The organism is Proteus faecis (assembly GCF_003144395.1).
Taxonomy (GTDB): Bacteria; Pseudomonadota; Gammaproteobacteria; order Enterobacterales; family Enterobacteriaceae; genus Proteus; species Proteus faecis.
In genome coordinates this window covers 1-213244 of sequence record NZ_PENZ01000012.1, presented here as the reverse complement: position 1 = coordinate 213244, position 213244 = coordinate 1, and the positions used below count along the sequence as shown (strand labels likewise).

At 38.2% G+C, this 213244-nt stretch carries 177 protein-coding genes, 8 tRNA genes, 1 pseudogene and 2 riboswitches; of the genes and pseudogenes, 104 read left to right on the top strand and 82 right to left on the bottom strand.

Annotation, left to right across the window (positions count from 1 at the left end):
- Positions 1–310 precede the first annotated feature (310 nt).
- On the top strand, positions 311–1450 hold the full coding sequence (locus tag DK858_RS03850) for an ElyC/SanA/YdcF family protein (protein WP_109396295.1): 1140 nt from the start codon (positions 311–313) through the stop codon (positions 1448–1450).
- A gap of 80 nt (positions 1451–1530) precedes the next feature.
- Here DK858_RS03850 and DK858_RS18240 read toward each other — a convergent pair whose 3' ends face one another.
- Complete coding sequence (locus DK858_RS18240; RefSeq protein WP_162556448.1) at positions 1531–1701, bottom strand: hypothetical protein; 171 nt, start codon at positions 1699–1701, stop codon at positions 1531–1533.
- Positions 1702–1917: 216 nt separating this feature from the next.
- Here DK858_RS18240 and DK858_RS03840 point away from each other — a divergent pair, with 216 nt between their 5' ends.
- The 5 genes from DK858_RS03840 to DK858_RS03820 all read left to right on the top strand — a co-directional run bounded on the left by DK858_RS03840 (position 1918) and on the right by DK858_RS03820 (position 8178).
- Positions 1918–3447, top strand: coding sequence for an alpha/beta hydrolase-fold protein (locus tag DK858_RS03840; RefSeq protein WP_228407162.1), 1530 nt, complete (start codon positions 1918–1920; stop codon positions 3445–3447).
- 222 nt (positions 3448–3669) lie between these two features.
- Entirely contained in the window at positions 3670–5109 is a 1440-nt protein-coding gene (phoA, locus tag DK858_RS03835; protein ID WP_109396292.1) for an alkaline phosphatase, read from the top strand.
- Positions 5110–5530: 421 nt separating this feature from the next.
- A complete protein-coding gene (locus tag DK858_RS03830; protein ID WP_109396291.1) occupies positions 5531–7162 on the top strand; it encodes a Na/Pi cotransporter family protein in 1632 nt (543 codons plus the stop codon).
- 2 nt (positions 7163–7164) lie between these two features.
- A complete protein-coding gene (locus tag DK858_RS03825; protein WP_109396290.1) occupies positions 7165–7713 on the top strand; it encodes a GNAT family N-acetyltransferase in 549 nt (182 codons plus the stop codon).
- A 201-nt stretch (positions 7714–7914) separates the two neighbouring features.
- Positions 7915–8178 carry a DUF1435 family protein gene (locus tag DK858_RS03820; RefSeq protein ID WP_109396289.1) on the top strand — a complete coding sequence of 88 codons (264 nt, stop codon included), beginning with the start codon at positions 7915–7917 and terminating at the stop codon, positions 8176–8178.
- A gap of 65 nt (positions 8179–8243) precedes the next feature.
- Here DK858_RS03820 and DK858_RS03815 read toward each other — a convergent pair.
- The 3 genes from DK858_RS03815 to rsmC form a co-directional block, all read right to left on the bottom strand.
- Positions 8244–8330, bottom strand: a tRNA-Leu gene (locus DK858_RS03815).
- A 27-nt stretch (positions 8331–8357) separates the two neighbouring features.
- Positions 8358–8444: transfer RNA gene (locus tag DK858_RS03810), tRNA-Leu, on the bottom strand.
- 114 nt (positions 8445–8558) lie between these two features.
- A complete protein-coding gene (gene rsmC / locus DK858_RS03805; RefSeq protein ID WP_109396288.1) occupies positions 8559–9575 on the bottom strand; it encodes a 16S rRNA (guanine(1207)-N(2))-methyltransferase RsmC in 1017 nt (338 codons plus the stop codon).
- 129 nt (positions 9576–9704) lie between these two features.
- On the opposite strand from rsmC, the gene DK858_RS03800 reads away from it, so the two are divergent.
- From DK858_RS03800 to deoD, 11 genes are all read left to right on the top strand, one after another.
- On the top strand, positions 9705–10115 hold the full coding sequence (locus DK858_RS03800; protein WP_023582915.1) for a DNA polymerase III subunit psi: 411 nt from the start codon (positions 9705–9707) through the stop codon (positions 10113–10115).
- Entirely contained in the window at positions 10084–10530 is a 447-nt protein-coding gene (gene rimI, locus DK858_RS03795; protein WP_072064366.1) for a ribosomal protein S18-alanine N-acetyltransferase, read from the top strand. The genes DK858_RS03800 and rimI overlap by 32 nt, the downstream gene beginning before the upstream one ends.
- Before the next feature lie 674 nt (positions 10531–11204).
- Complete coding sequence (prfC, locus tag DK858_RS03790) at positions 11205–12794, top strand: peptide chain release factor 3 (protein WP_069369726.1); 1590 nt, start codon at positions 11205–11207, stop codon at positions 12792–12794.
- Between the two features lie 613 nt (positions 12795–13407).
- The gene (locus DK858_RS03785; RefSeq protein ID WP_109396287.1) at positions 13408–13752 is read left to right on the top strand and encodes a BON domain-containing protein; all 345 of its coding nucleotides are present in this window, start codon (positions 13408–13410) and stop codon (positions 13750–13752) included.
- 129 nt (positions 13753–13881) lie between these two features.
- Positions 13882–14946, top strand: coding sequence for a patatin-like phospholipase family protein (locus DK858_RS03780; protein WP_109396286.1), 1065 nt, complete (start codon positions 13882–13884; stop codon positions 14944–14946).
- Positions 14939–15721: a TatD family hydrolase gene (locus DK858_RS03775; RefSeq protein WP_109396285.1), complete on the top strand. Its 783-nt coding sequence runs from the start codon at positions 14939–14941 to the stop codon at positions 15719–15721. Before DK858_RS03780 ends, DK858_RS03775 begins: the two co-directional genes overlap by 8 nt.
- A 288-nt stretch (positions 15722–16009) precedes the next feature.
- Complete coding sequence (locus tag DK858_RS03770) at positions 16010–17311, top strand: NupC/NupG family nucleoside CNT transporter (RefSeq protein WP_109396284.1); 1302 nt, start codon at positions 16010–16012, stop codon at positions 17309–17311.
- A 520-nt stretch (positions 17312–17831) separates the two neighbouring features.
- Entirely contained in the window at positions 17832–18611 is a 780-nt protein-coding gene (gene deoC / locus DK858_RS03765) for a deoxyribose-phosphate aldolase (protein WP_109396283.1), read from the top strand.
- A gap of 70 nt (positions 18612–18681) precedes the next feature.
- Complete coding sequence (gene deoA, locus DK858_RS03760) at positions 18682–20004, top strand: thymidine phosphorylase (RefSeq protein ID WP_109396282.1); 1323 nt, start codon at positions 18682–18684, stop codon at positions 20002–20004.
- Between the two features lie 66 nt (positions 20005–20070).
- On the top strand, positions 20071–21297 hold the full coding sequence (deoB, locus tag DK858_RS03755) for a phosphopentomutase (RefSeq protein ID WP_109396281.1): 1227 nt from the start codon (positions 20071–20073) through the stop codon (positions 21295–21297).
- Between the two features lie 77 nt (positions 21298–21374).
- Entirely contained in the window at positions 21375–22091 is a 717-nt protein-coding gene (gene deoD, locus DK858_RS03750; protein ID WP_006536106.1) for a purine-nucleoside phosphorylase, read from the top strand.
- A gap of 79 nt (positions 22092–22170) precedes the next feature.
- On the opposite strand, the gene DK858_RS03745 is transcribed toward deoD, so the two are convergent.
- Positions 22171–22620 (bottom strand): hypothetical protein, encoded by a 450-nt coding sequence (locus tag DK858_RS03745; protein ID WP_109396280.1) that lies wholly within the window; start codon positions 22618–22620, stop codon positions 22171–22173.
- Between the two features lie 692 nt (positions 22621–23312).
- Between DK858_RS03745 and DK858_RS03740 the strand changes: the two genes are divergently transcribed.
- Complete coding sequence (locus tag DK858_RS03740; protein ID WP_109396279.1) at positions 23313–25049, top strand: pyridoxal phosphate-dependent decarboxylase family protein; 1737 nt, start codon at positions 23313–23315, stop codon at positions 25047–25049.
- A gap of 147 nt (positions 25050–25196) precedes the next feature.
- On the opposite strand, the gene pyk is transcribed toward DK858_RS03740, so the two are convergent.
- Positions 25197–26648, bottom strand: coding sequence for a pyruvate kinase (gene pyk, locus DK858_RS03735; protein ID WP_109396278.1), 1452 nt, complete (start codon positions 26646–26648; stop codon positions 25197–25199).
- 61 nt (positions 26649–26709) lie between these two features.
- Positions 26710–28044: an MFS transporter gene (locus tag DK858_RS03730; protein WP_109396277.1), complete on the bottom strand. Its 1335-nt coding sequence runs from the start codon at positions 28042–28044 to the stop codon at positions 26710–26712.
- Positions 28045–28343: 299 nt separating this feature from the next.
- Between DK858_RS03730 and DK858_RS03725 the strand changes: the two genes are divergently transcribed.
- The 10 genes from DK858_RS03725 to DK858_RS03680 all read left to right on the top strand — a co-directional run bounded on the left by DK858_RS03725 (position 28344) and on the right by DK858_RS03680 (position 40738).
- Positions 28344–29621 carry an ABC transporter substrate-binding protein gene (locus DK858_RS03725; RefSeq protein ID WP_109396276.1) on the top strand — a complete coding sequence of 426 codons (1278 nt, stop codon included), beginning with the start codon at positions 28344–28346 and terminating at the stop codon, positions 29619–29621.
- A gap of 57 nt (positions 29622–29678) precedes the next feature.
- A complete protein-coding gene (locus DK858_RS03720) occupies positions 29679–32054 on the top strand; it encodes an ATP-binding protein (protein WP_109396275.1) in 2376 nt (791 codons plus the stop codon).
- Positions 32032–33309: a sigma-54-dependent transcriptional regulator gene (locus DK858_RS03715; protein WP_109396274.1), complete on the top strand. Its 1278-nt coding sequence runs from the start codon at positions 32032–32034 to the stop codon at positions 33307–33309. The genes DK858_RS03720 and DK858_RS03715 overlap by 23 nt, the downstream gene beginning before the upstream one ends.
- A gap of 1109 nt (positions 33310–34418) precedes the next feature.
- On the top strand, positions 34419–34985 hold the full coding sequence (locus DK858_RS03710) for a fimbrial protein (RefSeq protein ID WP_109396301.1): 567 nt from the start codon (positions 34419–34421) through the stop codon (positions 34983–34985).
- A gap of 92 nt (positions 34986–35077) precedes the next feature.
- On the top strand, positions 35078–37573 hold the full coding sequence (locus tag DK858_RS03705) for a fimbria/pilus outer membrane usher protein (protein ID WP_109396273.1): 2496 nt from the start codon (positions 35078–35080) through the stop codon (positions 37571–37573).
- 26 nt (positions 37574–37599) lie between these two features.
- Positions 37600–38346: a fimbrial biogenesis chaperone gene (locus DK858_RS03700; RefSeq protein ID WP_109396272.1), complete on the top strand. Its 747-nt coding sequence runs from the start codon at positions 37600–37602 to the stop codon at positions 38344–38346.
- A gap of 4 nt (positions 38347–38350) precedes the next feature.
- Entirely contained in the window at positions 38351–38836 is a 486-nt protein-coding gene (locus tag DK858_RS03695) for a fimbrial protein (protein ID WP_162556449.1), read from the top strand.
- Positions 38837–38852: 16 nt separating this feature from the next.
- Complete coding sequence (locus tag DK858_RS03690; RefSeq protein ID WP_109396270.1) at positions 38853–39344, top strand: fimbrial protein; 492 nt, start codon at positions 38853–38855, stop codon at positions 39342–39344.
- Positions 39344–39880, top strand: coding sequence for a fimbrial protein (locus tag DK858_RS03685; RefSeq protein ID WP_109396269.1), 537 nt, complete (start codon positions 39344–39346; stop codon positions 39878–39880). The genes DK858_RS03690 and DK858_RS03685 overlap by 1 nt, the downstream gene beginning before the upstream one ends.
- 6 nt (positions 39881–39886) lie before the next feature.
- Positions 39887–40738 (top strand): MrpH family fimbial adhesin, encoded by an 852-nt coding sequence (locus DK858_RS03680; RefSeq protein ID WP_109396268.1) that lies wholly within the window; start codon positions 39887–39889, stop codon positions 40736–40738.
- Between the two features lie 103 nt (positions 40739–40841).
- Here DK858_RS03680 and dhaM read toward each other — a convergent pair whose 3' ends face one another.
- From dhaM to DK858_RS03660, 4 genes are all read right to left on the bottom strand, one after another.
- Positions 40842–42290 (bottom strand): dihydroxyacetone kinase phosphoryl donor subunit DhaM, encoded by a 1449-nt coding sequence (gene dhaM / locus DK858_RS03675; RefSeq protein WP_109396267.1) that lies wholly within the window; start codon positions 42288–42290, stop codon positions 40842–40844.
- A 28-nt stretch (positions 42291–42318) separates the two neighbouring features.
- The gene (dhaL, locus tag DK858_RS03670) at positions 42319–42951 is read right to left on the bottom strand and encodes a dihydroxyacetone kinase subunit DhaL (RefSeq protein ID WP_109396266.1); all 633 of its coding nucleotides are present in this window, start codon (positions 42949–42951) and stop codon (positions 42319–42321) included.
- A 29-nt stretch (positions 42952–42980) separates the two neighbouring features.
- Positions 42981–44045: a dihydroxyacetone kinase subunit DhaK gene (gene dhaK, locus DK858_RS03665; protein WP_109396265.1), complete on the bottom strand. Its 1065-nt coding sequence runs from the start codon at positions 44043–44045 to the stop codon at positions 42981–42983.
- A 270-nt stretch (positions 44046–44315) separates the two neighbouring features.
- Complete coding sequence (locus tag DK858_RS03660; RefSeq protein WP_109396264.1) at positions 44316–44576, bottom strand: Ogr/Delta-like zinc finger protein; 261 nt, start codon at positions 44574–44576, stop codon at positions 44316–44318.
- Between the two features lie 578 nt (positions 44577–45154).
- Here DK858_RS03660 and DK858_RS03655 point away from each other — a divergent pair.
- Positions 45155–45457, top strand: coding sequence for a phage holin family protein (locus DK858_RS03655; protein ID WP_072064343.1), 303 nt, complete (start codon positions 45155–45157; stop codon positions 45455–45457).
- A gap of 74 nt (positions 45458–45531) precedes the next feature.
- Complete coding sequence (locus tag DK858_RS18020; RefSeq protein WP_162556451.1) at positions 45532–45705, top strand: hypothetical protein; 174 nt, start codon at positions 45532–45534, stop codon at positions 45703–45705.
- Between the two features lie 8 nt (positions 45706–45713).
- Here DK858_RS18020 and DK858_RS03650 read toward each other — a convergent pair whose 3' ends face one another.
- Positions 45714–46658: a diacylglycerol kinase catalytic domain-containing protein gene (locus DK858_RS03650; RefSeq protein ID WP_109396263.1), complete on the bottom strand. Its 945-nt coding sequence runs from the start codon at positions 46656–46658 to the stop codon at positions 45714–45716.
- Positions 46658–47677, bottom strand: coding sequence for an SPFH domain-containing protein (locus tag DK858_RS03645; protein ID WP_109396262.1), 1020 nt, complete (start codon positions 47675–47677; stop codon positions 46658–46660). Before DK858_RS03645 ends, DK858_RS03650 begins: the two co-directional genes overlap by 1 nt.
- A 153-nt stretch (positions 47678–47830) precedes the next feature.
- Between DK858_RS03645 and DK858_RS03640 the strand changes: the two genes are divergently transcribed.
- The gene (locus tag DK858_RS03640) at positions 47831–48544 is read left to right on the top strand and encodes an NUDIX hydrolase (protein ID WP_109396300.1); all 714 of its coding nucleotides are present in this window, start codon (positions 47831–47833) and stop codon (positions 48542–48544) included.
- On the opposite strand, the gene aes is transcribed toward DK858_RS03640, so the two are convergent.
- The 13 genes from aes to DK858_RS03575 all read right to left on the bottom strand — a co-directional run bounded on the left by aes (position 48541) and on the right by DK858_RS03575 (position 62208).
- Positions 48541–49509, bottom strand: a complete 969-nt coding sequence (gene aes / locus DK858_RS03635; protein ID WP_109396261.1) for an acetyl esterase — start codon at positions 49507–49509, stop codon at positions 48541–48543. The two genes, DK858_RS03640 and aes, sit on opposite strands and share 4 nt — an antisense overlap.
- A 311-nt stretch (positions 49510–49820) precedes the next feature.
- Positions 49821–51320, bottom strand: a complete 1500-nt coding sequence (locus tag DK858_RS03630) for a helix-hairpin-helix domain-containing protein (RefSeq protein WP_109396260.1) — start codon at positions 51318–51320, stop codon at positions 49821–49823.
- Positions 51321–51347: 27 nt separating this feature from the next.
- Positions 51348–52844, bottom strand: a complete 1497-nt coding sequence (locus DK858_RS03625) for a PP2C family serine/threonine-protein phosphatase (RefSeq protein WP_109396259.1) — start codon at positions 52842–52844, stop codon at positions 51348–51350.
- Positions 52844–53884, bottom strand: a complete 1041-nt coding sequence (locus tag DK858_RS03620) for a TerY-C metal binding domain-containing protein (RefSeq protein WP_109396258.1) — start codon at positions 53882–53884, stop codon at positions 52844–52846. The genes DK858_RS03625 and DK858_RS03620 overlap by 1 nt, the downstream gene beginning before the upstream one ends.
- Positions 53885–53989: 105 nt before the next feature.
- A complete protein-coding gene (locus DK858_RS03615) occupies positions 53990–54628 on the bottom strand; it encodes a vWA domain-containing protein (RefSeq protein WP_072064336.1) in 639 nt (212 codons plus the stop codon).
- Positions 54628–55269 (bottom strand): TerD family protein, encoded by a 642-nt coding sequence (locus DK858_RS03610; RefSeq protein WP_036913867.1) that lies wholly within the window; start codon positions 55267–55269, stop codon positions 54628–54630. The genes DK858_RS03615 and DK858_RS03610 overlap by 1 nt, the downstream gene beginning before the upstream one ends.
- Positions 55270–55286: 17 nt before the next feature.
- Positions 55287–55925 carry a vWA domain-containing protein gene (locus tag DK858_RS03605; RefSeq protein WP_072064334.1) on the bottom strand — a complete coding sequence of 213 codons (639 nt, stop codon included), beginning with the start codon at positions 55923–55925 and terminating at the stop codon, positions 55287–55289.
- A gap of 507 nt (positions 55926–56432) precedes the next feature.
- A complete protein-coding gene (locus tag DK858_RS03600; protein ID WP_109396257.1) occupies positions 56433–56921 on the bottom strand; it encodes a tellurium resistance protein TerW in 489 nt (162 codons plus the stop codon).
- A 282-nt stretch (positions 56922–57203) separates the two neighbouring features.
- Positions 57204–58148 (bottom strand): HpcH/HpaI aldolase/citrate lyase family protein, encoded by a 945-nt coding sequence (locus DK858_RS03595; RefSeq protein WP_006536055.1) that lies wholly within the window; start codon positions 58146–58148, stop codon positions 57204–57206.
- Positions 58148–59224 carry a cysteine protease StiP family protein gene (locus tag DK858_RS03590; RefSeq protein WP_109396256.1) on the bottom strand — a complete coding sequence of 359 codons (1077 nt, stop codon included), beginning with the start codon at positions 59222–59224 and terminating at the stop codon, positions 58148–58150. Before DK858_RS03590 ends, DK858_RS03595 begins: the two co-directional genes overlap by 1 nt.
- A gap of 2 nt (positions 59225–59226) precedes the next feature.
- Complete coding sequence (locus DK858_RS03585) at positions 59227–59997, bottom strand: HAD family hydrolase (RefSeq protein WP_109396255.1); 771 nt, start codon at positions 59995–59997, stop codon at positions 59227–59229.
- Positions 59990–61126: a phosphoribosyltransferase domain-containing protein gene (locus DK858_RS03580; RefSeq protein ID WP_194294821.1), complete on the bottom strand. Its 1137-nt coding sequence runs from the start codon at positions 61124–61126 to the stop codon at positions 59990–59992. The genes DK858_RS03585 and DK858_RS03580 overlap by 8 nt, the downstream gene beginning before the upstream one ends.
- Before the next feature lie 14 nt (positions 61127–61140).
- A complete protein-coding gene (locus DK858_RS03575) occupies positions 61141–62208 on the bottom strand; it encodes an ATP-grasp domain-containing protein (protein ID WP_109396253.1) in 1068 nt (355 codons plus the stop codon).
- Between the two features lie 323 nt (positions 62209–62531).
- On the opposite strand from DK858_RS03575, the gene DK858_RS03570 reads away from it, so the two are divergent.
- From DK858_RS03570 to DK858_RS03545, 6 genes are all read left to right on the top strand, one after another.
- Positions 62532–63116: a TerD family protein gene (locus tag DK858_RS03570; protein WP_109396252.1), complete on the top strand. Its 585-nt coding sequence runs from the start codon at positions 62532–62534 to the stop codon at positions 63114–63116.
- Entirely contained in the window at positions 63117–64277 is a 1161-nt protein-coding gene (locus DK858_RS03565) for a TerD family protein (RefSeq protein WP_109396251.1), read from the top strand.
- Between the two features lie 25 nt (positions 64278–64302).
- Entirely contained in the window at positions 64303–64758 is a 456-nt protein-coding gene (locus tag DK858_RS03560; protein ID WP_072064327.1) for a tellurite resistance TerB family protein, read from the top strand.
- Positions 64759–64792: 34 nt separating this feature from the next.
- Positions 64793–65833: a TerC/Alx family metal homeostasis membrane protein gene (locus DK858_RS03555; RefSeq protein WP_109396250.1), complete on the top strand. Its 1041-nt coding sequence runs from the start codon at positions 64793–64795 to the stop codon at positions 65831–65833.
- A 53-nt stretch (positions 65834–65886) separates the two neighbouring features.
- On the top strand, positions 65887–66465 hold the full coding sequence (locus DK858_RS03550) for a TerD family protein (RefSeq protein ID WP_006536043.1): 579 nt from the start codon (positions 65887–65889) through the stop codon (positions 66463–66465).
- A gap of 79 nt (positions 66466–66544) precedes the next feature.
- A complete protein-coding gene (locus tag DK858_RS03545) occupies positions 66545–67120 on the top strand; it encodes a TerD family protein (RefSeq protein WP_098941942.1) in 576 nt (191 codons plus the stop codon).
- 67 nt (positions 67121–67187) lie between these two features.
- Here DK858_RS03545 and DK858_RS03540 read toward each other — a convergent pair whose 3' ends face one another.
- On the bottom strand, positions 67188–67868 hold the full coding sequence (locus DK858_RS03540) for an HAD family hydrolase (RefSeq protein ID WP_109396249.1): 681 nt from the start codon (positions 67866–67868) through the stop codon (positions 67188–67190).
- Positions 67869–68660: 792 nt separating this feature from the next.
- Between DK858_RS03540 and DK858_RS03535 the strand changes: the two genes are divergently transcribed.
- Complete coding sequence (locus DK858_RS03535) at positions 68661–70190, top strand: methyl-accepting chemotaxis protein (RefSeq protein WP_109396248.1); 1530 nt, start codon at positions 68661–68663, stop codon at positions 70188–70190.
- 227 nt (positions 70191–70417) lie between these two features.
- Here DK858_RS03535 and DK858_RS03530 read toward each other — a convergent pair whose 3' ends face one another.
- The 11 genes from DK858_RS03530 to rpsU form a co-directional block, all read right to left on the bottom strand.
- Complete coding sequence (locus DK858_RS03530) at positions 70418–71281, bottom strand: MrpH family fimbial adhesin (RefSeq protein WP_109396247.1); 864 nt, start codon at positions 71279–71281, stop codon at positions 70418–70420.
- A gap of 11 nt (positions 71282–71292) precedes the next feature.
- Positions 71293–71841, bottom strand: a complete 549-nt coding sequence (locus DK858_RS03525) for a fimbrial protein (RefSeq protein ID WP_109396246.1) — start codon at positions 71839–71841, stop codon at positions 71293–71295.
- 11 nt (positions 71842–71852) lie between these two features.
- Entirely contained in the window at positions 71853–72479 is a 627-nt protein-coding gene (locus DK858_RS03520; RefSeq protein ID WP_162556453.1) for a fimbrial protein, read from the bottom strand.
- Between the two features lie 2 nt (positions 72480–72481).
- Positions 72482–73222, bottom strand: coding sequence for a fimbria/pilus periplasmic chaperone (locus DK858_RS03515; RefSeq protein ID WP_109396244.1), 741 nt, complete (start codon positions 73220–73222; stop codon positions 72482–72484).
- Positions 73223–73249: 27 nt separating this feature from the next.
- Positions 73250–75760 carry an outer membrane usher protein gene (locus DK858_RS03510; RefSeq protein ID WP_109396243.1) on the bottom strand — a complete coding sequence of 837 codons (2511 nt, stop codon included), beginning with the start codon at positions 75758–75760 and terminating at the stop codon, positions 73250–73252.
- Positions 75761–75783: 23 nt separating this feature from the next.
- A complete protein-coding gene (locus DK858_RS03505) occupies positions 75784–76308 on the bottom strand; it encodes a fimbrial protein (RefSeq protein ID WP_109396242.1) in 525 nt (174 codons plus the stop codon).
- Between the two features lie 60 nt (positions 76309–76368).
- Complete coding sequence (locus tag DK858_RS03500; RefSeq protein ID WP_109396241.1) at positions 76369–76920, bottom strand: fimbrial protein; 552 nt, start codon at positions 76918–76920, stop codon at positions 76369–76371.
- A gap of 1497 nt (positions 76921–78417) precedes the next feature.
- A tRNA-Ile gene (locus DK858_RS03495) sits at positions 78418–78494 on the bottom strand.
- A 318-nt stretch (positions 78495–78812) separates the two neighbouring features.
- Entirely contained in the window at positions 78813–80669 is a 1857-nt protein-coding gene (rpoD, locus tag DK858_RS03490; protein WP_109396240.1) for an RNA polymerase sigma factor RpoD, read from the bottom strand.
- A 186-nt stretch (positions 80670–80855) separates the two neighbouring features.
- On the bottom strand, positions 80856–82604 hold the full coding sequence (gene dnaG, locus DK858_RS03485) for a DNA primase (RefSeq protein WP_109396239.1): 1749 nt from the start codon (positions 82602–82604) through the stop codon (positions 80856–80858).
- A 112-nt stretch (positions 82605–82716) separates the two neighbouring features.
- Entirely contained in the window at positions 82717–82932 is a 216-nt protein-coding gene (rpsU, locus tag DK858_RS03480) for a 30S ribosomal protein S21 (RefSeq protein ID WP_001144069.1), read from the bottom strand.
- Positions 82933–83272: 340 nt separating this feature from the next.
- Between rpsU and tsaD the strand changes: the two genes are divergently transcribed.
- A complete protein-coding gene (gene tsaD / locus DK858_RS03475) occupies positions 83273–84295 on the top strand; it encodes a tRNA (adenosine(37)-N6)-threonylcarbamoyltransferase complex transferase subunit TsaD (protein WP_109396238.1) in 1023 nt (340 codons plus the stop codon).
- Between the two features lie 93 nt (positions 84296–84388).
- On the opposite strand, the gene plsY is transcribed toward tsaD, so the two are convergent.
- Positions 84389–85045 carry a glycerol-3-phosphate 1-O-acyltransferase PlsY gene (gene plsY, locus DK858_RS03470; protein ID WP_006536028.1) on the bottom strand — a complete coding sequence of 219 codons (657 nt, stop codon included), beginning with the start codon at positions 85043–85045 and terminating at the stop codon, positions 84389–84391.
- A 104-nt stretch (positions 85046–85149) separates the two neighbouring features.
- Between plsY and folB the strand changes: the two genes are divergently transcribed.
- Complete coding sequence (gene folB / locus DK858_RS03465) at positions 85150–85500, top strand: bifunctional dihydroneopterin aldolase/7,8-dihydroneopterin epimerase (protein ID WP_109396237.1); 351 nt, start codon at positions 85150–85152, stop codon at positions 85498–85500.
- Here folB and DK858_RS03460 read toward each other — a convergent pair whose 3' ends face one another.
- Complete coding sequence (locus tag DK858_RS03460; protein ID WP_109396236.1) at positions 85501–86739, bottom strand: multifunctional CCA addition/repair protein; 1239 nt, start codon at positions 86737–86739, stop codon at positions 85501–85503.
- Between the two features lie 26 nt (positions 86740–86765).
- The gene (locus tag DK858_RS03455) at positions 86766–87386 is read right to left on the bottom strand and encodes a TIGR04211 family SH3 domain-containing protein (protein WP_109396235.1); all 621 of its coding nucleotides are present in this window, start codon (positions 87384–87386) and stop codon (positions 86766–86768) included.
- 219 nt (positions 87387–87605) lie between these two features.
- Here DK858_RS03455 and DK858_RS03450 point away from each other — a divergent pair, with 219 nt between their 5' ends.
- From DK858_RS03450 to hldE, 3 genes are all read left to right on the top strand, one after another.
- Positions 87606–88529: a CYTH domain-containing protein gene (locus DK858_RS03450; protein WP_109396234.1), complete on the top strand. Its 924-nt coding sequence runs from the start codon at positions 87606–87608 to the stop codon at positions 88527–88529.
- 26 nt (positions 88530–88555) lie between these two features.
- Positions 88556–91396 (top strand): bifunctional [glutamate--ammonia ligase]-adenylyl-L-tyrosine phosphorylase/[glutamate--ammonia-ligase] adenylyltransferase, encoded by a 2841-nt coding sequence (glnE, locus tag DK858_RS03445; protein ID WP_109396233.1) that lies wholly within the window; start codon positions 88556–88558, stop codon positions 91394–91396.
- A gap of 96 nt (positions 91397–91492) precedes the next feature.
- Positions 91493–92917, top strand: coding sequence for a bifunctional D-glycero-beta-D-manno-heptose-7-phosphate kinase/D-glycero-beta-D-manno-heptose 1-phosphate adenylyltransferase HldE (gene hldE / locus DK858_RS03440; RefSeq protein ID WP_109396232.1), 1425 nt, complete (start codon positions 91493–91495; stop codon positions 92915–92917).
- Between the two features lie 92 nt (positions 92918–93009).
- Here hldE and DK858_RS03435 read toward each other — a convergent pair whose 3' ends face one another.
- A complete protein-coding gene (locus DK858_RS03435; protein ID WP_109396231.1) occupies positions 93010–93714 on the bottom strand; it encodes a GntR family transcriptional regulator in 705 nt (234 codons plus the stop codon).
- 301 nt (positions 93715–94015) lie between these two features.
- On the opposite strand from DK858_RS03435, the gene DK858_RS03430 reads away from it, so the two are divergent.
- Complete coding sequence (locus tag DK858_RS03430; RefSeq protein ID WP_109396230.1) at positions 94016–95644, top strand: alpha-glucoside-specific PTS transporter subunit IIBC; 1629 nt, start codon at positions 94016–94018, stop codon at positions 95642–95644.
- On the top strand, positions 95644–96966 hold the full coding sequence (locus DK858_RS03425; protein WP_109396229.1) for a 6-phospho-alpha-glucosidase: 1323 nt from the start codon (positions 95644–95646) through the stop codon (positions 96964–96966). The genes DK858_RS03430 and DK858_RS03425 overlap by 1 nt, the downstream gene beginning before the upstream one ends.
- A 98-nt stretch (positions 96967–97064) precedes the next feature.
- Here DK858_RS03425 and ubiK read toward each other — a convergent pair whose 3' ends face one another.
- Positions 97065–97385 carry a ubiquinone biosynthesis accessory factor UbiK gene (gene ubiK, locus DK858_RS03420; protein WP_109396228.1) on the bottom strand — a complete coding sequence of 107 codons (321 nt, stop codon included), beginning with the start codon at positions 97383–97385 and terminating at the stop codon, positions 97065–97067.
- A gap of 201 nt (positions 97386–97586) precedes the next feature.
- Positions 97587–97746: riboswitch (FMN riboswitch) on the top strand.
- 124 nt (positions 97747–97870) lie between these two features.
- Here ubiK and ribB point away from each other — a divergent pair.
- Both ribB and ygiD read left to right on the top strand, forming a co-directional pair.
- A complete protein-coding gene (gene ribB / locus DK858_RS03415; protein ID WP_109396227.1) occupies positions 97871–98524 on the top strand; it encodes a 3,4-dihydroxy-2-butanone-4-phosphate synthase in 654 nt (217 codons plus the stop codon).
- Between the two features lie 174 nt (positions 98525–98698).
- A complete protein-coding gene (gene ygiD, locus DK858_RS03410) occupies positions 98699–99484 on the top strand; it encodes a 4,5-DOPA-extradiol-dioxygenase (protein ID WP_109396226.1) in 786 nt (261 codons plus the stop codon).
- A 508-nt stretch (positions 99485–99992) separates the two neighbouring features.
- Here ygiD and DK858_RS03405 read toward each other — a convergent pair.
- The 3 genes from DK858_RS03405 to tolC all read right to left on the bottom strand — a co-directional run bounded on the left by DK858_RS03405 (position 99993) and on the right by tolC (position 103620).
- The gene (locus DK858_RS03405) at positions 99993–101156 is read right to left on the bottom strand and encodes a glutathionylspermidine synthase family protein (protein ID WP_109373065.1); all 1164 of its coding nucleotides are present in this window, start codon (positions 101154–101156) and stop codon (positions 99993–99995) included.
- Between the two features lie 8 nt (positions 101157–101164).
- The gene (locus DK858_RS03400) at positions 101165–101893 is read right to left on the bottom strand and encodes a DUF1190 family protein (RefSeq protein ID WP_072064305.1); all 729 of its coding nucleotides are present in this window, start codon (positions 101891–101893) and stop codon (positions 101165–101167) included.
- Positions 101894–102222: 329 nt separating this feature from the next.
- A complete protein-coding gene (tolC, locus tag DK858_RS03395; protein WP_109396225.1) occupies positions 102223–103620 on the bottom strand; it encodes an outer membrane channel protein TolC in 1398 nt (465 codons plus the stop codon).
- Positions 103621–103833: 213 nt separating this feature from the next.
- Here tolC and nudF point away from each other — a divergent pair, with 213 nt between their 5' ends.
- The 10 genes and pseudogenes from nudF to DK858_RS03350 all read left to right on the top strand — a co-directional run bounded on the left by nudF (position 103834) and on the right by DK858_RS03350 (position 118646).
- Positions 103834–104469 carry an ADP-ribose diphosphatase gene (nudF, locus tag DK858_RS03390; protein WP_109396224.1) on the top strand — a complete coding sequence of 212 codons (636 nt, stop codon included), beginning with the start codon at positions 103834–103836 and terminating at the stop codon, positions 104467–104469.
- Positions 104470–104695: 226 nt separating this feature from the next.
- Positions 104696–105535 carry a 3',5'-cyclic-AMP phosphodiesterase gene (cpdA, locus tag DK858_RS03385; protein WP_109396223.1) on the top strand — a complete coding sequence of 280 codons (840 nt, stop codon included), beginning with the start codon at positions 104696–104698 and terminating at the stop codon, positions 105533–105535.
- 3 nt (positions 105536–105538) lie between these two features.
- Complete coding sequence (yqiA, locus tag DK858_RS03380; protein ID WP_109396222.1) at positions 105539–106114, top strand: esterase YqiA; 576 nt, start codon at positions 105539–105541, stop codon at positions 106112–106114.
- Positions 106115–106238: 124 nt separating this feature from the next.
- Positions 106239–108134, top strand: a complete 1896-nt coding sequence (gene parE, locus DK858_RS03375; protein ID WP_109396221.1) for a DNA topoisomerase IV subunit B — start codon at positions 106239–106241, stop codon at positions 108132–108134.
- Between the two features lie 31 nt (positions 108135–108165).
- A pseudogene (gene parC / locus DK858_RS03370) lies at positions 108166–110346 on the top strand (DNA topoisomerase IV subunit A); the annotation flags it as partial.
- A gap of 51 nt (positions 110347–110397) precedes the next feature.
- Complete coding sequence (locus tag DK858_RS18480; protein ID WP_410110860.1) at positions 110398–111123, top strand: DNA gyrase C-terminal beta-propeller domain-containing protein; 726 nt, start codon at positions 110398–110400, stop codon at positions 111121–111123.
- A 65-nt stretch (positions 111124–111188) separates the two neighbouring features.
- Entirely contained in the window at positions 111189–111938 is a 750-nt protein-coding gene (locus DK858_RS03365; RefSeq protein WP_109396219.1) for a 1-acylglycerol-3-phosphate O-acyltransferase, read from the top strand.
- 385 nt (positions 111939–112323) lie between these two features.
- Complete coding sequence (ftsP, locus tag DK858_RS03360) at positions 112324–113742, top strand: cell division protein FtsP (protein ID WP_109396218.1); 1419 nt, start codon at positions 112324–112326, stop codon at positions 113740–113742.
- Between the two features lie 450 nt (positions 113743–114192).
- On the top strand, positions 114193–117423 hold the full coding sequence (gene pta / locus DK858_RS03355; RefSeq protein WP_109396217.1) for an autotransporter Pta: 3231 nt from the start codon (positions 114193–114195) through the stop codon (positions 117421–117423).
- A 110-nt stretch (positions 117424–117533) separates the two neighbouring features.
- Entirely contained in the window at positions 117534–118646 is a 1113-nt protein-coding gene (locus DK858_RS03350) for a hypothetical protein (protein ID WP_109396216.1), read from the top strand.
- A 40-nt stretch (positions 118647–118686) separates the two neighbouring features.
- On the opposite strand, the gene DK858_RS03345 is transcribed toward DK858_RS03350, so the two are convergent.
- The gene (locus tag DK858_RS03345; protein WP_109396215.1) at positions 118687–119301 is read right to left on the bottom strand and encodes a LysE family translocator; all 615 of its coding nucleotides are present in this window, start codon (positions 119299–119301) and stop codon (positions 118687–118689) included.
- Positions 119302–119475: 174 nt separating this feature from the next.
- Here DK858_RS03345 and folA point away from each other — a divergent pair, with 174 nt between their 5' ends.
- Entirely contained in the window at positions 119476–119961 is a 486-nt protein-coding gene (folA, locus tag DK858_RS03340) for a type 3 dihydrofolate reductase (protein ID WP_109396214.1), read from the top strand.
- 435 nt (positions 119962–120396) lie between these two features.
- Here the strand turns inward: folA and apaH are convergent, their stop codons facing one another.
- Genes apaH through lptD form a run of 6 tightly spaced genes read right to left on the bottom strand, consistent with a single transcriptional unit; the run spans position 120397 to position 127180 of the window.
- Positions 120397–121218 (bottom strand): bis(5'-nucleosyl)-tetraphosphatase (symmetrical) ApaH, encoded by an 822-nt coding sequence (gene apaH, locus DK858_RS03335; RefSeq protein ID WP_109396213.1) that lies wholly within the window; start codon positions 121216–121218, stop codon positions 120397–120399.
- Between the two features lie 2 nt (positions 121219–121220).
- Entirely contained in the window at positions 121221–121598 is a 378-nt protein-coding gene (gene apaG, locus DK858_RS03330; protein WP_006535978.1) for a Co2+/Mg2+ efflux protein ApaG, read from the bottom strand.
- Between the two features lie 25 nt (positions 121599–121623).
- Positions 121624–122442: a 16S rRNA (adenine(1518)-N(6)/adenine(1519)-N(6))-dimethyltransferase RsmA gene (gene rsmA / locus DK858_RS03325; RefSeq protein WP_088494662.1), complete on the bottom strand. Its 819-nt coding sequence runs from the start codon at positions 122440–122442 to the stop codon at positions 121624–121626.
- A complete protein-coding gene (pdxA, locus tag DK858_RS03320; protein ID WP_109396212.1) occupies positions 122435–123433 on the bottom strand; it encodes a 4-hydroxythreonine-4-phosphate dehydrogenase PdxA in 999 nt (332 codons plus the stop codon). Before pdxA ends, rsmA begins: the two co-directional genes overlap by 8 nt.
- Positions 123423–124760, bottom strand: coding sequence for a peptidylprolyl isomerase SurA (surA, locus tag DK858_RS03315; RefSeq protein WP_109396211.1), 1338 nt, complete (start codon positions 124758–124760; stop codon positions 123423–123425). The genes pdxA and surA overlap by 11 nt, the downstream gene beginning before the upstream one ends.
- Positions 124761–124810: 50 nt before the next feature.
- A complete protein-coding gene (lptD, locus tag DK858_RS03310; RefSeq protein ID WP_109396210.1) occupies positions 124811–127180 on the bottom strand; it encodes an LPS assembly protein LptD in 2370 nt (789 codons plus the stop codon).
- 430 nt (positions 127181–127610) lie between these two features.
- On the opposite strand from lptD, the gene djlA reads away from it, so the two are divergent.
- A complete protein-coding gene (djlA, locus tag DK858_RS03305; protein ID WP_109396209.1) occupies positions 127611–128411 on the top strand; it encodes a co-chaperone DjlA in 801 nt (266 codons plus the stop codon).
- Between the two features lie 243 nt (positions 128412–128654).
- Here djlA and rluA read toward each other — a convergent pair whose 3' ends face one another.
- From rluA to thiB, 6 genes are all read right to left on the bottom strand, one after another.
- A complete protein-coding gene (gene rluA / locus DK858_RS03300; RefSeq protein ID WP_109396208.1) occupies positions 128655–129308 on the bottom strand; it encodes a bifunctional tRNA pseudouridine(32) synthase/23S rRNA pseudouridine(746) synthase RluA in 654 nt (217 codons plus the stop codon).
- 55 nt (positions 129309–129363) lie between these two features.
- Complete coding sequence (gene rapA / locus DK858_RS03295) at positions 129364–132267, bottom strand: RNA polymerase-associated protein RapA (RefSeq protein ID WP_109396207.1); 2904 nt, start codon at positions 132265–132267, stop codon at positions 129364–129366.
- 184 nt (positions 132268–132451) lie between these two features.
- A complete protein-coding gene (locus DK858_RS03290) occupies positions 132452–134806 on the bottom strand; it encodes a DNA polymerase II (RefSeq protein ID WP_109396206.1) in 2355 nt (784 codons plus the stop codon).
- 89 nt (positions 134807–134895) lie between these two features.
- A complete protein-coding gene (gene thiQ, locus DK858_RS03285) occupies positions 134896–135597 on the bottom strand; it encodes a thiamine ABC transporter ATP-binding protein ThiQ (RefSeq protein ID WP_072064287.1) in 702 nt (233 codons plus the stop codon).
- Positions 135590–137170 carry a thiamine/thiamine pyrophosphate ABC transporter permease ThiP gene (gene thiP, locus DK858_RS03280; protein ID WP_109396205.1) on the bottom strand — a complete coding sequence of 527 codons (1581 nt, stop codon included), beginning with the start codon at positions 137168–137170 and terminating at the stop codon, positions 135590–135592. Before thiP ends, thiQ begins: the two co-directional genes overlap by 8 nt.
- Positions 137170–138183, bottom strand: a complete 1014-nt coding sequence (thiB, locus tag DK858_RS03275; protein WP_109396204.1) for a thiamine ABC transporter substrate binding subunit — start codon at positions 138181–138183, stop codon at positions 137170–137172. The genes thiP and thiB overlap by 1 nt, the downstream gene beginning before the upstream one ends.
- 64 nt (positions 138184–138247) lie before the next feature.
- A riboswitch (TPP riboswitch) is annotated at positions 138248–138339 on the bottom strand.
- A gap of 112 nt (positions 138340–138451) precedes the next feature.
- Between thiB and rppH the strand changes: the two genes are divergently transcribed.
- The 12 genes from rppH to recD all read left to right on the top strand — a co-directional run bounded on the left by rppH (position 138452) and on the right by recD (position 157082).
- Positions 138452–138982 (top strand): RNA pyrophosphohydrolase, encoded by a 531-nt coding sequence (rppH, locus tag DK858_RS03270; RefSeq protein WP_109396203.1) that lies wholly within the window; start codon positions 138452–138454, stop codon positions 138980–138982.
- Between the two features lie 8 nt (positions 138983–138990).
- Positions 138991–141237 carry a phosphoenolpyruvate--protein phosphotransferase gene (gene ptsP / locus DK858_RS03265; RefSeq protein WP_109396202.1) on the top strand — a complete coding sequence of 749 codons (2247 nt, stop codon included), beginning with the start codon at positions 138991–138993 and terminating at the stop codon, positions 141235–141237.
- 79 nt (positions 141238–141316) lie between these two features.
- Positions 141317–142207 carry a prolipoprotein diacylglyceryl transferase gene (gene lgt, locus DK858_RS03260; protein ID WP_109396201.1) on the top strand — a complete coding sequence of 297 codons (891 nt, stop codon included), beginning with the start codon at positions 141317–141319 and terminating at the stop codon, positions 142205–142207.
- A gap of 45 nt (positions 142208–142252) precedes the next feature.
- On the top strand, positions 142253–143104 hold the full coding sequence (locus tag DK858_RS03255; RefSeq protein ID WP_006535953.1) for a thymidylate synthase: 852 nt from the start codon (positions 142253–142255) through the stop codon (positions 143102–143104).
- 219 nt (positions 143105–143323) lie between these two features.
- Positions 143324–143833, top strand: coding sequence for a potassium:proton antiporter (locus tag DK858_RS03250; protein WP_228407160.1), 510 nt, complete (start codon positions 143324–143326; stop codon positions 143831–143833).
- The gene (locus DK858_RS03245; RefSeq protein ID WP_228407158.1) at positions 143827–144471 is read left to right on the top strand and encodes a prepilin peptidase-dependent protein; all 645 of its coding nucleotides are present in this window, start codon (positions 143827–143829) and stop codon (positions 144469–144471) included. Before DK858_RS03250 ends, DK858_RS03245 begins: the two co-directional genes overlap by 7 nt.
- A complete protein-coding gene (locus DK858_RS03240; protein ID WP_109396200.1) occupies positions 144468–144929 on the top strand; it encodes a DUF2509 family protein in 462 nt (153 codons plus the stop codon). The genes DK858_RS03245 and DK858_RS03240 overlap by 4 nt, the downstream gene beginning before the upstream one ends.
- Complete coding sequence (locus DK858_RS03235) at positions 144917–145258, top strand: hypothetical protein (RefSeq protein ID WP_228407156.1); 342 nt, start codon at positions 144917–144919, stop codon at positions 145256–145258. Before DK858_RS03240 ends, DK858_RS03235 begins: the two co-directional genes overlap by 13 nt.
- Before the next feature lie 15 nt (positions 145259–145273).
- Entirely contained in the window at positions 145274–148657 is a 3384-nt protein-coding gene (gene recC, locus DK858_RS03230) for an exodeoxyribonuclease V subunit gamma (protein WP_109396199.1), read from the top strand.
- 15 nt (positions 148658–148672) lie between these two features.
- Positions 148673–151561, top strand: a complete 2889-nt coding sequence (ptrA, locus tag DK858_RS03225) for a pitrilysin (RefSeq protein ID WP_109396198.1) — start codon at positions 148673–148675, stop codon at positions 151559–151561.
- On the top strand, positions 151558–155169 hold the full coding sequence (gene recB / locus DK858_RS03220; RefSeq protein ID WP_109396197.1) for an exodeoxyribonuclease V subunit beta: 3612 nt from the start codon (positions 151558–151560) through the stop codon (positions 155167–155169). Before ptrA ends, recB begins: the two co-directional genes overlap by 4 nt.
- Positions 155170–155171: 2 nt before the next feature.
- Complete coding sequence (gene recD, locus DK858_RS03215) at positions 155172–157082, top strand: exodeoxyribonuclease V subunit alpha (protein WP_109396196.1); 1911 nt, start codon at positions 155172–155174, stop codon at positions 157080–157082.
- A gap of 71 nt (positions 157083–157153) precedes the next feature.
- Here recD and argA read toward each other — a convergent pair whose 3' ends face one another.
- Complete coding sequence (argA, locus tag DK858_RS03210; protein ID WP_109396195.1) at positions 157154–158488, bottom strand: amino-acid N-acetyltransferase; 1335 nt, start codon at positions 158486–158488, stop codon at positions 157154–157156.
- A gap of 240 nt (positions 158489–158728) precedes the next feature.
- Here argA and amiC point away from each other — a divergent pair, with 240 nt between their 5' ends.
- On the top strand, positions 158729–159991 hold the full coding sequence (amiC, locus tag DK858_RS03205) for an N-acetylmuramoyl-L-alanine amidase AmiC (protein WP_109396194.1): 1263 nt from the start codon (positions 158729–158731) through the stop codon (positions 159989–159991).
- Positions 159992–160199: 208 nt separating this feature from the next.
- Here amiC and DK858_RS03200 read toward each other — a convergent pair.
- The 5 genes from DK858_RS03200 to DK858_RS03180 all read right to left on the bottom strand — a co-directional run bounded on the left by DK858_RS03200 (position 160200) and on the right by DK858_RS03180 (position 160680).
- Positions 160200–160276 (bottom strand) — tRNA-Met (locus DK858_RS03200).
- Positions 160277–160298: 22 nt separating this feature from the next.
- Positions 160299–160375: transfer RNA gene (locus tag DK858_RS03195), tRNA-Met, on the bottom strand.
- Between the two features lie 22 nt (positions 160376–160397).
- A tRNA-Met gene (locus DK858_RS03190) sits at positions 160398–160474 on the bottom strand.
- 22 nt (positions 160475–160496) lie between these two features.
- Positions 160497–160573: transfer RNA gene (locus DK858_RS03185), tRNA-Met, on the bottom strand.
- A 30-nt stretch (positions 160574–160603) separates the two neighbouring features.
- A tRNA-Met gene (locus tag DK858_RS03180) sits at positions 160604–160680 on the bottom strand.
- A 293-nt stretch (positions 160681–160973) separates the two neighbouring features.
- Here DK858_RS03180 and mltA point away from each other — a divergent pair.
- Positions 160974–162068, top strand: coding sequence for a murein transglycosylase A (mltA, locus tag DK858_RS03175; protein WP_109396193.1), 1095 nt, complete (start codon positions 160974–160976; stop codon positions 162066–162068).
- A gap of 110 nt (positions 162069–162178) precedes the next feature.
- Complete coding sequence (tcdA, locus tag DK858_RS03170) at positions 162179–162991, top strand: tRNA cyclic N6-threonylcarbamoyladenosine(37) synthase TcdA (RefSeq protein ID WP_109396296.1); 813 nt, start codon at positions 162179–162181, stop codon at positions 162989–162991.
- A 109-nt stretch (positions 162992–163100) separates the two neighbouring features.
- On the opposite strand, the gene csdE is transcribed toward tcdA, so the two are convergent.
- Both csdE and csdA read right to left on the bottom strand, forming a co-directional pair.
- Complete coding sequence (csdE, locus tag DK858_RS03165; RefSeq protein WP_109396192.1) at positions 163101–163553, bottom strand: cysteine desulfurase sulfur acceptor subunit CsdE; 453 nt, start codon at positions 163551–163553, stop codon at positions 163101–163103.
- 5 nt (positions 163554–163558) lie between these two features.
- Entirely contained in the window at positions 163559–164770 is a 1212-nt protein-coding gene (csdA, locus tag DK858_RS03160) for a cysteine desulfurase CsdA (RefSeq protein WP_109396191.1), read from the bottom strand.
- Between the two features lie 663 nt (positions 164771–165433).
- Between csdA and DK858_RS03155 the strand changes: the two genes are divergently transcribed.
- The 3 genes from DK858_RS03155 to rlmM are packed head-to-tail and all read left to right on the top strand — an operon-like array spanning position 165434 to position 167883.
- On the top strand, positions 165434–166354 hold the full coding sequence (locus DK858_RS03155) for a transcriptional regulator GcvA (RefSeq protein WP_023582728.1): 921 nt from the start codon (positions 165434–165436) through the stop codon (positions 166352–166354).
- 43 nt (positions 166355–166397) lie between these two features.
- The gene (locus DK858_RS03150) at positions 166398–166793 is read left to right on the top strand and encodes a DUF423 domain-containing protein (RefSeq protein WP_036913817.1); all 396 of its coding nucleotides are present in this window, start codon (positions 166398–166400) and stop codon (positions 166791–166793) included.
- Positions 166786–167883 (top strand): 23S rRNA (cytidine(2498)-2'-O)-methyltransferase RlmM, encoded by a 1098-nt coding sequence (gene rlmM, locus DK858_RS03145; RefSeq protein ID WP_109396190.1) that lies wholly within the window; start codon positions 166786–166788, stop codon positions 167881–167883. Before DK858_RS03150 ends, rlmM begins: the two co-directional genes overlap by 8 nt.
- Positions 167884–168015: 132 nt before the next feature.
- On the opposite strand, the gene xni is transcribed toward rlmM, so the two are convergent.
- From xni to queF, 3 genes are all read right to left on the bottom strand, one after another.
- Positions 168016–168765: a flap endonuclease Xni gene (gene xni, locus DK858_RS03140; RefSeq protein WP_109396189.1), complete on the bottom strand. Its 750-nt coding sequence runs from the start codon at positions 168763–168765 to the stop codon at positions 168016–168018.
- 6 nt (positions 168766–168771) lie between these two features.
- Positions 168772–170139, bottom strand: a complete 1368-nt coding sequence (ppnN, locus tag DK858_RS03135; RefSeq protein ID WP_109396188.1) for a nucleotide 5'-monophosphate nucleosidase PpnN — start codon at positions 170137–170139, stop codon at positions 168772–168774.
- A 91-nt stretch (positions 170140–170230) separates the two neighbouring features.
- Positions 170231–171076 (bottom strand): NADPH-dependent 7-cyano-7-deazaguanine reductase QueF, encoded by an 846-nt coding sequence (gene queF, locus DK858_RS03130; protein ID WP_109396187.1) that lies wholly within the window; start codon positions 171074–171076, stop codon positions 170231–170233.
- A gap of 156 nt (positions 171077–171232) precedes the next feature.
- On the opposite strand from queF, the gene syd reads away from it, so the two are divergent.
- From syd to DK858_RS03100, 6 genes are all read left to right on the top strand, one after another.
- A complete protein-coding gene (syd, locus tag DK858_RS03125; RefSeq protein WP_109396186.1) occupies positions 171233–171784 on the top strand; it encodes a SecY-interacting protein in 552 nt (183 codons plus the stop codon).
- A gap of 464 nt (positions 171785–172248) precedes the next feature.
- Positions 172249–172572 carry a YqcC family protein gene (locus tag DK858_RS03120; RefSeq protein ID WP_109396185.1) on the top strand — a complete coding sequence of 108 codons (324 nt, stop codon included), beginning with the start codon at positions 172249–172251 and terminating at the stop codon, positions 172570–172572.
- An 8-nt stretch (positions 172573–172580) separates the two neighbouring features.
- Entirely contained in the window at positions 172581–173345 is a 765-nt protein-coding gene (gene truC / locus DK858_RS03115; RefSeq protein ID WP_109396184.1) for a tRNA pseudouridine(65) synthase TruC, read from the top strand.
- Positions 173346–173646: 301 nt separating this feature from the next.
- Positions 173647–175092: a PTS glucose transporter subunit IIBC gene (ptsG, locus tag DK858_RS03110; protein ID WP_109396183.1), complete on the top strand. Its 1446-nt coding sequence runs from the start codon at positions 173647–173649 to the stop codon at positions 175090–175092.
- 152 nt (positions 175093–175244) lie between these two features.
- Positions 175245–176918 (top strand): hypothetical protein, encoded by a 1674-nt coding sequence (locus tag DK858_RS03105; RefSeq protein ID WP_109396182.1) that lies wholly within the window; start codon positions 175245–175247, stop codon positions 176916–176918.
- A 73-nt stretch (positions 176919–176991) separates the two neighbouring features.
- A complete protein-coding gene (locus DK858_RS03100) occupies positions 176992–177435 on the top strand; it encodes a flavodoxin (RefSeq protein ID WP_109396181.1) in 444 nt (147 codons plus the stop codon).
- Positions 177436–177580: 145 nt separating this feature from the next.
- On the opposite strand, the gene DK858_RS03095 is transcribed toward DK858_RS03100, so the two are convergent.
- The 4 genes from DK858_RS03095 to map form a co-directional block, all read right to left on the bottom strand.
- On the bottom strand, positions 177581–177967 hold the full coding sequence (locus DK858_RS03095; protein ID WP_006535910.1) for a DUF3461 family protein: 387 nt from the start codon (positions 177965–177967) through the stop codon (positions 177581–177583).
- Positions 177968–178037: 70 nt separating this feature from the next.
- Positions 178038–178862 carry a 2,3,4,5-tetrahydropyridine-2,6-dicarboxylate N-succinyltransferase gene (gene dapD, locus DK858_RS03090; RefSeq protein ID WP_109396180.1) on the bottom strand — a complete coding sequence of 275 codons (825 nt, stop codon included), beginning with the start codon at positions 178860–178862 and terminating at the stop codon, positions 178038–178040.
- Between the two features lie 34 nt (positions 178863–178896).
- Positions 178897–181542 carry a bifunctional uridylyltransferase/uridylyl-removing protein GlnD gene (glnD, locus tag DK858_RS03085; protein ID WP_109396179.1) on the bottom strand — a complete coding sequence of 882 codons (2646 nt, stop codon included), beginning with the start codon at positions 181540–181542 and terminating at the stop codon, positions 178897–178899.
- A 156-nt stretch (positions 181543–181698) separates the two neighbouring features.
- Entirely contained in the window at positions 181699–182496 is a 798-nt protein-coding gene (gene map, locus DK858_RS03080) for a type I methionyl aminopeptidase (protein ID WP_109396178.1), read from the bottom strand.
- A 598-nt stretch (positions 182497–183094) separates the two neighbouring features.
- Between map and rpsB the strand changes: the two genes are divergently transcribed.
- The 19 genes from rpsB to tilS all read left to right on the top strand — a co-directional run bounded on the left by rpsB (position 183095) and on the right by tilS (position 205113).
- Positions 183095–183820 carry a 30S ribosomal protein S2 gene (rpsB, locus tag DK858_RS03075; RefSeq protein ID WP_023582712.1) on the top strand — a complete coding sequence of 242 codons (726 nt, stop codon included), beginning with the start codon at positions 183095–183097 and terminating at the stop codon, positions 183818–183820.
- 135 nt (positions 183821–183955) lie between these two features.
- Positions 183956–184807: a translation elongation factor Ts gene (gene tsf, locus DK858_RS03070; protein WP_109396177.1), complete on the top strand. Its 852-nt coding sequence runs from the start codon at positions 183956–183958 to the stop codon at positions 184805–184807.
- Positions 184808–184941: 134 nt separating this feature from the next.
- Positions 184942–185670 carry a UMP kinase gene (pyrH, locus tag DK858_RS03065; RefSeq protein WP_109396176.1) on the top strand — a complete coding sequence of 243 codons (729 nt, stop codon included), beginning with the start codon at positions 184942–184944 and terminating at the stop codon, positions 185668–185670.
- Between the two features lie 112 nt (positions 185671–185782).
- Positions 185783–186340 carry a ribosome recycling factor gene (frr, locus tag DK858_RS03060; RefSeq protein WP_036913811.1) on the top strand — a complete coding sequence of 186 codons (558 nt, stop codon included), beginning with the start codon at positions 185783–185785 and terminating at the stop codon, positions 186338–186340.
- Between the two features lie 192 nt (positions 186341–186532).
- On the top strand, positions 186533–187726 hold the full coding sequence (gene ispC, locus DK858_RS03055; protein ID WP_109396175.1) for a 1-deoxy-D-xylulose-5-phosphate reductoisomerase: 1194 nt from the start codon (positions 186533–186535) through the stop codon (positions 187724–187726).
- 284 nt (positions 187727–188010) lie between these two features.
- On the top strand, positions 188011–188712 hold the full coding sequence (gene uppS, locus DK858_RS03050; RefSeq protein ID WP_023582707.1) for a polyprenyl diphosphate synthase: 702 nt from the start codon (positions 188011–188013) through the stop codon (positions 188710–188712).
- Position 188713: 1 nt separating this feature from the next.
- The gene (cdsA, locus tag DK858_RS03045) at positions 188714–189577 is read left to right on the top strand and encodes a phosphatidate cytidylyltransferase (RefSeq protein ID WP_109396174.1); all 864 of its coding nucleotides are present in this window, start codon (positions 188714–188716) and stop codon (positions 189575–189577) included.
- A gap of 9 nt (positions 189578–189586) precedes the next feature.
- Positions 189587–190939: a sigma E protease regulator RseP gene (gene rseP / locus DK858_RS03040; RefSeq protein WP_109396173.1), complete on the top strand. Its 1353-nt coding sequence runs from the start codon at positions 189587–189589 to the stop codon at positions 190937–190939.
- A 39-nt stretch (positions 190940–190978) separates the two neighbouring features.
- Positions 190979–193372: an outer membrane protein assembly factor BamA gene (gene bamA, locus DK858_RS03035; protein WP_109396172.1), complete on the top strand. Its 2394-nt coding sequence runs from the start codon at positions 190979–190981 to the stop codon at positions 193370–193372.
- Positions 193373–193464: 92 nt separating this feature from the next.
- Positions 193465–193962, top strand: a complete 498-nt coding sequence (locus tag DK858_RS03030) for an OmpH family outer membrane protein (protein ID WP_109396171.1) — start codon at positions 193465–193467, stop codon at positions 193960–193962.
- Between the two features lie 3 nt (positions 193963–193965).
- Positions 193966–194994, top strand: a complete 1029-nt coding sequence (gene lpxD / locus DK858_RS03025) for a UDP-3-O-(3-hydroxymyristoyl)glucosamine N-acyltransferase (RefSeq protein ID WP_109396170.1) — start codon at positions 193966–193968, stop codon at positions 194992–194994.
- 124 nt (positions 194995–195118) lie between these two features.
- Positions 195119–195571, top strand: coding sequence for a 3-hydroxyacyl-ACP dehydratase FabZ (gene fabZ, locus DK858_RS03020; RefSeq protein ID WP_006535887.1), 453 nt, complete (start codon positions 195119–195121; stop codon positions 195569–195571).
- A 3-nt stretch (positions 195572–195574) separates the two neighbouring features.
- Entirely contained in the window at positions 195575–196378 is an 804-nt protein-coding gene (lpxA, locus tag DK858_RS03015; protein ID WP_109396169.1) for an acyl-ACP--UDP-N-acetylglucosamine O-acyltransferase, read from the top strand.
- 7 nt (positions 196379–196385) lie between these two features.
- The gene (gene lpxB, locus DK858_RS03010; protein ID WP_109396168.1) at positions 196386–197558 is read left to right on the top strand and encodes a lipid-A-disaccharide synthase; all 1173 of its coding nucleotides are present in this window, start codon (positions 196386–196388) and stop codon (positions 197556–197558) included.
- On the top strand, positions 197558–198148 hold the full coding sequence (gene rnhB / locus DK858_RS03005) for a ribonuclease HII (RefSeq protein ID WP_109396167.1): 591 nt from the start codon (positions 197558–197560) through the stop codon (positions 198146–198148). Before lpxB ends, rnhB begins: the two co-directional genes overlap by 1 nt.
- A 21-nt stretch (positions 198149–198169) precedes the next feature.
- Complete coding sequence (gene dnaE, locus DK858_RS03000) at positions 198170–201652, top strand: DNA polymerase III subunit alpha (protein ID WP_109396166.1); 3483 nt, start codon at positions 198170–198172, stop codon at positions 201650–201652.
- Between the two features lie 12 nt (positions 201653–201664).
- Positions 201665–202624: an acetyl-CoA carboxylase carboxyl transferase subunit alpha gene (gene accA / locus DK858_RS02995; RefSeq protein WP_072064253.1), complete on the top strand. Its 960-nt coding sequence runs from the start codon at positions 201665–201667 to the stop codon at positions 202622–202624.
- A 242-nt stretch (positions 202625–202866) separates the two neighbouring features.
- Positions 202867–203610, top strand: a complete 744-nt coding sequence (locus DK858_RS02990) for an SDR family NAD(P)-dependent oxidoreductase (RefSeq protein ID WP_109396165.1) — start codon at positions 202867–202869, stop codon at positions 203608–203610.
- 168 nt (positions 203611–203778) lie between these two features.
- Positions 203779–205113, top strand: coding sequence for a tRNA lysidine(34) synthetase TilS (gene tilS / locus DK858_RS02985; protein WP_109396164.1), 1335 nt, complete (start codon positions 203779–203781; stop codon positions 205111–205113).
- Between the two features lie 33 nt (positions 205114–205146).
- On the opposite strand, the gene rof is transcribed toward tilS, so the two are convergent.
- On the bottom strand, positions 205147–205407 hold the full coding sequence (rof, locus tag DK858_RS02980; protein WP_072064250.1) for a Rho-binding antiterminator: 261 nt from the start codon (positions 205405–205407) through the stop codon (positions 205147–205149).
- 261 nt (positions 205408–205668) lie between these two features.
- Here rof and nlpE point away from each other — a divergent pair, with 261 nt between their 5' ends.
- Complete coding sequence (nlpE, locus tag DK858_RS02975) at positions 205669–206349, top strand: envelope stress response activation lipoprotein NlpE (protein WP_109396163.1); 681 nt, start codon at positions 205669–205671, stop codon at positions 206347–206349.
- Positions 206350–206561: 212 nt separating this feature from the next.
- Here the strand turns inward: nlpE and proS are convergent, their stop codons facing one another.
- The 6 genes from proS to metN form a co-directional block, all read right to left on the bottom strand.
- Complete coding sequence (proS, locus tag DK858_RS02970) at positions 206562–208277, bottom strand: proline--tRNA ligase (RefSeq protein WP_109396162.1); 1716 nt, start codon at positions 208275–208277, stop codon at positions 206562–206564.
- Positions 208278–208484: 207 nt separating this feature from the next.
- Positions 208485–209192: a tRNA (N6-threonylcarbamoyladenosine(37)-N6)-methyltransferase TrmO gene (gene tsaA / locus DK858_RS02965; protein ID WP_109396161.1), complete on the bottom strand. Its 708-nt coding sequence runs from the start codon at positions 209190–209192 to the stop codon at positions 208485–208487.
- Positions 209189–209599 carry an Rcs stress response system protein RcsF gene (gene rcsF, locus DK858_RS02960; RefSeq protein WP_109396160.1) on the bottom strand — a complete coding sequence of 137 codons (411 nt, stop codon included), beginning with the start codon at positions 209597–209599 and terminating at the stop codon, positions 209189–209191. The genes tsaA and rcsF overlap by 4 nt, the downstream gene beginning before the upstream one ends.
- A 130-nt stretch (positions 209600–209729) precedes the next feature.
- On the bottom strand, positions 209730–210545 hold the full coding sequence (locus DK858_RS02955; protein ID WP_109396159.1) for a MetQ/NlpA family lipoprotein: 816 nt from the start codon (positions 210543–210545) through the stop codon (positions 209730–209732).
- A 66-nt stretch (positions 210546–210611) separates the two neighbouring features.
- Positions 210612–211265 carry a methionine ABC transporter permease MetI gene (locus DK858_RS02950; protein ID WP_072064246.1) on the bottom strand — a complete coding sequence of 218 codons (654 nt, stop codon included), beginning with the start codon at positions 211263–211265 and terminating at the stop codon, positions 210612–210614.
- A complete protein-coding gene (gene metN / locus DK858_RS02945) occupies positions 211258–212289 on the bottom strand; it encodes a methionine ABC transporter ATP-binding protein MetN (RefSeq protein ID WP_109396158.1) in 1032 nt (343 codons plus the stop codon). Before metN ends, DK858_RS02950 begins: the two co-directional genes overlap by 8 nt.
- Before the next feature lie 188 nt (positions 212290–212477).
- Here metN and gmhB point away from each other — a divergent pair, with 188 nt between their 5' ends.
- The gene (gene gmhB, locus DK858_RS02940; protein WP_109396157.1) at positions 212478–213044 is read left to right on the top strand and encodes a D-glycero-beta-D-manno-heptose 1,7-bisphosphate 7-phosphatase; all 567 of its coding nucleotides are present in this window, start codon (positions 212478–212480) and stop codon (positions 213042–213044) included.
- Between the two features lie 9 nt (positions 213045–213053).
- Here the strand turns inward: gmhB and DK858_RS18230 are convergent.
- Positions 213054–213244, bottom strand: a 191-nt coding sequence (locus DK858_RS18230) for a hypothetical protein (RefSeq protein WP_228407154.1), incomplete at its 5' end; no start/stop codon positions are given.

Genomic DNA, 213244 nt, shown 5'->3' with positions numbered 1-213244 from the left:
ATTGATCTTTAAAGCCCTGCGGGCTTTTCGCCTTATATCCTCGCCCGCATTGGGCGAGGGTTTACGGCGTTTTTCGCTAAAAGATAAAAACATATAAAGAAAGCTGTTAAATAAGCTATTTACGTAATAATGCTATTTTTTCAATAAGGTGAGAAAGGTTACTGAAAATTAATGCGGAGATCTCTATTATAAATATCCGGTATAGATTTATCAGTGTGTATTTCTTTTACCATTAGGTGTGAGGAGTCAAACTCTCTATCTTCATTTGCTCAAGTGAAGAAGCAGACTATTTTTCGTAAAGGACAAGATAATGGCGCAACCTTCCCGTGTTTCACTTCATATCAAGAAAACAGTCATTTCGTTAGCGATTGCTACCTTAGGTTTTACCGTTTCATCAAATGCATTGGCTTATCAAAAAGTTCATCAACCAGATAATAGCTATCAACAGTATGTTTCTCAGCGCCAAACGGTGGATAGTTTGATCCAAGATGCATTAGATGCCTTTAAGTCACCAGCGCGTGTTTCTGATGCTGGGTTTACGGGAAAACTGCCATCCAATATGGAAATTGTGGCGCAAAAACTGCAACAAGCTTATAAGCTAGAGCCTTATCGTTTAGATTTGCTGTTTAGTACTGCGAGTGCTTATATTTATAACAATGATGTTCCTCGTGCGGTGACTATTTATAAACAGATTTTAGAAGTAGCCCCAGACGATATTGATGCGTTAATTTATGTGACGTCGTGGACTCGTTTTGAAGGTAAAGATAAAGAAAGTGAAGCTTATTTCACTAAATTGAAATCATTAAATCCAGCGAAAGCGGATGAACTTAAACGTTTCTTTGCCGAGGTCGATCGTGTCAGCAAAATGCCGTTAAGTGATAAATTAACCCCTGCTGATTTAGCGAAACTGAAGAAAACCAAAGATAACAACGCGATTGTGACATTGGGCTATGCGTTAAACCCAGATGGTACAATGAATAAAATTTTAATTGAGCGCTTAAATAAAACCTTAGAAGTGGCTAAACAGTTACCGGATGCCATGATTGTTGTTACGGGAGGTGTACCTAAAGCGCATCAAACTGAAGGTAAATTAATGGCGGATTGGCTGGTGAAAAACGGTATTCCAGCTGAACGTATTTTCCAAGAAAACTACGCACGTACCACTGTCGAAAATGCGTTATTTAGTCGTTATGCACTAACCAAACATCGTATTAAAACAGCCGTTATTATTAGCTCTGGTAGTCATGTTCGTCGTGCTGATGCGATTTTCACTATCGCGAGTTGGCAAAGTGGCCCAAGTGATATCTCTTACCTAACGGTTGTGGCACCTGATAAGCCATTAGCGGAATTACAAAAAGCCAGTAAATCAGATATACAAGGTATTTATCGTGATGGCTTAAAAGCACTAGGATTATGGAGTTTCCGTAGTTATCCACTAGAAGAGCGTTAATTTAATTAAGCTAGAATAGAAACCCAATGATATGAATAAACTTCTAAATTGGGTTTCTATTTGCCGTAAGCTAACAACTGCTAATTTGAAATTGGCACACCAATAGGTCCATTAAGTAGAATTACAGGCGTTGCAATGATCACTAGAGGGAGAAGAACCGCATCTCCTACCAGCGTAAAAGGTGTTAACGCAAAATTACGCAAAATTCGACTCGGATGATTCTTCTCTTCTTCTTTGGCAGTATAAAACATTAAGTTATATTTCATTGCAAGATTATCTTTAGGATAAAAATTAAATCTTAGTTGTTCTCGTGTAAATATCATTCCTTCTATTTTATAACTCTTATAATAGCCATCTTTATTTGAATTATTTAATTGAATTGATAACAATTATCATTACTATTGTTTCTCACAATAGTTTATAACGAGAATAATATAGTGAGAATTTCTCTGATGATATGTGCACTAATGGCATCCTTTCCTAGTTTTGCTAATTGTTTATCTGTAACAGAAGGTAATGAAATAACAGGCCAGTTTGATAACAATACAGTGTGTTTTGCTACTCATTTAGATCGCGAGCGTTATGTTGAATTAAACGTAAAAGGAATACAAAATCTACGGTTAGAGAAACAAGATGGCACTCATGTTCGTAGTTTATTAAAAGATATTCCTTCTGATGGGCAGCAAAAAGTACGCTTTTTACTGCCTGAAACGGCGAGCTATCAATTAGTTGCTCAAGGTGAAATGGGAAAAACATGGCAACTCACACTGACAACACAACCTTATCAGCCTTTAGATAAAGATGCGGGTATTGCACTAACTAGCCCTCGTTTACAAACTCTCGCTAAACAACTTGATCAAAAAAATATTCAGGCATTTTGGCAACAAATACGCCAAGAAGGGGCTCCTCTGATTGAGCCTTATGATAATGATAAAAAGCGAGTAACTTTTTTATGGCAAGGTGCTAAAAAGAATGTTTATTTATTAGGATCACCCGAGGGTAATCACGATCCATTAACCCATTTAGCCAATAGTGATATTTGGTATCGTAGTTATATCGTGCCTAACGATACATTAATGCAATATAAATTAGCACCTGATGTACCCGTTATTGAAAATTCAGAGCCATTTGAGCAACGTCGCGCTATTTTAACCACAGCACAGGCCGATCCGCTGAATTCTCAAAATTCCCCAAGTCAATCTGAGGATATCTATAATCACTTTTCTTTATTGTCATTAGACAGTCAACGTGAATGCCAATTACCCGATATTCTTGATAGAACAATGAAAGGCAAGACAAAAATTGTACGTTTTCACAGTGAGATCTTAAATAATGATCGTGAAATTGCACTTTATCTGCCAGCCCAAAAAATGGAAACACCTCGATTGCTCGTATTATTTGATGGGCAAACTTACCGTCGCCAATATGGTATTGATCGGTTTTTTGATAAACAGATCGAAGAAGGTAAATTGGCTCCGATGATGATCTTATTTGTTGATAGCATTGATAGTGATCGTCGTAGTGTTGAATTACCGCCGAATCCTGATTTTTACCGCTTCTTGGCAGATGAACTCTTTGTTTGGCTAGAAAAAGAGCAAGGTATTCAGGTATCAGGAGAAGAAACCATTGTCGCGGGTTCGAGTTATGGTGGATTAGCTTCTTCATGGGTCGCATTTAATCGCCCTGATCGCTTTGGTAAAGTGTTGAGTATGTCTGGCTCTTATTGGTGGGCACCTGAAAATGAAGAGCCTGAATGGCTTATTCGCCAATTTGAACAAGCAGATAAAAAGCCATTACAGTTTTTCTTAGAGGCGGGATTATTTGAAAGCCGTGGTGATAAGGGCGGAATTCTAAATAATAATCGTCATCTTAAACAGGTTTTAGAGCAAAAAGGTTATCCTGTTAAAACACTCGAAATGGCTAGTGGGCATGATTATATTTCTTGGTGTGAAACCCTGTATTTGGGGGCGAAAGCATTAACCCAAGAGAATGACTAGCTTAAGCTCTCGTTTTCCTATCGTGTTTTAACAATATGTTTTAATACAACAGAAGCTTATATCCGTATTAGTGATATAAGCTTTGTTTGTCATCAACATGTCATAAAGCTGTCATCGAAATCGCTTTTACTCTTCATTTCTCTGTCATTTAACTGCCGTAAGCTTTTCCTGACTTAAAACATTAACCCTGTTTTTTTTACTTTAGAGTGCAAGGAAAAAGCTATGTCTCATCGTTACCAACGTTCTATTTTATCCGTTATTGTAACAACACTATTGGCTGGCGCGAGTTTCTCTTCTTTTGCAGCTCCCGTTGCTGCTGATGCAATTTTGGCACAAGATCGTGCAGCAAAAGGTAATATCACGGAATTTGGCGGTGCTCGCCGTATGACTCAAGATCAAACTGAGGCATTAAAAGCAGCTTTACATAATAACCAAGCAAAAAATGTGATCCTCTTTATTGGTGATGGTATGGGGGATTCTGAAATCACTGTTGCACGTAACTATGCTGAAGGTGCTGGTGGCTTCTTTAAAGGTATCGATGCCTTACCTATTACAGGTCAATACACACACTATGCTTTAGATAGAAAAACCCAAAAACCTAACTATGTAACAGACTCTGCAGCTTCCGCGACAGCATGGGCTTCGGGTGTGAAAACGTATAATGGTGCATTAGGGATTGATGTGTTTGGTAAGGATCACCAAACTATTTTGGAATTAGCAAAAGCCAATGGAAAGGCAACAGGTAATGTGACAACATCAGAAATTCAAGATGCAACACCGGCGGCACTGTACTCTCATGTAACAGGTCGCAAATGCTATGGCCCTGTTGAAACTTTAGAAAAATGTTCAACTAATGCATTAGAAAATGGTGGTAGAGGTTCTATCTCTGAACAACTATTAGTCACTCGTGCCGATGTGACATTAGGGGGCGGTGCGAAAAGTTTTGCTCAAACTGCAGCTGCGGGTGAATATAAAGGTAAAACGTTAGAGCAACAAGCGATTGAGCGTGGTTATCAAATCGTGAAGGATGCCAAATCATTAGATGCAATTACGCTTGCAAATCAAGATAAACCTGTTCTTGGTTTATTCCACGAAGGTAATATGGCCGTGGCTTGGGAAGGACCTAAAGCGACGTATCATGGTAATTTGAATAATCCACCTTTAGAGTGCAAACCTAATTCTAAACTCGATCCAAATGCGCCAACACTGGCACAAATGACCAAAAAAGCAATTGACTTACTGAAGACCAATGAAAATGGATTCTTCTTACAAGTCGAAAGTGCCTCTATTGATAAGCAAGATCATAATGCGAATCCTTGCGGACAAATTGGTGAAACGGTTGCGTTAGATGAAGCCGTACAAATCGGCTTAGATTTTGCTAAACAAAACGGCGACACACTGATTATCGTAACTGCTGACCATGCTCATTCAAGTCAAATTATTGAGGCGGATGTGAAATCAAGCGGATTAACACAAGCACTTATTACCAAAGATGGCGCAGTTATGGTCGTGAACTATGGTAACGCAGAAGAAGGATCCCAAGAACATACAGGGGCTCAGCTACGTGTTGCCGCTTATGGTCCACATGCTGCGAATGTCGTTGGGTTAACTGACCAAACCGACTTATTTTTCACTATGCGTGATGCGATGGGTCTGAAGTAAATTCCAGTTGAATTTATAGTCTGTCTGAACTTGTAGTCGAATTGCCTTACTAACTTGTTGTATTTTCGCGCGACTTAGAGAGATACCCTCTGGTCGCGTTTTTTTATGAAAAATTGAGATCATTTAAATAAAGTGATAATAAATCAATGGGTTATTTATAGGTTGATTTTGAAAATTACATATTTCCTGTTATAATTAACAGAATTGACAAATTAATCCATGTAATATTCTCAACTTCTCCATTGATTATTGTACTTTAGTTGCAATATCTTTTTGTCTAATAACGCTCTACGTTATTAAGGGCATTACCCGTAAAAATCTTTTCTCAGATAGATTATCTGCTCGTGGTCTTTCTCTTTTTTATGAGATTGAAGGAGAACAGAGTCAAACAAACAACGATAAAAATAAGGTTATTATTTCTATGCTGACACTGCTTCATTTACTCTCATCAGTCGCGCTTCTTGTCTGGGGAACACATATTGTTCGTACAGGCATTATGCGTGTTTTTGGCTCTGATTTGCGCCGAATTTTAGGTAAAAGTATTAATAAAAAATCCAACGCCTTTCTCGCAGGTGTGGGAGTAACAGCATTAGTCCAAAGCAGTAATGCGACGGCACTTTTGGTTATCTCTTTTGTGACACAAGGACTAATTTCGATTACACCAGCACTTGTTATTATGCTAGGTGCCGATGTAGGTACTGCACTTATGGCGCGTGTGCTGACTTTTGATCTCTCTTGGTTATCTCCACTACTTATTCTTGTCGGGGTGATCACTTTTTTAAGCCGTAAAAAAGAGCGCGTCGGGCAATTAGGGCGAGTAGGAATTGGCCTTGGCTTAATTATTTTAGCCTTGCAATTAATAGTCACTTCTGCAGAGCCAATTACTCATGCTAGTGCAGTGCAAGCTATCTTTACTTCATTAAGTGGAGATACCGTTTTAGCACTGCTCGTGGGTGCTTTATTTGCGATGGTGAGCTACTCAAGCCTTGCGGCCGTGTTATTAACAGCGACACTAAGTGCAACAGGGCTAATGCCTTTGTATATCAGCTTATGCATTGTGATTGGTTCTAATATTGGTAGTGGCCTACTCGCGTTAATGAGTAGTCGAGGGCAAAGTGTTGTTTCACGCCAAGTTGTATTAGGAAGCCTCTTTTTTAAATTAATTGGTGCATTATTGGTTTTACCTTGGATAACCATAATTGCAAATAAAATCCAGCAATATGGATTTTCACCAGCTGAAGTCGTTATCTATTTTCATGTTATTTATAATCTGGCTCGCTGTATTTTGATGATCCCTTTTGTTGGCATAATGGCGAAATTATGTCAGCGACTTATTCCAGAATTACCGACGACTGACTCTGAAATGGCGCCGCGTTATTTAGATCAATCTGCTATTGATACGCCTTCATTGGCTATTGCTAATGCGGTGAGAGAATCACTACGATTAGGTGATGTTATAGAACAAATGCTGCAACGTTTTACTGCGTTAATGGAAGGTGATCGTCAGCAAAAAAGGGAAATTAGCCAGTTAGAAGAAGAGGTGGAATTACTCCACAGCAGTATTAAATTGTATATGGCACAAATTCAACAGCATGATCTAGGGACGGAAGATTCCCGACGTTGGGCTGAAATTATTGATACAGCGATGAATTTACAACAATCATCCGCTATCATTGCGCGTATGTCGGCTGAAGTGGTAAGTAAAGGTTTAAATCACCACTTATTTTTATCGGAGGAAGGACGTCGTGAATTACAGACACTCCTTGAGCGTCTGCAAAGTAATCTGAATCTGGCGATGTCGGTATTTGTTTCCGGCAACATGGAGCATGCTCGCAAATTACGTCGAGCAAAACATCGTTTCCGTTTACTCAACCAGCGTTACTCGTTTGCTCATGTAGAACGTCTTCATTTGCATAATATGCAAAGTATTGAAACCAGTTCTCTGCATACCAGTTTGCTCGGTGATATGAAACGGTTGAATTCCTTATTCTGTGCGGTGGCTTACCACGCATTAGAAAAAAGTGAATCATCATCAGAACAGGTTAATCTTTAATAATGAAAAATAATATTCGTCAATTAACACGAAATGAAATTCCGCTGGTATGGGAAATTGATAGAACTGAGCTTATTGAAAAGCTATATGTTTTAAAAGAAGGAACATTGCTTTTATCAGAGCAACGCTTTGATATGAAAGGTTGGCCAGAAGGTGAAGCTGAACATTATACTCCTGTTTTACTCGAAAGCTTTGATCGAGGAGCGCCTTTCTGGGGCGTTTTTAAAAACGGTCAACTGGTTGCAGCAGCGAGTGTTGATCCGCAAAAACGGGGTCAAAATGGCACTTTACTTCAACTCTCTTTTTTACATGTTAGCCACCAGCAACGTGGGCAAGGTTTAGCGCGAATATTATTTGATTATTGTGTGGAATATGCGAAGAAAAAAGGCGCTGGTGGATTATATATTTCATCAACACCTTCTGAAAATAGCGTAAATTTTTATCAGCATTTAGGGTGTCGTTTAATTGATATTCCTGATCCTGAACTTTATGAAAGAGAGCCAGAAGATATTCATTTGGTCTTTCATTTTATCGAGCCAAATAACGCTTAATTTCGTTTATTGACCACAATAACAACATAATAAAATGCCTTATCGTGAAAAAATGATAAGGCATTTTTATTTCTTGTACTAAAAAAGATATATAACCCTTTAAAAAATAAGGATATAAAATAATTCTTTTCTTTATTTAAGTTGATTTAGTATAGTTGTTATATATAATAATGAAAATCATTATCATTAATGGTGGATGTTATGGCTAAACCAACACGCATCTCTTCAGCGACACCTTGGACATCTCGCATTAGTTTATGGGAAATGTTGGCCGTTTCTTCTTTACTAACAGTGATTACGCATTCCATTGTAGGCACATCCGCCTTTACGCTGGTTTTAGTGGTTTCAATGCTGTTATCAACCTTGATGCTGTTCCATAAGAAATTACAGATGTGGGTAATGATCCCCGCGGGCGTTGTATTAACCTACAGTTTGATGACACTTTTAGCCACGTATCATGGATAGAGAATAAGGTATTCAGTGTGTAATCGAAAAGGGTGTTATTACAGGAGAAAAGAACGGTTATTGAGTGGTGCGAAGAGGGGGACTTGAACCCCCACGTCCGTAAGAACACTAACACCTGAAGCTAGCGCGTCTACCAATTCCGCCATCCTCGCAGTCTTACTCAATTAATCTTGTCTGTTTGGTGCGAAAAGGGGGACTTGAACCCCCACGTCCGTAAGGACACTAACACCTGAAGCTAGCGCGTCTACCAATTCCGCCACTCTCGCATTCAGACAGGAAGCGAATTTTATGCCAATTATTTTTGGCGTCAATTATTTTTTATCAATAAAATATCTTGGTGATGAAAAATAAAACCCTGTTATAAATAACAGGGCTTGTGATTAGTCTTTCTTGGTTGCTTGGTAAACTTTGAATTTACCTGTTGATGCAAGAACTTCATGAGAGCCAAATACATGATCCAGTATATCTGGATAAGGGATAAACGAATTCGCTACAATGCGTAATTTACCGCCTTTTTTCAGGTAATTTGGTGCAAGGCGAATAATATCTTCAGCCGCTTCATAGCTAGTACCTAAACCATCATGGAAAGGTGGGTTTGATATTATCCAATCATAAGTTTCTTCAACTGCGGAATAGACATTACTCGCAATTACTCGACCTTCTAATTCATTTACGTTTAAGGTGGCGATACTAGAAGAAATAGCAGCAGCATTTACATCACACAGTGTGAGTTTCAACATTGGGTTTTTCTTGCCAAGTACAGTGGCGAGAACACCACAACCACATGCCATATCCAGTAAATCCCCAACCATTGCATCATCAAAAGTGGAGAGTAATAAACGGCTACCTTCATCTAATGCATTTTGGCTAAATACACCCGGTAATGCCATTATAGTAAGGTCGTCATGGCGATAAGTTTGCCACCAGTTATTACGGTCAAATAGTGTTTGATATGTTTGAGTGCCAAAAAATAAGCTACAACGGCGTGCAGAATCTATTTTTTTAAGTTTAGCAATACCATTCATTAATTCTGTGGCACTTTTAACACCACTACGGTTTTCACCGACAATAAAAATTTCAGTACCCACTTGTAAGTTAGAGCAAAGGCTACGCAGTTGGAAAGTGGCTTCGTTTTTATTTTTAGGCCAAAAATAGATTAAGGTATTACAATATTTCACAAAGGATTGATCGGCAACTAAACCGAAGAGTGCGTTATCACCCATTGATTTTAGTAATGGTAGCCACTGGTGATATTGGTTGGTATATGCTCTGACACTTTTCGCCTGAATTTGTGCTGCAAAAGTATCTTGAAGATCACCTGCAATAAGTACATGCCTGTCTGCGAAATGATCTAGGTGACGAAGAATAACTTCGCTAGCAGGGGACAGTGAGGACATTATGATTATTACTCCTTAAAAAACATGAGACGCATGATATCAGATATAAAGAAACCGACGCTATTTATTGGCGTAGTTTATGCCCTCTGATACTATGTACCGTTGTTCTACACTTGATAGGTAAGCATAATGAGCCGTAAAGACAGAATGTTATCCCAACTTGGAATTCGTCAGTGGGTACTTCGTAAGCCTGCTGTGTTAAAAGGCGAGCATTCTGTTCAATTTCCGGATACAACACGTTTACTTATCATTACTGATGATACCGTTGATCTAAATAACGGGCTTTTCTCTGATATTTTTAGCGCCATGGGGATAGATAAAGACGAAATCTATTGTATTACAACAGATGATGTGAGCATGCTCACAGAATCATTTGATCTTCCCTGTTGGTTATTAGGCACTGATCTCATACTTCCCTCTGAATATACTTCTCTGAGAAGCCCTTCATTACATCAGTTATATTTTGATGCTGATGCAAAACGCGATCTTTGGAAACAAATCTATCAATATGAAGACCATTTCACTCTTAAACCCTGCTGATTTACCTCTAGCATGGGAAATTGAAAAATTAAGTCATTCATTCCCTTGGAGTGAAGAAACATTTTATAGTAACCAAGGTAGTCATTATTTTAATCTGAAAATTTGCATTGATAATATTATTGTAGGTTTTGCAATTACGCAATTAATATTAGATGAGGCTACACTTTTTAATATCGCAATCCATCCTGATTATCAGGGAAAAGGTTACGGTAAAGCACTCTTATTGGAACTGATTGAAACACTTGAGAAAAAAAATATCACCACCTTGTGGTTAGAGGTGCGAGAATCTAATGAAAAAGCGTTCAATCTCTATGAATCTATAGGATTTAATTTTGTTTCAAAACGCAAAAACTATTACCCAACAAAGACGGGAAATGAAGATGCGATTATCATGGCTTATCCTATTTCTTTCTAATTAAATCTTTATTTAAGTTAAATTTAAAACGCCTTCTATTAGGCGTTTTTTATTTTATTTAAAGACTGAAAATTTCATTTTTTCATTATTTTTATTTGAAATTTATCTTTATTTTTACTTAATGTAAATTAATCAAGTTAATTTCACTTTTGTCATGTTTTTATTTTTTATCTAAGTTATTATCACGATGTTAAGAAAGCTAAATATTTTTATAAATAAAGTATCCATTTACTTCTGTTTTAAATAAAAGCACATTTCTATTAAGTAGGTGATATTAAAATCAATGAGAGACTATTTACTATTTTAGCTTTCATTTTTAGTTCACCTTTTGACACTATAAAAATAGTTTCATTCTTACGATTTGTTTCATTCTTACGATTTAATAATTTAGCGTTTTACATTGGCTTTCCTGTTAGTGCCTTTGTGGTATTTGTCTGTGTTATCGATAAAAGCATTGTGGTTTATATTATTAATTATCACAATCACTAGGCATCACCCGCTCAAGTAGATAAAATAGTAACCATTGATTGTTTATACAGACAAGATAGGCGAAAATAAGCGCCAATTAAGATTAACTTACGGGTTGAATGTCTTTATAGTCACTTTAATTATTACTTATAGCAATATATCAGTGTCTTACATTCTCTCGTCTATCAACCAGAAGATCACCATTGATGTCTAATCCTATTTTTCAGCAAGAAGTTGCTCGTCGTAGAACTTTTGCCATTATTTCCCACCCCGATGCGGGTAAAACAACCATCACTGAAAAAGTGTTGTTATTCGGACAAGCAATCCAACGTGCAGGAACCGTAAAAGGTCGTGGTTCAAATCAGCATGCAAAGTCTGACTGGATGGAAATGGAGAAACAACGTGGTATTTCTATTACAACCTCAGTCATGCAGTTCCCTTATGCCGATTGCCTAGTTAACTTATTAGATACCCCAGGGCACGAAGATTTCTCTGAAGATACTTATCGTACTTTAACCGCAGTTGACTGCTGTTTAATGGTCATTGACTCCTCTAAAGGGGTTGAAGATCGTACTCGTAAGTTAATGGAAGTCACACGTTTACGTGATACTCCAATTCTGACTTTTATGAATAAACTTGACCGTGATATTCGTGATCCAATGGAACTCATGGATGAAGTTGAAACAGAATTAAAAATTGCGTGTAGCCCTGTTACTTGGCCTATTGGTTGCGGAAAACTCTTCAAAGGGGTTTATCACATTCTGAAAGATGAAACTTATCTTTATCAAACAGGTCAAGGCCATACTATTCAAAATTCTCGCGTTATCAAAGGACTAGATAACCCAGAGCTCGATGAAGCTATTGGTGATGATTTAGCAAGCCAACTACGTGATGAATTAGAGTTAGTATTAGGTGCCTCCCATGAATTTGATCATGAGGCATTTTTAGCTGGCGAATTAACCCCAGTGTTCTTTGGTACTGCATTAGGTAACTTTGGTGTTAACCATATGCTTGATGGCCTTGTAAAATGGGCTCCAGCACCAATGCCTCGCCAAACAGATATGCGTGAAGTTACCGCTTCTGAAGAAACGTTCACCGGTTTCGTCTTTAAGATCCAGGCTAATATGGATCCTAAACACCGCGACCGTGTTGCATTCCTACGTGTTGTATCCGGTATGTATGATAAAGGTATGAAGTTACACCAAGTTCGAATTAAAAAAGATGTGGTGATTTCTGATGCATTAACCTTTATGGCCGGCGATCGTTCTCACGTTGAACATGCATATCCTGGGGATATTATCGGTCTTCATAACCACGGTACAATTCAAATTGGTGATACCTTTACTCAAGGCGAGATCCTGAAGTTTACCGGTATTCCAAACTTTGCGCCTGAGTTATTCCGCCGCATTCGTTTACGTGATCCATTAAAACAGAAACAGTTACTTAAAGGGTTGGTACAGTTATCAGAAGAGGGCGCTGTACAGGTCTTTAGACCACTGGCAAATAACGATTTAATCGTAGGTGCTGTGGGTGTACTTCAGTTTGATGTGGTTGTTGCAAGACTTAAGAGTGAATATAACGTTGAAGCGATTTATGAATCCGTTAACGTTTCAACAGCACGCTGGGTTGAATGTAATAACGAGAAAAAACTCGAAGAGTTTAAACGTAAAAATGAACAAAACTTGGCACTTGATGGTGGCGATAACTTAACTTATATCGCACCAACGATGGTCAACTTGAATTTAACACGTGAGCGTTATCCTGATGTTGAGTTCCATCAGACTCGTGAACACTAATATTCGAGCTTGCTCGTCATACTTCAAGTTGCAACGTTGTTGATTAGGTTCATTCGCACAAGTCACATACTGATGTATGCTCTTAGCGACTCATTCACTTGTCGCCTAGTTGTAGCATGAATTATGTAGAGTAAGAGTGCGGAGAATAACTTAGGGTAAGCGCGTTGTTTTTTGTATGATCTCAATAATGAAAAGGCTATGTTTTTAATATAGCCTTTTTTGTTGCTTCGTTTTGTTGAGTCTTTATCCTTAATAAACCGCTCTCTGTGAGAGACGCGCTCTTCTTTGTTAATAAATGTCATTGGCATAGCCTTAATATCCTATCTAAAAACACCTCTTAATTTGGAATTACTCTCTTTTTTTTCTGTTAAAATTATGCTTGTTTTTACACTTATTGATATTTCTTTATGAAGTTTTTTATAGATTTATTTGTTATTATTAGAATAAAATTATTAGGATTAGTCTTTATTTGTTATTTTTTACTTTATTTAACTCAGATAGCTTATTAGTGTTATAGCTTGGATTGTTAAATTTTTGTAGTGCTTAATAAAAAGACAGATATTAAAACACACGTATATTTCCTATCTCAGTTATTGTGATTAGGGGGAGAGCAATGAAACAATATAAAACGCTAAAATTGGCGTTATTAATGTCAATCGGTTTAGCTTTTGTCAGTATGGGCGTGTCCGCTGAAACATCGTGGTATAGCGAGATTAATAAAAGTGGGAATAATACGGGTCACTATTTAAGTGATACCTCTATTTCTAATAAAATTAAAGATGCGCTATTGCCAATGCAAGATATTAATAGTGAGAATATTTCTATTCGTACTGAGTTTGGGCATGTCTTTCTTTCCGGTTTTGTTGATAGTAAAGCGCAAGAAGAAAAAATCTTACAAGTTATTGAAAAAATTGAAGGTGTTAAAAGCGTAGACTCAGATGTAAATATCAAATCATAAACGTAATTTTCTTTTATATTCGTCAGACTCTAAGAATATATTGTCTAATTTATTTAAATGAGTACGGAAAAATAATGACGTCGAAAAAATGTGCGGGTATCCTTTGATAAGTTGTATAAAGGAGACATTATGGGGAAGTATATACCTGTCACATTAAATAATATTACTGCACTCGAATTTCAATCTTCACTGCCACAAGGTAAAGTTGCTTTAGTTTGTGAAGGCGGGGGGCAACGCGGGATCTTTACTGCGGGTGTCCTTGATGAATTTATGCGATCACGATTTGATCCCTTTGATGTTTTACTTGGGGTATCTGCGGGAGCACAAAACTTGTCTGCTTTTGCCTGTGGTCAGCGTGGATATGCACGTAAAATTATTAATCGCTATACAACCAATAATCAATTCTTCAACCCTATTCGCTTTGTCCGTGGTGGCAATTTACTCGATCTTGATTGGTATATAGACACGACAGCCAAAGAAATGCCTCTTGATATACCAACAGCACTACGCCGATTTGATACGGGGCGTGAATTTTATATGGTGGCAAGTCGTTCTGATAATTTTCAGGCCAATTATTTTCAACCCGATGAAATGACTTGGCTTGAGATAATCAAAGCGTCCAGTGCTATTCCTGCTTTTTATCGTAATGGTGTCTTATTTCATGATGTTGTTTATCATGATGGTGGTATCAGCGATGCTATTCCTGTGAGAGAAGCTTATCGACGAGGTTGTCGTACTATTATCGTTATTCGTACAGTTCCTTCTGAATATCAATACACAACAGAATGGGTTGAACGTATGGGGAAATGGTTTGAAAATAGCCGTTTACAGCGCTTTATGGCGATGGCACAAGTCCATATAGAAACCTATACCGAGACACTTAAATTTATCCAATCTCCACCAGAAGATAGTGTTGTTGTTGAAATATATCCACCAACTACATTGCAATCAAGTGCATTAGGAAGTCGTTTAAGTGCATTAAATCATGATTATCATGTGGGGAGACGTTGTGGGCGCTATTTTCTGGCGACAATTGGTCAACACTTTTCTAAGAAAAAATTCAAACAGCACGATAAAAAAGTCTTTAGTTTGTTTGAAACAGAAGCGAAGGCTGATAAAGCAGAGAATGCTTCTATTATTCAACAAGGAACGCGAAGCATACACCCTGACGTGAGACAAATTCAGAATGAATAAATTTATTGATACTCACTGCCATTTTGATTTTCCCGTTTTTTATGATGATATTGCCAATAGCTTGTCACAAGCGCATCAAGGTCATGTTGAAAAAATAATTATTCCTGCTGTTGCACGTTGGAATTTTGATGTTGTTGCAGAGTTAGCTAATCATCACCATCAATTATATTGTGCATTGGGGTTACACCCTTTATATATTGAAGAGCACACTGAACAGCATCTATTGGAATTAGAACAAAAATTAAAAACAACTTCTCGTTGTGTTGCCATCGGAGAGATAGGGCTTGATGGCTATATGAATAATCCTCAGGCAGAAAAGCAAGAGGCGTTTTTAATCGCACAGCTTAAACTAGCAATTGAATTTGATTTGCCAGTGATCCTGCATTCTCGTAAAACCCACGATAAGTTAAGTGCACTTTTACGCCGTTATGATGTGCCTCGAAAAGGGGTGATCCATGGTTTTTCAGGAAGTTTGCAACAAGCTGAAAAGTTTATTCAGCAAGGCTATTTTATTGGCGTTGGTGGAACCATTACTTATGAGCGAGCACAAAAAACTCGTCGCGCAATTGCCTCGTTACCACTAGAATACCTATTATTAGAAACAGATGCTCCTGATATGCCAGTGAGTGGTTTTCAAGGTGAACCCAATCGCCCAGAACGAATTCAATATATTTTTTCTCAACTCTGTGAGCTACGTCAAGGATCACCTGAGGTAATCGCTCAGCAACTCTATTTTAATAGCCTACAATTATTTCGGTTAAAAGATAATATCTAGCTCTTGAATTGAATTTAACTTTACTGGTTAAAATTGAATACATGGTTTGTTAATCGGATGATGTTTTCTCTCTATTCAACCTATTCAATAATGCGGTTTCCCCCTCTTTTTGTGTGATCTACTTCTCATTTGTGACTTTTGTGTTACTTTTTTCAGACCCTATTTGTGATGGATGTTGAGGGTTCTTTTCTTAGACTAGGTATAATTATCTGGCAAAAAGAGTCAATAAGCTCTGGTAAGGGTATTATTGATAATCCATTAAATTTTTATGTGAACAGGGACCCTTCAATGCAACTCATTATGAGCTTGGTCGGAATGGCAACATTAATATTGATAGCCATTCTGTTTTCCAGCAATCGACGTGCAATTAGACTACGTACAGTTGGTGGCGCATTCCTTATTCAGATTGGCTTAGGTGCATTTGTTCTTTATTCTGACGGTGGCCGCGAAGTGCTTATTGCGGTTTCTGAGAGTGTTAAGAATGTTATTGATTACGGCAATAATGGGATGAGTTTCCTCTTTGCGGGCTTAGTATCAGATAAAATGTTCGAATTGTTTGGTGGTGGCGGTTTCGTATTCGCCCTACGCGTACTGCCTGTTATCGTGTTTTTCTCTTCACTAATTGCTGTGTTGTATTACCTTGGCATTATGCAAATCGTCATCAAAATTCTTGGTGGTGGTTTACAAAAAGTACTGGGTACATCACGAACAGAATCTATGTCTGCAACTGCAAATATTTTTGTTGGACAAACAGAAGCACCGCTTGTTGTTCGCCCTTATATTGCAAGAATGACAACCTCAGAACTCTTTGCTGTTATGTGTGGTGGTTTAGCCTCTGTTGCGGGTTCAGTACTTGCTGGATACGCTAGCATGGGCGTACCGTTGGAGTATCTGATTACAGCTTCCTTTATGGCGGCGCCTGGTGGTTTACTCTTTGCTAAATTATTGATCCCTGAAACAGAAACACCAGATGATCAAAAAGATGCACTTGATAAAATGGCAGATGAAGAAAAGCCAGCCAATATTATCGATGCGGCAGCGGCGGGGGCCTCTTCAGGTTTACAACTCGCCCTTAACGTCGGTGCTATGTTACTTGCTTTCGTTGCCTTGATTGCATTAGTTAATGGTATTCTTGGTGGCATTGGTGGCTGGTTTGGCTATGAAAACTTCTCATTAGAGTTAGTGCTAGGTTGGATCTTTGCACCAATCGCCTTCCTCATCGGTGTGCCTTGGAGTGAAGCAACTATCGCGGGCTCTTTTATAGGACAAAAAATTGTTATCAATGAGTTCTATGCTTACTCTGAATTTAGTAAATACCTAAAAGAAGACGCAATTGTTGCGGGATCAGGACTTATGGTGCTATCTGATCAAACGAAGATCATTATCTCTTTTGCACTGTGCGGTTTTGCTAATCTCTCTTCTGTTGCTGTATTGTTAGGTGGTTTAGGTGGAATGGCACCAAACCGTCGTAAAGACGTTGCTCGTTTAGGTATGAAAGCAGTACTTGCAGGTACACTTTCTAACTTAATGAGTGCCACGATTGCAGGGTTCTTCTTTGCATTAACGGCAATGGCAGTTGTTGCCGCTTAATTGATTTAATTGTAAAGAGCAGATGGGTAATTTACCTATCTGCTCTTTTATGTTTGTTTTCTGTTGTAATGTTAACTACTTTTATTATGTGAGATATTTCGCAGATTATATTGAATATGGTCACTGAGATTGCCATTAAATACGTATTACGCTTTTTTGCGTTATAAAAACGACTTAGAAACGGTATTCAAGTAACATTAAACCAGAAAATGACCTAGTTGTGATTTACGTCACATTTTTATGTCATTGCTTGCAAGTTACATTTGATTAGTGTGACGCAAAGCACATCTAATTGTTCCCTAGCGTGTTCAAATAAGATGTGCTGAAACTTCATGGAATGGCGAAAGCTCAATGACGGGTCGCCGAAGTGAGCATAGCGCGGTGAGAGGGAGCTCAGCTGTCGTTGTGGTATTAAGCTGCAACAACATCTTCAAGGAACCAAGTCCGCTCGCCAACAAATTTAATCGCTAACCTTAAGCGTACGCCCAAAAGGGCTTGAGAAACATCGTTGGAGAGTTTTATGACAGATTTAACCGCTGCAGCGCGCCTTGCGCTGTCTTTGATGGATTTAACTACATTAAATGATGATGACACTGATGCCAAAGTGACGGCATTATGTCATCAAGCTAAAAGCCCAGAAGGCAATACTGCTGCTATTTGTATCTACCCACGTTTTATTCCGTTAGCACGTAAAGTGTTACGCGAACAAGGTACTCCTGACGTCCGTATCGCAACCGTAACTAACTTCCCTCATGGTAATGATGATTTAGATATCGCATTAGCAGAAACCAAAGCCGCATTAGCTTATGGCGCAGATGAGGTTGATGTTGTTTTCCCTTACCGTGCATTGATGGCAGGTAACGAGCAAATCGGTTTTGATATCGTTAAAGCATGTAAAGAAGCTTGTGCAAAAGCTGGCGCTTTACTGAAAGTAATTATTGAAACGGGTGAGCTGAAAGATCCAGCGCTTATCCGTAAAGCATCTGAAATTTCAATTAAAGCAGGTGCAGACTTTATTAAAACCTCCACAGGTAAAGTACCTGTAAATGCAACACTGGAAAGTGCTGAATTAATGATCCAAGTGATCCACGATATGGGCGTTGGCAAAGAAGTTGGTTTCAAACCGGCTGGTGGTGTACGTACTGCTGAAGAAGCTGCTCAATACCTTGCATTGGCTAACCGCATTATGGGTGATAAATGGGTTGATGCCCGTCACTTCCGCTTTGGTGCATCAAGCCTATTAGGTAATTTATTAGCCACTTTAGGTCATGGTGAACAAAAATCATCTAGTGGTTACTAATCCATTCGTGAAATACGCCCACTTTTCATGATAGTGGGCGTTACCAATGCTATAAAACCAGGAGGTTGCAGTGTTTCTTGCCCAAGAGATTATTCGTAAAAAGCGTGATGGTCATCCTTTAACTGAGGAAGAAATTCGTTTTTTCATTAATGGCGTCAGAGATAATACTGTTTCTGAAGGTCAAATTGCTGCATTAGCAATGACTATTTATTTCCACGATATGACAATGCCAGAGCGTGTTGCTTTGACATTAGCCATGCGTGATTCCGGTACAGTACTGAACTGGAAAAGCCTAAATTTAAATGGCCCAATTGTTGATAAACATTCAACGGGTGGTGTAGGTGATGTTACATCCCTGATGTTAGGTCCAATGGTTGCGGCTTGTGGCGGTTATGTTCCTATGATCTCTGGTCGTGGATTAGGCCACACAGGTGGAACATTAGATAAGCTTGAAGCAATTCCAGGCTTTGATATTTTCCCTGATGATGAGAAATTCCGCGACATTATTCGCAATGTTGGCGTTGCTATTATTGGACAGACTAATTCATTAGCACCAGCGGACAAACGCTTTTATGCGACCCGTGATATTACTGCTACAGTTGATTCAATCCCGCTTATCACTGCATCTATTTTAGGTAAAAAATTAGCTGAAGGTTTAGATGCATTAGTGATGGATGTTAAAGTGGGCTCGGGTGCCTTTATGCCGACTTATCAAAAATCTGAAGAGCTGGCTGAGTCAATTGTTCAAGTAGCAAATGGCGCAGGCTGTCAAACCACAGCACTGTTAACTGATATGAACGAAGTATTAGCTTCTAGCGCAGGTAATGCGGTTGAAGTTCGTGAAGCTGTTCAATTTTTAACAGGTGAATACCGTAATCCACGTCTATTTGAAGTCACTATGGCGCTGTGTGTTGAAATGTTAGTATCAGGCCGTTTAGCGGATGATCGTCAACAAGCTCGTCAAAAACTACAAGATGTGTTGGATAACGGTAAAGCGGCAGAAGTCTTTGGTCGTATGGTTGCCGCGCAGAAAGGCCCAACTGATTTTGTTGAAAACTACAATAAATACCTGCCAACTGCGGTATTAAGTAAACCTGTATTCGCTGAGAAAGCTGGGTTCATCACAGAAATGGATACACGCGCATTAGGTATGTCAGTTGTGACATTAGGTGGTGGTCGCCGTAAAGCGACTGATGCTATTGATTACAGTGTTGGCTTAAGCGACATCGTAGCGCTTGGATCTGAGATCAATACAGATAAACCTTTAGCGATGATCCATGCTAACAGTGAAAAATCATGGCAAGAAGCTGCTGCTGAAGTCCGTAAAGCGATGGTAATTGGTGACAGCAAACGCGAAGCTTCACCAATGGTGTACCGCCAAATCAGCGAATAAGAACTCAATGACGATTTATAAGTGACATATCCGTAGCCTACGGAGAATGACACAGGAGAGAGAATTATGAAACGTGTACATATCATGGTATTAGATTCCTTCGGTATCGGTGCTGCCGGTGATGCGGAGAAATTCGGTGACCAAGGTTCAGACACTTTAGGGCATATCGCACAAGCGTTTGCTGAAGGTAAAGCAGATAGAGATGGTCGTAAAGGTCCTCTTCATTTACCTAATCTTTGCCGCTTAGGTCTAGGTAAAGCAGCAGAAGAATCAACGGGCAAGTTCCCTGTTGGTTTAGATAAAAATGCAGAAATTATTGGTGCTTATGGCTACGCGAGTGAAATCTCTTCTGGTAAAGATACTCCGTCAGGCCACTGGGAAATCGCAGGTGTTCCGGTTCTGTTTGATTGGGGATATTTCAAAGAGTTGAAAAACTCATTCCCACAAGCGCTGTTAGATAACATCGTTAAGCGTGCAAAATTACCAGGCTACTTAGGTAACTGTCACGCATCTGGTACAGTGATTTTGGATGAACTGGGTGAAGAGCATATGAAAACCGGTAAACCGATTTTCTATACCTCTGCTGACTCTGTATTCCAAATTGCATGTCATGAAGAAACCTACGGTTTAGATAAATTATATGAGCTGTGTGAAATTGCTCGTGATGAGCTAAACAAAGGTGATTACAATATTGGTCGTGTTATTGCGCGTCCATTTATCGGTGATAAACCGGGTAACTTCTCCCGTACAGGTAATCGTCATGATTTAGCAGTTGAGCCACCAGCACCAACGATGTTGAAAAAACTGGTTGATGAAAAACAAGGTCACGTTGTTTCTATTGGTAAAATTGCTGATATCTACGCAAACGTAGGTATTACTAAGAAAGTGAAAGCAACGGGTATTAATGCTCTGTTTGATGCAACACTTGAAGAAATGAAACTCGCAGGTGACAACACAATTGTATTCACCAACTTTGTTGACTTTGACTCTTCTTACGGTCACCGTCGTGATGCAGTTGGTTATGGTGAAGCACTTGAGTTATTTGACCGTCGTTTACCAGAATTAATGGAACTGGTTAAAGAAGATGACATTCTTATCTTAACAGCAGACCATGGTTGCGACCCAACTTGGCCTGGCTCTGATCATACTCGTGAACACATTCCTGTTCTTGTTTATGGTCCAAAAGTTAAACCTGGTTCATTGGGGCACCGTGAAACCTTTGCTGATATCGGTCAGACTGTTGCTAAATACTTTGGCTTATCTCCTGTCGATTATGGTAAAGCAATGTTTTAATTTTATTTCGGTAGGTATAGCAATATGCCTACCGAATTATATTTAAATAGTAAAAAGATCAATTAAAAGGAAGAATTATGGCTACCCCTCATATTAACGCAGAAATGGGCGATTTTGCTGATGTCGTTTTAATGCCGGGCGACCCGCTTCGTGCTAAATACATCGCTGAAACTTTTTTACAAGACGTCCGTCAAGTAAACAATGTTCGTGGTATGTTAGGTTTTACAGGTACGTATAAAGGCCGTAAAGTTTCTGTTATGGGCCACGGCATGGGTATTCCTTCCTGCTCAATTTACGCAAAAGAATTAATTACAGATTTCGGCGTGAAAGTTATCATCCGTGTGGGTTCATGTGGTGCAGTATTACCAGATGTTGAACTGCGTGATGTTGTTATTGGTATGGGCGCATGTACAGACTCTAAAGTTAACCGTCTGCGTTTCAAAGGCCAAGATTTCGCCGCTATTGCTGATTACCAATTAGTTCAAAATGCTGTTGATGCAGCAAAAGCGAAAGATATTAAAGTTCGCGTTGGTAATATCTTCTCTGCTGATCTGTTCTACTCTCCAGATCCAGAAATGTTTGATGTAATGGAAAAATACGGCATCTTAGGTGTTGAAATGGAAGCAGCTGGTATCTACGGTGTTGCCGCTGAATACGGCGCAAAAGCACTGACTATCTGTACTGTCTCTGATCACATCAAGAAAGGTACACAGACCACAGCAGAAGAGCGTCAAACTACCTTTAATGAAATGATTGAAATTGCATTAGAATCTGTTCTGTTATTAGAAGACTAATCAATACATTTTGTTGCTTAAAAATAAAAAACCCAATTTTGAATTGGGTTTTTTTATGTCTAATTAATAAATCTAGAAATTATGGAGCATAAATATAGGTTTCTAAATAAGGATCCATTTTTATTGAGTAATTTTTTAAATTATCTAAGCTGGGTGTTAATGGCTGTTTGCACTCTTTTTTACTGATAATGTCATTGTCTTTATAGACAATAACACCGTTAAAATTCCAACCTCTCCCTTCTCCGTCATAAACGACATAGCTGTAGTTTCCATTTTTAAAACGAATATAGGTCGATGCACCTGCAACAAACATTTGGTGCCCATAAAAGACATTATTATTGGGGTGCTGAGGAACAGGTAGTGTTATCTCTGTTTTTGCAAGTGTGCCATAGCGATAAACAGGTGGCTTTCCATGTTCAACGAACACGCTGACATACTTACCATTTTCAAGTTGGCAGGTAAATTCTTCAGCATGGACACTTGCGGATAATAATACGAATACAGCAGCAACAGTGATATGTGCTTTCATATTGTGTTCTCCGTTAATTACCTACTCTATTACCTTAGTATCGGCAAAGAACACAAAAAATGTAGAGTAAACATTCTGATTATTTAGTTAGATTGCTAGCTTTCATTTTAACTAATATTTCTGTTATTAGTAGAATAATCAACTGTAATAATTTCTTTGTTTATTTTTTCATTGGGTATTATATGTAAGCTTGGTCTTATCTAATATTTTGTACCTAATAATGGTTAAAATTAGAATTAATTAGCTAATTATGAAAAATATTATAGTGATTTCGTTTGATTTTGTTCGGTGTGACTAAATTAAATGTAATTTTCGTTGTACTAATTGTAGAAATAACAGATTAATTCAATTAATTAAATAAAGAGTTCAATAATATCAGTTGGTTATCATGTTATTAATATATTTTGAATATATTTCAAATAGTTAATAGTATTACGGGTGATTATTTTTGTTTGTAGCTTAATTTTCATTGTGATGTCAGTCACATAAGCATATATATAAAATAATAACATCTGTAAATTTAGCTTTCCAAAAATTTCTATTGTATTGATATTAAATAAAATATTTTGTTTTATGTGATGATGAGTAGAGACTATGCGATCGCATGAAGCACTAACTAAATTAATTAGAAAATGTATAGTATTGTTATGCAGTCAATTTAAATTTTTGTCGGTTTCTATTTGGAGAATATAGTGAAAAATCAAGATTTATTAGGTCTATCTTCTGCTAACATTCTGAATGCGGAATTCGAGAAGAAATACCACAACGTTATTGCTCACTTTTTCAGCCGAGATCCGAAGTATTGGCCGATATTTCAGGATAAAACCATCCAATCGATTACACAGTTTAGAAAAACAACCACTAACGATAATGACCAATTACAACGTTACTCAAATGGGCAACAACTATTTGAACGTTTAATGACGGATACGCAAATTCAACAAAACATCAATTACCCAGAAAACGATCCTAATGAATTACTGATGTTAGTGTCGACACTGTGTAAAAACTGGGAAAATCCGTTAGCTGTTGAAAACGTGATTGCAATGCCGAGTGATCCGGGTGTTTATGGTTCAATGTTAGGGTTAATGGGCAACCCTAATATGGTGTATTGTGAATATTCAGGTGTCGCAGATGCCTTAGAAAAAGTGACGATTAAAAAAGTCGCTAAATTGGTTGGTTATGATCCAGAAGTGGCATCTGGTGTGTTCACTCAAGGTGGCACCATGTGTAACTTATATGGTTATCTATTTGGTTTACGCAAATCTATGCCTAATTCTAAACATTTAGGTATGGCTGCAGATCAAGATTATCGCATCATTAACTCTCAAGGTGGTCACTACTCAAATATGACTAACCTAGCCTTATTAGGCGTTGATGTTGATAACAAGACCATTCGTATTAAGGTGTCTGAAGATAACACCATTAATTTAGAACACTTAGAGCGTGAATTAAGAGCGTGCTTTACTGTTAAGTGTAAAGTGCCAACGATTATGTTAACCACTGGCACAACAGATACCTTTGGTGTCGATGATGTGAAAGGTGTTTGTGAGTTACGTGACCGTTTATGTGAAGAGTTTGAGATCTCTGTTAAGCCACACGTACATGTTGATGCAGCTGTTGGTTGGCCGATTATTTTCTTCTTAGAATATAATTTTAGCAGTAATCCACTGGCAATTAACGATGTCACTTTAGAAGGTTTACGCCAGAACGTTGAAAAATTTAAGCATCTGAAATATGCCGACTCTATTACCATCGACTTCCACAAATGGGGTTATGTACCTTATACCTCAAGTTTAGTGTTGGTGAAAAACGGCAATGACTTTGTGGCACTTGAAAACGATCCTGAAAACTTCACCTATTTTGAACATGAGCTAGAAGGGCAGACTCATTTACAATCTACTATTGAGTGTACTCGTAGTGGTGTGGGTATTTTTGGCGCTTATTCTGCAATGCACTATATGGGTATTGAAGGTTACCAAACCATTATCGCTCACTGTTTGCAAAACGCGAACTATATGCGTCATCAATTATTGGCGATGGGGAATGCGAAAGTGATCGTGCCACAAAACCAAGGACCAAGTGTTGGCTTTAAACTGTATGATCCTAATTTAGTAAAAGATCCTCACGTTGCTTTCGATTTAGAACTAACATGTTCTACGGATAAAGAAGCTTATGACTTTATGGTTCATAATACGCAGTGGCATAGAAAACTTTTCTTACAGCGTGGCAGAGAGGGGTTATTTACTAACTGGGTTGATTCTATTGCTTGCTCTAAATATGCAAAAAATAATCGTTATGTTTATCTGCCAGGTGAAAAAGCAGTATTTATGAATCCAAATACAGAGCGTACGCATATTGATAATTTTATGAAGATTTTAACTGAAATGAGTCAAAATATGAGCTCGAAGAAAGTCGCAAAAATTTAATCAAATCATTGGTTGATTAAATAAAACAAACTGTACTTTAGATGAAAAATAGCCACATTCCCTGTGGCTAAAATGATTTTGGTGTGCTCTTTTTTTTTATTATTTACTTCAAGTTGCCTCTCTCATAAGCCCCTTGATGGAAGACACTCAAGCTGTTGCTGCTTCAACTTGTTTGACAGGAACAAGATGACAACAATCGCTTTCACCTGTTTTTTCAAAGGTTGATAAACGGGTGATTAAGAGTGAATTCATGTCTGTTAATAATCCCTCTGTTTGCAGTTTTTGCATGATGTTTTCATCACAGTCATTATTATTTTGACGTTGATAAGCCACAGGCGTTACCCCACGTAATACCGTCAATTGACCTGCAAGTGCGGGATTATCTGTTAATGCATATACATTGTTGTTTGGCATAAAGCGTGACAATAAGGTCACTGATTTACCATTTTCTGTTAATGCGGCAACACTTAAATGCTTGTCGTCATGGAAAGCTGTTGTCGCTGCGGCTAACGCAATCCAACGACCTGTTTGTGAATAGTAAGACGGTGTTTGCCATGGGTTTTCAACATTCGCGGCAAAAGAGCGCTCAGCCCCTTCAGCTACGCGAGCCATTGCACTAACGGCTTCCACGGGATATTTTCCTGCCGCTGTTTCGGCTGATAGCATTACTGCATCAGTTCCATCACCAACAGCATTCGCAATATCCATGACTTCTGCACGAGTTGGCATCGGGCTTTCAATCATAGATTCCATCATTTGAGTAGCTGTAATAACAGGACAACCTAATGCGCGACAGCGTGCGATTAATAGTTTTTGAGCCCCCGGTAAGCTGGCATCCCCAATTTCAACAGCGAGATCGCCTCGCGCTACCATAATGACATCAGATGCTTTAATGATGTCGTCCATATTTTCTTCACAGGAGACCACTTCTGCACGTTCGACTTTAGCAACGATCTTGGCATGGCTGCCTGCCGCAATCACTAAACTGCGCGCATATTCAATATCAGCACCATTACGAGGGAATGACACTGCAATATAATCAGCTCCAATCGCGGTAGCTGTGTGTATGTCTTGTTTGTCTTTTTCTGTTAATGCAGGTGCTGATAAACCGCCACCAAGTAGGTTAATGCCTTTACGGTTAGAGAGTTTTCCACCTACAGTAACTTTTGTTTCAATTTGATTATTATTTACTGCGCTGACTTGTAATTGGATATTACCATCGTCGAGTAGCAGAATATTCCCTGGTGTGACTTCTTGGACAAGTTGTGGATAATCCAAACCAACTTGTTGCTCATCACCTAATGTGCTGTCTAAATCAGCATTTAGAGTAAATGTATCGCCTGGTTTTAAATTAACTGAATCGTTTCGGAAATTAGAGATGCGAATTTTAGGTCCTTGGAGATCAGCTAATATTCCGATAAATATACGATGTTTTTCTGCGACCTGACGGATAGTTGCTGCTGTTACCTGATGTTGTTCTCGAGTGCCATGTGAAAAATTTAAACGAAATACATTAGCACCCGCCAAAATTAGTTTTTCAATCATGCTTTCTGAGCAGCTAGCAGGCCCAAGTGTCGCAACAATTTTTGTCTTACGCATAGTGACATTCTCTTTTTAAAATAGGGATACCTAAAGGTATCCCTTGATGACAACTTTATTATTACATGGTTACTTTTTTCGCATTCCAGACCATCATGGCGAGGATCATGGATACGATGGCAGAACCAATCCAGAAATACTGTACTATGCTGAAGTCATAGTGAGTGACACCATCAATTTCAGTGACTTTAATTAATGATGCAGAAATTAATTCTTGTGCTGAGGCTGCAATATAAGCAAATAGTCCAATAAACCCTTTTACTGCACCTACTGCATTTTTTGGCATTAGGTCACAAGCGGTTAAGCCTGCTAAGAACACAACCAGACCACCAATTGCAAAACCAATCATACTTAATGCAATCGCATCCATAACACGGCTTTGTGGTCCCCAGAACATCAGAGCAAAACCTGCGATATTGGCAATACCATAAATCAGTGTTGGAATATGACGGTTAGCGTTAAACAGTTTGTCTGATGCGATACCTGCTAAGATTGCACCAAAGAAGCCTGCGATCGGGTAAGTTGACATGGCAAAACCCGCGTCAATCAGTGAATAACCTTTTGAACCTTGTAAATAAAGGACCGCCCATGAACTGATTGCATAGCGAGAGATGTACATTGCGGCACAAGCTGTAGCGATGATCCATACAGTAGGTTGTTTTAATATGAATAATTGTGCACGGCGTGTTTCTTTTGGATCATTACTTTTAGCCGATTCAGCTTCTTCACCAAATGCAGTTGCTGGTTCTGGTAGACCATAAGTACGAGGGCGATCTTTTAATAGCATTAATAAGATAATACCAGCAGCTAAACTAGCAATACCTGCACCGATAAAGCCTGCGCGCCAGCCAAAGAAGCTTACAACAGTCGCAGTTAAGATCCATGTGATTGCTTCACCGATATTACGTGAACCACCCCAGATAGAATAAACACTACCTCGTTGTTTTGGTGAAAACCATTGGAAGATAGAGACACAAGAAGGAGCAGAACCGACAGATTGGAACCAACCGTTAATACCCCATAATAGGACAAAGAAGAGACCCGCGGTTGACATCCCCATAAAAATACAGGTAATTGAGGAGGCAATTAACGAGATGGACATAAAGCGTCCAATATTGGCATAATCAGATAAGAATCCGTTAGAGAACTTACCAAATGCATAAGTAAAGAAGAACGCAGAACCCATTAAGCCCAGTTCAGTTGTTGTTACAATACCCGCATCTAGCATGGGTTTTTTTACCACACCAAGTGCCATACGAACGACATAGAACATGGCATAGCCAAAAACAAGTCCTATAAAAACCTGCCATTGGTATTTTTTATAAATTGATCTGATCTTTTCATTAGATTCTTCTAATAGAGGGAGATCTTTTCTTGTTTTAAAGAAATTAAACATATAGATAGCTCCGAAAAAAATAGATAAAGCTGAAAGTTTTTAGTCGGAGTGAATACTAACGAGTAGGAAGGAATAACAGCAAAACGTTAACAATGGGTCACGATTGACTCATTACCTTAATTCGATGGGTTAAAACTGTAATCTAGGCAATTTATATTAGTATCAAAAGAAGGGAATATAAGCGTATCTACAAAAAGATTGGGTCATAGTTGACTCACAATCGAAATAAAATAATTGTCATGAAATTTTAAATTTATGATCTTGAGCACAATTCTAAGAAAACTTTTATGGTGAGGAAAATGAAAGGGAAACTTATTCTGTCATTCTTTTGTTTGTTTTTTATTTTCGGTGCAAATGCAAAAGATGATCGGCTTGTTATTTTGACTACACATTCAGATACAGTAATGCGCCCATTAATGTTAGCTTTTGCTGATAAATATCCTGATATTAAAACACAAGTTGTTTATCGACGTGTTGAAATTGCAGAAAGATTAATAAAAAATTATCCTTATCAGTCCATTGATATTGTCATGTCTTCTTCTGCAAATTTTTATCATCATCTTGATAGGGAAGGTTTGCTTTCTCGTTTGCCTATTAAATATGAAACCCCTGATTGGTTATTGAAGCACAGTAGTATTATCAACGATAAGGTAACAACATTTGGTTATTCCGGTATTGGGATTATTAGTAATACACAGTATTTACAAAAACATCAGTTACCATCGCCTAAAAGTTGGAGAGATCTCACTGATCCTATTTATCAAGGTCATTTGACGATGACAACACCCGCTAATTCTGGCACGACACAGCTAATGGTTGAAAATATTTTACAGGAAAACGGTTGGGAAGAGGGGTGGAAAATCTTATTGGAATTGAATGGTAATTTAGCATCAATATCCGCACGAAGTGCCAGAGTCAGTGATGCTGTTGCTCGGGGAATTGTTGGTGCTGGGCCTGTAATTGATAATTACGCTTTCAATCATCAAAAACGGTTTGATTTTATTGATTTCGATTATTTTGATAAATCAATAATTTTACCCGCTTATGTTGCTATTTTAGCTGAAAGTGATAAGCACGTTGAAGCTGGTATTTTTATTTCTTTTCTTCTTTCTGAAGAGGGACAAGAGATTGTTTATAACAGTGATATGGCAAAAATCCCGCTAAGTGAAAATGTATTAAGTACTAATTCTCAATTAGCTGATTCAACAGATTTTATTCTAGATAGTAATAAAGCGTATCATCGCCGTGAAGTTGTTAATGCGTTATTTGATCAAATGATCACCCATAATTTTCCGTTAATGCGCCAAGTTTGGAGTGATATCCATGAAGCAGAAAGACAGGAAAATAAAACGTCAGAACGTCTTGATGCGATTAGTAAAGCACGCAATATAGCAAGTTCGGTGCTGATTAGTGAAAATGAGGCTAATTCACCAACTTTGCAGGCACTTTTTACAAAAGCAGCGGATCAACGAGAGTATTCCGATCAGGCGTTAGCCGTTCTTTATCAATGGCGTACCTTAGAAGCAGAAAAACTTGAACAAGCACGTGCTTTATTAAGAGAAAACAAATCACCCTAACCGCCTTGTGGTTCAGATATACAGCAGGAAGCGCTGTTTTTATGAAAGGTATTACGGATGAAATTATTAGTGCCTAAACAATTTGGCAAATTAGGTAGACGTCTGTATATGGCGTTTATCTTTAGCTCTTTACTCACCTTATTAATTGGTGTGGTTATCTTTTTTATGTGGGGGAAATTGGCGACACAAATTAATGCGTCAGTAGGGGGATCTCTCCCAATGTTAACCACTAGCTATAATATGGAACGTTATAGCACCAATTTACAAATGTTATTAAAAGAGCGAGAGCAGACACAGAGAAAATCAGTTTCAGAGCAACAACAGCAGGAAATTCATCAGTTACTCGATAATTTACGTGAGTTTCCTATTGAGCAAAAGCCACAGCGTGATTTTTATACTCAACTTGTTGATGAGCTTTCAGAGCTCATTAATCAGCAGGATGTGTTGCTGGATAAGCGGCGTGAATTAGAGAATCGTCTTGCTCAATTATTGGGGCAATTGGCATGGATGCATGACGCTGTTGGTGAAGATATTAAACCGTTGTTGAATGAAATTGAGTGGCATGTTGGCCAAATGATTAATGAGAAAAATGTACAGGAAAACAGCCTACAACTTTTACTTGAATCCACATTATTACAAGAATTATTTACTACAGAAAATGAGTTAATTAGTTTAGTTGAAGAAATTGCTCACCAACGTTATAGCCGTGATATCGATGTCGCTTTTCATTATATCAGTGTTAAGATTGATGAAATCATCGCCTTAAATCAGAAGCTAAAAAGCTATCCATCAACGATTGCTCACCGCCAGATATTACAAGAGATCATCGCCATTACTCGCTATGATGGTGATATCTATCAAACACTGATTGATGATGTAGATAATGAGAAAAAGCTTAAAGCATTAACTCCTGAACTGAATGAAAAATTATCTCAATTTGATAGTGCTGTAAGAAGCAATGTTTTTGCTACAAGTGAAGCGCTAAATAAGCTTAATGATAATACTCGTAAGCTAATGGCAACGGGGAAAATCGTTATTGTTGTCATCATTATTGCATCACTTTTGCTGAGTATTATTGTGATGAAAATCTTGATTGATAGAAGACTTATCGCAAGATTGAATAAACTAAGTGATGATTTAGCGCATGTCGCTAAAGGTAATTTAACCGAGCCTGTACTGATTGAAGGGCAAGATGAAATAGGCCTATTAAGTCGGCGACTTCGTCGATTTTGGCGTCAAATGAAAGAAGTTGAAGCCAGCAATGCGTTAAATCTTATTAATAACACCGATGCAAGTTTAATAACTTGTCACCACGATGGCAGAATAGAAACAGTTAACCCAAGTGCAGCAATGTTATTAGGAACAGGAAAAGAGCAAAGTAATAAGCCACTTTGGCTACTGTTTAGTGGAGAGGCGAGTTCAATGCTTAAAGCGCAATTTGGCTTAACTAGTCAGCTTTATCGCTTAGGGCAGAGTGAATGTATTATTCGAATGGTAAAAGCGGGTGAGCCTCATTTCTTACAATTTAATATTCGAGAATATCCACATAAAGATGAACACAAATATATTGTGACTATCACAGATATTACGCGCCAAGAGTTAAGCCGATTAGAGCTTCAACGGCTGGTGGCATTAAAAACACAAGATTTACAGGATAAAAACCAGCAATTAAATGAAGAGATGTTACGTCGTGAGCAGGCACAAAAACATTTAATTCAGACACAAGAAGAGCTAGTACAGGCCGCTAAAATGGCGGTTGTAGGTCAGGCGATGACAAGCCTCGCACATGAGCTTAATCAGCCACTCTCTGCAATCAACACCTATCTTTACAGTGCAAAACTGACTATGCAGATGGGAAAATATGATCAATTACCTGATTCTATCGAACGTATTGAAAAGTTGTGCGCACGAATGAATCGAATCATTACTGCATTGCGTAATTTCTCACGTAAATCTTCATCTGAAATTAGTTTTGTTTCAGCGCCATTAAAAGAGCTGGTAGATAGCGCGATGGTGCTGGTAGAGTCTCGTTCTAAACGAGAGCAGTGCATTATTAAGAATAATATTCCTGATGAATTAACCATTTGTGCAGATCCGACACAAATTGAACAAGTCTTAGTTAATTTGTTTGTTAATGCGATGGATGCTATTGCGGGTCTCGGTGAAAGCCAGATCACCATTGATCTTTTATCTGTTGATCCCAAAAGAAAATTAGTGGCGATCGCTGACAGTGGAAAAGGATTCAATTCCGAGGTTTTACCCAAATTATTTACCCCATTTACAACCACAAAAGATGTGGGGCTTGGGTTAGGGTTATCCATTTGCCGTTCAATTATGCAACGGTTTGGTTATGAAATTTACTTGGCCTCTACATTACAAGGTGGCGCCATGGTTGTTTTGGAGTTTACAGATGACACAATCACACATGCATGATATCGATGTTTTATTAATTGATGATGATGAAGATATTCTGGAATCTTATCGTCATTTGCTTAATCTTGCGGGAATGGTTGCTAGAGTAACTGACTCACCAGAAAAAGCCTTAAGCTTTTTAACACCAGAATGGCAAGGTGCTGTTGTGCTTGATATCTATATGCCAGCAATGAATGGTATGGAAGTATTAGAGCGCATTAAACAAATAGACTCTCGTATTCCGGTTATCATGATCACCGGCCATGGCGATATACCGTTAGCAGTAGAAGCGGTAAAAAAAGGCGCTTATGATTTTATTGAAAAACCGATTAATCCTCCTGCTTTCTTAGAGTTAGTGTCAAAGGCTCATAAAGAGCGTCAATCCATTCTTTCTCTGAGAAACGCCATAATAAGCACTACACAAGAGCGATTAGTGGGAGACAGTGCGCAAATCACCGCGATCAGAAAACAAGTACAACAAATTGCCGATATCGATAAAGATTTAATGATAGAAGGTGAGATGGGCACGGGGCGTCATCTTCTTGCTCAACTATTGCATGAATTAAGCCCGCATAGTGATAAAGCTGTCCAAACCGTTGATTGTCAAAATTTATCGGATATCAAACAAGTTATTGCTCAAATTGAAGCGGATGAGGTAGGTACACTGATTTTGCGTTCTCCTTATGATTTATCATCAGAAGCACAACGCTGGTTAAGTTCTTATCTTTTAGATATGGAACGCCAAGGAAAACGCTATTTTAGAACGATTGCAATTTTAGAAAATAATACACAGAAACTTGTAACAGAAGGGCGGTTAATCCCTGAATTCTATTACTATTTTTCACAAATCACCTTTTCATTGCCCCCGTTAAGCGCAAGACGCCCAGATATTATTCCGTTATTTAGAGCTTTCTTACGACAAAGCGCGCAACGACTCGGTATTGTTGTGCCGAAGATTGATCGTAATTATCTCGATATTTTAAAGCGTTACGATTGGCCAGGGAATATTCGTGAGTTACGAAATGTGGCCGAACTCTATGCGGTAGGCATTGTGAAAATGGTTGATAGTGAACAACATCGAGCTATTATCCCACCAGAAGGCCCTTTAGATAATCTTGTGGATGAATATGAGCGTCGATTAATTGAAGATGCATTATATCTATTTGCGGGACGTGTTAGTGATGTGGCGGATTATTTGGGGATCCCACGTAAAAAGCTATATTTACGAATGAAAAAACATGAGCTCGATAAAGATAGTTATAAACCAAAAGTTTGATTTACCTTGCATGTAGTAAAGCCCGTCCTTAAGGGCGGGAAGGATATTAAAAGCACCTATTTGAGTAAGGGAGGAACTCCCTTCATAGCAATAGCAAAAACTGTCATCTTTATTACTATATATTAAATTTATTTTTCTTAAAATCTTATTAATTGTTAAATATAAAAAAGAAAAAATAGTGACGAGATATCATTTTGTAAAAAAGATTATCTCTATTTATCCTGCAAGTTTCCACTCAATAATTGACTATATTAAAAAGAGTGCTCATTAAAAGATTATCATATTTACTTTTTATTTATGATTTGTTTTTATTTTTTATTAAGAATAAAAAACGATATTTAAATATATTGTCATAATTAGATTGTCTAAATTTTAATTAAATTAAAGAATATAAAATTATCAACTAAATAAGATGAATCCTAAGTGTTTTTGTATATATATGGAATTGTTAGTATGATTTGGTTTTATTATCTTAATTTAGATTAATTTCGTTTATAAAAATCTGTAATAATGGCCTTTTTTGGTTTTTATATTTTATTTACACTTAATAAGTGTTAATTGTGGTGTCTTTATTTTTTATTAAGTAATAATATCTAATTTATATATTATCTTAGTTTAAAATACCTTAAATACTCACTTTAAGAGTTATTTCGTAATGTGACTATTCTTTGATATTACTAATGATATCATTTTTTGACTTTTGACTTAATTTACACCTTTTGCGAGTATTTAGTCGCAAATAAGCCAAAGAACATAATTTAAATCTGTTTTTTTGCTTTGAATTTTGTCTCTTACTTTCTGATTAAAATTTATTACTTATTTATATGTCTAATTAAGATGTTTTTATTAATTAAGGAAATTATTTTTATAAAATATTTAAAAATGACGTTTAAATAAGTTAATGCGATTAATTTATTCCATAAATTAATTTGAATATGAATGCAAAAAGGATGCATTTGTAGGATATCCCCTATCTTGATTTTATAAATTAAGAACGGTGGAGTTGTGAATTTTAAATTGTAGAAAGGCGGTGAGGTTTTATGACCTATCGCTTATTTAGTCAGAAACCAAGAAATATCAATATATTTATTGTGTATAAAGGAAATTTTATGAAATTTACTAAATTAGCTTTAGGTGTTGCGTTATCTTTAGTTGTTGCTGCTCCTAGCTTTGCAGCAGATCCTGCTGAAAGTAGTGAAGGTAAAGTACGTTTTACGGGCTTTATCAATGACGTTCCATGTTCAATCGATGATAAAAGTTTAGATCAAACTGTTAAGTTTGGTGAAATCGCATTGCATGAACTGACCAGCAATAAATTCCGTTCAGATAGCGAAAACTTCGATATTATCCTGAAAAACTGCTCAACAGAAACTTACAAAACTGCAAAAGTGTCATTCACCGGTGCAACGGTAAGTGGTTTTGACGGCTATACCGGCGAATTACTGGGCTTAGGTGGCAAAGTACAAAATGCAGGTATCGTTATCACTGACCGTGGTAATAATCCAATTACTTTTGGTCAAGGCTTCCCAGTTGACGGTCACGCTTTAAATAATGGCGACGGCTCTATCACAACATTGCAATTCTCGGCTTACGTGAAAGGTAATGAAGCTGTTGATAAGAAAGCAACAACCGGTTCTTTCGACACAGTCGCTAACTTCAAAGTTATTTACGAATAATTGTTGTTTTTTAATAAGATGTGTGGCGCTTAGGCGCCATGCATCTCATCAATATTGTCTTCTGTTAATAATGCTGAGGATGGCATAGCAAAATGAAAAGCATGAAAATAAATAAGATCAAAAAAGTAATGCTTTTATTCTTTATTCCTTTTTCGTTTTCTGTTTTTGCAGAAGAAGCTGTCGATTTTAATACCGATTTCTTAACCGATAAGGGTATTGAAAACACCGATTTTACTAAATTTTCTTACGCAAACTATATTCAGCCGGGTACTCATTTACTGGTTATCGACGTTAATAAACAAAGAGTAAGAAACGAAGAGCCTATTTTATTTTTTGCCCCAGATTACAACGCAGAATTATCTATTCCTTGTATTACTCCAGAGGTTTATCCCATTTTAGGTTTAAAGTCTGAATGGGAAAAAAAAGTCACTTGGTTAACCACAGACAATACCCAGTGCCTTGATTTCCGTTCTATCCCTAGCATGAATGCAGTGGGTGATCTCTATACTGGTATTTTAAATATCAGCGTTCCTCAAGCCTTTATGGAATATCAAGATCCTAGCTGGGATCCGCCTTCACGTTGGGATGATGGCATTGCAGGTTTCTTTCTTGATTACAATATGAACAATCGCCTTATTCGATATGAAAATAATGGAAAAGGCACAGAAACGGGTACCAATATTAGTGGTGTGATGGGCATTAATATGGGTGCTTGGCGCTTTCGTTCAGATTGGCAAGCTTCTGGCGGTAATTTAAATAATAACGATAAATCATGGCGTTGGAATCAGCTTTATATTTTTCGTGCTATTCGCTCTTTGGGTGCCAAATTAACGTTAGGTGAGCAATATCTCTCATCAGAACTTTTTGATAGCTTCCGTTATTTAGGTGCTTCATTAGAGAGTGATAATGCGATGATCCCCCCTCGTTTACAAGGCTATGCGCCTGAAATTGCTGGGGTTGCAAGAACTAATGCCACGGTTATTGTGCGTCAAGATGGTCGTATTGTTTATCAAAATGAAGTGAGCCCTGGACCGTTTCGAATTCAAGACATCAATACATTTGGGGGTGGTACTTTAGATGTTTCTATTGAAGAACAAGACGGTTCTATTCAAACTTTTAAAGTGGAAACGTCGCGTTTAGGAACACTGACAAGACCGGGACAGTTTTTATATAAATTGGTGGTGGGTAAGCCCACTAAAAATGAACATGATACTGAAGGGCCTGCATTTTCATTAGGCTCTTTCTCATGGGGAGCTGCAAATAACACTACAATTTATGGCGGGTTATTGGGCTCAACAGAGTATCAAAATATTGCTTTAGGTTTAGGGCAAGACTTAGCACCATTCGGGGTTCTCTCTTTTAATATTTCAGCGTCACGCGCTGAGATGGGCAGTAACTTTGATGATAAAACGCTATCAGGAACGTCTTATAACGTTACTTATTCAAAGCAATTTGATGAAATAAATAGTCAGATCACGTTTGCGGGTTATCGTTTTTCTCAACGTGACTATTTAAGTATGACTCAGTTTTTAGATGGTCGTTATCGTGGGCTTCATATTGATAGTGGTAAAGAACTTTATACCGCAATCTTTGGTACGGCTTTCCCTGAATATAATATTAATACTTACTTAAACTATTCTCGCCAAACGTATTGGAATCGACCTTCAACGGATAATTATAGTTTTACGGTTTCGAGTTATTTTGATTGGGCTAATTTTAAAAATTTATCCATTAACTTATCAGCTTATAAAGTAGAGTCTAACCATAATAATGACGAAGGTGTTTATGTGTCATTGGGTATTCCACTAGAGCGTAATGAAGCCAATATTAGTTATTCAGGATCTTTTAATCGTCATAATACCAGTAACAGCGTTAGCTATTATGAACGACTTAATGATCGCAGTACGTATAATTTATCTGCGGGAACGTGGGATAGCGATAAAGTTAATCTTTCAGGTTTCTACAATTACGACGGTAATTTAGCCAAACTAACTACAAGTGGTACTTATACTCAAAATAATCAAAGCGCTTTATCGATGCAATTAATGGGGGGAATAACTGTTACTCCAGAAGGAGGAGCATTCCACCGAGTCACATCAATGGGAAATTCACGCATATTGGTTGATACCAATAATGTTCAAGATATTCCGATTAAGACAAGTTTAACGCCAATTGAAACTAACCGACACGGTAAAGCGGTTTTAATGGGAGTGCAGAACTACTCTCGTAGCCATATTAAGATCGATATTAATAATCTTCCTGAAAAAGCGGATGCCGTTCAATCGTCACAATATGCCACGTTAACCGAAGGGGCAATTGGTTATCGCAAATTTAATGTGATTGAAGGTGAAAAAGTTTTAGCGGTGATCACCATGGCAAATAATAAATATCCTCCTTTTGGTGCCAGTGTTTATAACAAAGACAAATTAGAAGTCGGCATTATTTCAGACGACGGTTTTGTTTATTTGTCAGGTGTAAAAGCAGGTGAAACCTTAGAGCTTGCTTGGAATGGCGAAACTTGCCAATTCCAATTACCTCAAGTACTAGAAAATAATTTAAGCAACATGTTGTTGCTTCCTTGTAAGTAATTAAATTTAAGTCAACGGTGAATGAAATGAAATATATCAATATAAGAACATTAGGCGCTATCGTTACACTTTGCCTTTTTTCTCAATCCGCTTATTCCGCTATCGCATTAGATAGAACACGTGTTTTATATAATGAAGGTGAGCGCTCAGTCAGTATGGTTTTAGAAAATGAAAATGAATCTAAACCTTATTTAGCACAATCTTGGCTTGAGAATAGTAAAGATGAAAAAATTAATTCTCCTTTTGTGGTAACACCGCCTGTTCAACGTATCGAAGCCGGTAACAAAAGCCAAATTAAAATACAGGCATTACCTGCAATAAATATGTTGCCCACAGATAGAGAAAGTATTTATTACCTTAATGTTCGTGAAATTCCCCCTCGCAGTGATTCTCCAAATGTTTTGCAAATTGCATTACAAACAAAAATTAAAGTGTTTTATCGACCAAAAAGTATTGTCGCACCTAGCCGTTTAGAGGCTAATCCAATGGAAAAAGATATTGTGATTGAAAAACAGGGTGGTCATTACAATGTGAAAAATCCTTCACCTTATTATCTGACTATCACCAAAGTGAGAAAAAATAATACTGAGGTTAATGGTTTTGAGGCCGTGATGATTGAGCCTTTTGGTCAACGTCCATTAGGCTCAAAAGTCGGTGATTTAGGCGCAACGCCAGCAATTGAATATCTCAATGATTTTGGTGGTTTGGTTGAAGTTACTTTCCAATGCCGTGGAGATATTTGTTCAGCAAATATTAAAGATAAGAAGGCGTAATATTATGCTTATATTCCGAGGTGTAATACTTTTTCTTTGTATGAGTTTTCTCGCTCCTTCTGCGTGGGCCGTTTCTGGTTTTTTAAAAGTGACGGTGAGCGGGAGTGTAGAGTCACGTCCTTGCAAGATTAACGATGGTAAACCTATCGAAGTGAACTTTAATGATGTGATGACCACAAGAATAGAAAATGACAATTATAAACAAAAAATGGATTACACCTTGGATTGTAAAACAACAGGTGATCCAAGTATGTCGCTGAAATTTACAGGTGATGGCGCAGGGTTTGATACACGTTATTTACAAACGAGTGTGACAGATTTAGGGGTGTTATTTAAAACGACTGATACCAATATTTATATGAAAACACCTTTTCAGTTTAACTATCAAACTAGACCCGAGCTTTATGCGGTACTTGTGAAAAAAAGTGGTGCCACGCTACCAACAGGCTCCTTTACTGCAACTGCGACTATGCAGGTTTATTACAACTAACAGAGGAATAAACAATATGCGTTATTATCCATTCCTCATGATGTTATTTTTATTTTCTGTATTTTCTTCACCCAGTTTGGCAAAAGATAATGAAACACAAGTATTGATTAAAGGTAATTTACTAACGCCTCCTCCTTGTAAAGTGAATGATGGCAATATGATTGAGGTAAATTTTGGTCCTGTCGCGATCAAAACAATTAAAGGTTACGACCAAAAAAGAGAAATTAATTACCAGATTACCTGTGAAGAAAATTTAAATAACTGGAATATGTATTTATCGATTGATGGTAATAAAAGTAGCTTCGATCCTAATGGGTTGAGAACCAATATTAATGAATTAACCGTAAAATTTATGCTGGGCAATTCCATTATTGATTTAAATAAAAAATATCCGGTTAATTTAAATAACCCTGAAAAGATTTGGGCAGTATTGGTGAAAAAAGAAAATAGTGAATTGGCTCCGGGGAATTTTACTGCGGGTGGCACTTTATTTGTGGAGTACCAATAATGAATAGATTAAATGTGTTTCGCTCTATTATTGGTAGTTGTTTATTATTTTCTTCTTCTGTTTTTTCAGCTGAGAATCTTAATATTTTTGGTTCATTAATTATCGCACCTTGCAAAGTTTTACCTGAGCATTCTCAATTCGATGTTGTTTTTGATGAAATTCGTTTGGATGATATTTATAAAAGTTATTTTGAATTCGAGAAAAAGGATTTCAAAATTATTTTATCGGAATGTGATATTTCTATCGCTAAGCAAGTAAAAATTAAGTTTGAAGGGGCAACGCATAATGAACTTGCCGGATTATTAGCATTAGACGATAACGCTAATAATCCTGATTTAGGAATAAAAATTACGACTAAAGAAGGTGTCCCTGTTAATTTAGGGAATTATACCAGTCTATATAATATTCCTAATAATGGCATTTTTGAGCTGAACTTTATTGCTTATTTACAAGCGACAGCAAAAGCGATAGCAGACAAATCAATTAAACCGGGACATTTCTCTGCTACTGCCGTGTTTTCTTTGAAATATGAGTAAAAGATAATGAAAAAAATACAGCAAATTTTAAAGCTATTAATTGTGTTATGCAGCTTTTCACTCTTTAGCGTACAAGCAGGTTATTTTACTTATATTACTAAATCAGGCCCTTCTCCAGAGATTAAAGGTAATATTCGTTATGACTATGTGTTGGAATATTGGACAGAAATGGGATTTACGCCAAATCCTTGTAAAAGTTTAGGGTTGAGTGGTCGGTGTTATATTCAATTAAATCACTTCCACTCAAAACCTAATAGAGGAGGAACGGGTACTGAGCATCGAGCAAGATGGCGGTGTGGTGTAGATTTACAACATTTAAGCTCTATGGCTGAAATACGCGATGTGGCTGTTAATCAGTGCGGTCTGACATTCCCTTATGTGAATTATAGTACCCATGCGGGATCTGTAACCGTTGATGAATGTATCGCTTTCTTTATGACAAGTAGCCCAACAGGTGGTAGCGGAAGAATGGTACCTGGTGGCGTATGTGGTATTGCTCCACCGCCTGAAGGAAAATGTGCATTTATTTCTAATAATCTTACTATTTCACATGGTGTACTTGATGTGACACAAGTTAATGGTAATGAGGTGGAAGAACAATTTGCGCTCACTTGTAATGAAACTATGCCAGTAAAAATTACCAGCTCGATGGATGACCATTTTTTAAACTTAAAACCTGATGGTAGCATTCGCTCTTTTTTAACGTTAAATGGTTCACCTGCGTCAATTGGAACACAGGTTGATACAATAAAGAACGAATATACTTATGTGAGAGTGAGGTCAAAGCTTCAAACTTATGGCACACCTTCATTAGGTAACTTTAGTGGTGCTACAACATTGGTATTATCAATACCTTAATAATTATAAGAGTCAATAATGACCTATTATCGATAGCGTTTTTCGTTGACTTACCCGCACATTATTGTGCGGGTTTTTTTGTGTGGATGAATTGAAAAAAGGGTTATGGCATTATTGGTTCAATACTTAACTCGCCTTTATTTGTGTCTAATTTTAGCATCTGAGATTCAGTTACTTTTAATAGTTCAGGCCCCAAATTTACTAACATTGGTAAATGCATTTCAGTCGCGATAATGGCGCTGTGAGAAAGGACATCGCCTTTAGCTAACGCTATTCCCACGAATTTTTTATATTCCAATTGAATTAATGTGGAAGGAAAAATCTCTTTGGCGACCAAGATTGCGGGTTGTGAAGGGGTAAAGCTTGGGCGAGTTTTATCTTGTAAATGATAAAGCACTTGATTACGCAGATCACGAAGATCGAGTTCACGTGCGCGTAAATAAGGATCGGTGAGAGCACAATACAACTGTGTTCTTTCTAGCATTTCATCCGACCAGCTTTGCTGGGCACTGATCTTCTTTTCTTTGATGCGATCAATCACACTTGTGATTAATTCATCATCATCTAACATCATGATATGGCCGTTAAAAATGGCACCGATATGCTCACCTAATTTTTCGCTAGCTTTATTGGCACTCTGTTGTAGTGCTTTTAGAGTGCTTTTTATTGCAAATTTAAGTTTGCTGATTTGAGCATCAATATCCATCGGTTCAGATAAGTTTTCGATTGGCGAGAGCTCTATTTCATGCCAAATAAAAGCAGGGGCTTTTATTGGGGTGACGGGGGCTAACATACCTTTTAATGTAATGGTATTAGAATCAGAAGATAGCTCCTCTCCAAAGCCATTTTGGGCAAGTTCAAGAAAAGCCGCAATCGCTTCCTCTTCTTGTTCACCAGAGGCAATGAGTGTTATCTCATCACCTTGGCGAATTTGTATTAATGAAAGCTGATTTAAACTGAGGGGATTAATACGTCTATCCCCTTTAACTAATTGATAATCAGCCTGAAAAGCAGAAAGTACCTCAACTAACGTTGCGGCCGGTCTGACGTGTAGACCATGAGGATTACGGACTACCCAACTTGCCTCTTTACCGTGAATTTTGGCAGGGGCATTAATATCACTTTTAGGTTGAACGAAATTTTCACCAAGTTGGATTTTCTTTGGATATAAAGAATTTGAAGCTTCTTCAATCACTTTTTCCAGTGATGCACCTGAAGATGCCGCTACAACTGCAGCAAGCGTTCCTTCAACTAAAGGCGCTGAGCAGAGAGTGACTTTTTTTGCTAGCTCTGGATCAAGTAACTCAATCGCAGTTTCTGCACTTAGTATTGCACTACCTAAATCCATCATCACAACAATAGATTGTGCTGGTGAAAGCGATTCTATCGCCGTCATAATTTTAACGGCATCAGTACCAATGGTATGTTCTTCATCATTGACACCCGCGGCAACAGCAAGTTGGCAATGAGTCGGATTAAGCATCTGACTGGCAAGTTCTGCCACACCATCAGCGAGATGTTTACTATGAGAAACAATAACGATATTTATCATGGTAGACCTTTATGGGTTGCTTGGTCAGTTATGCATTAATGCTATTTGCAAGGGCTTGTATCATTAGTACCACAGAAGCACTGCCGGGATCTTTATGTCCGATACTGCGCTCGCCTAAGTAGCTTGCTCGCCCTTTTCGAGCCTGCATCGGAATGGTATTTTCAGCCGCTTTTTCAGCGACAATTTGTGCTTGATTGAGGGCTTCTTTGAGAGAAAGATTTTGTTCACTTGAGTGTTTTAATGACTCAACTACAGGCCACCAAACATCACACATAGTTTTATCATTTGGCTCTGCTTTTCCTCGGTTTGCAATGCCTTCTACACCTTCTGTTACCATTTCAACAAGTTGATTAAGCTCTAGGTTTTGCAATGAAGCCGTAGGTTTGGCTGCGCGAATAAAGAAGGTGCCAAATAGTGGGCCACTTGCTCCGCCGATATTTGAGAGCAATGTCATGCCTGTGGTTTTAAGGATTGTGCCAATATCTTGTCCTTCAAATTCAGGTAGTTTTTCTTGCACTTTTCTAAAGCCACGGTTCATATTTAAACCGTGGTCAGCATCACCAATTTCACGATCTAAATCGGTTAAATAATCACTGTTTTGTTCAAATAGCAGTGCACATTGTTGTAACCAAAGAATAATTTGAGCATGTGTTAAAGCCATTTATTGTTCCTTTTCTTGTTATTAAAGACTTATTTCACCATCGCTGGTGTATTCACAGGGGCATCCCATAAGGTCAGTAATTCATTATCAACTTTTAATAACGTTATTGAGATCCCTGTCATATCGAGCGAAGTACAATAAGAACCGATTAAAGAACGTTCGATGGTCAAGCCAAATTTTTCACAGCATTGAGTTAAACGGTTATAAACACCATAAAGTTCAGATTGTGGTGTGGCACCAAGGTTATTAACTAAGACAATGACGTGATCGCCAGATTTTAACGGCTGTTTTTCCTGATTTTCATCGATCCATGTGCCGTTTTCACGATCCCAATTGCGGATCACTCGTTGATAGTGGCCATTTTCAATTAAGGTATTAAACATGGCATCAACAGTATCATTGAGGGAAGTAAATTTACGACGGTCAATACCTGGTTCACCGTGAATACCGACACCAAACTCCATTTCATTTTCAGGTAAAGTAAAAGAGGGTTTTCCTGCGACTGGAACCGTACAGGCTTCTAAGGCAATACCGATAGAAAAACCATTGTTATTAATGTGGTGACCTAATTTAACCAGTTCATCTAGAGTGTCGCCTCTTTCCGCTGCCGCGCCCAGTAGTTTTTCTACTAAAACGGTATTGGCAACACCACGGCGTCCTGCGGTATATAAGCTATCTTTTACCGCTACATCATCATCAACTAATACCGTTGCGATTTTTACACCATCGTCATGAAGCAGTTCTGTTGCGGTTTCAAAGTTAAGGACATCACCGGTGTAGTTTTTCACGATCATTAAAACACCTTCACCGCTATCAATCGCTTTGGCGCAGTCATACATTTTATCTGGTGTTGGTGACGTAAATATTTCACCCGGACATGCACCATCAAGCATTCCTTTACCCACAAAACCCGCATGCATAGGTTCATGCCCGCTACCACCGCCGGACAATAGTGCAACTTTACCTTTTACTGGAGCATCTTTTCGCGTGACATAAAAAGAGGAGGGATGAAGTTTGATTTCAGGATGGGCTTTTGCAAAGCCTTGTAGTTGTTCAGATAACACATCATCAACTCGATTAATCAGCTTTTTCATCTTAAATGCTCCATTTGAAATTTGTGTTTAGTCTTCAAACTAGAAATAGGGGTTCTGGTTTGGGGGCTGACAAATTATTTATTAAAGGATTAGCAAACACAGCATCAATAGGCGTGTTTGTTTTATTTAAAACATAAGAATTATTTTTATTTAGCTTAAAAATGAATCTACATCATTTATCTTTCTATAAGAATAGGTTAGTCAAATAACCTGTCAGAATGGGAGCAAGATCATAAAAATAAATGAAAAAAGAGTATCTGTTCGTGATGGTTACATGTCTTGCAAAAGCGTTAATGCTTTATCTCGTTGCTCTGGAGAAAGATTTTTAATCACATCTAATAACAACGTATCCTTATTTTTTGCGCTTGGCATAAGGGTGTGACTAAACGTGAGGTTTAAAACAAAGGTATGCCCGCATTCAGGATCACGACAAGCGCAATAGAGATCGGATAACTCTTTGTGTTTACGATTACTTTTCTTTATAAGCGCTTTTTCACCACATTCAGGACAAAAGATAGTTAAGACACGCATATTGTTTTTCTCTTTACTAAGGGCTATCGGATACCTTCTATATTAGCTTAAAATTGTATTATAACCAGCCTATTTATTGTTTTTTTATATAAATATTTGTTTTGTGGTTGTTTAAAGGGATTTAAAACAAGTTAATTTGTTTCGAGTGGTGTAAATAGTTCGGTTATTGTCGGTTAAGGCTTGATAACCGACAATAACCGAACAAACTTACTAGCCTGAAATACAAACTTTGTAGATAATGGCTTCACGTTAAATCAGATGGAGATAAGCAACATATTGAATTTATTGTTTATTATTTTTGTTTGTTTTCAGTGTGAGTAGAAAACAAGAGACAAGAAGTCTATTACAAGTTAACAAGGATGTGAGCAGTAATATAACTGGATCGCCTGTTGTTTATCGCAAATGGATGTGGCGTATCGTTGAAATAAAAGGAACTTACGTTTATCTCAATCGGGAGTTTATTCAGTTACACAAGGTCGTGGCTTACTGCTAATTCTTTACAGATTATCTGATGAATGTTGGGAGGAGAGGGTTCTTTTTACGGGTAAAGAAAGTGTGATCAGAGATGAGGTGTATTCATGGATGAATATGACAGCACATTGATATCGTTAGTGGTAGTGGGCGCTTTTATTGCATTAGGAAAGATGCTCGTTGCGAATGAAACAATGACATTAAGATTGTTTATCGGGAAAATTATTTTAGGCTCGGCGGTTTCTGTTGTTGCTGGTGCACTGCTTATTTTATGGCCTGGAATTGATTCTGTCGCAGTAATGGGGATCGGCTCAGCGCTCGGTATTGTGGGTTATCAGTTAGTTGAAATCTGGTTACGTAAACGAGGTAATCAATTTTTTTCAGGGAAAGAAAAAGAGGATACCAAGTAAAAAGTGCAATATGTTTTCATCATAATAAAAGTCGATAAAGTCAGTTTTGTCTCGAATGACGAAGGAGTTAGGTCATGTTCAACACACAAGCGTTATATGCATGGATTGCACGACTGGCGTTTAGTTTGGGTTGGATTGCTCAAGGATGGCATCGAGACAATATAACGTTAGAACAACGGATGTTAATAACGGCAATCGAAGATCAAGCAAACAGGGATGCTTGTCTTGATCTTCACTTTTTTCTTTAACAATGAATCTAAATATGTTGATATCCTTTTGGGCTAATTAATTGCCCTTGTATGTCTGCGATACCGATGTGGGCAATGCAACCCGCATTAAATTGTAAATAGTCATCTTCAATACCATCAGAGAAAATTACGCCATTTTCTGGCATTAAAGATTCTAATTGTAACGGTGAATCTGGCTCAATAGTGCCAAAAGTCAGTGACACGCCTGTTGTTCTGCTTGGAAACGGTTCTCTTACACTGAATTGTAGTTTTCGTTCACTCCAGCTAAAACCTTGTAACAGAGGGTGCGAAGTTTCTCCTGTAATTGCCATCGCACCAGCAAGAATAGATTGAAACCAACCTGTAGATCCCAGTCCTGTTGATATAATAATGCCTGATGAAGATTGTGCTTCTTGGGTGCCACTCCATTGCAAAATATACCGTGCAGAGGTGTGGCTTTTAGGACCAATAAACAAGTCATTAACCGCTAATAATGATTGACCATCATTGGTTGTTGCTTGTGCAAAAGTAACTGTTTTAAATGGCATTTTTTTATTAATAGTATTAATAACTGTCTCTTTTAATTGTCCGATTTCGAAAGGTAATAATTTACCATCCCATCTTGATGGATCCGGGTTTATGGCAATAATGGGTTGTCCATTAAGATATTTCAATGTATTAGCAACCAGCCCATCTTGACCGATCACGACCACAATGTCGTGGGGTGAGAATTGATAGCTAGGTAATAAACTTCTCTCTAAAAGTTGAAAACGTCCTAATGATTTTAAAATCAGTTCAGCTTCTGTTAGTTGTTTTTGATATAAATTGTGTTCATTGAGGTAATCCTTTACCTCAACATTGTTGTGTTCAAGATAGAATTTGGCTTGTGACCAAGTATTAAAACGCTCAATTAATTCCTGTAAGCGGCTTTTTCTCATCACTAGCACAAAACGAAAATCTTCGCTACGTTGCATTATTTACTCCCTTTTTTCATAAATTGGCTAAATAAATCAGGTGTAATATTCAATTCGCCAATTTTCCCCGAATTTAGTGCTAAGGTTTCAAATGCCATTGCCATTAATTGTTGTGAGTCCATTTTTGCCAGTGCCATGGCTTTTAGGTTTTCAACCGGCAATTCACGATAAGCTCGCATGGTCGCTTCAATAGCATAAGCATCGGCTTCTGATTGTGTTCGCTGATTTTCAGCACTTAACGCAACCAGTTCTTTGCGTTTTGCTTCTGCATTAACCTTCGCTTCAAGGCGCTCTTTTTCAATCTCTGCTTGCTCTCGTAATAATGTACGTTCATTTTCTAGGCGTGCTTCTTCAATTTCTTGACGTTTACGTTGAACGGATAAATCGGTTTCTAATTCAGCTTCTTTAATGGTGCGTTCTTGTTCTACTGAGAATTTACGGCGAGCATAAATCGCATCATCAGCTTCTTTCAGTAAGGATTCTCTTGCTTCGGCTTCGAGTGCTTTTAAGGTTTCTGGTGATGGAGTGATTGCCGCAATAGAGACATCTAAAATCGCAATACCTAATGCTTCTAATGATGGGTGTTCGATTAATTGTTCCATCACTAAAGTGACTAATGATTGACTGAGTAATAACGCTTCTCTAAGTGGTGTGCTTTGGATCTTTGCTTGAATTAAGGTTTGTGCAATACGCACAACACGATCGCTGAGTTTTAGTGGATCTTCAGAGGCATAAGATTTGCCGTTTTTGCTCAAGTTAAAATTGAGTACTTCTGCGGCTTTTTCAGGCGCTTTAACCTGAAATGAGATTTGCCCTTGAATGCGTAAACCCTGAAAGTCCGAGGTTTGGAAGTTAAAAATAAAAGGAGCTTCTTGAGCGTTTAAAGGTAATGCAGCAATAGAGGTTGTGGCTGAATTATACCAAAAACTCAACCCTTTACCTTGTTGGCGCACGTTACCATTGACGGATTTGATAATGAATGTTGATGAGTCTGCTTTAAAGTAATTTAAGTTAAACATAGTCTTCCTCTAATTAGTGTCCTTATGACAATAATTGAATTGTGTCCTATCGACACTATGCTTGTCAACTTATTTAGTGTCTTTATGACAAAATTTGATTTTTTGCTGTTTAAGCTTAAAATAGTTTTATCGTTTTCTAATAAAGCTTACGCCATGAATGAACAAGATTTTTTAGCCAGCTATAACCGCCGAGATTTCCTATCCCCACTTATCACCGTCGATGCTGTACTGTTTACTTATCATGAAGAGCAGCTAAAAGTATTGTTGGTGAAAAGAGGGGAACACCCTGAAAAAGGAAAATGGGGTTTACCCGGTGGATTTGTCGATGAACTACAGGACAAATGCCTTGAAGATACTGTGCTAAGAAAATTAAAAGAGAAAACAGGTGTGATCCCCCCTTATATTGAGCAACTTTGTTCAGTAGGAAATAACCAGCGTGATGTAAGAGGTTGGTCTGTGACGGTCTGTTATACCGCATTGATTGCACATCAAGTGTGTGAAGCACATATTGATACCGTAGATTCAGTAATGTGGTGTCCTATCGATGAGGTTGCACAACAATGCTTAGCTTTTGATCATCATGAATTAATTGCACAAGCGAGAGAGCGTTTAAAACAAAAATCACTCTATTCAATTGTTCCTGGGTTTGCATTGCCAGAAGTCTTTACTTTGCCAGAGCTGCAACATGTCCATGAAATTCTGATAGGTAAAGAGATCCAGAAAAAATCATTTAGACGACGCATCGAACAAGCAGATTTATTGATTGATACGGGAGAAAAACGAGCAGAGAGAGGACGCCCCGCAAGTCTGTATCGACTTAAAGAGGCGTCAGCAGATTATCGTTTTATTCGTAATCTTGAGTTTTAATTCTTGAGTTGTTTAACAAAATAATCGGCGCCATCTCGAATGGCGTCATCTGCGATTTTCATCATGCGTGAATAATGTAAAAAGGCATGTAATGTGCCGGGATACATTTTATATTCACAATCTAGTTGGTGGGCTTTTAGGGTTTTAAATAGCGTCAAGCTATCATCAATAAGCGGATCGTACTCAGCGCTGGCGATAAAGCAAGGGGGAATATTTTGTGTTAAGTCATTATTGAACAAGCAATAATAAGGTGCATCACGACTACCAAGCTCGGTTAAATAGGCATTATCATATTCTTCGAGATCTTGCTGGCGCAATCCATCCCATTCACCACCATAAAGCCGACGGCTGGTGGAATCGCGTAAGCCATATAATCCATACCAAAGTAAAGTAGCACAAATATTACCACAGTGAATTTGTCTGTCGCGTAGCCATAATACGGAGGCCAGAGATAGCATTGCACCCGCAGAATCACCAGCAAAACCAATATGTTGTGTATTAATATTATAGCGTTTTGCATTTTGATGATAATACTGACAAATCTGTGCCGATTCATCAATAGCTTGCGGGTAATGCGCTTCTGGTGACAGTGAATAGTCAATACCAATAACAGCACAACCAGTATAGCAGGCAAGCAGTCGCATAATGCGATCGTGGGTATCTAAATTCCCTAAAATAAACCCCCCGCCATGAAGATAATAGAGTGTTGCAGGTGTTTTTTCTTTGGGCTGATAAAGACGTGTTAATATTTTTCCATAAGAAGTATTAACCGAAATATCTTGAATACTAAACATTTCTGGTGCATCTGCATTCCAATAACGTCTATCTTGATTATAAGCAAGGCGCATAGAAGGGTAGTCATGACTTTCTGGTGCAGGTTGTGGGTTATCTGCATAAAATTGCATAACTTGTTGCATTTCTGGCGAAATAAGTTCTAGTACGTTGATTTTATTTTTAGTTTTCATTAGCCCCTCCAATTATCACTGTGCGGTATTGTAAACACTGGGGCTTAATAAACTGGGATCTTGTTATCCAATATTGAACATTAGTACTAAATAGAAAGAGTAAGAGGTGTAATTATGCGATCTGATTTAGATTTAAATAAAATGGCTAAAATAGGATTGATTCAACAATTTTTCTTAACTAAATGATGCTGTTAGGAATAAAAATAATCATAGCGCTCAGCTCAGCAGTCGAAATAAAAATGAGTATAAAGATTGAATTGATAAACAGAGAATAACCCACAACAAACTAAACAGATTATTCTCTTGTTTTATTAATTTGAGACTAATTGCACTACAACCAGTCGTCCGCCTTCTTCTGTCGATAATACAAATTGCAATCCATCAGTTAGGGCAATTTTATCGCCAATGGCTATCCGTTTTTTTTCTGGCAATACCATTAATCCCTCAATACGCTCATTAACAAGCCACCATGTTGAATTGTGATAAACAAAATAACCGACACGTTTTTTCTGTTCATCGGTGGTTCGCTCATTTGGGGCAATAAGACGATTAACGTGCCATGGAAAGAGTGATTGATTACTCCAGACCATTAAGCGGTGATCATCAGGTCTAAAACTGCCCGCTTTACGTGAGGAGTAGAGGTTTAAAATCGGTAATTGACCTTTATAAGGTGTATGACAATAAGGACAGACGGGCTGTGTTTTTCCAGAAAAAACATACCATTGCTGTTCACAATCTTTATTTTGACAAGGTTGAACTAAATCTACCGTTTTGACTAAAGCCGTCTCCCATTCATCAGCGGTAGGGCGTTGTGAAGGATCGTGTAATCCAGTAATAAAGGCTCTTTCAAAAAGAGGCGTTAGGTAGGGTCCTATAATTGTGTATGGGATCTTTTCAGGATCAGCCCAAGGTAGCGATGACGGTTTTACCTGATTCAGTTTTACAGCATTGCTACGATCAGTTGGGTGCTCAATAAATAACGCTTTTTCACCCATAGAGAGTGTTTCATCTCGCATTTCATCGTTAAGATCGTGAATTTTACCGCCCCGTAATGGATGACGATAAAATAGATACATGTAGATTAATACCGCAAGTGCGTGTCTATCAGTCGTGATACTTGGCAAGATTCGGTTAGGATCTTCTTTCGGTAAATGGCTGGTTTTTACCACTTCTGGCGCAATAAAATCAGGCGTTCCCACGACATCAGGAGGGTATTTACCGGGGACCACTAATCCGTCAATATCAATAACACAAGCATGGCCTTGCTCAGGATCGATAAGGACGTTTTTATAGCTTAAATCACTATGACATAAGCCAGCCGCATGCATTCGGCGTACAGCTCGAGAGAGCAATAAACAGACTTTTAGGTAATTTAATAGATTGCCTCTTTCACGAGGATCGAGGAATTTATTTTGGTTATTAGCACTTGCAAACCATTTACCTTCTTTTTCTCGGCCCTTTATTGCAAGAAAGTCATTGTTTTTAGAGCCATATTTAAAGAAAAAGTGGGATTGATAAGTCGGAACAACAATACCAATTTTTCCTTGATGTTCGACAACATCAGTTGGCCAGCAAAAAAGGTTTTTCCAATATTCTCCACCACTTTGCTCGAAGATATTATGTCGATAAGAGCCTGTTATCATATCGATTCTATCTTTGGCTTGTGCATTCTGTTTTGTTTTATAGAAGGCAACAACATAGGTTCGGTCAGGGGAAAAATAGACATCTTTCATTGAGCCTGAGCCAATAATCTCATTGACGTACTGAACTGTTTTTCCACTTTGTGTTGTACAGGTAATGATCTCTGCCATGAAACTCACCCATTCTCTCTTTTATGATTACCAAGCCACAACCAGAGTGCGGTCATCGTGATTGCCTGCTGAAAAGAAATTCAGCCATTCAGCCAATGCGTTATCTGCATTTTCAGGAGAGGCTAAACAAGGCGATATTTCATCAATCAGTGCCGCCCATTTATTGGGATCTTGTAAGCCATTATCCGTTTCAAATACCGGATCGGATACTCCGTCAGTCATTAAAATAAGATGTGAAATGTCTTTCCATTTGCCAATAATAATGCGTCGATTAAATTCAGCATCGTTGAGCGCACTATCATCAAGGAAACGGGTTTGTCCTGCATATTCACCACTATCAGGAATACCTAAAATACGCACTTTTCCTGCCGGACCATAAGCAGCAATAGCACCATCTCCCATCCAAAATGAGGCTGCAAATAACTCATCATTGATACGCAAAGAAACGGTGGCTAATAACGTAGTAGAAAAAGATTTTACCGGCTCATTAATATGAATAGCTTCATTTTTGAGGTTATTAATCGCTAATTGGGCCGCATTACGGAAGAGTTGAGCGAAAAAGCTTCCCACTTGATTAATTGCGTTACTGTCATTCCATTGATGAATGGTTTCAAGATGAGGTTTAAACGCTTTATTTTCCAAACTTAACTGCGATTTTAAATAGTGGCTTACGGTATTGATAGCAATGCGTGAGCCTTCACGAGAATAGCGCGCACTGCCTGCACCATCTGCGACAATTAAAATATTCCATTGGCTTTGGTTATCGTGATGAATATAAAAATCATCATCACGGAATGTGCCTGCATGTTCGTGCGAACGTCCGCGACGGCTTGCACCGACAATACGAATGTCTTTTTCAAGAATAAGTTTGCTATCAATATGTGCTTTAGGATAAAGGCTATCTGCGGGAGGCTCATTGATTTGCCATAAGCTACGAGGATCAGGGTTGATGATTAATAAAACTTCATTGTGATAGTGAATGGCATTTACAGACCAATGGACAATCAATGTGAAATTGCCACTTTTTGTTGGCGTACCCACTAAGCAACGACTTTCAGGATCAAAACTTATTCCAACTACTTCGGGAAAATCAACCGATTCAATTTTGGCAATGTCGAGGGTATCTAGTTCAATACTGAGTGTGGAATTGAACGCTGTACCTACTTTTGCGTTAGAAAGGGTAATTTTTGCCGTAGGGCGATGAATAATCGGTTTTTCTGGAGGCATTGGCGATGAGTGTGTTGGAATTTGACCTGGCTTTAATGAGGGCTCTTCTGGTAATGATGTTACTTCAGAGGCTAAATTGCGAGCGGGTGGCAATAACAGAAGAATAGGGGGGACTTTGTCTTGCGGTATTATTCTTTCTGCCGTTTTAGCATTGATTTTATCAATAATAAAATCAATGTGTTGAGCAATTTCTGTATCTTCATACAACGCAATAACCAGCTCTTCATGTACAGGCGTGCGATATTGTGTCAGCGTGTTATCAATAATTAGTTTTGTGAGTAGGGCTTTTTTATCCATTAGCCTTTACCTCGTGTGACATCAAAGTCAGATTGATTGCTGTTATCACCAAAGGTGATGCTGTTATCACACCAAGGGCAAATAACGGTTTCAGGGCCATTTACACAGAGTAATTTACCACATTGGCAAACGGCAAAAGCAGTTGCATTGCCACAATAAGGGCAACCGGGTGTACCATGAAGTTCGCTGGTGTTAACTTGATATGCCGTGGCGCTGAGATCGCTCCATGCAAAGTAATCTTCATTTAAGGTGTAGCACCCCGTCAAGTTAAAGCCATTAAGGTTGAGGTTAAAATCGAGTCCTGATGCTTTCATCGGCGGGCGTTCATATTTCATTAAATAAGGTGAACGCGTGTGGCTACAACGCCCGATAAAAGTGACACAAGATTCATCATAAGCACGAGCAACATCATCTTTCGCAAGACGAACAATATGTTCTGTTTGATTTAGAAGTGGTGGTGGCTCTTCGCCAACACTTCGGCTATGAGAAACCACTGACATCGTTATCCATTTAATAAAACGAGTAAAATCACCGTCTTGTGCTTCGGTAAATAACAGCACATTTTCAGTTAATTGTGACAGTACATGTAAGTCTGCGCTTAAGCCCAATCCAATTGCAATTAAGTTAACTTTGTTGGCATAGTGTGCTTTCCAACGCTTGATCTCTTGTGCGTAATCATCGGTAGGTCTGCCATCTGTTAAAAGGTAAACGACGGGTTTCCAATCCCCTTTTTGCTCAAGCGTGGTTTTTCTTACTTGAGTGTCGATTTGGTGAGAAAGTTCTCGTAATGCACTACCTAATGACGTGCCTCCTCCTAAAGGAAGTTGAGGAGGATAAAAAGAGATGACTTCAGTGAGTGGAACAATCGTTTTTGCAACGCCAGCAAAGGCAATAATAGAAATATAGGCGGTTTCAAGGGCGTGTGGATCTCGTCTTAAATCGCTAATTATCGTCGTTAGACCGTCATTCATCTTTTTTAGGTTTTCACCAATCATAGACTCTGAACAATCTAAAACAAAGAAAATGGGTAACCTTCTCATTGTTATACCTTATCACTTTATCGTGGCTATTATGTATTGTGATGGATAAACCAAAGCCTGAATAAAATAAAAGCAAAGCCTTTTGAAGCGCTTTGCTTTTGTGGATCATAATACTAGTTGGATTTCAGGAGGTGGTGGCGGTAGAGTATCTTTATCCGTATTCACACCTGCACTTGAACTGCCGGATGCAACACTGGCGGAAACCCATTTAAAAAAGCCAGAAAAAGCGTTGGAGTCTAGCGTTTCTAAAGCGACCACTTGAGGCGTGAGTTCTTTAAGGTGATCATGTTTGGCTTTAGGGCCAACAGCGCAAGCGATGATCGAACCAAATGAACGTTTTTTCACTTCTTTAATCGCTTCACCATAAGCGTAAGCATCAGAAGGTGTGCCATCCGTCATCAAAAAGACAAGAGGACGCCAGTCACCTTTTTGGTCACCATCGGAACGCTTAATATCTCGATCGACACACTGGATTAAACATTCTAGCGCAGCACCCGTGAAAGTGCCGCCAGAGCTAGGTACGGTGATATCAGAGAATTGGAAATCTTCTAATGCAGTTAATGGGATAAATTCACGTGCTTCGTTATCATAGGTAATAATAGAGATATGCACGCTTTCTAATGCGTAAGGATCTTGTCTCAATGCATTAAGCATTGTTTGTATCCCTACGTTAACTGCATGAATAGATTCTCCTCTCATTGATCCTGAGGTATCAATTAACAGGTAAACAGGGAGTCTTCTCATTAGGTGAAGTCCTTTAAGTAAGAAATAAAGCTATCTGAACTCGAAGGCTCACCAATGGCGTTAAGTTTCCAGCCATTTTCTTCTCTGACCAATTCAGCAAACAGCATTGAACGTTGATTGTTGAAGGCTTCACCTCCAGATAAATCAAAACGTGCCATTTCTATATTTTTCGCATCAACAGCGCGAATAAAGGCATTTTGTACTTTACCAAAGTGTTGTTGTCGTTCTCGACCATTGTAAATCTGAACAATAAAGACAATTTTGGTAAATTTAGGATCAAGTGTGTTTAATTTCACGATGATCTGCTCATCGTCTCCATCACCTGCGCCTGTTCGATTATCACCTGTTAACCAAATCTGTCCTGATTTGTGTTGTAGGCTATTAAAGAAAATAATATCGCCATTGACGAGAGAAGGTTGTCCACCTTCGATTTTACCCAAATCGTTAACTTTGCCGTTTTCGCCACATAAAAAGGCGATAACATCTAAATCGTATTCTTCGCTTTTTTTACCAAAGAGACCACCAAGAAATCCGCGTTTTTCTTCGTTGATATCCCAGCCTAAACCGATAGTAACAGAGGAAAGGTCATATTCATTTTTCTTTAAACTAACACCTTGTCCTTTTTTTAAACTAACAGACATATTCATTCCTTTTTTATTTAAAGTACAACGTTAACCTCAGGGGGCGGTGGCGGTAAGTCATCAAGATCACTAATATCTTTCTTAGTTAAATCAACTTTTTGACTACCCACAGAAATACTGGCTGAAACCCACTTAAAGAAAGACTTAATCGTATTGGAGTCCGCAGTATCTAGCTGTAATACAATTTCAGTGATATTTTTTAGTACATCTGTTTGTGCTGATTGTCCTGCTGCACACGCAATAACAACACCAGTGCGTGCTGCTTTAAATTTCTCAACGCCTTTTTTCCAATCGTCCGTGGGGGCGCCATCTGTCATCACGAAAACCAATGGGCGCCAATCGCCTTTTGTTTCAGCCGTAGTTTTTTGTACTTCTTTTTCAATACGATTAGAAACTAAAGTGAGCGCAGAACCTAATGCTGTTGTTCCACTTGCGACTAAATCAGGGACTTTAAAATTGATTAAATCAGTGAGTGGCACAATCTGTTGTGCGGTTGAGTCAAAGGTGATGATAGAAATATAAGCGGTTTCTAATGCGTAAGGATCTTGGCGTAGCGTTGATAAGAGCATTTCAACGCCATTTTTTACTGCAGCAATAGGTTCTCCATACATAGAACCAGATGTATCAAGTAAAAGGTAAACTGGCAATCTTCTCATGCATTTATCCTGTGAGTGAGATAGAAACAAGCGATTAATATACTAACCGACTCATGAAGGTGTTCAATTGAGATTATGCTTAGTTTAATTAAATTGGTGAAAAAACGCAGTGATGATTGTCCAATATTATTAATCTGAATAAAGATAGTATAAAAAGCAAAATAAAAGAGGAATTGGCCTGTTTATCCCTCTTAAATCGAGTGACGAAGCGATTTAATTTTATTAAAGAAAACCTATATTATTAAGTCCGTATTTATAAGTATGACAAAAAATGAATGGCTAATAATGATTAGGTGTAAATACTCAATTTAATTAAAAATACTAATAATTATAAAAGCCAATAAATTCAATTAATTAATATATTTGTTTTGGGGTTTTTAAATTTATTTAAAAGAAAATAAAATCGAGTATTAATATGAAAATTAAATTCATTAAATGAGTTATTTATATATTTTTTGTTTTGTAAAAAGTAACTTGATGCCGAAGCGTCAAGTTACTTTTTATTATTTATTTTAATTCTTTTTCTTTCTTAGCTTTTTCTGCGAGTGTTGATTGAATTAAATTTTCAATATAGTGATCAACTAATAATTCTACAGCTTCACTACGTGTGGAGTTATTTAAATAAGATAATCTATCAATCTTGCGTAATGCTGACATTTTTAATGAAAGTGAAACTGATTTCTTTTTATCTTTATCGAGATAAACTCGGCTTGTCATTCCATTGTGACGAAGATATTCACTGGCGGATAATGCTTCACGCATACGACGTAATGCTTTACTATCGAGTTGGCCTCGTTCAGTCATTTGATACGCGCGAGAGGCTTTGCTGTATTTTATTTCAGCACCATAAGAATCTCTTATCTCTTTTAATACGCGAGTTAACGTAGGCTCTGAGCATTCAAGAGCAGAAATAATCTTAATGGTTGGAACCTTTTTTCCTGAGCTTAAAAGGGTTGCCAGTGTAAAGACTCTGACCTGACGGGTGCTTAATTGCATGCTTAGTTACCACTTATTCTGTTATTCGTGTGTTAAAATAGTCAGCAATAATTTTTATTATTCTTGTTCTGTGTTGACAAGGATAAATAAAATAAGCTTCCTATTAAATGTAGTATAAATTAATAATTGAAATAAAAAATGTACTTTTTAAATAAAAAAGTTCGCGTTATTCTTATAAGTTCTAGTTAAAGATAATATGCTTTAACTAGAAACTTATAAATTGAAATCAATACAAAATAATTATTTTATCTCATAGAGATTATTGCTCTGTTATAGAGTATATTACGTCGCGTTAAAACGTTGAGCATTATTTTGTTGGTTAGGAATAATACCATAAATTTTAGCTCTAGTTAAAATACTCAATGCCCAGCGACGATGTGTTGCTGGCTCACACATTGCTCCTTGTGATTTAAAAACGGCTTGCGTTGAATTTAAAATACGCAATGCATCTGAATGATCGGATTGAGACACCATGAGAGCTTGTTCAATTTTATGAATTTGCTTTGGATGGATCGCTGTTTTACCTACAAGACCATTGGCAATATCAAGTGCCAGCTCTTTATCCATAATGTGGTGATCATCAATATGCTCACAAACAGGTGCTGTGAGGGCAAATTGACGAGCACCAAAGACAGCAACCAACATTTTTATCACGTAACCCATTGGGCCATCATAAAGTGTTAATTGGCGATTACGTCTAAGAGAAATAACATTCATTAAATCATTGCCACCAATACGCAATGCAATAATTCTGTTATGGCAAGGGTGAGTGAGTAAGTGATTTGCAAGCTCTGTCATTTGGATAACATCAAACACTTCTTCTGTTTCAAGTGTTGGCATCATACATAACTGCGTATTTTCAATAATTTTCCACCAAACTGGCAGAGAAGCTTGCGTAAACTTAGGCAAAACAAAGCCATCGATGGCACTGACATCAAGGTTTTCAGTGATCCATTGACCCATTTCAGTATGGCGAGGGCGAATAAATAGCAGTGGCCAATGGCTACAATCACTGTTTTTTTTGTGTTCTGCTAAAGTATTTAATAATACTGCTAGGTTTTCTAATGCAACAGGAATATCAGCATCACTCACGGCATCTTCTAAACAGATAATTAAAGAGCGTAACCCTTCAATTTTCTGGTTGATAATTGTCGTCGCGATATCTGTCCGTGTTGCCGGCATATAAAGCGTTGCCCCTAAATTCCATGGGGATAATCGTTCAATCATTATTTCACCTTTTTAATGATAGTCACTGCGCGATATTGACCAAGCGCTTGCCCTGCTTCAATAACAGCAATATTTTTTTCCTGCGCAAGATAAACCAGTAACGCGACATCAGGATCGGTTATTTCTCTTACAAGGATATGATCAGGTACACGGCGTAAAACAGCGCGTGTGGCTTCAGCAATACCAGGTTTTATACGATTGATATTTGAAATATCATATTTGTTTGCAAGTGAACTAACGACGTTTTCGCTCAGTCTTTTTAAATCTGATTGTTGTTCTTTAAATGTAGCTAATGGAATATCGTTATTGATTAATGTATCAACGACTTGTCCGACAGTATCAACAAGGTAACGACTGCATTCATACTGTTTTAAATGTTGGCAATCTACAAAACCGTGAAAGCCTTTTTCAGTCCAAATTGAACGTGAAATTAATCCTGAAACAGGTGCTCCCATGATCCCAAATGGGATAAGCCAATCTTCATCGCTGGCACTTAACCATGCACAGCCACAAGGATCAGCGAGGACGACAAGGCGAGGTTGGTTTGGATAACCTTTCCGTCCTGATAATGAACGAATAAGTTCACCCGTAATAGCGCCTTTTCCTGTCCATCCATCAACAAACACAATACCTTCTGTGCCGTGACGTTGTTCTATCCATGAAAGCGCTTCACTATCAATGCCTCTATCTCGAATAATACTAATGCCGTAGTGGTAAGAGGTTTTTCCCATTTTACGCAATGTTTGTTGCAACATGACGCCTAAAGGAACACCTGCACGAACAAGGCTTGTCAAGATAATTGGGGTATCACCAAAACGTTCAATCAATGATTTAGCCAACATGATGACTTCAGTGGCTAAACGTGTAGCACCCGTTTCTAGCGCTTTTTCAAACAGATCTAAATGCCATTTAGTTGGTTCTGGCTCTTGACTTAGCATGTCAGAATAGTGTCGTTTACCCGATTGTATCAGCTCTTCTTTTAATTCAACGGGCGTCATTTCGATATTAACCGGTTGAAGTAGAAAATCGACATCTCCTGATACATAAGATCCTGAAAAAGGTTTATGATCCATCATGTTTATTCTCCAAAAATTTTTGTGTTGATCGCATCCGCAAATTGACTTTGACGAGGAAGTCCATACCAACTACATAATTTCATAAAGCGATGGTCACTTAGGCTGTCACCGAGTCCAATCACAGGAAAAACACCACGCTCAGCTTTTAATTGATTGAGCAAATAGGTAACAGCTTTGCCTTTTTCGATAGGCTCTGGTAACCAAGCAATATTGTTGCTGTTGCGATGAATATAAAAACCTTCGGTTGAGAATGTTTTTTCTATCTCATCACCTATGGCGTATAGCTCGTCTAATCGAGTGCTATCGTTATGCTTCATGACTAAATAAATAGGCAAATCACCGTATTCATAGTTAATACGAGCCCAACCATCAATATTTCGCTCCGCCATTAATTGCGTAATTGCTTGTTGTAGTGTCAACAAACGCTGTGTATATGGCGCTAAGTGTTGAGTGATGTGGTTTTGCCATTGTGTATCAGCATTGCCTTCTGGCGTTAATATCACTGCACCATGTGTAGTAATTGCCCAAGAATGAAAAGGAATAGTGACTCGGCTAATCTCTTCCGTTCCACGCGCAGTAACAGGAATTAGATCTGCATGCTCTAACATCCAATCTACCAGCATGGCTTGCTCTTGAGTCATAAAACTACGAGGTTCTAAGCTTCTATCTAGCGCGCCAGCTTTGTAAGGTTCTAATGCTAATTCATCCACCATCTTACGACGTGTTTGAAATAGAGTGTCATCAAGATCAGTTAAAATAACAGGCTTAGTCATAACTAATTACCTCAACAATAGGTGCAACTTTATTGAGGGCTTCAATCAGTTGGCTATCAATACTTTCGGCGGGTGTTTCACAACAAAGCAAAATGCGATCAAATTGTTGATGTGCTACGTTATAGACGAAGTTTGGAATACCTAAACCATAATTATCAGTGAATGTAATTGCTGATTGAATGGCAAAATTGGTTGAAATAGGTGAACGCGTTGTCGAACTATATTTTACGATAGCGCCTTGTTTTTCAAGACGTTCAGCTAATAAGAACGGTTCCCAAACAAATTCTCCTGATCCTAAAACAAGGATCTTTTCACCCAAAGAAATATTGATCGATAAACCCAGATCGCTTGCGGGCGTTGTCATGCCTAATCGACCCCAACTCTGTTTACCCGTGATCGCAACTTGCCCTGAAGCCGTGATATTGACATTAGGCATAACAGGTAAAGGCGCATTTGGATCGGCATCCCATTGCCACTTCCCTTGTACTAAGGAGAGGGTTTTAATCGGTAATGGGGAGCGCTCAGCGATAGAATCACCACTCCAATCGGTTAAAGTTACCGCTATAACCTGCTCAATATGGGTTAATCCACCGTCTTTACGTAGTGCCGACAACAGGTTAATAAAGGTATTACCCGTAGTCGCTTCATCATCAATTAATACTACGGTTTTTGCTTGTTGTACCCATTGGCGTTGCTCTGCTGTTTTAGGTAAATAGAGTAGGTGATCAGTTGCGTGGCTATGATTTTCTTTAAACTCACATAGCAGTTCACCGTTATCAACAGGATGGCGCGTTGATGTTAAATAAATGGCCTGTTGATAACGATTTCTCACTTCATCAAAAATACCCGCACCTAAACCAACCGCGGTTTCTGCCATACCAATAAACAGAACTGGGCCTTCGAGTGAATCAGGAAATTGACGGGCAAGTTTTTGGTAGGTTTCACGCATTTTTTTCGGTGAAACAGGGATATGCCGGCCTAATACTTTACTGACAAATAAAAATGCACGCTTAGGATTGCGTCTTTCTGCAATATCAAATAATTCATCAAGTAACTCAATAGAACAATTTGGCGTCACACTTAATGTGCCACAAGAAAGAGGGCGACGATAAACGGATGAGTCACTCATGCTATTTTTCATTATTAATTATTATCCGTACTGATTAAATTTGTTAACCTTGAATCGAAAACAATAGAATCGGTGATTGAGCGTATTTTTGTTGGTGTAAAATGGTTATTTTGGGCTACAGCCTCTTCAATACTCATTAATCCTAATTGGCGTAAAGCAAAAATACCGGCAAGATTAATTCCACAATGTTGGGTATAACCAATTCCCCCCGAAGGGCGCATATTAATTTCAAGTAACAGCGGGCGACCTTGATGATTATGTCGAGTTTGTACATTTACAAGCCCATCTGCTTTCATCGCTGTTGCACACGCTTTACCTAATTCATAAGCTTCACCTGAAATTTCTAAATGTTGTATTGCCCCTTCTTTGCGCCGAGCAACCGCAGCAATAACAACACCTTGTTCAACCACCATATCCACGGAGTATTCAGGGCCAGGTAAATAAGGCATTAAGACTAAAGGTTCAAAACGTTCAACCGCTTTTAATGCCTCAAGATATTGTTGAGGATTGACTTGGCGATTTTCTGGGTGATTAAACAGCGCCATTGGTGAAACTTGATTATCAAATCGCCAAAAACCCATGCCATAAATCCCTTTTACGGGTTTGATACATAAAGGTATTTCGCCAAAAGGAGGCTCTTTTATATGCGCTTCTAGTTCATCAATAGATTCAATGTAAATAGAAGGTACTGCTGGAAGCCCACATTGTTCCATCGCTTGTGCAAATGCGACTTTATTATCAGCTAATTGAAGCTGTTCAAGTTGTGTGGCTCCGGTTGTTAATTTTACCCCTAACGACTCAATTTCTTGGCGGTGTAATTCAAACCATATGCTATTACGACCCGTGTGAATGGCGCTAACGTGATGCTGTTGTATAACATCAGCGATAAATTTTAAGCGTAATGTCTCTTCAAGAGGTTCATAAAAAGCGCCATCAGCAAGCGATAAAATTTCATTTCGAGTATGACGATGAGAGGCGAGCACAAAGATCTCTTGGTGCTGCTGTTTTGCAAAGTCTTTAACACTTTGAATTATATCGCGTTGTGATGATAAACCTTCCATAAACCAAACTGTGTTATTCATGACTCTGTATACCGTGAAATAAAAGTGTAGGGTTCAATGCTTATAATCATGAAGATTTCGAAGAACTGTGTCAATCATAATATGATTTATTTGAGTTAATTTTAAAATCAGGTTATTGATAGAGTTATTATTATGATTTTTTTGTGTTTTTAACATTTTTACATAATTAAATACCATTAATATCAATTATTTGACAAAACTTTAAGTTTGTATAAGAAAAATAGTCTTGCTCATGTACTTCATCATGATATGATGATTTTCATAATATGGAATTAATCACAAATGGCGTTATTGTTTCACTCTACCTCTGAAGGAATTTAATTATGGTTTCATTAAGCAAGAATCAAACAGTTTCTCTCAGTAAACAAGCACCTACACTGAGCCATTTAATGTTTGGTTTGGGCTGGGATCCGATTAAGAAAAAAGGATTATTAGGCGGTCTTTTTGGTGGTGGTGGTTCTATTGATTTAGATGCAAGTTGCGTATTGCTTGACGCAAGTGGCAATCAAATCGATACCATTTGGTTTAGAAAATTAAAATCAAGTTGCCAATCAGTTATTCACTCTGGTGATAACTTAACGGGTGACGGTGATGGCGATGATGAAACAATCTTCGTTGATTTAGACCGTTTACCAACAAATGTTGAATACTTGGTATTCACTGTAAACAGTTTCCGTGGACAAACATTTAATGAAGTTGAAAACGCATTCTGTCGTGTTGTTGATAAAGCAACTAACAAAGAACTGGTGCGTTATACCTTAACAGAGCAAGGCTCTCATACCGGTATCGTGATTGCTTCTTTACAACGTAATCATGGTCAATGGGATTTCACTGCGTTTGGTGCGCCTTGTAAAGGTCGTGTTATTAACGACATGATGCCCGATATTGTGGCTACGGTGGTGCGATAAATGAATATGACTCCAGGTGGGAATTTACCTGTTCCTAATCAGACATTAATCGTTAGAATTCAATCGGGTGCGCCTGTTGATGTGTCCGCTTTTAGACTTTATGCGTCAGGTAAAGTGAATGGCGACACCGATATGGTGTTTTATGGACAGACAGCGAATGATGATCGCACGGTTATCTATGCAACAGCAGGAAACAGCACATCTTTCACTGTAGATTTAGCGCGTTTACGTCCAGATGTTGAAAAAATTGCGTTTACAGCGACTTGTGACGGTCAACAAACTATTGCAAATTTACAACGATTATCAATTCAAGTTGATGCTAATAACGAAGTTGTAGCGAATGGTAATGTTGATATTAACGGTCGTTCTGAAGCTGCATTAATTTTAGGTGAATTATATCGTCGTAATGGTAGCTGGAAGTTCCGTTTTATCGCTCAAGGATTTAATGGCGGTTTACAGCCATTAGCTGAGCATTTTGGTGTTGATATTGCAGACGCTGAACCAGCACCAGCACCAGCACCAGCACCGAAACCAGCACCAAATCCGGTGAACTTAAGTAAAGTTTCTTTAACTAAAGAGAAACCAGCGATCAGCCTAACGAAGAAAGATGACTTCGGTAAAATTCGAATCAACCTTGATTGGCATCGCGAAAGTAAAAGTGGGGGCTCTGGGTTATTAGGTGGTTTGTTCGGAGGCAACAAAGGTATCGATTTAGATATAGGTGCATTTGTTGAACTTCAGCAAGGTCATAAGTCCGTTATTCAAGCATTAGGAAATGGTTTTGGTGATTTTAATCGAATTCCTTATGTTGAATTGCAAGGTGATGATCGTACAGGAGATGTTGCTGGTGGTGAATGGATCTTTGTAAATGGACGTGAATGGAAAAATATTAAGCAAGTGCTTATTTTCGCGTTTATTTATGAAGGTGTACCAAATTGGAGCAAGACTGATGGTGTGGTTACCATTCATGTACCTGATCAACCGCCTATCGAGACTCGCTTAACGGATGGTAATAATGGTCGTGGTATGTGTGCGATTGCCCGACTAGTTAATGAGAACGGATCAATAAAAGTTGAACGTCTCAATGAGTTTTTTAAAGGCCACCGTGATATGGATAATGCCTATGGGTGGGGATTTCGCTGGACAGCGGGTTCTAAGTGATCAAGTTGATATAAGGAAAAATAACATGAGTTTTTTTAACAAATTAAAAGAAGGTTTCAATACAAGCCGTTCTGAGTTAGCCAAGCAAGTTGGTCGCTTTAAAAATAAAAAATTTATGCAAGGTACTGTTGCAGTATGTGCGCGTATTGCCATTGCTAGTGACGGTGTCAGTTCTGAAGAAAAGCAGAAGATGCTTGGTTTTTTAAAAGCATCGGATGAACTTAAAGTTTTTGATACTTCTGAAGTTATCGAATTCTTTAATAAGCTAATCTTGAGTTTCGAATTCGATACTGAAGTCGGTAAAGGCGAAACCATGAAGTATATTCTGGCAATGAAAGATCAGCCAGAAGCTGCGCAATTAGCTATTCGTGTCGGTATTGCTGTTGCGAAAAGTGATGGTGATTTTGACAATGATGAAAAAGAAGCTGTGCGTGCTATTGCCATTGCATTAGGCTTTCAGCCCGCAGAATTTGGTTTGTAATTAATTTTATATAGGGAACCGTTCAGGAATTATTATGGTATCCACACATATTGGTTTTCCGACAGAAACTGTCATTGTCTTTGTTGTTCTTGCGATTGGCGCTATTTTTATCGACTTATTTATGCATCGTGCAGATAAGCCGGTAACGTTAAAGAATGCCATCTTTTGGTCTATATTCTGGGTTGCCATTGCAATGGTATTCGCAGGATTCCTTTATATTCACCATGGTGCAGAAGTTGCGAGCTTATTCGTAACAGGTTATGCATTAGAGAAAGTGCTTTCCGTTGATAACTTGTTTGTCATGATGGCGATTTTCTCTTGGTTTGCGGTACCTGATCGCTTCCGTCACCGCGTTCTTTATTGGGGTATTATCGGTGCTATCGTTTTCCGTGGGATCTTTGTTGCCATCGGTACAGGACTGTTAAGTTTAGGACCATATGTTGAGATAGTATTTGCCTTAATCGTTGCTTGGACGGCAGTAATGATGCTGAAAAGCGGTGATGACAGTGAAGAGATTGAAGACTATTCACAACATCTTGCTTATCGCTTAGTTAAACGATTTTTCCCTATATGGCCAAAAATCACTGGGCACGCTTTCTTATTAACACAAAAAGAAGTCGATGCTGAATTAGCAAAACCAGAAAACAAAGAAATTACTATTGGTCGTGGTACAAAAGCTGCGTTATATGCAACACCACTTATGCTGTGTGTGGCTGTTGTAGAGCTTTCCGATGTGATGTTTGCTTTCGACTCGGTTCCCGCTATTATCGCAGTAAGCCGTGAACCCCTCATTGTTTATAGTGCAATGATGTTCGCAATCTTAGGCTTACGTACGCTTTACTTCGTGTTAGAAGCGTTAAAACAGTATCTGGTTTACCTTGAAAAAGCGGTTATTGTGTTGTTGTTCTTTATTGCCGTAAAACTAGGTTTAAATGCAACAGACCATATCTGGCAACATGGATACAGCATCTCCGCGACAACTAGCTTATTTGTTGTGCTAGGTGTTCTTGCTCTGGGTATTATTGCAAGTTTCTTATTCCCAGAGAAAAAAGATGATGAAGGTAAGACAAATTAATAAATATTCTTGAAAAATCAGAATATTAAAAACAAGACTAAAGAGGTTATAAAATGAGCGTTTCTCTTTCTAAAGGTGGTAATGTCTCCCTGAGCAAAGCAGCCCCAACGATGAAAAACGTCCTTGTCGGACTTGGTTGGGATGCCCGTTCTACAGATGGTCAAGATTTTGACTTAGATGCATCTGTATTTCTGTTAGCTGCAAATGGAAAAGTGCGTAGCGATGCCGATTTCATTTTTTATAACAATTTAAGATCTGCTGATGGTTCTGTTGTTCATACCGGTGATAACCGCACAGGTGAAGGCGATGGTGATGATGAAGCGCTGAAAATCAAATTAGACATGATCCCAAATGATGTCGATAAGGTTATCTTCGTTGTCACTATCCATGATGCGCAAGCACGTCGCCAAAGCTTTGGCCAAGTATCAGGTGCATTTATTCGTTTGGTTAATGATGACAACCAAATCGAAGTTGCTCGTTATGACTTAACGGAAGATGCCTCAACGGAAACTGCAATGTTATTTGGTGAGTTATATCGCCATGGTACAGAGTGGAAATTCCGTGCTGTAGGTCAAGGTTATGCGGGAGGCTTAGGTTCAGTTTGTGCTCAATACGGTATTAATGCCTCTTGATAGCGGATCGATAAAATACTAACTACTGGCAGTCATAAGATATGATTGCCAGTTTATTCAATAAAGTAGGAGCTTTGATATGGCAGTTTCCCTCGTTAAAGGTGGTAATGTTTCTCTGACTAAAGAAGCACCAACAATGTCGGTTGCTATGGTTGGTCTAGGATGGGATGCCCGCGTGACAGATGGCGCAGAGTTTGACTTAGATGCGTCAGTATTCATGGTAGGTGAAGATGGAAAAGTACTTTCAGACGCTAGTTTTATCTTCTTTAATAACAAAGTGAGTCAATGTGGAAGCGTTGAACACCAAGGAGATAACCGTACAGGGGAAGGCGACGGTGATGATGAACAAGTTAAAATCACGTTATCAAAAGTCCCTGCTGAAGTGAAAAAATTGGTATTCGCGGTTACTATTTATGATGCAGAAAACCGTAAACAAAACTTTGGTATGGTTAGCAACAGTTTTATGCGCGTTTATAACAACGACAATAACACTGAAATTGCACGTTTTGATCTTTCTGAAGATGCATCAACAGAAACTGCAATGATCTTTGGTGAGCTATATCGCCATGGTGCAGAGTGGAAATTCAAGGCAGTTGGTCAAGGTTTTGCGGGTGGCTTAAGTGCATTAGCATCACAGCACGGCGTAAATATCTAAGACTCTATTATATAGCCCTCGCTTTTGCGGGGGCTATTTGTTATGTCGATAAGAAAAGAGCAAGTCATTAAGACTCTTTTTTTGTGGTTACTTTGATAGGTGAATGTTTAGATTTACGACGACCAGTATGAAAGTGGCGCCAATGAGGATCTTGTGCGGCAAAAAGTAATTCATGATCGCCACGAGAGTCTCCCCAAGCTCTTAAATGATATTGTGTTAAATCCCCATAAACACTTTCTAATCGTTTGATTTTTTCACCGCAACGACAGTTATTACCAATAATTTTACCTGTTAATACACCTTCAACAACTTCAAGTGTTGTACCAATTAATTTAATGCCTAAGCGGTCAGCAAATGGTTGTAATACCATTGCAGGTGATGCAGAGCAAATCGTTACTTCAGCATTGCTATTCACTTCTTCTGCAACAGCTAGTAAGCCTGTAGGGCGCATTAATTTGCTCCAGTAAAGCTTACAAAATTCTTCTGCTTTTTCTTTTAACCATTGCTCATCAATATTGGTTAGGAAGGTTTTAATCAACACTTCTTTTAACTCATCGCGCGTGAGTTTGCGTCTAAAACAACGCAATGTTGGTAATACCATTTTAATCAAACGGCGTGAGAATTTACGTTTACCAAAGGCGAATTTTAGAAAAGGGATAAAACTGTCGTGATAGGTTAGCGTGCCATCAAAATCAAACACTGATAACGTTTTTACGGTGTTTTTCGCGTTTTCAAATTGGGGTTGCATACAGGATAAGGCTCCGTAAATCATCAGAGTTTTTAAGGTCATTAAGCTTATTATATCACTGTTCTCAAAATGAGACAGTGTGTCTATTGGTTATTCAAAATGACTATTTTTTATGTGTACAAGTACAAATTATTTACACAATGAATAAAAGATATTTTATAAAACAATAAGCTGATTATTTTAAATGTAGATATTAACTATTGATGGATTAGTATTATTAAAAATAAAAATATTAACTTATCGCTTTTATTTGGGGATAATCTATTGAAGTTAAATTGGCTAATTAATGATTTATTAGGTATCTATCTATTTATTACATTCTATTTTGTTTATCTACTTGAGTAGATAAGCGGGTAGTTTAGTTCACTATTCATTATTTTTATTGTTTAAAACTGTATAGACATAATATAGTAAAGTAAAACTTATGATTAATAATCTTTAAACAACTAATAAAAGCTGAAAATTTAAGAAGTTTTCTGTGTTAATTTTATTTTTCTAGAGCATTCAATATTTATTAATTTGTGTGGCGTTTAAATTCTTTACTTATTTTTTAGTTTTAATCAAAGTCAAAACTTAGTTACCCGTCAATTAATAACACTAAAATACTATTTCGTTATGGTATATTATCTTAGTTAACTGTTTAAAAGCAGAGTAAAAGACTAATGAATATCATTGATTGAAATTTGTAATAAGTGTTTGTATTGATAATTCTGATTAATGAGTAAATAAAATCTATTTCGTGCCGATAAATGAGTATATTTGTAATATTTTATTGCCGGGGTAGATTATTTCATGAGTATTGAAAGATCAGCTAAAGTAGGTTCTATCATACTATTAGCTATTTTCTTATTATCATCTGTATTGTCGTCGTTTTTTATTTATAGAATGCAAGAAAACTTCGCATCATTGGATTCCTTGAATACCAGATTGAATAATGTGCAAGAAGCAAGGTATGAATTAGCGACCATTCGTTCTCACGTCAACTACCTAATGTTGTTGAAAACAATGACGGATGAGAATAAACAAGAAACAATTAAATCACTTGTTACTGAAGCAAAAGCGCTGGCGACAAAATCAAAAGCAACGATTACACATTGGGTAGGCGTGAAGAAGATAAGTCCTGATGCTCAACGAAATTCAGAACAACTATCAGTGCTATTCTATTATCTTCTCGATGAGCTGATTGCACCTATCGATACGCTAGATTACACAGAATCAAACCTCTCCAATGATTTTAATCGCTTATCTGATCTCTTTGATGAATATCTTATTATCACTAAAGGTGTAAATGATGACATTAAAGCGCAGCAAGCTTGGATGGTACAGTTGTCACTTTACACGACTATTATTGCCCTTGGGATCATTCTTGTTCTTCTTTATATTGTTATCCGTTGGGTCAATAAAACGTTTATCTTTAATTTAAATACACTCTCAGCCATTTTACAGAAAGTGGGAGAGGGAGATTTAAGTTTTACTCTACCTAAGAAACGAAATGATGAGTTTGGCACCTTGTTCTCTAATGTGGGTGACATGCAAACTGCACTAACATCGACTATTCAACTTGTTAAAGAAGAAGCACTAGAGATCAAAAAAGGTTCGGCTGAAATTGCTTCGGGCAACCAAGATCTCTCTTCACGTACAGAGGAGCAAGCAAGTGCTCTGCAACAAACAGCAGCAAGTATGGAAGAGATAAAAATCGCAGTAGTAAATAATACTGATAATGCGATTTTAGCAAACTCGATTACCGCAGAAACCCGCGATTTAGCAATTGATGGCTCTAACATTATGAATGATGCCATTAACTCAATGAAGAAGATTGAGGTAGGAACATTAAAAGTCGCTGAAATCAATGATGTGGTTAATAACATAGCAAGCCAAACGAATATTCTGGCATTAAATGCTGCTGTTGAAGCTGCTCGAGCAGGTGAACAAGGCCGTGGATTTACGGTTGTTGCAACAGAAGTGAGAAACTTAGCAGCAAGAAGTGCAGATGCGGCACGTGAAATTAACCAGATAATTAGAGAATCCGTTGCGGATGTGGCTCATGGTCGTGAATTAGTGAATAGAACGGGTGAGCATATGCAAGATATCGTTTCTTCTATTACTAAAGTCAGCGATATTATGCAAGGTATTAGTATTGCATCAGAAGAGCAAAAAGTGGGTATTGAACAGATCGCAGTCGCTATTAACCAAATGGATTCTGTTGTTCAGCAAAATGCCGCTTTAGTTGAACAAGGCGCGACTTCTACGATGATTCTAGATGAGAAAGCACAAAATTTAACAGATAAAGTGTCGGTCTTTAAGGTTAAAGAACAAGACTAATAGGTTAAATTAGTTAGTTAATATCGTATGTAAAATAAGCTCACTTTGAGCGAGATAGTAGAGTGAGCTTTTTCCTTTTTGTTCTATCAGTATGGGAGATCTGTTGATAGTGAGAAATAAAAATATATCAAATAAAAAGGTCGGTTTTTAAAAAGTGAGTTTTGTATAAAAGTTTAAAAAAACAACTTTTATACAACAACTCACTCGAGATGAATGTATAAAAATTTTTATACATACGACATAATAACAAAAGCAAAGGCTGAGAATGGTCCAGGCTCTACTTGACCAGTGGGAGTGAAAAGAGTGGAGGTAACTGTAAATCTGTTATCATTAGCAGATAGATTGAACAGAGTCCTATTTACAGCAGGTTTATCATTAATAGTGAGTAAGCTATATAGTTCATTTTCTTTTAATCTTACTCTAGTGCCTATATAAGGATTACTATTTTCTTCATTAGGACTCATTAACGATAAATACATCTTGGCTTCATAGTTACAGCGAATGATAAATTCACCAGACACAGTATTTCCTGCCACTTCATCTACAACAAGTTCGCCGTGATCCAAATCAATTCCTGTTGTCTCTAAAGAACATTCTACATCAGGTGGGTTAGGTAGACTACTGCACTCCCCTCCAGCCATTATTTTATATGTCCCACCATCACTACCCGAGTCAGATATACCAAGTGCACCACACCATATGGTACCTTCGGCTGTTCTATTTGGTGCTGATGACTGGTGTACATAATAGTAAGTACCGATATGGTTATAGAGTGCTGTTAAAGCGTCACCAACAGTTGTACCTTTAAAAAAAGTCTTTGTTTGTCCGACATCGAGATAACGCGTATCGTCAAGGCCATGAGATAAAGTTTGTGTGTTTACGCCTAGCCAACATCCGTTCAAACAATTAGCATTTAAGGGTTCCTTTGATTTTAAACCCTCCTCACTTAGATACAACACCGCAGTATATTCGAACTGTTTACCCCACTCAGCATTTGGATTAATTCTATAACTGGGAATACTTACATACCAAGCATTATTAGCAAAAGATAACATGGGGAGAAATAATAGAAATACAAATAACTTTCTCATAATATATGACCTTATGGATATTCCAATACGAATGTCGCTGTCGCCAAAAACTCACCAAAACCTAGTGACTTATTCTTTAATACTCTATCATCACCTTTAACAAAGGCTTTAAAAGCTAAAGCGTTATAGCCACTAATTAAATTCATAGCTTTTGTACTTTGGTTTAGGGGTAAAAATTTTCCATTATCTGTTTCTATCCCAATCCCTACCCCAGAGGCGACACTACTGCTATCCAATGCAAGAAAACCACCTAGTCCCTCACCGAAAGAAGGCTTCCCAGTAAAAGTAACAATAACAGAATTGGCTATATTAGTTTTACAATCATCTAATTCAATAGAAAAAGGAATACTACGTGTTCTATCGTGTATATAAAGATATTTGCCAATAATCTCGCCAAATTCTACATTTATAATCTTATTTCTTACTTTACAAGGAGCGTTTAATATTGAACCATGAATATAGATATTAGTCTGATAATTTCCTGAAGAAGCAGAATAGGAAATATTAGGTATAAAAATAAGAGTAAATATTATTAAAATTATTTCTTTTATCATTTTCATAATAAATATCTCTATTCATAATATAGTAAAAAGTAAATAATTGCTGTATAGTTGCTCGCTTTTAAATCTTGAGAGATTCGTACTGGTGCTAAATTGTAAGTCAAAATATTTTGCCCAGGCTGCAAAATCTCAGGTGTCGAATATTCATTCAATGATATTGTCTTTTTATCTTTATCAAGAATAGCTAAACCAAAACCTTCTGCGTTAGTAACAGAAACTAGATTAGGGTAAAAAGGAACTGTTTTGGCATAAAATTTTATTTTAACAGATGGTTGAATATGACTCCAAAAAGAAGTACCCAACTTTTCATTTGTTGCACTTGCTGGTGTTCTAATACAATCTATTAGTTCAATAGAAAAGGGTATTGATTTATTGACTTTCCCAATATTTTTAAGCTCAGCGGTACCAATAACACCTAAATCAATTTCTTGATATTTAGATGTCATTGCTAACTTGCAAGGACTTTCAACAAGAGAGCCATAAACATAAAGCTGCCCTCTAGCACCATCAATACCTTCAGTACTAGTGTACGGTCGGAATAGTGTTTGATTTGGATCTTTTTGTGCCATTGCATTTAAAGATAAAGAAAAAACAACTAATCCAACAACTTTATACAAAATAAAATTTGATAGTTTCATTATCAGCCTTTTTCTTTTACAGCGCATTTATTGCTTACGCAAGAAAAAGATACCTGAGAACGTCCACCATAATCATTAATATACGTAATCACAGGTTTAGAACCTAATACTGATGGATTAACATTTATAGTATCTTTACCAAATGGCGCTAGCATAACTGCATTGAAATTAGGATCTGTTTTGCTTTTTTCATCCTTTGCCATATTAACAATAGTAACATAATAGGGCGTTGGATTTTCAATAGTGTAGTTGCTACCATTTTCTTGTAGCACTACCTTTTCTTGCCATGGATTATTAATAATATCCGTTCCACTCATAACTAACTTTTCTGGTCTATAGAAAAGTTTAATCTTAGTTTGTAACGCTAGTTGTAAAACATTAACTTTTTCACTCTTAGGTGGAATCTCTCTTAGATTAAAATAAAATATACTTTCTCTGTCTTGTGGTAATGTTTGTAAGACATTAATAGCTTCTATTTTAACTTGCGTCGGTTTTCCAGGTTCAACTCGCTGTACAGGAGGAACAACAACAAATGGCGACTGGATTTTAACGCCCTTATCATTTTCTATCCACGCTTGAGCAAGATAAGGTAGTTTTTCACTTGTATTTGCAACATTTAAAGAAACAGATTTTTTATTTCCTTCAAATATCACTCGTGTACGGTCTAAGGAAAGTGCTGCTTGTGCACTCGTGGAAATAACACATAATAACCCGATACAAAAACTTTTATTTAGAATAGTCATAACGTCAGCTCTATTAGAATTAATTTTTTATTCCATAACATTGGAACATACTAGTATTAAAGATTGGCCATTGTTTTCTATTTTATCAGGGAAATTAATTTGGCATTTTTTATTTCCACCCCAGCTAACAGTCATTGATTCATTTGGATTAATACCTGTTATATAAGCATTACCAAATTCACCTACTATGCCGGTATTTCTATCTTTCGAATTCGTTATTTGAGCTGCAAAAGGAGGATAACTTCCATCACTTAACCTAATAACAACCATTAATTTCATACCTGAATTAACTTCAAATTTACGATAACCAATAGCACCTTCAGTCAACGTTGCTAATAATACGTTGTCATTAACCTCAGCATTCTCAGGAAGGTTATTAATATCAATTTTAATTTTATTTTTATAATAACTATTCACTTCAGGTAAGACAGCCTTGCCGAAAGCATTTGTATAGACAGGAGTGCTATATCCTTGAACAGGGATATTTGCAACACCATCGGTATCAACTAACAGACGTGTACCACCAGGTAAACTACTTCTATGTATGGCCCCACCATTCATTGTCATAGTCAAACCACCCTGCACATTCAAACCAAATGCAGTATATTGATTATGAACATAATCTGCTGTCCCGCTTAACTTAGCATTATTCATTTCATGATAAATATAAGCATTAGCAAGACCTCCTTTACGTTGATTACCCGCACTTATTCTATATGAAGTATTTTCATCAATGCGATTGAAGAAGCCAACGCTATTTGAAATATTATTATCATTATCAATGTTTGAACTATAACTTAAATTACCACCAGTTCCCCAAGGCATGGTCATACTTACATAAGCACCTTGGTCATTACCCCAATTACTTTTATTTTTAAAGAGACTTAATGATAAAGATAAATTTTTATAATTGCCGATATCAAAATATTTTATTGCAGTGAAATCATAACGGTTTTGGTCAGGTTGATTCCAATATGTTTGGTAACGATAATTTAAACCTGTTGAAAGTCGATAATCTCTAAAGTTTTTACTTAGTGTAACGGTATATAATTCTTTTTGGTGATTTTCCCGAATACCATTATTTTGTTGAGCATTTAAAAATTGAGACATACTCATAAAATCACGTTCAGAAAAACGGTATCCAGCAAATTGTATTTGGCTATCTATATCATCAAATCTTTTCGAATAACTGATTCGATATGAACGACCTTGGTACTTATCTTTGTCACCACCATTATAAAGCTTAGCAATAGATTGAGTTACATCAAATGACAGTGCACCAAATGCAAGTAAATCACGTCCAAAACCAACAGAAAACGCATTATAATTTTGGCTATTAATACTACCTGCAAATAATGACCAACCGTTTGTTACACCCCATGAGAACTCACCTGTGGCAAATACATCCCCATTAACTCGGTGATCCATATCTGCTGGGCGTCCAAAAGCGACTTTATATCTCACTTGTCCAGGACGAGTTAGATAAGGTATTGTTGCAGTATTAACTTGATACTCTTGAACACGTCCATCTTGCTCTTCAACTCTAACGTCTAAAGTACCACTAACAGCACTACTTAAATCTTGAATACTAAAAGGTCCGGCGGCAACCTGAGTCTGATAAATAATTCGTCCTTGTTGCGAAATAATGACTTGAGCACTGGTCTGTGCGACACCATTAACCTCTGGAGCATATCCACGTAAATTCGGTGGTAACATAGATAAGTCAGAACCTAATACCGCACCAATAAATCTAAATGTATCAAATAGATCAGATTCTAAATAAACTTCTCCCAACGTTAATTTAGCTTTTAGCTGGGAAATTGCACGATAAGCATAAAATCGGCTCCACTTAAAATCTGTATTTACAGCATCTTGAGATCCTGTACCATGGTTTAAACGTCCTTGCCAATCACCACGGACACGCCAAACACCTAAGTTAATACCAGCAACACCATTACTATTTAATGAATATGTATTATTTCCTGACTTATGGGGTCTATTTGTTTTAGCATTTAAATTGTAGTCAAATATAAGTCCAGAGATACCTTCATCCCAACGAGAAGCTGGCTCCCATGTTGCATCTGAATATTCGATATAGGCTTGAGGTATGCTAATATTTAATGTCAATGTACCGAGATCACCAGTATAACTTGCACCAGAGAGTGAACTCCAATCAAGACAACTTCCATCATTGAGCCAAGTGATTTGTTTCAGTATTTCTGGTTTTAGGGCTAATAATGAAACTTGTTCTGGTGATAAACAGACTGAACTACCTGTTTCTCGAGATTCATCAGCATAAAAAGTGATTGGTTGTTCAGCAATAACATTTTGGTTAAGCTGAATTTTTAATGTGTAGGTTCCTGGTAGAATATACCCTGATTTAGAAAACTGGGTGACATCAATATTTTCGCCATCTTCTAAATTAAACATATTTGAACTAAATTCAAATGTGTTTGAATATGCCGGATTAAAAATAAAAAAGGCACTTATTATGATCAGTTTCCTTACTAATACATTTTTTATTTTCAATAATAACATTATGATTATCCGAATAATTAGAATCAGTAATAACTGATTCTATAAATAATAATAGTATGAAAATCACCTGCTCTTATATCAGAGCCATCAGCAATAAGTCTTAATTTATAATTTAAAAACATATCCCCAGGTGAGATCTGTATTTTATCCATACTCTTTCCTGGTATAGCTAACTGCTCACTGGTATCTTTTATTTGCAAAACAACGCCTTTTGCGTCTCCATTAACGGTATAATAATTACCATTATTAGCGCCATCAAAAGTTACATCGAAACTTTCCCATTGAAAATTTTCTTTTGTTGTTGACACCAACTGGCAATCTATCAATTTAATTGAAAACGCTTTTTCTGGAGATGCACCATATTGGGACATATATGAAATAGGAATAATACCTAAATCTATAGATTGATCCGCACTTCCTGTATCAATTAAGCAAGGTGTCTCAACTATAGTTCCCCTCATATCAACTCGACCATGTCCTTGTTCTGTGGACGAATACGTATATGAAGTGACTAATAATAATGATAAAAGAGATATCAATTTTTTCATTAATAGTTCCAATTAGTAGAACAGGTCAGTTTTATTTAAATAAAACTGACCTGCTATTTCTTATTGGTATGCTAAAGTAAAGTTAGCGGTTGCGTAGAATTCACCAACTTTAATAGCGTCATCACCTGTACCGCCTAGACCTTTCACATAAGAAGCAAATTGTAGAGTGTTAGGACCAGTAGTTAATTGGTGTGGTTTAGTGGCAACGTTGTTCAATACTTTGCTGTTACCAGAAGTAATTGCAATACCAGCACCCATTCCCTCTTTGCCATCAAATCCAACTAAGTTGGTATTTTGACCTGCATCAGTGAAGCTAAATGTAGTAGTAACTTGTTTATCAGTTAAGTCGGAAATATCACAGTCAGCTAATTCAATGTTAAATGTTTTAACATGACTTTCGCCTGAGTTACTATTAGCGGCCAGTGCTTTACGAGATATTTGGCCGAAATCAACTTCGATTGGGTTTTCTGATTCTATTGAGCATGGAGCATCAATAATATAACCATGGAATTTAACTTGACCAGAACCTTGACCTTGTCCACCAGCAGCAAATGCTGATGAACTTAAAGCTACGGCAGTAGTAATTAAAGTAGCAACAATAACCTTTTTCATACTTTTCCTCTATAATATAAGTAACATCTTATTAACTCTAACAGATGAACACTTTAAATAATGATGGATATAAGCATCTTATCTCCATAACCATACAAACATAATATTCCTTTTAATTTTAAGGAATATTATGTTTACTCATTAAGGTAATACGAATAGAATAAATTTTTAGCTTGATGTGAAAATAAAATAATACTTATTTAGTGTGTGATGTTCATTAGCTATTAATTTAAATAAAAATATTAAAGAAACTCTTTGTTTTAGGAGTTCAATATTAATAGAGACGTTTAGGATATAAGTATAATAATGAATGTATTGGCTGTAATATTACAAACATTACATTTATATCTAAATGCTTGTTTTTTTGGTATTTAATAACTTAGCCAGTTTTTTACCCGTTATTAATCCATTAAACATGTTTTTGTGAACTCTATTTGTTTCTTTTCCAACTATTTTTATGAAAAAGTCTAATGTCACATTTATTATAACAATCACATAGCCTATTTACCTATTCATATTATTTTATGCCTAGTCATTTTTAATGAACACAATAAAATAATTTTCTTCATTACGTTCTTGACTAAACAAGTTACTCGAGATGTTTTATAAAATCAAGACACTGAAAAGTAGGTGATTGTAATATTCCATTAAAAATAAAACACTCAATAAGTGTATATTAATTTATTGTTTTTCTATTTAAGTCGTTAATAGTTGTTCTCTATTAGATTGTCGTATAAGTATGTTTTTATATTTTATAAATATAACATGTGGTTGCGTTATTTTAAAAATATTAAAATACTCGTTTTGTTTGTTTTTTTATTTTTTTATAAATATATAACAATGATCAAATATTATGAATAATACACAATTAAATTGTTGTTTATTTTTGTAAAAAAATAAGTTTATTTTAATTATTTACACTATAAAGTAGTAAGTGAGATTTATTTTAAATAAAAAACAGTTTAATTTAACAATTAACTTTTTATGAAATGTTCTTTTTATGATTTATTTTATATTGAGGCGTTTTTTATGATACTAGGAATTATTAGATATTATCCATAACTCAAAACTCGATTTTTTATCTAAAATAAATTCATGAAAATTTAGAATTGATAAAATAAGGGGGGGTATTTCAGCTGTTATTTACCATTTCGCTTTATCATCTCAGAGTTGAATAAATCAAAAAAAGATCCAGATATTCTAATTCAGATATTCGAATATAGTTATAAAAGTATAAATATAAAAAGAGATATCACTTTTCTTGTAAAGAGTGAATTCGATACAGACACCTTAAATACAGCTATCATTCTCTAGGAATTGACATTGAGGATATTGAACAACAAAGATGGATGAGTGATATCAAAATGTGGAGTAGGGGTTTTATAGAAGGTTATAGCGGATAATTAGAAAAAATAGTGCAACACTCAGTTTTGTCCATAGAAACAAAAAAGCCACTTGCTAAGAAGTGGCTTCATGCGCTGATTTAACAGCTAAATTTGGTGGCCCCTACTGGACTTGAACCAGTGACCAAGCGATTATGAGTCGCCTGCTCTAACCAACTGAGCTAAGGGGCCTTAATGGAGTGTGATTATACGTGCCATTTTGCACTAGGTCTAGCCTTTGGATGACTGTATGCGCAAATTCTGTTCAATCTAAACAATAAAAAGATAAAACAGAGAATAACTATGATATCAATAGGATAGCGTAATGATCCATTAATAGGCATGCGTGCAGATACAAAAATATAAATAATAAGGCTATTTTTTATAAATAGGTGTAGGTGAAATCTCTCGTAGTTTAAAGAGATTGTAGATATCGTAGCTAAATCCCCATAAAAAAACGCCTGTGATATCACAGGCGTTCATTATAACTTTTATTGAAAAGTAAGTTGATTACTCATCAAGGAAGCTACGTAATACTTCAGAACGGCTTGGGTGGCGTAATTTACGCAGTGCCTTCGCTTCAATCTGACGGATACGTTCACGGGTAACATCAAACTGTTTACCCACTTCTTCCAAGGTATGGTCTGTATTCATATCAATACCAAAACGCATACGCAGGACTTTCGCTTCACGCAGTGTTAAGCCAGCTAACACTTCGTGAGTTGCTGAACGTAAGCTTTCTGATGTCGCAGAATCCAGTGGCAATTCGAGAGTCGTATCCTCGATAAAATCACCTAAATGTGAATCTTCATCGTCACCGATTGGGGTTTCCATGGAGATAGGTTCTTTAGCGATTTTTAGTACCTTACGGATCTTGTCTTCAGGCATTAACATACGTTCTGCAAGCTCTTCAGGTGAAGGCTCACGTCCCATCTCTTGCAACATTTGACGAGAGATACGGTTCAGTTTATTAATCGTTTCGATCATATGAACAGGGATACGGATTGTACGCGCCTGATCAGCGATTGAACGAGTAATTGCTTGACGGATCCACCATGTTGCATAAGTTGAGAACTTATAACCACGACGGTATTCAAATTTATCAACCGCTTTCATCAAACCGATATTCCCTTCCTGAATTAAGTCAAGGAACTGTAAGCCACGGTTGGTATATTTTTTCGCGATAGAGATAACGAGACGTAAGTTCGCTTCGACCATCTCTTTTTTCGCACGACGTGCTTTTGCTTCACCGATAGACATGCGACGGTTAATATCTTTAACCTGTTCGATTGTCAGTCCAGTTTCAACTTCAATTTGTTGCAGTTTTTGTAAGCTGCGTTGTACTTCTTCTTCAATACCTGCCAGCTTTTCAGACCAAGGCTTATTCATTGCTCGAGCAGCAGTAAACCATGTGTCATTGGTTTCGTTACCTGTAAACAGTGTAATGAAGTTTTTCTTTGGCATCTTAACTTGATCAACACAAAGACGCATGATGTGACGTTCTTGAGCACGGACTCTGTCCATCATTTCGCGCATATTGTTAACCAGATAATCAAACTGTTTCGGTACTAAACGGAACTGTTTGAAAATTTCAGATAACAATAAGATTTCAAGCTCTGTATCTTTGTGGTTGCGACCTTTCGCCTTGATAGTTTGGCGAGTTTTTTCGTATTGCTCACGAAGCTCAGTAAACTTCTGGCGTGCTAATTCAGGATCGATGCTGTTATCGTCATCGCTATCGCTGTCATTGTCGCCATCTTCGTCTTCATCTTCATCTTCGTCTTCAGCGTCATTGGCAACTTCATCATCTTCTTTGCCTAAATTGACATCTTCACTTTCTGCCACTTCTTCGGCATTAGGGTCAATAAACGCAGTAATTAAGTCTGAAAGACGTGCTTCGCCTGCTTCAACACGATCATACTGTTCAAGAAGATAAGTAATTGCTTCAGGATATTCTGCAACGGAACATTGAACTTGATTAATGCCATCTTCAATGCGTTTTGCGATATCAATTTCACCTTCCCGGGTGAGCAGTTCAACTGTACCCATTTCGCGCATATACATACGCACAGGGTCGGTTGTACGGCCAATCTCAGATTCTACACTAGAAAGTACCTGAGCTGCGGCCTCTGCAGCATCATCATCAGTATCATTTGAATTTTCTGCCAGCATCAGATCATCGGCGTCAGGTGCTTCTTCCATAACCTGAATGCCCATGTCGTTAATCATCTGGATGATGTCTTCGATTTGATCTGAATCGACGATATCTTCCGGCAGATGGTCATTGACCTCAGCATAGGTCAGGTAGCCTTGCTCCTTACCTTTAGTAACAAGTAGCTTCAGCTGTGACTGCGGGTTTTGCTCCATAAGACGGTATCCACACTTCAAAGTAATTTGGGTTGGTGTCGGTCGGCGATAACTGTTTAGCCAACAATAACTACGGAGGGGCATTTTCATTGTCGATTGCTACGGTCCCCTCAGCGTAGCAAATGTAGGTTTTTAGTACCTACCGATAGCGGCAATTAAGCCGTGTTTTTAATCTTAATTTTGTATTTACTTTTTAACGCGTGCCTGTATTATCAATTGGACTTCTTCGCGTTCATCTTGCGTTAGACCTTCTGTTCTCTCTTTCGCAATAAGCGCGTTTAAACGTTCGTCCATTGCGGTTAAAAAAATATGATCTAACGTGTCTGTAAAGGTTTTTTCTGCAATCTCATCTATATCTATATCGTTCCACATTGCCAATTTTTCAAGCTGTTTACCGAATTTATTCTCTCTATAGAGTTCGATAATCTGTCCTGTATTCAGGCCTGGTTGTGCTTGGCAAACAGAAACTAATTCAATAAAAAGCGATAAACCTGCGATTTTTTCTGTACTTAATCCCTCGAGAGGGGGCACTAATTTAGAGAATTCTGGGTTTTGTATCAATAGGGCAATCAATATACGCATCGGTGTTGTGCGTAATTTTGTCGGTTGATACGATAATTCGTGATTAACCGGCGTTCTGCCAAATAAACGATCCATCTGCTCAATATCGGGATTGCCCGTTAAGCTACCAAGCTCTCTTAATAAATATAGACGTAAAGTTTCACTTGGGATCTTATCTATTAATGGTCTGGCTAAACTATATAGCTTACCATTGCCTTCTTGAGTACTCAGATCCACTTGTGGAACGAGTGAATCAAATAAAAATTCTGATAATGAATGTGCTTGTTCCATACGTTTTTCAAAAGATTCTTTACCTTCACGACGAACCAGAGAATCGGGATCATCACCTTCGGGTAAAAACATAAAACGTAAAGAGCGGCCATCATTTAAAAAAGGAAGGGCGGTTTCTAATGCTCGCCATGCGGCATCACGTCCAGCTCTATCTCCATCATAGCAGCAGATAATGTTATCCGTTGTTCGAAAAAGCAACTGGATATGTTCTGCAGTGGTAGAGGTTCCTAATGAGGCAACGGCATAATCAATACCAAACTGCGCTAATGCCACAACATCCATATAACCTTCAACAACTAATAGCTTTGTGACGTTATTATTAGATTGTTGTGCTTCATAAAGTCCGTAAAGTTGACGACCTTTATGGAAAATCTCTGTTTCTGGTGAGTTTAAGTATTTAGGTAAATCATCACCTAAAACACGCCCACCAAAGGCAATAACTCGGCCACGTCTATCTCGGATAGGAAACATGACTCGTTGGCGAAAACGATCATAAGTGCGACCATTATCGTTAGTGATTACCATACCCGCTTCAAGAAGTAAGGCTCTATTATCGGCACTTTGACCAAAACGTTTTAGGACGTTATCCCAACCGGTTGGCACAAATCCAATAGAAAAACGGGTAATAATATCTTCACTAAGCCCACGATGCGCAAGGTAGTTTCTTGCTTCCTGTGCATCAGGTTTATTGAGAGCGCTACTATAATACTGATTCAATTTCTCCATCACTTGATAGAGATTTTGTCTTATATGTCGTTCAATAGGGCTACTGCCTGTTCCTGATTCATAAGGAACTTCTAACCCATGCATTGCTGCTAACTCTTCAATGGTTTCGACAAAATCGAGCCTGTCGTAATTCATCAAAAAATCAATAGCATTGCCATGCGCGCCACAACCAAAACAGTGGTAAAACTGTTTGTCGCTATTTACTGTAAAAGAGGGCGTTTTTTCATTATGAAACGGACAACACGCTGAATGATTTTTGCCTTGTTTTTTTAACGGCACGCGAGCGTCGATAAGATCGATGATATCGGTTCGAGCTAGCAAATCATTGATAAATGAACGTGGAATTCGTCCAGCCATAAGCCCTTTTACGCCTGTTGTTGAACGAGAATAAGCCGCGCTCTCGGAAGAAAGCACGGCCTTTAACTGCGACTACTGTGTCTGCATATGTTGCGGTATAAGCCGCAATATATTAGTACAGACGAGTACGACGTGCGTTTTCGCGAGCTAATTTTTTAGCGTGACGTTTTACTGCTGATGCTTTAGCACGTTTACGTTCAGTCGTTGGTTTTTCATAAAACTCACGACGACGAACTTCTGCTAATACGCCTGCTTTTTCACAAGAGCGTTTGAAACGACGAAGAGCAACGTCAAATGGCTCGTTTTCACGTACTTTGATTACCGGCATGTGCCTCTCACCTCAATAGAAATCGGTTTGCGCTGGCATTATTTAAGCCAGCCGACATTTAAAATGGTGCGGAATTTTACTTCAAAGCAGGGCACTTTGTAAAGAGATGCACAAAATTGAAACGCAAACTCTCACTTTTGTGTCTTTTTAATAAGCACAAAAAGCGAAAGTCGCTAACCACACATTTAAATCACTTAAAATAGGTGGATAATTATAGACCAGAAAAAGGAATTTGTCACATGCTGGTATGTAAAAGATGTTGTGAAGGCGTATAAAATCACCGAAATAATGATACAATTGATTTATTACGCAGATCAGCGATGAAGAATTTGGAAGCGTCATGCGAGTTTTAGGTATTGAAACATCTTGCGATGAAACCGGTATCGCAATTTACGATGATAAAGCCGGTCTATTAGCAAATCAACTTTATAGCCAAATTAAATTGCACGCCGATTATGGTGGTGTAGTTCCTGAGTTGGCTTCACGAGATCATATCCGTAAAACAGTGCCACTTATTCAAGCTGCGCTTAAAGAAGCCAATCTTACAGCAAAAGATATTGATGCGGTTGCTTATACTGCCGGTCCAGGTCTTGTCGGCGCATTGCTTGTTGGCGCAACAATTGGGCGCTCATTAGCATTTGCGTGGGATGTTCCTGCTATTCCTGTTCATCATATGGAAGGCCATTTATTAGCACCAATGCTTGAAGAAAAAACGCCCGAGTTTCCATTTGTGGCACTTCTGGTTTCTGGTGGTCATACACAGTTAATTAGTGTGACAGGAATTGGCGAATACACCTTATTAGGTGAATCTATTGATGATGCTGCTGGTGAGGCTTTTGATAAAACGGCAAAATTGTTGGGATTAGATTATCCTGGTGGCCCAGTATTATCGAAAATGGCGCAACAAGGTACAGAAGGCCGCTTTGTGTTTCCTCGCCCAATGACAGACAGACCAGGACTTGATTTTAGTTTCTCCGGTTTAAAAACCTTCGCAGCTAATACTATCCGTCAAAATGATGATACAGACCAAACGCGTGCGGATATTGCACGCGCGTTTGAAGATGCGGTTGTTGATACGTTAGCAATAAAATGTCGTCGAGCCTTAGAACAAACGGGTTTTAAGCGTTTAGTGATGGCCGGCGGAGTGAGTGCAAACCGTACATTACGAGCAAAAATGGAAGCTGTTATGAAGCAAATCGGTGGAGAAGTCTTTTATGCTCGCCCTGAGCTTTGTACAGATAATGGTGCAATGATTGCGTTGGCCGGTATGATCCGTTTTAAAGGCGGTACAGAAGGCCCATTAAGTGTGACAGTAAGACCACGTTGGCCTTTAGCTGAATTACCTGCGCTTGATAAGCAATAATTTATTTGAGTATTTAGACTCCATCTCTTTGTTAAAAAGCCACTTTTTTATAAGTGGCTTTTTGTTTTTGGGGATATTTGAATCGCAATGTAATTAATCTTCTTTTTCTTGCTCTTTAGCTTCTTGAATGATCTCTTTTTCTGTTTTTTCCGTTTTTTTCTTCAATTTTTGCCAAATTCGACTCTCTTGACCGCGCCATAAACGTTGAATATTGTCATGATGGCGGTAAAGTACAAGGCATGATAATAACGCAACGGGATAAGTGAATTCTGGTTTAAACCACCAAACATAAAAAGGGGCGAGTAATGCACTGATAATCGCGCCAAGTGATGAATAACCACTAAGTAATACGGTGAGTAACCATGTTCCAGCAATAAGGCCACTTAAATCCCAGCCAATCGCGGCAATGGCACCAAAGGCGGTTGCAACCCCTTTTCCCCCTTTAAAGTGGAAAAAAACAGGGTAGATATGCCCAAGACATGCGGCGATGGCAACAATGCCGAGGTAAAAAGGAGGCACATTTAAGTAATAGGCGAGCCAAACAGGGATCATCCCTTTTAGGACGTCACAGATAAGAACGGCTGCTGCGGCGACTTTTCCACCAATGCGTAGGACGTTGGTCGCTCCGGGATTGCCAGAGCCAAATTTTCTTGGATCAGGTAATCTTGCCAGTCGGCAAATCAATATCGCGCTGGAGATTGAGCCGCACAAGTAGGCGAAGATGATCATTCCAAGTGCGTTAGCACTCATTTGTATTCTCCAATGTTTATGTAAGTTCGTTAGGCATGTATGGATAATACGCATATTTCATCGGAAGTGGTATCCGATGAACAGAAAAAATAAGAGATGACGTGATGGATATCGTATTTATTGAGCAATTATCAGTAATAACCACAATCGGTGTTTATGATTGGGAAAAAACCATAAAACAAAAATTAGTGTTCGATATCGAAATGGAATGGGATAACAAACGCGCATCCCAAACTGATGATGTTGTTCATTGTTTAGATTATGCCAGTGTGAGCAATGCAATCATTGATTATGTAGAGAGTCGACGTTTTGAATTAGTTGAGCGTGTTGCGGAAGAAGTGGCACAGCTATTGATAACTCAATTTGCTGTACCTAAAGTAAAAATTAAATTAGCGAAGCCAGGAGCCGTTGCGCAAGCTACAAATGTGGGTGTGATTATTGAGCGTTGCGCTTAATTACTTGCTTTCTTGATTAAGTTGCGATTTCCATTTAATAATCGCAACTTCTCGCTGTTTTGTTAATGCTTCTCGTATTGCACTTCCTTTTAATCCACTTTCAATAATTGGCTTAATATCCACATTATTTGCAATAGTGAAAGCTTGGCAAAAAAATGTGCGTTGTGGATACACCAGATTTTCTAGCCCTAGACGCCCTCTGGCATCAGCTTCACTTACTATAGCTAATTGTTCAACGCGTTCAGGTTTTCTCCATGCATCAATAGCATCAAATAAGCGGATTATTTTAGAAGGGCGCATTCTATCAATACGGTGGATATGATCATGAAATCTTGCCGTTAAACGAGCTAAATCACGGATATGATTAGGAATACGATAGCGTTGGCACAAAGCTTCAACTAAAGGAACGCCCGCTGGACCATGTCCATGGTGATGTGGCCAATTCTCTGGAGGTGTTAATCCTTTTCCTAGATCATGACATAAGGCACTAAAGCGTACCGCAATATCATCTGTTAATTGACTGGCGATATTCAGTACCATCATGGCATGAATACCTGTATCGATTTCTGGGTGCCATTTTTCAGGAGCCGGTACACCAAATAAAGCATCAATTTCAGGAAAAAGAACGCTTAAAGCACCACATTGACGTAAAACGTCAAAATAGACTTGAGGAGCGGGACTCTCAAGAGCTTTTTCAGTCTCTTTCCAAACGCGTTCTGCAGTCAGTGCATTTAACTCGCCACTTTGTGCCATTGTCTTCATTAATTGCAGTGTTTCTGGTGCAACATTAAATCCTAAAGGTGCAAACCGTGCAGCAAAACGTGCAACCCGCAAAACTCTTAAAGGATCTTCTGAAAAGGCATCAGAGACGTGGCGAAGCAATCGTGCATTAATGTCATCTATACCATGGTAAGGGTCAATGTATTCACCATTTGTAGAATACGCAATGGCATTTATAGTGAGATCACGGCGTGCAAGATCGTCTTCTAATGTGACATCAGGAGCTGCATAACAAGTAAATCCCGTGTAACCTGATCCAGATTTTCGTTCCGTACGTGCAAGTGCATATTCTTCATGTGTATCAGGATGAAGAAAAACGGGAAAATCTTTACCTACTTGTTGATAGCCTTGTTGCAACAGCATTTGAGGTGTTGCACCTACAACGACCCAATCTCTGTCTTTTACTGGGATCTGTAATAGTTGGTCACGCACTGCGCCACCAACAAGATATATTTTCACGGGATCTCTATTCCTTTGTGTGGATCTTAATTCATCCAACGATCATTGCGTTTACGACGACGAGGAATAATATGTGGAAGGATCAGACCAAAGATAAGACCTGCACCAGCCACTCCACCACCATACATAAACCACTGTAAGATAATATCGCGTTGTCTATCATCTAATTGTTGATTAGCAAAATCGAGTTTTTTCTCTGCGACAGCGAGCTTTGTTCTCATTTGTTCATTTTCTTTTTTCAAGCCATTGATGATGTCATCGCTGTTTGAAACTTTATTTTGCATATCAATGGTGCGTTGGTTCCAGCTTTGGTCGATATTCGCTAATTTATCACGCAGTGTTTGGATCTCTTTTTCCATAGCAGGAATGCGAGTACGCATACTTGGCTGTGTGCTAAGTTGGTTTTCTGGTAACCAAACGGTACGATCTTTATCGTCTTTAATCTGTACATAACCCGTTGCTGCATTACGAGAAAGTACAGTCACAGTTGAGCCCGAATTTAAAGAGCCAACAATTCGATACTGATTTCCAGGTCCACTGTGTACATAAGTGGATAATTCATCGGAAACATAACGAGTTTCTGCGTGTGAGCTCAGAGAAACGCCTAAGCCAAGTAAGGAAAGAAAAAGTAAGGGTAATTTTCGCATTATGTTTTCAACTTTTTTATCTATACAAGAGAATATTTTTACTGATACTAAAGAGTAAAGTTTGCGTAAGCAAATAGTAAACCAGAATGAGAACACTCTTAACTGGTAGAATATAGGGATAATCTGCCTTTTATTCATTATTGTTATTAGGCTATCACTTGCAAAATGAAAATGCGTCAAATATTTTACTAATCAATTGATTTACTTAAGGGAAATAGAATGAGCCAATTAGAAACTGAACTCAAAATGAGTGCCATACCTGCCGCTATTCCTCATATTATTCAGCGCATTCTGAGCCTACCTCATCAGCACTCTGCACCCAAAAAGCTGACTAATCTTTACTTTGAGACGACAGATAATCAAATTCGTCGTTGGAATATGGGGCTGCGTATTCGTGGTGTTGATGAACGTTATGAAATGACAATTAAAACAGCGGGTAAAGTCGTTGCAGGTTTGCATCAACGTCCAGAATATAACGTGGAATTAGCACAGCCCAAACTAGAGCTGGCCCGCTTTCCTGCAGAAATCTGGCCTGAAAATATCGATCTTGCTCAATTAGAAACGCAACTTGATGTGCTGTTTAATACTGATTTTTATCGCGAAATCTGGCTGGTGGATTTTCAAGATAGCCAAATTGAAGTGGTGTTAGATAAAGGTGCTATTCGCACTCATCAATATGAGTTGCCGATTGAAGAGTTCGAGTTAGAACTTAAAAAAGGTCATGTATCAGATGTTATCGCATTAGCGGCTTATTTGGGGGAAAAGGGTGGATTACGTCTTGCTTCTCGCAGTAAAGCGGCTAGAGGTTATTATCTGGCGAAAGATAAACCAGATTTATCGTTAAGTGTGGTAAATCTTTCTCCGAGTGACACAACCGCTCAGCAACTCACAAAATGGTTAAGTGCAATACAAGCATTAGAAGAAGCTATCTTTGCTAACCCAACACCACCGACAATTACTATGCCTGCAATGTTGGCGTTATTTTCAGATTGGTGTAAAAAACAGTCTGATTTACCTGAATCTATGCAACAGTCGCTCAATGGCATTTCGCCGTTAACATTTACAACAGCAACCGACTATTATCATGTTTTATGGTTGAACTTTAAGTTATCTTCTATGGCGTGGTTACTATCTATTGCTTAATTTCCTGACAACTTGAGAGTCTATTTATGTCTGTTATCGGTGTATTTCAACAATTGTGGAATAAAGCACAGTGCGGGTTCTCTTCTCAATTAAATGCGCTAGCGCCTTTTAATCAACAAGAGCAACAGTTTTTTGCTTTTAGCCCTTTTGCAACAGAGCATTTACGTGTTAATCCTCAATGGTTGATTGATATCAGGCAAAATCCACCAACCTGTATTGAATGGCAGAGTTACGAGTCTCAATTAACGGCAAAATTAGCCAATATTGATAATGAAGATGATGTGATGAGGATTTTACGCCAATTTCGTCATCAACAATTAGTGCGTATTGCATGGCTACAATTTTTTCAATTAGGCGATATTCCTTGTGTGCTAAAACATTTGAGCATATTGGCTGAAACATTAATTTGTGTCGCTAAAGATACGCTTTATCAGCAGTGTTGCCAACAATGGGGTACACCTTGTGATAATGAGGGAAAACCCCAGCCATTACTGATTTTAGGAATGGGAAAATTAGGTGGATTTGAACTTAACTTTTCTTCTGATATCGATTTGATTTTTGCCTATCCTGAAAATGGATTTACACAGGGTGGACGCCGAGAATTAGATAATGCACAGTTTTTTACTCGCTTAGGCCAAAAGCTTATTAAGGCTTTGGATCAGCACACCATTGATGGTTTTGTCTATCGTGTAGATATGCGACTACGCCCTTTTGGCGAAAGTGGGCCTTTGGTCATGAGCTTTGCCGCTCTGGAAGATTACTATCAAGAGCAAGGGCGTGATTGGGAACGCTATGCGATGATCAAAGCGCGTGTTTTAGGTGCAGAGAAGAAAGAGTATTGCCAAGTTTTACGACAAATGTTGCGTCCTTTTGTTTACCGTCGTTATATTGATTTTAGTGTTATTCAATCACTTAGAAATATGAAATCCATGATAAGTCGAGAAGTTCGTCGTCGTGGCATGATTGATAATATAAAATTAGGCTCTGGTGGTATTCGTGAAATTGAATTTATTACTCAGGTGTTCCAGCTAATTCGTGGGGGAAGAGAGCCTGAGTTACAAAGTAATTCATTGTTAACAGTACTCAATGTCATCACTAAACTTGAGTTATTAACGTCACAAGAAACGGCTCAACTCTCTGAAAGTTATCTTTTCCTTCGTCGATTAGAAAATTTACTGCAATCTATTGACGATCAACAAACTCAAACCTTACCTGAAAATGAAGAAGATAAAGCACGGTTAACTTTTGCAATGGGATTTGAGGATTGGGAAACGCTTTATCAAGAAATTAATCACAAGATGCAGGCTGTTTCTGTGATTTTCACGCAATTAATTGGTGAAGAAGATGAAAATGATGATGAAGATGATATCTCTGAATTTAAGCGTCTTTGGTTACTTGGACGCTTACCTGAAACGTCGTCATTATTTCATGAAACATTAACCATTGAGGTGCTTGAGGCAATAAATCAGACGTTGCAGAATTTTCGCCAAGATATTGGCAAGCGAACAATAGGACCGAGAGGACGCGATGTTCTTGATGCCTTAATGCCAAAACTATTGGCTAAAATTTGTCAGCAACCTCAAACATTAGTCACGTTAAAACGGATCACTCCGTTGCTATTAAGCATTGTAAGTCGCACAACGTATTTGGAGTTGATGCAAGAGTCGGATGAAGTTTTAACCCATGTTATACGACTCTGTGCAGCATCTCCGATGATCGCGGAACAATTAGCACTTCACCCTTTGTTATTAGATGAATTACTCGATCCTAGTTCACTCTATCAACCGCTACCGTTAGATGCTTATCGTGATGAATTACGTCAATATTTATTACGTGTACCAGAAGAAGATGAAGAACAGCGATTAGAAGCATTACGCCAGTTTAAGCAAGCTCAATTACTGCGTATCGCCGCTGAAGATATTACTGGGGTATTGCCAGTGATGAAGGTTAGCGATCACTTAACCTATTTAGCTGAAGCTATTATTCATGCTGTTGTTCATCAGGCTTGGTCATATATGGTGAAACGTTATGGTGAGCCTGAACATTTAGCTCATCGTGATGGATTGGGCTTTGCGGTGATTGGATACGGTAAATTGGGAGGATGGGAGTTAGGATATAGCTCTGATTTGGACTTGGTTTTTTTATTGGATTGTCCAATAAATACGCTCACAACTGGGGCAAAACAGATCGATGCTCGCCAATTTTATCTGCGTTTAGCACAGCGTATTATCCATTTGTTTAGTACCAGAACATCTTCTGGCGTGTTGTATGAAGTCGATGCGCGTTTACGCCCTTCGGGTGAGTCGGGTATGTTGGTGAGTACTATTCAAGCTTTTGATGAATATCAGAAAAATGAAGCTTGGACTTGGGAGCATCAAGCTTTAATTCGCGCTCGAATGATTTATGGTGATGATGAATTACAACAGATGTTTTCACGTATTCGTCATGAAACGCTGTGTCTTTCTCGTGATGCTACTGTATTACAAAATGAAGTCCGCGATATGCGTAAAAAAATGGTGCAACACCTTGCACCAACACAAGCGGACAAGTTTGATTTAAAAACCTCATCTGGTGGTATTACCGATATTGAATTTATCGCGCAATATTTAGTATTGCGTTTTTCTCATCAATACCCTGTTTTAACTCGTTGGTCTGATAATGTGCGTATTTTTGAGCTAATGGCAAAGCATCAAGTGATGGATGAAGATGAAGCTCTCGCTTTAACACATGCTTATGTCACATTGCGTAATGAATTGCATCATCTGGCGTTACAAGCATTGCCTGCCATTGTGGATAATCATTGTTTTATCGCAGAGCGAGAGTGTGTATTAAAAAGCAAACTGAAGTGGCTTGGTGAACAAGAGTAATAGTTTGTTGGCATGAAGTCTTTATGTGTATCTCTTTTTGCCTAACAAGTTATGGTATTATTTCGGCTTATTTTGAAAATAAATGTGGAGTATGGGATGAAAGTAACGCTGCCGGATTTTAATAAGGCCAATGTGTTGGTTGTCGGTGACGTCATGTTAGATCGCTATTGGTATGGACCAACAAGTCGAATTTCACCAGAAGCCCCAGTGCCAGTGGTTAAGGTCGATACCACAGAAGAGCGACCAGGTGGTGCAGCAAACGTTGCAATGAATATTGCGTCTCTTGGTGCTAATTCGCGTTTAGTGGGTTTAACAGGTATTGATGAAGCCGCAAAAGCATTGAGTAATACATTAAATCAGGTCAATGTGCGTTGTGATTTTGTCTCTGTTGCGACACACCCAACAATCACAAAATTACGTGTTCTTTCTCGTAATCAGCAATTAATTCGTCTTGATTTTGAAGAAGGGTTTAGCAACGTTGATCCTCAACCTATTTATGAACGTATTCAGCAAGCATTACCTTCTATTGGCGCATTGGTTTTATCAGATTATGCCAAAGGGGCGCTTTCTCATGTTCAAGAGATGATCCAACTGGCGAAAAAAGCGGGTGTACCTGTATTAATCGATCCTAAGGGATCAGATTTTGAGCGTTATCGTGGTGCGACACTATTAACGCCAAATATGTCTGAATTTGAACAAGTGGTTGGTGCCTGTAAAACCGATGAAGAGCTGGTAGAAAAAGGAACTCAATTAGTTCGAGATTTAGATCTTGAAGCGTTGTTGATCACTCGTTCAGAACGCGGAATGAGTTTACTTCGAGCAAATGAAGCACCATTGCATTTACCAACTCAAGCACAAGAAGTCTATGACGTTACTGGGGCTGGTGATACGGTAATTGGTGTATTGGCAACCTCTTTAGCTGCTGGCAAACCTTTAAGTGAAGCCTGTTTCCTTGCTAACGCAGCAGCTGGCGTTGTTGTCGGTAAATTAGGAACATCAACAGTGTCACCTATTGAGCTTGAAAATGCTATTCGTGGCCGTTCTGACAACGGTTTTGGTATCATGGAAGAAGAGCAATTAAAACAAGCCGTCGAATTAGCGCGTCAGCGCGGTGAGCGTATTGTTATGACGAATGGTTGTTTTGATATTCTGCATGCTGGTCATGTTAGCTATTTAGCAAATGCACGCAAATTAGGTGATCGTTTGATTGTTGCTGTAAATAGCGACGCTTCAACGAAGCGTTTAAAAGGTGAAACTCGTCCTGTTAATCCATTAGAGCAACGTATGACCGTGCTCGGCGCTTTAGGTGCAGTAGACTGGGTTGTTGCATTTGAAGAAGATACCCCGCAGCGTTTAATTGCTTCTGTATTACCAGATATCTTAGTTAAAGGTGGTGATTATAAGCCTGAAGATATTGCTGGTAGCAAAGAAGTTTGGGCCGCAGGTGGTGAAGTAAAAGTGCTGAATTTTGAAGACGGCATTTCTACAACAAATATTATTAATGCGATTAAAAAGAAATAATTAAGCGCCTTTATTAAGTTTAAAAAGCACTCTACGGGGTGCTTTTTTGCTATGGTGATTATTTGTTATTTTTTAATATTATTTATTAATAACTATTGCTCTCGTTTTAAATGATACTCAACAATATAATCTTGGGTATTTCTATACATTATTGAATAGTTTATATAATCACCATGGGTGCTGTATGATAATGTGCTGAGTCTTAATATTGGTATGTTATTCTCTATTTTTAATAATTGACAAATATTGTTTTCTGGCATTATAGGATGAAATGTCTCGTAACTTCCTGCTATTTTTATTTGGCAAATATTTTCAATAAAATCAAATTTAGAACCTTCTAAATGTGTTAATGTTAAATTACCAAAATATTTAACAGGCATATAACTATCTTCAACAATAAGTGGTTTATTATCAACGTAACGTATTCGCCTTGAATAAAAAATACGTTCATTTGAATTAATTCGTAGTTTACTGGCGATAGATAAAGGACAGGGAATAACACTAAACTCTATAACTTCACTTCTTACATTGTGGCCTGTATTTGCCATTAATTCGACAAAACCTTTTAAGCTTGCATTTTCATGATGAACATCTTTCTCTTTAATATAAGTTCCTGAGCCTTGTTTTCGTTCTAATAAACCTGCGATAACCAGTAAGTCTATTGCTTTACGGATAGTCATTCTTGAAACATCATATTGTTCTGCTAATAACTTTTCAGACGGTAATGTGTCACCAATTTGATATCCAGCCGAATTTATTTGAATTCTTAGGCTTTTTGCAATGTCTTTATAGATCACTTTTATACCTCTTTTTATTCTAAAAAACGGCTTTCTATATTTAGAATATCTGAGTCTAATCTTTTGATATATAGAAAAATAATTTATAGGTTGAAAATGTGAACGTTATCAAGAAATAAAAAGTGATCTGCTTTTTTACTAAAAGATAGATCACTTTGCTTAAAAGATTAATATGAATCAGATCACGAATACCTCATTTCTAGTGAGAGAATAAAGAGAAAAGAATCTAATCTAAATTTACAGAATAAAAATAAATTAAATAGCATGTTATCTCAGTAGCAGTAAATAAGAGGATATTTTTATGCTCAGTCAAATACAAAGATTTGGTGGAGCCATGTTTACCCCTGTCCTGCTATTTCCTTTTGCAGGTATTGTTGTAGGCATTGCAATTCTATTACAGAATCCATTATTTATTAGTGAAGATTTATTAAGACCCGATAGTTTATTTTCTCAAATTGTTCATATTATTGAAGAGGGAGGATGGACTGTTTTTCGTAATATGCCTCTTATTTTTGCAATTGGTTTACCCATAGGTTTAGCAAAAACAGCACAAGCAAGAGCCTGCCTTGCTGTTATGGTGAGTTTTCTCACTTGGAATTATTTTATTAATGCAATGGGGATTGTTTGGGGCAGTTATTTTGGCGTGGACTTTACAAATGAAGTCGGTGGAAATAGTGGCCTTACCATGATTGCAGGTATTAAAACATTAGATACCAGTATTATTGGTGCAATTATTATTGCCGGTATTGTAACAGGTATACACAATCGTTATTTCGATAAACAGCTTCCTGTATTTCTAGGTATATTTCAAGGTACATCCTATGTTGTATTAATTAGTTTTTTTGTCATGTTGCCCTTAGCATGGATAACGTTATTTTTCTGGCCTAAAGTGCAAATTGGTATTCAATCTTTGCAAGTATTTATGGTTGAATCAGGCTCTTTGGGTGTTTGGATATATACCTTTCTTGAGCGTATTTTAATTCCTACTGGTTTACACCATTTTATTTACGGACCTTTTATTTTTGGCCCAGCAGTCACTGAACATGGTATTCAAGTTGATTGGGCTCAAAATATGCAATATTTCAGTCAAAGTACTCAATCTTTAAAAGAGTTATTTCCTGAAGGTGGCTTTGCGCTACATGGTAATAGCAAGGTCTTTGGCTCTATTGGTATAGCGCTGGCTCTCTACTTTACTGCCGCACCTAAGAATAGAGCCAAAATTGCAGGTTTACTTATACCTTCTGCATTGACCGCGGTATTTGTGGGAATAACAGAGCCTTTAGAATTTACATTCTTATTTATCTCACCGTTATTGTTTGCGATTCATGCCGTGTTAGCCGCCACATTAGCGACAACGCTTTATCACTTTGGCGTTGTTGGAAATATGGGTGGGGGGATCATCGATAATTTCCTTCCTATGAATTGGATCCCAATGTTCCATAACCATTACGGAATGATTATCACACAAATAGTCATAGGTTTAATTTTTACGATGATTTGGTTTGTGGTGTTTAGAACATTAATTATCAAACTTAATTTAAAAACACCAGGCCGAGAAGAAGATGACGAAGAGATAAAACTTTATAGCAAACAAGATTATAAAAATAAAAAATCACAAAATTCAGATAGTGCAAAAACAGCAAAAGAAGACCGCAAACTTGCATTGCCTAAAGGTATTCTCGAAGGCTTGGGGGGAAGCAGAAATATCAAATCCTTAAATAACTGTGCAACACGTTTACGTATTGAAGTAATAGATAACGAGATAGTTGAAACGGATGCTTATTTTAAAGGGCTCGGTGTACATGGTGTAGTGCGTAAAGGTCATGCATTACAAATTATTATCGGGCTACACGTTTCTCAAGTGAGAGACAAGATTGAACAACTAATGAAAGACGATTCACAAAATATCACCTTGTCGGAGGCTATATAATGAAGAAGTTCTCAGTCGTAATTGCAGGTGGCGGTAGTACATTTACACCCGGTATTATTTTGATGCTTCTGGAGAATTTAAAACGTTTTCCACTAAGAGCCATCAAATTTTATGACAACGATGCCGAGCGGCAAGAAATCATTGCTAAAGCGTGTCAAATAATTCTGACTGAAAAAGCACCTGAAATTGAGTTTTGCTATACCACAGATCCTAAGACTGCCTTTACGGATGTTGATTTTGTTATGGCACATATCCGTGTTGGTAAATATCCAATGCGTGAAAAAGATGAAAAAATTCCTTTGCGTCATGGTGTATTAGGACAAGAAACTTGTGGGCCTGGTGGTATTGCTTATGGTATGCGCTCTATTGGTGGTGTTTTAGAATTAGTTGAATATATGGAAAAATATTCACCAAATGCTTGGATGCTAAATTATTCTAACCCTGCGGCTATTGTCGCTGAAGCTACTCGTCGTTTAAAACCTAATGCGAAGATCTTAAATATTTGCGATATGCCAATTGGCATTGAGTCACGTATGGCGCAAATTGCAGGATTAAAATCACGCAAAGAGATGCGGGTTCGTTACTACGGTTTAAATCACTTTGGCTGGTGGACTCAGGTTGAAGATCTGCAGGGTAATGATTTATTGCCTGTTATTCGTAAACATGTTGCTGAACATGGATATATTCCAAAAGTGGCTGGTGAGCCGGTTGAAGCGAGTTGGAATGATACATTCGGTAAAGCAAAAGATGTCTGGGCGTTAGATCCATCAACAATGCCAAACACTTACTTGAAATATTATTTATTTCCAGATTATGTCGTTGCGCATTCTGATCCTCATCATACTCGTGCAAATGAAGTGATGGAGCACAGAGAAAAGAATGTATTTAGCGCTTGTCGTGCCATTACGAGTGCGGGTAAATCATCAGCAGGGCATCTTGAGATTGATGAGCACGCTTCTTACATTGTTGATCTGGCAACTGCTATTGCGTTTAATACTCAAGAAAGAATGTTATTGATCGTTCCTAACAATGGTTCAATTATAAACTTTGATCCAGAGGCAATGGTTGAGATCCCTTGTATTGTTGGAAGTCATGGGCCAGAGCCTTTAGTTATGGGTAAAATTCCATTATTCCAAAAAGGGATGATGAGCCAACAAGTTGCAGTTGAAAAATTAGTGGTAGAAGCATGGATTGAAAAATCATATTTGAAACTTTGGCAGGCGATTACGATGTCTAAAACAGTCCCTAGTGCGACTGTTGCAAAAGCAATTTTAGATGATTTAATTGAAGCGAATAAAGAGTATTGGCCAGAATTAAAATAGTTGCTAATAAGTATAGTGAGTAGATAAAAAATAACCCTGTGTCTTTGTGAGATACAGGGTTTTTGCTTTATGACTTAAATAAGCAATAAATTAATAGATTAAGCTTTATTTTCTGTTTGAGTTTCTACCACAATTTCAACGTCTTCAATTTGGCTAACTTTAGCTTGAGGTTTTGCTTGCAGACCCGCTTCTAGCTCATTTAAACGTTGTTCTAAACGATTAAGTTTTTCACGAGTACGCAATAAGACTTGAGTTTGTACATCAAACTCTTCGCGATTGACTAAATCCAATTTGTTTAATTGAGATTGCAGAACAGTGCGGATTTTTTTATCGATATCATCACCAAAATCTTTAATGCCTTGTGGCAGTACGTTTTGGATTTGGCGCGCAACTTGTTCAAGTTTTTTCGGGTCCAACATGGGAAATCCTCACAAATAAAATAGAAAGCTGAGGCTAAGTGTAATATGAGGACAGAGGGAATAAAACCAGATATCAAGATTATTGTTATTTTTTATTATAAATCGTTAAATAACCGTATGTCATAAAATGATTATGTGATGAAACAAAGATTGTCACCGATTGATGATTGCCTCTTATAATTTTAAAGCGTATAGTTTCACCGTTAATCTCAGGGCGGGGTGAAAGTCCCCACCGGCGGTAGATACCTAAATAGTTAGGTAAAGCCCGCGAGCGCTTTGTATTGCTATTGTAGTGCAAAGGTCAGCAGATCCAGTGTAATTCTGGAGCCGACAGTTAAAGTCTGGATGGGAGAGAATAAAATAGCATCAGTAGGATCATTGTATCCATTCCTGTTGTTTCTGCTTGTGTTTTTACTAAGCAGAGATCCACTCCTAAGACTGCCCTGATTCTGGTAACTTTCATTAATTATTGAGGTTTTTTTACCATGAATCAGACGCTACTTTCCGAATTCGGTAATCCATTTGAGCGTGTTGAACTTGCTCTAGAAGCCCTGCGTGCGGGTAAAGGCGTGATGGTGCTCGACGACGAGGATCGCGAGAATGAAGGCGATATGGTTTTCGCCGCAGAAACGATGACTACAGAACAAATGGCGATGTCTATTCGTCATGGTAGTGGTATTGTTTGTTTATGCATTACAGAAGAACGTCGCCAACAACTTGATTTGCCTATGATGGTGGAAAATAACACCAGTCATTTCCATACGGCATTTACAGTAACAATTGAAGCAGCACAAGGTGTAACAACAGGTGTTTCAGCATCTGATCGTTTAACTACGGTACGTGCGGCTGCGGCTGACAATGCAAAACCAAGTGATTTAAATCGCCCTGGTCACGTATTTCCATTACGAGCGCAGCCTGGTGGTGTGTTAACGCGAGGTGGACACACTGAGGCGTCGATTGATTTGGCAACTTTAGCCGGTTTTAAACCTGTTGCAGTGTTATGTGAATTAACAAATGATGATGGCACAATGGCAAGAGCACCAGAAGTGATCACTTTTGCTAAAAAGCACAATATGCCGGTATTAACGATTGAAGATTTAGTGGCTTATCGTCTTCGTAAGGAGAAAAAAGCTGGCTGAAATTAACATGTTATAAGCGACACTGAAAACACACACACTTATATCAAGCCACTTAAGGAAACTTAGGTGGCTTTTTTCATATTTTTTGAATAACTATTTCATACTTCTTTGACTATATTTCAAGTAAGAAGGCAGTATGCTTATATGATAAGAACACTTGCCATAGAGGTGGTTATGGAAACAAAAATGATGCCAGCACTGTTTATTGGGCATGGTAGTCCAATGAATGTATTAGAAGATAATACATATACTCGCCTCTGGTCAGAATTGGGGGAAACGCTTCCTCAACCTAAAGCGATTTTAGTGATTTCAGCCCATTGGTATACTGATGGAACTTATGTAACGGCAATGTCGCAACCAAAGACAATTCATGATTTTTACGGGTTTCCACCAGAATTGTATGCAATAGAATACCCAGCTCGAGGCTCGATAAGTTTAGCTGCGCTGATTGAAGATCTGATTGATCCGATTAAATTAAAACTCGATATGGATCAATGGGGATTAGATCATGGCAGTTGGGGAATACTTGAAAAAATGTATCCCAACGCAAATATTCCAGTTGTTCAGTTAAGCATTGATGCACGTCAATCGGCACAATGGCACTATAAATTAGGGCAAAAGCTGGTTGAATTGCGTAAAGAAGGTGTCTTAATTATTGGTAGCGGTAATATTGTTCATAACTTAAGAATGATGGATTGGCAAAATAGCGATGCAGCGCCTTATCCTTGGGCACTTTCGTTTAGTGAAGCAATAGAAAGTAGTTTGCAAAGTGACAAAGAGCCAACTGATTTATTTACGATTTTATCAACGGAAGAAGGGCGATTGTCCCATCCAACCGCAGAGCATTTTTTACCTGCGTTATACCTATTAGGTTTAAAACAAGAAGGTGAAAAAGTGACATTACTGAATAATGATATTGTCAATAAATCGCTCAGCATGATGACATTTCAAATTGGATAAAATCATCCAATAAAACCAGTTTATAAAATCTAAAGGTCAAATTCGTTTTTATAGAATTTGACCTTTTTTATATTAAATATAACGTATCGACACATTATATTTCCCTTATTGTTGTTCTTTCCAATTTTTTATATAGATATAATAAATACATTTAACCTTTTGTTTATATTGATTTTATTTTTATTTAAATAAATCTCTGATAAGCTTCATTACTATTCAATGAATACTTTTTATATTTCATTAAATAAATCGATATTGAAATAGATAATCAGAAATATGTTGTTATGACGAAATCTATAACCGTTGTAGCAAAGAATAAGTTAAGAACAGTTGATATCTATCGTGTGTGTTAAATCTGAGATCCATACTGCGATTGTATCTGCTATGGATATGATTATTTCTGGAATATAGCCATATATTGAAATCATAAAATGAGCAGATTTTTGCAATAAAAAACACCTTATTGCTTATAAACAATAAGGTGCTCAATATAATTTTAAGATTTTTATTAATCTAAAATAATATGTGGATAGAAGCGGGAGAGATCTTGAGTGATAAGCTCTCTATCTTCTCTAATGCAAATACCTGCGGATTGGTCGTTAACCAACCAGCTACCAATTAATGTATAGCTATCACCGAATTTTGGTAGTGGATGGAAATCTTGAACAATAAAGCCTTCTTCACCGTAAGGCCCATCTGCAACAGCAATATCTTTGCCATTTTCAACAATGCGAATATTTGCACCTTCGCGTGAAAACAGTGGCTTGATAACATAACGTGATAATGAATCAGGCGCTTTACCATCATAAAAATAAGCAGGTAGCAGATTTGGGTGGTTAGGGAACATCTCCCAAAGCATTGGCAGTAATGCTTTATTCGAGATAATGCTCTTCCAAGAAGGTTCTAACCAACGAATGCCCGCATCAGCCAGTTTAGTTGAGAAGTCTTCGCGGAACATAAATTCCCAAGGATAAAGTTTAAACATATTGCTGATTATCTGATCTTGCAGATCAGTTAACTCACCACGTTCACCTAAACCCAGATCTTCAATAAAGACAAAGTCAGTTGTGACTTCTGCTTCTTCAGCACAATCTTGTAAATATTGAACGGTACCACGATCTTCTTCGGTATCTTGGCAACAAGACATATGCAGATAACGCATTCCGTATTGATCACGAAGTTCTGCGAATCGATCAATTAACTTCTCTTGAATGCTATTAAATTGATCGGCATTTTGTGGTAAACGACCAGCATTGACTTGATCTTCAAGCCAGATCCATTGAAAAAAAGCAGATTCATACAGTGAAGTTGGCGTATCTGCATTATTTTCTAACAGTTTTGCCGGACTTTTACCGTCATAGGCTAAATCAAGACGTGAATAGAGTGAAGGTTGAGACGATTTCCATGAATCACGGACAAAATCCCAACAGTGACGTGGGATTTGAAAACGAGTCAGCAACTCTTCGCTATTAGCCACTTTATCAGCGACTTGTAAGCACATCTGATGCAACTCTTCTGTCGTTTCTTCTAACGTTTCAACCTCTTCCATTGAGAATTGATAATAAGCATCTTCAGACCAATAAGGCTCGCCATACATTGTATGAAAGTTAAAGCCAAATTCAGTTGCTTTTTCACGCCAATCCGGGCGTTCAATGATATTTTCGCGTTTCATGGTTTTAATTAACCACCTGAACGATAAGAAGATGAACCGGTTGAGCTACGGTTATTATTTGTAGCATTGGTACGTTGAGCGGCTGCTTGTCTTGACACCGTATTACCAAAGCCACCACGTGTTATTGTTGAGGTTGTTGATGGTTTTGGTGTCATGGCTGTTTTTGGTACGTTCATTTGACGCCCACCAACCGCAGGACCATAGTTACGGCCTGTTGCATCTACAAATTTACCATTTGCAGGGCTTGTTGGATTACGTGAACTAAATAGCGGTTGTGCTGGTGCACCGCCACCCATTAGGCGACCCATCATATAACCCGCCATTAATGGCATAAAAAAGCTACCACCGGAGTTAGCTTGAGCCATTTGTGAGCTGTCTGGGTTTAAATTATTGGCATTTTCAGTACTCACAGCTTGTCCATCAATCGATGCTGTTTGTGTACATTGTGCATCACCGAATTCAGCTACACAGTCTTCTAATGTTGCGTATTTAGGGGCTGTACGCTGTGCTTCTTGCAATGCTGTGCGATAAGAGTCCTCGCACTGTGCCGCTTGTGAAGGATTCGCTTGAGCACATTCTTGTGCATTCATATACAGTGAAACTGTCTCATCGCTCTCTTCACATCCTGAAAGCGCGAATACAGCAGTGATGGCGATTGCAACAGGCGCCAGACGATAAGGACGAAATGCTTTACGGAAAGCATCTCGATTAATCGATTTGGTACGTTTCATTGGCATATTGATAAGATCCATAAAAAGTAAAACGTTCAAAATAAAAGCTAGGATAGGTTAAATAGTCTAGAAAATAAATAAGAAACGCCTAATCATCAGGGATAACCAGAAATTTGTGATCTTTATAAGGTTAAGTGTAATGAAATTAGGTGAATCTTCTTTTTTTAACCTAATTGTGATTAAGCTATTTGTTAATACAAGAATATAAATATTGTTAAGATCTTAATTTAAGCCATAACATAATATTTTATGTGAAGAAGAAGCATAAAAAAAACCGCTTATCAGTTTATCGCTGAAAGCGGTTTTTTATAAGTGACTTAATGCTTAATTCACGATCACGGCGCAACGTTAAGAGAAGGGCTTGTTAACGGGCGAATAATACTATCTGGTGAAGTAGAAACTTCTGCGCCCAGTGTATTATTTAACTTAATTAAGTCATTTTCGTTTAATGTGCCACGGGCATATTCAATATTTAATTGGTTAATTAAATAGTCATAACGCGCGTTGGATAATTTTTGTTTTGCATCATAAAGTGTTGTTGTGGCGTTTAACACATCAACAATAGTACGAGTACCCACTTGATAACCCGCTTCTGTTGCATCTAATGAACTTTGTGCAGAAACCACAACTTGTTGATACGCTTTAATGCTGCTGATTGATGCAGAGATATTGTTATAAGAAGAGCGGGCAATTTGGACAATAGAACGATAAACCGATTCTAATTGTTCGCTTGCACTAGTAAAACCATATTGTGCTTGTTCAACTTGTGAGCTTGTTCTGCCACCTGTATATAGAGGAATACTAACAGACAGACCAATACTATTTTGGCCACTGTAACTATTACGACTATTACCTGCTGTTGCTGGAGGTAATGCGCTACCGTGACTATGGCTATTGGATACACCAGTTGATGCATTTAAATCTACGGTTGGTAAGTGACCAGATTGTGCTAAACGGATATTCTCGCGCGCTAAATCTTGGCCCAAACGTGCACTTAATAAACTTAAGTTACGCTCTTCAGCATCTTTTAGCAGTTTCTCAATAGAGTCTGGTGAAGTGGTTGAAAAACGACCAATGTTTAGTGAGGCAAGATTAATGTAATAGATACCACTTACTTGGCGCAGTTTTTCTAATGCGTTATCTAATTGGTTACGGCCAGCGACTTCTTGTGCCAGTACGCTATCGTAATTTGCCCGCGCATTTTGTACGTCAGTAATAGCCACTAAACCTACGTTAAAACGTTGAGTTGTTTGATCTAATTGACGGTAAACTTGTTCTTTTTGCGCTTCAATAAATGATAATGAATCGATCGCACGCAAAACGTCAAAGTAAGCGGTCGCGGTGTCTAAAATCAGCTTTTGCTGACTTGTTTGGTAGGTTACATCGCTCATACCCGCAGTTTTTTCTTGAATGTTTAATTGGCGCCATAAAGCCATGTTAAACACACTTTGAGTCAGCGTTAAATTTGCACCAATAGAGTTGGATTCGGTATCTCTTGCATCACGATAGCCGCTTTTATAATCTGCCGACGCACCTAATCCTAATTGTGGTAATAATGAGCCACGAGCTTCATTAATTTTTTCAAAAGCTTGATTTCGTTCAGCTAATGACTTGCGTAACTCAGGGTTACTGTCCTTTGCTTTTTGATAAACTTGAAGCAGATCCTCAGCCTGACTTGCAGTGCTGAATCCTGCCAAACTCATCGTGATCAAAAGAGAGAGCAGTTTTTTCATTTTAATTCCTTGTTGCAACAGTTTCGCTGAGTTGCCTCTGTTAATCTTGATTGGGGATAATTCTAGCAGATTGTTTCCCTAAGTAGGGGTAGCCATTTGTGCCATATCCTTTTATTTTAGATTAACTTTACATGAATTGTTGGCAAATATCTTTAAATCTGTATTAAACGTAAGCAATAAAAAGACTCTTAAATGTAACTTAAGGAACATTGTATGAAGAAAAGGGAAAATACACCATTTTTATATGGTCGTGAAGATGTGAAATTGCTCAATCAAAAAGATCTATACAAAGGCTTTTTTCGCATGACCGAATATCGCTTTAAACATCGCCTTTTTGAAGGTGGATGGAGTGAAGAGGTTAAACGTGAGGTTTTTGAACGAGGCAATGCGGGTGTTTTGCTTGCTTACGATCCCAAACGTGATGAAGTGGTATTAATTGAGCAAATTCGTATTCCTGCGTATGAAACCAGCGAGACACCATGGTTGTTAGAAGTGGTTGCAGGTATGGTTGAACACGGAGAAAGTCCAGAAGATGTTGTTAGACGTGAAGCCCAAGAAGAAGCTGGTGTGATTGTTGGGCGATGTGAACCTATTGTGAGTTATCTTTCTAGCCCCGGTGGCACGAGCGAAAGAATGTATGTTTATGTCGGTGAAGTTGATGCAACAACCGCAAAAGGTATTCATGGGTTAGCGTGTGAAAATGAAGATATTCGTGTTCATGTTGTTAGCAGAGAACAAGCTTATCGTTGGGTTGAAGAGGGCATTATTGACAATGCTGCATCTGTTATTGCACTTCAATGGTTACAACTTCATCACCTTGAGTTAAGAAAGCGTTGGTCAGTAATTTAAGATATTAATCAATCTTTAAAGGGTGTTTTTAATAATATTATCAAGTAGAGTAACTATCTCTAAGTATACGATATCAAATGAATTAAATTGTAAAAAGAAGTGAAAAAAACGTGATTGAAAGCGAGAATATTTCTCACTAATCTTTTGAAATGTGTATTGGTTGGCAGATCTTTACTACAAAAATACGTTAACATAACGGCTAATGAGAGTGAAACAAGGAAACCTTTTGGAAAGCCAGCTTGAATTATCGGTGAAACACAAAAGCACCGTAAGAATATTACAAATTACAGACACCCACCTCTTTGCTAATGTGGAAGACACTTTGCTGGGTATAAATACCTATCGTAGCTACCATGCGGTATTAAATGCGATCAGAGAGCAAGGGCTTGATGTTGACTTGATTGTTGCGACAGGTGATTTAGTTCAAGATCAAACCGTTGAAGCTTATCAGCATTTTGTTGATGGCGTTGCGACACTAACACCTCCTTGTGTTTGGTTGCCAGGTAATCATGACTATCAACCTGCGATGATTGATGCTTTAAATCAGGCAGGAATTTTGTCAGCTAAACAAGTGTTGATTGGTAATAATTGGCAAATGCTGTTACTAGATAGCCAAATTCAAGGCGTTCCTCATGGTGAGTTATCAGATTGTCAGTTAGATTGGCTAACACGTTGTCTCGAAAGTCAAAAACACAGAGATACGGTTATCTTGTTGCATCATCATCCTATGCCTTCAGGGTGCACATGGTTAGATCAACACAGTTTAAGAAATTCTCAAGAATTGGCTGAGCGTTTAAGAGAGCACTCTCAAGTAAAAATGATGCTTTGTGGGCACATTCATCAAGAAATGGATGAGATGTGGAATGGTATTCGTTTATTGGCGACGCCTTCTACGTGCATTCAGTTTCGTCCTCATTGTACAAATTTTACATTAGATACTGTTTCTCCGGGTTGGCGCTATTTGGAAATGTCACTTTCATCTGATGAGAAGGGCAAAATTGAAACACAAGTTTACCGTTTAGCGGGTACTGAATTTTGTCCTGATCTTGATGCGGATGGCTATTAAGTTATGCCTCGTATTCTTTATTTACATGGTTTTAATAGCTCACCTAAATCAGCAAAAGCACAGGCTTTTCGCCAATGGCTTGAAACAACACATCCTGAAATTGAATTGTTAGTACCTCAATTGCCACCTTATCCTCAAGAAGCTGCTCAGCTAATTGAATCGTTAGCTAAAGAGAGAGCTGATGACAAGCTTGGATTAATTGGCTCATCATTAGGTGGCTATTTATCTATTTGGTTATCTCAACGTTTTCATTTACCCGCTGTGGTTGTTAATCCTGCGATACGCCCTTTCGATCTTTTGCAAAATTTCTTGGGTGAGAACGAAAATCCGTATACACATCAAAGATATAAACTAGAACCTCATCATATGGATGAGTTACTTGCTTTGCGTATTCCCACAATCACATCACCAGAACTTATTTGGTTGCTTCAACAAACTGGAGATGAAATACTTGATTATCGCCAAGCTGTCTCATATCTTGGCGCGTGTAGGCAAACCATAGAATCGGATGGAAACCATGCTTTTGTGGGTTTTGAACGTTTTTTTCCGAAAATTATTCAATTTTTAAAGATAATTTAGCCTTTCGGTTGATTAACCTGTAAAACGTAGGTTGATGTATCTATCCGAAAATTAATATCATATTGCCGCCAACACCTGTTATTATAAACAGTATTTTTCTAACAGCGAACCGCAGATTAAAACAATGACTCAATCAAGTTATAACGCAAAGGATATTGAGGTTCTTAATGGTCTAGAGCCTGTACGTCGCCGTCCAGGGATGTATACAGATACAACAAGACCGAACCATTTGGCACAGGAAGTGATAGATAATAGCGTGGACGAGGCGCTTGCGGGACACGCATCGAAGGTCGATGTCATTTTATATGCAGATCAATCTATCGAAGTTATCGATAATGGGCGAGGAATGCCTGTCGATATTCACCCGGAACTTAAGGTTTCAGCTATCGAGTTAATCCTTGCTCACCTCCACGCCGGAGGAAAATTCTCTAATAAAAACTATCAATTTTCTGGCGGGTTGCATGGTGTGGGGATCTCGGTTGTTAACGCCCTCTCAAAACGTATTGAAGTAACTGTTCGTCGTGATGGTAAAATTTACCAAATAGCCTTTGAAAATGGCGATAAAGTTGAAGAGTTGCATGAGATTGGCACCTGTGCAAAACGAGACACAGGAACGAGTGTGCATTTTTGGCCTGATGGGACTTATTTTGATGTTCCTCGTTTTTCTTCTAAAAGCTTATCTCATGTATTAAAAGCTAAAGCGGTATTGTGCCCGGGCGTGAATGTTTCTTTTGTCGATAAAGTAAACAACACCCAAGAAAATTGGTGTTACGCTGATGGTTTAACCGATTATTTAAGTGAAGCTGTTGCTGAATTTGTTCGCCTTCCTGAAGAGCCTTTTACAGGTAAATTTGAAGGAGATAATGAAGCCGTTGAATGGTCTATGTTATGGCTACCTGAAGGTGGCGATCTACTTACTGAAAGCTATGTTAACTTAATTCCGACAGTTCAAGGTGGTACACACGTAAATGGTTTACGCCAAGGTGTGTTAGATGCAATGCGTGAATTTTGTGAATTCCGTAATTTACTACCAAGAGGCCTTAAGTTAACCGCTGATGATACATGGGAGCGTTGTGCTTATGTATTATCAGTGAAAATGCAAGATCCCCAATTTGCAGGGCAAACCAAAGAGCGACTCTCTTCAAGACAGACGAGTGCGTTTGTTGCAAATGCAGTAAAAAATGCTTTTAGCTTATGGCTAAATCAAAACGTTCAAGTCGGTGAATTACTTGCTGAAATGGCAATTAGTAGCGCTCAACGTCGTATGCGAGCAGCTAAAAAAGTGGTGAGAAAGAAACTCACTTCAGGGCCAGCATTGCCGGGTAAATTGGCTGATTGTACTTCTCAAGATTTACGTTACACCGAGCTATTTTTGGTTGAAGGGGACTCTGCAGGAGGCTCTGCTAAACAAGCTCGAGATCGTGAATATCAAGCGATTATGCCTTTGCGCGGTAAGATCCTAAATACATGGGAAGTCTCTTCAGATGAAGTGTTAGCGTCACAAGAAGTCCATGATATTTCGGTAGCAATTGGTATGGATCCTGATAGCGATGATTTAAGCCAACTGCGTTACGGTAAAATTTGTATTCTTGCGGATGCGGACTCGGATGGTTTACATATCGCAACTTTATTGTGTGCTTTATTTGTGCGCCATTTCCCGGCTCTTGTTAAGGAAGGGCATGTTTATATGGCGATGCCACCACTTTACCGTATCGACTTAGGTAAAGAAGTTCATTATGCCCTTGATGAATCAGAAAAAAATGCCATTTTACAACGTTTAAGTCGTAAAAAAGGAAAGCCTAACGTACAGCGCTTTAAAGGTTTGGGGGAGATGAATCCTCTTCAACTGCGTGAAACAACGCTTGATCCTAATACGCGTCGTTTAGTGCAATTGGTGATTGATGATGAAAATTATCAAGAAACCTTAGGCATGATGGATATGTTGTTAGCGAAGAAACGCTCTGAAGATCGCCGAAATTGGTTACAAGAGAAGGGCGATGAAGTTGACATCGAAGTGTAATGGATACCACAAGAGTCTGAGGAAAAATTGAATGAGTGAATTGACTCATGATGGTGTAGAGCGCCAACCGCTCCACTTATTTACAGAAAATGCTTATCTCAACTACTCCATGTACGTCATTATGGATCGTGCATTACCTTTTATTGGAGATGGGCTAAAACCTGTGCAACGTCGCATCGTTTATGCGATGTCAGAGCTTGGTTTAAGTAATACCGCTAAATTTAAAAAATCAGCCCGTACTGTTGGTGACGTGCTAGGTAAATATCATCCGCATGGTGATAGTGCATGTTATGAAGCAATGGTACTGATGGCTCAACCGTTCTCTTACCGTTATCCGTTAATTGATGGACAAGGTAACTGGGGGGCACCGGATGATCCAAAATCTTTCGCTGCGATGCGTTATACCGAGTCACGCCTTTCTAAATATTCACAAACATTATTGAGTGAATTAGGTCATGGTACGGTAGATTGGATCCCTAACTTTGACGGCACGATGCAAGAGCCGAAAATGTTGCCAGCACGCTTACCTAATATTGTGCTTAATGGCACAACGGGTATTGCTGTTGGGATGGCAACGGACATTCCACCGCACAATGCGCGTGAAATAGGGCAAGCTTTAGTCATGCTTTTAGATAACCCTGATGCAGGGTTATCTGACGTGATGCAATATGTTCAAGGCCCTGATTATCCGACTGAAGCTGAAATTATTACTGCTCAAGACGATATCAAAAAGATTTATAAAACAGGACGTGGCTCTGTCAGAATGAGAGCAGTGTGGCAGAAAGAAGAAGGATGTGCGGTGATCACGGCATTACCTCATCAAGTTTCTGGTGCCAAAGTACTTGAGCAAATCGCTGCATTGATGCGAGCAAAAAAACTGCCTTTAGTTGAAGATTTACGTGATGAATCTGATCATGAAAATCCTACTAGACTTGTTATTGTTCCTCGTAGTAATCGCGTCGATTTAGAACAAGTGATGTACTACTTGTTTGTGAATACTGATTTAGAGAAAAGTTATCGCATTAACCTAAATATGATTGGGTTAGATAACCGCCCAGCAGTAAAAGGGTTACTGACTATTTTAAACGAATGGTTAGTTTATCGTCGCCAAACAGTGACAAACCGATTAAATCATCGTTTAGAAAAAGTTTTACGTCGCTTAGAGATCCTCAAAGGTTTATTAATTGCTTATCTCAATATTGATGAAGTGATTGAAATTATTCGTCATGAAGATGAGCCAAAAGCAGAATTAATGCGTCGTTTTGAGTTATCTGATATTCAAGCTGAAGCTATTTTAGAATTACGTTTACGTCATTTAGCCAAACTGGAAGAGATGAAACTAAAAGGCGAAAGTGATGAGCTTGAAAAAGAACGCGATAGTATTGAGAAATTATTAAGCTCACCACGTCGTTTAAATACTTTACTGAAAAAAGAAATTGAAGCCGACGCAAAAGAATTTGGTGATGATCGTCGTTCACCTATCCGCCCTCAAGAAGAGGCGAAAGTAGTGAATGAGCAAGATATGTTGCCATCAGAGCCTGTCACCATTGTACTTTCTGAAATGGGCTGGGTACGTAATGCAAAAGGACATGATATTGATCCTAGAGGCATGAGTTATCGCGCTGGGGATAGTTATCACAGTGCCGTACGAGGTATGAGTAATCAGCCTGTTCTGTTCCTTGATTCCACCGGACGAAGCTATACCTTGAGTCCAAATGATATGCCTTCAGGACGTAGCCAAGGCGAACCATTAACCGGTAAGTTAACTTTCCCACCTGAAGCCAGTGTGAAATACATGTTAGCGGGAAGTGCGGGACAAGAATATTTACTGGCAACAAAAGAAGGTTATGGCTCAGTTCTTTCCTACGATGAGATGGAAACGAAGAATAAAACAGGTAAAGGGCTACTAACCGTTTCTGAAGAGACTGAATTATTAGCACCACTCTTAGTTGATCCTCAAAAGAAAAATGAGCAACACTGGTTTATTATCATCACTGATAAAACACGTATTTTAGCCATTTCAGCCGAACAACTGAATGAAATGAATAAAAAAGGACGTGGTACACGTCTTGTTGCTTTAGGAAAAGAACAAGGTGATGTGATTGAACAAATGCTGTTTGCACCTAAAGATGAAGCATTAATCTTTACTGTTGATGGTCAGCAAGAAGTGCTTAAAGCAGAAGAGATCAACTATTTTAGCGGTAATGCGGGTGATGAACCTATTCCGTTAAAACATCTACATCCTGAAGCAGTTACCGTCATTATGTCTGAAAAAGGACTTATTCGTTGTCAAAAAGGACATAGTATCGATGCTAAATCGGTTGGTTTTAAATCCGGTGATGATTATTTTGATGCTGTTGAAGGGATGAGTAATCAACCAGTACACTTAATTGACACCACAGGTCAAAGCTACACCGTTGATGTTGATGCATTACCTTCGGGACGTAGCAAAGGTGATGCGCTAACTGAGCGATTAAAAGTCCAGAAAGGTGCACAATTACGTCATGTTATTATGGGCGAAAATACGGATAAGATCGTAATGGCATCTGATGCTGGTTATGGTTTTATCTGTCAGGTTGATGATTTAACTTCTAAAAATAAAGCAGGAAAATCATTACTGACTTTACCTGAAAATGCATTACCATTACCACCACAACGCTTGAACAATGAGCTCACTGATCTCATTATGATCATTACTAAAGGCGGTAGAATGCTGATTTTTGAAGCATCGGAATTACCAACGATGGTAAAAGGAAAAGGAAATCAAATGGTTTCTATTCCGGCGTCACAAGCCACAAGTGGTGAAGATAATGTCGCTTGGTTACGTGTATTACCTGAAAATGCCTCTGTTACACTGCATTTTGGTAAACGTAAAATAACCATGTCGATGAATGAGCTAGTTAGCTTTAAAGCAAAACGTGGACGTCGAGGAACCTCTTTACCTCGTGGTGCTCAAGTTATCGATCATATTGATATTGAAACAAATTAAATCTAATACTTAATTGATATTGAGTGGGTCTGGTTGACCCACTTCTATTTAGGACGCTAAAACTTATGTTAGCCATTATTCGAGGCATCATTGTCATTCTTTACACCATTATTGTGGTGACGTTTGGGATGATTTATTGCATGTTTTCACCAAGAAATCCTAAGCATGTAATGACTTATGGACGCTTATTCGGCAAGTTATCTACTATTTTTGGTATCAAACTCGTTGAGCGCTTTCCAAAAGAAGCAAAAAGTTATGGTCCAAGTATTTATATCGGAAATCATCAAAATAATTTTGATATGGTAACGATGTCAAATGCGGTTCAACCTAATACCGTTACAGTAGGTAAAAAAAGCTTAATTTTTATTCCTTTTTTTGGTCAATTGTATTGGATCACGGGGAATATTTTAATTGATAGAGCAAATCGCTCTAAAGCGCATGGCACTATTTCACAAGTTGCTGATCAAATTAAATCGAAGAAGATTTCTGTTTGGATGTTCCCAGAAGGAACTCGTAGCCGTGGCCGTGGATTATTACCGTTTAAAACGGGGGCATTCCATGCTGCCATTCAAGCGGGGGTACCGATTATTCCTGTTTGTGTTTCAACAACGCAGGGTAAAATCAAGCTAAACCGTTGGAATAATGGCTATGTTATTGTTGAAATGTTACCTCCAATTGATGTTTCAAAATACACCAAAGATCAAGTTCGAGAATTAGCAGAAGATTGTCGTCAAATTATGAAAGCGAAAATTGAAGAGCTAGACAGAGAAGTTGAAGAAATGAATAAACGTGATTTTCCCGGTAAGTTAAATTAATACTTCTTTTAGTTTCTTTGTTAGTACGAATATAAGCCTGATCTTCATATATTCGTCATACTTTAAGGTGCAACGTTGTTGACTAAGCTCATTTGCACTAGTCACACACTTATGTATGTGACTAGCGACTCACTCACTTGTCGCCTAGTTGCACCTTAAATTATTTAGAGTATATATTTTTATGTATTCCAGTTGTTGCCTAGCTGCATTTTGAATTATTTAGCGTGCTGGTTATCAACTATTTTTAGGATTTATGTCACATCCGCGCTATTATGCTCCCGTAATTTCATTTAAGTCCTTTTGTCTTTAAATCACAGCAGCTTTTTTCCTGTCACAGCATTTTGATTATGCAATAGGAATATTTGTATTTTGTTGCGGAGAAAGTATGTCATTTAGTCGTCGCCAGTTTATTCAGGCTACAGGCTTAGCGGTATGTCTGGGCTCTATATCTTCTGTTCGTGCTGAATCAGTTAATGATAAAAAATTACCTATACCGCCATTGTTGGAATCGCGTCGTGGTCAGCCACTGTTCTTAACTTTGCAAAATGTGCATTGGGCGTTTAATGGTACTCAAAAAGCGGAAGTTTGGGGGATCAATGGCTCAACTCCGGGACCGACAATCAAAGTCAAAAGTGGCGATGATATAAAACTGATTTATAGTAACCGCCTTAATGAAGCGGTATCAATGACGGTAAGTGGCTTATTAGTTCCGGGCACTCAAGTCGGCGGGGCTGCAAGACTAATGTCACCTGGAGCTTATTGGTCGCCGGTATTGCCTATTCGTCAGAAAGCAACAACATGTTGGTATCACGCCAATACGCCGTTTAAAATGGCTCCTCATGTTTATAATGGATTGGTCGGAATGTGGATTGTGGAAGATGAAGAGAGCAAATCCCTACCGCTACCAAAACATTATGGAGTGAATGATTTTCCGATCATTATTCAAGATAAACGGATTGATAATTTTGGCACGCCACAATACGACAAAGAAGCTGCTAGTGATGGCTTCTATGGTGATACATTGCTAGTTAATGGACGTGAAGATCCTTATATTGAAGTTTCTAGAGGTTGGATCCGCTTACGTTTAGTTAATGCATCTAATGCTCGTCGTTATGAACTCACTGCAAATGATGGTCGTTCACTTTACCTTATCGCTTCTGATCAGGGGTTATTAACATCCCCTGTAGAATTGAAATCAATTCCAATGGCTCCTGGGGAGCGACGTGAAATATTGGTTGATATGTCTGAAGGTGGTGACGTCACCATTACCGCAGGGCAAAGTGCCGGCTTTATGGATAGGCTCCGTGGTATTTTTGAGCCTTCTGATTTATTACGTAATACCAATATACTAACTATTAAACCAACCGGATTAATGTCATTAATGACAGACAAAGTTCCTACGCAATTAGCGGTAGATGATACACAAATTACTACCTCTATTCAGCCTAGAACTATTCAACTGCATAACAGTCCACCGGGAATAAATAATGCTCGTTGGGAACTTTCAAGAATTGATTTAGTGGGTAAGCAAAATGGCTGGGAGCGTTGGCTTGTAACAGTACCGACACCGCAACCATTCCATATTGAAGGTGCCCGTTTTAAAGTGATTAATCATAATGGTCAGAAACCTGCACCCGCCGATTTTGGTTGGAAAGATACTGTTTGGATTGAGAATCAAAGTGAATTGCTAGTGGAACTAAAACAGCCTTCTTATTCGCATTTCCCTTTCCTGTATTATAGCCAGTTATTAGAAAATGCAGATAAAGGTATGGTAGGTCAAATGGAAGTCACGCCTTTAGAATAAAGAACAGTAGTAACATTCAATTAAAAGAAAAACAGTATTTTTAAAATAAAGATACTGTTTTTTTATATTAAAAATAATCTAGATTGTTTTTTTAGACTAAAGTTAAATAGAGGTAAGTATTCTTAAAAACAAATTGTTAATCAATTTGATATTTTGTTTATTTATTTAAGTTCTCTTTGTTTAGTTGACTTAAATATTGTCATTAATGAGGCTAATATTGAAATAGGTTAATTTTGCTTGTTTGTAATATAATAAAAAGTGTTCTGTTCTTGTTTAATCTATCTATTAATTTGTGATTATGTAGTCAATCTATCTATTTTTATGGTGTTAAATCATATTTTTGAGATGCCCTTCAAGTAATTATTTTTCTAGAAACTAGAGAATCTTCACGTCTTTTATTTTTGATCCTTAATTAATGTTATTAAATTTTAATATAACTGAAGGTACAGAATGAACAAAGAAATAGCTTTAAGTCATCATCACAAAATGAATAAAAAAAATAAAATAAATAAAAATGTATTCCAACTTTCTCTTGTTGCATCAGCGTTGCTTTTTTCTGGATATTCTGTGGCATATTCAGAAGCTGGGCAAATAGGTGATACAAAAAGTTGGGAAAGCCAAGAGTATCAAAAAGACTGGGGACTTGCTGCGATGAATGCCTCTAGTGCTTATGCGCTTGGTTTTCATGGGCAAGGTGCCAAAATCGGTGTGATGGACTCAGGTGCATTATTATCACATCCTGAATTAAATGATGCGCGTTTCCATGCTGTTAAAGCCAAAGGCCAATATGGTTCAACAGGTATGCGCTATCCTCAAAAATTGGGCGGGCATTATGAAAAAGGTCAAGCCTTTGATGTTGATGGAGGCTGGATCAAAGGTGTGAATGATACACACGGAACACACGTGACAGGCACGGTAGGCGCAAGCCGTGACGGTAATGGCATGCATGGGGTTGCATGGGGTGCTGATGTTTATTTAGGAAATACGGGGGCAACAGATAGCAATAACTACGGCCCTTATCAAGATTACACCTATTTCTATACTGGTTGGAAAGCGATGGTTGATGCAGGCGCTCAGGTGATTAATAATAGCTGGGGTACTAACCCTCGAATTATTAATACAGTTCCGACGAAAGGCCCAGATGGTGGTAATACCACCGAACATATGCCTGTAGATACTACTGCACAAACAGAATACGAATATTTCTACTTTAAAAAAGTCTATGGTGATAAACCATCCTTTGTTGATGCCGCTTATGATGCAGTAAAAGGCACAAATGTTGTTCAAGTCTTTACAACCGGTAATCGCGATTTTGCCCAGCCTTATTATCGTCCTCTTTATCCTTATTTTAATCCTGAAGCAGAAAAACATTGGATCGCTGTTGCCGGTCTTAAACAGAATGCCGACAAGTCAGGTTATGAATTAGAAAAAATCTTTAATGAAGCAGGGAATGCGAAATGGTGGACGGTGGTTGCTCCGGGTCGTTACATTTATTCGTCAGTTGTTGATGAAGAGGGAAATGCAGGTTGGGATACCTTTAGTGGTACATCCATGGCTGCACCTCATGTGACTGGTGCAATGGGCGTATTAATGTCTCGTTACGGCTCTATGAATGCGATGCAAGTGCGTGATGTGATGTTTACAACGGCCAACCATCATAACCCAGATGGATCTTTATATGATAGCTGGACTGCGGCTGAAGGTACGCCGGATGTGCGTTATGGTTGGGGTACACCAGATTTAGATAAAGGGATGTATGGTCCGGGGCAATTCTTAGGTAAATTTGAATATAACTTAAGCATGACACCGCTTGATGTCTGGACAAATGATATTTCACAAACCGCATTAGATTTACGTGAACAAGAAGATCTCGCATGGCTGAAGGAATATACAGATAAAGGCATTGCTGCTGGTGGTGATTATAATCTAGGAACGGATTTTGTTATCAATGATGGTAATCCAGATCCAACCTCGCATATTGTAAGTAAAGAAGATGCTGAAAAATGGCGTAAAGAGTATTACCAAAAACGTGCTGATGCTATTCAAGCTAAAATTGACGCCGGTTTATATGATGGTGCGTTAGTTAAGAAAGGTGAAGGCACATTGGTGATGACTGGCGATAATACTTATCGTGGCGGTACAACAGTCGAGCAAGGAACGTTATATGGCTTTACCGAATCGTTTGGCACTGAAGCTGTTAATGTTAATGGCGGTAAATTAAGTGTTATTGATCGCTATAACGATACCTTTACACAACAAGGCCAATTGGCATCAAATGAGAGTCATAAAGCTAATATTAATATTAATGATAAAGGTACATATTTGGTGACCGTTGGGCATGATGTTAATGTCGGCGATATGTCCTTAAATAAAGGGGCAAATTTAGATGTTGGTGCAGATAATGAAGGTCAGTTAAAAGATATTTATCTGAACAATACTGTTGCGACAGGTTCCGTTAATGCAGACAATTTAGTTGATAATCGTACTAAAACAAAAATGTTAGCGAATAATAGCGTGGTTGCAAATAGTGACTATGCGTTATTTGATAAAAATGTTTCTGTAAAAGACAACACAATTACAGGTACATTAAGTAAAAAAGAAAATACCTCTTTAGCCACTTTTGCTAACAATGAAAATGGTCGCTCTATTGCGAATACATTGAATAGCACAGGTCGTGGCGATTTATTCAATGCAGTATTACCAATGAATGAAAGAGATCTGAGCAAGACTTATAATTCATTGGGGAGCGATATGTACCTTAATGCAAACAGTGCGAGTGTCGTAAATGTTTTAGGGTTAACTCGTACAGTGAAAGATCAAGCTATGGGTATTGGTCAAGGTCGCTATGCTACATTGGATAGCAGTAACGCACGTATTTGGATGACAGGTATTGGCCAATGGGGTAATACTGATTATGGTCATAGCAATATGGATGTTGATTTCTATGCAGGGTTATTAGGCGCAGAAATTGATGTGACTGAAAATACGAAAGCGGGTCTCTTCTTTGGTGCAGGTTCAACCAAATATAAAGGTAATGAACACGGTAAAATAGACAGCAATGATATCCATATTGGTGCTTATGGGGTGTCTAATTTGTATGATGTGGCTTCATTAAATTATGGTTTCACACATACTAACCAAGATAGAGATGCAAAAAGAACACTTTGGGTAGGACAAAATGCAGGTTATAACTCTACAAGTTATGATGCAAAAATTACTCAAATCTTCTTAGAAGGTGCTTATACTCAATTTAATACTAATCAATATGCTATTGAGCCATATGCAGGATTTAGCTGGTTGCGTGTATCAACTGATGATATCAATGAAAATGTCGGTAATATGAAATTTACCACTAAGACTGATTCACAAGATATTCAAGTCGGTACTATTGGTTTACGTGGTGGATATCCATTTATAGCTGGCAACGTTAATATGGCTTTAAAAGGCGATATTTCTGCAAGTCATTTATTTGGTGATAATCGCCCTGAATCACGCCTATTCTTATCAAATTCCGGTGATGCAACATTACGTGGTGGTAAACTGGATAATCTATTTGGTGTTGGCTTTGGTGTTGATGCGCAATTAAGCAAATCAACAACTTTCGGTATTTCTTACCAAGGTCAATATAATAGTGATGTAAGCTCAAGTGGTATTAATGCAACACTGAAAGTTAATTTCTAAATCTTATTTGTTATTTTTTTGATATTGAAAGCCCTTAGTAATAAGGGCTTTTTTTTGTATTAAAGTTAATATTAATATTTTATTTTTAAATGACAAGAGAGGAAGGGACTATGACTATTATTAATGATGCTACTTTAAAAGATATAAAATATATTATTCATTATAAAGGAGGAATGAGTAATGGTAATTATGGTATAAAGGATTTAATTGATAAAATCGAAAATATAAATAGGAGTTTTATTTTCTCATATAACAAGAGAGGTTTTTTTCAAAAAGTCTTTGATTTTATAAAAGAAATAATGAATGTTAAAATAAATTGTGATTTTATTTTGAATTGTGATAAGTATGATAAAATAAATGAATTTTATTTTTTAAAATCATTGAAAAATAATGAGGTTATTAATTCTGATAGAATTACAATAGACTATTATAATCTTAATAATAAAATTTCCTCGTTTTTACAACGGAAAATGAAAAATGGTGTGGATGAAAGAGAATATATTAATATCTATCTGAAAAATAATGTAAAAACGAAGGGTGACTTCTTATTGCTATATTCAACTCTAAATAAATTGATGAGTTCAATAGAAAATAAAAAGAATGAAAGCAGATTAAAACAAACTGACGGTGAGGGATGTTTTAAATTTATATCAAGAAATGACCTTTTTTATAAAGAGAGTATTTTTAATCTGCTAGACTCTATTTATGGAGATGGAGAGAGTGAAGCGAATGAAATTATAAAAATAAAAAATATAAATAATTTAAAAAAAATTAATACAACAAATAAAGAAGTTCATATTAACAATCTAATTAAATTTATTCATCATTTAAAAGAAAAAGAGATGAGGAATGAATTATTTCTATTAAAATTAGAAAACACATTGAAAAATATAAAAATGGCTCTTGATTCTTTTAGAGATAATAAAAATATACAGATTGTTGGTGATAATTTGAAAGCATTATTGCCATCCTATATGCAAGAAGCAATGATGAATAATAATAAATTAATTAATTTTGATTTTGAGGTGTATGAAAAATTTGATAACAGTAATGATATATATAAAGATAAAATAAAATTAATTTTTGATGAGTACAAAATGAATAATAGACAAAAAACATCATACATTAAAAATATTATCGATAAGTTAGAGCTTTATGATATTAATAACTATCTACAGTTTAATAAAAAATTATTAAATGATTTATTACTTTATTTGAAATAAAATATATCATATAGCTTGCGACTATATGATATTTTATTTTTTAACTTAACGCGACTTTAATACCTAAACCAATCAGTACTACACCTAATACTTTATCAATCCCTTTTTGGACTTTATTAAGCACTTTTCTGACAGGCGCACTTTGAATTAATAAAACCAATAAAGGCCAGTAAACTACGGCTAAGCCCCAAATAATAAAGGCATACCATAATTTTTCACCGATGCTTGAATCAACACTTAATACTTGAGTGAAAACGGCAAGAAAGAACAAAGTGGCTTTAGGGTTGAGTAAATTACAGAGAAAACCCTGCATAAAAGCTTTCTTAAAGCTGATTTGTGAATGTTGTGTGGCTTTTTCATCAATCGAATGATTAGATTTTGAGAGCAAACTCTGAAAGCCAATCCATAGCAAATAAACAGCACCTGCATATTTTAAAATGGAAAAAAGCCAAGGTGTTGTTGTGATAAGAACAGCAATGCCGGCAACACAATATGACATATGCACAAGTAATGCAGCCACAATTCCCATTGCAGTCATCATTGCTGCAGATCGTTGATAACGTGCTGCATTTTTTACAACGAGAAAAAAGTCAGGACCTGGTGAGATCATACCGAGTAAAGCAATTGTAAAAACAACTAAAGAAGTTTCAAGCATAATAGCGCCTTGTATATAACAATATTATAATGATTGAATCTTATATGATTAAGTTAACACTTCGAGTATAAAGCAATTATTTATTATCAAGGAAGCATAATTTGTATCGACTCAGGTTTTAGCTTTACGTATAGTGTGAACAGTTTTTTCCCATCTTTACCCGTAGGTGTGTAAATGAATATTAGTTTAATCGCAGCATTAGCGATGGATCGCATTATTGGTATGGAAAAGGCAATGCCTTGGACATTACCGGGTGACCTCGCATGGTTTAAAAAAAATACGCTAAATAAACCCGTTATTATGGGGCGGGTGACTTATGAGTCTATTGGACGTCCTTTACCAAATCGTCTTAATATTGTTTTGAGTAGTCAGCCTGGAACAGATAGCGATGTTATTTGGGTTAAATCTGTAGAGGAAGCTTTACAAGCCGCTGAAAATCATGAAGAAATCATGGTTATAGGCGGCGGTAAAGTGTACGAGCAATTTCTGCCTATGGCAAATACACTTTATCTAACACACATCGATGCTGAAGTTATCGGTGATACAACATTCCCAGATTATGAACCTGATGAGTGGGATTCTACTTTTATGGAATACCATGAAGCAGATGAAAATAACTCACATAACTACTGCTTTGAAATATTAAAAAGAAGAAAATAACAAGAATTAAATAAAAAGGGAGATTTAATATCTCCCTTTTTATTATTCCTATTTTATTCCTATAAAAATAATAAGAAGTAAAATTTATTATTCTACTTAAATATTTTTATAAAAAGAGATTTATTTTAAGCTAATCATTATTTATATTTTAATAAATTCATTTTATAAGAATAATATATGAGATATTAATCGATATAGAGATTTTTTATTCTCAATATTGTGTTTTTTCGTACTTATTTTTCTATGAAAAAAAATAACTTATTGATTGTTAATGATTAAATTTATAAATTTCTTAAGGTGTTCGTTTTTGTATGTAAAACGTTCTCTTTAGAATAAAAAAGAGTCATTTAGGTAATATATGAGGGTAAAACCCATATCGCGCAAAAGGCAATGTCGCCATTTTGCGCAAGAAGAAGTAAAGGGATAATAAGTGCGTTATTTGGGGGCTGATAGGCTAGATTGAGTGAAGTATTGTTTGTCTTCCCAACGTAAACAAGTGAGATTTCCACCCCAGCAACATCCCGTATCTAATGCATAAACATTATCAGGAGTGCCTTTTCCTTCAAGAGAGGCCCAATGCCCAAATACAATGCTATAACCTTCAGGTAACTGGCTTGGTAAATCGAACCAAGGCTTTAATGGTGCAGGAGCGTCTTGTGGTTTATCTTTACAAATCATATCAAGCTGGCCATTGGGAAAGCAGTAACGCATACGTGTGAGTGCATTAGTACTGAAGCGTAATCGTGCTAGCCCCGAAAGTTCTGGTGACCAATTGTTTGGTAAATCGCCATACATTGAGTTAATAAATAAAGGGTAGCTATCACTACTTAAAATAGCTTCAACTTCACGAGCACACATTTTGGCTGTTTCTAAATCCCATTGTGGCGTGATCCCTGCGTGAGCCATGATGATTTTCTTGTCTTCATCAACTTGCAATACAGGTTGGCGTCTTAGCCAATTAATTAATTCATCTGCATCAGGCGCATTAAGTAAATTATTCAGCTTATCTCTTGGTTTATTGCGACTAATTTTTGCAAAGACACCTAAAAGATGAAGATCGTGATTGCCCAAGACGAGCTTTAGTGAATGGCCTAAGCTTTTTACAAAACGAAGTACTTCAAGCGAGTCAGGGCCTCGTGCAACAAGATCCCCCGTTAGCCATAATGTGTCTTGCGCAGGATCAAAGCTGACTTTATCAAGAAGGTGGCGCAGTTCATGGTAACAGCCATGAATATCACCAATTAAATAAGTTGCCATAGTTAGTTTATCAATGTTGGAAGTGCAAGGCGGAAAACAGGGATCTCTATTTGAAATAATCGACCATCAGTGTCTATCATTTCATAATGACCTTCCATTGTTCCCATTGGTGTTTCAAGAACGGCACCACTGGTATAGCGGTATTGTGTGCCAGGCTCGATAAGCGGCTGTTCGCCGACAACACCTTCACCTCGAACTTCAGTGGTATTACCTTGTGCATTGGTGATCAACCAATAGCGACGCAGGAGGCGAATTGCACATTTATTCAAATTATGAATTGATATGGTATAAGCAAAAACATATCGCTCATCTTCAGGGGAAGATTGGCTTTCAATGTAAACGCTTTGTACCTGTATCGCCACTTTTGATGAGGTGAACATAGTGCCTCCTGTCTCTGGCTTTATCTTATGCTTGTGAGTCTTGCTTTTGAGATAACCAGTTTGCCACTTTGCAGTATTGCTCAACAGAGATATTTTCTGCTCTTGCCGTTGGATCGATATCAAGTGCTATCATATCTTCTGCTGTAAGTAATCCACCTAAGCTATTGCGTAGTGTTTTACGGCGTTGATTGAATGCTTGGGCGGTAATACGACTAAGCATGGCAATATCCGTTACTGGGTATGGCTTTTCTTTGTAAGGGATCAAACGAACAACCGCTGAATCAACTTTAGGTGCCGGTTTAAATGAAGTCGGTGGTACTTCAAGTACTGGGATGATTTGGCAATAATATTGCGCCATCACACTTAAGCGACCATAAGTTTTGCTACCGTGACCTGCAACAAGACGATTAACCACTTCTTTTTGGAGCATAAATGTCATATCAGAAATTGCATCAGCAAAACTGAATAAGTGGAACATAAGTGGTGTAGAAATGTTATAAGGCAAGTTACCAAAAACACGCAAAGGTTGCTGACGCTCTTTTGCTAATTGTGCAAAATCAATCGTCATTGCATCTTGCTGAATAATGGTCAGCTTGTCTTTTAATGTAGGATGAACTTCTAAACGAGCGGCTAAATCACGGTCAATTTCTACAACCGTCATTTTATCCATTCTTGCGCCTACTGGTTCTGTAATTGCACCTAAACCAGGACCAATTTCAACGATGGCTTCACCTGGTTGAGGATAAATGGATTCAACAATACTTTCAATAATATAGCTGTCTGTTAAAAAGTTCTGCCCGAAGCGTTTGCGGGCAAAGTGCCCCTGATGGACTCTATTATTCATTACAATTTTGTATCATATTAATGGCTAAATTTAATGCGGTGCAAAAACTGCCAGCATCTGCGCTTTTCGTACCTGCAAGCTCAAGGGCGGTGCCATGATCAACAGAAGTACGGATAAAAGGAAGACCGAGAGTGATATTTACGGCACGACCGAAACCTTCATATTTTAGCACAGGTAATCCCTGATCGTGATACATCGCTAGTACCGCATCAGCATGTGTTAAATATTTTGGTTGAAATAACGTATCAGCAGGATAAGGGCCATGAAGATGAACGCCTTGCTGACGTAATTGTGCTAATGCAGGCTCAATAATATCAATTTCTTCACGTCCCATATGACCGCTTTCTCCTGCGTGAGGATTAAGGCCACAAACGTAAATTTGAGGTTCTGCTATACCAAATTTGGTTTTTAAATCATGGTTTAAAATAGTGATAATTTCATGCAGAAGTTCGCCTGTAATTGCATCCGCCACATTTCGTAATGGTAAATGTGTGGTTGCTAATGCAACTCTTAATGTATCTGTTGCGAGCATCATAACAACGCGTTCACAGTGGCTACGATCAGCAAAAAACTCGGTGTGTCCTGTAAAATGCACACCTGCGTCATTGATAATGCCTTTATGAACCGGCCCTGTCACGAGTGCTGCAAACTCACCACTTAGGCAACCGTCACAAGCACGCGCTAATGTTTCTACAACGTATAATCCATTGCGCGCATCTAATGTACTTGGAATGACATTAGCGTGAAGTGTGATTGGGAGTACACAAATTTGGCTTGGTGTGTGTATTTGAGGTGGCGTGGCAGGATCGTATTCAACTAATGTAAGAGGCAGGTTTAACAATTCTGCTCTTGTTTTAAGTAACTGAGGATCAGCACAAACAACCCAAGGTAAATCCCAACTCATTTGTGCTAATGAGATAATTAGGTCAGGACCAACCCCGGCTGGTTCGCCGGGGGTGATAACAAGTGGTTTTATTTGCTTAGTTTGCATTATTCTCGTTCATTATTTTCACATAAGCCCCTACTCGTAGCTCTTGCATCCAGTTTTGTACTTCTTCATTAAATTTACGGTTGAAGAGTAAACGGTATGCTTGTTCTTTATTGGCGGCATCTGTTTTATCAACACTACGAGTGTCTTCTAATTCAATTAAATGCCAGCCAAAATTAGAGCGAACAGGTTGGCTTAATTCATTTTTATTTAAGCGCATTAACGCATCACGGAATGCCGGATCGTAAACATCAGGCATTGACCATCCTAACTCACCACCACGTAATGCTGAACCTGGATCTTCAGAGTACTCTTTTGCAGCATCAGCAAACGTCGTTTTACCACTGCGAATATCGGCAGAGATCTGCTGTAACTTAGCATAGGCTTGCTCGTCACTCATGATTGGTGAGCTTTTTAGCAGAATATGACGGCTTTTAACTTCCGTAACAGAAAGGGTATTAGAACCACCACGAATATCGTTCACTTTGATAATGTGTAAGCCAACACCAGAGTGAATAGGTCCTACGATTTGGCCTTTTTGCGCATTTGTTAACTCTTTCGCAAATAGCGTTGGTAATTCATCAATAGATGCCCAACCCATATTACCGCCATTTAAAGCTTGCGGATCAGCAGAATAAGTGGCAGCTAATTTACCAAAATCTGCACCATTTTTTAGCTGATTCATAATACGTTTAATGACTTGCTGGGCTTTTTCTATTTCAGCTGGTGCTGGATTTTCTGATAATGGAACTAAGATGTGGCTCAGGTTTAAATCAACACTTTGGCTTGCTTGGCCTTCAATTTGCTTAGCAAGAGAATCAACTTCTTGAGGTAAAATAGTAATACGGCGACGCACTTCATTGTTACGAACTTCGGCTAGCATCATCTCTTTACGAATATCTTGGCGATAATCGTTGTAAGAAATACCATCCGCAGCAAGACGCTTTTTCAGTTGATCAAGTGAAATTTTATTTTCAGCAGCAATACCCTGAATTGTAGATTCTACTGCGGCATCAGGGATATCAATTTGCATTTGTTGTGCCATTTGCAAAATGATGTTATCCATTACCAAACGCTCTAGAATTTGTTGGCGAAGAACTTGCTCATCTGGCATTTCTTGACCCGCATTTTTTGCGTTCATTTTGACAGTCTGTAGCATTCTATTGACGTCACTTTCTAGAACGACACCGTTATTGACGATAGCCGATACACGGTTTAATTCTTGTGCAGCAAATGTTGTTGAGCTGGTAGCTGCACCGACCGTGATCATTAAGCCGATAAACAGCGTTTTCCAATTTTTCATAAGTTTCCCGTTATGTGTTTTCCGCATCTTGTTGCGGGATGACATATTTATTCAGCCAATTCCGTAGTCTGATTAAATCAGAATGCTCTTTGATAAGGTAAGATACCGCGTTCAAGCATTTTCTGGCTACCCAAACTATGATTGTTACTTAGGCCTCTGAGTTCCACATTGACAGACCATTTATTATCAATATCGCTGTGGTCAACTTTCCAGCCAACAATTTTTCGTTCATAACCTACATTCACAGCCCAGCAACACGTGTTGTATTGTAGACCAACCATTTGGCTAACAGGCTCTGATTCTTTGGTATCAAAGTAATAAGCTCCCACAAGACCCCAGCGTTCAGCTAATGGCCAACTACCGACCACGCCGACTTGAGAAATACCTTTTTGGTATTCAGGTAGTGGTTGCATTTTTCCATCATAAGGGCGAACGCGTGTTGCTTGAATATAATCGCGATCCACATAGCGATAGCTCAACTGTAAAAGATGATCACTATCGGCACGATATTCCATTATAGCATCACCCATTGAAACGCTACCTAAGCGACGGTCATACTGTAAACCTCCGCGCATACCTACGGTATCAGTAATACGCCAATAAGCATCACCCGCCCAGACCATAGAGCCACTTTCATCTTTACTGTTAATTATTTCACCAATAGAAGATGGACCGGTTCTTGGGCGCTCAAAGAAGTAGATTTGACCTACAGAAACGTTAAAACGTTCAACTAATTCGCTATCATAAAAACGCGAAGTAACGCCCGTTGTTAATTGGTTTGCAGAAGCAATACGGTCTAAACCACCATACATTCTATCGCGGAATAATCCGCTATAGTTTGACTGTAATAATGCAGAGTCAAAGTTGTTGATGTTAGATTGGTCTTTATAAGGGACATAAAGATATTGCACGCGAGGTTCGAGGGTTTGGGTAATATCATTAGTTTGATATTGGCGTTCAAAAACCATTTTCATATCAGACTTAAACTGTGGTAATACACGGTTTACATTATCGTCTAATTGATTAGGGTTATTATGTTTATACGCATCAGGAATATCTTGATCGTAATGAGTTGCCATTATTTTCAATTCATTATTAAAGCTTGCCCAACCCGTAGACGCAGGAAGTGAAAGCGTTGGCTCAATATGGAAACGATTTGCTTCAGGAGTGTTATCTCCTACACTGGTAAAGCGAACAAATTGAGCGTAAGTACGGAAATCAAATGGCCCTATATCATTCTTATAATAATTGAGATCAAGCTGTGGCTCTGCACGATAAGCCCTAGCATCTTTATTATCAGAGAAAACTTGGAACTGTTTAGTCGTTAATGTGGCATTCCAGTTCTGTTGTGCATAACCGGTACTAAATTTCTGAGTCGCATAGCCATCAGTGGTATTACCGTATTGAGAGGTGAAATCAGTGAAGTATTTATTATCACTGACTTTTGTGTAATCGACATTAAATCGCCACACATTGTTCATGACGCCACTATGTCCCCAGTAGAATAACCAACGTGTTGCAGAATCACGAGGAAGATAGCCTGATTTATTTTCTGCTTTATCTTTATTGTATTGGCTATCGTGGTTAATCCAATCAACAGCAATCGTACCGCTTCCTGGCTTGGTTAAATAACGGAATTCATTGTCTAATTTTAAACCACGACGACTGATATAGTTAGTCGTAATGGTCGCATCATAATTAGGAGCTATATTCCAGTAATAAGGTAGCTGGAAATCAAAACCTGAGCTACGGGAATAGCTTCCGTTAGGAATTAAGAAGCCAGAGCGGCGTTTGTCGCCAATCGGTAATTGAAGGTAAGGACTATAAAAGATAGGCACGTTGGCTACACGAAAACGTGCATTCCAGATCTCAGCAACTTGCTCTTCACGGTCTAAAATAACCTCTGAGCCGACAACGCTCCAGCTATCATCTCCCGGTAGACAAGACGTGAACATACCTTTATCCATAATGGTATAGCGGTTTTCGCCACGCATTTGCATTTTATTTGCGTAACCACGGCCTTGGCGGCCAACCATTTGGTAATTACCTTGTTCGATATCCGTATCTTTATTGTTAAGATTAGACCAAGCGCGAGGCCCTTTTAAGATGATTTGAGGATCATCATAAGAGACATTTCCCGTTGCTGTGACCATTCTTAATGGGGTTTCTCCCTCAGTTTGTGTTAGTTCAACACTGTCTGCACTTAAGGTTTGGTTGCCCTGTTTAATATCAACATCACCTTTATATTTGATCATGCGAGGATATTCACCTTGCATATCATTTGCAGTGATAGTGACTGGCAAGCTGTTAGGATCGCCTTGTACTAACGGTTTATTATAAACAGGAACTCCCAGTAAACATTGGGAGGCAAGATCAGCGTAAGCAGGCTGACCATATATTGTGGCCCAAACTAGGGTGGCCAGCAGTGTGGGATAACTTTTTTTCATAAGTATTTATGTGCTTCCGTCATCAGTGGCTTCGTGCTGATAAACAGCTAGAAACTAACGCAGGGAGTTATGCGACACCAGCCCAACGTTCTGAACATTGTTCTAACGGTAACCGAAAAATAGGTCTAATTCCCATTTTTTCGATGTTTCTGTGTTGAAATAGCGTTATAGCCTTATTAGAAACAAAAAAACACCGCGCTGATGCGGTATTTCGTGCTGTATAACAACGCTAAAGTTATTTGTTTGGTCACTCATTTTACTTTAACACAATTTAAACGAAAACAGCATTACCTCTGTCCAAAGAGACACAGCAAATCTCTTTATTTTAAGAAAAAGTTTATTTAGAGGTTGCTTGGTGTTAGGTGTGCAAGCAAATGAATAGTATGATAATGCAAAATTGCAGGCAGAGCATCGAAGATTTGAGGAGTCTATGCGCTATTGGGGAAAATTATTAGGCCTTACCATCGGTAGTTTTGCTGGAATAGGCTTTTGGGGCATTGTTATTGGTGTTTTTCTTGGGCATCTCTATGACATGCAACGAAGTAAATTAGGAAGTGGTGGTCGCTATACGCGTGATAGACAAGCTTTTTTCTTTGCTGCAACCTTTCAAGTTTTAGGGCACTTAACAAAATCAAAAGGGCGAGTGACTCAAACCGATATCTCTCTTGCCAGTGAATTGATGGATCGCATGAATCTGCATGGTGTTGGTCGCCAAGCGGCACAACAAGCTTTTAGAGAAGGTAAATCAGCCGACTTTCCATTAAGAGCCACATTGCAACGAGTTAGACAAATTTGTGTTGGGCGCCGTGACTTACTTCAGATGTTTCTGGAAATCCAATTACAAGCCGCTTTTGCGGATGGGCAACTGCATCCAAATGAAAGAAAAATGCTGTTTATCATTATTGATGAGCTAGGTTTTTCTCGTGCGCATTTTGAACATATATTAGCAATGATGCAGGCTGGTCAGAATTTTCATTATCAAAATGGACAGGGCTATCAGCCTCACCCTCAAGGCCCAACGCTCTCTGACGCATGTAAGGTACTTGGTGTTGATGAGAATGATGATGTTAAAACCATAAAAAGAGCTTATAGAAAATTAATGGGAGAACATCATCCAGATAAACTTGTAGCGAAAGGTTTGCCACCAGAAATGATGGAAATAGCAAAACAAAAAGCACAGTCTATCCAAGTTGCTTATGATTTGATAAAAAAAGAAAAAGGATTTCGTTAACATATTGTAAAAGAAGATGAGAAAAGAGAGAATTATTCCGTGATAGAGATAACTTAGACTGAGTTGAGTTTATTATTTATCACGGTAAAATATAAGTGAAATTTAATTATTTCATTCTCTCTTCTCTTAAAAAAGGAACTCTATTCATGTCAAACGTCCGTGTTCTTGTTGGGGTTATGGGATTAGCGCTTTGTCTGCTCCTTGCTTCATTGAGTTCAGTGACTGTTTTAGTGTCATAAGGCACTAAAAATCGGCAAGGCATTCAAAATGTATCGGGGATCGAAAAGCAGGATGCGTAATAAATAATTCCTGAGCATGTAACTGCAGGCGAGGTGCCATCGCTCTTGCCTGCGGGTGTGCATAAAAGCGATCCCCTAAAATAGGATGCCCCAACGCTAACATATGTACCCGCAATTGATGTGAACGCCCAGTAATTGGTGAGAGTTTCACTCTTGTTGCATTCTCTTCATATTCCAACACTTCATAAAAAGTTTGCGCCGCTTTCCCTGTTTCATGACAGACTTTTTGTTTTGGCCGATTAGGCCAATCGCAAATTAAAGGTAAATCAATCAACCCTTCTTCTTTTTCAATATGTCCCCAAACACGTGCAATATAGGTTTTTTTGGGTTCACGTTCACGAAATTGACGCTTTAATTCACGCTCTGCTTCTTTATTTAGTGCTACAACGATAACGCCACTGGTTGCCATATCAAGGCGATGCACACATTCAGCATTAGGAAATTCTGCTTTAATGCGCGACATAATACTGTCGTTATGCTCTGGCGCTTTGCCCGGCACTGACAGTAATCCACTGGGTTTATTGACGGCAATAATATGCTCATCTTGATATAAAACATGTAACCAAGGATCCGTCGGCGGGTTATACACTTCCATCATAGTGGGTATCTCATCAAAACAACGGGGAGTAAAATACTCCCCGCTTTAACGGTGACTATTGGTGGGTAACAACAATGAGGCGAATTGAATCTAAACGCCACGTTGCTTCATCTAAATGGTTAAGAATATGAGCACGTTCATTTTCAATAGCTTCGACTTCATCATCACGAATATTTGGGTTTACCGCACGTAAAGCTTCTAAGCGTGATAATTCATGAGTCAGCACGCGATCGGCTTCTTCTTTCGCTTTTTGGATAAGTTCTTTTGCTTCGACTTCCATTAAAGGTTCAGAAGTTTTAAGTACATGGTGAACTTCACTTTGTACTGCATTGACCAGTTTGCTTGAAGTATGACGATTAACCGCATTTAATTGACGGTTAAAGCTTTCAAACTCGACTTGAGATGCAAGGTTATTACCTTTCAGATCAAGTAATAAGCGAACCGGTGTGGCCGGTAAAAAACGGCTTAAATGAAGATGTTTCGGCGCTTGAGCTTCTACGACATAGATGAGTTCAACTAACAGTGTTCCCACTGGCAAGGCTTTATTTTTTAATAAAGAAACGGCACAACTTCCTGTATCGCCAGATAAAATTAAATCTAAGCCGTTACGGATAATTGGGTGTTCCCAACTGATAAATTGAGTATCTTCACGAGATAGCGCTTGTTCTCTATCAAATGTGATAGTGCAACCATCTTGCGGTAACCCTGGGAAATCAGGTACTAACATATGATCGGATGGTGTTAAAATAATTAAGCTATCACTGCGATCTTCTTGATTAATACCGACGATATCAAACAAATTCAGTGCAAAGTTCACTAACTCAGGATCGTTATCTTGAGCTGCTATTTCACCGGCTAATTCAACGCCAACTTCCCCCCCGTTAGAATGCATTTCTAATAAGCGGTCGCGACCTTGTTCAAGTTTGAGTTTCATTTCATCATGTTGTTTACGACAAGCAACAATAAACTCATCAAAATCAGTTAATTCATTAGGTTGGGCAAGGTAAGAGATGAGAGCATCATATTTGCTATCATAAATAGTACGACCTGTTGGACAAGTATGTTCAAAGGCATCTAAGCCTTCGTGATACCAACGTAATAATACAGATTGAGCCGTACCTTCAAGATAAGGAATGCTAATATCAATGTCGCGATTTTGACCAATACGATCGAGACGACCAATACGCTGTTCGAGTAAATCAGGGTTAAAGGGAAGATCAAACATAACCAGTTGATTAGCAAACTGGAAGTTACGTCCTTCAGAGCCAATTTCTGAACATAGTAGAACTTGTGCGCCTTCTTCTTCAGAAGCGAAATAAGCCGCTGCGCGATCGCGTTCAAGTAATGACATGCCTTCATGGAAGACGGCTGCACGAATACCTTCACGCTCACGTAAAACTTGTTCTAGTTGCAGTGCTGTTGCTGCTTGAGCACAAATCACTAGGACTTTTTCATTACGATTTGCCGTTAAGAAACCCAGTAGCCATTCAACACGAGGGTCAAAGTTCCACCATGTTGCGTTTTCACCTTCAAATTCTTGGTAAATACGCTCAGGGTAGAGCATCTCTTTTGCACGAACTTCGAGGCTTTTTTTCGCTGCCATAATCTCAGCTACTTTAATCGCAGTTTGATATTGTGTTGGCAGTGGCATTTTTATCGCGTGAAGTACGCGATTTGGGAAACCTTTAACACCCGAACGTGTGTTACGGAATAACAAGCGACCTGTTCCATGTCTGTCCATTAACATATGGATAAGTTCTTGGCGAGATTTAGTACGTTCTTCACCTTGAGTATTCGCAGCTTTCAGTAAAGGCTCAACATCTTGCTCGCTGATCATTTCACTAATGATGTTTTGTTGTTCAGTATTTAAATCATCTTCTGATAGCAAAATTGAGACAGCATCGGCAACAGGGCGATACTTTTGTTGCTCATTAATGAATTCGTTGTAGTCATGGAAACGGTTTGGATCAAGTAGACGTAAACGAGCGAAGTGGCTTTCTTGACCTAACTGCTCTGGGGTTGCCGTTAATAGCAATACAGAAGGAATAGATTCAGCTAACTCTTCAATCACTTGATATTCACGGCTTGGAGCATCTTCACTCCAAACAAGGTGATGAGCTTCATCAACAACTAACATATCCCATGTTGCTTCAACCAAGTGTTCAAAGCGTTGCTTGTTTTTACGCACAAAATCTAAAGAGCAGATGATCATCTGTTCTGTTTCAAATGGATTATCGCTATCTAATAAAGATTCGCTATAACGGCTATCATCAAACAGTGAGAAACGTAAGTTGAATCGGCGTAACATTTCAACTAACCATTGATGTTGTAAGCTTTCAGGCACAATAATCAGCACTCGTTCAGCACGACCATCCATTAATTGCTGGTGGATAATCATACCGGCTTCAATCGTTTTACCTAAACCAACTTCATCAGCTAATAATACGCGAGGGTTATGACGTTTACCCACTTCATTGGCGATATAAAGCTGATGAGGAATGAGGCTGGCGCGAATACCACGTAAACCACTTTGTGCTTGCTTAAACTGTTCACTCATAAATTTACGAGCACGGTAGCGTAATGCAAAGCGATCCATACGGTCAATTTGACCGGCAAAAAGGCGATCTTGAGGCTTATTGAATGTGAGTTTGTTATCTAAGAACACTTCGCGTAATTGTGCAGGCTCTTCAGTGTCTAAACGCACACCATGGTAGATAAGTAGGCCGTTATCTTCTACAACGTTATCGATGGCGAGCTTCCAGCCTTCGTGACTGGTGACGGTATCGCCTGCATTGAACATCACCCGCGTTATTGGTGCATCATGACGGGAGTAAAGGCGGTTTTCGCCACAGGCAGGAAAAAGTAAGGTGACCATGCGGGCATCAACTGCCACAACAGTACCTAGTCCAAGCTCGCTTTCAGTATCGCTAATCCAACGTTGACCAAGAGTAAAAGGCATATATATAAACTCAGCTCTCAAATATATAATTAGGAATTATTAATGAATGCAGTATTGCGGTGTTGTCATTAAAATCTGCGGGATAAAAAGTGCTTATTCATTGAACAAAGAAAAGCTAATTATCACCAAAGGGGCGTTATGTTAATAGATGCAAAGCAAACCGTCACCTGCAAAATGACACAACTTAAAATGAGAGTGTCATTTGTCCATTTAACAAGGTTGAAAAATCATCTTGTATAAAAGGCAGGATTGCATCTGCAATCGGCATTAACTGCTTATTGATATAGTGTTCATAATCAGGTGCAGTGGTAATGTGCTCTAATGGCTCAGGCCCCAAGAGGGTAATTATATAACTAATCCAACCGCCTTGCTGATATTGTTGAGGTCTATTTTTGGATAAATTATATTCATCCGCTTTACGTGCTGCTTTGACATGAGGGGGGACATGGTGCTGATATTCAGATAATTTTCGACGTAACCGTTTACGATACACCAGTCTTTCATCATATTTTCCCGCAAGTGTATCTGCGACATAATCACGAATAAACTGCTGATAAGGTTGCTGATGAAAAATGCGTGTATAAAGCTCCTGTTGAAATTTTTGAGCGAGAGGAGTCCAATCTGTTCTGACGGTTTCTAATCCTTTGAATACCATTTTATCATTGCTCAGTCCGGCGTAACGTTTTTTACTACCGGTTTCCATACCTCGAATAGTAGGCATTAAAAAACGACGATAATGGGTTTCGTATTCTAGTTCTAATTTGCAATCCAGTTGGTATTTTTCAAAGAGATGTGTTTTCCACCATTGGTTTACGTCTTGTACTAATTGATATCCAATCTGTTGGGCTTGTTTTTCTGTATGAGGTGATTTCAGCCAAACAAAGGTTGAATCCGTATCGCCATAAATAACTTGATAACCTTTAGCTTCTATTAATTCTCGCGTTTTTTTCATAATTTCATGACCTCGTAGTGTGATAGATGACGCTAAACGAGGATCAAAAAAACGACAGCCCACAGAGCCTAAAACACCATAAAAAGCATTCATAATAATTTTGAGGGCTTGAGAGAGTGGCGCATTTTTATGTAATTTCGCATTATCTCTTTCATGCCAAATTTGCGACACAATAGCCGGCAAACAGTGTCGTTCTCGTGAAAATCGTGCTTGGCGAAATCCAGAAATAGAAAATTTTTCGTCAGATTGATGCATGCCTTCAATCATTCCTACGGGATCGATTAAAAAAGTACGAATAATAGAGGGGTAAAGGCTTTTGTAATCAAGCACAACAACAGAATCATATAAGCCGGGGGCTGAATCCATGACAAAGCCTCCGGGGCTATGCTCTTCAGGTTTTTCACCTTGGTTAGGTGCAACATATCCAATACGATGCATTGAAGGGAGATAGAGATGTGTAAACGCAGCCACAGATCCGCCGCTTCTATCAACGGAAAGCCCTGTAACACAAGCTCTCTCTAATAAGAATGCCATAAGTGATGTTGCATCAAAGATACGGTTCACTAAGACACAATCTTGCCAATTATAATAAGCTAGTGCTGGCTTATCTTCTTTAAAGCGTCGATTAATTTCATCCATTCTGGCATAAGGTGTATCGATGACTTTTCCTTCACCTAGCAGAGTTTGAGCAACGGACTCAAGGCTAAAAGAGGGAAAATTCCATGTTGCCATTTTCAAGGCATCAATTCCGTCGATAATTAAACGACCTTGAGCTGAAGCAAAAAAATGCCCTTTTTTAAATCCATGCTCTCGCCACTCTAACGGGCTATTTTGACGGCCTAATAATAAACTGACACCATACCGTTGAGCATGTGTGTATAAAATACGCAGATCAAATTGAATTAAGTTCCAACCGATAATCGCATCAGGATCGTAATGTTGTATCCACTCATTCAGTTTTTCAATTAAACGCAATCGACTACTGACATAACATAAGCGATAGCCTTGAATTTGCTGGCTTTCACTCTCTGCGGGTAATTCATCAGTAAGCATAAACACCACATTATCACCACAACCAGCAAGCCCGATAGAGTAAAGCTCACCAAATTCACTGGTTTCAATATCCAAAGAGACAGCTCGAAGCGTAGGGCGATAATCGGGGGCGGGTTTTAATGTTGCAATATTATTTTGTTGATAACGAAACCAGACCGGTGCGGTGATAAAGCGCTCCATCATATAACGTTCATGCGGGCGGATATCCGCTTCATAAAGGCGGATGTGATGTTCTTTAAGCTGTTGCTCAAGTTGGACAAGTTGGCGATATTGTTTGCAATAAACACCAAAAACGGGCTGTCTTTCGAAATCTTTTAAATCGAGAGAGCGAATTTCAATATCAGGATTTTTATTAATGAGTGAGCGTAAAACAGTTTCATGTTGGCGGGCTACAAAACCGATAGCACGTTGCATAGGAACCGTAATTTTGCGTGGACCATTATCCGTCGCCAACCAATAAGAGACGACAATACCTTTTGGTGTGTCGCTCCAGTGGCGAGTAAGAATAAAGCCTTGTTCCGTATGACCAATCATGAGCACCCAATAAACACAAAAAAATTCACTAAAGATGTATTTATTATAGTCAATATAGTGGTTATTTATACAGTTAATTTTGGTTGAGATTAATTAAACGGAATACCTAAAATAAGTGATTGATCCACTTCACCATTTATAAGTGATTGTGTATTTCCATCATACACAATCATGCCACTATCTATCACAATTGCTCTTGAGGCAATTTTTGCAGCATCTTCTAAGCTATGAGAAACCATCAATAAGGTTAACGCTTTTTCTCGGCAAAGTTGCTCGAGTAGTGCCAACATCTCAATGCGTAAAGCGGGGTCGAGTGCAGAAAATGGCTCATCAAGTAACAAAATAGGTTGTTCACGAACTAGACAACGTGCAATAGCAACACGTTGGCGCTGGCCGCCTGATAATTGAGAAGGTAAACGTTCAAGGTATTCACTGAGTGCCACTTGCTCAGCTCGATTCTCTAATAGCGCTTTTTGATCTCTAGTCAGTTTTAATCCCGGATTTAATCCTAAGCCGATATTTTGCCTTACAGTTAAATGTGGGAATAGATTATTATCTTGAAATAACATGGAAATAGGGCGTTTTGCTGGTACTGTTTTGGTATGGTCTTGACCATTAAGAAACAGGCTTCCCTTTTCCGATGGTAAAAAACCAGCGATTAAACTGAGTAATGTACTTTTACCTGCACCACTTGGCCCTAACACGGCAATGCGTTCTCCTGCATTAACCGTTAGATTAAATAAGAGATGTTGGTGTTCATAAGTGTAAGTTAGGTGCTCTAATTTAATCATGAGATTTTCCAGCTAATCGTTCTATTAGGCTAAAAAGAGAGAAGCAAAGTAGTAATAACATCATGGCTGTTACAGCCCCATCTTGTGTGTGATAAGCCCCAATTTGCTGATAAAGATAGAAAGGCAACGTTCTAAATGTTTCATTACCAAATAGAGCAACAATACCAAAGTCACCAATAGAAATGACGCAAGCAAAGGCAAGTGCTTGTGAGATGGGCTTTTTTAATGCGCGTAGTTCTATCCAACGGAGTCGGTTTATACCTTGTAAATTTAACGACTGACACAAAAGACTATAACGTGAAGCGATATCATTCATTGGGTTTTCAAGTACTTTTAAGGCATAGGGAATGGCAATTAAAGCATTGGTCAAAATCACTAAAATATAAGGTGATTCAGGTAATCCAATCGTATTATTTAATAACAGAAAAAAGCCTGTTGCTAACACAATGCCCGGCATCGCGAGAATGATCAAACCACTCATTTCCATGGCCTGACCTGCTTTTTTAAAATGGCGTAAGCGAAGTTCCCGGCTACTCCATAGCAACATCATCGTTAATACAACACAAACAATACCCGCACCCACAGCAATAATCAGCGAGGTTGTAAAGGCTTGCCAAAGTACAGGCTGTTGGATGACACGTAGAAATTGGCTATTAAGACCATCAGTTATTACGGCCAAAATGGGGGGCACTAAAAAGAGGAGTGCAAGGGTGATAATGAGACTATCTGCTATTTTGCTAAAGATAGGATCATAGGGATCACGCCAATGTCGCTTTTGACTGTTTCCCACAAAAAGGGTGCCTTTTAGCTTTTGGCTGATAAGCACCAAGCCTAAACAACAAAAGAGTTGGATCAAGGCTAAAAGTGCAGCGCGATGCAAATCGTAGTCATAACTTAAGGCTTGATAAATAGCGAGTTCAACCGTTGTTGCGGCAGGGCCTCCACCTAAGGCTAACACAGTAGCAAAGCTGGCAAAGCAGAGCATAAAAATCAGTGATGCAGTCGGGAGTATTTGGCGCCATAAATAGGGAAACTCAAGAAAGCGAAAACGTTGCCAGCCATTCATACCTAATTGTGAGGCTAATTGACGTTGCTCTGGCGAGATACTTTCGAGAGCTTGCAATAACATTCGGGTTGCTAATGGCATATTGAAAAAGATGTGAGCTAATAAAATGCCTTGCAAACCATAAGGAGTAAATTGGTAATCGATACCTATCCATTCACAAATTTGAGCAATCCATCCTACTCTGCCATAAACAGTTAAAATACCAAACAGTGCAACTAGAACAGGTAACACAAGACTCATGGCACATAGGCGTAAAAACAGTGTTCGCCCTTTAAATTGGCGTCGATAGAGTGCTTTGGCGAGCCAAATAGCCGGTAATATTGAAAATAGTGCAGATAAAAAAGCTTGCCAGAAAGTAAAACGGACGACATGCCATAAATATTCATCAGCAAAAATTGAGGATAGCTCACCACTTGGTGCGTTAACCCATAGTGCGCCAAATGACAATAACGCCACAATTAGCAGTAAGCCCGAGGCACATAGCCCCGGGATAAGCCATCTTCCCATTAGCGGCTAACCGCAGATTGCCAATTACGAGTCCATGTTTGGCGCTCTTTGGCGACAATATCTGCATCGAATTGCAATGATTTTTCGGGTTTAGGCATCAAAGAGTAGACGTCTGGTAATGGCATATCGATAACAGGATACATCCAATTAGTAGTGGGTATAGTTTCTTGGAATGCAGGGGTTAACATGAACTGCATAAATTGTTGTGCTAATTCCGGTTGTTTACTTGATTTAAGTTTTGCAGCAACTTCGACTTGCAAGTAGTGCCCTTCATCAAAAATCGCAGCAGCATAGTTATCTTTTTTATCTGCTAAAATGTGATAACCGGGAGATGAGGTGTAGCTAAGCACAAAATCACCTTCGCCTTTTAAGAATAAGCCATAAGACTCACTCCAACCTTTAGTGACTGTCAGCGTTTTTTCTGACAATTTTTTCCATTCAGTCGCCGTGTTTTCAGGATACAGTGATTGCATCCATAACATTAAACCTAAACCCGGCGTACTGGTACGAGGATCTTGATAGAGAATTTTCCATTTCTCTTGACTGTTTAGCAGTTCAGCCATGCTTTTAGGTGGGTTCTGGACACGGTTTTTATCATAAATAAAAGCAAAGTAGCCATAGTCATAGGGCACAAAGGTATCGTCAGTCCATTTTTCAGGTAAGGCGAGTTTGGATGTATCGATATTGCTTGGTGCGAAAAGCCCGGTTTCTTTTGCTGCATGGATCAGATTGTTATCCAATCCTAAAATAATATCAGCTTTGCTTTTATCACCTTCCATGCGTAAGCGATTAAGTAGAGATACACCATCAGACAGAGCAACCAGTTTTAGCTCGCAATCACATTGTTGTTCAAATGCTTTTTTTATTGCAGGCCCAGGCCCCCAATCTGCAGTAAATGAATCATAGGTGTAAACGGTGAGTGCGGGTTTTTGTGCTAAGGCTTGAGTTGAATAAGTGCCCATCATGCCCAGTGCGCCTAGAAGGAAAGTAAAGCGAAGTGATTTATTTAACACGTTTAGTTCCTCAGTAAAAGTCAGGTAGGATCTGAGGAGTAAGGATAGCAAACCAATGAATATTGCAACATCCTGACTCAAATCCCTACGCCAGTATTAGCTGGATCAGGTTCCACGAGTTTTTCTCAGCCTAAAAAGGCACCCCGTTGAGACTTTCCCATTGTAGATAAATACACGCGCCATGCAAAGTCTGTTGATAGAGGTTTACCGTTTGTGGGTAGTATGAAACAATGAGTTATCTTTCAAATTTGGTTATTGAGGTAGTCTAGTGATTGATGATGATGGCTACCGCCCGAATGTAGGGATTGTAATTTGTAATCGGCAAGGGCAAGTGCTTTGGGCTCGTCGCTATGGGCAACATTCATGGCAGTTTCCTCAAGGGGGAATTAATCCTGGAGAATCGCCAGAGCAGGCAATGTACCGAGAGTTGTTCGAAGAAGTTGGGTTAAGTCGCAAGGATGTCAAAATTCTTGCCTCCACACGTAACTGGTTACGTTACAAGTTACCTAAGCGTTTGGTGCGTTGGGACACAAAACCTGTTTGTATTGGACAAAAACAGCGTTGGTTCCTTTTGCAGTTAACAAGTAATGATAAAGACATTAATGTTCAACAAAGCAAAACGCCAGAATTTGATGGCTGGCGTTGGGTGAGTTATTGGTATCCTGTTCGACAAGTCGTCTCTTTTAAACGCGATGTTTATCGACGTGTAATGAAAGAGTTCGCACCAGTAGTCATGCCACTGCAAGAACAAATGTCTTTATCACGTCCATCGTATGGATATCGGCGTAAAAGGTATTAGATAACACTATGCTGACACGTTTGCGAGAAATTGTAGAAAAAGTGGCTATGGCAGCAGGGCTTCCAGAAGCGCTTGAACTCTTAGTCAAGGAAACGTGTCAGGCAATGCACACGGATGTGTGTTCTATTTATCTTGCCGATAAACAACGTAGCTGTTTTTATCTTATGGCGACCAAAGGGTTAAAAAAACCTAGAGGGAGAGCCGTTAGCCTTTCATTTAATGAAGGCGTGGTTGGTGAAGTGGGACGTCTTTCAGAGCTTATCAACCTCGCTGATATTCGTGAACATCCTAGCTTTAAATACCTTCCTCAAGTTAAAGAAGATGATCTCCGTGCTTTCCTTGGCGTTCCTATTGTCTACCGTCGCCAACTCCTTGGTGTATTAGTTGTTCAGCAAAAAGAGCGTCGCTTATTCAATGAAAGCGAAGAATCTTTTATGGTGACACTGGCGACACAGCTTGGTGCTACATTATCGCAAGTACAAACTAAAGGGCTTTTTGGGCAATATCGCCAAAGTCGGATTAAAGCACTTTCAGTTTCGACTGGCGTGGTTATGGCTTATGGTTGGCAAGAAGTCTCTCAACCTATTCTTGAAAATGTTTTTAAAGCCAGTGCGCTTGATATAAAAGCAGAGTTAAATCGACTTACGGTAGCTTTAGAAGATGCTACTGCAGAATGTCGTCGCTTTAGTAAGCGATTTATGGCGAATGCGCAAAAAGAGAGTGCCGCCATCTTTGATCTCTACTCGCATTTACTTAATGATCCACAGCTTAAACATAAAATGACCGCAATCATTACACAGGGATATGTAGCAGAGTGGGCGGTTAAAGTCGTAATTGAAAAAGTGGCATCCCAATTTTCTAGCTTAAAAGATGGTTATATGCGTGAGCGAGCCTCTGATCTTAAAGCATTGGGGCGCCGTTTATTATTTCATCTCGATGATGATCTAAGTTCAACTAATATTTGGCCAGAGCGTTTTATTCTGGTTGCTGATGAATTAAGTGCAAGTTTATTGGCGGAGTTACCAGAACAACAACTTGCTGGTGTCATTGTTCGAGATGGCGCAACGCATTCGCATTCTGCCATTCTTGTTAGAGCGATGGGGATCCCCGCGATTATGGGGGCTGATATTCAACCAGAGCTTTTACACAATCGCATGCTTATTCTTGATGGTTATCGTGGTGAAATATTTATTGAGCCAGAACCTTTTATTACTCAAGAATATAAACAAATTATTGATGAAGAGAGCGTATTAAGCCAAATTGCAGAAGAGCAGCTTGAACAGCAAGCGGTTTTAAAAAATAGTGAGACAGTTAGCGTTCAATTGAATGCGGGATTAAATATCAAGTATGAGCAACGCATTAGTGTGGGAATAGATGGCGTTGGTTTATATCGTACTGAAATTCCTTTTATGCTACAAAGCGGTTTTCCATCTGAAGATGAACAGAAAAATCGTTACCGCGAAATACTCTCTTTTTTTCCTGATAAACCTGTTGTATTGCGTGCTTTAGATATTGGTGCTGATAAGCAACTTCCTTATATGCCAATTAATGAGGAAAATCCCTGCTTAGGTTGGAGAGGCATAAGAATATTGCTTGATCAGCCTGAAATCTTTCTTATTCAGCTACGAGCAATGCTAAAAGCAAACCTCGAATTTAAAAATTTGAAAATTTTGTTGCCGATGGTGACAAGTATTGATGAAATTGACGAAGCAAGAACATTGCTATTACGAGCATGTGATGAAGTGAGTCGAGAGCTAAACTGTGAATGTGTCCCACCTCCGCTGGGTATTATGCTTGAAGTACCTTCATTGGTATTTATGCTGTCACAATTAGCTAATCGGGTCGATTTTATCTCTGTGGGAACAAACGATCTGACGCAATACTTGCTTGCGGTCGATCGTAATAATACCCATGTAGCATCACTCTATGATAATTTGCATCCTGCCTTATTGCGTTCACTGAATTTGATTGCAACACAATGCCAATATTATCAGTTACCCGTAAGTGTTTGTGGCGAAATGGCGGGTACGCCAATAGGGGCATTGCTGTTAATAGGGCTCGGTTTTAGGCAGTTAAGCATGAGTGGTCGTAGTTTACCTAGGGTAAAATACTTATTGCGCCATCTTGATCCTGTAATGTTACAGCCTTTTATGCAACAGATACTGCAAGCTGAAACGGCAACAGAAATTAAAAAATTGTCTTCTGAATTTATGGAACGACAAGGATTAGGTGGATTAATTCGCGGGGGTATTTAGTCGGCCTTCGTATAAGCCTTTTCTATGTTGGTAATAAATAACCAGCACAGAAATTATTGATTAAGTGAAGTAGGGAATAATGAGTATAAGCTACCTTAAATTTCCAGAGATTGATCCTGTTATGTTCTCTATCGGACCTGTGTCATTACACTGGTACGGTATGATGTATTTAGTTGGATTTGTCTTTGCCTTATGGCTTGCAAATCGTCGAGCTGCAAAACCGAATAGTGGTTGGAATAAAAATGAAGTTGAAACATTACTTTATGTTGGTTTTGTCGGTGTGTTTATCGGTGGTCGTTTAGGTTATGTTTTATTCTATAACTTACCTGTCTTTTTAAATGATCCTCTTTACCTCTTTAAAGTGTGGGATGGCGGTATGTCGTTCCATGGTGGTTTAATTGGGGTGATTTGTGCCATGATTTGGTTCGCTAAACGCACTAAGCGTAAATTTTTCCAAGTGGCTGATTTTGTAGCACCTTTAATTCCATTTGGTTTAGGTTTAGGTCGTATTGGTAATTTTATTAATGGTGAATTATGGGGACGCGTCACATTAGATACACCTTGGGCTTTCTTATTCCCAAGCTCTCGTTCTGAAGATCTCCAACTTGTTGCTCAAGATCCAACAACACTACTACCGATTATTCAAGAATATGGGGTTTTACCTCGCCATCCGTCACAGCTTTATGAAATGCTGTTAGAAGGTGTAGTGCTATTTATTATCCTAAATATCTTTGTGCGCAAAAGTCGCCCTGTAGGTAGTGTGTCAGGCTTGTTCCTGATTGGTTATGGTGCATTCCGTATTATTGTTGAATTCTTCCGTCAACCAGACGCACAATTAGGATTATTTGGTGGTGTAAGCATGGGACAAATACTATCAATTCCAATGATTTTATTGGGTATTATTTTTATGGTATGGGCCTATCGCCAAGATAAAAAGACTCCACAAAATCCAACACCAGCTCACAAATAGTGTGAGATAAACTTTTTATTATTAGTTAATTACAAGAGAGACAACATGAAGCAGTATCTGGCATTGTGTCAACGCATTATCGATGAAGGGCAATGGATTGATAATAAACGAACAGGAACTCGCTGTTTAACGGTGATTAATGCTGATCTGGAATATGATGTTGCGAATAACCAATTTCCGCTGATAACGACACGTAAAAGTTTCTATAAAGCAGCAATTGCAGAGCTGTTGGGGTATTTACGTGGCTACGACAACGCAGGTCAATTTCGTGAAATTGGTTGTAATACATGGAATGCAAATGCTAATGAAAATGGAGCATGGTTAAACAACCCTCATCGTAAAGGTGAAGATGATATGGGGCGTGTTTATGGTGTTCAAGGACGTCAATGGCAACGCCCTGATGGCTCCCATTTTGATCAACTACGCAAAGTGATAGATAACCTGACTAAGGGTATAGATGATCGTGGTGAGATCGTAACATTCTATAACCCAGGTGAAACCGAGTTAGGTTGTTTGCGTCCTTGTATGCATACACACACATTTTCATTAGTGGGTGATACGCTTTACTTAACTTCTTATCAACGTAGCTGTGATGTGCCATTAGGTTTGAATTTCAACCAAATACAGTGCTTTGTTTTATTAGCGCTGGTGGCTCAAATTACAGGGCATAAGCCGGGTAAAGCATTTCATAAGATAATCAATGCACATATCTATGAAAATCAATTACCATTAATGCGAGATGTACAGCTAAAAAGAGAGCCATTACCGTTACCAACATTACATATCAATCCAAAAATCAAAACATTGGAAGATATCGAAACATGGGTAACAACGGATGATTTTACTGTTGAAGGTTATCAATGCCATGAAGCAATAAAATATCCATTTACGGTTTGATCTTTCCTTTATGTTTTAAAGCCTCTGTTTAGTGATAAACAGAGGCTTTTTTGTTTTTATTGACTGGTTCTAAAGGCTAATCCTAGTCTTGTCGATGACTATTTTTTGTGTTTGCTCTGAAAATATTGTTACTGCGTTATTGTTCGAAAAAAACACTCTCTTTTATTTACCTTATAAAGGGTTAGCTGCATCCTTTTATTGGCTATAAAGGAGAGCAAAATGAACAGTAATATGGAAATAAGCCTAAAAAGTAAACTTGAACAAGAGAGTGAATTGGGGATAAGCCTACTTGAAATGCTGATTGTCATGATGATCACCTCGATTTTAAGTTATTTATCAATCACCACCTATCAGCAATACACTCACCAACGTCAATTGATACATAGTGTGCGAGAAACCATTGCATTTCTTTCATATCAACGACAACAAGCGCTACTGTTTAATATAAAAATTAAAATATCACTTCATTTATCACCCAGTAATAAAGTTGTCGCTATGCCTTTTCCTCTGCGGTACTCAACTGAAAAACAAACAATTTTTCGATTAGCTTCTGGCATTCAACTTAAACAATCAACAGTTTCAAATTTTACGTTTGGGGGGATCCGTCAAACCTTAAGACCAATGAGTTTTGTGCTTCAACGTTCAGAAAGTGAAGTAAAAATTGTTATTTCATCTTTAGGCAGAATAAGAGCATGTAGTCAGAAAATTAAGGTGTTTTCACCATGCTAAAGCGATCAATATTTTCATTTTCATCTGGCATGATGTTGATGGAATGTCTTTTTGCCATGGCAATGAGTGGTGTTCTATTTCTTTGTATTAGTCGGGCTTATCCTCAAGTCATGAACACACTGCTCCATTCTTACCAGAAATATCAGTTAGATATTTTTTTAAAGGAAAGGTTATTAGTACTAGAAACACAATTAAGGCGTACTGGATATTGTCAGGGTGATTGTGCTCATGTATTGCAGTCAAAGGAATTGCACATATCACCATTAAAAATGGGGCAGTATTCTTATCAAGAAAAAAACACCTGTGTTATTTTCGCTTATGACGTAAATGGCAATGGTCGATGGGATGCGCCCTCTTCAAAAGAGAGTGATTATTTTGGTTATCGGCTTAAAAATGGGCAACTAGAACAATTAAGAGGCGTACAAGATTGCACTTCTTCAGGATGGCAACGATTTTTTGAAAGTCATGAAATTGAAGTGACGGAGTTTATTTTACGTCCTTATTCAAGGCAACATCTTACCAAAAAGAAACCATTTTTCTATCTCTCAGTTTCTTTAAAAGCTTATTTAAAACAAAATCCTACGGTGAAATTGCATTATGAAAATGACATTCGGTTAAGGAATGTGACTACGTTATGAGTATTGATTCAATCTACAATAAAAGTGAGCAAGGATTTGCAAGTTTACTTGTCGTTATGGGGTTTATTGTTATGAGCTTATCGGTGCTTGGGAATTTTGCTTATTATTACAGGCAGTCTCAACAAATAGTGATGCAAGAATTACAAGCACGACAGGCTTTTTTATTTGCTGAATCTGCATTAGCGTGGGGAATAAAACAGAATTGGGAAATTTTATCGTCACAGTTAAATAAATGGCAATGTCGTCATTTTCATGCAAACCCTAAAATAATAAGCTGTTTATTATTGATTTCTTTAGAAAAAGGTTTATTGCAAGGACAAGCAGAAAGCTTAAATGGTTATAAAATATATCATTATCAATGGGTTGATTTTTTGCAGGACAAAAATAAATCCATTGTTGCACATCCAAATGGATGGCTAGATTATTGCCCATTAGTGCATAAGGAGTGTGTGTTATAGATAACATTCAAAATAAATCAGAAAGTGGCTCTATTTTACTTAATACAATGTTTATATTGCTGTTTTTTAATATTAGTTTTGTCGCTATTATAGGGTATAGTCAATCATTAAAAGCTGACTTTCAGCAATTAATTCAAATGCAGCAGGCAGGGCAGGAACTTTTTGTTTTATTTGAACAAATGTCTGCTAAATCACCTGACTATTTCGTAGCTAACCCCAAAATAATGATACGCACACTTTTTCAGTCTGAAGGTTGCCAGCAAATAGAGGGTTATGTTGCTAATAATTTATTACCCGAAATAAGGCTGTATTACTGGTCATGCTATTAATAAGATGAGGATCTGATGTTTCATATATATCACTCAAACCAGTTGTCATTACTAAAGTCGCTTATGGTGCACTTTATGCAGACCAAGCCACTTGTTTCTCCTTTTGAACAAGAAGTGATCCTTGTACAAAGCCCCGGAATGTCTCAGTGGTTGCAAATTCAGCTTGCCGAAAACTTGGGTATTGCTGCTAATATCCGTTATCCACTACCAGCAACTTTTATTTGGGAAATGTTTACTCGGGTATTATCAGGTATACCTAAAGAAAGCGCTTTTTCTAAAGATGCAATGACATGGAAATTAATGGCATTGCTTCCTGAATTTTTGCCTCATGAAGAATTTATCCCCTTACTGCATTATCTTGATGATGATGAAGACAAACGTAAACTTCACCAGCTCGCAGGGCGTGTAGCTGACTTATTTGACCAATATTTAGTTTATCGTTCTGATTGGTTAGCTTCGTGGGAAAAAGATGAGTTAATAGAAGGGTTGAGTGAAAATCAACGTTGGCAAAAAATATTGTGGGTAGCATTACAGCAATACACAAAAGATCTTAATCAGCCTCAATGGCACCGTTCTAATCTTTATCAACAATTTATTTCGACATTAAATAATACAGAAGAAGGTGAGCTTCAACACTGTTTTCCACCCCGTATTTTTATTTGTGGGATTTCAGCTCTACCTCAAGTTTACTTGCAGGCATTACAAGCGATAGGTCGTCATACCGAGATCTATTTACTCTTTACCAACCCTTGCCGTTACTATTGGGGAGATATTCAAGATCCTAAATTTCTCTCTCGTCTTAATAGTAGAAAACCACGTCATTATAAGCAATTACATGAATCACCTTGGTTTAAAGACGAAAAAAATGCTTCTTCGTTATTTAATGATGAGGGTGAACAAAATATTGGCAATCCGCTATTAGCGTCATGGGGGAAACTGGGTAAAGATAATCTTTATTTTCTTTCTGAACTTGAATATACCGATGTATTAGATGCATTTGTTGAGATCCCAAGAGATAATTTACTTCATCAATTGCAAGCTGACATTCTTGATTTAGAAGATTTTTCGCAATTAGGTACAACACTTGAAACGTATGAGTGTAGTGAAAATAAACGTGTAATTTCACCAGATGATAACTCACTGACTTTTCATGCCAGCCATAGCCCACAGCGTGAAGTGGAAGTGTTACAAGATCAATTACTGCATTTGTTAGAGCAAGATCCTGAATTATTACCACGTGATATTATTGTGATGGTTGCGGATATCGATAGCTATACACCTTATATTCAAGCTGTGTTTGGTAATGCACCTTCAGAACGTTATCTTCCTTTTGCAATTTCAGATAGAAAAGCTCGTCAAGCACACCCAGTATTGCAAGCTTTTATTACGTTGTTAGAGCTTCCTCAAAGTCGTTTTACCGCTGAACAAGTGTTGGCATTGCTTGAAGTTCCTGCTTTAGCTGGACATTTCTCTATTTTTGAAAATGAACTAAAACTATTACGTCGTTGGGTCGATGAGTCAGGCATACGTTGGGGATTAGATGATGAGAATGTGGCTTCATTCTTATTACCCATCACGGGTAAAAATACGTGGGAGTTTGGTTTACTGCGTATGTTGCTTGGTTATGCGATGGAAAGTGAAAATGGTCCTTGGAAAGGCGTGCTTCCTTATGATGAGTCCAGTGGCTTAGTTGCTGAACTTGCAGGATATCTCGCTGATTTTCTTTATACATTAAGTGAGTGGCGTACACGTTTAAGTGAAACTCGTTCATTAGAAGCATGGCTAGAAGTTGGACAACAATTAGTTGATGCCTTTTTTGAATCTGATGAGGAAACGGAATTAGTCTTAGCGCTTATTATTCAACAATGGCAAAAAGTGATTGAAAATGGATTGAAAGCGCAATATCAAAATGAAATTCCGCTAGTTCTTATTCGTGATGAATTAACAGTTCGGTTTGATGATGAAAAAATTAGTCAGCGTTTTTTAGCCGGTAGCATTAATTTCTGTACATTAATGCCTATGCGCTCCATTCCCTTTAATGCAGTGTGTCTATTAGGAATGAACGACGGTATTTATCCTCGTAATATTCAGCCGTTAGGGTTTGATTTAATGGCGGAAAAACGCCGTCGTGGTGATAGAAAACGTCGTGATGATGACCGCTATTTGTTCCTTGAAGCGCTTAGTTCAGCTGAAAAATACCTTTATATTAGTTATATCGGAAAATCGATACGGGACGATCGAGAATGTAACCCATCCGTCTTAATCAAAGAGTTACAAGATTATATTGGGCAAAACTTCCGTTTGCCGGAAGATGGTGAACTCAATGTCGATGAGAGTGCAATTCGCATAAATCAGCATTTATTAACACAACATAGCCGTGTTCCTTTTGCTCAAGAAAATTTCCGAATCGATGCTTCTTTTCGCTCTTATGCTTCTGAATGGCTACCTGCTGCCAGTGGGCAGGGGGAGATTCATCAATGTTTTACGGAAGCACTTAATGATGATGACACAATAGATAAAGTTTCTGTTGATGAGCTAGCTCGTTTTTATCGTCATCCTATTCGTGCTTTCTTCCAACAAAGATTAAAAACAAACTTTGTAATTGAAGAAACAGAATTACCGGAAGAAGAGCCATTTGTGATAAATGCGCTTCAACGGTATCTATTGAATCAATGGTTATTAAAGGCATTGATTGATCAAAGCTCAACAGACGCTTTGTTTGAGCGTATCAAAGCAGCTGGACAACTTCCGGCGAGCGCATTTGGTCAAATTTATTGGGAGCAACAAATAGAAGAGTTACTTCCTTTAGCTGAAAAGATAAGAAGTGAACGATCAGCCACACATTCTGTCACATTAGAGCAAAGCTTTAGTGCAATGCCACTGATTGGCCGTTTAAATGAGGTACAAGCTGATGGTTTATTACGTTGGCGACCCGCCAGCTTAACCGCTAATGATTTATTGCAGCTTTGGATTGAGCACTTAGTTTATTGTTTAAAAGAGGGCGCTGGCGAGAGTCGGTTTTACGGCAGAAAAGAGACTCAATGGTGTTTATTACCTGTTGATCCTGAATTTGCCTATTCAACATTAGACAATTTAATCAGCGATTATAAACAAGGGTTAAACAGCCCATTAGCGCTATTTGCGAAAAGTGGCTGGGCTTGGTTACAAGCTTGCTATGATAAAAAATCACAAGCGTTTTTACTTGATGATGAAGAGACTCTAGAAAAAGCAGAATTAGTACTGATGCAACATTTAACGGATAGCTATAATCGAGATGGTGAAATGAATGACATGTATGTTCAGCGCGCCTTCTCTCAATTAGACGAGCCTTTTTTACAAACAGTCAAACAGACGGCGTTAACAATATTTAAACCAATAATTCCATTTCTGAAAAAATAAGGGAGCTCATATCAGATGAGAAAATACTGCTCGCAACTATGGATTATGTTGCTATTGATGCTACTGAGCATCAACAGTTTTGCTGTTGATCCACTCTGGCAAGTATTGCCTGATAGCATTGAAAAAAGTGAGAGTGATCCACGGCAATATCAAGCGATTAAACTACCTAATGAAATGACCGTATTACTGGTTTCTGATGAAAAGGCAGTTAAATCATTAACGGCAGTTGCATTACCTGTTGGCGCATTAGAAGATCCAGATAGCCAGCAAGGTCTTGCTCACTATTTAGAACATATGGTGCTAATGGGGTCGGCGAAATATCCTCAATCAGGCAGTATGTCTGAATTCTTACAAAAGAATGGTGGCTCTCATAATGCCAGTACAACGACCTATCGTACTGCATTCTATTTAGAAGTGGAAAATAGTGCTATTGATGAAGCGGTTGATCGCCTTGCTGATGCTTTAGCTGAACCCTTACTTGATCCTAAAAATGCAGATCGTGAGCGTAATGCGGTTAATGCTGAATTAACCATGGCGCGTGCGCGTGATGGTATGCGTTTTTGGCAAGTCAGAGCTGAAACGTTAAATCCATTACATCCAAGTTCTCGCTTTATGGGGGGGAACTTAGAGACATTAAGTGATAAACCAAATAGTAAGCTTCAAGATGAATTGATTAAATTCTATCAAAAACACTATTCTGGTAATTTAATGAATGGTGTTATTTATAGTAATAAATCACTCGATGAGTTATCTAAATTAGCCGCAAATACTTTCGCTCGTATCCCGAATAAAAAGGCAGATGTGCCCGTCACCACAGTACCTGCTATGACGGATAAAGAAAAAGGGTTAATGATCCATTTAGTACCCGCTCAACCGCAAAAGACTTTACAAATTGAGTTTGGTATAGATAACAATGTTGCTGATTTTCGTAGTAAATCTGATGAATATATTGGTTATTTAATCGGTAATCTTAGTGCAGGTACATTGGCAACATGGCTACAAGATCAAGGTTTAGCTGAAAGTATTAGTGCATCTTCAGAGCCTTATATCGATCGGAATCAAGGCTCATTTACGATTTATGTTGCGCTGACAGATAAAGGCTTAGCGCAAAAAGACAAAGTGATTTCCGCTATCTTTTCATACATTCGTTTAATTAAGACGGAAGGTATCAGTCAACGTTACTTTGATGAAATTGCGAATGTATTAGATCTCTCATTCCGTTATGGCTCTATTGTAAGAGATATGAATTACATAGAAGGTATTTCGGATATGATGTTGCGTTATCCAATCAAAAATATCCTAAATGCGGGTTATATTGCTGATAAGTATGAGCCTTCAGCTATCCTTTCTCGTCTTGACTCTCTTACACCAGAGAAAGCGCGTATTTGGGTAATAAGCCCTAATGAGCCCTCTAATAAACAAGCCTACTTTGTTAATGCCCCTTATCAGGTTGATAGAATCACAGATAAGCAATTAAAAACATGGCAAACATTATCGGATGATATTTCATTATCATTGCCAGCACTTAATCCTTATATTCCTGATAATCTTTCTCTGATCGATGCGGATAACAAAATCATCAAACCAGAATTGTTGTGGCAAGATAAAAGCGCTCGCTTGTTTTATATGCCATCACATTATTTCTCTGATGAGCCAAAGGCCAGTGTGACATTAAGTTTAGTGAATAAGGGATCAGACATTACTGTTAAGCAACAAGTAACACAAACTTTAACGGATTATCTTGCTGGTTTAGCATTAAGTGAATTATCTTACCAAGCTTCTGTTGCTGGAATGAATATCTCATCCTCATCAGGACAAGGTATTGATTTTTCAATGAATGGTTATACACAACATTTACCAGAACTCGTTAATGCTACACTGAAAAGCTATATGAGTTTCGAATCAACTCAAGAAGAGCTCGATCAAGCTAAATCTTGGTATCGTGAACAACTTGATGTGACTCATAACTTAAAAGCATTTGAAGAAGCGATGTTACCGGCTCGCCGATTAAATACGATCCCGTATTATGAAGAAGCTGACAAACTCAAAGCATTAGAGTCAATTACACTGCAAGATATTATTGATAATCGCCGTGAAGTAATTAAAAACTCGGCACTTCAAGCGCTGATTATTGGTAACTTAACGCCAGAGCAAAGTCGCGATATTGCTAAATCTGCACACGAATTATTAGGTAATCAAGGTACAGAATATTGGATCGGTGAAACATTAGTATTCAATAAATTAAATGCGGTTGAATTCCAAAGTAAATCGAAGAGTACAGATAATGCATTAGGTGAGCTTTATATCCCAATAGGTTATAGCCGACTTGAAGGTCAAGCAATTTCTTCAGTGCTAGCGTCTGTTATCAAACCTTGGTTTTATGATCAATTAAGAACAGAAGAGCAGCTAGGTTATGCGGTATTTGCTTACCCAAGCTCTATGGGTGAACAATCAGGGATCGGCTTTTTACTGCAAAGTAATGCCAAACCACCTGTCTACTTAAATAAGCGCTATAACGCATTTTATCAACAAGCTTACGAACGTTTGAAAAAAATGAGTGAAGCTGATTTTAATCAGTATAAACAGGCGATTATTACTGAAGTTAAACAACCACCTCAAACATTCTATGAAGAAGTTTCTCTTTATCGAAATGACTTCCATCGTAATAACTTAAAATATGATGGACGTGAAAAATTCTTGGCTGAGCTTAATAAAGTAACGTTAAAACAAGCTATTGAATTTTACGAAAAAGCAATTATAAAACCGAACGGATTTATTTTTGTCTCTCAAGTTATTGGTAAAGATGGCAAAGATGCTGATTACGCTGAAAATAAACAATGGAAACGTTACGCTACGGTAAGTGAATTACAAAAAACTTTACCTATTGAGGAAATTAAAGAGTGAGTGAAGTGATACAGGCACAGCCACTAAACCCGTATACACTTCCGCTGTACCAAAGACGCCTCATTGAGGCGTCAGCAGGAACAGGGAAAACTTATACAATCGGGTTGTTGTATTTACGGTTGCTTCTTGGGTTAGGCGGAGAGTCTGCATTTTACCGCCCTCTCAATGTTGAAGAGATTTTAGTTGTGACATTTACGGATGCGGCGACAGATGAATTACGAGCACGTATTCGCAAAAATATCCATGAACTAAGACTTGCCTGTATTCGTCACGATGTTGAAAGTTGCAATGATACTTACCACGAGTTACTTAAACAGATCCCTAATAAAGAGCTGGCGGCACAATGGTTGCTAGAAGCAGAGCGCCAAATGGATGAAGCGGCTATTTATACTATTCATGGTTTTTGTCAGCGTATGTTGGCAAACAATGCATTTGAATCAGGCGTCTTGTTTGAACAAGTCTTGATCCAAGATGAATATGAGCTCAAAAAACGGGTATGTGCTGACTTCTGGCGTCGTCATTGTTATCCACTTTCTTATGATGTTGCTAATGCAGTAAGCCAGATTTGGTCTGGCCCTGAACAACTGCTTTATGAAATACAGCCTTATTTACAAGGTGAAATGCCCGAAATTGAAGGTGTGGCATTAGACAGTGAAAATGAATCAGTCAAAGAGCGTCATCAAGCGGTTATTGAAGCAATTAACAAGGTAAAAGCGCGTTGGCATGCACATCAACATGAAGTTGAAGCATGGATAACAGCTTCGGGTGTTGATAAACGTAGTTATAGCAGTCGCTTCTTACCTAAATGGATTGAAGAAATAACCTTGTGGGCGTCAACATCAGAAACGAAAAACTATCAATTACCAGATTGTTTGGTTCGTTTTTCGCAAGAAACGCTGAATGAGAAGAGCACTAAAGGCCCAGCACCAGAACATATTCTTTTTGTTGAAATTGAACGATTAACAAAGCAGAGCTTAACTCTGCGTGATGTTATTCTGGTCAATGCGATCCCTGAAATACGCCAAGGCATTGAAAATGAAAAGATGCGTCGCGGTGAAATGGGATTTGATGATTTATTAACACGTTTAGATAGAGCATTGAAACGTGAAGGTGGTGAAGCTTTAGCGCAAGCTATTCGTGAACGCTATCCTGTTGCAATGATCGATGAATTCCAAGATACGGATCCCCAACAATATCGTATTTTTGATGCGATTTATGGTGAGTATGAAAACAGTGGGTTGTTGTTTATTGGTGATCCTAAACAGGCAATTTATGCTTTCCGGGGGGCGGATATTTTTACTTATATTCAAGCTCGAAAGCAGACATCTCATCACTATACATTAAATACTAACTGGCGCTCTGCGCCGGGTATGGTGAATGCCGTTAACAAGCTTTTTATGCGTTCTAATACCCCTTTTTTATTTGAGCATATCCCTTTTATTGAAGTAAGCTCGGCTGAAAAAAATCAAGACATGGCCTTTGTTTACCATGATAAACCGGTTTCACCTTTTAATTTTTGGCTTGTTGAAGGCGAAAGTGTTTCTACGGGAAATTATGAGCAAATTATGGCAGCACAATGTGCCGCACAAATTCGTGATTGGTTATCAGCAGGGGATCAGCAACAGGCTTGGTTGATTGAGCAAAATGCAAAAAAAACAGTTACGTCTGCTGATATTATGGTATTGGTGCGTAGCCGTAGAGAAGCGATACTGATCCGTGATGCATTGAATTTACTTTCAATACAGTCAGTATTTTTATCCAATCGTGAAAGTGTTTTTGAAACCAACGAAGCTAAAGATCTACTTTGGTTATTACAAGCGGTTGTAACACCTGAAAAAGAGCGAGTTTTAAGGGCTTCGTTAGCCAGCCGATTATTTGGTTTTAGCGCAAAGCAAATTGATGATTTGAACCGCAGTGAGGCTCACTGGAATAGTTACGTGGAGAAGTTTGCTGATTATTATGTATTATGGCAAAAGCGTGGTGTTTTACCAATGTTGCGCAAAATCATGATGGATAATCAAATTGCAGAAAATTTACTCGCAAGTATTGATGGCGAACGCCGGCTTACCGATATCATGCATATTGGTGAGTTATTACAAGAAACATCATTACAACTCGATAGTGAACATGCTCTTATTCGTTGGTTAGCACAACAGATTTCTCATCCTGATGCGCAATCTGAAAGCCAACAAATGCGTTTGGAAAGTGACCGAAATCTTGTGCGAATTTGTACTATCCATAAATCTAAAGGTCTTGAATATCCTATTGTTTGCTTACCTTTTGCTTGTAATTACCAAGAGCAAAAAGGGGCTCTTTATCATGATAGAGATAAATTTTACGCAAAATTAGATATTTTTAGCCGACCTGAAAGTTTACGCTTAGCGGATGAAGAGCGCTTAGCTGAAGATTTACGCTTACTTTATGTGGCATTAACGCGCTCTAAATTTTGCTGTTATGTTGGTGTAGCTCCTCTTGTCAAAGGGAATAAACGTAAGTCTGGGCTTACTGATTTGCATAAAAATGCTTTAGGGTATTTATTACAGCAAGGCGAAGAAGGTAATAGTGAATTATTGCATCAAGCAATTCATGTCTTATTAGATGATAATATCAGTGTTACAACGCTTGATAATATATCAGCGCATCGCTACCAAGCTCAATTAGCCCCTGAAACCAACCTTGAAGCTGCTATATTTAAACGTCAGATCCATGATAATTGGCGTATAACAAGTTATTCAGGATTAACCTATCAGCATTCAAATCGTCATTATCATTTTGATTTAGGTGATATTGAGGCTTTGGTGCAATCTATCGCACCAGGGCTTGATACAGATGCTAAAGGTGAGAAACGACAAGAAGAGATTGATGAAAACTCTATTCATCATTTCCCTCGTGGTGCAGTCGCAGGAACGTTCTTACATAGTTTGCTGGAAGTATTAGATTTTTCGCAACCTATTGATGAACAGTGGATGCAAGAACAATTGAGCGTTCAAGGTTTTGATGAAAAGTGGGCTCCCCTTTTAGTTACATGGATGGAAACACTGTTTCATACACCGCTTAATTCTCAAGGGTTGTGCTTGGCTGATATCCCAAAATCACAACAACTTGATGAGTTACAGTTCTATTTACCTATTGAGAAAGAGCTATCATCAGCCCAATTAACTCAGTTAATTAGTCAGTTTGACCCTCTGTCAAGACGTTGTCCAGCTCTGCAATTTCAACAAGTAGAAGGGATGCTTAAAGGCTTTATTGACTTAGTCTTTTCTTGGGAAGGTAAATACTATGTTGTGGATTATAAATCGAATTGGTTAGGTGAATCGAGTGAGGATTACACACAAGAAGCGATGATGAATGCAATGATGGATCATCGCTACGATTTACAATATCAACTCTATACCTTAGCGTTACATCGCTTTTTACAACAGCGCATCCCTGATTATGATTACAAAAGTCACTTTGGCGGAATTTATTACCTCTTTTTACGTGGTATAGACAAAGCACACCCTGGAAATGGTGTTTATGCCTATTTGCCTGATGAAGCTTTTGTTTTGGCATTAGATTCACTATTTACAGGACAAAGTAGCAAACCCGATGTAGCCGGTGAGAAATAAAAATGATCAAACTCTTAGAACAAGCGATTACACAAAACTTATTACGACCTTTAGATCTTCGATTTGCACAAATGCTGGTTGAAGATGAAAACCCTATTTTGCTGTTTGTATTTGCTTATTTGAGTGCTCAAACTGGAGCGGGTCACGTTTGTTTACCATTGAATATTATTCAAAAAGATCAATTATTCGATGGTAGACAAAAAGAGTTTGCACAAGAGATTTGGCAAAAAATGGGTAAACCTTCTGCTAAAAAAATAGTAGAAGAGTTGACTCATTGTCATTGCGTTAGTCAAAGTCGCGATGATTCCCCCTTTCCCATTATTTTAGATAATGAATATCTTTATCTACAAAGAATGTGGAGCTATGAAGAGAAAGTTGCTCAGTTTTTTAGGCGTGATCAGGCTATTGTTGATATTGATGAAAATGAATTAATTAAGATACTCAACCAACTTTTTCCAGCAACGAAAGAAAACCAAGAAACAAATTGGCAAAAAGTAGCTGCCAGCGTTGCTATCACCAGCCCCATTTCCATTATTTCTGGCGGTCCAGGAACAGGTAAAACGACAACCGTTGCTAAAATTTTAGCTGCTTTTGTGATGCTCACATCGAATGAAAAGCCAATTATTCAATTAGCCGCTCCTACAGGTAAAGCGGCAGCAAGATTAACGGAATCTTTAGGTAACGCCTTAGCGCAACTTAATTTAAGTGAAGAAGAAAATAAATGGATGCCAAAGCAGGCACAAACTATTCATCGCTTATTAGGTGCTCAACCTGAAAGCCAGCAAGTGCGCTACCATAAAGATAATCCATTACAGCTTGATATTTTAGTTGTTGATGAAGCCTCAATGGTTGATTTACCTATGATGGCGCGTTTGATTGATGCGCTTCCATTAAAATGTCATGTTATTTTCTTAGGTGATAAAGACCAACTTGCTTCTGTTGAGGCAGGTGCTGTATTAGGTGATATCTGCCGTTTTGCTGAAGATGGTTTCAGTCAAAAAAGATTTGAGCAGATTAATCACTTAACTCAAGGTGAATTGGTTAAATCTACGGATATTATTCCAGTTTCTCAAACGCCAGTATCTGTCGTCAGTGACTCTCTGTGTCTATTACGTAAAAGTTATCGTTTTGGTGAAGATTCAGGGATAGGGCAACTGGCTTTTGCGGTTAATAAAGGGCAGACCAAAACAGCGATTACGTTACTAAAAAAAGCAGAGATTAGTCCACAACAGCTTGAAATAGCATTAGAGCCCCAAGATGTGAGCTTTATTGCTTTGGAGTCAAAAGAAAGTTATTTACTGATGATTCAAGATGCCGTTAATGCCTATCGAGAATATCTCACTTTAGTTTCTCAAAAAGCCTCACCTGATATTATTCTTAATGCATTTAACCAATACCGTTTATTGTGTGCGCGAAGAGAAGGCCCTTTTGGTGTGAGTGGGTTAAATGACAGAATTGAAATGTTATTGCATCGCCAGCGATTGATCCGCCGTCCTACAAATAGTTATCAAAGTGATTATATTGGACGCCCCATTATGATCCAACGAAATGATAGTACATTAGGTCTGTTTAATGGTGATATTGGTATTATGCTTAATAACGATGAAGGTGAAATGAAGGCTTTTTTTCAACTACCTGATGGAAAATTGAAAGCGATCCAACCGAGTCGATTACCACAACATGAAACCGCATATGTAATGACAGTGCATAAATCACAAGGTTCTGAATTTACCCATACAGCGTTAGTGCTACCCGATAAGTTTTCACCTGTTGTTAGTCGTGAATTGCTGTATACCGCATTAACACGTGCTAAACAGAAGCTTTCTCTTTATGCTTCAGAGTCTATGGTGAGAATGGCAATACACACACGTATTCAACGTCGAAGCGGATTAATTGATAAGTTACGTTATTAGCTGTTAGTGAATAATAGAAAATAAAAAAGACAGGCATTGAGAGGGGGCCTGTCTTTTTTTATGATGATTAATTACTCTTTATGTAAGTCTAAAATCAAAATTTTAGAGCGACGTTGGTAATTATAAAGTGCTTGTTTTTCAATGGGCAATTTATCAATTTCAGCAGGTTCAAATCCTTTTTCTTGAAACCAGTGTATGCTGCGAGTTGTTAGAACAAACAGCTTTTCTAACCCTAATTGCTTAGCATGTGCCGAAATCCGTTGTAGCAAAACTTCACCACGACAAGAGCTACGATAATCAGGATGTACTGCCACACACGCCATTTCGCCAATTTTTTCTGATGGATAAGGGTAGAGCGCTGCACATGCAATAGTCATATTATCGCGTTCAATAATAGTAAATTGATCAATTTCAATTTCCAATTGTTCTCTTGAGCGTCTAACTAAAATACCTTGCTGTTCTAATGGGCGAATAAGTTCGAGTATGCCACCAATATCATTAATATTTGCTCTACGAACTTTCTCTGCACTCTCCATGACGATTTGAGTACCAATACCATCACGAGAGAATAATTCTTGAATAAGAGCACCATCAGATTGATAACTTAGTAAGTGGCTGCGTTCTACACCTCGACGACAGGCTTTAACCGCTCCCCGTAAGAATCTTACTGTGCCTGAATGGTAATCACCTTCTGTTTGTAGTTCTAGAATTTTATCTTCGGCTTGATTAGGTAGCAGTTCAGAAACAATGTGGCCTTCTTCATCGGCAACACCTTGAAATGAGCAAAAACCAATTAGTTTTTGTGCTTTAAGTTTTATCGCAAGCTGTGTTGCCACTTCCTCTGAGGTAAGATTAAAGCTTTCCCCCGTAACAGAGACTGCAACAGGGCCAATTAATACAATAGCATTACTGTCTAACTGGCGATGAATAGCTTCTTCATCAATACGACGAATTTTTCCGCTATGACAGTAATCAACGCCATCATCAACCCCTAATGGTTGCGCGATAACAAAGTTACCACTGACAACATTAATATGGGCACCTTGTAATGGAGTATTACTTAAACTCATTGATAGGCGAGCTGTAATATCGAGTTGCAATGTACCTGCAGCTTGTTTCACGATTTCTAAGGTTTTACTATCTGTGATACGCGTATGTTTATGATAAATCGGAGATACTTTTTGTACTTCAAGAGCAGCATCAATTTGTGGGCGAGCACCATAAACAACCACTAAACGAATACCTAGGCTATGTAACAACCCAATATCATTAATGATGGATGGGAAATTTTCGTGAGCAATGGCTTCGCCACCCAACATAATGACAAATGTTTTGCCTCTATGTGCATTAATATACGGAACCGAGTGGCGGAATCCATCGACCAATTCGGTGCTACGCTCTTTCATAAAACCCTCTCAAGTGAATTTTTATTCGCATTTAATGTATTTTTATTCTTTTTAAGGAGGAATGGCAAGTAAAATCCTATCTTATTGTTTTACCTGAAGGCAGAATATTCGTGTAAAAGTGAGTAATTGTGCTGTTTTTAAGTGACAGTGAAGTGTGGATTGGGTAAAGTTTTTTGTTCTTAACTTTTTTTATCTCTTTTTAGAGTTTATTGACGTTAATCGTTTTTTTGGAATATTTTCATGAGTCATTCTGAGCACAATCAAACTCGTCGTCGTCTTGTTAAAGGAATTGGCGCGTTATTATTGTTAAGTGTTAGTCCTGCTGGTTTTGCTGCCACAGCATCTATTGTTGCTGTGAGGGTTTGGCCTGCCTCGACTTATACTCGCGTGACTATAGAATCCAGTACGCCACTGAAATATCGTCAGTTTGCATTATCAAATCCTGAACGTATTGTGGTGGATTTAGAAGGTATTCAACTTAATAGCGTACTGAAAGGTGTCGCTAATCAGGTTCAGACTAGCGATCCGTATTTAAAGCTTATTCGCGTTGGTCAAAATACACCTAAAACAGTACGACTGGTATTTGAAGTAAAAACGCCTGTACAACCACAAATGTTTACGCTTAAACCTGTGGCTGAATTTAAAAACCGTTTGGTATTAGATTTCTATCCAAGCCATGGTGCTGACACTGAAGATGATCCTCTCTTAGCACTCTTGCGTGAATATAACGATGGTGATTTACAGCAAGCTGTGCCGGCACAAACGGATACCCGTAAACCGGGTAGAGCAGGGCGCGATAGACCTATTATTATCATGATCGACCCTGGCCATGGTGGAGAGGATCCGGGGGCAATTGGTAAATATAAAACACGTGAAAAGGATGTGGTTTTACAAATTGCTCGTCGTTTAAGAACGCTTATTGATAAAGATGCCAAAATGAAGGCGTATATGACACGTAATGAAGACGTCTTTATCCCATTGACAGTACGTGTTGCTAAAGCGAGAAAAATGCAAGCGGATTTATTTGTCTCTATCCATGCTGATGCGTTTACAAATCGTGCAGCAAGGGGTTCATCTGTTTTTGCATTATCAAAAACGGGCGCAACAAGTAATACAGCACGCTATCTTGCTCAAACACAAAATGAGTCTGACTTAATTGGTGGCGTGAGTAAAAGTGGCGATCGGTATGTAGACCATGCAATGCTTGATCTTGTGCAAACGGCGACTATTAATGACAGCCTAAAATTTGGTAGTGAAGTGCTTAAGTTATTAGGCGGTATTAATAAACTGCATAAAAATAAAGTCGATCAGGCCGGTTTTGCGGTATTAAAAGCGCCAGAGATCCCATCCATCTTAGTAGAAACTGCTTTTATCAGTAATATCGAAGAAGAGAAAAAACTAAAAACAGCTAAATTCCAGCAACAGATTGCAGAATCTATTTTCAAAGGGATCAAAGCTTATTTCGCTAATGGTGGCGAATTAACATTAGCTGATCGTAGCTAATTTTTTTCATATTTTTTCTATTCCAGTAGAAAGTCAATCTTATGCGCTTTCTATTGGGATTTTTTATTGTATTTTTAATACAATAAATCCATCTAATACAATGTGTTATTGAAATAAATAACAGTGAATGACGCAAATCTATGAGTGATATAATTAGGTTTGTAAATTAAGAGAGAAAGTAGATTAAGAGACTATTTTGAAGAGAAATTGGTTGCGGGAGCTGGATTTGAACCAACGACCTTCGGGTTATGAGCCCGACGAGCTACCATGCTGCTCCATCCCGCGACTGAATTGTTGTTTATAGAATTGGTTGCGGGAGCTGGATTTGAACCAACGACCTTCGGGTTATGAGCCCGACGAGCTACCATGCTGCTCCATCCCGCGACTGAATTGTTGTTTATAGAATTGGTTGCGGGAGCTGGATTTGAACCAACGACCTTCGGGTTATGAGCCCGACGAGCTACCATGCTGCTCCATCCCGCGACTGAATTGTTGTTTATAGAATTGGTTGCGGGAGCTGGATTTGAACCAACGACCTTCGGGTTATGAGCCCGACGAGCTACCATGCTGCTCCATCCCGCGACTGATACTATAACTTACTGCTTTGTGAATTGGTTGCGGGGGCCAGATTTGAACTGACGACCTTCGGGTTATGAGCCCGACGAGCTACCAAGCTGCTCCACCCCGCGTCTCCACAGAGGGGCACTATACTCAGGATCTGCCGAGTTGCAAGTTTTTTATGAAATTTTTACAGTTTTCTTTTAAAAACGGTCAGAAATAACACATCAAGATGCAAATTTAGGCAGTTATACTCGTCATGCTTCAAATTATTTAGAGTATATACTTGATGTTTAAAAGTCATATTGATTGGGTGATAATAGAAAGTCTTTACAATTAGTATATTAATATCTTTATTGATTTTGCTTTGGTATCTTTCTAACTCAAAATCGACACTCAAATTTAGTTATTAAGCGGGTCAAAAATGGTTACTTGGCGAAAATCGTTAATTTTAGGTATGTTAGCGCTTGCCTTGTCAGGATGTCATCGTCCAACAGAGCAAGGGCAACAGTATAAAGATGGAAAGCTTAAGCAAGATCTCATTGAAGTAAGTTCGCCAAACACGCAAGGTACCCCCATTAATGGCCCTGATTACTTACAACAAGTAAGTCAGATAAACCAGACATCATCTCGTTTGTATAATAGTAATAAAGAGACTTATCAGGCAGTTGAAAACTGGTTACGTTCTGGTGCAGATACCAGACAATTACGTCAGTTCAATCTTTCTGCATTTCAAATGGAAGGGGTTGATAAGTACGGTAATGTTCAGTTTACTGGATATTATACACCTGTTCTTGAAGCTCGTTTAACGCAACAAGGTGAATTCCAATATCCTCTTTATAAAATGCCTACTAATAGTCGTTCAAAATTACCTTCTCGTGCAGCTATTTATAATGGTGCATTAAGTCCATCTTTAATTGCAGCGTACAGTAACTCCATTATGGATAATTTTATGATGGAAGTTCAGGGAAGTGGTTATGTTGATTTTGGTGATGGCAAACCTTTAACGTTCTTTGGTTATGCAGGGAAAAACGGACATCCTTACCGCAGTATTGGTAAAGTGCTTATTGATAATGGTGAAGTAGAAAGAAAAGATATGTCGATGCTTGCTATTAGAGATTGGGCAGATAAGCACAATGATGCTGAAGTGAGAAAATTATTAGAAGAAAACCCATCGTTTGTTTTTTTCAAACCAGAACCTTTTACACCTGTTAGAGGCGCCAGTGCTATCCCGCTTGTTGCACTTGCCTCTGTGGCTTCTGACAGAAGTATTATTCCAGCCGGAACGGTGTTACTTGCTGAAATTCCTCTACTTGATGATGCGGGTAAATTTACAGGTGAATATCAAATGCGTTTAATGGTGGCATTAGATGTAGGGGGAGCAATTAAAGGCCATCATTTCGATATTTATCATGGAATTGGTAAAGATGCTGGTCATATGGCAGGTTTCTATAATCATTATGGGCGAGTTTGGGTATTAAAAAAATCACAACTTAACTCATTAAACCCTTCATCATAAAAACGATTTACTATTTATCTGCTCGTTATAAACGGTAAAATTATATTCACGACATGGCTATTGATATTAATAGCCATGATTATTTCTGTTATTTAGGTTGTTATCGCATCATGCAAAATTCATTATCAGATTCATATTTACAACGCTTTTCTGGAATAGGGCGACTTTATGGGCAAAAAGCGTTGTCTTATTTTGCTCAGGCTCATATCTGTGTCGTGGGTATAGGAGGGGTCGGTAGTTGGGCGGCTGAAGCACTAGCTCGTAGTGGTATTGGTGCTATCACTTTAATTGATATGGATGATGTGTGTGTGACGAACACTAATCGGCAAATACATGCGTTAAAAGAAAGCGTAGGGCAACCAAAATGCGATGTGATGAAACAACGTATTTTAGAAATCAATCCAGAATGCAAAGTGACCAGTATTGATGATTTTGTCACGGTTGATAATGTTGCTGAAATGATGAATAACAACTTTGATTATGTCATTGATGCCATTGATAGTGTAAGGCCAAAGGCTGCATTATTAGCGTATTGTCGCCGTTATAAAATTCCAGTGATCACCACGGGTGGTGCTGGTGGGCAAATTGATCCAACTCAGATCCAAGTGGTTGATTTAGCAAAAACAATTCAAGATCCTTTAGCGGCTAAATTAAGAGAGCGTTTGAAATCTGATTTTAATGTTGTAAAAAATAGTAAGGGAAAATTAGGGATCGACTGTGTTTTCTCAACAGAACAATTAGTTTATCCACAAGGCGATGGTACGGTTTGTGCGGCAAAAAGTACGGCTGATGGTGTGAAACGAATGGATTGTTCAGCCGGTTTTGGTGCTGTAACGATGGTAACGGCGTCATTTGGTTTTATTGCGGTGTCTCATGCATTGAAGAAGATGCTAGCGAAGGCTCAACGTACTCGTCGTATTTGAAGTTGTCGTGTTATTGACGGTGCTCAATCGCACTAGTCGCATACTGATGCTCCTAGTGACTCATTTACTTGTCGCCTAGCTACACCTTGAATTATTTAGAGTATAAAACTTAATACTGTGAGGTGAGTGATTTTAATCGTGCGATAATCGCATTCACTCCGTCTGTGCGAGATTGGCTAATTTGATTAGCCAATCCTAATTGATCAAAAATAGCTAACATATCGATATCAGCTATTTCTTGCGCTGTTTTATTCTCAACAGCGGCTAAAATAATAGTCAATAAGCCTTTTACAATACGGCCATCACTATCACCATAAATATGGTATTTGCCATCATTATTTAATTTGGCACCTAACCACACTCTGTTCTCACATCCCTTGATCTCTTTTTCTGTTGTTTTTAATTCATCAGGTAATGCGGGTAATTTACGTGAGAGTTGAACTAATTGGCGATATTTGTCTTCCCACGCTTTTAGTTTTTGGAAATCATTGAGTAATGCTTCTAAAGTGATTTCATGACCAAATGGGTGCTGAGTTGCAAGCAGAGGTGTGTTGTTATTCATTTTAATTATTCATCTTTTAAGAGTGTTAGCGCAAATTTAACGGCATTAATAAAAGCATCAATATCAGCATGTTGATTATAAGGCATAAAAGAAATGCGTAAACAGCCTGAAATGTTTAATGAATCAATAAGAGGCTGTGCGCAGTGTTGCCCAGTGCGTAATGCAATACCTTTCTCTGTGATTAATGTTGCTAAATCACTGTGATGAACACCTTCGAAATTGAAGGAAACAACCGATGAATTGGGCGCTCGATAACTGATAAAACCATTTAACTCACTGAGACGTTTTTCTGTTTCTTCTGCAAGCTCAAGAGCATATTGGTTAGCATGATGCATATCTTGTTTTTCTAACCATGCTAATGTGGCTGAAAATGCAATAACACCTGCAACATTAGGTGTTCCCGCTTCAAAACGTTGAGGAATAGGGGCTGGAGTAAATCCGTTAAATGTTGCGTTAGTTAGCATTTTTCCGCCTCCATGCCAAGGAGCCATGTCTTCTAAATGTTTTCGTTTGCCATAACAAACACCTAATCCATTAGGACCATAAAGTTTATGAGCGGAAAAAACATAGAAATCAAGATCAAGTGCTGTGACATCCGTTGGGTGATGTGCAATACCTTGCGCGCCATCGACAACAAGTAAGCAATTATCATGTTGATGAACGCATTGAGATACCTTATCTAATGCAATTTGAGCACCTGTTACATTCGACATTTGGCTAACTGCAACAATTCGTGTCCGCTTATTGATCAATGTATTTAAACTATTAATTGAAGGTAAAAAATGATCCTCAATTGCCCAGCGGATCACTCGTGCGCCGGTTTGTTCGGCCAGTATCAACCAAGGAATAAGATTTGCATGATGTTCTTGCTCACTAACAATTATTTCATCACCTGCTTGTAAGCGTGGACGAAAATAACCTTGAGCAATAAAGTTGAGTGATTCTGTGGTGCCTTTTGTCCAAATAATCGTATCACTATCAGCACTCTTGATTAATTCGGCAACTTGTTGACGCGTTGCTTCATATTGTTGCGTTGTTTCTCTAGCATGCTGATATTGGCTACGGTGAACCGTTGCAAAGTTATGGCGATAAAATGCATCTGAGGCCTCTATCATGGCGAGAGGCTTTAATGCAGTTGCTGCACTATCGAGGTAAATCGTCTTTTCTTTAAGAGCAGGAAATTGTTGTCGAAATAAATCAGGTGAAAATAGGTTCATAGTTAGGCTGTATTGGTAGACGAATAAATTTTCGCGATTTGTCATTAAAATAAGGCGTATAGATTATACAGTTAATTATATTTATTTATAACGGAAACCAGAGAGCATCAGTGTGTTATGAGTCATCTCGCCTATAATAACATGATTAAGGTGATGAAAGTTCACACAATAAAAAATCACTGAGATCAGATTAATATCCTATTTTTCTCTTGTTTTAATTTATAAGGAATAATTTGCGGTAAGCTTTTTTAGAATAATGATGATAAGTTCATTATAAAAAATGGATGAAAACATCGAAATGGTGTACGTGAGTAATTAAAAAATAGAGAAAAATAGGGAATAAAAAAAGCACCGCCTTGGCGGTGCACTATAAAATCACTATGGACAGACAGGGTAAATGTACAGGAAGTGAAAAAAAACAGTAGCATCAGCTACTAAGTCTGGAATTTCCAGACAACTTGCAAACACAACATCACAACCACAAAGCCAAAAGTTTTGCAGTATTACTACTACACAACTTTTCGTTCCGGCTTAGGAAGTGCGCTTACTATAGGTATTTACTGGCTAATCATCAAGGGACAATTTATAATGCTTCGCATAAAAAAAACTAATGATGAAAGTTAGGGTCTACTAATAGCCAAAATAGGGGTTTAAGAACCGAATATGTCTAAACGTTTACCGCCATTAAATGCACTTAGGGTTTTTGATTCTGCGGCACGTCATTTAAGTTTTACTAAAGCCGCTGAAGAATTATTTGTGACACAAGCAGCAGTGAGCCACCAAATTAAAACATTAGAAGAATTCCTTGGGCTAAAATTATTTAGAAGACGCAACCGTTCTCTTTTATTAACGGAAGAAGGGCAGAGTTATTACCTCGATATTAAGGAAATTTTTTCATCAATTAACGAGGCAACTCGCAAATTATTAGCTAGAAGCGCGAAAGGTGCACTTACCGTTAGTCTTTCTCCAAGTTTTGCTATTCAATGGTTAGTACCTCGGTTATCTGGGTTTAACCAAGCTTATCCGGGAATTGATGTGCGAATTCAGGCTGTTGATAGAGAAGAAGATAAACTGGCTGATGATGTTGATGTTGCTATTTTTTATGGTCGAGGTAATTGGACTGGGTTGCGTACAGACCGCCTTTATGCAGAATATTTGATCCCTGTTTGTGCACCATCTTTACTTACAGGTGAAAAACCACTAAAAACCCCATCCGATCTGATTTATCATACACTGCTACATGATACATCTCGTCGAGATTGGCAAGCTTATGTACGTCAATTAGAGATACAAAATCAGATAAATGTGCAACAAGGCCCTATTTTTAGCCATAGTTCAATGGTGATACAGGCCGCTGTACATGGACAAGGCGTTGCATTGGTTAATAATGTAATGGCACGTAGTGAAATAGAATCAGGTCGATTAGTAAGACCTTTTCCAGATGTCCTTGTTAGTAAAAATGCATTTTATTTAGTTTGCCAAGATAGCCAGGCTGAATTGGGTAAGATTGCGGCTTTTCGCCAATGGATTTTATCTCAAGCAGCGAATGAGCAAGAAAAGCTGGGTTTACTAACATCATCTTAATATTGCGATTGGCAAATATCTTCTAGATAGGAAGGAATAAACAGTGAATAGTCGTACATTGCTTATGTTTTCCGCGATCAGTGGCTTCTTTTATGTTGCTTTTGGTGCATTTGCAACTCATAAGCTTGCACCTCATTTATCGCCACAACATTGGGAATACATTCAGTTAGCGATGCGCTACCAAATCGTCCATACCTTATTACTTGTCGGGATTGCGGCAATGTTAATGCGTAAAACCATTTTATGGTTTTATTGGGCGGGTATTTTCTTTGGTGTTGGTATTCTACTTTTCAGTGGTAGCCTTTATTGTATGGCGCTAACACAAGTTAGATTGTTATCTTATTTTACGCCAATTGGTGGATTTAGTTTTCTTATTGGTTGGGCTTTAATTTTTATTGGCGCTTTGCGTCTAAGGGCACCGGCGTCTCGCCATGAATAAAGTTGCATTATATTGTCGCCAAGGTTTTGAAAAAGAGTGCGCGGCTGAGATTACGGATAAAGCAGGTCAAATCGGCATTTATGGCTTTCCTCGTGTTAAAGAAGGAAGTGGTTATGTGATCTTTGAATGTTACCAAGAAGGTGACGCAGACAAGATTGCGCGTGATGTGAGTTTCCGTGAATTAATTTTTGCTCGTCAAATGTTTGTGACAGGTGAATTACTTAAAGATTTACCGCCAGAAGATAGAATTACACCGATTGTTGGAATGCTAAAAGGTGCTGTCGAAAAAGCAGGTGAACTTCGAGTTGAAGTTGCAGACACTAATGAAAGCAAAGAACTATTAAAATTCTGCCGTAAATTTACGGTGCCATTACGTAATCATTTGCGTAATGAGAAAATTTTGCTGAAAGTTGAGAATTTTAGCCGTCCTGTTGTCCATGTGTTTTTTATTGCACCGGGATGTTGTTATGTTGGCTATTCCTATAGTTTTAATAATTCCCCATTTTATATGGGTATTCCTCGATTAAAATTCCCATCAGATGCGCCAAGTCGTTCGACATTAAAACTTGAAGAAGCATTTCATATTTTCATTCCTTATGATGAGTGGGAAGAGCGTTTAGCAAGTGGGATGAAAGCGGTCGATTTAGGCGCATGCCCCGGTGGCTGGACATATCAATTAGTAAAACGCAGTATGATGGTGCATGCTGTTGATAATGGCCCAATGGCACAATCTTTAATGGATACAGGGCAAGTTCGTCATCACCAAGTTGATGGTTTTAAATTTGAACCTACATCTAAAAATATCACATGGCTTGTTTGTGATATGGTTGAAAAGCCAGCCAAAGTTGCTGCATTAATGACAACTTGGATTGCTAATGAATGGTGTCGGGAAGCTATTTTTAACCTAAAATTGCCAATGAAAAAGCGTTATGAAGAAGTCTCTCATATCCTTGAAAAAATAAAGTCAGAGTTAGCGGAAAAAGGGATTAACGTTAAGATCCAAGCTAAGCATCTTTATCATGATAGAGAAGAGATAACCGTTCATATTCAAAATATTTGGGCCGCTTATCGACCAGATCGTGAATTCTAAAAACGTTCAAAGTACATCGATTTATTGATGACAATAAAAGGCTAAGTTTATAAATAGAAACTTAGCCTTTTTTAATGAGAGGAGTTATTTAAAAAATATTAGCTTGTTGAGTTTTAATAATTGGGAACTTAGCTATTTTAAACGTAGCTGTTGTAGATTACCGTTTAATTGAATATCAGTGCGTAATGTCGTGATTTTCCGACTGATAAATGCGGATTCTTTATGGGTAATAAGTTTGTTTTGCCATTTAGTAGGAACATCATCAATATGCTGATAGAGCGATTCTAGATCTGGGTGAATTTGTAAAAGTTCGGTAGCACTTTTGGGCCCAATACCAGGAACTCCTGCAACCTTACTGCTACTTACACCGGTTAATCCCCAATAATCGGTAAGTTGAGATGGTTCGACACCAAATTCAGATTTAATAAATTCTAAATCTAACCAGCGCCGTTGAAAATAATCGCGTATACGAATAGAGGGAGAAAGTAATTGGCAATAACCTTTATCCGTTGAAATAATTGTGACTCGAAAACCCGCATTTGCTACTTTAGTTGCCAATGTTGCTGCAACGTCATCTGCTTCATCACCACCTGAGTGCCAGCTCTGTATTCCTAAATTAAGTAACATTGCTTTAATTTCAGGTAATTGTTGTCGCAAATCATCAGGCATTGGTGTGCGACCTGCTTTATAGTCAGGTAACAGTTGATGTCGCCAACTACCGTCTCTATCATCTTCATCAAAGACCGCTACGGCATGAGTAGGTTGTGTGTGACCAAGCAATTGGTTGACACTCTGTTCACACACTGTTTGGCAAGAAGAACCTGATGCCGCATGAATGCGGCGGATCAGGTTTAAAGCATCAATAATCAGCAAATGTATCATAATAAATTAGCTGATAATCTCGTAACATGGTTGATAAGCTGTACCGCCCGGAAGTTTCATACGATGTTGCTCAACAAAGCCCGTTAATAAAATATCCATACGACGCATAATTTCACGATCACCATGAATTTTATAAGGGCCGTAAGCTTCAATCGCTTTCATACCCACTTCTTTTACGTTACCTGCAACAATACCAGAGAATGCACGACGTAAGTCAGCCGCTAATTTTTCAGGTGATTGATCGGTGCTTAAGTTAAGTGATGCCATGTTTTCATGTGTTGGTTCAAAAGGAAGTTGCAAATCAGCATTGATCTTCATTGACCAGTTAAAGCTATAAGCATCACCAGTACTACGACGATTATCCTTTACCAAAGGCATATATTTTTTCATGATACGAGCAACTTCAGGTGCATCATCAATAATAATTTGGTAATGGCGTCGAGCGTCGTCGCCTAATGTATTTGCGATAAAGTCATCTAATACATTAAAGTAGTCAGCACTCTCTTTAGGGCCTGTTAAAATCAGTGGTAATACTTGGTCTTGGTTTTCTGGAGACATAAGAATACCAAGCAGATACAGCAATTCTTCTGCTGTCCCTACACCGCCTGGGAAAATAATAATTCCATGTCCAATACGTACGAAAGATTCCAGACGTTTTTCAATATCTGGCATAATAATCAGTTCGTTAACTAATGGATTTGGTGGCTCTGCCGCGATGATTGACGGTTCTGTCATACCGATAAACCGGCTATTTCTATAACGTTGTTGAGCATGACCCACAGCAGCACCTTTCATTGGTGCTTCCATCGCACCAGGTCCACAGCCTGTGCAGATATTGAGTTCACGTAACCCTAATTCGTTACCTACTTTTCTGCCGTAAAGGTATTCAGTTTCATTGATTGAGTGACCACCCCAGCAAACGATCATATTAGGATCTTCATCAATATGAAGAGCTCGTGCATTACGCAAAATCGAGAAAATGGTATTAGTGATGTGAGTACTATTTTCTAAGTTCAGGTGAAGATCACGTTTTGCTGTTGTGATTTGCCCGTGAACAAACAATATGTCACGAAGCACTGCAAATAAGTTAGCTTGTAATGAGCGAATAATTTTTCCGTCAACAAAGGCGTCTTCAGGAGGATTGACTAACTCAAGCTTTACGCCTCGTTCACGGCGCAGTACGTTAATATCAAAATCTTGGTATTTAGATAACAGTTCTTTACTACTATCAGTAAGGCTACCAGAGTTGAGAACAGCGAGAGAACAATTGCGAAACAGCTGATAAAGATCACTGCTTGCGGTTCTCTTTAGCATATCAACTTCTAGCTGTGAAAGCAGATCCATGGAACCTAATGGGCTGACATGAGTTATCACGTAGGACTCCTTTTTCTCCTGAAATAACAAACTGAAGTGCAACTGATCTTGGTATAACACAGATCATATTAACATACAGGCATTATTCCCGTTATTGTCTGGCTAATCGACTAATTTCTGGAACAAACTCACAATTACTACGCCAAGGATTGATGTCTAATCCACCGCGTCGCGTATATCTTGCATAAACAGTTAATGTTTCTGGCGTACATAATTGCATGATATCGTGAAAAATTCGCTCAACACACTGTTCATGAAATTCATTGTGTTGTCTAAATGAAACTAAATAGCGTAGCAGTTTTTCACGATCAATCTTTTTACCCTTATATTGAATAGCGACTGATCCCCAATCTGGTTGATTGGTAATAAGGCAATTGGATTTTAACAGATGGCTGACAAGGGTTTCTTCAACCAGTGTATCGGTTGTCGATTCGTTTAACCATTGGACATCAAACTGATAATTATCAATTTCGATATCTTGTTCATCAATACACTCTCCAGCAAAATCGACAATAGGTTGTGATGTAAAATGCGAAAGTGGATAGATAGTCAAATTAACTTTGCCTTTAGCACAAGTTGTTAAATCGTTAAGTAAGGTTTTTTCGACGATATCCCAACTTTCAAAACGAGTTTGATTAAAACTATTGAGATATAATTTAAAACTTTTAGATTCAATAAGATTTTCAGTGGTTGCGTCTAATTCAACATGACCAATAGCAACTTGTGGTAAGCCTTTACTATTAAGCCATGAGAGCTCATACATAGTCCAAATATCACCGCCATGAAAAGGTAAATTTTCAGCAGTTAAAGAGAGTGAATCTCGATTTAGGCTACGTGGTACACCTTGCAATAATCCGGCATCATATTGATCATGATATTGAGTCTCTTTGCCGAGAGATAATGCTTCAAGAGATTTATCACCTTGATATAAAGACATAATTTACATCCTAACTTTAGCTGAAAATAAAAGAAGGTTAATTATACTATTGAAACATCAATAGTATATGAATGCTTTATTTTTGATGCTCTGAATTAGTGACATAATCAGGTAACATAAAGGAAATTCTTATTTAAATAGATAAAATAGATAATCATGACTGAAAATATTTCCTCTAAACTAAAAGCCTTTACGCAAAAGTATGTTGATTTGTGGCAAGAAAAATCAGGCTTACCTCCTGCAAGCGAAGATCTTTATGGTGTTCCTTCTATTTGTATATCAAGAACAGGTGATGAGGTTGTTTACTGGTTACCGCAACCTTTTGTAGGAACAGATAAACTAGAAAAAATTGAAAAAGCGATGGGGATTATTATTCGTCCTGAATTGCATGATTACTTTACTACTCAGTATGCTGGTGATATGCAGGTTCGTTTTAGAGAAATAGATTTCAGCTTGATCCAAGTGTGGAGTGAAGAGGATTTTATTCGCTTACAAGAAAACATTATTGGCCATTTGGTGACTCAAAAACGTTTAAAACTTGCACCTACATTGTTTATTGGTACGACAGATTCAGAAAATGAAATAATATCCGTGTGTAATGTTTCCGGCGAAGTCATTCTTGAAACTTTCGGTAAAAAGAAAAGAGAAGTTTTAGCTGAAAATTTATCTCTCTTTTTATCGGAATTAGTCGCTGTATATAATGAGTGATGTAATCCATAAACTTTTATTTTTGTGAGATATATCTTACAAAAAAAACGAGTGTTTTTTATTAAAAAACGTCGCTGATAAAAATAGAATTGATTTATTTAAGTAGAGCAATAAGTTATTAACTTATTGCCTTTATTTATAGTTATGGCTCTTTAATTGTTTTTGTTTTGTGGGTTGTTTAAGTAATCAATTATTGGCATTCTACGTCCACCAACTAAGGGACTGTTTGGTGACCGATAAAATGCAGAGTAATCAAGGACACAGGAAATAGGATATTTCCATTAATGTTGATACGGACTTAATCTCAGGGATAGATAAAAACGGTCTTGCTTGGACGCATGTGTTGTACAGACAACTATTTTTCTTGTCTAAAAGGAGTTTCGGCTCCTTTTATTTTTTATTTGTTTTCTGCTATTCCATCCCAATGTTATCCTTATTCGTAAGTTTTATATAAGGGATAAATGATGACACCAGAACAACGCATTTTAGCTAAGTTGCTCTTGATTGAAGAAGAGATGAAGAACATTGAGCTATGGCAATTAGAATCTCCTGCTGAACAAGCATTTGAAAGTGTTGAACCATTCTGTATTGATACAATGAGCGCTCATGAATGGTTACAGTGGGTATTAATTCCACGATTGTCATCAATGATTGAAAACGAGATGCCATTACCGAATGCATTTGCAATCGCACCTTATTACGAAGAAGCATTTAAAGACGATAAGAGTCGAGATGTTACTGATTTACTTAATCATTTGCGTGAACTTGACGCAATGTTTAAATCATAAGGTTAATAATGCTAGATATTATTTATCAAGATGAACATCTTGTTGCGGTGAATAAACCTGCGGGCTGGCTTGTTCACCGCAGTTGGTTAGATAGGCATGAAACAGTGTTTGTAATGCAGACATTAAGAGATCAAATAGGTCAACATGTTTTTCCGGTGCATCGTCTAGATAGACCTACATCAGGTGTTTTATTAATGGCGCTTTCTTCTGATGTTGCTAGGGTGCTATCTCAATCTTTTGAACAACATAAAACAGAAAAAATTTATCATGCTGTTGTTCGTGGATACGTTGAAGAGGCATCTGTGATTGATAGCCCTTTGGTTGAGGAACACGATAAAATCGCAGATAAATTTGCAACTCAACCTCCAAAAGTTCAAGATTGTGTGACGCACTGCCAGCCGTTAGGTATTGTTGAAAAAGAGGTTGCGATTGGGCGCTATCCTACATCTCGATTTAGTTTATTAGAGCTACGTCCTGAAACGGGGCGCAAGCATCAATTACGTCGCCATATGTCTCATATTCGACACCCAATCATCGGTGATACTGCTCATGGTGATTTACGTCAAAACCGTGGAGTTGTAAATTATTTTCAATCTCATCGCTTGATGTTACATGCAAGCCATCTAAACTTAATTCATCCAATCACATTGCAACCACTTAACTTAACAGCTAAATGGGATCTGCCTTGGCAACACCTTATTAATCAATTTGGTTGGCGTGGATTAAGACCTGAATTAGAGCAGTATGGTGAAGATTTAGCTCATCATTTTTAATTCCTTTCTTATTTTAAATATTACTTTCAATATGTGACTATCAAGGCTTTTTTACTTAAGTCTTGATGGTTTGCGCAAATTTATAATCTATTTTAACTATTTGTAAAATAGATTATTTTATTAATTGATCTGAGCACATGTTTGAAACGTGACAGCTATCATGTATTCATTAAGCGATTTATTTTATGATGTAAAATAAATAAAGCTTATCATTAGATAAGTTTATGAAATAAAACCCACACTACTTTAAACAAATAAAAACTTACAACATATAAAAACCCACATTCCGGGAGTCTGCTTGATGTTTAAAAACCTATTTGTTGTTTTACAAAAAATCGGAAAGTCCTTGATGTTACCGGTATCTGTACTGCCTATTGCCGGTATTTTATTAGGGGTTGGTTCCGCTGATCTTTCATGGATCCCTTCTTCTGTTTCTCAAGTTATGGCAGAGGCTGGTGGTTCGGTTTTCTCTAATATGCCACTTATTTTTGCTATTGGTGTTGCGTTAGGTTTTACCAATAATGATGGGGTATCAGCACTGGCCTCTGTTGTGGCTTATGGCATTATGTCAAAAACTATGCTGGTAGTGGCCCCTTGGGTATTAGGTTTATCACCTGATAGTGTTGAAATACAACGTTTAACTGATACGGGGGTACTCGGTGGTATCATTGCGGGTATTATTGCCGCATCAATGTTTAACCGCTTTTATCGTATTAAACTTCCTGAGTATTTAGGTTTCTTTGCAGGTAAACGCTTTGTCCCTATTATTTCTGGTCTGATTGCGATTTTTGTGGGTATTCTTCTATCCTTTATTTGGCCACCTATCGGTACAGCTATCCAACGTTTTTCTGAGTGGGCTGCGTATCAAAACCCAGCAGTTGCTTTCGGTATTTATGGTGTTGTTGAGCGTGCATTGGTGCCGTTTGGTTTGCACCATATCTGGAATGTACCGTTCCAAATGCAAGTGGGTGAATATGTAAATAGTGCAGGACAAGTATTCCACGGTGATATTCCTCGCTATATGGCAGGTGACCCAACTGCGGGTATGTTGTCAGGTGGTTTTTTATTTAAGATGTTTGGTTTGCCTGCAGCGGCAATTGCGATATGGCATTCTGCTCGTCCTGAGAATCGTGTAAAAGTGGGTGGTATCATGATTTCTGCGGCATTAACTGCCTTCTTAACAGGGATCACTGAACCTATTGAATTCTCATTTATGTTTGTTGCACCTATTCTTTATGTTATTCACGCTATTTTAGCGGGTTTAGCATTTGTTATTTGTATTTTGTTAGGTATGCGTGACGGAACAAGTTTCTCTCATGGTTTAATTGACTTTATCGTATTGAGTGGTAATAGCAGTAAACTGTATCTATTCCCAATTATTGGCATACTTTATGCGATAACTTATTATTCTATTTTCCGTTTCTTAATTGTGAAACTAAACCTAAAAACGCCAGGCCGAGAAGTAGAAGATAAAAACGCGAAACAAGCTGATAAAAGTGCAATGGGACAATCTTTAGTCGCTGCGTTTGGTGGTAAAGATAATATTAGTAGCTTAGATGCTTGTATTACTCGTTTGCGTATTGGCGTTAAAGAAATTGAAAAAGTCGATCGAGATGAACTGAAAAGACTTGGTGCCGCAGGTGTTGTGGTCGTTGGTTCTGGTATTCAAGCGATTTTTGGTCCTAAATCAGATAATCTAAAAACTGAAATGGATGAATATATTCGGTCTTTGGATGCTACTGAGTGATTAATTTGTTGTGGAGATAATAAAACACCATGATGGACACATTGTGGTGTTTTTTTTAATTGTTTTTTCTAAATTATAGGTTATTAATTGAAATGAACATTCATTAATATTTGTTATTTTATATACATTTGTAATGATAGGTTATTAATATTATGAATGATATAAAAATGGTGTCTTATAATGATTTGAGTCAGTATTTAAATGATGCTGAAAATAAAAGCAAAAAAGATATTTCTTTTTTACTAACTAATAAAATAACACTTTGTGTTAATAATGAAGATAGTATTGAAAATGAAATAAAAAAGAATGATGATTTTTTTGTTTTGGAAAACAATGATAAAATACTTTATATTGATAGTATTTTAATTAATAACTTAATAAAATCAATAGAATCTGCTATTAATAAATACATCAAAAAGAATGATAGTAATTTAAATAAAATAAAAAAATTTAGTTTGGATGAGGATGTTAAAAAAATAATATCGTTAAATTCTGATAATGTCGAAATAAAATCAGTACATCAGGTGGAAGATGTTATTACTATATTAAATAAACTTTATTGTCACAAGTCTTCATCTGAATTATTAGAAAATTTATCTAGTATTGAGGAAGTTAAATTAATTTTATCTAAAAAACATAATCTTGTAACTAAATTGGTGAAAAGTAATCATAAGATTTTTGCGATAAAAAAAATAGATGATATTATTAAAACCATAAGCAATAGTACGAATATTTTTCCTCTAGGTATTTTGCCTTTAGATAAAAAGATTTCATTATTTAATTTAAAAAATAAAAAAATTTTTCATGATGAGTTTAATAAAGAAGAACCACAAGAATTATCTAAAAAAGATCGCATTAATGACAACAATAAAATCCAAGAAAAAGATAAGAGGCTTTTTGAAATTTTAAAATGTATTGAAGAAAACAAAAATAAAATAAAGGCTCAAATTTCATTTTATGAGAATTTCTGCAAGGTTTTTAATGAGAGTAATGGATATTTCTATTATGCCAATATTTTTAATTATAAGCATAAATATTCTGAGGTTATAAATAAAATTAAAACCATTAATAATTCTTTGATACGTGATTATTATAAAGAAAGTGAGGTGACTAATAAAAATAAAGAGAATGAAAAAAATATAATTGCTAAAAAATATTATATTCCAGAATGGAATTTAGCACAGGAAGAATATAACGATATAAATATGTTGAATAATGGTAAAATAAAAGATGATGATTCAAAGGAATTAAGTTACGATTATTTATTTGCTATGAATACCCGTTTAAAGCAAAACATTTCTTTAATTGAAGAAAATATTCGTAAAATGGAAAAAGAAAATAAGACGCTTCTTTCACTTAATGAAAAAATTAAGTCTGACATAAGTGGAATGGAAGGGAATAATAATATCACTTTATTGATCAAGGATAAAAATATAATTAAAAAAAATTTAAATAAATTATCAGATATCATCAGTGGCAAGATTAAGTATAGGAAAGAAAGTTTCTTATCATCAATATATAAGTTCTTTTTTCCAAAGCGACATTCGGAAATAATTAATAAATTAACTGAAAATAAAAACATAATTGATGATGTTATCAGTTATTTGAATCTGTCGGATAAATATTTGTCTAATACTTTGCCATTCAGATTAGGGTTAATGAAAGAGAAACATGTAAGAGTTGTTAATGATGATTTTTTTATAAAAAGCGCTGTAAATATGATATCAACATTATCATTATCAACAGATTTTTTTGATTATATTAATAATAGAAATGATCGGTCAAAAGATATTTTAGATTCTATTTTTTATTCAAATGAAAGTTGAGGGTAGAACTATAATTCTATATATTGTTAATTAGCGTTATCAAGAATTAAACTACAACAATAGGTGGAATATTATGGCTAAAATCGGCATTTTTGTAGGTACAGTTTATGGTAATGCATTAGCGGTAGCTGAAGAGGCACAGCGTATTTTACTTGAGCATAATCATCAAGCTAATGTTTATGAAGACGGCACACTCGCAGATTGGCAAAAATATTCAACAGTGCTTGTGATAACGTCAAGTACTGGACAAGGTGATTTACCTGATACCATTGCTCCTCTATTTCATGAACTGCGTGATAATGTAGGATATCAGCCAAATCTAAGTTATGGCTTGATTGCCTTAGGCGATAGTAGTTATGACTCTTTTTGTGGTGCAGGGATGCAATTTGATGAGTTGCTACAAGAGCACCAAGCAAAGCGTATCGGTGAAATATTAAAAATAGATGGTATGGAAGTCGCAGAGCCAGAAGTATTTGCAATAGATTGGCTTGAAAACTGGGTTAGCCTATTAAATTAAGTAGAAAATAATCCAATATTTAATTTTTTAATAAATAATGAATCATATTCTGTATTTTAAAACACCGCTTGTTTCTGTTTTATACAGTAAGTAAGCGGTGTTTTTCTATAAAACTGACATACATATCAGCTAAAACGGCTTGTTATTAACGGCGAGTCAGTTTTTCTAAGTCAGCTTCAATTTCAGCAATTTTATTCGCTACAACATGCTCAAGGTGGCGCAAGTCGTCTAGGATCTTGTGTTTTAAATCGACTTCTACTTGGTCTTGTTGGCAAATTTGATCTAATTCTTCAATAACATAACGTAAGTTAGTGTTGATTTCATTGACTTCTTTAAAGCCTTGTCCTGATTGACCATCAGAAATTGTTTTACGTTGGCGTGGATATTTAAATTTTACGCTTTTTGCAAAGAATTCACCTTTATCTTTGCGAAAATAGATTTTTAAAATATCGTTGTTAGCTTCTTGGCGTAGGGTATAGCGGTCAATATCTTCAGGATGCGGGATCCCTAAATTTTTTAAATTATCGTACATATATTGGCACCTGATAGAAAGATGAGTGAAAGAATAGCGAACAGAATTAATTCTATCCGCTGTTCTTATATTAGTCGATAGTTCTTAACAATTCATTAATACCAACTTTTCCCCGCGTTTTTGCGTCAACTTTTTTTACGATCACGGCACAGTAAAGACTGTAGCTTCCATCTTTAGAGGGTAAATTGCCTGACACAACAACAGAGCCTGCTGGGACTCGGCCATAATGTACTTCGCCTGTTTCTCTGTCGTAAATCTTGGTACTTTGACCAATATAAACGCCCATTGAAATAACGGCACCTTCTTCGACAATAACACCTTCGACAATTTCAGAGCGGGCACCAATAAAGCAGTTATCTTCAATAATGGTTGGGTTTGCTTGTAGTGGTTCTAAAACACCACCAATACCAACACCACCAGAGAGATGAACATTTTTTCCGATCTGAGCACATGAACCTACGGTTGCCCATGTATCAACCATGCTACCTTCATCAACGTAAGCACCAATATTGACATAAGATGGCATTAAAACAGTGTTGCGAGCGATATAAGCCCCTTGTCTAACCGCTGCGGGTGGAACAACACGAAAACCTTCTTTTTCAAAACGTGCTTGGTCATAATCAGCGAATTTCATCGGCACTTTGTCAAAATAACGGCTTTCACTGCCATCAATGACTTGATTATGGTTGATGCGAAAAGAGAGCAGAACGGCTTTTTTTAACCATTGATGAGTCACCCACTGACCGTTAATTTTTTCCGCAACACGTAGCTTCCCGCTGTCTAGCTGTGCAATAACGCTATTAATGGCATCACGAATATGAGGCTCAACGTTGTATGGAGTGATATCAGCACGATGTTCGAAGGCGTTATCAATAATAGATTGTAATGCTTGCATTAATAGTATTTCCTATATGTATTGTCGTGGGTTTCTATATTTTATCCTTTGAAACTAGGGCTTTTGTCAACCTTTCTACGACTTCATCCTTCATTTTTTGGTTTAATGCCTTATTTTCGCTATCGGTTAATACGAAGAAATCCTCAACACGTTCGCCTATTGTGGTTATTCTGGCACCATGTAATGAAAGTGAAAGATCAGCAAAAACTTTACCAATAATCGCTAATAATCCTGGACGATCTCGTGCAAATAGTTCCATATAGGTGCGCTTATTATGGTTAGAAGCGATAAAGTTAATTTTTGTCGGAACGTCAAAATGGCGTAATTTGGCAGGTAATGAGCGTGTTTTTGCATTGGCGTTATAAGGAGCGGATACAACTTGGATCAGAGCGTTGCGGATTGCATTATACCGATCAATCGCCAGAGGTTTACCATTAGGCTCTAACACAATAAAGGTATCCATAGCCATATTATCGCGGTTAGTAAAAATTTGAGCATTATGGATATTTAAATTACGTCTATCTAATTCGCCTGCAACAGATGCAAAAAGAGAAGGCCTATCAGCACACCAAATAAAGATTTCAGTACCACCATGTTCAGTTTGTTGGCTGATTAGCACCATTGGTTCAGCACTATTATGTTCGATTAATGCAAGAGCATGCCAGGCAATTTGTTCTGGTGTGTGCCGTAAAAAATAGTCGGCATGGCAGCGACCCCAAATTGCTTGTAATTTATCTTCATCAACCTGTTCCATTCGTAAAATAGTTAGTGCTTGCAAACGATGATGGCGAATACGCTCACGTAAATCGGGGATAGAGTGCATACCTTGGCGCAACTGATTTTTTGTTGATAGAAAAAGTTCACGTAATAGGCTCTGTTTCCAGCTGTTCCATAGACTGCTATTGGTTGCACAGATATCTGCAACGGTTAAGCATAAAAGATAACGTAATCGGCTTTCATTTTTTACTTCTGATGCAAACTGAAAAATAATGTCTGGATCTTGTATATCACGTCGTTGCGCTGTAACAGACATAAGTAAGTGATGACTAACAAGCCATTCAACCAAGGCCGACTCTCTCTGATTTAAACCATGTTGCTGAGCAAAGTGAGCAACGTCTTGAGCGCCTAATACGGAGTGATCTCCATGGCGTCCTTTGGCAATATCATGAAAAAGTGCAGCTAAACGTAGTAATTCAAGTTGAGGAAGTTTGGGATAAATATCAACACAAAGTGGATGTTGTTCGTGATTTTCATAAGAACCAAAACTTTCAAGTTTTTGTAAAACACGAATGGTATGTTCATCAACGGTATAGGCATGGAATAAATCAAACTGCATTTGACCTACAATATTATTCCATTGGGGGAAATAAGCCGCCAGTACACTGTGTTTATGCATTGGAACAAATGCTCCAGAAACTGCACGAGGATGGCGTAATATCTGCATAAAAACTTGACGTGCTAGTGGGTACTCACATAAAGGCTGTACTAAGTGTCGGCGAGCGTAACGTAAATGGCGGAGTGTTGTTGAATAAATTCCTGTGATCTCTTTATGCTCAGCCATACGTAAAAAGAGGCGTATAATAGCGATGGGATCATCAAGGAAGCAACTGTCATCAACTACATCAATTAAAGAACCTCTTAGTTGAAATTCATTATCTAAAGGCCGCGGTTTTACATTAGGTTGCAGAGCAAGAATCGCTTCGTCAAAGAGCTGAAGTAACATATCATTTAACTCGCTAACGCGACGCGTTACGCGATAATAATCCTTCATCATTTTTTCAACGGGCTGATTGCCTTCGCCTTGATAGTTTAAAAGTTGAGCAACGTTAAGTTGTCTATCAAACAATAGGCGATTGTCATAGCGAGAAAGCACAAGATGGAGAGCAAAACGAATTTTCCATAATGTGTATTGGCACTCTAATAGTTCTTGTCCTTCAGCCGGTGTTAAAAAGCCAAAGTTGACCATTTCAGATACTGATACAGCACCAAAATGGCGATGTGCGACCCAAATTAGAGTGTGGATATCGCGCAGTCCACCAGGGCTACTTTTTATATCAGGCTCTAGATTATAACTCGTGCTATGGTATCGCTGATGTCTCTGTTTTTGTTCTTCAACTTTTGCAGCAAAAAAATCAGGTGATGGCCAAAATCCTTGGCTAAAAATATGGTTAATTAATTGCTGATAAAGTGAGTTATTCCCACAAATAAGACGGGCTTCTAGTAAGTTTGTTGCAACCGTTAAGTCTGAAAGACCTTCTAAAAGACATTCTTCCATTGTTCTAACACTGGCACCAATTTCAAGGCGTACATCCCACAGTAAAGTAATGAGTGTGCTGACTTTATCTTCAGCCTCTGCTGATAAAGGTGATTCACTTAAAAAGAGAAGATCAATATCAGAAAGCGGATGTAACTCTTGCCTGCCATAACCACCGACAGCAATGATACTAAGGTCTGGGTAATCTGATAGCTGTGTGTAGTGCCACAATTGCGTTAAGAGTTGGTCAATGAAATGGCTACGGGCTTGAAGTAATAAAGCGACATCAACATCATGATGAAAAGCATCTGTTAACCAAGACTGAAATTGTTCGATTGATTGCTTAAGTTCAGCACAATTTAGGGTATTTTCTGTTAGCAAAAAAGGGGAAGGGGGCGGTGTTTGAAATGCGTTTTTATTAGTCATTTTTCGTCTTCTTTCTCAATGTTTGCTTATGACATTAAGACTAATGTTAAAACGATAACCTGACTAGTAATTCTGCTATTTCATAGCAAATAAAATAAAAAAAGCGACAGATCTCGGAAAAATATGTCGCTTTTACATTTCTAACTCAAAAGAAGCTTACTCGTTGATTAATACCGCAGAAATAAATGGTTCTTCTTCTTTGCGTAATGTCATGATTTCACAACCATTATCGGTAACAACTAACGTATGTTCGTATTGCGCTGACCAACCTCTGTCTTTAGTTTTAACAGTCCAGCCATCTTTCATGGTGCGAATACGGTAATCACCTGTGTTTACCATTGGTTCGATGGTGAATGCCATACCTTTTTGCAACACTACACCGCTATCGTCTGCATCGTAGTGTAGAACTTGAGGCTCTTCATGGAATCCTTCACCAATACCATGACCGCAATATTCGCGAACAACAGAATAGTCATGACCTTCAACAAATTTTTGAATTGCTTTGCCAAGTTCACGTAAGCGAATACCCGGTTTAACCATTTTAATGGCAAGGTAGAGGCTTTCTTGGGTGATACGACATAAACGTTCACCTTGTATTGTTGGTTTACCTACGATAAACATTTTTGAGGTATCGCCATGAAAACCCTCTTTAATGACCGTAACATCAATATTAACGATATCGCCATCTTTCAGGATTTTTTCTTCGCTAGGAATACCATGACAAATCACATCGTTAACCGAAATACAGACTGATTTAGGAAAACCATGATAGTTAAGGCAAGCAGGAATAGCCTGTTGTGTGTTAACAATATGTTCATGACAAATACGGTCTAATTCAGCGGTGTTTACGCCAGGTTTTACGAACGGTGCGATAATTTCAAGAACTTCTGCCGCAAGACGGCCTGCGACGCGCATTTTTTGAATATCTTCTTCTGTCTTGATTACAATAGCCATTTGAGTTCTTCGTCTAGATTAAAAGCCACAATACGAACTAGATAACACATTTTGTTGTATTCTTATGTTCTATTGCAGGTTAAATGAATGATGATAAGAAATAATTCTGATTACCATTTATGATATCAGCAGAAAGTAAGTGTGCCAATAAAGAGGATATGTGCAATCTGTCTGATATCGAGAATAATGACGAACATTACGCCTTCTTAATCTTATTGTCTTTACATATTGCGCTTTTCTATTTGGTGATTTTCTAGCAAATTGATATTAGAGCAATATTTTTCATCATTGTGTTAATCTCGCTTTTTTCTTTGTCGATATGATGCGTTTTTATGTCAAATAAGCCTGTAGCAAACGTAAGTAATAGTGGTTTCCTGAGGTTATTTATGGTATAAAGCGCGCCGGAGTTCTGGTATTGCATCACACGGTGAGTAATAGCAGTAAATCTGAAACATTCAATTGTGTTAATTACACACACAAATCGGCACATAACGCCGGGGTGCTCTTATGTAAAGGTTCTAACCTTTACAGCTGATGAGTCGGTCGTATGGGATTTGTGGACGAAATAACCCCAAATTTAAATTTATAGAGGTCTAAAATGGCAACTGTTTCAATGCGCGATATGCTGCAAGCTGGTGTTCACTTCGGTCACCAAACTCGTTACTGGAATCCAAAAATGAAACCATTCATCTTTGGTGCGCGTAACAAAGTTCATATCATTAACTTGGAAAAAACTGTTCCAATGTTCAATGAAGCGTTGGTTGAACTGAACAAAATTGCTTCTCGTAAAGGCAAAATCCTGTTTGTTGGTACTAAGCGCTCTGCCGTTGAAGCTGTTAAAGAAGCAGCAGAAAGCTGTGACCAGTTTTATGTAAACCACCGCTGGTTAGGCGGTATGCTGACTAACTGGAAAACTGTTCGTCAGTCAATTAAACGCCTGAAAGATTTAGAATCACAATCTCAGGACGGTACTTTTGACAAACTGACCAAGAAAGAAGCGTTAATGCGTTCTCGTGAACTTGGTAAGTTAGAAAACAGCCTGGGTGGTATCAAAGACATGGGCGGTTTACCTGACGCTCTGTTTGTTATCGATGCTGAACACGAACACATTGCTATCAAAGAAGCAAACAACCTGGGTATTCCAGTATTTGCTATCGTTGATACTAACTCTGATCCGGATGGTATCGACTTCATTATCCCTGGTAATGACGATGCAATCCGTGCGGTTAAATTATATCTGACCGCTGCAGCTACAGCTGTTCGTGAAGGTCGTTCTCAAGATCTGGCTGTTCAGGCTGAAGAAGGCTTAGTCGAAGCTGAATAATAAGGCATGCTCGTAAGAGCCCTTATTTAACCAGGTATTGCTATATATTGGTTAGGGGGCCTCAATAGGCCCCCTTTACACATCTGCTATGAGAACATCTATGGTTAGCCCATAGAAAAGTCGAGGAAGAAACAAATGTCTGGAATTACCGCTGCATTGGTAAAAGAACTGCGTGAACGTACTGGCGCAGGCATGATGGAATGTAAAAAAGCGCTGGTTGAAGCTAATGGTGATATCGAATTAGCAATCGACAACATGCGTAAATCAGGTCAAGCTAAAGCGGCTAAAAAAGCAGGCCGTGTTGCTGCTGAAGGTATCATCCTTGCAGAAGTTGCTGCTGATGGTAAATTCGGCGCGCTGGTTGAACTGAACTGTGAAACAGACTTCGTTGCTAAAGATGCTGGTTTCATCGCTTTCGGTAAAGAAGTTATGGCTGCTGTATTAGCAGACAAAACTGATGATATCGATGCTCTGAAAGCTAAATTCGAAGAAGCACGTACTGCATTAGTTGCTAAAATCGGTGAAAACATCAACATTCGTCGTGTTGCTGTATTAGAAGCTGAAGAATTAGGTACTTACCTACACGGTGCTCGTATTGGTGTTTTAGTTTCAGCTAAAGGCGCTAACGAAGAACTGATCAAACACATTGCTATGCACATTGCTGCAAGCAAACCAGAATATGTTCGTCCTGAAGATGTTCCTGCTGATGTTGTTGAACATGAGCACCAAATTCAGATGGATATCGCAATGCAATCAGGTAAACCACGTGAAATCGCAGAAAAAATGGTTATCGGTCGCATGAACAAATTCACCGGTGAGATTTCTCTGACTGGTCAGCATTTCGTAATGGATCCAAGCAAAACTGTTGGTGAACTGCTGAAAGAAAACAATGCTGATGTTATCAACTTCGTTCGTTTCGAAGTTGGTGAAGGTATTGAGAAAGTTGAAGCTGATTTCGCAGCAGAAGTTGCTGCAATGAGCAAATAATAACGCTTAGCGTTAACAGAACCGCCTAATGGCGGTTCTGTTTTGTTGTAATCTCCATTGGCTGTTTGCTTTTTTGATAAAAAGAGAAGCTATCTAAAACCTCCAATTAACTAATCTGCTTAGGACAGAACACCATGGCTACCAATGCAAAACCTGTATATCAGCGAATTTTATTAAAGCTGAGTGGCGAAGCCCTGCAAGGCGCAGAAGGTTTCGGTATCGATGCGAGCGTACTTGATCGCATGGCTCAGGAAATCAAAGAACTCGTTGAATTAGGTATACAAGTCGGTGTCGTAATTGGCGGTGGTAACTTGTTCCGTGGCGCGGGTTTAGCTGCGGCAGGTATGAACCGTGTTGTGGGTGACCACATGGGAATGCTCGCGACAGTAATGAATGGTTTAGCAATGCGTGATTCATTGCACCGTGCTTATGTAAACGCACGTCTTATGTCTGCATTTCCACTCAATGGTGTCTGCGATAACTACAGTTGGGCAGAAGCAATTAGCTTATTACGCCACGGTCGAGTTGTTATTTTCTCGGCTGGTACAGGTAACCCATTCTTTACTACCGATTCAGCTGCGTGTTTACGTGGTATTGAAATTGAAGCTGACGTTGTATTAAAAGCAACGAAAGTGGACGGCGTTTATTCTGCCGATCCAACCAAAGATCCTGATGCAATACTTTATGAAACACTGACTTATCAGGATGTATTAGAACGTGAATTGAAAGTCATGGATCTTGCTGCATTCACATTAGCCCGAGATCATAATTTACCTATCCGCGTATTCAATATGAATAAACCGGGTGCATTACGTCGGGTTGTAATGGGTGAAAGTGAAGGAACTTTGATTTCTCACGCTTAATACACAGAGACAACGGTATAATTTGGCGTTAACATCTAGAATACGCCAATTTATTTATGTCGGTATGATTTTATATCGACTGGAAGATAACCAGTTCCCAAGGGTTTATAACGTGATTAATGAAATCAAAAAAGATGCTCAAGAACGCATGGATAAAAGCGTTGAAGCACTAAAAAGCCAGATTAATAAAGTTCGTACTGGTCGTGCGTCTCCTAGCCTTTTAGATGGCATTGTAGTTGAATACTACGGAGCGCCAACTCCATTAAACCAAGTTGCTAACGTTGTTGCAGAAGATGGCCGTACACTGGCGATCACTGTATTCGATCGTACTTTAGCACCGGCTGTTGAAAAAGCGATTATGGCATCAGATTTAGGTTTAAATCCTTCATCTGCTGGCGCCATTATCCGCGTTCCACTGCCTCCATTAACTGAAGAACGTCGTAAAGACTTAATCAAAGTTGTTCGTGGTGATGCAGAACAAGGTCGCGTTTCTATTCGTAATATCCGTCGTGATGCTAACGATAAAGTAAAAGCATTACTAAAAGATAAAGAAATTAGCGAAGATGATGAACGCCGTTCACAAGATGACATTCAGAAATTAACTGATATGTTCATTAAAAAAATTGATGATGCATTAGCGCTGAAAGAAGCAGAGTTAATGGAATTCTAAATTTTATATCTTTTTTCGATAATGCCGCTTTTTAGCGGCATTATTTTTAATTATTTATTTGAAAATTCGTGCTTAATACCTTCTTTTGTCACATTATTTATTAAAGTTTTTATCTTTAATCCTCATTTACCTTGTCATACTGATATAATTCTCTTTAATTAAAACGTTGTAGACATACTGATTGATTAATAAATGAAACAAATAACTATATTAGGCTCAACAGGATCTATCGGAACTAGTACTCTTTCCGTCATTGAAAATAATCCTGGTGAGTATCAGGTTCTTGCTTTAGTAGCAGGAAAAAATGCAGACAAGATGGCGCAACAGTGTCTTACTTTCCAGCCTAAATACGCTGTGATGTCTGATGAGAAAAGCGCAAAACAACTTAAACAGTTACTCGCCAATACATCGTGCAAAACCGAAATCTTATCTGGTTCTCATGCAATTAATGAAATTGCTGCTCTTGATGAAGCTGATCAAGTGATGTCTGCTATAACCGGTGTTGCAGGATTAAAACCGACACTTGCAGCCATTGAAAAAGGTAAAAGAATTCTATTAGCAAATAAAGAATCACTAATAACTAGTGGGCGACTTTTCTTTGATGCGGTTGCTAAATATGGCGCGACAATTTTACCCATTGATAGCGAACATAATGCAATTTATCAAAGCTTACCTAAAACTATTCAAGAAAATCTAGGCCATGCCTCTTTAGCTAATGAAGGTGTGACGAGCATTTTGTTAACAGGCTCTGGCGGGCCATTTCGCTATACACCATTAGAAGAATTGGAAATGATGACACCAGATCAAGCGTGTGCGCATCCAAATTGGTCTATGGGACGTAAAATTTCAGTTGATTCTGCAACGATGATGAATAAAGGGCTTGAGTATATTGAGGCTCGTTATTTTTTTAATGCTTCCGAAGAAGAAATGGAAGTCATTATTCATCCACAATCTGTCATTCATTCAATGGTTCGCTATCGCGATGGCAGTATTATTGCTCAAATTGGTGAACCTGATATGAGAACACCAATTGCGTACTCAATGGCTTACCCTCATCGAACTCAATCTGGTGCAAAAGCATTAGATTTCTTTGAGATTCAATCTCTAGAATTTATTCGTCCAGATTACCAACGTTACCCTTGTTTAGCGCTTGCTATTGAAGCATCAAAACGTGGGCAAGCGGCGACAACAGTGTTAAATGCAGCTAATGAAGTGGTTGTTGATGCATTTTTACACGAAAAAGTGAAGTTTACTGATATTGCTAAAATTAATCGCAAAGTTGTTGAACATTTCGACCTATCAGAGCCTCAAAGTATTAATGATGTTCTAGAAATTGATAAATTAGCAAGATTAGAAACTCATCAGATAATCACTCAATTTGTATAATGGTGATTATATTTAATATAGGGTGTTTGTTCGTCTTTCTGGCTAATGGTATAGTTGCCGAATCACTAAAGACAATAATGAAAATTAACAGTTCATTACTAAAGCTATTGCTTTAGCAACTTTGAGGCTTTGCCAAAGGCCGTGGGTGTCACGGTTTTTTTTTTGTGCATAGGTTATCCGAAGAGGACTGTCTGTATCAGTATCAGATTAGCAAAGGGTTAAATTGAGTGAACTTATCCAGTGACGATTCATCCGCATCAAAACCAAAGCATGTTGCTATTATTATGGATGGCAATGGACGTTGGGCTAAAAAGCAAGGGAAACTCCGAGTAACGGGGCATCGCGCGGGAATTAAAGCAGTTCGGGATGCGGTTAGCTTTTCCGTAAAACACAAAATTGAATCACTAACGTTATATGCATTTAGTAGCGAAAACTGGAATAGACCAGAGCAGGAAGTGAGTTCTCTCATGGAGTTATTTGTTTTTGCTTTAGATAACGAAGTGAAGAGCCTTCATAAACATAATGTTAAATTGACTGTCATTGGTGATATCAGCCGTTTTAGTCGTCGTTTACAAGACCGAATTAAAAGTTCTGTGGCACTCACTGCGAATAATACAGGACTTAATTTAAATATTGCGGCTAATTATGGTGGTCGATGGGATATTACTCAAAGTGTAAAACAATTAGCGACATCCCTCGCAAAAGGGGAAATTAGCCTCGAAGATATTAATGAAAATGCAATATCCTCACATCTTTGCTTGCATAATCAGCCTGATGTCGATCTTGTTATTCGTACAGGTGGTGAGCATCGTATAAGTAATTTTCTTATTTGGCAGATTGCTTATGCTGAGCTTTATTTTACACAGGTTTTATGGCCTGATTTTGATGAACAAGTTTTTCAGAATGCACTAGATGCTTTTGCTAAACGGGAAAGACGTTTCGGTGGTACTACATCAGAAACAGATACTATAAATCTGGGAGGATAACTTGCTTAAGTATCGTGTCATCACCGCATTAATTTTAATCCCTATTGTTATTGCTGCACTATTTCTACTTCCTCCGGTAGGTTTTGGATTGGTCATTATCGCAATATCAGGCTTAGCGGGGTGGGAATGGGCACAATTTATTGGCTGGCATTCTCAAGGTAAACGTATTGCGACAGGGATCGGTTTTGCTGCATTGTTACTCGTTATGCAGTTTTCTTTACCTAATTTTGACCATCTACTAGACACTCCAATGATAAAAAATGGTTTGTGGGCGGGCTTAATTTGGTGGGTAGCTGCAATTTTATTAGTTGTAAGTTATCCGAATTCAGCCAATATGTGGAAAAATTCAGTTTTTATTAAGCTATTGTTCGGTATATTGACGATTGTTCCTTTTTATTGTGGCATGATGGCGCTACGTATGTTGGGTTATAACACCGACACTTATACTGGTGCATGGTGGTTATTGTATGTCATGTTATTAGTTTGGGCGGCTGATTCTGGTGCTTATGCTTTCGGTCGTTTAATGGGTAAACATAAAATGGCGCCTAAAGTATCACCAGGTAAAACCCTCGAGGGGTTAGTTGGTGGTTTGATTACAGCTGGTGTGGCATCGTGGTTGTTTACTTATTTTTCACCAGTGACTGAAGTACCCGACAACTTGTTATTAATATCTGGCATTGTTGTTATCGTATCGGTATTTGGCGATCTAGCAGAAAGCATGTTTAAACGTGTTTCTGGTATTAAAGACAGTAGCCAATTGATACCGGGGCATGGCGGTGTACTTGATAGAATTGATAGTTTGACTGCGGCTATCCCAGTATTTGCAGGATTGGTCTTTCTGATTTCTTCTGGCTTTAAACTATAAAGGTAAGTAATGGGTATCCTGTGGAATCTTGCCGCGTTTATTATCGTTTTAGGTATTTTAATTACGGTACATGAGTTTGGGCATTTTTGGGTAGCTAGGCGCTGTGGTATCTATGTCGAGCGTTTTTCTATTGGTTTTGGAAAAGCAATTTGGCGAAAAGTAGATAAACATGGCACTGAATTTGTTATCGCATGGATACCCTTGGGTGGCTATGTAAAAATGTTAGATGAAAGAGTCGCTGAGGTTGCACCTGAGCGTCGTCATCTTGCATTTAATAATAAAACAGTTGGTCAACGTGCTGCGGTTGTTGCTGCAGGACCTATTGCTAACTTTTTGTTAGCGATAGTCGCCTATTGGATTGTTTTTATGATAGGTGTGCCTGCATTAAAGCCTATAATTGCAGACATTCGTCCGAATTCTATCGCAGAACAAGCAAAATTAACGCCAGGAATGGAACTAAAATCTGTTGCAGGTATCGAAACGCCTGATCAGAATGCAGTTCGTTTAGCATTAGTTAGTAACATTGGAGCCAAAGAGGTTTCATTCGTTGTTTCAGATCCAAATTCTCTTTCTGATAGTGAGAATATACTGAATTTACAACAATGGAACTTTGATCCGGAAAAACAAGATCCTATCTTGTCTTTAGGGATAATGCCTGTTGGCGCACGGTTAGACTCAAAGATTATTGACGTTACGGCAGGTTCTGCTGCTGAAAAAGCGGGTTTACAGGCAGGGGATCGTATCGTTAAAGTTGATGGTCAGCCAATTGATGTATGGCATCCATTTACTTATTTTGTTCGACAAAGTCCCAATAAAGTTTTGGCTCTTCTTGTTGAACGCAACGGCTCGTCGTTGACATTGAATATTACACCGACAGCTGTTGTACTGAAAGATGGCACTGAAGTAGGGCAAGTTGGTGCGCAATTGCAAATATTACCTCCTGATGAGCAATATTTGATAATGCAACAATACAACCCATTTTCGGCGCTCTATGAAGCATCTGATAAAACATGGCAGTTGATGGGGTTAACTGTCAAAATGATTGGCAAGTTAGTCGTAGGTGATGTCAAATTAACTAATCTTAGTGGACCAGTTTCTATCGCAAAAGGCGCAGGAATGTCTGCTGATTCTGGTTTTATTTATTATTTGATGTTTATGGCGCTTATCAGTGTCAATTTGGGGATCATTAACTTGTTTCCCCTGCCTGTCTTAGATGGCGGGCACCTGCTTTTCCTGGTTATCGAAAAGATAAAGGGAGGGCCGGTATCTGAGCGTGTACAAGATTTCTGTTATCGTATTGGTATTATGGCACTAATGCTTTTAATGGGACTTGCACTTTTCAATGATTTCTCTCGCTTATAATTGATAAGCAGGGACCGGTTAGGAAAACACAAAACAACGATGGCGATGAAAAAGTTGCTTATAGCGTCGCTGCTGCTGGGCAGCGCCACTGCATACGGTTCAGACGGATTCGTAGTTCAGGACATTCAATTTGAAGGTCTTCAACGCGTCGCCGTTGGTGCAGCATTACTGAACATGCCTGTCCGGGTTGGAGACTCGGTCGGTAATGATGATATCAGCCGAACTATCCGTTCATTATTTGCGACAGGAAACTTTGATGATGTTCGTGTCCTGCGTGACGGAAATACTCTGATTGTTCAAGTAAAAGAGCGTCCAACTATTGCCAGCATTACTTTCTCTGGTAACAAAGCAATCAAGGAAGAGATGCTAAAACAGAACCTTGATGCTTCTAACATTCGTATTGGTGAAACACTTGACCGTACAATGCTTGCAAATATCGAGAAAGGACTTGAAGATTTCTATTATAGTGTTGGTAAATATAATGCAACGGTAAAAGTGGTTGTTACACCTCTTCCTCGTAACCGTGTTGACTTAAAACTCGTGTTTGCAGAGGGGGTTTCAGCAACTATTCAGCAAATCAACATTGTTGGTAATAAAGCGTTTTCTACTGCTGAGTTGGTTAACCGTTTCCAATTACGTGACGATGTTCCTTGGTGGAACTTAGCGGCTGATGAAAAATATCAGAAGCAAAAACTGGCTGGTGACTTAGAAACATTAAGAAGTTTCTATCTTGATCGCGGTTATGCACGTTTTGATATTGAATCGACAAATGTCAGTTTAACGCCAGACAAAAAAGGAATTTACATTACCATTAACCTGAAAGAAGGTGATAAATATACAGTAGAAAATACTGAAATCAATGGTAATACAGCGGGTTACACTAAACAGATCGAAGATCTTATCGAAATTACGCCGGGCTCTCTTTATAATGGTGCGCAAGTCACTAAAACAGAAAATGATATTAAAAATCTGTTAGGTCGTTATGGATATGCTTATCCTCGCGTTATGACAAGCCCTGAAATTAATGATGAAAATAAAACCGTGAAACTGCATGTAAATGTAGATGCAGGAAACCGTTTCTATGTTCGTCAAGTACGTTTCGCAGGCAATGACATCACTAAAGACTCAGTTTTACGCCGTGAAATGCGTCAAATGGAAGGTGCATGGTTAGGTAGTGATTTAGTTGAACAAGGTAAAGAGCGTTTAAATCGTTTAGGTTATTTCGAAACGGTTGAAACCGAAACTCAGCGTATTCCTGGTTCTCCTGATCAGGTCGATATTGTTTATCGCGTAAAAGAACGTAACACTGGTTCTCTTAACTTTGGTGTCGGTTTCGGTACTGAAAGTGGTGTGAGCTTCCAAGTGGGGGTTACTCAAGATAACTGGTTAGGTACGGGTAACGCAGTTGCTATTAATGCGAGTAAAAATGATTACTCAACTTACGCAGAATTATCTGTTACTGACCCATACTTTACCGTTAATGGCGTGAGTTTAGGCGGTCGAGTTTTCTATAATGACTTCCGCGCTAATGATGCCGATTTATCAGGCTATACCAATAAATCTTATGGTGTAGATGGTACATTAGGCTTCCCAATTAATGAATATAACTCAGCACGTCTTGGCTTAGGCTATACTCACAATGGTCTGTCACGAATGGATCCTCAAGTTGCAATGTGGCGTTACCTTGAAAGTATGGGGGAAAATCCAGCACTTGATAAACGTGAATCCTTTAACGCGGATGACTATACGGTTAGCCTTGGTTGGACATTTAATAACTTAAACAAAGGCTTCTTCCCGACATCAGGTGTGAGAAGCAACTTAAGTGGACGTGTGACTGTACCTGGCTCTGACAACAAGTACTATAAAGTGACTTGGGACGGTATGGCGTATTACCCAATTGATGAAAAAGAATCTTGGGTAACCTTGTTTAAAGGTCGTTTAGGCTACGGTGATGGTTTTGGTGGTAAAGAATTACCATTCTATGAAAACTTCTATGCCGGTGGTTCTGGTACAGTTCGTGGTTTCCGTTCAAATAATATCGGTCCTAAAGCTGTTTATTTAAATGAAAAGGGGCATGAAGGAAAACCATATTTATCAAGTGATGCGGTTGGTGGTAATGCCATGGCAGTGGCAAGTTTTGAACTGATCACTCCAACCCCATTTGTGGATGATAAATATTCATCGTCAGTCAGAACCTCTATGTTTGTTGATGCGGGTACAGTGTGGGATACCAATTGGAATAGCACTAATTCTAATTGGACCGCAGGTATGCCTGATTTTGGTAAAGCAAGTAATATACGTGTTTCAACTGGTGTTGCGTTACAATGGTTATCTCCTTTAGGTCCATTAGTATTCTCTTATGCTAAGCCAATAAAAGATTACGAAGGCGATAAATCAGAACAATTCCAGTTTAATATTGGTAGAACGTGGTAGCGATGTAAGTAAAGTTGATGCCTTATTTCACAATGCTGAAAAAGGCATCCGATTTCTGACAAAAATTATTTTTGGTTTTAAGGAGTTTAATCGTGAAAAAATTGTTATGTGCCGCTGCCTTAGGAATGGCATTGACCATGTCAGCAGGTGTTCAAGCTGCGGATAAAGTCGGTGTTGTGAACATCGGTCAAGTTCTCCAACAAATTCCTAACCGTGATGCGGTAGAGAAACAATTGGAAAATGAATTCAAATCACGTGACACTGAATTGCAGAACTTAGGTAAAGCATTACAGACCGCTGTTGAGAAATATCAAAAAGATGCACCAACTATGAATGCAACACAACGTGCAAATACAGAGAAAGATCTGGTTGCTAAACGTGAAGCATATGCACAAAAAGCACAAGCTTTTGAGCAAGACTTCAGCCGCCGTCAAGCTGAAGAGCGTAACAAAATCATGAAACGTGTATTAGACGCTGTTGATGTAGTAGCGAAGAAAGAAGGCTATGATGTGATCCTTGATGCTAACACTGTACCTTATTTCGCAGATGGTAAAGATATTACTGCTCAGGTTCAAAAACAGGTTAAATAATAGATGTTTTCAATTCGATTAGCTGATCTTGCTCAGCAGTTGAATGCACAGTTACACGGCGATGGTGATATCACTATCGCCGGTCTTGCTTCAATGAGCTTAGCAAATAGCGAACAAATTACATTTCTTTCCGATAGTCGCTATCGTGAAAAATTAAGTGAATGTCAGGCAGCTGCTGTTGTATTAACAGAAGCTGATCTTCCATTTTGCCCGGTTGCTGCACTTGTAGTGAAAAACCCGTATCTAGCCTATGCACAAATGGCACAGATTATGGATACAACACCGAAGCCAGCACAGGATATTCACCCAAGTGCTGTTATTTCACCTGACGCTAAGTTAGGAAAAAATGTATCAGTGGGGGCAAACGCCGTTATCGAATCGGATGTTATCCTTGGTGATAATGTTGTGATTGGTGCCGGTTGTTTTGTGGGTAAAAAAGCACATATTGGCGATAATAGCCGTTTATGGGCAAATGTATCTGTTTATCATGAAGTTATCATTGGTAAAGATTGTTTGATTCAATCAGGCACTGTGATTGGTTCAGATGGTTTTGGTTATGCTAATGAACGTGGTAATTGGATCAAAATTCCACAATTAGGTTCAGTCGTGATTGGTGATCGCGTTGAAATCGGTGCATGCACTACAATCGACCGAGGCGCATTAGATAACACAGTTATCGGTAATGGTGTTATCATTGATAACCAGTGCCAAATCGCACATAACGTCATTATTGGTGATAATACCGCTGTTGCTGGTGGTGTCATCATGGCGGGTAGCCTGAAAATAGGCCGCTATTGTATGATTGGTGGAGCAAGTGTTATCAATGGTCACATGGAGATCTGTGATAAAGTCACGGTAACAGGTATGGGTATGGTAATGCGTCCTATCACTGAGCCGGGTGTTTATTCTTCAGGAATTCCGCTGCAATCGAATAAAGCATGGCGTAAAACCGCAGCTCTTGTGTTGCGAATTGATGAAATGCAAAAAAGGCTCAAGTCGCTTGAACGTCAAGTAGAAAGTAGCGACAAGTAACAATATACGTCATTGACGGAATGTTACCCATTTTGCGACCTGCGGGTTAACTCACTTTTTGAGTCACAGCAGGTCGTGTCATTATTAATTAGACTCAGTTTTATTAGACAGGAAGAGTATTGCAATGAGTGAGAATCATACTCTGCAAATCGAAGAAATTTTAGATTTACTTCCACACCGTTACCCATTTTTATTGGTTGATCGTGTCCTTGATTTTGAAGAAAAGAAATTTCTAAGAGCAGTAAAAAATGTATCTTTTAATGAGCCTTTCTTTCAAGGTCACTTTCCAGGAAAACCCATTTTCCCTGGCGTGCTTATCCTCGAAGCCATGGCTCAGGCAACGGGTATTTTAGCATTCAAAAGCGTAGGAAAGCTGGAACCTGGTGAACTCTACTATTTTGCTGCTATTGACGGTGCTCGCTTTAAACGTCCTGTCTTACCTGGGGATCAAATGATCCTAGAAGTAGAATTCATTAAAGAACGTCGTGGTGTTGCTCGCTTTAAAGGCGTCGCTAAAGTTGATGGGGAAATTGCTTGCGAAGCTGAAATGATGTGTGCTCGCCGCCGTGAGGTCTAGCCTATGATAGATAAATCCGCAGTAATTCACCCTTCCTCTATTATTGAAGAGGGTGCGGTAATCGGTGCTAATGTTCGCATTGGCCCTTTTTGTGTCATTGGAGCTAATGTTGAGATTGGTGAAGGTACTGATATCAAATCTCACGTTGTTATTAATGGGCACACACGTATTGGCCGAGATAATCAGATTTATCAATTTACTTCTATCGGTGAAGTGAATCAGGATCTGAAATATCGTGGTGAACCAACGCAAGTCATTATTGGTGATCGAAACCTTATTCGCGAAAGTGTGACTATCCATCGTGGAACAACCCAAGGTGGCAACATCACAAAAATTGGTAACGATAACCTATTGATGATTAATACCCACGTCGCACATGATTGTATCATTGGTGATCGTTGTATTATTGCAAATAACGGCACACTGGGTGGTCACGTTATTTTAGGTGATTTTGTGATTATCGGTGGTATGAGTGCAGTGCATCAGTTTTGCCAAATTGGCTCTCATGTGATGGTCGGTGGATGTTCAGGCGTGGCACAAGATGTTCCTCCTTTTGTTATTGCACAAGGAAACCATGCGACTCCTTATGGGCTGAATATTGAAGGGTTAAAACGCAGAGGTTTTGCTAAAGAAGATCTTCATGCAATTCGTAATGCTTACAAAGTCCTTTACCGTAGTGGTAAAACTCTGGAAGAAGCGCGTGAAGAAATCGGACAATTGGTTGCTGATAATAATAATCCGCATGTCAAACTGTTCAGTGATTTTCTGGAAAACTCAGCAAAATCTAACCGCGGCATCATTCGCTAATTAGGATATGACCTTGTCAGGCCAATTATCTACTACTCAGCGTCCGTTAATTATCGGCTTAGTTGCTGGTGAAACGTCCGGTGATATCTTGGGCGCGGGTTTAATCCGCGCTCTAAAACAAATGCATCCCAATGTTCACTTTGTCGGTGTTGCTGGACCTCTTATGCAAGCTGAAGGTTGTGAAGCTTGGTATGAGATGGAAGAGCTTGCCGTCATGGGGATCGTTGAAGTTCTTGAACGATTACCTCGCTTATTAAAGATCAGAAAAGATCTCACTCAACGATTCTCAGAATTAAAACCTGATGTTTTCGTGGGGATCGACGCGCCTGATTTTAATATCACTCTTGAAGGTCGTTTAAAGCAAAAAGGGATCAAAACTATTCACTATGTCAGTCCATCTGTGTGGGCTTGGCGTCAAAAACGTGTTTTCAAAATTGGTAAAGCGACAGATTTAGTGCTTGCCTTTCTTCCTTTTGAAAAAGCGTTTTATGATAAGTATCAGGTTCCTTGTCGTTTTATAGGCCATACAATGGCTGATGCCATAGCCTTAAATCCAGACAAAAAAGCGGCTCGTGAACATCTAGGGATATCTGAAGAAATACCGTGTTTAGCACTTCTTCCCGGTAGTCGTCATGCTGAAGTTGAGATGCTGAGTGCTGATTTTATAAAAACAGCACAGTTACTAAAACAGCAGATCCCCTCTCTTCATATTGTTGTGCCATTAGTTAATGCTAAGCGACGAGCCCAATTTGAACAAATACATCAAAATGTGGCACCTGAGCTTGAGATACAACTTCTTGATGGGCGAGCACGAGAAGCAATGACAGCGAGTGATGCGACTTTGTTAGCATCAGGGACGGCTGCATTAGAATGTATGCTAACCAAATGCCCGATGGTTGTTGGTTATCGCATGAAACCATTTACTTTTTGGTTAGCAAAACGGTTAGTTAAAACGCCTTATGTCTCTTTACCTAATTTGTTAGCTGGCCGAGAAATTATCAAAGAATTATTGCAAGAAGAGTGCGAACCATCAGCGTTAGCGCAGCAACTTTTACCTCTTTTAACTGATGAAGAAAAAGTACATCAATTAAAAGAGATATTTTTACAGTTACATAGTGCCATTCGTTGTAATGCGGATGAGCAAGCAGCAAATGCAGTATTAGAATTGGTAGAGAAATAATGGAATTTGTATATCCAAAAGCAAATCTTATTGCTGGAGTTGATGAAGTTGGTCGAGGTCCATTAGTGGGCGCAGTGGTTACCGCAGCTGTTATCCTTGATCCAGCAAATCCAATTGAAGGATTAACAGACTCCAAAAAGCTAACAGAAAAAAAGCGTAATGCCCTTTATTACGAAATAAAAGAAAAAGCATTATGCTGGGCGATAGGTCGTGCAGAGCCCGAAGAAATTGATGAATTAAATATTCTTTGGGCAACGATGAAAGCAATGGAACGCGCTGTTGCAGGATTATCAATAACACCTGATATGGTTTTAATTGATGGTAACCGTTGTCCTAAATTACCAATGGCCTCTCAAGCGGTTATCAAAGGTGATAGTTTAGTTCAAGAAATTAGTGCGGCTTCTATACTTGCTAAAGTGACTCGTGATAGAGAAATGGAAGAGTTAGATAAGCTTTACCCTGATTATGGTTTTGCTAAACATAAAGGGTATCCAACTGTTTTCCATATGGAAAAACTAGCCTTATTAGGGGCAACACCCTATCATCGAAAAAGTTTTGCGCCTGTAAAACGTGCTTTAAATTTAAAGTAATCCACAGAGTAATTAAATACTATGGCAGATCCTCGTTTTATCCATCTTAGGGTACACAGCGATTATTCAATGATCGATGGATTGGCAAAAACAGGGCCTCTTGTGAAGAAAGTGGCTTCGCTGGGAATGCCTGCTTTTGCGATTACTGATTTCACTAACTTATGTGGGCTAGTGAAATTTTATGGTGCTGCACATGGTGCTGGCATTAAACCCATCATTGGCGCTGATGTTTACCTTGAAACAGAATTATTAGGTGATGAGTATGCTCATCTTACTATTCTTGCACGCAATAATGTAGGATACCAAAATCTCACTTTACTGATTTCAGAAGCTTACAAACACGGTTATGGCGCTGCTGGGCCGACGATTAAACAAGAGTGGCTAACAACCTATAAAGAAGGGCTCTTGTTGCTTTCTGGTGGCAGAATGGGGGATGTCGGGAAGTTTCTACTTCGCGGAAATCGAGCTTTAGTTGATCAGTGTCTTGAGTATTATCAAACTCATTTTCCCGATAGTTATTATCTAGAACTTATTCGTACGGGTCGTACTGATGAGGAAGCTTATCTTCATGAAGCAGTTGCACTAGCTTCTGAAAAAGGTCTGCCTGTCGTTGCAACCAATGATGTCTGTTTTCTCGACAGTGATGATTTTGATGCACATGAAATTCGTGTCGCAATTCATGATGGTTTTACGTTATCGGATCCCAAACGTCCTAAAAATTATAGCCCTCAGCAGTATATGCGCACAGAAGAAGAAATGTGTGAATTATTTGCTGATATACCTGAAGCATTAGAAAACAGTGTTGAAATCGCTAAACGCTGTAATGTCACGATCCGTTTAGGGGAATACTTCCTTCCTCAATTTCCAACTGGGAATATGAGTACAGAAGATTTCCTTGTTAAAAAATCACAAGAAGGTTTAGAAGAGCGTTTAGCCTTTTTATTTCCAGATCCCGAAGAGCGACAAAAAAGACGTCCTGAATATGATGAACGTCTTGATATCGAGCTGAAAGTAATTAACCAGATGGGGTTCCCTGGTTACTTCCTTATCGTGATGGAGTTTATTCAGTGGTCTAAAGATAATGGTGTTCCTGTTGGTCCTGGGCGCGGTTCAGGTGCGGGTTCACTCGTGGCTTATTCGCTGAAAATAACAGATCTTGATCCTCTTGAATTTGACTTGCTTTTCGAACGTTTTCTTAACCCTGAACGTGTTTCGATGCCTGACTTTGACGTCGATTTCTGTATGGAGAAACGCGATAGAGTTATTGACCACGTTGCTGAAATGTACGGTCGTGATGCAGTATCTCAGATTATTACATTTGGTACGATGGCGGCGAAAGCAGTTATTCGCGATGTTGGCCGTGTTTTAGGGCACCCTTACGGTTTTGTTGATAGAATTTCAAAACTTGTTCCTCCTGATCCGGGTATGACGCTGGAAAAAGCATTTGCTGCCGAGCCTCAATTACCTGAAATTTATGAAGCTGATGAAGAGGTCAAATCTCTTATTGATATGGCTCGTAAATTAGAAGGAGTAACACGTAATGCGGGTAAACATGCGGGTGGTGTTGTTATATCACCCACGAAAATTACCGATTTTGCACCACTTTACTGTGATGCAGAGGGAAATAACCCCGTTACACAATTTGATAAAAACGACGTTGAATACGCAGGTCTTGTTAAATTCGACTTCTTAGGATTAAGAACACTAACTATTATTAACTGGGCATTAGAGATGATTAATGCCCGACGAGCTAAAAAGTCACTTGAACCTGTTGATATTTCAGCGATCTCATTGACAGATCAGCGCAGTTTTGACATGTTGCAACGCTCAGAGACAACCGCGGTATTCCAGTTAGAATCTCGTGGCATGAAAGATCTCATCAAGCGACTACGTCCAGACTGTTTCGAAGATATGATCGCATTAGTTGCCCTATTCCGCCCTGGACCATTGCAATCAGGTATGGTTGATAACTTTATCGATCGTAAACACGGTGTTGAAGAAATTTCATACCCTGATGTTAAATGGCAACATGAAAGCCTACAGCCGGTTTTAGAGCCTACTTATGGCGTTATCTTATATCAAGAACAAGTTATGCAAATTGCGCAGGTTCTTGCAGGATATACGCTAGGCGGTGCGGATATGTTACGACGGGCTATGGGGAAGAAAAAGCCCGAGGAGATGGCAAAGCAACGCTCTGTTTTTGAAGAAGGTGCTATCAAAAATGGTGTAGACGGTGAATTAGCCATGAAAATCTTTGACTTGGTAGAGAAATTTGCCGGTTATGGATTTAACAAATCGCACTCAGCAGCTTATGCCTTAGTTTCTTATCAAACATTATGGTTAAAAGCCCACTATCCAGCTGAATTTATGGCTGCAGTAATGACAGCTGATATGGATAATACCGAAAAGGTCGTGGGATTAGTTGACGAATGTTGGAGAATGGGATTAAAAGTTCTACCTCCTGATATTAATAGTGGACTTTATCATTTTCACGTTAATGATGAAGGCGAAATCGTTTATGGTATTGGTGCCATTAAAGGTGTGGGTGAAGGTCCAATTGAAGCAATTGTAGAAGCGCGTCAACAAGGTGGTCACTTTAAAGATATTTTTGATCTCTGTGCTAGAACAGATACGAAAAAATTGAATCGCCGAGTGATGGAAAAACTGATAATGTCAGGCGCATTCGATAAGCTGGGGCCCCATCGTGCTGCTTTGATGTCTTCATTAGAAGATGCATTAAAAGCCGCAGACCAACATGCCAAAGCTGAAGCAATAGGGCAATCTGACATGTTCGGCGTGTTAGCTGAAGCACCTGAACAAGTAGAGCGCTCTTATGCCAATATACCTAAATGGCCAGACCAAGTTGTTTTAGAAGGTGAACGAGAGACTTTAGGTTTATATTTAACAGGTCATCCGATCACGCGTTATTTAAAAGAAATTGAACGATATGCGGCAGGAACGCGTCTAAAAGATTTAGTACCAACACCTCGGGGTCAAATGGTGAAGGTAGCAGGTTTAGTACTTGCTTCTAAAGTATTCACAACGAAACGTGGAAATCGGATCGGTGTTTGTACCTTAGATGATCGTTCAGGTCGCTTAGAAATTATGTTATTTTCTGATGCATTGGATAAATACCAACATTTATTAGAACAAGACAAGATTTTAATTGCTACTGGGCAGGTCAGCTTTGATGATTTCAATGGTGGGCTTAAAATGACAGTCCGCGAACTTATGGATATCAACGAAGCCCGTGAAAAATATGCACGAGGACTTGCTATCTCGTTATCGGACAGGCAAATTAATGAGCAATTATTAAATCGTCTTCGCGGCGTTTTAGAACCTCATCGTTCAGGCACGATACCGGTTCACCTTTATTTTGAAAAGCATGATGCCTGTGCACGTTTACGATTTGGTGCGACTTGGCGTGTTACGCCAACGGATATGCTTTTAACGGATCTGCGAACTCTGCTGGGTAATGAGCAGGTAGAATTAGAATTTGACTAAAATAGGAATGTTATGAGTCTTAATTTTCTGGATTTTGAACAGCCAATTGCCGAGTTAGAAGCGAAAATTGATTCGCTCACCGCAGTTAGCCAACATGATGAAAAAATCGATATCAATATCGATGAAGAAGTCTCACGTTTAAGAGAAAAAAGCCTAGAGTTAACACGTAAGATTTTTTCTGATCTTGGTGCATGGCAAGTGGCACAACTTGCGCGTCATCCATTAAGACCTTACACACTGGATTATATTCATCGCATTTTTACTGATTTCCAAGAATTAGCAGGTGATCGTGCTTATGCTGATGATAAAGCGATTGTTGGTGGTATTGCGCGTTTAGATGGTCGTCCAGTGATGGTTATCGGGCACCAAAAAGGGCGTGAAACAAAAGAAAAAATTCGCCGTAATTTTGGTATGCCTGCACCAGAAGGTTATCGAAAAGCACTGCGTTTAATGGAAATGGCACAGCGTTTTAATTTACCCATTATCACCTTTATTGACACTCCGGGTGCTTATCCTGGTGTTGGTGCTGAAGAGCGTGGTCAATCAGAAGCCATTGCACGTAACTTACGTGAAATGTCACGCTTTAATGTGCCAATTATCTGTACGGTTATTGGGGAAGGCGGTTCTGGCGGAGCATTAGCGATTGGTGTAGGTGATAAAGTAAATATGCTGCAATACAGCACTTATTCTGTTATTTCACCAGAAGGTTGTGCATCTATTCTTTGGAAAAGCGCTGATAAAGCACCATTAGCCGCAGAAGCGATGGGGATCACTGCGAACCGTTTAAAAGAGCTTAAGCTAATTGATACGGTTATTCCTGAGCCTTTAGGTGGTGCGCATCGTCACTATGATGAAATTGCCGCTTCATTGAAAGCGCAAATTCAATCCGATTTAGTAGAATTGGATGCGTTTGAATCAGAAGAGCTAACAAATCGTCGTTACCAACGTTTAATGGAATACGGTTACTGCTGATCTAATCATATCTGAATCAATTCTGAGATGAGCCTCATGTTAATCACATGGGGCTTTTTTTGACGCTCTGAAAACTATCTCTATTGAGATAATTAAACTAAGTGATATTAACAATAATATATTATATATCAGTATGTTAAGCCCATCTCAAAAACAATATTAATTCTAATTTTCACTAAAAGAATAATAAGCAATAGCTATTATTTTATCTGGTCATTTAATTCTTTAATAAGGAAAGCACGATGATATCGTTTAGTGGAAAAGTAGGAATTATTACAGGTGGTAATAGTGGTATTGGTCTAGCATCAGCTGAAAAGTTTTTATCCTTAGGTGCGTCAGTTGTTATTACTGGCAGTAATTTGGTACGAGGGCAAAAAGCAGAAAAATACCTAAAAGAAAAAGGATTTGTCGCTGAGTTTGTTCAAATGGATGTCGCCAGTGAAAAAGAAAATAAACAACTTGTCGATTATGTCGTCACTAAGTATGGACGAATGGATTTTATATTTGCTAATGCTGGGGTTTTAACAGATAACATTGCAGATAAATTGGAGTATGAGAAATGGAAAGGGGTATTAGATGTTAACCTTAATGGACTATTTCTGATTAATCGTACTGCCATTCAGTATTGGTTAAAAAATAAAATTTCAGGTGCGATTGTTAATTGTAGTTCAATTTGTTCTTTTGTTGGTCAACATGAGTTTCCTGCTTATTGTGCGTCAAAAGGGGGCGTTAAATTACTGACGCAAACACTTGCCATTGATTATGCAAGTAAAGGTATTCGTATTAACGCGGTTTGTCCTGGGTATATTGATACGCCATTATTAGATGGACGTGAGCTCGATAAGCAAAAATTAGCAACACTGCATCCCATTGGTCGTCTTGGAACACCAGAAGAAGTCGCTAATGTTGTGGCCTTCTTAGCCAGTGATGCAGCTTCTTTTGTAACAGGCGCATCTTATTTGGTTGATGGTGGTTTTACAGCGTAAATTGTATTTATTTTAGGCAGAATAGTGTTTATTCTGCCTTATCTTTCTTCATCAGTAATAAAATATCTTAAATCTTATATTCATTTTTCAGGGGGACGTTGTATTCGTGCAAAATCAGATAGAAAAGCTTAACATAATCATCTGAATTCACAGATAAATAACGATACAATGAAACAGAAATACGACTTACTCCTTAAAGAAATCAAACAACAAATTGATCCTTACACTAAAATTTTGGTGGGTTTTAGTGGGGGGGTAGATTCCACTGTTTTATTACAAGGGCTTGTACGTTTACGTGATGAATTCCAATTACCTTTAGAATTAACAGCTATCTATATTCATCATGGATTAAATATCAGAGCAGATGATTGGCTTACTCATTGTAAACAATGTTGTCAGCAATGGCGTGTTGATTTTATCAGTGAAAAAGTGAGTGTCGATCCTAAAGATGGAGGGCTTGAAAAGGGGGCACGAGAGGCGCGTTATGAAGCTTTTCGTCGATATTTACAGTCGCAACAAGTGTTAGTGACAGCTCAACACCAAGATGATCAAGCTGAAACTTTTTTACTGGCTTTAAAGCGAGGTAGTGGTCCTGCTGGACTTTCCTCGATGCCTGCCAAAATGGTGTTCGAGAATAGTTATTTACTTCGCCCTTTACTCAATATTACGCGTGAGCAAATTGAATTTTATGCTACTGAGCAAGGGCTAGATTGGATAGAAGACGATAGTAACCAAGATGATCGTTACGATCGTAATTTTTTACGATTACGTGTTATGCCTTTACTAACTCAACGTTGGCCTCATTTTTCACAAGCAGTAACTCGAAGTGCTGCATTGTGTGGTGAACAAGAGGCACTATTAGATGAACTATTAGACTCTGAACTTAATGGTTTAATGGATATTGAGAATAGCTTAGATATTAATCAACTTGCCCATTGTAGTGTTATAAAGCGTAACGCGTTACTGAGGCGCTGGTTTGCTAAACATAATAAATCCATGCCATCACGACAACAAATCTTACGATTATGGCAAGAAGTTGCATTAGCAAAAGAAGATGCAGCACCTCGATTACAATTTGATCAAGATGAAGTCAGGCGCTATAAGCAACGCCTTTATTTAGTTCCAATCATCGAAGAGCTCGTAGATCACATTATTGAGTGGTCGTCGCTCAGTGAACCTTTATATTTACCTAATGGTTTAGGGACGCTATCTCTTGTAGCCGAAACAGGAAAAAACACGGTTAGAAAGCCTTCAAGTGATGAAAAAGTCACCGTGCGTTTTGGTTTAACACAAACATCTTTACGTATTGTAGGGCGAGAACATGCTCGGCATAGTAAAAAAATTTGGCAAGAGCTTGAAATTGCGCCTTGGCGTAGAACTAGGATCCCTTTGATTTATTATAATGATACGCTAATTGTAGCTATTGATACATTTGTTACTTTTGAGGGAAAAGCAACATCAGAACATGCTATTACTATTGGGTGGCGAAAGGCTCATGAATGAACAACCGCCTGTTGGCGGTTGTTCTTTATTCGGTTATTCCGATTTAATAATGATTGTCCCAAGTTCGGGATTAGAAAAACTGGCAATAACATCCAGTCGTAAATCTTTAGAGCCTTCAGATGTTTTGACTTTTAGGTATTCAACTTTCTTGCTTAAAAAAAGATCATCCGCAATACCTTCAATAAGCTCACCATCATGTAGTTCAATATGGAGCGCTAAACCACGCTGGCATGCTAACTCCAGATACTCATAATCATCACAGTTAATTGGTTGATATTCTGTATTTGTTGACATATTCCCTCACCACTCTTTCGTGGCGGTGTTGCCGCCAGTGAATAATTCAGAATAAAATCATTATGCTGTTATTCGATGTGAGCACAATAGTTATTATAATAATTTTCTGAAATAGTGCTTTATTCGAAGTGATTTGAGAAATAATTAGCATTATGGGTGCATTTGTCTTAAAGCTTGTTTTATTGCCCCTTTTTATTTTAAAAAATGTTAGAATCATATTGAAAATGATTTATTAAAAAGTACCCAGAATGTAGGGAGTTGATGATGGGGAAAAAATTTTTATTTGCAGCCGTTGCTGCGGGGTTATTTGTGCTGTCAGGTTGTCAAAATAATATTGGCTTATCACTTGATGGAAAAATTGTAGATCAAACTTACAACAGTATTCTGCCTTGTGCCGATTGTTCTGGTATCGACACAACAATTCTTGTTAATCAAGATGGCTCTTACGTTATGGAGCAAAGCTATCAAGGTTTACCTGATGAGAAACGTAGTTTCTTTGAGTCAGGAACATGGGCATTAGGTAAAGATAAGCTGACGTTGACTAATAGCTATGGTGAGAAGAGCTATTATTTACCTCGCGAAGATAAATTAGTTATGCTTGATATTGATGGCAACGTTATTAACTCAGAACTAAATTATACCTTAGCTAAGGTTCAGCCTAAACAGCTCGCAGGTGAATATACCTATTTTGCCGATGCAGGTACGTTTAAAGATTGCCAATCAGGACGCGTTTACGCAGCCAGTGGTATTGAATTGGAAAAAGGCTATTTCTCAACGGGTGTTGATGGTGGAACACCTGTTTACCTTGAAGTTAATGGTTATTACAGTATTCGGCCTTCGATGGAAGATGGTAAATTTGATCGAGCATTAGTGGTTACGGATGCGAAGCCTCGTTTTAATCGCCATGGCTCTTGTGGAAACCATCGCAGTGGCAGAAGTTGAGTTTTAGCGGTTTTGTTTTAATAAAAAATCGCCTATTGAATAGTATTGCGTTTATTAGACAGTTTAAATGAGTTGAGCAAAGACTGAGTCCGGTATTGAACTGAACTCAGTCTTTTTCGTTTGATATATTATTCTGATTGCAGTTACCAGCGTATCTGAGAGGATACGCTGGTAACTTATCAATCAAGCCTCAAAAATAAGAGGCTTAATGATTAAGCGAGTTGCTCTTTGATAAAGGCGACAACATCGTCAACATTGACCAGTGATTTATCATCACTACGACGCGCTTTATATTCGATTTGGTTGTTGTCTAAGTTACGATCACCAATCACGATCGTGTGTGGAATACCGATAAGTTCCATATCAGCAAACATTACACCAGGACGTTCTTTACGATCATCAAATAAAACATCAATACCTTGAGCGCGTAATTCGTTATAAAGTTTGTCAGCGACTTCTTTAACACGATAAGAACGGTGCATATTCATTGGTAAAATAGCAACTTGGAATGGTGCAATCGCATCTGGCCAAATAATACCGCGTGCATCATGATTTTGTTCAATAGCAGCAGCAACGATACGAGTTATACCGATACCATAACAACCCATAGTAACGATTTGATTATGGCCTTCTTCGTTTTGTACGGTTGCTTTTAATGCTTCTGAATATTTTGTGCCAAGTTGGAAGATATGACCAACTTCAATACCACGTTTAATTAGCAACGTTCCTTTGCCATCTGGGCTTGGATCACCTTCAACAACGTTACGGATGTCAGCAATTTCAGCAATAGGCAGATCACGCTCCCAGTTGATACCAAAATAGTGTTTACCATCAACGTTTGCACCTGCACTGAAATCACTCATTATAGAGACTGAACGATCCATAATAACTGGCAGTGGCAGATTAACAGGGCCTAGTGAACCTGGTCCTGCATTTACAGCTTGGCGTATTTCAGCTTCAGTAGCGAAAGTTAAAGGTGCTGCAACGATAGCGCATTTTTCTGCTTTAACTTCATTAAGTTCGTGATCGCCACGGACTAATAATGCAACTAATGGGTGACCACTTTCTTTTGTGCCATGAACAATCAGTGTCTTAACTGTTTTTTCAATTGGCAGATTGAACTGTTCGACTAATTCAGCAATTGTTTTAGCGTTTGGTGTATCCACTAAACGTAATTCTTCAGTTGCCGCAGCGCGTGGAGTCGCAGGCATTATTGCTTCTGCTAATTCGATATTGGCTGCATAGTCAGAGCCAGTAGAGAAGACGATATCATCTTCACCGCTGTCTGCTAAAACTTGGAATTCATGAGAGGCATTACCACCGATAGAGCCAGTATCTGCAAGTACTGGGCGGAAATCTAAACCAATACGTGAGAAAATTTTGCTGTAAGCCTCGTACATTCTGTCGTAAGTCTCTTGTAAAGACTCTTGAGAGATATGGAAAGAGTAAGCATCTTTCATGATAAATTCACGAGAACGCATAACACCAAAACGAGGGCGTACTTCATCACGGAATTTAGTTTGGATTTGATATAAGTTCAGTGGAAGTTGTTTGTAAGAGGTAATTTCATTACGAACAATATCCGTAACAACTTCTTCATGAGTCGGGCCTAAAACAAATGGGCGCTCACCTCTGTCTGAAAAACGCAGTAATTCAGGACCATACTGTTCCCAGCGACCACTTTCTAGCCATAAGTCAGCGGGTTGAACAACGGGCATTGAAATCTCAAGAGAGCCTGCGTTGTCCATCTCTTCACGAACAATTTTTTCAATTTTTCTTAGAACACGAACGCCTGTAGGCATCCAATCATAAAGACCAGAAGCGAGTTTACGGATCATGCCTGCGCGAAGCATAAGTTGATGGCTGACAATTTCTGCATCAGCAGGTGTCTCTTTTAGAGTAGAGAGCAAATAGTGGCTAGTACGCATTATTAGGTTCCATTAGAACAAAAATACTTAGGCTGACTGTCACGCCAGTCTATATCAATATAATTAGAGAAGGACTTTAGTCTACCAGTGACTTAGGTCTGCCAAAAGGGGCAAAGCATTTTTTTCAATCTGATTTGTCTAAAGACATGAGAATGACTTTCAGATCAGATTATTCATGATAACAATATCAATGAAGGTAATAGCAAGTTACCGCGGTTCTATACTAAGAACAAGTGTCTGTTGTTGATTGACTTGCCAGCGAATATTAAATTCGAGTAAGTGTACCGCATAAATTCTATCACTTTGTTCGTCCTTTTTATAAGCAGGGCGAGGATCTTGCTGTAATACTTGGGTAATAAAACGCGGAAGATGAGGGTATTCATTGGCATAGTATTGCAGTTGTTCTAATGCAAGCTGCGAAAAGAAAACAGACATTTCATTGTTGGGTGCTTCTTGTGCAAATCCTGCAATTGCATTTGGGCGAGATTCTGCAAATGGTAAATAAGGTTTGATATCAAGAATAGGCGTACCATCAACTAAATCAAGGCTACCTAGTTCTAAAATAACAGATTGATTCTCTATATTTACTTTTTTCAATTCAACCAATGACATACCAATTGGGTTGGGGCGAAAGGTTGAGCGAGTTGCAAATACACCAACTTTGGCGTTACCGCCTAATCTTGGGGGACGAACGAGTGGATGCCAACCATGTTGTGCTGTTTGATGAAAAACAAAAATTAACCAAAGGTGACTAAATTGCTCTAAACCTCTCACTGCATCAGGGTGATTATAAGGTGTATGTAGAATAAGTTGCCCGCCGCCATCCTGGATTAATCCAGGTTGGCGTGGAACAGCAAATTTTTCTTTATAAGGGCTCGAAATATACCCTATAGGATTCATTTGGTAGGTATTCATTTAGTAATAAGTAGTGCTGAGCCTTCACAAATAGCGGATTGATAGCAACCTAGGCCTGTGACAATTTGGCATTCATGTAACAAAACGGCATTTGCATTTTTGTAGGCTGCTTTTGTTGCCATTCTTTTTTTAGCAATAGGTAAACTTGCTGGTGGATCTTGTAATGTTTGACGACAAGACTCTCCTGCGACAATACCTAGATCTTTAAAAGGAGCACCTAAAAGATCTTCTGTTTTTTCAACAATACGTACTGAAGGTAAAGTCTGTGATTTGGGCTTCTGTGGTTGCCCTGGTTTATTTAAACGCATATCCGTAAATTTAGACTGATCAACATCAGATGATTTTTGCATTGAACAGCCTGTCATAAACAGCGCCATGATGCCAATAAGTAGCAAGCGCATGTGCATGGGTAATATCCTCTTTATTATTGTCTAGACAAAAATTAAACGGCACTAATTTAATGCAAATTAGCCAAGTAAAAAAGAGAAAGGCGAACAAATGTCCGCCTTTTTTATAATTAAGCTAAATTTAAACGTATTACCAGCCTTTTACAGCACCACCGTTAAAGATTTTATTTGCAGCACTATCTACTTCATCTGTTTGATAGGCTTGAATAAATTTCTTCACATTCTCACTGTCTTTATTATCTTCGCGTGCAACAATGATATTTACATATGGAGAGTCTTTATTTTCAACAAAAATGCCGTCTTTTGCTGGTGTTAAGTTTACTTGGCTTGCATAAGTGGTATTAATTACCGCCAAATAGATTTTTTGATCATCTAATGAACGTGGTAATTGAGGTGCTTCTAATTCTACTAATTTTAGATTTTTAGGATTTTCAATAATATCTAAAGAAGTTGGTAATAAGCCTACACCGTCTTTTAATTTGATTAATCCTACTTTTTCTAGTAACAGCAGTGAACGACCTAAGTTAGTTGGATCGTTAGGGATAGCCACTTGAGCGCCATCAGGTAAATCCGCTAAATCAGTAATTTTTTTAGAGTAACCTGCGATTGGGTAAATAAAGGTATTTCCCACCGCAGTAATTTTAAAATTACGATCTTTAATTTGCTGATCTAAATAAGGTTTATGTTGGAATGCATTAAGATCGATATCACCACGACTTAATGATTCATTAGGCATCACAAAGTCATTGAAAGTAACGAGTTCTACATCAAGACCATATTTATCTTTAGCTACTTGTTTTGCTACTTCTGCAACTTGTTGCTCGGAGCCAGAAATAACACCAACACGAATATGGTTTGGATCTTTTTCTTTTTCACCACAACCAGCTAATGCTAATGCGCCAATTAAAGCACTTACGACTGCGAGCGATTTAAATTTCAATGACATACATTTACCCTTATTTGATCTGTTAATTAAAAGGTCCCGATTTAATAATTGAAACCTTCAATCTAATTATTTATGTGTTGTCAGCTTCACTAAGCGATCGCCGAAAAACTGAATGATAAAAACAAGAATAACGAGTAGAACAATGACAATATTCATTACCGTTGCATTATAGCCAACATAACCATATTGATAGCCAATTTGACCTAAACCACCGGCACCAACAGCACCACCCATAGCTGAGTAACCCACTAATGTAATTAGTGTAATAGTTGCAGCATTAATCAAGCCTGGTAACGATTCTGGTAATAAAACTTTCTTAATAATTTGCATTGGTGTTGCACCCATAGAACGAGATGCTTCAATTAATCCTTGTGGGATTTCCAATAGTGTATTTTCGACCATACGAGCTATAAAAGGTGCCGCAGCAACCGTTAATGGCACGATAGCCGCTTGTAAGCCAATGGATGTTCCTACAACTAAGCGAGTAAAAGGGATCATCCATACAAGTAAGATAATAAAAGGGATAGCCCTAAAAATATTCACAAGTGCTGAGATCACACGATAGGCAGGTGGATTTGCCATAATTTGTTCAGGACGAGTGACATAAAGTAAAACACCAAGTGGTAGTCCGATGATAAAACCAAAGAAGCCTGAAACGAAGGTCATGACTAAGGTTTCCCAGATCCCACTAATTAATAAATAAATCATTCCTTCAGACATAACCGAGAACCTCTACTTTCACATGATGCTCTTCTAAAAACGCAATAGACTTTTCAGTATTACCATTCTTACCGTGTAGCTCAGCTAACATCACGCCAAACTTAACACCACCGGCATAGTCCATTTGTGAACTTAAAATATTAATATCTGCGTCAAAACGACGAGCAACAATAGACATTAATGGTGCATCAACTGATTGACCGTTAAATTCAAGTTTTAATAATGGGAATAACCCTTCCTCCCATTCTGGTTTCATACGTTCTTTGTAATCTTCAGGAATATCCAATTGCAGTGTTGATTGGATAAAAGCCTGAGAAACCGGTGTTTTGGGATGAGAGAAAACTGCACTCACCGCATCACTTTCAACTAATTCACCACCACTTATGACTGCAACCTGATCACAAATACGTTTTACAACGTCCATTTCATGCGTGATTAATAAAATGGTGAGGCCTAAACGACGGTTAATATCTTTTAGTAATTCTAAAATAGAACGTGTTGTTGCTGGATCAAGGGCGCTAGTTGCTTCATCACACAATAAAACGTTTGGTGAATTTGCTAATGCGCGTGCAATTGCAACACGTTGCTTTTGCCCACCAGATAAGTTTGCTGGATAATACTCTTTCTTATCTGACAAACCGACTAATTCAAGTAATTCATTAACACGCTTATTAATTTCAGTACGCGGTGTACTATCAAGTTCTAATGGTAGAGCCACATTATCAAATACTGTACGAGAAGACAGTAAGTTGAAATGTTGGAAAATCATACCAATGCCACGACGTGCTTTTGTTAATTCTTTATCAGATAACTTAGTCAGATCACGACCATCAACAAGTACTTCACCTGAAGTTGGTTTTTCTAACATGTTCACACAACGTATTAATGTACTTTTACCCGCTCCTGACGATCCGATAACACCAAAAATCTGCCCTTGTGGTACATGCAGGTTAATGTTTGATAGCGCTTGTATTGAACGCTCTCCCTGCTTAAACACTTTATTTATATTCGTCAGTTTAATCATGTTTTTCTTTATATAAGTAGATATGGGACATAAAGACTATTCTGCCCGAGTTAGAATAGATGTTAAGGCGTCTAGACGTCCAAGTCAATAAAAAAGAGTTGGCGAGTAATAAAGAAAGCTATGGATATCATTCTCTATATAAGAAAAAACATGCGATACTAATAAAAATGTCTAAATGGAGTAATGTTGTGAGCAAGGGGATTTCTGCGATTTTTTTAGATCGCGATGGAACTATTAATATAGACCATGGTTATGTGTCTGAAATTGATAACTTTGAGTTTATCGATGGCGTTATTGAGGCAATGGCTGAATTAAAAGCGATGGGATATGCCTTGGTACTCGTGACTAATCAATCGGGCATTGGTCGTGGCTACTATAGTGAAGATCAATTTTTACATTTAACAGAGTGGATGGATTGGTCTTTGGCAGATAGAGGTGTTGATTTGGATGGTATCTATTATTGTCCTCACCATCCTGATGCCGCTGTAGGTGAATATAAGAAAGAATGTGATTGTCGCAAACCAGCCCCAGGTATGTTTATGGATGCGAAAGCACAATTAAACATCGATATGGCTTCTTCTTATATGGTTGGTGATAAAAAAGAAGATATGTTGGCAGCAAAAGCTGCGGGAGTGGGGCATAAAATTCTTGTTCGCACAGGAAAAGAGATAACAGAAGAGGCACAACAGTGCGCAGATTTTGTTCTCGATAGCCTAGCAGACTTGCCAAAATGGCTAAAAAGCCACAAAAAATAGGCACTTCGTTTAAATTACCAACAAACGAACATTTTTTTTAAAAAAACTATTGCCAGCCTCAGAAAACTCCCTATAATGCGTCCTCGTTGTCACGGCACAGGGCGCTAAGCGAACTGGTTGAGAGAACAAAGAAAAAAAGTGAAAAGCCTTGAAAATAAACGCTTGACACTGAATGAGGAAGATGTAGAATGCACCTCCTC

What these genes read in the sequence shown, in the direction of transcription:
- DK858_RS03345 (WP_109396215.1), bottom strand. Translation starts at nt 119,301, where the DNA reads ATGCTTGAAACTTCTTTAGTTGTTTTTACAATTGCTTTACTCGGTATG.
- rpoD (WP_109396240.1), bottom strand. Translation starts at nt 80,669, where the DNA reads ATGGAGCAAAACCCGCAGTCACAGCTGAAGCTACTTGTTACTAAAGGT.
- aes (WP_109396261.1), bottom strand. Translation starts at nt 49,509, where the DNA reads ATGAAAACTAAAAATAAAATCAACGTACTAGAACTTATTTCGCCAGAA.
- rimI (WP_072064366.1), top strand. Translation starts at nt 10,084, where the DNA reads ATGAAGACCATTTCACTCTTAAACCCTGCTGATTTACCTCTAGCATGG.
- deoB (WP_109396281.1), top strand. Translation starts at nt 20,071, where the DNA reads ATGAAACGTGTACATATCATGGTATTAGATTCCTTCGGTATCGGTGCT.
- DK858_RS03525 (WP_109396246.1), bottom strand. Translation starts at nt 71,841, where the DNA reads ATGAAAATGATAAAAGAAATAATTTTAATAATATTTACTCTTATTTTT.
- apaH (WP_109396213.1), bottom strand. Translation starts at nt 121,218, where the DNA reads ATGGCAACTTATTTAATTGGTGATATTCATGGCTGTTACCATGAACTG.
- DK858_RS02990 (WP_109396165.1), top strand. Translation starts at nt 202,867, where the DNA reads ATGATATCGTTTAGTGGAAAAGTAGGAATTATTACAGGTGGTAATAGT.
- bamA (WP_109396172.1), top strand. Translation starts at nt 190,979, where the DNA reads ATGGCGATGAAAAAGTTGCTTATAGCGTCGCTGCTGCTGGGCAGCGCC.
- DK858_RS03570 (WP_109396252.1), top strand. Translation starts at nt 62,532, where the DNA reads ATGGTTTCATTAAGCAAGAATCAAACAGTTTCTCTCAGTAAACAAGCA.
- DK858_RS18240 (WP_162556448.1), bottom strand. Translation starts at nt 1,701, where the DNA reads ATGTTTTATACTGCCAAAGAAGAAGAGAAGAATCATCCGAGTCGAATT.
- deoC (WP_109396283.1), top strand. Translation starts at nt 17,832, where the DNA reads ATGACAGATTTAACCGCTGCAGCGCGCCTTGCGCTGTCTTTGATGGAT.
- recD (WP_109396196.1), top strand. Translation starts at nt 155,172, where the DNA reads ATGATCAAACTCTTAGAACAAGCGATTACACAAAACTTATTACGACCT.
- dhaK (WP_109396265.1), bottom strand. Translation starts at nt 44,045, where the DNA reads ATGAAAAAGCTGATTAATCGAGTTGATGATGTGTTATCTGAACAACTA.
- folB (WP_109396237.1), top strand. Translation starts at nt 85,150, where the DNA reads ATGGATATCGTATTTATTGAGCAATTATCAGTAATAACCACAATCGGT.
- DK858_RS03840 (WP_228407162.1), top strand. Translation starts at nt 1,918, where the DNA reads ATGGCATCCTTTCCTAGTTTTGCTAATTGTTTATCTGTAACAGAAGGT.
- syd (WP_109396186.1), top strand. Translation starts at nt 171,233, where the DNA reads ATGACTGAAAATATTTCCTCTAAACTAAAAGCCTTTACGCAAAAGTAT.
- nlpE (WP_109396163.1), top strand. Translation starts at nt 205,669, where the DNA reads ATGATGGGGAAAAAATTTTTATTTGCAGCCGTTGCTGCGGGGTTATTT.
- thiP (WP_109396205.1), bottom strand. Translation starts at nt 137,170, where the DNA reads ATGGGAAGATGGCTTATCCCGGGGCTATGTGCCTCGGGCTTACTGCTA.
- hldE (WP_109396232.1), top strand. Translation starts at nt 91,493, where the DNA reads ATGAAAGTAACGCTGCCGGATTTTAATAAGGCCAATGTGTTGGTTGTC.
- glnE (WP_109396233.1), top strand. Translation starts at nt 88,556, where the DNA reads ATGTCTGTTATCGGTGTATTTCAACAATTGTGGAATAAAGCACAGTGC.
- rlmM (WP_109396190.1), top strand. Translation starts at nt 166,786, where the DNA reads ATGAATAAAGTTGCATTATATTGTCGCCAAGGTTTTGAAAAAGAGTGC.
- DK858_RS03630 (WP_109396260.1), bottom strand. Translation starts at nt 51,320, where the DNA reads ATGGCAGAGATCATTACCTGTACAACACAAAGTGGAAAAACAGTTCAG.
- DK858_RS03770 (WP_109396284.1), top strand. Translation starts at nt 16,010, where the DNA reads ATGCAACTCATTATGAGCTTGGTCGGAATGGCAACATTAATATTGATA.
- DK858_RS03120 (WP_109396185.1), top strand. Translation starts at nt 172,249, where the DNA reads ATGACACCAGAACAACGCATTTTAGCTAAGTTGCTCTTGATTGAAGAA.
- DK858_RS03820 (WP_109396289.1), top strand. Translation starts at nt 7,915, where the DNA reads ATGGCTAAACCAACACGCATCTCTTCAGCGACACCTTGGACATCTCGC.
- DK858_RS03615 (WP_072064336.1), bottom strand. Translation starts at nt 54,628, where the DNA reads ATGAGAAGACTCCCTGTTTACCTGTTAATTGATACCTCAGGATCAATG.
- rpsU (WP_001144069.1), bottom strand. Translation starts at nt 82,932, where the DNA reads ATGCCGGTAATCAAAGTACGTGAAAACGAGCCATTTGACGTTGCTCTT.
- pdxA (WP_109396212.1), bottom strand. Translation starts at nt 123,433, where the DNA reads ATGCAAACTAAGCAAATAAAACCACTTGTTATCACCCCCGGCGAACCA.
- ygiD (WP_109396226.1), top strand. Translation starts at nt 98,699, where the DNA reads ATGGAAACAAAAATGATGCCAGCACTGTTTATTGGGCATGGTAGTCCA.
- pta (WP_109396217.1), top strand. Translation starts at nt 114,193, where the DNA reads ATGAACAAAGAAATAGCTTTAAGTCATCATCACAAAATGAATAAAAAA.
- rsmA (WP_088494662.1), bottom strand. Translation starts at nt 122,442, where the DNA reads ATGAATAATAGAGTCCATCAGGGGCACTTTGCCCGCAAACGCTTCGGG.
- DK858_RS03425 (WP_109396229.1), top strand. Translation starts at nt 95,644, where the DNA reads ATGAAGAAGTTCTCAGTCGTAATTGCAGGTGGCGGTAGTACATTTACA.
- DK858_RS03105 (WP_109396182.1), top strand. Translation starts at nt 175,245, where the DNA reads ATGAATGATATAAAAATGGTGTCTTATAATGATTTGAGTCAGTATTTA.
- tsf (WP_109396177.1), top strand. Translation starts at nt 183,956, where the DNA reads ATGTCTGGAATTACCGCTGCATTGGTAAAAGAACTGCGTGAACGTACT.
- dhaM (WP_109396267.1), bottom strand. Translation starts at nt 42,290, where the DNA reads ATGATAAATATCGTTATTGTTTCTCATAGTAAACATCTCGCTGATGGT.
- tsaA (WP_109396161.1), bottom strand. Translation starts at nt 209,192, where the DNA reads ATGAATACCTACCAAATGAATCCTATAGGGTATATTTCGAGCCCTTAT.
- yqiA (WP_109396222.1), top strand. Translation starts at nt 105,539, where the DNA reads ATGCCTCGTATTCTTTATTTACATGGTTTTAATAGCTCACCTAAATCA.
- DK858_RS03610 (WP_036913867.1), bottom strand. Translation starts at nt 55,269, where the DNA reads ATGTCTGTTAGTTTAAAAAAAGGACAAGGTGTTAGTTTAAAGAAAAAT.
- DK858_RS03705 (WP_109396273.1), top strand. Translation starts at nt 35,078, where the DNA reads ATGAAAAGCATGAAAATAAATAAGATCAAAAAAGTAATGCTTTTATTC.
- DK858_RS18480 (WP_410110860.1), top strand. Translation starts at nt 110,398, where the DNA reads ATGTCTGAAAAAGGACTTATTCGTTGTCAAAAAGGACATAGTATCGAT.
- DK858_RS03530 (WP_109396247.1), bottom strand. Translation starts at nt 71,281, where the DNA reads ATGAGAAAGTTATTTGTATTTCTATTATTTCTCCCCATGTTATCTTTT.
- plsY (WP_006536028.1), bottom strand. Translation starts at nt 85,045, where the DNA reads ATGAGTGCTAACGCACTTGGAATGATCATCTTCGCCTACTTGTGCGGC.
- fabZ (WP_006535887.1), top strand. Translation starts at nt 195,119, where the DNA reads ATGAGTGAGAATCATACTCTGCAAATCGAAGAAATTTTAGATTTACTT.
- folA (WP_109396214.1), top strand. Translation starts at nt 119,476, where the DNA reads ATGAATATTAGTTTAATCGCAGCATTAGCGATGGATCGCATTATTGGT.
- nudF (WP_109396224.1), top strand. Translation starts at nt 103,834, where the DNA reads ATGAAGAAAAGGGAAAATACACCATTTTTATATGGTCGTGAAGATGTG.
- ribB (WP_109396227.1), top strand. Translation starts at nt 97,871, where the DNA reads ATGAATCAGACGCTACTTTCCGAATTCGGTAATCCATTTGAGCGTGTT.
- surA (WP_109396211.1), bottom strand. Translation starts at nt 124,760, where the DNA reads ATGCGGAAAACACATAACGGGAAACTTATGAAAAATTGGAAAACGCTG.
- dhaL (WP_109396266.1), bottom strand. Translation starts at nt 42,951, where the DNA reads ATGGCTTTAACACATGCTCAAATTATTCTTTGGTTACAACAATGTGCA.
- DK858_RS03290 (WP_109396206.1), bottom strand. Translation starts at nt 134,806, where the DNA reads ATGATTGGTCATACGGAACAAGGCTTTATTCTTACTCGCCACTGGAGC.
- DK858_RS03405 (WP_109373065.1), bottom strand. Translation starts at nt 101,156, where the DNA reads ATGAAACGCGAAAATATCATTGAACGCCCGGATTGGCGTGAAAAAGCA.
- DK858_RS03520 (WP_162556453.1), bottom strand. Translation starts at nt 72,479, where the DNA reads ATGAAACTATCAAATTTTATTTTGTATAAAGTTGTTGGATTAGTTGTT.
- DK858_RS03550 (WP_006536043.1), top strand. Translation starts at nt 65,887, where the DNA reads ATGAGCGTTTCTCTTTCTAAAGGTGGTAATGTCTCCCTGAGCAAAGCA.
- DK858_RS03455 (WP_109396235.1), bottom strand. Translation starts at nt 87,386, where the DNA reads ATGCGAAAATTACCCTTACTTTTTCTTTCCTTACTTGGCTTAGGCGTT.
- ptsG (WP_109396183.1), top strand. Translation starts at nt 173,647, where the DNA reads ATGTTTAAAAACCTATTTGTTGTTTTACAAAAAATCGGAAAGTCCTTG.
- DK858_RS03850 (WP_109396295.1), top strand. Translation starts at nt 311, where the DNA reads ATGGCGCAACCTTCCCGTGTTTCACTTCATATCAAGAAAACAGTCATT.
- rapA (WP_109396207.1), bottom strand. Translation starts at nt 132,267, where the DNA reads ATGCCTTTTACTCTTGGTCAACGTTGGATTAGCGATACTGAAAGCGAG.
- DK858_RS03365 (WP_109396219.1), top strand. Translation starts at nt 111,189, where the DNA reads ATGTTAGCCATTATTCGAGGCATCATTGTCATTCTTTACACCATTATT.
- DK858_RS03685 (WP_109396269.1), top strand. Translation starts at nt 39,344, where the DNA reads ATGAATAGATTAAATGTGTTTCGCTCTATTATTGGTAGTTGTTTATTA.
- DK858_RS03655 (WP_072064343.1), top strand. Translation starts at nt 45,155, where the DNA reads ATGGATGAATATGACAGCACATTGATATCGTTAGTGGTAGTGGGCGCT.
- pyrH (WP_109396176.1), top strand. Translation starts at nt 184,942, where the DNA reads ATGGCTACCAATGCAAAACCTGTATATCAGCGAATTTTATTAAAGCTG.
- rof (WP_072064250.1), bottom strand. Translation starts at nt 205,407, where the DNA reads ATGTCAACAAATACAGAATATCAACCAATTAACTGTGATGATTATGAG.
- tcdA (WP_109396296.1), top strand. Translation starts at nt 162,179, where the DNA reads ATGCAAAATTCATTATCAGATTCATATTTACAACGCTTTTCTGGAATA.
- DK858_RS03645 (WP_109396262.1), bottom strand. Translation starts at nt 47,677, where the DNA reads ATGTTTAACTTAAATTACTTTAAAGCAGACTCATCAACATTCATTATC.
- DK858_RS03605 (WP_072064334.1), bottom strand. Translation starts at nt 55,925, where the DNA reads ATGAGAAGATTGCCAGTTTACCTTTTACTTGATACATCTGGTTCTATG.
- lpxD (WP_109396170.1), top strand. Translation starts at nt 193,966, where the DNA reads ATGTTTTCAATTCGATTAGCTGATCTTGCTCAGCAGTTGAATGCACAG.
- dnaG (WP_109396239.1), bottom strand. Translation starts at nt 82,604, where the DNA reads ATGGCTGGACGAATTCCACGTTCATTTATCAATGATTTGCTAGCTCGA.
- queF (WP_109396187.1), bottom strand. Translation starts at nt 171,076, where the DNA reads ATGTCTTTATATCAAGGTGATAAATCTCTTGAAGCATTATCTCTCGGC.
- DK858_RS03650 (WP_109396263.1), bottom strand. Translation starts at nt 46,658, where the DNA reads ATGCAACGTAGCGAAGATTTTCGTTTTGTGCTAGTGATGAGAAAAAGC.
- DK858_RS03700 (WP_109396272.1), top strand. Translation starts at nt 37,600, where the DNA reads ATGAAATATATCAATATAAGAACATTAGGCGCTATCGTTACACTTTGC.
- proS (WP_109396162.1), bottom strand. Translation starts at nt 208,277, where the DNA reads ATGCGTACTAGCCACTATTTGCTCTCTACTCTAAAAGAGACACCTGCT.
- argA (WP_109396195.1), bottom strand. Translation starts at nt 158,488, where the DNA reads ATGAAAGAGCGTAGCACCGAATTGGTCGATGGATTCCGCCACTCGGTT.
- dnaE (WP_109396166.1), top strand. Translation starts at nt 198,170, where the DNA reads ATGGCAGATCCTCGTTTTATCCATCTTAGGGTACACAGCGATTATTCA.
- rpsB (WP_023582712.1), top strand. Translation starts at nt 183,095, where the DNA reads ATGGCAACTGTTTCAATGCGCGATATGCTGCAAGCTGGTGTTCACTTC.
- DK858_RS03560 (WP_072064327.1), top strand. Translation starts at nt 64,303, where the DNA reads ATGAGTTTTTTTAACAAATTAAAAGAAGGTTTCAATACAAGCCGTTCT.
- metN (WP_109396158.1), bottom strand. Translation starts at nt 212,289, where the DNA reads ATGATTAAACTGACGAATATAAATAAAGTGTTTAAGCAGGGAGAGCGT.
- ptsP (WP_109396202.1), top strand. Translation starts at nt 138,991, where the DNA reads ATGCTGACACGTTTGCGAGAAATTGTAGAAAAAGTGGCTATGGCAGCA.
- tsaD (WP_109396238.1), top strand. Translation starts at nt 83,273, where the DNA reads ATGCGAGTTTTAGGTATTGAAACATCTTGCGATGAAACCGGTATCGCA.
- DK858_RS03245 (WP_228407158.1), top strand. Translation starts at nt 143,827, where the DNA reads ATGCTAAAGCGATCAATATTTTCATTTTCATCTGGCATGATGTTGATG.
- csdE (WP_109396192.1), bottom strand. Translation starts at nt 163,553, where the DNA reads ATGAATAACAACACACCTCTGCTTGCAACTCAGCACCCATTTGGTCAT.
- lpxA (WP_109396169.1), top strand. Translation starts at nt 195,575, where the DNA reads ATGATAGATAAATCCGCAGTAATTCACCCTTCCTCTATTATTGAAGAG.
- DK858_RS03565 (WP_109396251.1), top strand. Translation starts at nt 63,117, where the DNA reads ATGAATATGACTCCAGGTGGGAATTTACCTGTTCCTAATCAGACATTA.
- DK858_RS03430 (WP_109396230.1), top strand. Translation starts at nt 94,016, where the DNA reads ATGCTCAGTCAAATACAAAGATTTGGTGGAGCCATGTTTACCCCTGTC.
- DK858_RS18020 (WP_162556451.1), top strand. Translation starts at nt 45,532, where the DNA reads ATGTTCAACACACAAGCGTTATATGCATGGATTGCACGACTGGCGTTT.
- lpxB (WP_109396168.1), top strand. Translation starts at nt 196,386, where the DNA reads ATGACCTTGTCAGGCCAATTATCTACTACTCAGCGTCCGTTAATTATC.
- DK858_RS03600 (WP_109396257.1), bottom strand. Translation starts at nt 56,921, where the DNA reads ATGCAATTAAGCACCCGTCAGGTCAGAGTCTTTACACTGGCAACCCTT.
- DK858_RS03710 (WP_109396301.1), top strand. Translation starts at nt 34,419, where the DNA reads ATGAAATTTACTAAATTAGCTTTAGGTGTTGCGTTATCTTTAGTTGTT.
- DK858_RS02955 (WP_109396159.1), bottom strand. Translation starts at nt 210,545, where the DNA reads ATGTCATTGAAATTTAAATCGCTCGCAGTCGTAAGTGCTTTAATTGGC.
- DK858_RS03660 (WP_109396264.1), bottom strand. Translation starts at nt 44,576, where the DNA reads ATGCGTGTCTTAACTATCTTTTGTCCTGAATGTGGTGAAAAAGCGCTT.
- prfC (WP_069369726.1), top strand. Translation starts at nt 11,205, where the DNA reads ATGTCTAATCCTATTTTTCAGCAAGAAGTTGCTCGTCGTAGAACTTTT.
- truC (WP_109396184.1), top strand. Translation starts at nt 172,581, where the DNA reads ATGCTAGATATTATTTATCAAGATGAACATCTTGTTGCGGTGAATAAA.
- DK858_RS03775 (WP_109396285.1), top strand. Translation starts at nt 14,939, where the DNA reads ATGAATAAATTTATTGATACTCACTGCCATTTTGATTTTCCCGTTTTT.
- tilS (WP_109396164.1), top strand. Translation starts at nt 203,779, where the DNA reads ATGAAACAGAAATACGACTTACTCCTTAAAGAAATCAAACAACAAATT.
- uppS (WP_023582707.1), top strand. Translation starts at nt 188,011, where the DNA reads ATGGATGGCAATGGACGTTGGGCTAAAAAGCAAGGGAAACTCCGAGTA.
- DK858_RS03575 (WP_109396253.1), bottom strand. Translation starts at nt 62,208, where the DNA reads ATGAATAACACAGTTTGGTTTATGGAAGGTTTATCATCACAACGCGAT.
- DK858_RS03800 (WP_023582915.1), top strand. Translation starts at nt 9,705, where the DNA reads ATGAGCCGTAAAGACAGAATGTTATCCCAACTTGGAATTCGTCAGTGG.
- ispC (WP_109396175.1), top strand. Translation starts at nt 186,533, where the DNA reads ATGAAACAAATAACTATATTAGGCTCAACAGGATCTATCGGAACTAGT.
- DK858_RS02950 (WP_072064246.1), bottom strand. Translation starts at nt 211,265, where the DNA reads ATGTCTGAAGGAATGATTTATTTATTAATTAGTGGGATCTGGGAAACC.
- djlA (WP_109396209.1), top strand. Translation starts at nt 127,611, where the DNA reads ATGCGCTATTGGGGAAAATTATTAGGCCTTACCATCGGTAGTTTTGCT.
- DK858_RS03595 (WP_006536055.1), bottom strand. Translation starts at nt 58,148, where the DNA reads ATGATTGAACGATTATCCCCATGGAATTTAGGGGCAACGCTTTATATG.
- thiQ (WP_072064287.1), bottom strand. Translation starts at nt 135,597, where the DNA reads ATGATTAAATTAGAGCACCTAACTTACACTTATGAACACCAACATCTC.
- ubiK (WP_109396228.1), bottom strand. Translation starts at nt 97,385, where the DNA reads ATGTTGGACCCGAAAAAACTTGAACAAGTTGCGCGCCAAATCCAAAAC.
- DK858_RS03400 (WP_072064305.1), bottom strand. Translation starts at nt 101,893, where the DNA reads ATGCCAATGAAACGTACCAAATCGATTAATCGAGATGCTTTCCGTAAA.
- recC (WP_109396199.1), top strand. Translation starts at nt 145,274, where the DNA reads ATGTTTCATATATATCACTCAAACCAGTTGTCATTACTAAAGTCGCTT.
- DK858_RS03450 (WP_109396234.1), top strand. Translation starts at nt 87,606, where the DNA reads ATGAGCCAATTAGAAACTGAACTCAAAATGAGTGCCATACCTGCCGCT.
- DK858_RS03505 (WP_109396242.1), bottom strand. Translation starts at nt 76,308, where the DNA reads ATGAAAAAATTGATATCTCTTTTATCATTATTATTAGTCACTTCATAT.
- phoA (WP_109396292.1), top strand. Translation starts at nt 3,670, where the DNA reads ATGTCTCATCGTTACCAACGTTCTATTTTATCCGTTATTGTAACAACA.
- rluA (WP_109396208.1), bottom strand. Translation starts at nt 129,308, where the DNA reads ATGATGGAAGTGTATAACCCGCCGACGGATCCTTGGTTACATGTTTTA.
- DK858_RS03240 (WP_109396200.1), top strand. Translation starts at nt 144,468, where the DNA reads ATGAGTATTGATTCAATCTACAATAAAAGTGAGCAAGGATTTGCAAGT.
- glnD (WP_109396179.1), bottom strand. Translation starts at nt 181,542, where the DNA reads ATGACTAATAAAAACGCATTTCAAACACCGCCCCCTTCCCCTTTTTTG.
- DK858_RS03830 (WP_109396291.1), top strand. Translation starts at nt 5,531, where the DNA reads ATGCTGACACTGCTTCATTTACTCTCATCAGTCGCGCTTCTTGTCTGG.
- dapD (WP_109396180.1), bottom strand. Translation starts at nt 178,862, where the DNA reads ATGCAAGCATTACAATCTATTATTGATAACGCCTTCGAACATCGTGCT.
- deoD (WP_006536106.1), top strand. Translation starts at nt 21,375, where the DNA reads ATGGCTACCCCTCATATTAACGCAGAAATGGGCGATTTTGCTGATGTC.
- rnhB (WP_109396167.1), top strand. Translation starts at nt 197,558, where the DNA reads ATGGAATTTGTATATCCAAAAGCAAATCTTATTGCTGGAGTTGATGAA.
- accA (WP_072064253.1), top strand. Translation starts at nt 201,665, where the DNA reads ATGAGTCTTAATTTTCTGGATTTTGAACAGCCAATTGCCGAGTTAGAA.
- DK858_RS03780 (WP_109396286.1), top strand. Translation starts at nt 13,882, where the DNA reads ATGGGGAAGTATATACCTGTCACATTAAATAATATTACTGCACTCGAA.
- DK858_RS03690 (WP_109396270.1), top strand. Translation starts at nt 38,853, where the DNA reads ATGCGTTATTATCCATTCCTCATGATGTTATTTTTATTTTCTGTATTT.
- DK858_RS03535 (WP_109396248.1), top strand. Translation starts at nt 68,661, where the DNA reads ATGAGTATTGAAAGATCAGCTAAAGTAGGTTCTATCATACTATTAGCT.
- DK858_RS03555 (WP_109396250.1), top strand. Translation starts at nt 64,793, where the DNA reads ATGGTATCCACACATATTGGTTTTCCGACAGAAACTGTCATTGTCTTT.
- lgt (WP_109396201.1), top strand. Translation starts at nt 141,317, where the DNA reads ATGAGTATAAGCTACCTTAAATTTCCAGAGATTGATCCTGTTATGTTC.
- DK858_RS03620 (WP_109396258.1), bottom strand. Translation starts at nt 53,884, where the DNA reads ATGAGAAGGTTACCCATTTTCTTTGTTTTAGATTGTTCAGAGTCTATG.
- amiC (WP_109396194.1), top strand. Translation starts at nt 158,729, where the DNA reads ATGAGTCATTCTGAGCACAATCAAACTCGTCGTCGTCTTGTTAAAGGA.
- DK858_RS03590 (WP_109396256.1), bottom strand. Translation starts at nt 59,224, where the DNA reads ATGATGGATCATAAACCTTTTTCAGGATCTTATGTATCAGGAGATGTC.
- DK858_RS03785 (WP_109396287.1), top strand. Translation starts at nt 13,408, where the DNA reads ATGAAACAATATAAAACGCTAAAATTGGCGTTATTAATGTCAATCGGT.
- DK858_RS03745 (WP_109396280.1), bottom strand. Translation starts at nt 22,620, where the DNA reads ATGAAAGCACATATCACTGTTGCTGCTGTATTCGTATTATTATCCGCA.
- DK858_RS03680 (WP_109396268.1), top strand. Translation starts at nt 39,887, where the DNA reads ATGAAAAAAATACAGCAAATTTTAAAGCTATTAATTGTGTTATGCAGC.
- DK858_RS03255 (WP_006535953.1), top strand. Translation starts at nt 142,253, where the DNA reads ATGAAGCAGTATCTGGCATTGTGTCAACGCATTATCGATGAAGGGCAA.
- DK858_RS03725 (WP_109396276.1), top strand. Translation starts at nt 28,344, where the DNA reads ATGAAAGGGAAACTTATTCTGTCATTCTTTTGTTTGTTTTTTATTTTC.
- apaG (WP_006535978.1), bottom strand. Translation starts at nt 121,598, where the DNA reads ATGTTCACCTCATCAAAAGTGGCGATACAGGTACAAAGCGTTTACATT.
- rcsF (WP_109396160.1), bottom strand. Translation starts at nt 209,599, where the DNA reads ATGCACATGCGCTTGCTACTTATTGGCATCATGGCGCTGTTTATGACA.
- DK858_RS03580 (WP_194294821.1), bottom strand. Translation starts at nt 61,126, where the DNA reads ATGAGTGACTCATCCGTTTATCGTCGCCCTCTTTCTTGTGGCACATTA.
- DK858_RS03095 (WP_006535910.1), bottom strand. Translation starts at nt 177,967, where the DNA reads ATGTACGATAATTTAAAAAATTTAGGGATCCCGCATCCTGAAGATATT.
- ftsP (WP_109396218.1), top strand. Translation starts at nt 112,324, where the DNA reads ATGTCATTTAGTCGTCGCCAGTTTATTCAGGCTACAGGCTTAGCGGTA.
- DK858_RS03825 (WP_109396290.1), top strand. Translation starts at nt 7,165, where the DNA reads ATGAAAAATAATATTCGTCAATTAACACGAAATGAAATTCCGCTGGTA.
- DK858_RS03640 (WP_109396300.1), top strand. Translation starts at nt 47,831, where the DNA reads ATGAATGAACAAGATTTTTTAGCCAGCTATAACCGCCGAGATTTCCTA.
- DK858_RS03730 (WP_109396277.1), bottom strand. Translation starts at nt 28,044, where the DNA reads ATGTTTAATTTCTTTAAAACAAGAAAAGATCTCCCTCTATTAGAAGAA.
- DK858_RS03540 (WP_109396249.1), bottom strand. Translation starts at nt 67,868, where the DNA reads ATGCAACCCCAATTTGAAAACGCGAAAAACACCGTAAAAACGTTATCA.
- DK858_RS03720 (WP_109396275.1), top strand. Translation starts at nt 29,679, where the DNA reads ATGAAATTATTAGTGCCTAAACAATTTGGCAAATTAGGTAGACGTCTG.
- pyk (WP_109396278.1), bottom strand. Translation starts at nt 26,648, where the DNA reads ATGCGTAAGACAAAAATTGTTGCGACACTTGGGCCTGCTAGCTGCTCA.
- DK858_RS03625 (WP_109396259.1), bottom strand. Translation starts at nt 52,844, where the DNA reads ATGGATAAAAAAGCCCTACTCACAAAACTAATTATTGATAACACGCTG.
- DK858_RS03695 (WP_162556449.1), top strand. Translation starts at nt 38,351, where the DNA reads ATGCTTATATTCCGAGGTGTAATACTTTTTCTTTGTATGAGTTTTCTC.
- DK858_RS03585 (WP_109396255.1), bottom strand. Translation starts at nt 59,997, where the DNA reads ATGACTAAGCCTGTTATTTTAACTGATCTTGATGACACTCTATTTCAA.
- xni (WP_109396189.1), bottom strand. Translation starts at nt 168,765, where the DNA reads ATGATACATTTGCTGATTATTGATGCTTTAAACCTGATCCGCCGCATT.
- rsmC (WP_109396288.1), bottom strand. Translation starts at nt 9,575, where the DNA reads ATGTCCTCACTGTCCCCTGCTAGCGAAGTTATTCTTCGTCACCTAGAT.
- DK858_RS03715 (WP_109396274.1), top strand. Translation starts at nt 32,032, where the DNA reads ATGACACAATCACACATGCATGATATCGATGTTTTATTAATTGATGAT.
- DK858_RS03250 (WP_228407160.1), top strand. Translation starts at nt 143,324, where the DNA reads ATGAACAGTAATATGGAAATAAGCCTAAAAAGTAAACTTGAACAAGAG.
- DK858_RS03100 (WP_109396181.1), top strand. Translation starts at nt 176,992, where the DNA reads ATGGCTAAAATCGGCATTTTTGTAGGTACAGTTTATGGTAATGCATTA.
- tolC (WP_109396225.1), bottom strand. Translation starts at nt 103,620, where the DNA reads ATGAAAAAACTGCTCTCTCTTTTGATCACGATGAGTTTGGCAGGATTC.
- DK858_RS03350 (WP_109396216.1), top strand. Translation starts at nt 117,534, where the DNA reads ATGACTATTATTAATGATGCTACTTTAAAAGATATAAAATATATTATT.
- rseP (WP_109396173.1), top strand. Translation starts at nt 189,587, where the DNA reads ATGGGTATCCTGTGGAATCTTGCCGCGTTTATTATCGTTTTAGGTATT.
- ptrA (WP_109396198.1), top strand. Translation starts at nt 148,673, where the DNA reads ATGAGAAAATACTGCTCGCAACTATGGATTATGTTGCTATTGATGCTA.
- csdA (WP_109396191.1), bottom strand. Translation starts at nt 164,770, where the DNA reads ATGAACCTATTTTCACCTGATTTATTTCGACAACAATTTCCTGCTCTT.
- DK858_RS03515 (WP_109396244.1), bottom strand. Translation starts at nt 73,222, where the DNA reads ATGACTATTCTAAATAAAAGTTTTTGTATCGGGTTATTATGTGTTATT.
- DK858_RS03500 (WP_109396241.1), bottom strand. Translation starts at nt 76,920, where the DNA reads ATGAAAAAGGTTATTGTTGCTACTTTAATTACTACTGCCGTAGCTTTA.
- DK858_RS03155 (WP_023582728.1), top strand. Translation starts at nt 165,434, where the DNA reads ATGTCTAAACGTTTACCGCCATTAAATGCACTTAGGGTTTTTGATTCT.
- map (WP_109396178.1), bottom strand. Translation starts at nt 182,496, where the DNA reads ATGGCTATTGTAATCAAGACAGAAGAAGATATTCAAAAAATGCGCGTC.
- mltA (WP_109396193.1), top strand. Translation starts at nt 160,974, where the DNA reads ATGGTTACTTGGCGAAAATCGTTAATTTTAGGTATGTTAGCGCTTGCC.
- DK858_RS03510 (WP_109396243.1), bottom strand. Translation starts at nt 75,760, where the DNA reads ATGTTATTATTGAAAATAAAAAATGTATTAGTAAGGAAACTGATCATA.
- DK858_RS03545 (WP_098941942.1), top strand. Translation starts at nt 66,545, where the DNA reads ATGGCAGTTTCCCTCGTTAAAGGTGGTAATGTTTCTCTGACTAAAGAA.
- parE (WP_109396221.1), top strand. Translation starts at nt 106,239, where the DNA reads ATGACTCAATCAAGTTATAACGCAAAGGATATTGAGGTTCTTAATGGT.
- lptD (WP_109396210.1), bottom strand. Translation starts at nt 127,180, where the DNA reads ATGAAAAAAAGTTATCCCACACTGCTGGCCACCCTAGTTTGGGCCACA.